The organism is Mesorhizobium sp. M0910 (assembly GCF_040319465.1).
GTDB lineage: Bacteria > Pseudomonadota > Alphaproteobacteria > Rhizobiales > Rhizobiaceae > Mesorhizobium.
Genome location: NZ_JAMYNZ010000005.1, coordinates 109225 through 335893, shown reverse-complemented (window position 1 = coordinate 335893; position 226669 = coordinate 109225). Strand labels below are relative to the sequence as shown.

Below are 226669 nucleotides of genomic sequence, written 5' to 3'. Positions count from 1 at the left end.
ACGATGGCGACCGCTGGCAAGCGGAACACCGCGCTGTTGCCCCTGACCGCGAGCAGCGGCGGCGGATGATCCATGCTTTTCATCAGTGGCGGATAATCCGCCTCGCCGATGCCGACGAAGCGGGCGCCGGCCCGCCGGGCCGTCTCCAACTCCGCCTCGACCTCGGCAATGGACGGGATGCGGACGATTTTTCTGGCGCCACCCGAAATCATCAGCTCGGGCAGCATCGATAACGCTGCTTCGGCCGAACCGAACCGGTTGATCAGGTCGCGAAAGGAAGCCGGGCCGACATTCGGCGTGCGGATCAGACGAAGCCAGCTCAGCCGCTGCCGGTCGCTGAGGCGCGGCCCGGCGTCGGGCTCGCTCACTCTTTGGCCCCGATCTTACCCTCGGTGCCGGCAAGCAGCCGCGCAATGTTGGCGCGGTGCTTTACGATGACGATGAGGCTCATCGCCGTGAAAAGCCCGGCAATCTGCTGGGTGCTCAGGAAATACAGGGCAACGGGCACGACGACCGCTGCCGTCAGTGCCGCAAGCGAGGAGAAGCGGAACAGGAAGGCCACCGCCAGCCAGACGACGGCGAAGATAAGCGCCACTTGCCAGGCAAGGCCGATTAGCACGCCGAGGTAAGTGGCGACGCCCTTGCCCCCCTTGAAGCCGAGCCAGACCGGAAAAAGATGACCTGAAAACGCGCCGAATCCGGCCCAAAGTCCGAGCTCGGGCGCAAAGCGGCCTGCGATCAACACCGCCGCGGTGCCCTTCAGCGCATCGAGCAGCAGCGTGGCCGCGGCCAAGCCCTTGTTGCCGGTGCGCAGCACATTGGTGGCGCCGATGTTGCCGGAGCCGATGTTGCGCACGTCGCCGAGGCCGGCGGCACGGGTTATCAGCAGGCCAAACGGGATCGAGCCGAGAAGATAGCCGAACACCAATGCCAAGACGGGACTGTAAACCATTGTTCCCCCGAACTTTCCTTGGCTGAGCGAAGTTGAAGACCTGACACCCGCTTCGTCTTAGGCCGAAAACACTGTGCGGCCCGCCACCATCGTTTGCAAGACCTTGCCTTGCAGTCGCGCGCCTTCGAAACAGGTGTTTTTCGAGCGTGAGCGGATGCCGCTCTCGCTAACGACCCATGGCTCGTCCAGATCGACGAGCGCAAGGTCGGCCAATGCCCCCGGTTTCAGCGTGCCGCCGGGCAGGCTGAACAATCTTGCCGGCGCGGTCGACAGTGTCTCGATCAGCCGCAGCAGCATCACGTCGCCATTGTGATAGAGCCGCAGCGCTGCGCCCAGCAGCGTTTCCAGCCCGATGGCGCCGGCCGCAGCATCGGCAAAGGGCAGGCGCTTGGTGTCGACGTCCTGCGGGTCGTGCGAGGAGACGATGAGGTCGATGGTGCCGTCCTTGATCGCTTCGATCATCGCCAGCCGGTCTTCCTCGGCGCGCAGCGGCGGCGTCAGCCGGAAGAAGGTGCGGTACTCGCCGACATCGTTCTCGTTGAGCGACAGATTGTGGATCGACACGCCGGATGTGACATTGGCGCCTTCGGCCTTGGCTCGCGTCACAGCAGCCGCCGCCATCGCCGTCGAGATCTTGGCCGCGTGATAGGCGCCGCCGGTCAGCCGCGCCAGCGCCAGATCGCGCTCCAGCGGGATGGATTCGGCCTCGCGCGGAATACCGGCAAGGCCGAGCCAACTTGCATATAGGCCTTCATTCATCACGCCTGACGAGGCGAGATCGGCATCCTGGGTTTCGTGGGCGATCACGCCACCGAAATCGCGCGCATAGGTCAGCGCCCGGCGCATCACCAGCGCGCTGGATATGATGTGGCGACCGTCAGTGAAGGCGACCGCGCCGGCTTCGAGGAGCAGGCCGAACTCGGTCATCTCACGGCCTTCGAGACCCTTGGTGATCGCCGCTGCCGGAAAGATGTTGACGATGGCTGTATCCTTGGCGGTGCGCAGCACAAACTCGACCAATGCGACATTGTCGATCACCGGGTCGGTATCGGGCATCATCACAATCGAGGTGACGCCGCCGGCCGCTGCCGCCACGCTGGCCGAGGCGATGGTCTCCCGGTGTTCGCCGCCCGGTTCGCCGATGAAGACACGCGCATCGATCAGGCCGGGGATGATCGCCTTGCCGGCGCACTCGATGATCGTGGCGGCTTCGGGCGCGCCCTGGTTCAAGGCCGCCTTGCCAGCGGCAACAATTTTGCGCCCTTCGACGATGACGGTGCCGATCTCATCGATGCCGCGCGATGGGTCGACGATGCGGGCGCGGCTGAAGACCGTTATGCTCATCGGCCCCGACCCTCGTGGTTTCGACGCGGGTCGAGCAGCGCTTCCATCACCGCCATGCGTACGGCGACGCCCATCTCAACCTGTTCCTGGATGACGCTTTGCGGGCCGTCGGCGATCTCCGAGGCGATCTCGACGCCGCGGTTCATCGGGCCGGGATGCATAACCAGCGCACCGTCCTTGGCCGCCTTCAGCTTCTCGGCGTCGAGGCCGAAATAGCGGAAATATTCGCGCACCGACGGTACGAAAGCGCCTTCCATGCGTTCGCGCTGCAGGCGCAGCATCATTACCACGTCGGCGTCCTTCAGACCCTCGGCCATGGAACGGGTGACGATGACGCCCATCTTCTCGATGCCGGCGGGCAAAAGCGTCGAAGGGGCGACGACCCTGACCTGGGCACCAAGCGCGTTGAGCAGGATGATATTGGAGCGGGCCACGCGCGAATGCAGGATGTCGCCGCAGATCGCCACGATCAGCTTCGACAGCGGACCCTTGGCGCGGCGGATGGTCAGTGCGTCGAGCAGCGCCTGGGTAGGGTGCTCATGGGCGCCGTCGCCGGCATTGACCACCGAGCAGCCGACTTTTTGGGCAAGAAGTGCTGCCGCGCCGGCCGATTGATGGCGGATGATCAATATGTCGGGACGCATGGCATTCAGCGTCATCGCAGTATCGATCAGCGTCTCGCCCTTTTTCACCGAAGAGCTCGCTACGGACATGTTCATGACGTCGGCGCCGAGCCGTTTGCCGGCCAGCTCGAACGACGATTGCGTACGGGTCGAGGCTTCGTAGAACAGATTGATCTGGGTGCGGCCGCGCAGCGTCGATGTCTTCTTGTCCGATTGCCGCGAGATGGCAACGGCCCGGTCCGCCCGGTCGAGCAGAAGCTCTATGTCGGCGGGGGAAAGATCGCGGATGCCCAGAAGATGGCGGTGGGGATAAAGTGGCAGGGACGATGCGTCGGTCATCTCAAGTCGCTGCTATAGGGGGGAGGCTCCGCGGCTGCAAGCATCGGCTTGGGATTGGATCGGTTCTCCCCGGGATTTTCGTCGCGCGCCGCTGGCCATAGGCTATAAACCGCCTTGGCTTTGGATTCGCAGCCTTCAGGTGATAAGGACGAAGCGTGACTGACGACGTGACCAACCAGCCGCCGCCGCTGGCCGGCGGCAACGCCTGGCGGGGCGATCCGTTGCTGATCCAGCTTGCCGAGCGCTTTTCCGATCCGGTGCGTAAGGACCTCGACGGGCTTGGCCGTTTCGTTCTGACCCATGAAGCGCAGGAACTGGCTCGTCTTGCCAATGTCGAGACGCCGAAGCTCAGGACCCATGATCGCCAGGGCCGGCGCATCGACCAGGTCGAGTTCCATCCCGCCTATCACGCGCTCATGCGCCGCTCTGTTGCCAACGGGCTGCATTCGTCGGTTTGGGAGAATGGCGACGCCGAGATCGGCCGTCGCCACCAGGTGCGCGCCGCGCGCTTTTATCTCACGGCTGAGCTCGAGACCGGGCATCTCTGCCCGATCACCATGACCAGCGCTTCGCTGGCAGCGCTGATGGCCAGCCCGAAGCTGTTTCGCGAATGGGCGCCGCGGGTGACGACGCGCAAGTACGATCAAAGCCAAAAGCCGCCGGTCGAAAAAGCAGGGCTGACACTCGGCATGGGCATGACCGAGAAGCAAGGCGGCACCGATGTCCGCTCCAACGTCACCAAGGCGGAGCGCGCCGGCAGCGGGTTTTATCGCCTGACCGGCCACAAATGGTTCATGTCGGCGCCGATGTCGGATGCCTTCCTGGTGCTCGGACAGGTGCCGGAGGGACTGTCGTGCTTTCTCGTGCCCCGCTTGCTCGGCGACGGATCCGGTAACGGCTTCCGTTTTCAACGGCTGAAGGACAAGCTCGGCAACCGCTCCAATGCCTCGTCGGAGGTGGAATTCGTCAGTGCCATCGGCGAGATGGCCGGCGAGCCCGGCGCCGGCGTGAAGACGATCATGGATATGGTGACCCTGACGCGGCTCGACTGCGCTGTCGCCTCGTCGGCGATCATGCGGGCCGGACTGGCCGAGGCTGTCCACCACACGCGCCACCGCAAGGTGTTTGGAACCAATCTGATCGAGCAGCCGCTGATGCAGCGTGTGTTGGCCGATATGGCGCTCGACGTTGCCGCCGCTACCGCGCTGTCGTTCCGGCTGGCGCGCTCCTTCGACGAGGCGGCCGGCGACCGCGGCGAGGCGGCCTTCGCCCGCGCCATGACGCCTGTCGTCAAATACTGGGTCTGCAAGATTGCGCCGCCGCTGCTCTATGAAGCGATGGAGTGCCTCGGCGGCAATGGCTATGTCGAGGAGGGGCCGCTCGCCCGCTACTATCGCGAAGCTCCGGTCAACGCGATCTGGGAAGGTTCAGGCAACGTCATGGCGCTCGACGTGTTGCGCGTGCTCGGCCGCGCGCCGGGCCTGTTCGACGACGTGCTGGCCGGCATCGACCGCGATCTAGGCGCCGGCGGACGCGGCACCGTCGGCGTGCTCAAGGCGGCAATGCAGGTCGCAGCAACCGACGAGGGCTCGGCGCGGCTGTTGACCGAGCAATTGGCATTGTCGGCGGCGGCGGCAGAGCTTCGCAGGCTGGGGGCAGGGCGGATCGCCGACGCCTTCGTGGAAACGCGCCTCGCCGGCCAGTGGCGCAATACCTATGGCATGATCGATTCGCGCCATGATGCCCGCATGATCATCGATACGCTCTACCCGCCGATCAACTAGGTGCCGTCGCCAAACTCGCTGCCGCTCTCGCGCCCCTGTGGATGGCCGTTAACCTTAACGAATGGTTTCCGTTGCGGCGGCCGGTGGCAAAGCCCAATGTTATGGTTAAGGCAAGGACTGTTCAGCTTGAGCGGCTTTGCCCTGCGAAGCGGGAGCGTCATGCGGCATATTCTGAGCTCTTTTCTGGCATTGCATTGGGCGGCCGTTTTCGCCCTGCTGGCGTTCATCTGCATCGACGGGAATCGAGGCGTGGCGACGGCCCTTGGCGTACTGGGCGTTCCCGTCCAGAACACTCGATTTGCCGATCTCGAAAACGCCGTCGTCGTGGCACCGCTCGCCGTGGCACTGCTTGTCGTCGCGGTGTTGTTCTGCTGGGCCTTTGTTGAAGCACTGACCAGCCACGCGACCAACCCGGATCCTGCCGACAGCGTCGTGCGGATCGCCTTCATCTCCGCCTTGGGCGTGCTGTCGCTGATAGTCATCGGCGGCGCCGCGCAAGGCATCAATGGGCTGTTCATGGTTGTTGCGGTGCAATTGGCGGCACTTCTGGCGTCCTATGTCGCGATGCTCGCCGAGCGGCGGTCGGCCGTTGCCGCGGCAGTTCCAGGGACCGGCGACATCCGAGCGGCCGCGCATGTCATGGCCAAGGCAGCGGCGCATAATTCCTCGCTTGCCCGCATTTCCGGCCGGCTGGATTCGAGGGACGACCGCTGATGCGCACCTTGTTCGCGCTTTGGGCGGCTCCGCTCCTCTTGTTTTGGGGCTGGTTCTTTCTGTCGCTCAACGACATCAATTTCGGCTACGTCATGCTGAGCCGTCAATTGCACGATCTCGTCTTCCAGCTCTATGGACAGATGCTCGGCGTCGATCCGGCACTCATTCCGGGCATGGTGGCGAAAGCTTGCGTGTTCGATGGGCTGCTGCTGACGGGGTTCTGGGCATTTCGCCGCCGCAAGGCAATTGGTGGCTGGATCACGGCGATGCGCAACCGCTATTTCGACCAGGCATCGACGCCGAGCACCTGAAGCATATGCATGAGGCTTTGAAAAATATACCCGCTCGAATCCTCGACGTAGCGATTGGGGCGCTAACCCAAGCTAATCAACATGCGGTTTATTACGATCCTGGCATGGATCACTGGACCGATATGTCTGTTCTAAACGCCGCCATGGCCGGCGAATTGTTCATCAAAGCGATCGTAGCAAAGGAGCATCCGCTCCTAATATTTCGCGACCTATTTCAACTCGACGACCCGGTCAATCAAGATTTAAAAATCGAACATATCATCGAGAAGGGAAAGACCTACAATTTTGAACATCTTGCAAAACTGCTCTGGGTAGCTACCGGCGAACGCCTTCCCGACTTGGATAGCTTTGAAAAGTTGCGCAAAGCGCGCAATGCTATCCAGCATTTTTGCTCGCCTGGCGAGAACGTGGACCTTCGTAGGCTCGCGCTAAGTTCTTGTACAAGAATATAAATCCACTCATAAACAAACATTTTGGTCTGTGCGCTGTCGAACATCACGAAGATCACAGTGTTGGCTACGACTATGTCGTTGACTGCGTCATCGGCCACGAACTGCTTTTCTCAATTCCCGATAAATTCGAGGTTACTGAGATCGATCTAGCTGAAGCAATTGACGGCACGAGCCAGGAGTACCGCAAAGTGCTCAAGGCACATTTCGCGGCCAGTGGGCTGAACCTGGAGGAGATAGCTCGACGCTCATGAGCAAAAGGGCACCACTTGATGCTCAAGGCTTTCGCACGATTGTTGCGCAGGAAGAGGACATCAACGCCGAACGAATTCACTATTGCTACCAAATTGGTTCCACGTTCGTGCATCTCTCTCTGATGGAGGATGCCATCATCAATGCGATGTCGATTTGTGGCCGGATTAAGGTGTCGAAGCTCCTCGGAGCCGATAGCGCCGCGTGGGAACTGATCCAGAAGCGAGACCAGCTTCAAAGCTCGACCCTAGGAAATCTTATCACGACCTTGTCGAAGCATGGGGTGGCACATGCAGGTATCGCATACCTCAATGGGTGAAATCGAAACGCGACTTCTTCGTTCACCGCCTCTTCAATGAGGGCGCGTGGCCGGGAGAGCTAGGCTTTCGGGCCCTTCAACGGCAGTGTCGAATGCTCCTTTTTCTAGACTAGAGGCCATTTTCGCACGCGCAAGCCAAAAAATCTGGAAGATTTTTAGCCGTGCGAATCTGATGGAGTATGTCGATCTCGGCCCTGATGGAGCTCTCTTGATACCAACAGATTTGGCCAAGAAGCTTCAAAGCTAGCTTTCTCAGCAAAGAATCCCGGTCGGACGGGGCACGCAGCAACGTGCGACAATACAAACATCGCAATCCGTGTTTCGCGATATGGAATTCTCCAGCATGCCAAGGCGCGCCAAGCGATAGGGGTCACGCATCTCCGCCACTTAGCATTTTCCGTAATTCATGATGTGAATATCATCGTGAAATTCATGAAAATATGTTTGACTTTTGCCGAGCGTCTTGGCTATCTGATATTCATCGGATGTATGCGGAGGAAGATTTGGCAGGAAAAAATGAGAAACGTGAAAATTTTGTAAGACTGGCGGAAGGGCGTACCCAGCTTGCGCTGGACGCTATCAGGAAAATCGGCAATCTTTCGAACAGTCGAGCGTACGAATACACGGATGCTGATGTTAAAACGATCGTCAAAGCCTTGCGTGACGCGACGACGGAAATAGAGCGAAAATTCAGTTCCACCACAGGTGAGACTTTCAACAAGTTCAAGCTCAAGGGGCAACCGCAGTGAAAGCCGAACCGCTTAACATCAACGACAAACGGTTCCTTATTAATCGCCTGATTGAACAGGCGCCTGTCAGCACCCTAATTCGAGAGTTCTTCAAGAACGCAGATGAAAGCGCGGCGCTGGCACCGGTCGGAAATCGGCGCATCGAGATTTATCCTGTCGAGATCGATAGAGTGCGCAAATTAGCCTTCTGGAATACCGGTCCTGGCATGGACGGTGCGGAGCTTAAGAGGGCGACCGACCTATCCTCATCGATCGGCAAGGACATGGCTCTTGATGCCAATTTTGGGATCGGAGCCAAAGTGTCCGGACTGACGATGTCTAAGGCCGGGATCAGATATCGTTCATGCAAGAACGGCTCAGTGTCCGAAATAACCATCGGCTACGACAAGGAAGAAGGCACATATGTCCGCTTCCCTGCGATGCTGCCGGACGGCAGTTACGATACCGTCTATGACGTCACTGCGGCGGCTGTCGCCGAAGGCAGACAAACGCAATACGACTGGACCGAAGTGATTCTTTTCGGTGAAAGCGAGGATCATGACACCGTCGCGGAACCTTTGGGCAGAGGAAAATCTGTCGATCGCAGCTATGTACCAAGTACCATCTTTCGTCGCTTCGCCGCCTTCTCCGAGGGAGTTGAAGTTCGCATCGACGTCGCGATGACCAAAGGAGGCGGCAAAGATGAAACTGGCAAATACCGGCAACTCAGACCACTCGCGGACGTTCTCGATAAGCTGCCCAATAGCCAGCGCGTCCACGACGCTGACACCGGCCTGACTATCCATTACATTCACGACCCGAAGCACCCGATGTCGAGTCATTCGCTCAGTGCTCGAGCCAATCCGGCAACCTCGTCCACCACCTTCTGCGCGGTGGTGCATAAGAGCGAACGCTATGACATCAAAACCAGCAAAGCTTGGTCAGCAGCAGCACCGAAATTCGGTATCCCGTTTGGCTCGAAGGTGCTTACGGTTGAAATCGAAATCCCTGACACGATGGCGCTTTCCAACCAATATCGCGATGGGCTCATGTGGCCCAAAGACCGTGCACCACTGACCGCAGAAGACTTTGTCGACTATGTCCGGGAGTTGATGCCGGATTGGGTGAAAGATGTCATTCGATCCGAGTCACCGGAATCCGATGACAATCTGGATGACATCCAAACCGACCTCCAAAAACTTTTAGATGAGTTTCGCGTGCCTACGGTGGCGTTCAAACCTTCTAGAAACTTTAGCGCGTTGAACATGGAAAGCCACTTTGAGGGTAGCGACGCAAGCGAGCGCGTAGATATCGACCAAGATCTTCCTGGGAACACTGAATTCATCGGCCCCGATGAGCCGACTGGCCGCAGTGGTGCACGTGCTACGCAGGAAAAAGTTCGCAAAGCACCAGCCGGTTCTAAGCCCTCCAAAGCGATGCAGGCGCTGGAGCGCGTGCCCACCATCACGATCCTGTTAGACCCCGATGAGATTTCCGACAAGGGCGTAAAAGGCCGTGCTGGACGATACTACAGCGAATCTCAAACGCTCTTTGTCAATGGCCTGTACCCAATCATAGAACGTATGGCCGCCGATTTGGAACGGGAACTCGTAGGCACGGGGGAGCCCGAGGTTGTGCGATCGGAATGCCTCCGTGCAGCACGCCGATCAGCGGCGTTTCGCGTCGGGAAAGTGACTTGCTACGCCATCAGCAAGCGTCTTTCTGACGACTGGTCGGCCGACGATCTTGAAGGGGCAACATCTCCCGAATCTCTTTCAATGGCGGCGGACGATTACAAGCAAGGTCTACAAACAGCCAAAAAATTGGCGCGCGAAATGATTAAAGCTTCCAAGCTCGAAAGGGTTGATGCAGCGTGACGGGCCACTGATGTGCACGGAGGAGCCTTTTCCCGATTGCGCCAATCGCACCGCGGCAGGTAAGCGATGATGACGGCTTCAGAAGATCAATACAGAGGGCATTTCAAGATTGGCAGGTGCAATCTTCCAGACAAGTTGACAACTTGTCGGCCCTCAGTCGCGTCGAAGTCCTTTCGGAAAAATTCGTTCATATTCGCGACGAACAGATACGGGCCATCCTTGGCGTGTCGAAGGGTGGTGAAAAACTAGCGATCTGCGAAGCAATTGGTCTTGGCGTTAAGGGTTTGCAAGCAGGCTCTGAAGCCGGTCGAGAACACCCTGTAGGATGAAGGCCGCAGCTGCCGAATCGATCTTGCCGGCGCGTTTCTTGCGGGAAAAATCCATCTCGATCAACGTCCGCTCGGCCGCCACCGTCGACAGCCTCTCGTCCCAGAAGACGAAGGGCAGATCGGTCAATCCAGCCATATTGCGCACGAAAGCGCGGGATTTTTGGGCGCGCGCGCCTTCCGAGCCGTCCATATTGATGGGGAGGCCGATCACCACGGCGCCGGCATTTTCCTTCTGTAGCAGAGCGAGCAGCACTGCGGCATCGAGCGAGAATTTCCTGCGCATGATGACAGCGCGCGGGTGGGCGAAGGACAAGCCGCGATCGGAAACCGCCACGCCGATCGTCTTATCGCCGAGGTCGAGACCGGCCAGGGTCTTGCCGCCGCCGAGCCGGGCCGGCAACTCCTCGATGGTGATGATGCCCAATGGCTTTTCCTTTGACCGCGACGCCGCACGTCCTATACGCGCAAAGCGTGCGCGGCACTTTAATTTCGCCGTCGGCGTTCTATCCTCTACCGAAGCAAAAATCGAGGAAAGCATTGATGAAACTGACCTGGTACGGACATTCGGCATTCCGAATCGAAATCGAAGGCGCGAAAATCCTCATCGACCCCTATCTGGTCGGTAATCCGTCGTGGACGGGTGGGTGGGAAGGGCCGGCCGAAGGGGTCACGCACGTGTTGCTCACCCATGGCCACAGCGACCACATCAGCGGCGCCATCGAAGTGCTCAAAAAGAGCGGCGCGATGCTGGTCGCCAATTTCGAGATTTGCATGTACCTGGTCGGCAAGGGCGTCGGTAACAAGCAGATCAATCCCGGCAATATCGGCGGTACGGTCGATTGCAGCGGCTTCACCACCACCTTCGTTCAGGCTCTGCATTCATCGTCGTTTCCGGGCGAGGGCGGCCAGAATACCTATCTCGGCAATCCGGGCGGGCTTGTCCTGCACTTCCCCGAGGACAAGACGCTTTATCACATGGGCGACACCGACATCTTTTCCGACATGGCCCTGATCAACGAGTTGCATGAACCGAAGATCGGCATCGTGCCGATCGGCGATCGCTTCACCATGGGCGGCGCGGTGGCAGCCCTTGCCTGCCAGCGTTTCTTCAAGTTCGAGACGGTCGTTCCCGCTCACTTCGGCACATTTCCGATGATAGATCAGACCGCCGACAAATTCGTGGCCGGGCTGGACGGATCGGGTGTGAAAGTGGCGTTGCCGAAGATCGGCGAGACGATTACGCTGTAGCGACAGCGAACCGGAATGACGACATGGATCTGAGAAACTCTCTTTGCATTTCCATGCTGGTTGCCGCGTCGCCGGCGCTGGCCGCCGAGGATTTCATCAACGGGGTCTATCTGCAATCGGAGGATCTCTGCGCGCAGGCCAAAAAGGATACGCTGCAGACGGTGATCGAGGGCGGCAATATCGTGCTGTCGGCAAATGGGCTGGAAAGCATCGAATATAATTGTGAATTCCTGCAGATCACCAAAGCGACACGCTCACCAAGCTGGGCGGTGACCGCTATATGCCAGGAGCCGGGCTACGTCTTTCCCGATGTTCTCTCACTGACACAGATGAGCCCGAAGCAGATCGACCTGGTATCGGTACGGCCTGCCGCCGACGAAGGCGAGCAGAGCGGTAACGGCGGCAGTTATTTCCTCTGCGACGGCGTCACGATGCCATAGGGCAGTTGTCGGCACGATGCATGTTGCGCGGCACGCGCTGCGCCGCTATAGCGCTGGTTTTCCCCGAGGCACAAACATGTCCGTTGATATAAAAACCGTGAAGCGCGTCGCGCACCTTGCCCGTATTGCGGTGAGCGAGGAGGATGCAGAGCGTATGACCGGCGAATTGAACGCCATTTTGGGCTTTGTCGAGCAGTTGAATGAGGTCGATGTTTCCAGCGTCGAGCCGATGACCTCGGTCACGCCGATGGCAATGAAAAAGCGCCAGGACGTCGTCACCGACGGCGGCAAGGCAGCTGACATCGTCGCCAACGCGCCAGCGACCGACGAGAATTTCTTCCTTGTGCCGAAGGTCGTGGAGTAGCAGGCCGATGGCAATCGACATCGCCGCTGAGACGCCGCTGCAGGACGATGTGCGTGGGCTGGTCGAAGAGCTGAACGCCACATTGCTGGAGCTGACGCCGCCGGAGCATTGCTATCATTTGACCGTCGAGCAGATGGCGGATCGCGACACGACCGTTTTCATCGCCCGCGATGACGGCCTTGCCATCGCTTGCGGCGCACTGAAGCGCCACGATGCTGTGGTCGGCGAGGTCAAGCGAATGTATACGCGACCTTCGCATCGCGGCCGCAAGATCGGCGCGAAGATTGTCGAGCGTATCGAGGCGCTGGCGCGCCAAGAAGGGCTTAAGCGTCTGGTGCTGGAGACGGGGGACCGTCATCCCGCCGCCTGGACCGTCTACGAACGCGCCGGTTTTTCCCGCTGCGGCCCGGTACTGGATTATCCCGATTCCGAGTGGTCGGTATTTTACGAAAAGAGCCTTGCCTGATGACCGACCTGACCCAACTGACGATTTCGCAGGCCCGCGCCAAATTGCGTTCCAGGGAGATCACCGCCACCGAAGTCACCGAGGCCTATCTATCGGCGATCGAGCGAGCCAATCCGGCGCTCAATGCCTATGTCGTGGTCACCGACGACAAGGCGCGCGACATGGCCAAGGCCTCCGACGCGAAATTGGCCAAGGGCGATGCCGGGTCGCTCGAGGGTATCCCGCTCGGCATCAAGGATTTGTTCGGCACTGAAGGCGTCCACACCCAGGCCTGCAGCCATGTGCTGAACGGCTTCATGCCGCGCTACGAGTCGACGGTCACGGCCAATCTGTGGGCGGATGGCGCCGTCATGCTCGGCAAGCTCAACATGGACGAGTTCGCCATGGGCTCGTCCAACGAGACCTCGTATTATGGGCCCGTGATCAACCCGTGGCGGCGTTCGCGCCTCGACACGGTGGTGATGCCGACGACACATCAGGGCGAGGGTGGCTTCGTTTCGGCGTGCGGCACCAGGACCGCGCGCACGTTGGACAATGCCCAACTGGTGCCGGGCGGTTCGTCCGGTGGCTCGGCATCAGCCGTCTCGGCCTTCCTGTGCGCAGGCGCCACCGCCACCGACACCGGCGGCTCGATCCGCCAGCCCGCCGCCTTCACTGGCACAGTCGGCATCAAGCCGACCTATGGCCGCTGCTCGCGCTGGGGGATCGTAGCTTTTGCCTCGTCGCTCGACCAGGCCGGGCCGATCGCGCGCGACGTCCGCGATGCCGCGATCCTGTTGAAGTCGATGGCTTCGGTCGACCCGAAGGACACGACGTCCATCGACCTGCCGGTGCCGGACTACGAGGCGGCGATCGGCCGCCCGATCAAAGGCATGAAGGTCGGCATCCCAAAGGAATATCGTGTCGACGACATGCCCGCGGAGATCGAGGCGCTGTGGCAGAAAGGCATTGCCTGGCTGCGGGATGCCGGCGCCGAGATCGTCGATATCTCGCTGCCGCACACCAAATACGCGCTGCCGGCCTATTACATCGTGGCGCCGGCCGAAGCCTCGTCCAACCTCGCCCGTTACGACGGGGTCCGCTATGGGTTGCGCGTGCCCGGCAGGGACATTGCCGACATGTATGAAAAGACCCGCGCCGCCGGCTTCGGGCGCGAGGTCAAGCGCCGCATCATGATCGGCACCTATGTGCTTTCCGCCGGCTACTACGATGCCTACTATCTGCAGGCGCAGAAGGTTCGAACCCTGATCAAGCGCGACTTCGAAAATGTGTTTGCCGCAGGCGTCGACGTCATCCTGACGCCGGCAACGCCTTCCGCCGCCTTCGGCATCGCCGACGAGGACATGGCCGCCGACCCGGTCAAGATGTATCTCAACGACATTTTTACGGTGACAGTGAACATGGCCGGCCTGCCCGGCATAGCGGTTCCGGCTGGGCTCGACGCCAAGGGGCTGCCGCTCGGCCTGCAGCTGATCGGCCGGCCCTTCGACGAGGAAACGCTGTTCCAGACCGCCCATGTCATCGAACAGGCGGCCGGCACATTTCAGCCGGATAAATGGTGGTAGGATCGTTTCTCATCTGAGGGGGTGAGGGATGTTCTTCTATGCCTCCAAGATTCTCTGGTTCTTCGTTCAGCCGTTGAATCTCGCGATCTTCCTGCTGCTGGCGGGGCTGGTCGCGGCGATGTTCGGCCGGCGGCGATTGGCGGCCGTCGGCAGCACTCTTGCCTTCTTCATCCTTGTTGTTGCGACATGGAGCCCACTCGGCCCCATGATGCTAAATCCGCTGGAGGAGCGCTTCCCCAGGCCGCCGCTGCCGGAAAAGGTCGACGGTATCATAGTGCTTGGCGGCAGTCTGGATGGCGCCGTCAATCTGGTGCGTGGCGGCTATGAAATGAACTCCAGTGGCGACCGGATGGTCGAGGCGGCCGTGCTGGCGCGGCGGTTTCCGACAGCGAAAGTCGTTATCTCCGGTGGCAGCATCGAAACCTTCCGCGGCGGCGAAGGCGATGCAGATACCGCACCGCGTCTTTTTGCCGCTTTCGGCGTGGCGGCCGATCGGCTGATCCTCGAGAACAAATCCCGCAACACCTACGAGAATGCTGTCTTTACCAGGGAACTGGTGACGCCGAAACCGGGCGAGACCTGGTTGCTGGTGACCTCGGCCTTCCACATGCCACGCGCCAAGGCGCTGTTCGACAAAGCCGGCTTTTCGACCATTCCGTGGCCAGTCGACTATCGCACCTCCGGTAGGGAAGGCATCGCCACGTTCCCCTATCCCGGCGACTGGCTGGAGGTCACCACTGTTGCGATCCGCGAATGGATAGGGCTCACCGCCTACTGGCTGTCGGGCCGCATTGATCGGCCTTTTCCCGGGCCGGGCGGCTGACCGAGCACCGCTTGCCGCGCCGCCGAGAAAAATTGGCGGCGCACCAGCACCGCCAGCAGCAGCAGCGTCGATAGCACGAAAACGGCGGGATCGACGAACCAGCCAAGATAGCCAATCGAGAAGAACACGCCGCGCAGGCCCGAATTGAAATGCTTCCCGGCCAGCATGTTCATGCGCGCCGCACGCCAGACTGCCGTTTCGGTGACCGGATTGCGCGACGCCTCGCCATGCGGAATCGGCACGGCGCCGATCAGGATCGAGCAATAGTTGAACAGCCGGTAAGCCCAGCCGAACTTGAAGAAGGAAAAGGCCAGGATCAGCACAAGGCCGAACACCTTCGTCTGGAACGCCGCGCGTGAGGGCGTAGCGCCAAACGGCAGGTCACCCAGCACGGTCAGAACCTGGTCGGAGGCGCCGAGCAAGGCAAAACAGCCGCCGATCGCAATCAGCGAACTCGAGGCAAAGAAGGCGGTTCCCTGCTGCAGGCCGCTCATGATGGCGGTGTCGACGATGCGGATCTCGCGCTCGGCCATGGTCCGCATCCAGGCCTCGCGCTGCGCGTTCATCGCCCTCGTCAGCGACATGCGGCTGACCAGCATTCCGTCGGCGGCGAGCGTATGCAGCACCCACGCGGCAAGGAAGAACCCCAGCGCCGCAAGGTCAGCCATCGATAGATGAAAGGAATCGCTCATGCGTTGCTTTTACCACAGGCGGAGGGGACGCTTCGATGGCCGAAGCTGGAATGTCGCTGCCGGAGCAAACAAGGTCGGCAGGCGCAGCGCCGCGATCTTCAAAACAGCGGAAAACACCATGGGAATTCCTATATGTAGACCTCAACAAGGTCCCAGGAGAAAACGCCCACGTGTTCCTTTCGGTTTTCGACCTGTTCAAGATTGGCATCGGCCCATCGAGTTCGCACACGATGGGGCCGATGACGGCTGCGCGGCGGTTTCTCGACGAGATTGCGGGAGACGACTGGCCGCGCCCGGCCGGCGCCAAGGTCGACCGGATCGCGGCCAGCCTGCATGGCTCGCTCGCCTATACCGGCATCGGCCATGGCTCCGATCGTGCCGTGGTGCTCGGCCTCGCCGGCCAGACGCCGCAGACGGTGGATCCCGACCAGGCGGACGGCATCGTCGCTCGCATCGCCGCCGAGAAGCGGATCTCGCCGCCCGGCCATCCGTCCTATCGTTTCGACCCGGCAATGGATCTGGTGCTGGATCGCAAGACGCCGCTGCCGGGTCACGCCAATGGCATGGCCTTCTCTGCCTATGATGCCGGCGACCGGTTGCTGCTGAGGCGCGTCTATTATTCGATCGGCGGCGGCTTCGTCATGTCCGAAGAGGAACTGCAGCGGATGAAAGCAAGGGGCTCGGCGACAACCGAAGGCAAGAAGGTTCCGTATCCGTTCAAGAACGCCGTCGAAATGCTGTCCATGGCAGCGAAAAGCGGGCTTTCCATTGCCGAGATGAAGCGCGTCAACGAGGAGACGCAGATGTCGCGCGAGGAGCTCGACGCCGGCCTCGACGGCATCTGGAGCGCCATGAAGGGCTGCATCGAGCGCGGCCTGTCGCAAGACGGCATCATGCCGGGCGGACTCAAGGTGCGCCGCCGTGCCCGGATGCTGCACGACAAGCTGCAGGAGCAATGGCAGCAGAACCGGCCCAACCCGCTGCTCGCCAACGACTGGCTGTCGATCTATGCGATGGCGGTCAATGAGGAGAACGCCGCCGGCGGCCGTGTCGTCACCGCGCCAACCAATGGGGCGGCCGGCACTCTGCCTGCGGTGCTGCGCTACTGGTTGCATTTCCATCCAGAAGCCGACCAGCCCAGCATCCGCGATTTCCTGCTGACGGCGGCGGCCGTCGGCGGCATCATCAAAACCAATGCTTCGATCTCGGGGGCGGAAGTCGGCTGCCAGGGCGAGGTCGGTTCGGCTTCGGCAATGGCTGCGGCGGGATTGTGCGCCGTCATGGGCGGCACGCCCGAGCAGGTCGAGAACGCTGCCGAGATCGCGTTGGAACATCATCTCGGCATGACCTGCGATCCGGTCGGCGGGCTGGTGCAGGTGCCGTGTATCGAGCGCAACGCGCTTGGTGCCGTCAAGGCGGTGACCGCCGCTTCGCTGGCCATCAAGGGCGACGGCGTTCATTTCGTGCCGCTTGATGCCGCGATCGAGACGATGCGCCAGACCGGCCTCGACATGAACGAAAAGTACAAGGAAACCAGCCTTGGCGGATTGGCAGTGAATGTCGTGGAGTGCTGAGCGCCAATCTGGTGGCCTGGACCACCACTGTGGAGAAGTCGATCAGGCCGTTGACGCGTTCGCGTGCTGGACTAAACCTTAAACGATGTCTCTCAATCTCATAAAGCTTTGCGTCGGCTGTGACAGCGTCGAGGATCTGGAAGAGTGGATTGCCTTCCGTCTCGACGAGCGGCGCCGCGCCGGCGAACCGGCCGAGCACTACCACACCACCCGCATGGTGCCTGCACGCGGTGCCGAGATTACCGACGGCGGTTCGCTCTACTGGGTGATCAAGGGCAATGTCCAATGCCGCCAGCTGATCACCGAAATCCGCCCCTTCACCGATGACGAGGGCATCGGCCGTTGCCATCTGATCCTCGATCCCGAGGTCGTGCGCACTGACTGGCAACCGCGCCGCGCATTCCAGGGGTGGCGCTACCTAAAGCAGACGGACGCGCCGGCCGATCTCGGTAAGGGCAAAGCCGGGCTGATCGAGATGCCGCCGAAGCTCAGGCGTGAGCTTGCCGATCTCGGCCTGCTCTGACGCCGAGAACCGCAACGCCAACACCACCAGCCGAAGTGCTTGTACGCAGTTGCCATCATCGGTCCTCCAGGTCGCCTCATCTGGGCTTGCAAGCCGGGGAACAACGCCACATCTTGAATGTCATGAGCGACAAGAAGCAGCCCGTGCCTGCAAGGGCCAATCCTGCACCGGTCGAGTCTCAATCGAGCACCGGCGAGATCGACGCGTTTCTCCGTCAGGCAAGGACGCTCGCTGCATCCGCCACCGGTTCAGGCAGGCTGATCCTGTCCCTCGACGCGACGATGAGCCGTCAGCCGACCTGGGATCTCGCCTGTGCGCTGCAGGCCGAGATGTTCGACGCCGTCGGCAAGGCCGGGGCGCTCAAGATTCAACTTGTCTATTTTCGCGGCCTTGGCGAGTGCCGCTCCTCCGCATTCGTCACCGATACCGAAGCTCTGAAGCAGCTGATGACGCGCATCGACTGCCGCAGCGGCCATACCCAGATCGGCAAGGTGCTCGCCCATGCCCTGAAACAGACGGCGGCGGCCAAGGTCAACGCGCTGGTCTATATCGGCGACGCGATGGAAGAAAACATAGATAATCTGGCCGAAAAGGCCGGCAGCCTCGGTCTGCACGGCGTTCCTGTCTTCGTCTTTCAGGAGGGCGATGATGCCGCCGCGGAAAAGGCGTTCAAGGAGATTGCGCGGCTGTCGAAAGGGGCCTGGTTCCGCTTCGATCGGCGGGCTGCCGCAACCTTGGCCGGCCTGCTTTCGTCCGTCGCCGTGTTTGCGACCGGCGGGCTGAAAGCACTGGAGGCCCGGGGCAGACCGGAAGACCGGCTGATGATCGAGCATATGCGGGGCGGCGGAAACTGATGGGCGCAATTATCGCTTTTGTAGCGTTGCTTCTAGTGCTTCTCGGCATGCTCACCATCTTCCTGCGCGCCGATGCGGCGAAGCTTGCAGGCGGCATGAGAACGCTTGGACCTGTACTGCTCGGGCTGGTCGGCGTCGCCGTGCTGCTGGTCGGGCGCGAGGGCATCGGCGGCTTGATCCTGTCGGTTGCGCTCGCCTGGTACGGTTCCATGCGCATGAATCGGCCGGTGGCAAAACTGGCACAAGGCAAGCGTTCGACAGTTCGTACCGCGGCGCTTGAAATGGAACTCGATCACGATACCGGCGGCCTCGAAGGCCTCGTGCTGGCCGGGCGCCATGAAGGCAAGATGCTTGGCTCGATGGGGCGTGCCGAATTGCAGCAACTCTATCGCGAACTCTCCGGCGATCCGGAGAGCCGCCAATTGCTAGAGACGTATCTTGACGGCAGATTTCCCATCTGGCGCAAAGACGCTGATGCGAATGACGGCGAAGGGCTGGGTGTTGCGCCAGGTTCTGGCGCCATGACTAAGGAGGAGGCCTACAAGATCCTTGGTCTTGAAGCGGGGGCTGCCGCGGCGGATGTCCGCAAGGCGCACCGCCGCCTGATGCAGCGCCTGCACCCCGATATCGGTGGCACGTCTTTCCTGGCGGCGCGGATCAATGAAGCCAAGGACGTCTTGCTCTCCAATCACAACTAGTCTCCTTCGACGCAGAACTTTCGGGAAAGATATCGTTTCGCGCGCCGCTTACTGCTGGACGGCGTAGCACTCGATCTTCTTCTTTTTCAAAGCGTTGCAGGCCTTCCAGGCAGCGGTCTTCGAACCGAAACCACCGAACCGGGCGCGGTAGTAGGTGACGCCGTCCTTGTCGAAGGCGACGGTGAAACCGGAGGCATCGGCAAGAACGGAGGGTGCCTGCTTCGTCGCCTTGTCGAGGAAAGCCTTCGCTTCGGCCTGTTTTGGCGAAGAGGCGACCTGGATTGCCCAGCCGGATGGCACCGATGCCGTGCTGACCGGATCGACCTCTGCCGCCGGTTCGGCATAGGCTGCGGCGACCCGGGCTGTCGCCACGTCGTCCACCGTCGCCACCGCCGTCGTCTTGACCCTCTTGGCCTGAACGACCGGAGTGGTTTCTTCAACGACGGGCGCATTTTCCTCGACAAGAGAGGCAACGGCATCGTCGTTCGGCTTACTGTCCGGTGTCGGCGCGTCATGCTTCGGTAGAAACGCCTTGGCCAAGGCTGAAATCGGATTGCCACCGCCAGCCTTGGCAATCAGCACGCCACCGCCGCTCGACGACGCCTTCGGCATGTAGGCATTGATCAACCCGGCCATCTGGCTGTCGCGGCTGCCGCCGGATCTGCCGCCCATGACCACCGCTACGATCCGCCGATCGCCATCCGAGACCGAGGACACCAGATTGTAACCGGAGGCGCGGGTGTACCCGGTCTTGATGCCGTCGACGCCCTTGATGCGTCCGAGCAGACGGTTGTGGCCGTTGATGCGCTGCCGCCCATAAAGAAAGGAGCGCTGCGAGAAATAGCCGTAATATTGCGGAAAATGCTCTCTCAGGGCGATGCCGAGCATCGCCATGTCGCGCGCGGTTGTGAACTGGCCGGGATCAGGCAAGCCGTTGGCGTTGCGGAAAACGGTTCCCCTCATGCCCAGCGCCCGCGCCTTGGCGGTCATCATGCGGGCGAAATTGGCTTCATTGCCGCCGAGCATCTCGCCAAGCGCCGTTGCGGAATCGTTTGCCGATTTGGTCACCATCGACAGGATCGCGGTCTCGACCGTGACCGAGCCGCCCCGCTTGACGCCTAGCTTCGTCGGCGGCTCGGCAGCGGCATTGGCCGAGAACACGACCGGGGAATTCTTGCTGATCCTGCCCTTCGCCAATGCCTCGAACGTCAGATAAAGCGTCATCATCTTGGTAAGCGAAGCCGGATAGCGCCGGCCATCGGCATCCGATGAATAAAGCACCTTGCCGGTCTTGGCATCGATGACGATGGCCGCCGACTTGGCCGCCATGGATGAAGCCGCGTCCGCGACGACGAAGCTCATCGCCATGGCGAGGATCATGATCGTTTTGAGGGGTGACGCGGATTTGGAAACGAAGCCCGACAACGCCTTACGCACTGATAGTTCCTTTGAATTTCCGTTGCCTCGGAGGCGGCAAAGGGGTCCTGCCTCACCTTCGGCCACGCTAACGCGGGCAGCGTTACCAATCCGTTTATGGTAACCGCCGCGTTCACCATTTTCTGCGGGATTGAGCTTCTCTTTATTCGAATCTTAGCGATTGCCGGCAGCTCACGATGCGCATTGCCGCGGGAATCTTGACTTTTTGTGCACTGCACAATATATTTACACGCATTGCACAACGCGGCCCGGACAAGGCGCGTCTATCGTCCAAGGCAACCGTTCAAGGGAAAGCGTGAAATGACCCAGACCTATGAAGATTTCAGCAAATACGGCAAGGAATTTGCGGACACCGGATTGAAGAGCTTCGCCTCGCTGTCCAAGGGTGCACAGGCTATCGCCGCCGAGGCGGGCGAGTACACCAAGAAAAGCTTCGAAGCCGGTAGCGCCGCTGTCGAGAAGCTCTTTTCCGCCAAGTCGCTGGACAAGGCGATCGAGATCCAGTCCGACTATGCCAAGCAGTCCTATGAGAGCTTCGTCACCGAGGCCACCAAGCTTGGCGATCTCTATGCCGAACTCGCCAAGGAAGCTTACAAGCCGTTCGAATCGATCGTCGCCAAGGCGAAGTAAATTCGACGAACATTCCGAGCCGGCCCCTGGGCTTGCAAAGACAAACCCGGTCGCGAACGCACGGCCGGGTTTTTTCATGCCAGCTCGAAATCGGGGGCCTACGGTCTTCACGATTTGAAAAATCGGGCAAGTTTGGCCACCTAGCCATATTGTCAGCTAAACAGAAGGGCTTAAAATCGTCCATCGAACACCTACATGTCGAGCATGCATGAGGATTCGAAAGAGGCAGGACTACGTGACTACAGGTTTGACTGCCACGAGCTACGTGGTGCGAATGCAGAACGGCAGCAACGGCAATGAGGCCGGTCGCGGCACGGCCGTCATCACGCGCACAAAAACCAAGACCAAGAAGCCCAGTCTGTATCGGGTCCTCATTCTTAACGACGACTACACACCCATGGAATTCGTGGTCCACGTGCTGGAGCGCTTTTTCCAGAAGGACCGCGAAGCCGCCACACGCATAATGCTTCATGTTCACAATCATGGGGTGGGCGAGTGCGGGGTCTATACATTCGAGGTGGCCGAGACCAAAGTGTCTCAGGTCATGGATTTCGCCCGACAGAATCAGCATCCGCTGCAATGCGTGATGGAGAAGAAGTGAGGTAACATGCCGGCTTTCTCCCAAGGCCTGGAAAAGGCGCTTCACCAAGCGCTGACGCTCGCCAATGAGCGGCACCATGAATATGCAACCCTTGAACATTTGCTGCTCGCCCTGATCGACGACACCGAGGCGGCGGCCGTCATGCGTGCCTGCAACGTCGATCTCGACGAGTTGAAGCATACGGTTCTCACCTATATCGACACCGAGCTCGACAATCTCGTCACCGGCTACGATGAAGATTCCAAGCCGACTGCCGGTTTCCAGCGCGTCATCCAGCGCGCGGTGATCCATGTGCAGTCGTCAGGCCGCGAAGAAGTGTCCGGCGCCAACGTGCTCGTCGCCATCTTCGCTGAGCGTGAGAGCCACGCCGCTTACTTCCTGCAGGAACAGCAGATGACCCGCTACGACGCGGTCAACTACATCTCGCATGGCATCGCCAAGCGGCCCGGCGCTTCCGAGACGCGTACCCCGCGCGGCGCCGACGACGAGCAAGGCAGCCAGAGCGGAGCCGAGCCGCAAGAGGAAGGCGGCAAGAAGAAGCAGCAGCAGGACGCGCTGACTGCCTATTGCGTCAACCTGAACAACAAGGCCAAGGCCGGCAAGATCGATCCATTGATCGGTCGCGAGAGCGAGATCAACCGGACCATCCAGGTGCTGTGCCGCCGCTCCAAGAACAACCCGCTCTATGTCGGTGATCCCGGCGTCGGCAAGACGGCTATCGCCGAAGGCCTCGCCAAGCGCATCGTCGAGGGCGACGTTCCCGAAGTGTTGCACAATGCCACCATCTTCGCGCTCGACATGGGCACGCTGCTGGCCGGCACCCGCTATCGCGGCGATTTCGAGGAGCGGCTGAAGCAGGTCGTCAAGGAGCTCGAGGATTATCCCGGCGCCGTGCTGTTCATCGATGAAATCCACACCGTGATCGGGGCAGGGGCCACCTCCGGCGGCGCCATGGATGCATCGAACCTGTTAAAACCCGCACTGTCGTCCGGCGCCATCCGCTGCATCGGCTCGACCACCTACAAGGAATTCCGCCAGTTCTTCGAGAAGGACCGCGCGCTGGTGCGGCGCTTCCAGAAGATCGACGTCAACGAGCCGACGGTCGAGGACGCCATCGAGATCATGAAGGGCCTCAAGCCTTATTTCGAAGAGTTCCACAAGGTCCGCTACACGAGCGAGGCGATCAAGGCTTCGGTCGAACTCTCGGCGCGTTACATCAACGACCGCAAGCTGCCGGACAAGGCGATCGACGTGATCGACGAGACAGGTGCCTCACAAATGCTGGTGCCGGAAGCCAAGCGCAAGAAGACCATCGGCATCAAGGAGATCGAAGCGACGATCGCCACCATGGCGCGCATCCCGCCGAAGACGGTTTCCGCCGACGACGAGAAGGTGCTGCAAGGCCTCGACATCGAGTTGAAGCGTGTCGTTTACGGCCAGGACACCGCGATCACAGCGCTGACCTCGGCCATCAAGCTGGCGCGGGCCGGCCTGCGGGAACCGGAAAAGCCGATCGGCTCGTACCTGTTCTCGGGCCCGACCGGTGTCGGCAAGACGGAAGTCGCCAAGCAGCTCGCCGCCTCGCTCGGCGTGGAGCTGATCCGCTTCGACATGTCGGAATATATGGAACGCCACACCGTTTCGCGGTTGATCGGCGCGCCTCCCGGCTATGTCGGCTTCGACCAGGGCGGCCTTCTGACCGACGGCGTCGACCAGCATCCGCATTGCGTGCTGTTGCTGGACGAAGTCGAGAAGGCGCATCCGGACCTGTTCAACATCCTGTTGCAGGTCATGGACCACGGCAAGCTGACTGACCATAACGGCAAGCAGATCGACTTCCGCAATGTCATCCTGATCATGACCACCAATGCGGGCGCATCCGATGCGCAGCGCGCGGCGATCGGTTTCGGTTCGACCAAGCGCGAAGGCGACGATGTCGAGGCGATCAACCGGCTGTTCACGCCGGAGTTCCGCAACCGTCTCGATGCGATCATTCCGTTCGGCTCGCTGCCGGTGCCGGTCATCCATCAGGTGGTGCAGAAGTTCGTCATGCAGTTGGAAGCGCAGCTTTCCGAGCGTGGCGTGACCTTCGACTTGTCGCAGGATGCAATCGCATGGCTGGCCGACAAGGGCTATGACGAGCGCATGGGCGCCCGGCCGCTTGGCCGTGTCATCCAGGAGCACATCAAGAAGCCGCTGGCCGACGAGGTGCTGTTCGGCAAGCTCAAGAAGGGCGGCACGGTGCGTGTCACCGTCGAGAAGAAGGAAACCGGCGAGACCGGCCTGAAGCTCGAATCGCTCGCCGACGAGGCGCCGGTGAAGCCGAAGAAGGAAGAGCCGGACGACGTGCCGAAGGCCAAGAAGGCGGTGGCAAAGAAGCCCGCCGCGAAAAAGGCGGTGGCGCAGAAGCCGGAGCCCAAAGGTAAGGACGGCGGCAAGCGCAGTCTCGTGCCGCAACTGCCGCGTAAGAACTGACGAACCAGCCAGTAAAAAAGCCCCGGAAACGGGGCTTTTTTTGTGACACCCTCCGGTTAAGCACCCGGCGCCCGCTGGAGCGGTTTGCGCCGGTTCAGCTTGCCAGCGCCATCCGTATCTTGCCGGCGTTCTGGGCCAGGACTTCAGGCTTTTCCATCTGTCCGCTGTGCGGTTTCAGGGGAATGCCCTCGAAGCGCGGAATGACATGGACGTGAAGGTGAAAGACAGTCTGCCCCGAAGCTGGTTCGTTGAACTGCATAACCGTGACGGCATCGGCATCGAAGGCCTTCTTTACGGCCCGCGCAACTTTCTGGACGTGAGCGAAGAGCGGGCCAAGCACCGCCGGATCCGCGTCAAGCAGGTTGCGCGACGGCGCTTTCGGCACCACCAGCGTGTGACCCTGTCCTTGCGGCATCACATCCATGAAGACAATGACCGCGTCATCCTCGTAGACGCGGTGCGAAGGGATTTCTCCGCGCAGGATTTTGGCGAAGATGTTGCTGCTGTCGTAGGTTGCTTCGGCCATGGCGCGCCCTCCGGTTCTTGGCTCGCTGTCTCGTGTAGCGAAGCTGTTCCGGGCGGGCAAGATGATCGATCGACATCGGCCATGCGGGCCCGCGCGGCTGAGCGATTGGGCTCGCTACCCTACTCCGCCATGTCCTTTCGGAACGGGGTGTGCTCTTCCAGATATTCGCTCATCCGCTCGACTTCGCGCCGCTCGCGCTGGAGGTAGTCGGCCACTGCATTGCGCAGACCTGGATGGGCGATATAGTGCGCCGAATGCATCGTCACGGGCCGGTAGCCGCGCGCCAGCTTGTGCTCGCCCTGAGCACCGGCTTCAACCACCTTCAGCTTGCGCGAGATGGCGAAATCGATTGCCTGATGGTAGCAGACTTCGAAATGCAGGAATGGGTGGTCCTCGATGCAGCCCCAGTTGCGGCCGTAGAGCGCGTCTGAGCCGATGAAGTTGATGGCGCCCGCTATGTAGCGTCCGTTGCGTTTGGCCATGACCAGCAGGATGTCGTCGGCCATGCGCTCGCCGATTAGGGAGAAGAAATCGCGGTTGAGGTAGGGCCGGCCCCACTTCCTGCTGCCGGTATCCATGTAGAACGCGAAAAAGTCGTCCCAGGCCTTTTCGGTCAGATCCTTGCCGGTCAGCCAGTCGATCGAGATGCCGTCGGCGAGCGCCTCGCGCCGCTCTTTCTTCATTGCCTTGCGCTTGCGCGACGCTAACGTCGCGAGAAAATCGTCATAGCTCGAAAAACCTTCGTTGAAGAAGTGAAACTGCTGGTCGGTGCGATGCAGGAAACCGGCCGCCGCCAATATCTGGACATCGTCCTCCGGCGCGAAGGTGACATGGGCGGAAGACACGCCGAGCTTATCCGTCACCGCCTTCAGGCCGGCCGCAAGACCGGCCTTGACGGTGGGACTGTCCTCGCCCTTGCCGACCAGCAGGCGAGGGCCGGTGACGGGCGTGAACGGCACCGCGCATTGCAGCTTCGGATAGTAGCGCCCGCCGGCGCGTTCGAATGCGTCCGACCAGCCATGGTCGAATACATATTCGCCCTGGCTGTGCGACTTCAGATAGCAGGGGACCGCCCCGAGCAGCTTGCCTCGGGCGGTTTCCAGCCTCAGGTGATGGCCTTGCCAGCCGGTGCGCCGAACAGCGCAGCCGGAATCTTCCAGCGCGCTCAAAAAGGCAAATGAAACAAGTGGGTTGTAGCCGTTTTCTGCATCGCCGCGTGTAGTGCCGCCGAAGCTGTCCCATTCAGCGCTGGTAAAGGCCCCGATGCCCGCTGCGATGCGGATCGACAGCTCCGCGTTCGCCGTTTGTCTTTCGCAGTCGTCCCCTTGATCCATGAGGCTTACTTAAGCTCGCTGTGGACCCATACAAGCCCGCTCAAGCAAGCCGTACCAGATCTGGCTCGAATCCTTCGAACGTCATCTGGTCGGCATATTTGAAGGTCAGCTCGACGGCAGGCTGGTCATGCACGGTCCAGGTGATCACCGGCATGCCGAGTTTTTCTCGCACGAAGGAGACGAACCGGTTCGGCAGGTCGCCGGCGGCGTAGGAGGTGAAGGCGATGTCATGCGCCAGCATGGCGAAATGCGCCTCGATCAGGTGGTTGTCGTTGCCGTAGGCGGTCAAACCGCCGGGTATGCCGGGAGCATATTTCGGGAACTCACGGATCAGCCAATGGTCGAACGACATGATCGCAGCCTTGCCGTTGTATTGCTTGAGCATCTTGCCGACGCTTTCGACCAGGCCTTCGTCGTGCCCGGCAGCTCCTTTCAGCTCGACAACCATCGGCACACGGCCGTCGACCAGATCAAGCGCCTGCTGCAGCGTCGGCAGATGGTCAGCGGTGCCGCCGACCTTCAGCGCGGTGATCTCGGCAGCCGTACGCTGCCAGACGAAGCCGTTTTCGCCGGTCAGCCGCCGCAGATCGCCATCGTGGATGATGACGGGGACGCCGTCGGAAGACAGGTGCACGTCGCATTCGATCGCGTAGCCGCGCTCGGCCGCCGCGGCGAAGGCGGAAAGGGTGTTCTCCCAGCGCGTCTTGTTCATGTCGTGGAGGCCGCGATGGGCGACGGGCCGGGCGGTCAGCCAGGAAAGATCGGTCATCGTTGCAGTCCCGGTCATTCGACTTCGAAGATCGCTTCGATTTCCACTGCGGCATTAAGCGGCAGGGAGGCGGTGCCGACGGCGGAGCGGGCGTGCTTGCCGCGACCGCCGAGCACCGCGGCGAGAAAATCCGAGGCACCGTTGGCTACCAGATGCTGTTCGACAAAATCCGGTGCCGAGGCGACGAAGACGGTGATCTTCACCAAGCGACGGATTTTCTCGAGATCGCCAAGTGCTGCCTGGGCTTGCGCCAATATGTTGATCGCACAGTATTTTGCGGCTTCCTTGCCGGTCGCGGTGTCGACATCGCGGCCAAGTAGTCCGCTCGCCTGGAGCTTGCCGTCCTTGAGCGGCAACTGCCCGGCGGTGAACAGCAGATTGCCGGTCCTGCAATAGGGCACGTAATTGGCGGCGGGCGCGGCGGCGGCCGGCAGCGTCACGCCGAGACCGCTTAGCCGCTTTTCGATTGTTTCGCTCATGCTATTTCCCTATTGCTTGAAGGTGCCGCGCAGGCCGGGCCGAAATTGCTATTTTTGCCTCGCTTCCGCCACGACTTTTTTTAAGCTGGACCATCTTTCCATGCGGCCTGCCATTAGCCGCGATGATCGGAGCACCCCATGCGCGCAACGCGCCTCGCATTCAACGCCGTTCTCTTGACAGCGGCTTCCTGGGCGGCTCCCGCTTTTGCGGTGCCGGCGCTGCAGGCGCATCGCGCGGTTTACGACATTTCACTCGACAAAGCCTCCGACCGCTCCGGCATCACCGGCATCACTGGCCGCATGGTCTACGAGTTCAACGGCTCGCCTTGCGAGGGCTATACGGTAAAGTTCCGTTTGGTGACCCAGATCGTAACCAGCGACAACACCAGGCTGACCGACCAGCAGATGACCACCTTCGAGGATGCCGAGGGCAAGACCTTCTCCTTCGTGAATAAGTCCTTTGTCGACCAGAACCTCGACAAGGAGGTCAAGGGGACTGCAACGAAGGAGGCCAACGGTCTCAAGGTCGATATCGACAAGCCCGAGAAGAACAGCTTGGAACTCGCGCCGACCCAGTTCCCGACCCAGCAAATGGTCGAAATGATCGGCAAGGCGGAAAAGGGCGAGCGTTTCTACGAAACCAACCTGTTCGACGGCTCTGAGGATGCCAACAAGGTGGTGACCACCACCGTCGTCGTCGGCAAGCAAGCCGATGCCGACAACGCCGATCCGGAAGCGCCGGCGCTGGCCAAGCTCGCCACCGACAAATACTGGCCGGTCGACATCGCCTATTTCGATGATGCCGACAAAGGCGGCGAGGAGGTGCCGGAATACCGGATCAGCTTCAAGCTGCACAAGAACGGCATCACGCGCGATCTCGTCATGGACTATGGCGAGTTCTCGATGACCGGCAAACTGGTCAATCTGTCGCTGTTCGATCAGCCAAAGACCTGCCCGTCGAAATAGGCTCGAACCAACGACAAGCCGCCGGCCGCTATCCGGGATAGTAGCGCTTGATCTTGCGGGGCGTGTCGTATCGACTTGACCATGCCGCAATTGGCTATCATCGTCTTACGACGGTAAGCGCCGTGGGGGAGCAGGTTGAGCAGGATCGACGTTTTTGTGGCGCCGCGGCCCAATGCGACGCTGATCAAGGCCATGACGTTCGTCAACCGAATTGTCATGCTGCACGGCATTCCAGGCTTTCGCGACCTGTTGCCGTTCAACCGTCTGGCCGGTTTGCGCGGCGTCGCCAATGTCCGCCACATCGATTTTCCGGAGGATGACCGGCAAAGGCTGAAGGCTTGTTGCGGTGCGGGCAAGGCGACGTTCATCACGCCCAACCATCCCGAATTCTTTACCGACTGGATGATCGACAAGGAGGTCGTCTCGCGGGTAAGCCCGCTGGCGGCATCCTGGGCCACGCACGGCGTCGTCAACGGGCTTGGCCGGCTGATGCAGAAATTCTGGTTGGCCAACAATCTGATCGCGCAAATCCCGGGCAACAGCGCGGCCGCCAAGGAACATTCGGTGGCCTGGGCGCTGAAGGGGCACGGCGTGCTCCTACATCCCGAAGGCGGTGTCGGCTGGCATGCCAACATCGTTGCCCCGCTGCTGCCGGGGGCGGTCGAAATGGGGTTCGAGGCGCTGAAGCGCGGCCGCCTGATGGATCCGGATTTCAAGGTTTGGATCGCGCCCGTGATCTGGAAGCTTGCTTTCACGGGGAATGTCGAGGCAGCGCTGGCAAAGGAATGCGCCTATGTCGAGCACAGCCTGAAGATCGAACGCCGTGCCGGCAATACGCTGCCGGAGCGCGTCCATCACACCTATGCGACGCTGCTGTCGCGGGATGAGGCTGCATGTGGCCTTCAGCCTGATGAGCGGGCGCTGTACGGCGCGCGTCAAAAAAACCTGCTTGCCGAACTCGGCCGTCGCCTTGCTGACCTTGTTTCGGCCGACGCCGGCACGCTCGACGGTTCAGAGCTTTTGCGTCGGTCACGCCGCTGGCTGCGGGAAAATACGGACGACACCGGACGGCAGAAGCAGGTCCGAATGCTGGCGGATGCAATCCAGCGACTGCAGCGTGTCGGGTCGTGGGCTTCAGCCAATCCGCGCATCACGCAGGAGGAGATCGCCGAACATTTGAAGCGAATCCGCAACGATTATTGCCGGGGTACGCTGCGCGATACGGTCAACCGTTTCGTGCCGCAGCCGGCAGGCCCGCGCCGCGCCTATGTCCGGGTACCGGAGCCGCTAGGCTTGCATGCCTATCAAGGTTCCGTCGAGGAGGCACTCGCCGAACTGCACGACCGCATGCAGGAGACCGTCACCAGGACGATGACGCAACTCGAGGCCGGCGGCGCCTTCATTTTCTATGCCAATCCCTTCTATCATCGTTAGCGGCGTGTTGGTCGGCGCAAGATGAAGGAGTGCGGCAAACCTCATGGCGGTCTATGTCGATGCGGCGATCTGGAAATGGGTCGGCCACCGCTGGTGTCATCTGCTGGCAGACGATACCGACGAGCTGCATCGCTTCGCCGCGCAACTCGGCGTCAAGCGCTCGTCCTATCAAGGGCCGCCCAAGACATCGGCGCCGCATTACGACATAACCGGGTTGGAGCGTGACCGCGCAGTGCGGTTAGGCGCCATCGAATGCACCCGCGAGGAGATCGTCGCTGTTTTCCGGCGTGTGCGGGTGCCGAAGGGGAAGATGCGACAATGACACCGGTGCGCTGATCGCCGCACGCTGAGCCGCAAGACGCCACAGCGCTTGCGTTTGTCGCGCTTCCCCTCTATATGCGCGCTCATTCCACACACGGACTTTGGTGTCTGCCCGGGAGAAATCCGGCTGAAACCTCCGGTGGCGTTTGAGGACAAAGTCCAAAAATGCCTGTGTCCGTGGAGGCTAACCGGAAAGGAAATAAGAATGGCTCTGCCTGATTTCAGCATGCGCCAGCTATTGGAAGCTGGTATTCACTTCGGCCACCAGACCCACCGCTGGAACCCGAAAATGGCGCCCTATATCTACGGCGCCCGCAACAACATCCACATCATCGACCTCTCGCAGACGGTGCCCTTGCTGCACCAAGCGCTGAAGCAGGTTTCCGACACTGTTGCCAAGGGCGGCCGCGTGCTGTTCGTCGGCACCAAGCGCCAGGCCTCCGACATCGTCGCCGATGCCGCGCAGCGCTCGGCCCAGTACTATGTCAATTCGCGCTGGCTCGGCGGCATGCTGACCAACTGGAAGACGATCTCGAATTCCATCCAGCGCCTGCGCAAGCTCGACGAGATGCTGGCCGGCGAGGCTCAGGGCCTGACCAAGAAGGAGCGCCTCAACCTCGATCGCGAGCGTGAGAAGCTCGACAAAGCGCTGGGCGGCATCAAGGATATGGGTTCGACGCCCGATTTGATGTTCGTGATCGACACCAACAAGGAAGCGATCGCCATCCTCGAGGCCAAGCGTCTCGGCATCCCGGTCGTTGCCATCATCGATTCCAACTGCGACCCGGACAAGATCGACTTCCCGATCCCCGGCAATGACGACGCGGCCCGCGCCATCCAGCTGTATTGCGATCTGATCGCCAAGGCAGCTATCGACGGCATCGCCCGTCAGCAGGGCGCGCTCGGTGTCGATATCGGCGCATCGGTCGAGGCTCCGGTCGAGCCGGCGCTCGAGCAGACCCCGGCCGCCGAGAGCCCGGCAGCCCAGACCCCGGAAGCATAGTAGCGAAGGCCGGCTGCGGCCCTCATCTTTCCAATATGTTGGCGCGGTAAGCGCTACCGGCACCAGGCGCATCATCGAAAATCGATGGTGCGTCAGTGCATTTAGACAAAGAGGCGACAATGAGCATTTCGGCTGCACAGGTCAAAGAACTCCGCGACTTGACCGGCGCGGGCATGATGGACTGCAAGGCGGCGTTGAACGAGACCAACGGCAATATGGAAGAAGCCATCGACTGGCTGCGCAAGAAGGGCATTTCCAAGGCCGACAAGAAGGCTGGCCGTACCGCTGCCGAAGGCCTGATCGGCGTCGATTCGGGCGTCCGCGAGGCAGCGATGGTCGAGGTCAATTCCGAGACGGACTTCGTTGCCCGCAATGCTGCGTTCCAAGAGATCGTCGCCAACGTCGCGAAGGTCGCGCTTGCCTATGGCGGCAAGACCGAGGCCGTTGCCGCTGCTCCCTATCCGGGCTCGGGCAAGTCGGTCGCCGAGACCATCAAGGACGCCGTCGGCACCATCGGCGAGAATCTGGGCTTCCGCCGCTCGGCCAAGCTCACCGTCGAGCACGGCGCTGTCGCAACCTATGTTCACAATGCGGTCGCGGACGGCCTTGGCAAGCTCGGCGTGCTGGTGGCCATCGAGACGACAGGCAACGCGCATGCCGCGAACGCCTTTGCCCGTCAGGTTGCCATGCATGTCGCTGCCACCAATCCGATGGCCTTGACCACCGAAGAGCTCGATCCGGCCGCGGTGGAGCGCGAGAAGGCGATCTTCGCCGACCAGGCACGCCAGTCCGGCAAGCCAGAAGCGATTATCGAGAAGATGGTCGAGGGCCGTTTGCGCAAGTTCTACGAAGAGGTCGTGCTGCTCAAGCAGGCTTTCGTGCTCAATCCCGACATCACCGTCGAGAAGGCGCTGAAGGATGCCGAAAGCGAGATCGGCGCGCCAGCCAAAATCGCTGCCTACCTGCGCTTCGCGCTCGGTGAGGGCATCGAGAAGGAAGAGACCGATTTCGCGGCGGAAGTCGCGGCAGCGGTCAAGAAGTAAACTATTCGTTTAAAAGTCTTTTTCGGCCGGGTGTCCGCGAGGATGCCCGGCCGATTCTTGCGCGGCGTAGGATCAACTCAAGGACGACCTCGGCGCGCTCGATTTCGACATTGCGCAGGACCTTCGGGCACGGCTCGATGCGGTGAGCCGGTCTTTCACACCCTTTTTCGTATTCGTTCTTCGGCTCGGAAATACAGGATGGCCTTACCGGAGGTCAGACAGTCGGTGACAAGCCGGCTGGCAACATGCCGAACCCGTTCATGCAAGGTGCTTTTGCCGTGTAAGCTGAAGCTGGAAGAGAGTTTTCGGGCTCGGGCGCCGCGTGACATCGTGGCGCCCTTCGTGTATCGGAACGCCCAGTGTTTCGGGGCGCACCGAAACGCGTCACACGCACGATGACGAGGACCAGATGACGGTGAAGCCCCTCTACCGACGTGTCTTGCTGAAAGCATCGGGCGAAGCGTTAATGGGCGAGCAGCATTTCGGCATCGACGTATCGGTGGTCGACCGCATCGCCGCCGACATCGCCGAGGCCCGCGCATTGGGCATCGAAGTCGGTGTCGTCATAGGGGGCGGCAACATCTTCCGTGGCGTCGCAGTCGCGTCAAAAGGCGGAGACCGCGTCACCGGCGACCATATGGGCATGCTTGCCACCGTCATCAATTCGCTGGCGCTGCGCACCTCGCTCAACAAGATCGGCGTCGACGCCGTGGTGCTGTCGGCGATCGCCATGCCCGAGCTTTGCGAAAGTTTTTCGCAGCGTCAGGCGACCGCCTACATGAACCAGGGCAAGGTCGTTATCTTCGCCGGCGGCACCGGCAATCCGTTCTTCACCACCGATTCGGCTGCAGCCCTTCGCGCCGCCGAGATCGGAGCCGATGCTCTGTTCAAGGGCACCCAGGTCGATGGTGTCTATTCGGCTGATCCCAAGAAGGACCCGCACGCGACACGTTTCGAGCGGATCAGCCATGACGAAGTCATCAAACGCGGGCTTTCGATCATGGATACGGCGGCGATTGCACTTGCGCGCGAAAACAACATTCCGATAATCGTCTATTCGATCCACGAGAAGGGTGGTTTCGGCGATATCCTGAGGGGTGGCGGCCGTTGCACGGTCGTCGCAGACGATTGACCGGACCATGAACCCGAAAGGGATCGGTTGCGGATGAGGCTCGAACAGGGCTTACCCTAAGCAGTGAACCCGGGTTAACGGGTCGAGGAGACGATGATGAGTGGCGAATACGACGATCTCAAACGGCGCATGGACGGGGCGATCGCCGCGTTCAAGCATGATCTGGCTTCGCTGCGCACCGGTCGCGCGTCGAGCAACCTGCTCGATGCCGTCCAGGTGCAGGCCTATGGCACCACCATGCCGATCAACCAGGTGGCAACAGTGTCGGTTCCGGAACCGCGCATGATTTCGGTTTCGGTCTGGGACAAGTCGATGGTCAGCGCGGTCGACCGTGCCATCCGTGAAGCCAATCTCGGGTTCAATCCTATCGTCGACGGTACCAATCTCAGGATTCCGCTGCCCGAGCTCAACGAACAGCGCCGCAAGGAGCTGGTGAAGATCTCGCACGGTTATGCCGAGAATGCCCGTGTCGCCGCACGACACGTTCGCCGGGACGGCATGGACTTTCTGAAAAAGGCGGAAAAGGACGGCGACATCAGTGAGGACGACCATCGCAAACGGGCCGACCAGGTTCAGAAACTGACCGACGAGACAATCAGCACCATCGACCACCTGCTTTCCGACAAGGAAGCGGAAATCATGCAGGTCTAGGGTCTGGCCACGGCTGGCCCGGAAGTGAGAACATGGCAACGCCCGCGCATGTCGCGATCATCATGGACGGAAACGGACGCTGGGCCAAGGCGCGCGGCTTGCCTCGGCTGGCTGGTCACCGCGCCGGCGTTGAGGCGCTGCGCAAGACAGTGCGCGCCGCCCCCGGCCTCGGCATCTCCTTCCTGACCGTCTACGCTTTTTCGTCGGAAAACTGGTCACGACCGAAATCTGAAGTCAGCGACCTCATGGGCCTGCTGAAGCTTTTCATCCGACGTGACCTCGCCGAGCTGCACCAGAGTGGGGTGCGGATCAGGGTCATCGGTGACAGGGCAGGGCTGCAGCCCGACATAAGGGGCCTGCTTGAGGAAGCCGAAACGCTCACTCTCCGCAACGAAGCGCTGACGCTGGTCATTGCCTTCAATTACGGCGGGCGCGACGAGATCGTGCGCACCGCGCGCAAGCTCGCAGCTGCGGTGGCGCGCGGTGAGATCGACAGCGAGGCGATCACGGCCGAGTCCTTTGCCAGCTCGCTCGATACAGAGGGCATTCCGGATCCGGAACTGGTCATCCGCACCAGCGGCGAGCTTCGGCTGTCGAATTTCCTGTTATGGCAGGCTGCCTATAGTGAACTCGTTTTTCTGCCTTGCTATTGGCCCGACTTCAGTCGCGAGCACCTGTCCGATGCACTGCGCGATTTCGCCGGCCGCGAGCGCCGCTTCGGCGGACTTGCCGCCCAAGATGTCGCCTCAGGCTGAGGAATGAGCAACCTCCAGCTTCGGGTCATTTCGGCCGTCGTGCTTGCCGTCGTCACGCTTGGCTTGACCTGGCTCGGCGGACTGCCCTTCCGGTTGCTTTGCGCTGCCATGGCGGCGGTGATCTTCTACGAGTGGACGCGGATGAGCCGCCCCGTTGCCCCGGCAGGTGCTGGTGCTATGGCAGGTCTCGGCTTTCTGCCCGAGGCGCTGATCGTGGTCTTTATTGGTGCCCTCGTCGCCGGCCTGCCTGCGCCTTTGCTGCTGCCGCTCGTGGCGGCTCTGGTTGCTGTCACTGCCATCGCGGCGTCGATGCGCAAGGCAGGACCGTGGGAAGCATCCGGCCTTGCCTATGCGGCCGTGTCGGGCTTGTCGCTGGCCTTCTTGCGTGATGGCGACTATTCAGGGCTGCTGGCCATTCTGTTCCTATTCGCCGTGGTTTGGGCGACCGATATTTTTGCTTATTTCGTCGGCCGCTCCGTCGGTGGCCCAAGGCTGGCGCCGTCGATCTCGCCGGGCAAGACGCGGAGCGGGGCGCTCGGTGGGGTGGTCGGCGGCGTAGTGGCCGGTCTGCTTCTGGCCGCAGTAGCCGGAACGGGCAACCTCGCCGTGCTTGGCGTGGTCGCACTGGTGCTTTCGATCGTCGCGCAGGCCGGCGACCTGTTCGAATCATGGGTCAAGCGACGCCACGGCCGTAAAGATTCCGGTACGCTGATACCCGGCCATGGCGGCATCATGGATCGGGTCGATGGGCTTGTCGCGGCGGCTTTCGCCCTATACGTCATCGGCTGGATTTCCGCGACCGCCGACCATCCGGCACAGGGGCTGTTTCCGGTTTGAACGGCATCGTCGGTGGGCCGGCACGAGGCTGCGTCATGGATTCGCCTGGATTGATGTCACAGTCGCGGCGTGATCTGCGCCGTGGATGAATTTGAGGGCATGAATTGAACGAGATTCTTCACGCGGTTTTCAGCACGGACGGCCTTGTCCTCGGCACGCTGGTGCCTTTCCTGTTCGTGCTGACCGTGGTCGTGTTCGTCCACGAAATGGGCCATTACCTCGTCGGCCGCTGGTGCGGTATCGGCGCAAAAGCCTTTTCGATCGGTTTCGGCCCTGAGATCATCGGCTTCAACGACAGCCGAGGCACCCGCTGGAAGCTTTGCGCCATACCGCTCGGCGGCTACGTCAAGTTCGTCGGCGATATGAACGCGACGTCGAGCCAGCCCAGCTCGGAGGAGGTCGAGGCGCTGAGCGACGACGAACGCAAGGTTGCCTTCCACACGCAGCCGATCTGGAAGCGGGCGGCGACCGTCGTGGCGGGGCCGCTGTTCAACTTCCTGCTGACGATCGCCGTCTTTGCCGTGCTGTTTTCAATATATGGCCGGCCGGTATACGAGCCGATGGTGGCTGAAGTCACCGCAGGCAGTCCGGCAGCGGCGGCCGGCATCATGCCCGGTGACCGATTCGTCAGCGTCGACGGCAGCAAGGTCGAGACCTTTGCCGACGTCCAGCGTCTGGTTTCGGGCCGCGCCGGCGACAGCATCACCTTCGTTATGTTACGCGGCGGCAAGGAAATCACCGTCACGGCGACGCCGCGTTTGATGGAACAACAAGACGCATTGGGCAACAAAGCCCAGGTGGCCGTGATCGGCGTCATCAACAACAAGGAACTCGGCCAGCCGCGGCTGATCACCTACAGCCCGGCCGGGGCAGTCGGGGCGGCCGTCCAGGAAACCGGACACGTCATCCAGCGCACCGGCCAGTTCCTGCAGCGTTTCGTTGTTGGCCGCGAGGACAAGTGCCAGCTGGGCGGGCCCATCAAGATCGCCAAGATGTCGGGCCAGGCGGCAAAGCTCGGCTTCGAATTGCTCGTCCAGCTTGTTGCATATCTGTCAGTCGGGATAGGAATTCTCAATCTTCTGCCGATTCCCCCTCTCGACGGAGGGCATCTTCTGTTCTACGGCGTGGAAGCTGTCATCCGACGGCCGGTGTCCGAACGGATGATGGAAATGGCTTATCGGAGCGGCCTCATCCTGGTGCTCGGCTTCATGGGTTTTGTTTTCTGGAACGATCTGTTTGGGTGCTGAAATCATGAAGAAATTTGGCTTCAGCGCGACCAATGTTGAGACGCCGTTTACCATGCGTGGGGATATGCGTGACGCGAAAGCCACGCCACAGGGTTAAGTAAATACAAATTAACCAGAAGCCTTGCGTGTAGGGAAAATCCGGTTAATACGGTAGGGGAAATTACCGCACGTCCGGTTTTCTCGCCGTGGGGACTTCGAGAAAAGGTACAAAAGCCCGATGAAGGCAGCATCCAAGTTTCTGAGCGCCGCGTCCGCGGTGGCTATATCCGCTGCTCTGGTTGTACCAGGCGCGCTCGCAGTGCAGTTCGTTGCCACATCGGCCGCCGAGGCGGCTGTCGTCTCCAGAGTTGAAGTCACCGGCAATCAGCGTGTCGACGCGGACACCATCCGCAACTACGTGACAATCAAGCCCGGCAAGGCGTTTTCCAGCTCCGACATCGACGATGCGGTCAAGGCGCTGTTCGGCACCGGGCTGTTTTCGGACGTGCAGATCAACCAGGTCGGATCGACGCTGGTCATCAAGGTTTCGGAGTACCAGGTCGTCAACCAGGTGCTGTTCCAGGGCAACAAGAAGCTCAAGGACAACGCGCTTGCAGCCGCTGTGCAATTGAAGCCGCGCGGCACCTTCTCGCAACAGCAGCTCGACGCCGATGTCGAGGCGGTCAAGGCCGCATACCGGCGTATCGGTCGCGACGATGCCGCCGTGACCACCCAGATCATGGATCTCGGCGACAACCGGGTAAACGTGGTCTTCAACATCAACGAAGGCGGCCGCACCCAGATTGCGGCGATCAATTTCGTCGGCAACAGCGCCTATTCGAGCCGCCGTCTGTCGGACATCATCTCCACCAAGCGCTCGTCCTTCCTGTCGTTCGTGCTGCGCGACGATGTTTATGACGAGGACAAGCTGCGCGCCGACCAGGAGCTGCTGCGACGCTTCTATTATAATCACGGCTATGCCGACTTCCAGGTCGTCTCGGCTGTCGGCGAACTCGACGACACAACCAACAAATACACCGTTACCATCACGGTGCAGGAGGGCGAGCGGTATACGTTCGGGGACGTCAGCGTCGAAAGCACGATCCCCGAGGTCGACAGCAAGTCGCTTGAATCGGTGGTCGAGACCCATAAGGGCGATGTCTATAACGCCAAGGATGTCGAGGACACGATCATCGCGCTGACCGAAAAGGTCGCCGGTTCTGGTTATGCCTTTGCCCAGGTGACGCCGCGCGGTGACCGCAACTTCGAAAACCACACCATCTCTGTCGTTTATACGATCGACCAGGGCACCAAGGCCTATATCGAGCGCATCGAGATCCGCGGCAACGATCGGACGCGCGACTACGTCATTCGCCGCGAGTTCGATGTCAGCGAAGGCGACGCTTTCAATCAGGTTCTCATCCAGCGCGCGAAGAGGCGGCTGGAAGCGCTTGATTATTTCGAGAAAGTCGAGATTTCCACCGTTCCGGGCTCTGAGCCTGATCAAGTCGTACTGGTGGTCGACGTGGTCGAGAAATCGACCGGTGAGTTCTCGGTCGGTGCCGGTTATTCGACTGGTGGCGAGACGGCTGGTCCGTCCGTCGAAGGTTCAATCAGTGAGCGCAACTTCCTCGGCCGCGGCCAATTCATCAAGGTGGCGGCTGGCGGCGGCAAGAACTCGCGCGACTACAGCTTCTCGTTTACCGAACCGTACTTCCTTGGTCGCCGTATCGCTGCCGGATTCGACATCTACAAGCAGACTCGAAACTATGACCATTACGATAGCGACACGACGGGCGCGACAGTGCGCTTCGGCCTGCCGATTACCGACAACATCTCGACGCAGCTCGCGTATAATATCGCTCAGGAGAAGTATGAGTTCGACGAGGACTGCGACCCTGCCACCTGCGATGTCTCTCAGGCGATTATAAACGGTGTCGAAGAGAGTCCGTGGCTCAAATCGTCGGTTAGTCTCGGCCTGGTTTACAATACCATTGACGACATGAAGAATCCCCATGAAGGCATTTTTGCCAACGTCGGCACGGAAGTGGCTGGCGTGGGGGGCGACGCCAAGTTCATCAAGGTGACAGCGCGCGGCAGCATTTATCAGACGTTGTCCGAACAATTGGATCTGGTAGGCCTCATTTCTGGCGGTGCCGGCCATGTCCAGGGATATGGCAGCGGCGACCTGCGTGTCTTCGACCATTTCCAGAGCAGCGATCGAATGATCCGCGGTTTCGAATATGGCGGCATCGGTCCGGTTGCCTCGGACAACAGCAATGACCATCTCGGCGGCACCACTTACTTCAATGCCTCGGCGGAAGCGCAGTTCCCGCTGCCGGTCATCCCGGAAAGCTTCGGTTTGCGCGGCGCGGTATTCGCCGATGCGGCAACGCTCTACGGCAGCAAGATTGCCTCCAACCTCGTCAATCAGTCGACGACCGGCATGGAATGGCGCGCTTCTGTCGGCGTCGGCTTGATGTGGGCATCGCCTTTCGGCCCGATCCGCATCGACTATGCGATCCCGGTCAAGAAGGAAAAGACCGACGACGTGCAGGAATTCAACTTCGGCATATCGACCCGCTTCTGATGTGCGGGTAACGATGCTTCCGGCTCGTTTGGATCCGGATGGCAGTGATCCGACACTACAGCGCAGCGCGTCCTATCGGACGCTCAAAGAACGTTGTAGCAATTTGATTTGCGCATGATCCTTTCCGAGGATCGATTTCCGATTTCGGGGTCATGCGCTAGCTGGATATTGCTTCTGGAATGACCGATCCGGTGTTCTTCGCGCCCTCACGCCGGTATACGGCCGGCGAAGTCGCGAATCTGACCGGCTCGATGCTTGTCGATTCCGCTCTCTCCGATGTTTCGATCGACGCTCTGGCTCCCGCCAACGAAGGCGGCGAGAACGCTCTTGTCTTCGTCGATGGCAGACGCAATTTCGCCCTGATGCAGTCACTGCGGGCGGCAGCGGTTCTCTGCCCTGCCGAATTTGCCGGCAAGGCGCCGGCGGGCATCGCGGTTCTGGTGCATCCGCGCCCGCAGCAGGCTTTCGCAATGGTCGGGCGCCTGCTTTTCCCAGCGGCTGCGACACCTGGACCGATGACCGGCGAAACCGGTATCTCGCCGCACGCCCATATCGATGCGACTGCCCATGTCGAGCCCGGTGCGATCATCGAAGCGGGAGCGGTCATCGGACCGCGCGCTGCCATCGGCAGCGGAACCGTCATTGCCCCTCATGCGGTCATCGGTCCTTCCTCCCAGATTGGCCGCGACGGCTATGTCGGTCCAGGCGCCAGCGTGCAATATGCATTGATCGGCAATCGCGTCATCATCCATGGCGGCGCCAGGATCGGCCAGGATGGCTTCGGCTTCGTGGCCGGCGCCAAGGGTCCGGAGCGGGTTCCGCAGATCGGCCGTGTCATCATCCAGGACGACGTCGAGATCGGGTCGAATACGACCGTCGATCGCGGCGCCATGTCCGACACGATCATCGGCCAGGGTACCAAGATCGACAATCTGGTGCAGATCGCGCACAACGTTCGCATCGGCCGCAATTGCATAATAGCCGGGCTTTCGGGTATTTCCGGTTCAGTGACGATAGGCGACAACGTCACCATGGGTGGCGGCGTCGGCCTTGCGGATCATTTGACCATCGGGTCCGGCGCCAAGCTTGCGGCAAGAAGCGGGTTTATGAGCAATGTGCCTGCCGGTGAGATTTGGGGAGGATATCCGGCGCAGCCGATGGCGGAAGCCATGCGCGAGATAGCAGCCTTGCGCAGACTTGCACGGACGCGCAGACAGGGTGAGGGGGGAAATGGCTGACATCGCAGCGGCGACGCTCGAAGCGGTTGACATAATGCGGCTGATGAAGCTCCTGCCGCACCGCTATCCGTTCTTGATGATCGACCGTATCGTCGACATAGATGGCGACGAATCCGCAATCGGCATCAAGAACGTCACCATAAACGAGCCGCATTTCCAAGGTCATTTCCCTGACCAGCCGGTCATGCCCGGCGTGCTGATCATCGAGGCGATGGCGCAGACGGCCGGCGCCATCTGCATCCGCAGCCTTGGTACGGAAAAGCCGTCGCTGGTTTATTTCCTGACCATCGACAATGCCAAGTTCCGCAAGCCGGTCGTTCCAGGCGACCAGCTGAAAATTCATGTGAAGAAAATCAAGAAACGCGGCAATCTTCTCAAATTCGCTTGCGAGGCCCTCGTCGATGGCGCCAAGGCGGCGGAAGCCGAGATCTCGGCGATGATGGTCGCAAGCGGCTGACAAACGAATGCTAATGAAAATCCAGACAGTCATCCATCCATCGTCGGTCATCGAGGCAGGCGCCCAAATCGGCGAAGGCGCCCGCATCGGGCCCTTCTGTCACGTCGGCCCCGAGGCCGTGATCGGCGACCGCGTCGAACTGGTCAGCCATGTCTCGGTGATTGGCGCGACCACCATCTGTGCATCGACCAAGGTCTATCCGATGGCGATACTGGGCGGACCACCGCAGAACACCAAGCACAAGGGCGGCCGTACCACGCTGGTGATCGGCGAGAACTGCACGATTCGCGAAGGCGTCACCATGCATGTCGGCACCGATTCCAGCCGCGGCGAGACGACGATCGGCGACAACGGCAATTTCCTTGCCTATGCCCACATTGCCCATGACTGCGTGGTCGGCAAGAACGCCACCTTCGCCAATCAAGCGACGTTAGGCGGGCATTGCGAAGTCGGTGATAATGTCTACATCGGCGGCCTTACCGCGGTTCATCAGTTTGTCCGCATCGGCGATAACGCCTTTCTCGGCGGCTGCTCGGCGATCGTCGGCGACGTCATTCCCTACGCCATCGCCGTTGGCAACCGTGCCAGCCTTCGCGGCCTCAACATCATTGGGCTGAAGCGCGCCGGCCTGCCACGTTCGGAGATCCATTTGCTGCGCAAAGCCTATAAGACGATCTTCGATCGCTCCCGGACCGTCGGCGAAAACATCGAATTCGCCAAGGCGGAGTTCGCCTCGTCGCCGACTGCCATGAAGATCGTCGATTTCATCGCCGGTCGCGGCAAGCGGCACTATGCCGTGCCGTCGCTCAAGGGTGGCGACGGCGACGATACCGATGATGAAGACTGAGAGCAGATGACGAAGATTGAGGCTGCCGGAAAGGGCCTTGATCTCGCGCCAGATGCCAAGGTCGGCATCATCGCCGGCGGCGGCAGCCTCCCGGTCGAAATTGCCCGAGCGCTCGCCCGGCAAGGCAAATTGCCCTTCATCGTGATGGCGGCGGGCGAGGTCGATCGCATAGCCGATTTCGAGCCATATGAGCAGGTGGTCTTGAGGCTGGAAGACGTCGGCTCGCTGTTGCCGATCCTCAAGCGGCATCACGTTACGCATCTGGTGACCGCGGGTCATATCACGCGCCGCCCCAGGCTGAGCGCCATGCGCCTCAATTTGGGCCTGCTCGCCTGGCTGCCCAGCCTCTTCGTCGGTGTAACTCGGGGAGACGATACGGTGCTGAAATTGTTCGTGCGCAGGATCGAGCGCAGCGGCATCAAAGTCGTCGGCGCTCACGAGATCGTGCCGGAACTGGTCGCCGCCGAAGGCCTGCTGACCAAGGCGGCGCCACGCAAAGCCGACTGGCGCGACATCGAGGCGGCGCACGCGGCGGCAAAAGCCATCGGCGCGCTGGATATCGGCCAAGCGGCTGTTGCGGTCGGCGGCCGCGCCATTGCGCTGGAAGGCGTCGAAGGGACTGACGGGCTGCTCGAGCGGACAAGGGAGTTGCGCGGGCACGGCAGGCTGGCGGGCCGGACGCGCGGTGTCCTGGTCAAATGCGCCAAGCCCGGTCAGGAACTGCGTGCCGATCTGCCCTCCATTGGCCCGCTGACTGTCGAGGCGGCGCATGCCGCCGGACTGGCCGGCATTGCCGTAGAAGCCGGCCGCTCGCTGGTGCTCGAAGGTCCCGCCACCATCGGGCGTGCCAATGCGCTCGGCCTGTTCGTGATCGGGCTGCCTGCTGCGGAGCCGGCGCATGGCGAATGAGCGGCCGTTGAAGATAGCCATCGTCGCCGGCGAGGAGTCCGGTGACCTGCTTGGCGCCGATCTTGTGCAGGCGTTAAAGCGCATGACCGGGCGCGACGTTCGGCTTGTCGGCATCGGCGGCCGCCATTTGCAGGCACTCGGCCTGGCGCCATTGTTCGACGGCAGCGAGATCGCGCTGATGGGGCTTAGCGCTATCCTGCGCGACCTGCCGCGCCTGATGCGGCGGATCGGCCAGACGGCAAACGCGATTGCCGGTGAAAAGCCCGATTGCCTTATCACCATCGACAGTCCGGATTTCTCGCTACGCGTCGCCAAAAAGGTGCGTGCGGCCGATCCGACTATCCCGATCGTCCACTATGTCTGCCCGAGCGTGTGGGCTTGGCGGCCGGGCAGGGCGGCGGCGATGAAACCGTATGTCGATCACATTCTTTGCATTCTGCCGTTCGAGGTGAAGGAACTCGCTCGCCTGGGCGGGCCGCCCGGGACCTATGTCGGGCATCGCCTTGCACACGATCCGGGCATAGTCAGTGCCGCCAGGGCGCAGGCGCAGCCGCGTGACTTGTCCGCAGATCACGTCAAAACGTTGCTCGTATTGCCCGGTTCGCGTCGCGGCGAGGTGCGACGCCTGGTCGGGCCGTTCGGCGAGACGGTGTCGATCCTGCGGGCGCGCGGGCACCGCTTGCGCCTGCTGTTGCCGACGGTCCCGCACGTCGCCGATCTGGTCAGGACCTCGGTTGCGAGCTGGGACGAGAAGCCGGAGATCATCCTTGATGCCGAACGCAAATGGCAGGCCTTCGGCAAGGCGGATGCGGCGCTGATCGCGTCGGGGACGGTATCGCTGGAACTTGCACTGGCAAGTGTGCCGATGATCTCCTGCTACCGGCTCGATCCGGTCATGCGCATGGCGCAGCCGCTGATCAAAGTATGGAGCGCAGCCTTGCCCAATCTCATTGCCGACCGGCCGATTGTGCCGGAACACTACAATCAATATGTGCGGCCGCATTATCTGGCGCGGCAACTGGAAGCGCTGTTCTCCGATACCGCTTACCGCACCTGGCAGAAGCACGGTTTTGCCGACATTGCCGGGCGTGTGGCAACCGCCAAGCCGTCAGGCGAGATTGCTGCGGGGCTGGTGATGGGTATGGTGAGGAAGTGGTGAATAGTGAATAGCGAGTAGGAAATGGTGCTGGCGGTAACGGCCAAGCTGCTTCAGCTACTACTCGCTACTCGCTACTCGCTACTCGCTATCTTCACCGCTTCGCGATCGGCACGTAATCCCGTTCCGGCGCGCCGGTATAGAGCTGGCGCGGGCGACCGATCTTCTGGTGCGGATCCTCGATCATCTCCTTCCACTGCGCGATCCAGCCGACGGTGCGGGCGACCGCGAACAGTACGGTGAACATAGTGGTGGGGAAGCCCAGCGCCTTAAGGGTGATGCCGGAATAGAAATCGACGTTGGGGTAGAGCTTCTTCTCGATGAAATAGGAATCGGTCAGCGCGATCTTTTCCAACTCCATGGCGATGTCGAGCAGCGGATCGTCCTTGATGCCGAGCTCGCCCAGGACTTCGTGCGCGGTTTTCTGCATGATCTTGGCACGCGGATCGTAGTTCTTGTAAACGCGGTGGCCAAAGCCCATCAATCGGAACGGATCGTTCTTATCCTTGGCGCGCGCAATGAATTCCGGGATGTGATCGACATGGCCGATCTCGCCCAGCATGTTCAGCGCTGCCTCGTTGGCGCCGCCATGTGCGGGACCCCACAGGCAGGCGATGCCGGCAGCGATACAGGCAAAGGGATTGGCGCCCGACGAGCCGGCCAGGCGGACGGTCGAAGTCGAGGCGTTCTGTTCGTGATCGGCGTGCAGGATGAAGATGCGCTCCATCGCGCGCGCCAGCACCGGATTGATCTTGTATTCCTCGCAAGGCACGGCGAAGCACATATGCAGGAAGTTGGCTGCGAAATTCAGCTCGTTCTTCGGATAAATGAACGGCTGGCCGATGTGGTATTTGTACGCCATCGCCGCGATTGTCGGCATCTTGGCGATCAGCCGCATTGAGGCGACCATGCGTTGATACGGATCCGAGATGTCGGTGGAATCGTGATAGAAGGCCGACAGCGCGCCGACCACGCCGCACATCACCGCCATCGGATGCGCATCACGGCGGAAGCCGGTGAAAAAGCGCGACATCTGCTCATGTACCATGGTGTGGCGCGTCACCCGGTAGTCGAAATCGTCCTTCTGCGCCTTGGTCGGTAATTCACCATAGAGCAAGAGATAGCAGACTTCGAGGAAGTCGCCGTGCTCGGCCAGTTGGTCGATCGGGTAGCCGCGGTGCAAAAGAATGCCGGCATCGCCATCGATGAAGGTGATTTCCGATTCGCAGCTCGCCGTCGACGTAAAGCCGGGATCATAGGTAAAGACGCCGGCGGTATTGTAGAGCGAACCGATGTCGATGACGTCAGGTCCTACCGAACCACTTCGGATCTTGAATTCATGGGTTTTGCCGCCGAGCTCCAGCTTTGCCGTCGATGCCTGGGTTTTGCCGCCAAATTCCATTTTCGTCGCAGGTTCGGTCATAGCAAACTCCTTTTTGTTTCCTCAGGCCGGCAAAGGCAAAATATCTGAACCCAACACGTCAAAAGCATCGGAATATGCACATTTGCGCCCGCAATTGTATCTGCGCGCCAGATTAGGCCAAGGCCCAATGTTGCACTGCGAAACACACCTTTCAATGCCAATCTTCTTGGGCCAGTTCGCTAATCGATTTGATCAGCGATCCGCGCCAGGCTTTCCTCGCGGCCCAGCACGGCAAGCACATCAAAGACACCTGGCGAGGTACTTTTGCCGGTGAGCGCGGCGCGCAAAGGTTGGGCCACGGCGCCGAGTTTATGGCCGCCGGCCTGCGCGTAGTCGCGGATCGCGACTTCAGCCGAGGCGGCAGACCAGTCCGAAACCGTGGCCAGTGCCGCATGAGCGCCTCGCAGGATCGCGCGCGCCTCACCGCTGAGCAGCGCCGCCGCCTTCTCGTCGACCGGCAGCGGCCGCTCGACGAACAGGAATGCAGCCCCTTCAACAAGTTCGACCAGCGTCTTGGCGCGCTCCTTCAGGCCGGGCAAAGCGGCAAGCAGTTGCGCCTTGCGTCTGTCGTCGAGGCGGGCGGCGATTGCCGGGCCGCCTTCGAGATAGGGCAGAGTGGCGATGAAGGTGTCGAGCAGCGCCGCGTCGTTCATCCGGCGCATATGCACGCCGTTGAGCGCCTCGAGTTTGGCGAAGTCGAAACGGGCGGCGCCCTTGTTGACATCGCCAATGTCGAACCATGCGATCATGTCGGCAATCGACATGATCTCATCGTCGCCGTGGCTCCAGCCAAGCCTCGCCAGATAGTTGAGCAGCGCCTCCGGCAGGTAGCCCATGGCGCGATAGGCCTCGACGCCAAGCGCACCGTGCCGCTTCGACAGCTTGGCGCCGTCGGCACCGTGGATCAGCGGGATATGCGACATCGACGGCACCTCCCAGCCCATGGCCTGGTAGATTACGGTCTGGCGTGCGGCGTTGGTCAAATGATCGTCGCCGCGGATGATGTGGGTGATGCCCATGTCGTGATCGTCGACGACGACGGCATGCATGTAGGTCGGATTGCCGTCCGAGCGCAGAATAATGAAATCGTCGAGATCCTTGTTGGGAAAACGCACGTCGCCCTGGACGCGGTCATGCACCACCGTCTCGCCGTCTGTCGGCGCCTTGATGCGGATCGCCCCCTTGGCGCCGGGCGGCGCCTCCGACGGGTCGCGGTCGCGCCAGCGTCCGTCATAGCGGGGAGGCAGCCCCTTGGCCCGTGCGCTCTCGCGCATTGCTTCCAGCTCGGCAGGCGTCGCATAACAATAATAGGCCTTGCCCATGCGAACGAGCTCCTCGGCCACCTCGCGATGGCGCGGCGCACGCTCGAACTGCGACACCGGCTCACCGTCCCATGTCAGGCCAAGCCAGGAAAGCCCGTCGAGAATGGCTGCGGTTGCCGCATCGGTGGAGCGCTCGCGGTCGGTGTCTTCGATGCGCAGCAGCATCGTGCCGCCTGTGTGCTTGGCATACAGCCAGTTGAACAGCGCCGTGCGCGCGCCGCCAATATGCAGATAACCGGTGGGCGAGGGGGCAAAACGGGTGACGACCTTATCGGGCATGGAACTCTCAGGCGGGCCAAGGAAGTGGGTTTGCGGACTTTCGCGCGTTGCGCGTTCATGTAGCATAGGAGGTCGAGGGCGCAAGAGGCAGACCCGATGGCTGTGCGAGGCCGTGGTGCGGGCGAGGGCGAGGACGCTGGTAGCGGCGTCAGCGAACGCTTGCTGTTTGCCGCTCCCCCGCCTGCCCTGCCGGTATCGGCATTGCTGCCCGCTCCGCGCTTCGATGCTCCGTCGCTGCCGGCCAGCGACCCAGCAACGGTTCCGGTGCCTGCGTCCGAGCCCATCGTGCGCCTACGCCGGCGTTTCCGCCTCCCGTCACCATCCCGCATCCGCAACAGCGTAACCTCGGCAGCCGGCCTGGAACTCGACCGTGGCGTCGCCTTCCTGCTGGTGCCGGTGTTCCTCGCATGCGGGGTGGTCGTATATTTCGCGCTGTCGGTGGAGCCGGCCTTTCCGCAGCCGATCGCAATCGTGCTCCTCGCGGCCCTTTGTGCCGTCATCTCGCGGTCATGGCCCAGGACCCGCCTGTGCTTCATGGTGGCGCTGCTCTGCGCGCTTGGCGTGCTTGCCGCCAAGTTCGAGACCTGGCGTGTCGGGACGCATATGCTCGGTTCCGAAATCTCGACGCGGCTGACGGGTCGTGTCGTATCGTACGAGCCCATGGCGAGCGGCCGCATCAGACTGACAATCGATGTGATCTCAACCGCCAGGCCGACGCTGCGCTACATGCCGGAACGGGTCCGCATTTCGGCGATGAAGATACCGGCTGAGCTGGCCGCTGGTTCCGAGATCACCGGCTATGTGCGGCTGCTGCCGCCGACCGGCCCGGTGCGGCCCGACAGCTATGATTTCTCCTTCGACAGCTATTTCGCCGGTATCGGCGGCAGCGGCTTCTTTCTCGGCAATCCGAAAGTCGTGGCTTCGGGCAGCATGCCGCTTGCCGCGCGGCTTTCTTCCGCGATCGAAGACGCGCGCGAATCCATCGCCGACCATATCCGCAGCCGCATCGGCGGCGCCGAGGGCGAGATTGCTGCTGCGCTGATCGTTGGCGTGCGCGCCGGCATTCCCGAGGAGATCAACGAAGCGATGCGGCGTACAGGCATCTACCACATCATCTCCATCTCGGGGCTGCATATGGCGTTGGTCGCCGGCACCATCATGGCGCTGCTACGCGGCGCCTTTGCGCTGTTTCCCGACTTCTCATCGCGACGGCCGGTCAAGAAATATGCCGCAGCCGCCGCGCTTTTTTCGATTGCGGCCTACCTCGTCTTTTCCGGCATTGTGGTAGCGGCCGAACGCAGCTTCATCATGCTGGCGGTGATGCTTATCGCCGTGCTGTTCGACCGGGCCGCGCTCACCATGCGCAACCTGGCGATCTCGGCCATCGCGGTCATCGTGGTGTCGCCGCACGAGGTGGTCGGTCCGAGCTTCCAGATGTCCTTCGCCGCGACGGCGGCCCTTGTCGGCGCCTATGCCGGCTGGTCCGACTACCGCGCCGGCAGGGCCACCACGCCGCCGCCGCGGCGGTCGCCGCTACGCCTCGCCACGCGAAAGGTCCTGCTGGGCATGGGCGGCCTGGCGATGACCTCGATCATTGCAGGGAGCGCCACGGCGCTTTTCGCCATATGGCATTTCCAGCGCGTGGCGCCGCTCAGCCTGTTCGCCAATCTGGCCATCATGCCCATCGTCTCACTGGTCGTCATGCCCTTCGCCGTCCTCAGTGCGCTGGCGATGCCGTTCGGCGCGGATGGGCCTTTCCTATACGTGATGGGCAAAGGGCTGACGGCGATGATCGCCCTGTCCGGGTGGATCTCCGAGCGCTCGCCGATCGATGCGGTCGGACTGATTTCGCTGAGATCTGTCCTTTTGGTGACGATCGCCCTCGTCATTGCCAGCATGGCGACGACCTGGTTGCGGCTCGCGGCACTTCCTTTTGCGCTCGCCGGCTTGCTAACGACAACGCAGACGCGCGTACCCGACGTATTGATCTCGGAGGACGCACGGCTGGTCGCGCTGCCGATCGGCAGCGGTGAGCTCGCCGTCAACCGGGCACGCCCGAATGAGTTCACGATCGACAACTGGAAACGCGCGCTCACATCAGAGGCTATCGTCGCGCCGGAAACACCTGGAAAGAACGATCCGCAATTCGACATTGCCGATCCGGCCGACCTACCGCCGGGCATGCCGTTCATTTGCACGGACGGTCTCTGCCTCGCCAGGCATCCATCCGGCGCGATCATTGCGCAAGCCAAGGACCGCGATACCGCACGGCCAGCCTGCGCCTTCGCCAGCTTGATCGTCATCGACGACGCCACCGCCCATAATCCCTGCTACTACGACCGGCTGGTCCTCGTCGTCACCAAACGGCAACTGGCGCGCGCGGGAAGTGCGGCCGTCTATTTCGATCCACAAGCGGCAACACGCGCCGAAATCCGCTTCGCCGTCGAAAAATCATACCGGCCCTGGCACGTGCAGCGGAAATTTTCACGCGCGGCGCGCGGCCTGCCGCCATACCGCAGAGCCGACAATCCAAAAGCCGGCACCAAGGGCGCAACTCAGTAGCGGCGGATCAGCCCAACGAGCTTGCCCTGCACCTTGACCCTGTCTGGTCCGAAGATGCGCGTCTCGTAGGCCGGATTGGCGGCCTCCAGGGCGATCGAGGCGCCCTTGCGGCGGAACCGCTTCAGCGTCGCTTCCTCCTCGTCGACCAAGGCCACCACGATCTCACCGGGGCTCGCCGTATCGGCGTTGCGGATGATCACCGTGTCGCCGTCGAAAATGCCAGCCTCGATCATCGAATCGCCTTTGACCTCGAGCGCATAATGCTCGCCGCCCATGATCATATCCGGCGGCACCGAAATCGAATGCGTCTGGTGCTGGATAGCATCGATCGGCACACCGGCGGCGATGCGGCCCATTACCGGGATCGAAACGGCGGCGACGACATCGTCGTCATTGCCGGCTGCAGGGACGCGCGACGATGTGGGCTTGCCCTGCCGAGGGGCACCTTGCCCAAGACTGCCCTGGATGACACTCGGCGAGAACTTGCGTGCCGCATTGAGGCCGGGGGCGATCGAGTCAGGCAGGCGTAGTACCTCCAGCGCACGGGCCCGGTTGGGCAAACGGCGAATGAAGCCGCGCTCCTCCAGCGCCGTAATCAGTCGGTGGATTCCGGATTTGGAAGCCAGGTCGAGCGCTTCCTTCATCTCGTCGAAGGAAGGTGGGATACCGCTTTCCTTCAACCTTTCGTGGATGAACATAAGCAGTTCGTGTTGTTTGCGTGTCAGCATAGCGACCCCCAACAGAATCAGAAAACAAACCCAGAACAGACACTATCTGTTCCAGTTGTGTTCCGCAACTGTTTAAAGTTTAATGAATGCGTTAAGGCTCGGGAAACAAACGACGTCCCCTACCGGCGTACCGTATTTTCACCGCCGCGAGCCTCATCCCCTTGATTCTGCTTTCGTTTGCGCCGTTCTGGCCTCCTTGAAGGCGGCACTGGCATCGGCCGTCGGTCGGCAAAGGGCACGGAATTGAACCCGTATCGACTGTGCGGTTTGGTCAATGCACCGTGAACGAAACGAACTCAAAACGCCAACCTCGGGCTAACTCCAGGTTTCCACCGCCTGGTCAGGCTGCTTCTCGCCGGTGGAGCCTTGCTACGCGCTACCCGGTAATGGAAGAACAGTTGATGCGTGTCCGGCGTTGCGTTGGATTTTTTGAGGGAGCAGGCAAATCATGACGGGAATTCCCGATCTCGTGGCCGTAAAGGCGATGGATGCCGCGGATCCGCTGCGCGCGATGCGCGACCGCTTTGTGTTGCCGCAAGGAGTGATCTATCTCGACGGCAATTCGCTAGGAGCTGCTTCACGTGCCGCCTTCGATGAATTGCGCAAGGCCGCGACCGAAGAATGGTCGCATGATCTCATCCGCGCATGGAACACGGCCCGCTGGTTCAACATGCCGCTTGAACTTGGCGACCAGCTCGGGCGCCTGATCGGTGCCGCGGTCGGCCAGACGGTGGTCTGCGACACGACGTCGGTCAACATCTACAAGCTGCTGCACGCGGCCATGGCCATGCGACCGGAGCGGCAGGCCATCGTCGCCGAGGGCGATAGTTTTCCGACAGACCTCTACATGGCTGAGGGTGTGGTTTCGACGCGAAAAGATGCGCTGCTGCGCCTCTCGGGGGTCGACGCGCCGACCATCGAGGAGCTGATCGACGATCGCACCGCCGTGGTGCTGGTCAATCACGTCAACTACAAATCGGGCGAACTGCGCGACATGCCGGCTCTGACGCGCAGGGCCCAGGAAGCCGGGGCGATGATCGTCTGGGATCTCTGCCACACCGCTGGCGCGATGCCAGTCGAGCTCGACAAAGCAAACGCCGATTTTGCCGTTGGCTGCACCTATAAATATCTGAATGGCGGCCCGGGCGCGCCTGCCTTCATCTATGCGGCTGAGCGGCATCTTTCCGACATCCAGCAGCCGCTCACCGGCTGGTGGGGCCATGCACGACCCTTCGCCTTCGAGCCAGGCTATGCGGCCGGCACCGGCATCCGCCGGTTTCTGTGCGGCACCCAGCCGATCCTTTCGATGCGCACGCTGAAGGGCGCGCTCGACATCTGGGACGATGTCGACATGACTGCGGTGCGCAAGAAGAGCATCGCACTGGCCGATCTGTTCATCGAGCTTGTCGAGGCAAAGTGCGGCACTTACGGCCTCACGCTCGAAAGCACGCGCGATGGGGAAAAACGCGGCAGCCAGATTTCATTCATGCATGAGCATGGCTACCAGATCATGCGCGCGCTGATCGAACGTGGTGTGATCGGCGATTTTCGCGCGCCATCGACCATGCGCTTCGGCTTCACCCCGCTCTATGTCGGCTATGCCGATGTCTGGCAGGCCGTCGAAGTGCTTGAGGACATCCTGCGCACCGGTGCGTGGAAGGATGCGCGCTTCGCCATCAAGGCGGCTGTCACTGAGATTGATGCGAGAGCTGGAATCGTGAGGCTGGCGATGATGCGCCGCGCGATGCTCGCGGCTAGGTTGCAAGGCCATATTGCCAGGGAGGGCGCAGGGTGTTCGAACGTCATATTGCCGATTGGGACAACGCCTATGCCAACGGCGCCAACATAGCCGGCAGCGATCGCTGGCCGGCGGCCTGGGTCGAGCCCGCGCAGGTTTTCCGCGAGGCGCTTTCGACCGAGGGCAGGGCGCGGCTCGACCTGGCCTATGGCGATAACCCACGCAACCGGTTCGATCTTTTCCTGCCGGCCACCAAGCCGAAGGGGGTCGTGGTGTTCGTCCATGGCGGCTACTGGATGGCATTCGACAAGAGTTTCTGGTCACATCTTGCCGCGGGCGCTGTTGATCGCGGCTATGCAGTTGCCATGCCGTCCTACACGCTCTGTCCGCAGATACGCATTGGCAGCATCGTCAAGGAAGTCGGCGCGGCGATAGGCAAGGCGGCGGCGATGGTCGCAGGGCCGCTGATGCTGACCGGGCACTCGGCCGGCGGCCATCTTGTTAGCCGGATGGTTACCAGGACAACGCCGCTGGCGCCCGAAGTGGTCCGGCGCGTTCGTCACGTGGTGTCGATCTCGGGGGTGCATGATTTGCGCCCGATCATGCGCACCGGCATGAACGAGACGCTGGCGATCGATGAGGCCGAGGCGCAGGCCGAAAGTCCGGTGCTGCTGCGCCCGATGGAAAAGGCCCGCCTGACCTGCTGGGCCGGCGGCGGCGAGCGCGCCGAATTCCTGCGCCAGAGCGCGTTGCTGGCCAACATCTGGATCGGCCTGGGTGCCGCGACCAGCTCCGTGGTCGAGCCCGACCGGCATCATTTCAACATCATCGACGGTTTGGCCGATCCAGACCATCCGCTGACCCGGACCTTGACCTCGGAGTGAGGCAGGTTCAGCGTAGCATCAGCACGTCGCAGGGGGAGCCCGCCGCCGCAGCAGGCGCGAACGGCGCGCGGACGATCAGCCCGTTGGCATCGGCCAGCATTTTCAGCATCGAGGAGTCCTGGATGCCGAACGGCGTCGCCACGAGCGCACCGGCGTCGTCTGTGACAACAGCCCGCACATAATCTTGCCTGAGATCGTTGGCCGGCATGGCAGCACCGAGCCGTGCCCGACGGATATCCCGCTGAAAGGCGCGGCCGCCGAGCCGCGCCAGCAGCGGCTTCAGGAAGAGCTGAGCGCAGACCAGGCTCGCCACGGGGTTGCCGGGCAGGCCGATGCAGCGAATGTCGCCCAGCCGCCCGAACATCAGCGGCTTGCCCGGTCGCATGGCGATCTTCCAGAAATCGAGCGTCATGCCTTGCCCGGTCAGCACGTCATGGACGAAGTCGTGGTCGCCGACCGAGGCACCGCCCAGCGTGACGATGACGTTCGCGCCAGCCTTCACGGCCTTTTCAACCAATGCCGCGATCGCCTCCCTGCGGTCCGGCGCGATACCGAGGTCGAGCGCCCGCGCACCGACCGACTGTGCGGCGGCAGCGACACCATAGGCGTTAGAGGAGATGATCTGGTCGGGGCCAAGCTCGCTGCCCGGCGGCAGCAATTCGTCGCCGGTGGCGATGATGGCGACCAGCGGCCGTTTGACCACGCCGACCTCGGGGTGATTGGCCGATGCCGCCAGCGACAAGGCGGCCGAATCGAGCAGGCGGCCTTTGGGCAGCAGGACATCGCCCTTGGCGAAATCGAGCCCAAGGCGGCGGATGTTGCGCCCCTGCACCGTCGGCTCTGTCACTTCGACGCTGCCGCCGCCGAGGTCGCGGACGTTCTCCTGGATGACGATAGTGTCGGTGCCTTCGGGAAGCGGCGCGCCGGTAAAGATGCGCACGGCCTGCCGCTGCTGCACCGTTCCGGCAAAGCCGCGTCCGGCCGGCGCTATGCCGATCACCGAAAGCCTTGCGGGTAGGGACGCGATGTCAGCCGCCCGCACGGCATAGCCGTCCATGGCGGAGGCGTTGAACGGCGGCTGGGTGCGGAGCGCCACAACCGGCTCCGCCAGCACGCGGTCGGCGGCATCCAGCAGCGCGACACGTTCGCCCGGCAGTGCAACTGCTCCGTCCAGCAGGCGCTCGAGCGCCTCGGCAACTGGGACCAGCGCCATTAGCGGCCTGCCTCGGTGGCCCCGGTGATCTTGTAGTCGCCGGATTTACCGCCGGTCTTTTCAACCAGCCTGATGCCGGAGATGACCATGGCGCGGTCGATCGCCTTGGCCATGTCGTAGATGGTCAGGCAAGCGACCGAGACGGCACTCAAGGCCTCCATTTCAACGCCGGTCTTGCCAGTGACGCGGGTCAAAGCCGTCACCTTCAGGCCGGGCAGTGCGGCGTCCGGCTCGATATCGACAGATATCCTGGTCAGCAGCAGCGGATGGCAAAGCGGGATCAGTTCATGCGTCTTCTTGGCCGCCATGATGCCGGCAATGCGGGCGGTGCCCAGCACATCGCCTTTCTTGGCATCGCCGGCGAGGATCATGCCCAATGTCTCGGGCCGCATCGCGACAAAACCTTCCGCGACTGCCGTGCGCACCGTCTCAGCCTTGCCGCCGACATCGACCATGTTGGCTTCGCCCTGCGCGCCAAGATGGGTGAGGGCGGCCGCCATCCTCAGATCGCCTCTGCCGGCGTCTTGCCCGTCAACAGCAGGCGCGTTGCCGCGGCCACGTCCTGTTGACGCATCAGGCTCTCGCCGACCAGGAAAGTAGCGATGCCGCTCCGCTCCAGCCGGCGGCAATCGTCATGCGAAAAGATTCCGCTCTCACTGACTAGAAGGCGGCCGCCCGGCACCATCGCTACCAGCCGTTCCGAGGTCTCGAGGCTGGTTTCGAAGGTCCGGAGATTGCGGTTGTTGATGCCGATCAGCCGCGACGACAGCCGCAGCGCACGTTCCATTTCCGCCTCATCATGCACTTCGACCAGCGCGTCCATGCCGAGCCCGAAAGCTGTCGCTTCGAGTTCTCTTGCCAACGCGTCGTCGACGCTGGCCATAATGATCAGGATGGCATCGGCGCCCCATGCCCTGGCCTCGTAGACCTGATAGGGGTCGAACAGGAAATCCTTGCGTAAGGTAGGCAACTCGACGGCAGCGCGCGCAGCGGTGAGGAATTCGGGCGCGCCTTGGAAAGAGGGTGTGTCGGTCAGCACCGAAAGGCAGGCGGCACCGGCTTTCGCATAGGCCCTGGCCAGCGCCGGCGGATCGAAATCGGCGCGGATCAGGCCTTTGGATGGGCTAGCTTTCTTGATTTCGGCAATCAGCGCAAACCCGCCGGATTTGCGCGTTGCTTCAAGGGCGGAAAGAAATCCGCGCGGCGCGTCGGCATCCGTCGCCCGTGCCTTGATCTCGGCCAATGGCACGCGTGCCTTGGCCGCCGCGATCTCGTCGCGCTTGTAAGCCTCGATCTTGCGCAGGATGTCGGACATGGTTTTAACCGTTCGAAATCTCGACCAGCCTGTCGAGCACTTTCAGCGCGCGGCCGCTGTCGATGGCCTGCGCCGCCGTTACCATGCCGTCGGCAAGCGTCGTCGCCTTGCCGGCTACCACCAGCCCGGCGCCGGCATTCATCAGCACCGTATCGCGAAAGGCGCCAGCGGCGCCGCCCAGCATGTCGCGCAGTGCCTGGGCGTTGTGGGCGGCGTCGCCGCCGCGCAACTCGTCCTTGGTGTGACGCGTCAGCCCGACTGCTTCCGGGGTCAGCACCAAGCTGCGTATCTCGCCGCCGGCCAATTCGGCGACCTGCGTTTCGCCGGTGGTGGTGATCTCGTCATAGCCGTCGCCATGGACGACCCAGGCGTGGTCGGCGCCAAGCTCCTTCAACGTTTCTGCCACCGGCATGATCCATTCGGGCAGGAACACGCCGACCATCTGCCGTCTGACACTGGCCGGATTGGAAAGCGGGCCCAGCAGATTGAAGATGGTGCGGGTGCCGAGCTCGACCCGGGTCGGGCCGACATGCTTCATCGCCGGGTGATGCGCCGGCGCGAACATGAAGCCAACGCCGGCCTCGTGAATGCAGCGGCCGATCGTCTCCGGAGGGATGTCGATCTTGACGCCCAATGCGATCAGCACATCGGCGGCGCCGGTCAGCGAGGACAGTCCGCGATTGCCGTGCTTGGCGACGGGCACGCCGCTGCCGGCGATGACGAAGGCGGATGCGGTCGAAATGTTGACGCTGTGCGAATTGTCGCCGCCGGTGCCGACAATGTCGATGGCGCCCTCGGGGGCTTCGACGCGCAGCATCTTGGCGCGCATGGTGGCGACGGCGCCGGCGATCTCGCTGACGGTCTCGCCGCGCACGCGCAATGCCATCAGGAAGCCGCCTATCTGGCCCGGAGTAGCATCGCCCGACATGATAATGTCGAAGGCCTCGCGCGCCTCCTCGAAAGAAAGAGCGCTGCCGGCGGCGACCTTGGCGATGTGGATCTTCAGTGCGCTCATCTGGCCAGGGCTTGGGTTACGGCCGTCTGATCGATGCGGACGTCATATTGCGTCTGCAACTGCGCTACCAACTGGTCGAGCAGGTCGTCGGACATGCCGGATGTGAAGGATTTCTGTGCGTCCTGGGGTACTGAGCTGGCGTCGGCCCCGGCGGGCTCGAATACCTCGGCAACCTTGAACAAGATCTGTCCGTCGCCGGTGGGCGAGGGGATCAGCCCGGTGCCGCCTTCGCCGACGCCGAACATCGCGGCGGCCCCTTCCTTGCCGAAATCGACGTCGTCAGCATCGCGCTTGACGCCGCGCTTGGTCTGTTTTTCGAGCTTGAGCTCACCGGCGATCACCTCGAGCGTCGCGCCGGCCTTGAGACGCTTCTCGAGCTCTTGCGCTTTTGCGGTGAGCCGTTTGGTGGTCTCCGCCGCGGTCCAGTCGGCCACGACCTTCTGGCGGACTTCGTCCAATGTGCGGTCACGGGCCGGCGTGATCGCGCTCACGTCGTAGAAGACGAAGCCGTTATCGGCGGTGGTGAGACCTTCATTGTCGGTTCCGGGTTCGGATTCGAACACCGCCTTGATGAGCGCCGGCGATTCCGGCAGGTCTTTGACGATGCTTCCATCCGGCCGTTGGCCGGTGCGGTCGATGGCGTCGATGGTGACGACCTTCAGCTTCAATTTGGCGGCTGCCTCGGCGAGCGAACTGCCCGAGGCGCGCGTATCCTCGTAATTGTCGTGCACGTCCAGCAAGATGCGGCTTGCCTCGCCCAGTGCCAGGTCCTTGCGTATCTGCTCGGATACTTCGGCCAGCGGCTTCACCACTTCCGGCTTGATCTCGGTGACGCGCAGCAGAACGGGACCAAATGCGCCTTGTACGACCGGGCTGACCTCATTGACGTTGAGCTTGAAGACGGCGTCGGCGACCGCCTTGTCGGCGATCTTGTCCTTGGCCAGCGTGCCGAGCAGCGTGTCGGCCGGGGTCTTGCCCTCGGCGGCGACGATCTTGTCGAAAGTCGCGCCGGTCCTGAGCGAATCGAGCGCCGCCTTTGCGGCATCAGGCGTCTTGAATACAAGCTGCTCGATGGTGCGCATCTCCGGCGTGGTGTAGCGCGCCTTGTTCTTGTTGTAGTCGTCGCTGACCTGTTGGTCGGTCACCGCGCTCAAATCCATGATGTCTTCCGGCTCGAGCCTGACATAGGAGAACTTGCGGTATTCGGGCGCGGCGTAGGTTTTCTTGTTGTCCTCGAAATAGGCCGAAAGCACGCTGTCGGACGGCGCTTCTATCGGCTCGACAAGCGATTTCGGCAAGGTCAGGTAGTCGATGGTGCGATCTTCGCCGCGATAGAGCGCGACCGCCTTGAAGAATGTATCAGGGGCCTTGAGGCCGTCCGAAACCGCCTCGACGATCTGCTGGCGGACCGCGACCTGGGCGCGGTTCTTCAAATAGTCTTCCGGCCGCATGCCGATCTGCCGAAGCAGGTACTCGAACGTTCTCCTGTCGAAGGTTCCGGCAGGCCCTTTGAACGCCGGGTCTTCACGCGTCAGTTCGGCGAGCCGGTCCTTGGACAGGCCGAGGCCGAGCTTGCGGGCCTGCTCGTCGAGGACGGCACCCGATACGAGTTGCGCCAGCACCTGGTTGTCGATGCCGAGCGCCGTCGCCTGCTCACGGCTGATGCGCTGGCCGAATTGCTGCGACATGACGCTGAGCTGGCGATCGTAGGCGAGGCGGTATTCGTTGATAGAGACCTTGGTGACTCCGGCCGTGATCACGGCGTCATGGCCGGCAAGACCGCCCATCAGCCGTCCCGAGATACCCCAGACGGCGAAGCTCAACACCAACAATGACAGCAGCAGTTTCGCGACCCAGGTCCCCGCCGCACTTCTCAACATACCAAGCATGAGTACTTCCGATTTTTGCGCATTTCGCATGCGCCGAGTCTGAAACAAGCGCAATAGCGCCCTTCCTGCTCACTGTCGATTGCTTTGTGGCCTGATTTTGATAGTGAGGGCCAGCTGGAAATTGCCCGGAGAAACAATCCCATGACGCCTGGAATCCGCCCGCTCGTCGCCGGCAACTGGAAAATGAACGGTACCAGCGCCTCGCTCAACGAGCTCAGGATGATCGGCAACGGCTTCATGAGCGGGCTCGACGCCGAGACCGAAGCGGTGCTCTGCGTGCCGGCGACCTTACTTGCGCACGCCGCCGAGATTCTGTCGCGCACACCGGTGCGGGCCGGCGGAGAGGATTGCCACACCGAGGAAAGCGGCGCCTATACCGGCTGCATTTCGGCCGAGATGCTGAAGGATGCAGGAGCCAGCCATGTCATTGTCGGCCATTCCGAATGCCGCGCCGATCGCAAGGAGGACGATGCCTTAGTGCAGGCCAAGGCCTCCGCCGCATGGCGTGCCGGGCTGGTGGCCATCATCTGCATTGGTGAGACAAGAGCCGAACGCGAAGCAGGAGCCACGCTCGACGTGCTGTCGCGCCAGGTCGCTGGCTCGGTCCCGCCAAACGCCACGGCTTCCAACACCGTCATTGCCTATGAGCCGGTATGGGCGATCGGCACCGGCTTGACCCCGACCGCCGCCGACGTCGCCGAGGCACATGCGCATATCCGCGAAGAACTGGCCCGGAAGCTCGGCAATACGGCGGCCAAGATGCGCATTCTCTACGGCGGCTCGGTCAAGCCGTCCAACGCCGTCGAGTTGCTAGGCGTCAGGAATGTCGATGGCGCGCTGGTCGGCGGCGCCAGCCTAAAGGCGGCGGACTTCCTCGGCATCGCGGAAGCCTATCGAAACATCGCTTGATACAAGGCTGCTTGCTGCATTTGAGCGGACGGCCGGCGCCGAAATCGTTGCAAAGGACGCATTGCTTCCCATATTCCGGCCACGGGCTTGGAAATGCCGTCAAAGCATTGTATTGAGCCGCCTCCAAATCAGCGGCCGCACCAGGCCTTGCCAGGATAAATTATGGAAACCGTACTGATCGTCGTCCACCTCATGGTCGTGCTCGCGCTTGTCGGCGTGGTGCTGCTGCAGCGCTCCGAAGGCGGCGGCCTCGGCATCGGCGGCGGATCGGGCTTCATGACCGCGCGTGGCGCCGCCAATGCGCTGACGCGGGCGACGGCGATCCTGGCCGCAGCTTTCTTCGTCACTTCGCTGACACTGTCGATCGTAGCGCGCTATGGCGAGAAGCCGATCGACATTCTCGATCGCGTGCCGGCGACCTCGGACGGGGCAGGCAAGGGCGTACTCAACCAATTGCCCGGAACCACGACGCCGACGCCGCCTTCGGGCACCACGGCGCCGACCCCGCCGTCCGGCAATGGCGCGGCAACGACGCCGCCGGCAACCGCTCCGGCGACGCCGCCAGCGACAAACGGCGCCACCGCGCCGGCCACGCCGCAGGTCCCCAACCAGTAATCGGGCATCTTATGCCGCGATCTGTTGTCGTTTGAACACAGTCGCGGCAAATGCCGCACGATCACGAAGATTCGACCGCACCGCGCGCTTGAGGCGCTTCCGGCTAATCGATTATAGGTTGCACGCGGCATTCTCGGCGTCCTTGGGGGGCGCCGGGCGATGCCGTGGGCAACAAGCATTGAACGATCGGATCTTCCCCATGCAGCTTCGCAGCTTCATTTTTGCCGGCCTTTGTGCCGTGCTCAGCCTAGGTGCGCCCGCTTACGCGGCCATGCCGACGGCAAACTCGGCCCATAAAGCCGCAGCAACAACCGACGTCGTCAACGTCGCTGCCAAAAGCGATGCGGCGCAATTGAAGCTTCTCAAGAAGAAGAAAGATCCGACGCCGGACGACCTTGCGCAGATCCGCAAGATCGAAGCCAAGATCGCAGCCGACAAGGAAGCCGCTCGCGCCAAAGCACTCGAAGCCAGGAAGCTGGCGATGCGGGAGGCGGCGAAAGCCAAAGCCGATGCGGAACGGCAGGCATTCCTTGCCAAGAAGAGCCAGCCGCTCGCGGCGGCGAAGGTGGCTGACGCTACGCCAGCCAAGAAGAAGACCCTCAACATCATCGAACCGATTGCACCCATTGCGCCGATCCAGTCGGCCGAGCCGATCCCGGCCGAGGCCATGAACGTTGCCCTGACCGGCAACAATGGCGAGTTGCGCAGCGAACCGGTGGGGCAGAAGCCGCAGAGCGTCGGGCTGTTCGCGGGACTGTTCGGCGGCACAACTTCGTCGTCAATGTCGCTGCTTCCGGAAACACGCGCGCTCGACGCCGCACTCGAAAGGAAGCAGGCCAAGCGGCAGTTCAAGGTCAAGCCGGAATTCGTGCCGCAGGAGGTCGAATTCACTGGCTACAACCCGGGCACCATCGTCATCGATACCAGCGCTCGCCGTCTCTACCTCGTCGAATCATCGTCAACCGCCCGCCGTTATGCCATCGCGGTCGGCCGGGAAGGCCTGCAGTTCAAGGGTACGGTTGCCGTCGGCGACAAGCAGGAATGGCCGCGCTGGATTCCGACGCTGGATATGCAAAAGCGCGAACCCAAGCACTATGGCCAATACAAGGACGGTATGCCCGGCGGCGGCGACAATCCGCTCGGTGCGCGCGCCATCTATCTTTACGACGGCAAGAAGGATACCCACCTGCGCATTCACGGCACCATCGCGCCGCAGTCGATCGGAACCAGCGCCTCCAATGGCTGCTTCCGCATGATCAACGAGCACGTCATGGACCTTTACCGCCGGGTGAAAGTAGGCACCAAAGTCGTCATCATCTGACGCTTTGACAGATCGTGCCAAAAGGGCCGGCCTCGCCGGCCCTTTTGTTTTGATACGCCAACGACCAGAGCGCCTTCTTGGGAAAAAGCCTTCGCGGCGGTTTTTTCTCTGGCGGAATCAATTCGGCCGCGTTAAGCGATGACTCCCATGGCGCGATATGTATTCATCACAGGCGGCGTGGTTTCCTCACTTGGAAAAGGCATTGCTGCGGCGGCCCTTGGGGCTCTCTTGCAGGCGCGGGGCTATCGCGCACGCATCAAAAAGCTCGATCCTTATCTCAATGTCGATCCCGGCACGATGTCGCCCTATCAGCACGGCGAAGTCTTTGTGACCGATGACGGGGCCGAGACCGATCTCGATCTTGGCCATTATGAGCGCTTCACCGGCCGCTCGGCCAACCAGCAAGACAACATCACCACCGGCCGCATCTATAAGAACATCATCGAGCGCGAGCGGCGCGGCGACTATCTCGGCGCCACCGTGCAGGTCATTCCGCACGTCACCGACGAGATCAAGAACTTCGTCCTCAACGGCAATGACGATTACGATTTCGTGCTGTGCGAGATCGGCGGCACCGTCGGCGACATCGAAGCGATGCCGTTCCTGGAGGCGATCCGCCAGCTCGGCAACGACCTGCCGCGCAACAACGCCGTCTACGTCCACCTGACCTTAATGCCTTACATTCCGACGGCAGGCGAACTGAAGACCAAGCCGACGCAGCATTCGGTCAAGGAGTTGCGCGGCATCGGCATTGCACCCGACATACTGCTGGTCCGCGCCGACCGGCCGATCCCCAAGGAAGAGCGCAGAAAGCTGTCGCTGTTCTGCAATGTCCGCGAAAGCGCCGTCATCCAGGCGCTCGACGTCCCGCACATCTACGACGTGCCGATGGCCTATCACAATGAAGGGCTCGACTCGGAAGTGCTGGCCGCCTTCGGCATCGATCCGGCGCCGAAGCCGCGCATGGAACGCTGGCAAGCGGTGTCCAACCGCATCCACAATCCGGAAGGCGAAGTGACCATTGCCGTCGTCGGCAAATATACAGGCCTCAAGGACGCCTACAAATCGCTGATCGAGGCGCTGTCGCATGGCGGCCTCGCCAACCGGGTGAAGGTCAAGCTCGACTGGATCGAAAGCGAGATATTCGAGAAGGAAGACCCGGCGCCGTGGCTGGAGAAGGTCCATGGCATTCTCGTCCCCGGCGGTTTTGGCGAGCGCGGCTCGGAGGGTAAGATCCTGGCGGCGAAGTTCGCGCGCGAGCGCAAGGTGCCGTATTTCGGCATCTGCTTCGGCATGCAGATGGCCTGCATCGAGGCGGCGCGTTCGCTGGCCGGCGTCGAGCACGCATCATCGACCGAGTTCGGCCCGACCGAGGAGCCGGTCGTCGGCTTGATGACCGAATGGCTGAAGGGCAACATGCTGGAAAAGCGCAGGGAAACCGGCGACCTTGGCGGGACCATGCGGCTCGGTGCCTACCAGGCCGACCTCGCCAAGGGATCGAAGATCGCTGAGATCTATGGCGATACCCAGATTTCCGAACGCCATCGTCACCGCTACGAGGTCAATGTCGACTACAAGGAGCGGCTCGAGAATTGCGGCCTGGTGTTTGCCGGCATGTCGCCGGACGGCGTGCTGCCGGAAACGGTCGAATATCCAGACCACCCCTGGTTCATCGGCGTGCAGTACCATCCCGAGCTGAAAAGCCGGCCGCTCGATCCACACCCGCTGTTTGCCAGCTTCATCGAGGCGGCGGTAGAGCAGTCGCGTCTGGTCTAGACTAGCCGCCCATGCAAACTTACGTCGCGCTGCTCTACAGCGTTGTTCTGGGCGAGGGGCGGCGGGTCGCCATGTCCGATCTGAAGGCGATGGCCGAAGACCTGGGCCTGAATAACCCGCGCACGCTGGTGGCGACCGGCAATCTTGTTTTCGAGGCGCAAGAAACAGAACTTGCGGCGTTGGAGCAGCGGCTGGAGGCGGCGTTTGCAAAGACTTTCGGCCGCCACGTCGACATCGTCGTGCGCCGCGCCGACGGCTGGCTGAGGCTGGCGGCCGGCAATCCGTTCCCAGCCGAATCGGCTGAGGCCGCGGACCAGGTGGCGGTGCGCGTGATGCGGGCGCCCGTTCGCGACGAGGCCGCCGCGGCGCTTGAGGCCTATGCCGGCGAGGGCGAGAAGCTGCGGATTGTCGGCGGCGACATCTGGATCGTCTTTTCGCGCGAGACGCCGAGTTCGCGGCTGCTTGCAGCGGTCAGTCAGAAACGCCTGGGCATCGGCACCTCGCGCAACTGGAACACCGTACGCCGCCTGGCCGAGATGGTCGCAGAATGAACGGGGCGGCTTGCGCCGCCCCGAATCGCTCAAGCCTTGGCTATCCTGGCTCCGGCACCGAGTGCCATCGTGCGCAGCACGTAATAGATGACGCCGGCAATTGCCACGCCGAAGAACCAGCCATAGACGCCCCACCATGACGGCAGCAGACTGGTGAAGTTGGGCAGGATCGAGGAGAAGACCGCGCCGATGCCGGCGGCGATGAAGGCATTGACATGCCAGCCGCCCTGGAAGCGGAATTCGCCATTCTCCCTGTAGAGCGCCTCGACGTCGACCTCGCCCTTCCGGATCAGGTAATAGTCGACCATCATCACGCCGAAGATCGGCCCCATCGTCGCGCCAATGATGTTGACGAAGGAGGCAGCACTGCCTTCCCAGGGCGCGAAAGGATAAAGCACAAGTGCTATCAACGCCGCGATGTAACCGCCCTTCTTGAAGTCGATCTGGCGTGGAAAGACGTTGGAGAAGTCGAAGGCCGGCGACACGAAGTTCGCCACCACATTGATGCCGAGCGTCGCCACCGCAAAAGTCAGCGCTGCGAGCGCCGCCAGGAACCAGCTGTCGAACTTCGCCGAGATCTGGTCGGGATGCAGCAGCACTTCGCCATAAACGTCGAAGGCGGCGATCGTGGTGACGCCGGCGACAAGCGAGAACAGGATGAGATTGACCGGCAGGCCCCAGATGTTTCCCTTGCGCAGCGATGCCTTGTCCGGCGCATAGCGGGCGAAATCGCAGAAGTTGAGATAGAGCGCAGAGAAATAGGTCACCCAGATAGCCGCCACCGCAAACAGCGAGGTCCAGGAGCCCGGCGTGCCCGGCACGCCCGCGTCCTTCGTCTTTTCCAGCAGCACATCCATCGGGATGTCGCTGGTGAAGGCGAAGGTGCCTGCCTTGATGCAAAGATAGACGGCCAGGATCAACATCATCACCCACACCGCCGGTCCGGCCCAATCCTGGAAGCGGCGCACCGTTTCCATGCCCTTCTGGATGATCAGGAGCTGCAGCGCCCAGATGACGGCGAAGCAGATCACCTCGAGCCCGGAGTGGCCGAGGAAATGTGTGCTCTGGTTGAAGTCGGCGAACCATTGCGAGCGGATCAGCAGAGCTACGATCGCGCCTGAGGCAGCCGCCGTCTGCGCGCCGTACCAAAAGCAGGCGACTACGGCGCGCACCAGCGCCGGTACGTTGGCGCCCCAGATGCCGAAGGAGGCACGCGCCAGGACAGGGTAGGGCACCCCGGTCTTCACGCCGGCATAGCCGACCATGTTCATCAATGCATAGATGATCAGCGAACCGATACCGATGGCGATGATGAAGTTGACGAAGCCGCCGCAAAACAGGAACAGACTGGCCGCCAGATAGTAGCCCCACAGGCTGTGGACATCCGACGTCCAGACGTTGAAGATCGAGAACGGTCCCCAGTTTCGAACCTTTGCCGGGGCGAGATCGTCATTGTACAGGTCCGGTGATGCACCTTGTATGGTCATTGCTATGTCCTCCCCTTGTTATGGCACGCGCCTCCACGCATGGCAGCAGGTTAAGCCTGACGCAGGGGAACCGGCAAGCAGACGATTTGCCGGCTTGGCCTTAAAGACATTCAATGAGAACCGCGCTTATCGGCCGGACGATGCCGTGGCTGCGATGTTGATCTTCGCCCTTGATTCGGTCTCTGCCTGCTTGTCGGCCGGTAGAGCACCGGAGACCGCCGACGTCTCGAAACTGGCCTTGAGCCAGGCTATTGCGCCGGTCACGTCGTCGAGGGCATAGTTTGCGGCCGTCGGCCCGTTCGGCTTCACGCGGATGGAGATGCCGCCAATTTCATTGATCGCCTCGAAACCGTGTTCGTCCGATGTATCGTCTCCGAGGAATATCGGCCGCCGGCCGACAAAGGGCGGAATGTCCACAAAACGCCGGATGGCTGCACCTTTGACGGCTTCCAGGGGCATGAGCTCTACGCCGGCGTTTCCCGGAAGCACCCGATAACCCTTCGGAAGCCGGGCCAATGCCTGTTCGACGAGCTGGATTGCGGGCGCAAGCAGTTGCGGTGCTGCTCTTGTATGAACGGCAAGGACCGGCCCCTTGCGCTCGACATAGACCTTGCCGCTGCCCAGTTCGGCCTCGATCTCGTCGGCAAGGGCGGCGATGTCGGCCGGCGCGTCGGCGGCATCGATCGGACCGGTCGGCGTCAGCCGGTGCTCCAGCCCATACAGTCCGGCGATCCGCAGCTTCAGCGGATGGAACAGCTTGTCCACGGCGGGAATCGATCGGCCGGTGATGAAGGCGACCGCACCATCCAGCCGCCGCTCGATGCGTCCAAGCAGATTGCGCAATTCCTCGCCAACAAACACCGCGTCGGGATGGGCAGCGTGTTCCAGCAAGGTTCCGTCGATGTCGAGGAAGAGCGCCCATTGCCCTTCCGACAGGCTCAACGCTGGCGGTTGTTCAAAGCTTTTCACGATGCTGCCTTCCGTGCCCGCTCGAACATCGAGATGACGTTGTTGGTGTTCGATGGCGGGCGCTCGCCGGTTCCGGTCACCCTGTCGAGATCGCCGCGTTTGCGCAGGCGTGCGGCGTCCAGCAGCATGCTGCCGGCCCAGCGGTAGACATTGTTGTCGCGGACCATCTCACGCATCGGCCGCAAACGTTCGCGCTGCTCTTCCGGCGTCATCGTCAGCGCCTGCAACAGCGCCTCGCTCATCATGGCCGCATCGTAGGGGTTAACGATCAGTGCTTCCAGCAGTTCGCGCGACGCACCGGCGAAGGTGCTGAGCAAAAGCACGCCCTGTTCGTCGTCGCGCGCTGCGACGAATTCCTTGGCGACAAGGTTCATGCCGTCATGCAGGCTGGTGACCATGCAGATGTCGGCGGCGCGATAGACCTCGTAGACCTGCTCCTGCCGATGATGTTCGGCGACCATCAGGATAGGACTGTATGTCTCGCTGCCATAGCGTCGGTTGAGCTCGTCGGCATAGCGGCGGCATTCGTCGTGGAGTTGCTGGTAGGCGGGCAATGTCCCCCGGCTCGGCGCCGCGATCTGCAGGAAAACCACCTTGCCTATCCATTCGGGATATTTCGTGAACAATTCGTCCAAGGCATGGAAGCGATCGAGAATGCCTTTCGTGTAGTCGAGGCGCTCGACTCCGATGCACAGTTTGGTATCCGCTGACAGGCCGAATCTGTCGCGGACACGGGCGCGGCACTCCTCGACAGACGGCAGTTTTGCCAGCAATTGGGCCGGCCATTCTATGGAAATGGGATAGGCGTGGACCAATGTGGTCTGCCCACCATAGGAGATTGCCGCGTCTGCCCGTTCGATCCGGCTCTCCAGAAAGCGGTCGACACTTTCGGTGAAGTTGTTGGCATGGAATTGGGTATGAAAGCCGATGATCGAACTGCCGAGCAGTCCCTCCAGGATCCGCTCACGCCACGGACAGATGCTGAACACTTCCGAATTGGGCCAGGGGATATGCCAGAAGGTGATGACTATCGCGTCCGGCAGGCGCTGGCGAATCATGCGCGGCAGCAGCGCAAAATGGTAGTCCTGCACTAGCACGATCGGCCGTTCGTTGCGGGCTTCGGCAACCACCGTATCGGCGAATTTGCGGTTGACGGCCTCGTAGGCGTCCCAGTCCGAGGCGCGAAACACGGGGCGGGTGAAGGCGATATGGCAAAGCGGCCATAGCCCCTCATTGGCGAAACCCAGATAATAGCCTTGATATTCCTCCTCCGTCAGCCAGACCCTGCGCAGCGTGTAGGACGGATTGCCTGGCGGCACCTGCACCCGGTCGTCCTTGTCGACTGTGAGGCGGTCTGCCGTGCCGCCGCCATAGGCGATCCAGGTGCCGGCACAGGCGCGGGTGATGGGCTCGAGTGCCGAAACCAGCCCGCTGGCCGGCACTAAAAGTTGCACGCCGTCATCCTTGATGTTGTGGATGTAGGGTTCGCGGTTGGACACGACGATGACCTGTGCGTCCGGCAGGTCATCGGCCAGGATCTTGCGCAAGGTGTCGGGCGACCACGTGACGAGTGCCGCATCGGCCGATTGGCCGTTCTTTTCGAACTCGCGCAGCACCTTGCGTGCCGCTTCCGACGCGACATCCTCGCTCGGCGTGTATGCGGCCGCCGTTGCGCGGCCGCGGCGCTGGCGGGATATCGATAGGAGAATGGCAAAAGCGGAAAAGCCAAAACTTGCAATCAGCAAAACCCAGAGCAGGTTTACAGTATAATCTGACATCGAATGTGATCTCGCCTCCGGCCGGCCGATAGCCGTTTCTATTTGTTTTTCTGGTTCGCTGCCGTGTGACGACGACAGCATTCCCCGCTGCCCATTTTGCAACGCACAAAGAGGCTATCGGTTCCGGACGATTGCAATGCCGGGCATCATTTCGATGCGTCGCAGCGCGGCGGCATCAAGTGCGCACGATGAGCGGCACCATCCCCTCATACCGATCGGCGAGAAAGGCGACGACCCGGTCGCCGACACGCTGGAATGTGAGGTCGACCACCGTCGAGCCGACACCCAGATGCCGCAATGTCAGCGTGTCGATGCCGATCGGCAGCCTTGGGCGGGTGACCCGGATTTCGCTCTTCCAGCCGTCGATTTCGAGGCCAAGGCAGGCCTGCATCAGCATGAAGGCCGATCCCGCCGACCAGGCCTGCGGCAGGCACGCGACGGGATAGGCGATCGGCGCTTCGCCCGGCGACCGGGTAAAGCCGCAGAACAGTTCCGGCAGCCGCATGTTGAAATGGACAGCCGATTCGAACGTGCCGCTCATCAGCCGGACCACGCTGTCGCGCACGCCGTAACGTGCCAGGCCGGCACCGCACATGGCGGTGTCGTGCGGCCAGATCGAGCCATTGTGGTAGGACATCGGATTGAAGAATATCGCATCGTCGGCCAGCGTCCTCACTCCCCAACCAGAGTGGAACGACGCGGAGAGCAGCTGATCGGCGACCATCTGCGCCCGTTCCGGCTCGGGCAGCCCGACATAGAGAAGATGGCCGGCATTCGACGTCCGTACCTTGCAGAGCTCGCCTGCACCATCGATCGCCAGTGCATAGAAATTGAGATCGTCCATCCAGAAATGGCGTTCCACCGCGACGCGCATGGTTTCGGCGCGTTCCTCCCAATGATCGGCCTTGTCGTCCTCGCCGCGGCGGCGGGCGAGCGCTGCCAGCCCACGGAACGCGGCAAAGACGTAACCTTGCACCTCGACCAGGGCGATCGGCCCCTTGGGCATGCGGCCATCGGCATGGAAGACGGAATCGAAACTGTCCTTCCAGCCCTGGTTGGCGAGGCCGGTCTCGGCGCCGCGCTGGTAGGTAACGAAGCCGGTCGCGCGGCTTGTGTCTTCCGTCCATTCGGCCGCTGCACAAAGCGATGGCCACAGGCTGTCGACGAACGCCATGTCGCCGGTACGATCCGCATAGGCGCAAGCGAGATGAATGTAGAGCGGCGTGGTATCGACACCGCCGTAGTAGCGGCCGAACGGGAGCTCCCGCAGCGCCGCCATCTCGCCCTTGCGGGTCTCGTGCATGATCTTGCCCGGCTGCGAATCGCTGAACGGCGACGTTTCGGTTGCCTGATGCTGGGCGAGAAAGGCAAGTACGCCGCGCGCCAGCCCAGGATTCAACCACAGCATCTGCAGTGCGGAAATCACCCCGTCACGGCCAAACGCCGTCGAGAACCAGGGTATGCCGGCATAGGGGTAAGGTCCGGTTGCAAGCTCGGTGGTCAGCAACGCCACGTCTGCGCGCGCGCGTTCGATCCAGTCGTTGAAGACGCGGCCGGAGCTGTGCACCGTCGCGCCGTGGCGGCGTTTGGCGCGCATGCCGAAGCGAGCGCGGGCGGCGGCAGCCCGAAAACGGTCACGGTCGGGTGTCTCCGCCACCTCCGGGCCGACCTCGATATAGAGGACCTCGCTACTGCGCTTCGTCACCGCAACCAGGAAATCCGCACGGCTGGCGGTCAAATTGTCCGGCGCCTGCGAGAACGAGATCGCCGACAGGCGTACGAGCTGGTCCAGCCCGTCATATCGAAGCACCACGGATGTCGGACTGGTCTCGGCGGCGTGGGCTATTCCGCGCTTGAGCCGGGTCGAACCGCGCACCTCGAACATGTCGCGGAAATCTGCTGCGAAATGCAAGGAAACCCGAATGGCCGACGATTCCTGGCTGTAGTTCGAAAGGGTGATGCGCTCGAACAGCCGGTCCTGCCAAAGCAGCCTGACGCGTTCTATGTGGATCGCCCCCTGCGGAATGTCGCGGCCACCGACACTCTGGATCGGCAGATTGGTCAGGTTAGAGGTGAAAAGCACATTGTCCTGGCTGAGCGATGCGCCCAGCAGCGACATTTGCCGGCCACCGATCGTCAGCCGGAATTCCGAAAGCACACGCGTGTCGTCTCGGAAAAAGCCGTCGCCGGCGCCGCGGATGTCGCCATAAGCGTCGGCCACCGCGAAGCAGTCGCCTTGCTTGAGGGCGAACAGTCGGTGCGGCTCCCGGGGCGCAACCTCGTCGAGCGAGGCAAGGGCTACGGCGGGATCAAGCTTACGCTCGTCGAGTTGATTCATACGTCACAAGCTCTGTCGTTTCGTTTCCAATGTCCACAATGACGCCGATCAGGACGCTCTCGCTTCACCGGGAGTGCCGATCAGGTGCGCATAGGCAGTCACATAGTCGTGGGCCATCCTCGTGGCAGAAAAACGGTTTTCGAATACGGCTCTCACCTGTCGCCTGTCGAGGCGCAGCAATTCCGGTATCGAGGCGACAGCAGCTTCGACTGAATCGACAAGGAAACCGGTCACGCCGTGGTCGATGATCTCCGGCAGGGCACCGCATTTCCAGGCGATCACCGGCGTGCCGCAGGCCATAGCCTCTATCGCGGCAAGACCGAACGGCTCCGGCCAATCGATCGGAAACAGCAGGCCGGCCGCCTTGCCGAGGAATTCCGCTTTTCTGTCCTCTTCGATCTCGCCGATGTAGCCGACACGGTCGCCGTCGATCAGCGGCTCGACCGTGCTGTGGAAAAAAGCGCGGTCGTCGTCGCCGATCTTTGCCGCAACCTTCAGTTTCAGCCCGGAGCGCAAGGCGATCTCAATGGCACGGTCCGGCCGCTTGTCGCGCGACAGCCGGCCCAGAAAGGCCAGATACGGCTCGTCCGCATCCGTCTCGAAAGTCGGCTCGTAGATATTGATCGGCAGCCCGTGATGGATGGTCGCCAGCCAATTGGCCATGAGTAGCCCGGTTCTCTGGCTGCGCGAAATCGAGATCATCGGAAAGCGCGGAAAACGTTCGTAGGCCGGGGCCAGGTCGACATAGTCGAGCCTGCCATGCGGTGTCGTCACCGTCCGGTCAGGCATGTGTTCGAAGAAAGGAAAATGCAGGAAGTGGCTGAGATGGAAATGGATGATGTCGAACTGTTGCGCCCGGTTCCTCACCTCGGCGAGCATCGCGAGATGCGCCGCGGTTTCGGATTTGTGCGGGCGCGGATCGAGACGGAGCGCGCGCTCGCGACACGCCACCAATTTTGCCGATGTCTTTGTATCGCCGCTGGCGAACAGGGTCACGTCATGGCCAAGCTCGACCAATCCTTCGGTCAGATAGGAGACGATGCGCTCCGTCCCTCCATAGAACCGGGGTGGCACGGATTCATGGAGCGGCGCCACATGGGCTATTCTCATGTTTTGGCATTTCCCTCAAAAAAGACTGCTCGTGGCATCGAAATGCATCAGCCGCGCTAACGTTCCCGTACCATAGCAAGATGTCATCCAATTGGGGCAAGATGTCATCCGATAGGGGCTGCGGGGCGTTTCCACCGCTGCTCGTCTGGTCCGCCAACATTTTCCAAGCCAAGCCCTCTTTGCCGGGAACCAAAGCCCGGTTCGCGAGTTTAGTGGGGTTCGATCGCACGCATCCGGTCGACGGGGAGGAAATGATGGACCGCTTGCAATTCTTTTCACCCGTGCGGATTTTGCGCGGACAGGGACAGCCCGTGGAGGAGATCGACAGCGTTGCCGAAGCAATGGCATTCTTGCGAAAATGGCCGGCCGGGCGGCGCGGGCCCGTTTACCAGTGCGCCGTGAATTGCTGCGCTGCGGCCATGGCCGGCCGGATGTCGGCCGAGGAAGCGCGAAAGGCTTTTACCGGCTTTGCCCGGATCACCCGCCTGCTCGAGGGCGATCGGCCGTTGCCGATGAGCGGCGAGGATCGGCATCGCGATCACGCGTTGAGGCGATAGGCGCCAACTGCCGCTGATCGTCAGAGCACGGGTGGCATTCAGCCGGAGCGCTCGATCGGCGACCGATGCGCTTTTGCGAACAGACGCGTTCATGGCCTGCAAATGCACAGGCCAGCTTCTGTCGACGAGCATCGCGACAGCCAGCGCAAGACCAAGCAATCCTGCGAGGCCGGTGAGGGGCGCGGTCGCCGATTTCGGTTGGAGCGTCAAGCTACTACTCCCGTTGTTATGAGGATTGATTGCCGTTGGCGGCCGCCAGGTCGCCGGCATGGGTCAAGTAGAGTGGCCACCGCCGCTGGTACCGCCTGTTCCGCTGGTTGCGGTTGTCGTGGCCGCCACCGCCATGATCGAGAACCGGAGTAAATTCCGAAATTTTGCATAGACACCTCGCTTTCTGACGCCTCGCTTCTCGGGCTCGCGCCCAAAGCTTCCTCGCTGTCGAGTGGGTGTTTGCAACAGGGCGGCAAACGGATCGCTTACGCCTCAGCGGTCGGGCTCAGGGGCGGCATAGAAAGTTGGACGAAGCGCAGACAATGGTGCCGCATTGCTGTATTTCGACCGGAAAAGGCCAGAGATGCACTTTTGGGGGAATCGATAATGTCGAAACGGCTTAGACTGGTCCTGGGAACTGCCTGCGCAATCGCCGTCGCCATCGTCTGGGGGATCGTCGCGACGTTGATGGGGGTGCCATCGATTCTGATCACCGTAGGAGCGGTCGCTATCGGCGCAGGCATCTACAGCTATCAAAGCCGGAGCTGATCCGGTATCCGGCGACGGCAGCTTAGCCGAAAAATCGCACAGTCGCGGACTGCCTGCGGCAATGTTCAGTGTACGAATATTACCAACGGCAGCGTTCTGGAACGAGTGGCCTCTCGAAGCTATTGTGTGACGGCCCGAGACCCCCGCCTCGGGCTATTGGGTCACCCAGCCGAGTGGTCCGCTGCTACCCAATGGCAGCGGACCCTTCACCCGGAAGACGGACATTGTGCCGAATCGAGGGAGAACGATGGTCGTCGACGAGATTGCAGCGCGGCGCCTGAAAATTCTGATCGAGCAATATATCGAGACCAGGAAGAGGCGCCACGATGAGGTTTCCACCGCAGCGGCTGAGATGGCGATCACGGCTGTCATGCCGAATTGCCCGGTCTCCGGAAAAGCCCTGGACGACATGATTGCGGCATGTGCGTTCGAACATGGGCTGGGGGTGCTGTTCGATCGACCTGACGCATGAAGGCCTGAATGCCATGAATCCCGATGTCAAAATCGTACAGTGCTGTCCTGTACGAATCCAACGCTGTTTCTGAGACCGCTCGCGACGACATAACCAACCAGCCGGAGCGGCATGCGAGATATTTTTTTCATTTCCGAAACAATGACGGCCGTTTGACGGAAAATTTCGAGGGGGAGCTGAATGGCCTATCTGCCGCCCAGGACAACGCCATGGCTTCGGCCAAGGAAATCCTGGCCGAGGGTCTGCTCAGCGGCGGCCCAGTTCTGACAGGCCTTTCCTTCGAAATCTGCGACGAGAACCGGAAGCTGCTTTTCCGATTTCCCTTCTCGGAAGCTGCCGAAAAGGCCGGCGCTCGACCTTGTTGGCCAAAAAGCCCGGGAATGCGGGCGAGCTTTGATCGAGCCTGGCTGAAAAACCGCATCTCGCGGCAAGACGGTCGTTGGTGCAAATCAGCACCGTAGGCAAATTAGTAGCATAGCTGCCGGCACAAAGCAAGAACAAACATGGCTTGCCTTGCCGAAAGGGCGTACGTTTCAGGAACTCGAGGGCAGGCCCGGGTAGGGGGCACCAAGCGACATTGCGGTTTCCAACCGATGTGTCGATCTGTCGAGCTGGTGTTCGTCAGCTTCCCGAAACGTCTTCGCAGGATGCTGTGATCAGGAGTTCCTTTCTCCCGCGGTTACGTTTACAGGACGTTCTGGACAGTGTCGTTTGCGCGCCAGCAACTGGTCCGGGGCCAAGGCCCAGCGCACAGTCGTCCTCCGTCAAGGAAACCAGTCCGGCGCCGCTTTTGGAGAACAATGATTTGTGGTGGTCAAATAAGCAAAAGAGATTCAAGGGAACGTGGGACGACCGACTGGACGGCCTATTCTCAGCAGAGGTCGACTACGCCGGGAAGTCCATTCTCGATGTTGGCTGCAACATGGGTGTTGTCGCCTATGAGATATCCAAGCTAGGACCGACTTCGATCCATGGGATCGACATTCTCAAGCCGCATATCGAGACGGCCAGGATGATCTTCCTGGGTTGTCCGGTTCAAAGCCGGTTCGATTGTCTCGATCTTGGCAGCCGGAAGCTGCAAAATGTTCTCCAACGGCAGTATGACATCGTCATGCTGCTGGCGGTCTACCATCACATGCAGTGGAGCCTCGGCGCGGATAAGGCGCGACGCGTGCTGTGCGATATCGCCAGGCGTGCTCAAACGATCGTTGCCCGCGTTCCTCCTGGCAAGGATAGAGAGATGATCGCGGTGCTTTCGGATGTGGGCTTTTCAATCAAAAGCAATCACACCTCGCCTCTTGGAAGCCATCTCATGGTCCTCGGGAAACACTGACCGGGCATAGCGCCGCCGACGGCGAATGGCGCAAGAGCCGCGTGGCTGGGTCCGCTATGCTCGTACGCGAGGAACCGACGGTCGCAAGCCGATGACGTGCAAGGATCCGGTTCGGCATTGACTGCGGTCGGGAACGAAGCCACAGACAGGTGATCGAAACCGTTTCGCGCTTCAAGACAACACGAAGACCGGACGGGATCGCAACGGGCGGCGACGAGATGATTGCAAAGAAACGAGTATCAACTGCCCCAGCATATCCGCTGATCAAGCGTCTGATTGGCGAAAATCTGCCGCCGCACAAGATGCTGTATGTGACAGGTTTGCTGTGCTCGATCGCTGCTGCTGCGGCGACCGGGGCAGCGGCCTGGATCATGAAAGTCATGATCAACACCATCTATGTCGAGCGAGACGCTGCCGCTGTATCGGGTATCAGCGTCGTCATCATCGGCATTTTCCTGGTCAAGGGCATAGCTGCCTACTGCCAGACCATCACCACGGGGAAGATTCGCCGGGCTATCGTTTCAGACCTTCAAAACCGTCAATTTTCCCGAATGGTGTATTTCGACATCAGCCGTTTCGCGAACCAGCATCCGGCAAAATTTATCTCCAAAATCATGTTCAACGCGCGCGCCGGGGCGACCGTTATTCTCACCCTCACGAGCAGCGCCGTCTCTGATCTGCTGACACTGATTGCGTTGGCCAGCGTCATGGTCAAGCAGGACCCGGTGATGTCGCTGATATCCGTGGCGGTTCTGCCGATGCTGTTCCTATCAGTCGGCGCGATAACCAGGAAGCTCAAGGCGCTGGCGAGGGGCGAGACGGAATTGGCCGCACAGGTCCAGTCGATCGGCACGGAAGCCGTCGAAGGCATCCGCACCATCAAATCCTTCCAGCTCGAGGACAAGGCGGTTGCCAGCTTTGCAAAGGCCGTCCGCAAGATGGAAAGACGTGGCATCCAGATCAACCGGACGTCAGCATTGATGAGCCCATTGATGGAGACCGGCGGCGGCGTGATCATCGGGCTTTTCGTTATGTACGCCAGCTGGCAGACCCTCGGCAACGGCAAGACGCCCGGCGAATTCATGGCCTTTATTACCGCGTTCCTGCTTGCCTATGAGCCTGCCAAGCGGTTGGCCCGGGTCAATGTCGACATCCAGAAGCAAATGGTCGCCGTCGAACAGATGTATGATTTGATCGACACGCCCGAGCAGCGGCGACGTGCAATCGCGGGCGAGCGCCTGGCCGACGTCGATGGTGGTATCCGCTTTGAAGATGTGGCCTTTTCCTATGACGGCAACAGCCCCGCGCTCGAGGGTGTTTCCTTCGACGTGCGACCTCGTGAGAAGCTGGCGATCGTCGGCCGCTCCGGCGCCGGCAAGACCACCATCGTCAATCTGATCCTGCGCCTGATGGAGCCGGACAAGGGCAGGATCCTGATCGACGGAAAGGACATTTCGAAGATCAGCCTGGCCGACGTTCGCGACAATATCGCACTGGTGTCACAGGACGTCTTCCTGTTCGAAGGCTCGATCCGCGACAACATTCGCGACGGCCGCCCGAGCGCCACGGATCAGGAAATCGAGTCCGCTGCGAACCTCGCCCGGGTCACCAGCTTTGCTTCGGCGCTCGAAAACGGGCTCGACACGCTTGTCGGGCCGAGCGGCACTAATCTGTCGGGCGGGCAGAAACAGCGCGTCGCCATCGCACGCGCCCTGCTCAAGAATGCTGCGGTAATCGTCTATGATGAAGCGACATCGGCGCTTGACGGTGAAAACGAACGGGCAGTCATGGAGGCAGCCTTCGACAACACATTTCAGCGCACAGTGATCTGCATTGCGCACAGGCTGTCTACAATTAAGGCGGCCGATCGTATTCTCGTGTTTGACGCCGGACAGCTTGTCGATGCTGGAACGCATGACCAGCTTGCCAAGCACAGCGAGATATATCGTTCGATATTCCACCTGGAGGCGCCCGATCCGATGGTCGAAAGCGGCAAAAAGCTGCGGCAGAGCATATTGCGCTGAGGGCCGATGACCAGCTTTTATCACGGTTCCTATGTTCGGTATGTGATTGGTGGACTGGGCCTTCAGGTGCGCCGGTACAAAAAGGCGGTGCGCAGGTTGTTTTCCGGCCCCAAGCAGCCGCGGTCCATTCTTGAGCTGCAAGCCAAGGTTGAGGCCCTGATCGTTCGCAGGGACTGGAAAGGCCTTGAAGCCGGTACCAATGAGATAGCTGTCGCGGCCGATCATAATCGCGACCCGGAGCTGATGCAGAAGGCGGGCCAGGCATTCGAACGGCTTGGCAACTTTGCGCGGGCAGCTGAGCTTCGGCTTTCCGCTCGCCGGCTGCGGAAAGGGAAAAGCGCGAACGAGTGGACCGGCGAGAATCTCGGATCGGATACACTGCTGATCGACCTTGTGGAGGATGACCCGCGCAGCCTTGGCCGGGTTATCCGCCACGCGCGACTGGCCGGCGCTGCCGCTGCCTATGCGCAAAGCGCAACAATCCGGGTCGAGCCGCGCCTGGTACCAATTCTGCAGCGAACGTTCCCGAAGGCGACCGTGGTCCCGGCGCAGCGGGATGTGGTCGCCAACAAACGTGCGACTTTCGAAGATCTCGCCTGGGTGTTCGGACGCGATGCCGAAAAGCTTGCTGCCGACTTCGTGCCGCTGCGGGCAGATCCTGAACACGTCGAGACATTCCGCAAGCGCTATCGGGCGATGACGGATCTGCCGCTGGTCGGCCTCTCCTGGGGCAGCAAATCCCACACCAAGGACGTGCCTGATTTTCCTGAATGGGCACGGTTCATCGCCCAGACACAAGCGACCTTCGTTTCGCTCCAGTACGGACAGATCAAGCCGGCGTTGCGGCGCCTTCGCAGCGGCAATGACGCGCGTCTGATCTTTGACGACGGCGTCGACCAGATGGTCGACATGGACGGTTTCGCGGCACAGGTCGCCGCACTCGATGCTGTCGTGACGATCAGCAATACGGCGGCCCATCTTGCCGGAGCCCTTGGCGTGCCGACTGTTTTCCTCATCGACGATAATTTTCAGACGGCATGGCCGGTGACCGGCGACCGGACACCCTGGTATCCGAAGGGCATTGTCATTCGCAAGGAGGGGCGCACTTGGTCGCTGGTGCTCGACGAGGCCGGCCGGCGGCTCTCATCGATCCTGACGGCGCTTTCCGACGCTCCCCGAGGACGATAGAACATCGCCGTGCAGAACAGACGAACCGTCCTTCAGAAAGCAAAAACCGCCGATCTGCGCCCGCAAGGCGCCGCCGGCAAGCGGCTGCAGAAGGTTCTCGAGCGGGCAAAGGAACTTCTTAGACGGCCCTCGCGCCACGCCGACGAAAGTGCCGAAAGGCATATGAGGCTGATGGAGGAAAGCGTGCAGCGTGGTGACTGGCAAACTGCTCGCGACCATGCACTGGCGCTTGGCGCGCTTGGTGAGCAGCTTGGCGATCTCGGCCTGATCAAGAAAGCGGGGCGCGGACTGAGGCGTCTCGACGGAGGAAATCGCATCTGGCAGTTGATGGCGGCGAGCAAGCAGCGCGGCAGACCCGATTGGGATGGCAGTGATCTTGCGGGTCGCACGCTTCTCGTCGATCGTCGCGAAGGCGACCTGGCGATCTTTTTCCAGTTCGCGTCGCTGCTTGGTCCAGTCGTCGCGGCTGCCGGTCGATGCATCGTCTTCGTCGAGCCGCGACTGGCACCGCTTTATCGCAGAACATATCCTGCGCTCGATGTCAGGATTGAAGGGGAAGAGGACATGGCGGCAGTGGACGCCGATGTCGTTGCCGGTTTCGAGACACTCGCAAAGCATTTCTGGCCGGACGACCCGGCGGCACGCGCGCCCTTCGTTCCGCTGGAGCCGGACCGCCGACTGGTTGCCGAGCTGCGCGGCACCTATCTCGATGGCGGCCCAGGTCCCCTGATCGGATTTGCCTGGGGAAGCCTCAACAAGAGCAAGGATCTGCCGGCCCTGGACGACTGGCGGACGCTGTTCGCCAGCCTGCCGGGGCGCCTCGTCAGCTTGCAATATGGCGATGTCGGGCCGGCCCTCTCCGAGTTTAAGCGCCACGCGCCGGGGCGCATCATCCATGATGCTTCCGTCGATCAGTTGACGGACATGGACCGCTTTGCCGCCCAAATCGCGGCGCTCGACGCGGTGGTGACGATCAGCAATACCGGTGCCAACCTGGCGGGAGCGCTCGGCGTGCCGACGGTTGTCATGCTCGACGACGGGTTTCGACTGTCCTGGCCTGCCTTCGGCGAGACCGTCGCCGCATATCCGAGCGTTCGACTGGTCCGAAAAGGCGGCCGAGCCTGGGCGTCGGCAGTGCAGGAAGCAGGCGGACGCCTCATGCAAATCATCGGCGGAGCTGGCGATGGAAGGTAGCCTACTTCTCGGCCGGTTGCGCCGCGCTGTCGCGCTTGCAGGCTACAAATACAAGGTCTGGTTCCGACGTCACCGGCGGCAGCTCTTCCTTCGCTGGCGTGACGGCGACATTGCCGATCAGATGGCGGATTATCGGCGGAGCGTCGAGTCCCGCGATTGGCCGGCGGCACTGCCGAAAGCCCTGGCTCTTGGATCCATTGCAAAATCGAGGGGCGAGGTCCACCTGCTCGACGAGCTCAGCAAGGCGCTGATGCGGATGGGCGCCTATGGCGCAGCCGCCGAACTCAGGATTGCACGACGCCACATCGTCAACGGCCGCGTCGATGGCGAGTGGCTGGGCCAGGATATTTCTGGCCAGACGTTGCTGATCGATCTGATGGAAACGGAAAAGCAGGGTCTGGCCACCGCGATCCATCATGCGAGCTCCGTCGGCTGTGCCCTGGCGCGCGCCGCCTGTTCGATCGTCCTTGTCGAGCGCCGCCTGGTACCGCTCTTTCAGCGCACTTTTCCAACTGCCGATGTGCGGCCGGTCGGCGCTGGCGGCAAGGCCGTCTATGCCGAGGCGCAGGCCTTCGCCGGCGTCCAGCATCTGACTGCCGTTTTCGAGACCGACGAGGCAACGATCCGCGAGCATTTCGTGCCCCTTAAGCCGGATCCGGCCCGGGTCGCTGAACTTCGCGCCCGCTACCGGAAGGAAGGGCGGCCGTTGGTCGGTATCGCATGGGGCAGCTCCAATCCCGGCAAAGACCTGCCGCCGCTTGCCGCCTGGCGAAACCTGATCGGCCGCCCGGACCTCCGGTTCGTCTCGCTGCAGTACGGCCAGATCGAGACCGATCTGAAGATCCTGACCGACGGTGAGCCGGAGCGCATCCTTTATGACAGATCGGTCGATCAGCTCGTCGACATGGACCTTTTCGCCGCGCAGGTTGCCGCGATGGACGCCGTGGTGACCATCAGCAATACCGGAGCGCATCTGGCGGGCGCGCTCGGCATCCCCTCGGTTTTCATTCTGGGCGACGGCTTCAAGCGCTCCTGGCCGGTCGAGGGCGACCGCACGCCCTACTATCCATCGGCCGTGCTGGTCTCGAAACGGGAACGCCCCTGGTCCGTGGTGATGAGCGAGGCCGAGGCCATCCTGGCGCCATGGATCACAAAAGTGAGTGGCTAATGCATGTCGTCCGAAAGCGCGTCACTGAATACGCATCGACGCGATCCGCATTAAGCGTTCGGCCGACGGATCGCGGAATGGAGCGCCCGTGTCGAACACTCGTCGCAACAGGCCAAAAAACATAAGGCATTCCGAACCGGGATATAGTAAAGGCCAATTCGCCCCGCAGAGGATCGCAATTCTTGCCGGTATTTCTGCCTTGTGTTCGAATCAGCCGTAGGCTTAGGCGCCCAGTAATGGGGTTGGTCTGGCCGGCAGCGGTTCGGGCGCCAGCTCTGATAATCTAAAGGAGGTCTCTCCCATGTCCTTTCTAAAATTTTTCCAGGCCAAAGCGCCGGCTCTTCCTCTTATCGTATCCTTTCCAAAATCAGGGCGCACGTGGCTGCGTGTCATGCTGGATGATCTCGGGGTTGAAGTTCAATACATTCACGACGGAACCGACCACAAGTTACTTCGACCAAAATCGAGCCTCAAGGAGAATAAATCTCGATACAAGAAGAGAAGAACAATAATGCTTGTTCGCGACCCAAGAGATACGGTGGTCTCAGGGTACTTTCAGGTTCAGAAGCGCCACATGCTTCCAGCCGGATCGTTCAGTGATTTTATCAGAAGCGACAATCATGGGATTGAAAAGATCATCAGGTTCAATCTGCAATGGTTCGCAGCCATGCCCCGGATGCGCGAAATCCGGTATCTTCAATATGAAGATATGCATCGGGATACGGCTGGTGTCCTTCGCGCGATCCTTGGATTCCTGAACCAGCAGGCTGACGATCAGACGCTTGTCGACGTGGCGAACAACCGAACCTTCGACAAGATGAAAGTGAGTGAATCGACCGGTGATCTGTCCGATCGATACGGCAAGATATTACAGCCGCGCGATGCGAATGATCCCGAAAGCTTCAAGGTGCGCAAGGGTAAGATAGGCGGTTACGGCGAATATCTTTCCGAGAACGACGTGGCCTATTGTGACGAGCAGTTGGCCAAGTTCGAATATTGGGAGAAGCTGGACAAGGTCTTTAGCACGAACGGCTTGTGCTATGCTCGCGTCGATAACCGCGCCCGGGTCGCCTTGGGTTAGGGGGCATTGCCGACATGGTGATGCGGACCGGATTCATTTGCGGCTGCGGCCATAGCGGGACGACGTTGATTGCAACGATCCTTGCGTCGCATCCTGACGTCTACCTGCCGCTCCAGGAAACCAACATTTTCTTCAAGTGGACGCCACTGGCCATGTTCCGCTTCTGGAAACTGAAGCGGGCGGCGCGCGAGGCTGGAAAGAACGTGCTGCTTGAAAAGACGCCGCGGCATATCCGCCGTGTGGCCCGCATTCGCCGGCTCGTGCCCGGCGCGCGTTTCATCATGCCGGTGCGAGACGGGCGCGACGTCGTGGCGTCGCTGACGAAACGACTTGACGACCCACAGGAGGCTCTCGACCGCTGGATCAACGATAATGCGCTGGTTCTCGCGGAACGGGGAAAGCCGGATGTGCTGATCTATCGCTATGAGGATCTGGTCGAGAAACCGGCCAAAGTGGTCGAGCAGATATGCGGCTTTCTTGATGTGACCTTCAGCCCGGATCTCCTCGACTACCACAAGAACCCGCAGCAATGGTTCAAGCCGACCGACGCCAGCGTCGAGACGCCACACGAGGTGCTCCGGAACCACCAGGTCAATCAGCCAATCTATGACGGGAGCGGGAGATGGCGCTCCGAACTTGGAAACGCCGAGTTACAGGACCTGGTACAAGGACGAGGTGCCCAGCTCATGAAAGCGTTCGGTTATGCATGATGTTGGTTCGGCATCTGCCGGAGTGCCGTCTACCAATCAATTTTGTCGATCAAACCCGTTTGGAATAGGCTGTGAGCGCCTTCGTACAGCATTGACTGTTCGCTCATCGCGCTGAGAGCGGCTTTACCGCTCGATACCTCATGATACTGGCGATATTTGGAAGCGCCGTTCCAATACTGACCTTCCGCCACCGCGACCTGCGCCTTGTCGTTGAAATCGGCGAAGAACTTGAAATGAAGCAGGCCGGCCAATCCCTTTATATAGTTTCGCCAGTAGGGCAGCGGTGCGTGAATCGACGTAAAAATCGTCTGGCGATCAACATATATCAGAGGAAACTTGGTCAACTTGTGCTGCCTGGCGAAAAGCCGGGTCCTCGGGCCGCCTGTGATCTTGAGATGCCGGGGGCTCCTCGTCACCTCATAGCCGCTGCCGTCGAAATGGTCCGCAACCTGCCATGGCGGCACGATGGGATCGAAGGGTACGTCCCAGATGTTTCCGCTCGGATACATGTCGATCATCGGCGCCAGCAGGCGTGTCATTCCGCGCCGCTTGAGCCAGGCGGCCATCGCGCCGAGCGGATTCTGATCCATGCCGTTATAGACAAGATATTCGTCCGCATCGACGGTCAGATACCAGCGAGGCTGACCATAAATCTGCACAAGACGCTGCCGCCAAAGGTTTCCCAGGTCCGACTGAGAATAGGTGAGCGGCGAGCTGAATAGATCGACATCTGGCTGCTCGGCCAGAAGCTCAGCTGTTCCGTCGGTTGAGCGATCATCGAGGACGGCGAATCTGGTGACGCCGAGCTCGCGATAGTGCTTCAGGAACGGGCGTAGCCTGTCCGCCTCGTTGCGGATGACGAGGATCAAAGGCAGGTCATTCACTTTGAGGGGCGTTATCGGCCGCAGCGATGACACTTCTGCCCGTCTTCCGAAGGTGTGTCTCAGCCGATATATGGCGGTGTCGGTAATCGTCCGGCGGACAATGGCGGGCCAGGTTGCTTTGCTCAAGCCGTCGATTCCCCCTCATAGCGGTCACTATCCGGCTGGAGCTGGCGCTGATCCGCTGTTTGCAGTTAATTTCTACATGCAGCACCGTCAGGCAAATCGCAAGCAGTCGCGGACAATGGACACAGGCCTGTTCTGAGTTCCGCGAGTGAGCTCTCCAACTGTTGCCGATGCGCGCTGGCCTCTATAGACATCGTCAGATGGCAACAAGGCCGGAGCCCTGACCCAATGCATGCCGGCATTCGTGGCATCGAAAATCAATTCGACAGGCCGATCCTGTTCGTGCGCCAGCGTTATGCGCCCTTTGGCGGCGGCGAGATCATGCTGGAAAACATCATGGCTGCATTTGCCGCGCGTCAGCGGTCGGTGGCCGTGCTCTCCGGCGACTGGCCGCGCTATGAAGGCATAGAATTCATCCATTGCGCCGGCCGCCGCTTTCCGCGTTCGCTGCGGGCGGCGTCCTTTGCTCAAGCCGCCTGCCGCAAGATCGCCGAGATGCCACCCGCGCTGGTGCAGAGCAACGATCGCCTCCCGTGCTGCGATGTTTTCCGGGCCGGGGAGGGCGTTCATGCCGCCTATCTTGCCGAACGGCGGCGTTTCGAGACGCGGCTTGGCAGGGCGGCAATGGCGCTGAGCCCCTTTCACCGCCAGACGCTGCGCCTCGAGCGCGCAACCTATGCCAGCCTACGGCTCAAAGCTGTCATAGCGATTTCGAAGATGGTCGCCGAGGACATTGTCCGTCACTATGATTATCCGGCCGAAAATGTGCACCATATTCCCAACGGGGTGGACCTCGACCGCTTCAATCCGCAACTGCGCCAACAGCATCGGGCCGCGCTCCGCGCGCGGCTCGACGTCGACGAAAACAGGCCGGTCGTCCTGTTTGTCGGCTCGGGCTTTGCGCGAAAAGGACTGCTTGCACTGATGAAGGCTGTCGCCACGCTCGATGGCGAGCCGGAATTGTGGGTCATCGGCCATGATTCGCGCGCCAACGCCTTCAGGCAGGCCGGTAACAGGCTCGGTCTCGGCGCACGGCTCAAGATGCTGGGGCCGCAGAAAGACATGCTGCCGTGGTACGGCGCGGCCGATATTGCCGTGCTGCCTTCCATCTATGATCCTTTCGGCACAGTGGTCATCGAAGCGATGGCCAGCGGCTTGCCCGCCGTGGTAAGCACCGGCTGTGGAGCGCGCGAGCTTGTCGAGCGGTTCGAGCCGACGCTCGTTTGCGATGCGGCCAGCGAAAGTGACCTCGCAGCAGCGCTCGCCCACGCGCTGCAGTTGGCGTCACGACCTGAAACCGGAGCCCGGGTGAGAGCGGCGGCCGAACACTATGATTTCAATGTCATGATCAAGCGAATGATGGCGCTGTATGAAAGCCTTGATCTGAAATGATTTTCGACTTTGTTGAATAGATTAGTACCCTCAATGTGCTAACGGGCCGGGAGCCGATGCTGCAGATGCATTCGAATGACAGTGGCAGCTTTGATGCCGGAACCTTCTGACCGTGCCGGCGCTCTCGGTCATTATCATCACCCGCAACGAGGAGGCGTCCATCGCGCGCTGCCTTCGCTCGGTGGATTTTGCAGACGAAATCATCGTTCTCGACAATGACAGCAGCGACAGCACCAGGGAGATTGCCGGTGACTTGGGGGCCAAGGTTTTGATGACCCTTGATTGGCCCGGTTTCGGCGCGCAAAAAAACCGTGCGCTGGCCGCGGCAACGGGGGATTGGATCCTCTCGCTGGATGCCGATGAGTGGGTGGAGGCGCCGCTCGGCGCGGAAATCAGGGCCGCAATCGCCGACCCAAAAGCCTATGACGGCTTCGAAATACCGAGAAGATCGCGCTTTTGCGGGCACATTGTCCGCCATAGTGGCTGGTCGCCCGATCTGGTGCTCAGGCTCTTCCGTCGCCGCTCCGGGCGCTTCAGCGACGACACCGTGCACGAGAAAGTAGTGCTGAACGGAAAGGTCGGGCGATTGTCCCAGCCGATCGAGCACGACTCGATCACCGACCTGGCAGATGCCCATGACAAGATCGGCCGGTACGCAGAAGCATCCGCCGCGCAGCTGCTTGCCGAGGGCAGAAAAAGCTCGATAGGCAAGGCAGTTTTGCGTTCCGTCTGGGCCTATGTGCGCAGCTATATTTTCCGGCTGGGATTTCTGGACGGTTCCATTGGTGCGATGGTGGCCGCGTATTCGGCCAGCTACACCTATCAGAAATGGGCGCGTGTCGCATTGGAAATGCGAGGTCAGGTCCACCCAAAAAAGCAAGGCTGAGGCCAGGACAAATCTGTGAGAAACCGGCTCGGTTGACCGCAATTGTTGCCGAGCCATCGCCAACTAGTTAGTGTACGACCGTTAAAATCGAAAGCCAGGGTAGTGAATATGACTGATGCGTTTAGGGTATTTATCGGATGGGACAGCCGTGAGCCGATCGCGTACGACGTCGCGCGACACTCGCTGCTCAAACATGCGTCGGCGCCTGTCTCCGTCATTCCGATCAAACAAGACGAGATGCGTGCCCGCAGGCTGTATTGGCGGGAAAAAGATCCACTCGCCTCGACGGAGTTCACCTACACGCGCTTCCTCACGCCTTTTCTCGCCGACTACACGGGTTGGGCCCTGTTTTGTGATTGCGATTTTCTGTGGCTTGGTGACGTCGCTGGCCTGCTGAAATATACGGACTCGGACAAGGCGGTCTATTGCGTCCAGCATGACTATACGCCGAAGGCCACAACCAAGATGGATGGCGTGGTCCAGACATCCTATCCTCGGAAAAACTGGTCGTCGCTGATGCTGTTCAATTGCGCGCATCCTTCGGTCAAATCGCTCACGCCAGAGGTCGTGAATCAGGAAAGTGGCGCCTATCTTCACCGAATGCAGTGGGTTGCCGACAAAGATTTGGGTTCATTGCCGGTAGAGTGGAATTGGCTCGAAGGCTGGAACGAAAAGCCTGCTGTCGGCACACCTAAGGCGGTCCACTATACGAGCGGCGGCCCGTGGTTTGCCGAGTGGCAGAATGTCGACTATGCCGACTTGTGGATAGCAGAACGCGACGAGTTCCTGGCTTCCGATCAGGCAGAATCTTCTCAGAGCGCAGTTCGATAAGAGCATCGTGTTTGGCAGGTGACCTGGGCGCTTCCGAAGTGGCATCGGCGTCGGCAACAACGCGTGGTGCCGCCTCGGGGCGGGACCGGGGCAGATTGCGCCTAGGAATCTGGCGGTTCCGGCTGGGGAAGCATGACGCGCTGAGATAAGGATCAGCTCGCGGCAATATGATCGGTTTGGGGTCCGTCAGCTCTTTCATCGGCCTAGCCGGCACGCGAAGGTCGACCATGTCGTCACTGCGAAGACGCCTCGATCGTTTCCTGGAAAACCGCGGGCCTAAAATACCGCGGCTGCGGCTGAACCATGTCGAGCGCCTGGCGCTGGTCCGTCGCCATGGTGATTTTTCCCTTGCCTATTCGACCGCCGTGCAGAAGGGGCTTCACTACTTCGGCGATGCCCAGGGCTACATCGCTTACGGAACCAAAACGCGACATCACTTCGCGCTCGGTGATCCAATGGCTGCCCCGGCCGATCGGCGCGACTATATCGAACGTTTCATCGAGGTTGCCGGCAGCCCGTGGTTCGTGCAGATCGGCGAACAGACGGCGCACGTGCTTGCCGGACTTGGCTATCAGGTCAACCGCCTCGGCGTCGACACCAGGCTTGTCCTGCCCGGCCACGACTTTTCCGGAAAGCGCAATGAGACAGTGCGTTATTCCGAACGCTGGCTCTTGAGGAAGGGGTTTTCCTTCGCGGAGGACAATGGGACCGTCTTCCTCGACGAGATTGCCAGGCTCTCCCAGAATTGGCGGGCCGACCGCATCGTCAAGCGCTGGGAGATGAGGTTTCTCAACAGGCCTTTTGCCGATCACCTTGGCGTCGATATGCGCCGTTTCGTCCTGCACGGTCCGGATGGAGAGCTCGTGGCCTTGCTGGATTTCGATCCGCTGTTCAGCGACGGCAAGGTCATCGGCTACACCACCTCGTTCAAGCGCAAGCACATCGATGCCTCGGCGCATGCCGAGATCGGCCTGACCAAATTCGCGGTCGACCGCTTTCGCGACGAAGGTGTTTCCGTGGTCACCCTCGGCCTGTCGCCGCTTGTCGAAATCGGACCTAGCGGGTTTGCCGAAAGCGATTTCTGGCGGCGCGCCTTCCAGCGTGCCTATGAATCGCCGTGGGTCAATCGCACCCGCTTCAACCTGCAGGGGCAGGCGGCCTTCAAGCGCCGGTTCCATGGTGTCGAAGAGCCGACCTATCTCGCCTTTCGCAAAGGGACCTTTTTCGAAGCGCTTTCTTTGCTCCGGCTGATCAGGGCCGTCTAGTGCCTGGTGGATGAGGGCTCGTCATCTCCCAGCATGGTCGATACCACGCCGGCCAGGCTTGGTTGTTTAGGTGGGAAAGGAAAGCCGTGTCGGGAAGCAAAGGACCGGCTGCGAAGCGCCGGACCATTCTGCTGCGTCCCCCAGTCCCGCCGGCTACTTTTGGCAGCCCGAGAACGGCTCCACATCAGCGGGCGCCATGGGGCGGACTCACGGTTGCTGCTGCGTACCGCCAGGAATAACGAGAGTACCCTGGCCCGGCCTTGAGTATCTGAAGCCTATGAAGAACAAAGCAACGATGATCAAACAAATGACGATGACCGCGACGACGCTGCCAGGATGGTGTCCGGTATCTGGCGGTTGGACCATTGCCTTCCCGTATGGCTATCGCCGCTGACCTTCTTCATCTTCCAACCGAGCATGACGACTGTCAATGGATACAGGAGTTGCGCCCGCCATCCAATCAGCCGACTGCAGCGTCGATCACGTTGCGCGCTTGCCGACCGAAGCTGATGATGGGCCTAACCGCGGCTTGCTCCCAAGCACGCTTCCATCGCTGCGAAGCGTTGAAGGGCGGCGATCCATCGCGGCTTAGTCAGGCCGGAAACAGGAATGCAGCAGCCGGATCGAAAAAGACCTGCCGGGTGCAGGGCGACACGCGATTGCATGGCGGCGGAGGTCGGCCTGATGTCAACCTCCTGTCCAGCGGCGATGCGCGCGACGATCCGCCGGCGCTCGCCGTAAAATGCGATGTCGACGATCTCGACATTCAGTTCCGCGCTCGCCGGGCTCCGCTCCATGCTAAAGGCTTCGGGCCGGATCATCAGCCTGGTCTTCTGGCCTTTGCCGAACGTGCCGTTGGCCCTGACGCCGGATATGACCGAACCGTCTGTCATGCGGATCGTTGTCGTGCCGTTGGTGGTGCCGAGATGTTCGGCAGCGAGGAAATTCGAATTGCCGATGAAGCCGGCAACGAAATCGGTCGCCGGCCCGAGATAGAGATCCTCGCCGGTGCCGGTCTGCTCGATGCGGCCATCCTTGAACAGGGCGATTCGGTCCGACAGATGCAGCGCCTCTTCCTGATCGTGGGTGACGTAGAGAATAGTGATGCCGCTCTGGCGATGGATGCGGCGGATTTCGCCCTGGATTTCCTCGCGCAGCTTCTTGTCGAGCGCCGACAATGGCTCGTCCATCAAAAGGATCGGAGGATCGTAGGCCAGCGCCCGGGCCAGCGCGACGCGCTGCTGCTGGCCGCCCGACAGCGCACCGGGTAAGCGCCCGGCAAAGCTTTCGAGCCGCGCCAGGGCCAGCATGTCGGCGACCTTTTTTTTCTTCACCTCGGCGTCCGGCCGGCGGCGAACCCGCAGCGGAAAAGCGACGTTTTCGGCCACCGTCAGATGCGGAAACAGCGTGTAGCGTTGGAACACCATGCCGATGTTGCGCTTGTGCGAAGGCACTGCAAGCAGTGATTTTCCTTCCAGCAAGACATCGCCGGAAGTCGGGTCCTGAAAGCCGGCGATCGCCGAATGACCGAAATCATGGATGCAATCCGGTCGCGCAAGCCGGACGAGGCGGCGGCGCGGCGGCATGTCGAACGCGTGGCAGATCGCCCGCAACACGCTTCGCCTTGGCTGACTGGTATGCCGCCGGCGGTGCATCGTTCCACGGCAGGCATCTAACTGGTGCGTACAGTGACATTGTGACATGCCAATTTGCTTTCAGTTGCGGCGGCAAAATCGTATATCGCGTTAGTTAGGTGTTGTATCTCTTGCCAAATTGCTCTGTCATTCGAACGGAGTGTCGGACGGATTGAGACAGAGAAACTAGAAAAATGAATATGTTACGCCACAAAGTTGCCGTGGCCCCGATGATGGACTGGACGGACCGGCACTGTCGGTTCTTCCATCGCCAGCTGACGCGCGAGGCGCTGCTCTACACCGAGATGGTGGTGGCCGATGCGGTCATCCACGGCGCACGCGAGCGCCTGCTTGGCTTCGACGACAGCGAGCATCCGGTGGCGCTGCAACTCGGCGGCGCCGATCCGGGAAAGCTGGCCGAGGCGGCGCGCATCGGCGAAGCCTTCGGCTATGATGAAATCAACCTCAATGTCGGCTGCCCGTCCGACCGCGTCCAGTCGGGCACCTTCGGAGCCTGCCTGATGAAGGCGCCTGTGCTCGTCGCAGATTGCGTTGCGGCGATGAAGGCGGCGGTGAAAATACCGGTTACCGTCAAGTGCCGCATCGGCGTCGATGAGCAGGATCCGGAACCGGCACTCGATGCGTTGGCCGATGGTGTTTTCGCGACCGGCGCCGACGCGCTGTGGGTGCACGCCCGCAAGGCCTGGCTGGAAGGACTGAGCCCAAAGGAAAATCGTGACATCCCCCCGCTCGACTATGACCGCGTCTATCGGCTGAAAGCCAGAAAACAAAACAAATTCATCGGCATCAACGGCGGCATTCAATCTCTCGCAGAGGCGCTGACGCATCTCGACCATGTCGATGGCGCCATGCTCGGCCGCGCCGCCTATCACACGCCAGGGATACTGACCGGCATCGATGCCGCGTTTTACGGCAGCACGGCTGAGTCGTTCGATTTTGCCGCGCTGATCGATGCCATGGCGGATTACGCGTCACGCCATATCGAGCAGGGCGGACGCCTCGGGCATGTCACCCGGCACATGGTCGGGCTGTTTCACGGCCTGCCCGGTGCACGCCGCTACCGGCAGATCCTCTCCACCGAGGCGACACGGCCGGGTGCCGGACCGGAGGTGCTGAAGTCAGCCTTCGCCGAGGTCGATTTCGGCAGGGCCGCAGAGGCGGCCTGAGCAAACTTAATCCCGCAAGATCATGCGATCGCCACGGACGTCGAAACCCGACAGCGAGCTAATGAAATTCATGCCGAGCAGGCTCTGACCGAGGGTGCCGGGTGCGGCGATCATGATGGGCATGTCCTTGCGCACGATGCCGCCGATCGACAGTTCGTCGCTTCGCACCGCCGCTGCGCGCGTCATGCCGTTGGCGGTCGAGATCGGGATGGTGAAGTGGAGAGCCGCCGAATTGAACCCGGCCGCCAGAGCGTCCTCGGCGGTCAGCACTGTGCTGGTCGCGCCGGTATCGACAACCGTCAGGATCGGCGTGCCGTTGATCGTGACGCGCGCTTCGAAATGGCCGCTGCCGGCCTTGTCCAGGGTGACGGTGGCATGGCCTTCTTCCACGCCCAGCGCCAGCGGACTGCCGGGAACAAGGCCGGCGGTGACGCGGCTGGCGAAATCCTGCAACTCATAGCGGTACTGATAGCCGGCTATCAGCGCCAGCACGATGGCGCCCCAGGCGCCGAGGCTGCGGGCCATGGTGCCCAACGGCCTGCCCGATCTGAGCAGGCCGGCGCCGACGAGTGCCGCTAAGGCGCCAAGCCAGATCAACTGGCTGAAATCGTAATTCTCAATGCCGAATGTACTGCCGGCGGAATCGTTGAGCATGAGCAGGAGTACACCTGCCCCGATCGCGACGATCAGAATCCACAGCAGTCGGTTCATCTCTGCGGCCGGTTCACGAGAGGGCGTCGCGTTCGCGTGCCATGCGGCTGCGACGGGTTTCCCGGCGGGGGCGTCGCTCGACCGTTTCCAGCCTTGCCGGCAGCTCGGCCATCACGCTGCGGCGGGTTTGCGGGGTCATGTCGATCCAGGCTGCGATTTCCTCGCGCGTGCGCCCGCAACCGAAACAGAAGCCGGTTTTCATGTCGATCGAGCAGACCAGGATGCACGGGGATTCAATGGCCGTCATAAGGATTTCCTTGGCTAGCCTCCACATGGTGCAACGACAAAGTCAATGCAAGCCCTCCGGGATGCGCCGCCAACGGGTGCGTTCGCGTCAATACCTCGAAGTTGTGCCGAGGTTGTGCCGGCCCGCCAAGGCGGCTATGCCGCTCCCCAATTCACAGGGACGATTGCCATCGACATGACCAGCGCACTGCCTTTCGACGATTTTCGCGACCTCCTGGTGAGCCTGCCGCCGGCAGATATGGTTGCCAACACCCGCGTTCGCCAGTTGTTTGCCAAGGCAGACAAGCCCGAAGGCTCGCTTGGCCGCATCGAGGACATCGCCGCCTGGCTCGCCGGCTGGAGCGGTCGCTCGCCGCCGGCGTTGACTCGACCATTGGTGGCGATCTTTGCCGGCAATCATGGCGTCACCCGCCACGGTATTTCGCCGCGCCCCGCCGCCGCTACGGCAAATGCAGTCGAGCTCTGCGCCGCCGGCGGTGCAGCGATCAACCAGATCTGCATCGCCAACGATCTCGGCTTGAAGGTGTTCGATCTGGCTCTGCAGATTCCGACAGCCGACATCACCGAGGATGCGGCACTGGACGAGCGCGGTTGCGCCGCCACCATGGCCTTCGGCATGGAGGCGATTGCCGGCGGCACCGACCTGCTTTGCCTTGGCGACCTCGGCGTTGGCAATTCGACTGTCGCCGCGGCCCTTTGCACCGCACTGTTCGGCGGCACCGGCGCCGACTGGGTCGGCCCCGGATCAGGGGCCGACGCAGCGATGCAAAGGCGCAAGGCGGAGGTGGTCGATGCCGCGGTCGCGTTTCACGGCGCGAGCCTGAAGGACCCGCTGGAAGCGCTGCGCCGGGTCGGTGGACGGGAATTCGCAGCGATCTGCGGCGCCATTCTGGCGGCGCGGATGCAGAAGATCCCGGTGCTGCTCGACGGGTTTGCGGTGACTGCGGCCGCTGGCGTCCTACATACCGCCAACCCCGCCGCGCTCGATCACTGTCTCCTCGCAAGCCTGTCGCCGGAGCCTGGCCATGCCAAGGCCGCCGAGCGCCTCGGCCTTCGCCCGCTGCTCGATCTGGGCGTCAGTCAAGGCGAGGGGGTAGGAGCGTCGCTTGCCGCCGGCCTGGTCAAGGCGGCCGCGCTGACCAGCTCCGGCATGGCAGCCGCGGTCGGCGGTTAAGCATTCAGCGCCGGCGCGAAGCAACCGCCTTGGTCGGCAGCGCCGGCAGTTCCTCCATCACCCGGCTCAGCGGGAAGATGGCGATCGCCTCGGTACCTTCGCGCAGCCGGGAATGGAGCTGGAATTCGCCGCCATGCATGGCCAGCAGGCCTTGCACGATCGGCAGGCCAAGCCCTGTACCCTGTTCGGCGCTCTTGATGGCGATCGAGCCCTGGCCGAAGGCCGAGAGCACGATTGGAATCTCGTCTTCCGGTATGCCCGGCCCATTGTCCTTGACGGAGAGATATTGCCCGCCGCCCGCCGTCCAGCCGACGCGCACGCGGATTTCGCCGCCGGTCGCGGTGAACTTGATGGCATTGGACAAGAGGTTGAGCACAATCTGCCGCACCGCGCGTTCGTCGGCAAACAGGCGCGGCAAGGCGTTTTCGAAATCCTGGACGATGCGGATGTCCTTGTTGCGCGCCTTCAACTCCATCATGTGGCAGCAATCCTCGACGACGGAAAGCAGCATCATCGGCTCCTCATTGAGCTGATAACGGCCCGCTTCGATGCGCGACAGGTCGAGGATTTCGTTGATCAGGTCGAGCAGATGCTGTCCGGAGTCGTGCACGTCACGGGCATAGTCGCGATATGTCGGGTTGCTCATCGGGCCGAGCACCTCGTTGGCCATTACTTCGGAAAAGCCGAGAATGGCGTTGAGCGGCGTGCGCAGTTCGTGGCTCATCGAGGCCAGGAAACGCGATTTCGCCAGATTGGCGTCTTCCGCCCGCCGCCGTGCCTCGTCCGACATCGATTTCGCCGTCTCCACTTCGGCGATCAGCGCATCCTTTTCGGAGCGGAACGAAAACAGCATCAGCGAGGAACGGTTGAGCTGGCGCGCCACATAGGCGAAGAACGGCAGCGACGAGATCAGCAACCCGGCCATGATCACTTCGACCGGCATCCATAATTTTGCACTGGCATAGGCATAGATGGCGACCGGGAGGGCGAAGGTCGCCAACAGCGCACCGCGAAGGGACGATGCCAGGATCGCGGTTGCCGACATGGCGAGCAGCAGCACCACCGCCTTGGCGACCTGGAACTGATCCATTTGGCAAGTTTCGCAGCCGAGCCATGCGAACCAAGCCCAGCCAAGCCCGCACAGAAAATGGCCGATCAGGAAATCCCTATGCGTTTCCAGCGGGTTGAGCTCGGACGCTTGAGTGACGCGTTTGGCCATGAATGCAACGATGGTATAGCAGATGAATGTGAACAGCGCCCAGACGCCGATCTCCTTGCCGATGCCCGCGAGCAAGCCTGCCGCGGCCGTTGCCAGAACGAGCAGCGGAAGGACGATCACGCCGCCGGTCATCGAAAGCGCGTGGAGCTTCAACAGCTCGCGGTCGAAGTCGGGATTTCCGGCTTGCTGCGAAAGACGGTCGCGCGTCTTGCGCACCGCGCGCGCGACATCGCTGTTGCGATGGCGTTTCCTGCGGTCCACAATAAACTTGTCCGCCGTGGTCGAGCGTTGCAGGGGCATGAAGTCTTCAATTTACACGGGCAGCAATTTCAAATCGTTAAGCTACGTTCGAATGATTAACCAACGGTTTGCCATATGAGCCGTTCGTGGTCGCGATGGCCGCGCCAGCGATACTATGCGCCACGTCCGCGAAGCCTGTGGCGCCGACTAATGGACTATGGGCTGACACTCATCGTGCTCGGCCTGGCGATCCTCCTGGCGGCGCGCCTCGACCGGATCGAGACGCGCAAGACGGAGGGCGCGGCCACCGTCAATGACGGCGATAGCATCACGCTCGGCGGCGAGCGTATCCGCATGCGCGGCATCGATGCGCCGGAATATTCGCAGATCTGCCGCAAGGACGGTGCCGACTATCCCTGCGGCAAGCTCGCGCGGCAGTCCCTGGTGCGGTTGATCGCCGGCAAAGCCGTCTCCTGCAGCGGCTGGCAGCGCGACCGCTACGGCAGGCTGCTCGGCGACTGCAAGGCCGGCGGCAAGGATCTCAACCGCGCGCAGGTCGAGGCCGGCTGGGCGGTCGCCTTTGGCGATTTCGAGACCGAGGAAGCTGCTGCGCGCGCGGGCAAAGCCGGCATCTGGGGCGGAACTTTCGACGAGCCGAAGAACTGGCGCGAGAGCCACGGCCATGAGCTGGTCGAAAGAAAGCACGGTACCTTGGCGTCGATCGGCGACGCCTTGCGCGAAATTTTTCGCTTCTGGTGAGCTGTCGCCTATAGTTCGTCGAGACGGACGAGGAGGATAGAGATGAAGCTGTTCGACGGCGGGCGCGCGCCCAATCCACGTCGGGTTCGGATTTTTCTGGCCGAAAAGGGACTTCAGGTTCCGCTGATGCCCGTCGACATGGGCGCGCTGGAGCACAAAGAGCAGCCGGTCAGCTCGCGCAATCCGCTGAAGCGTCTGCCGGTGCTCGAGCTCGACGACGGCACAGTCATCACCGAATCCGTCGCAATCTGTCGTTACTTCGAGGAACTGCACCCCGAGCCGGCTTTGTTCGGGCGTGGCGCGCTCGGCAAGGCGATCGTCGAGATGTGGCAAAGACGTGTGGAGTTCAATCTGTTCGGCTGCGTCGCCGCGGCGTTCCGGCACATCCACCCCGCAATGAGGGAATGGGAGATCCCGCAAATCCCCGAATGGGGCGAGGCCAACAAGCCGAAGGCGATCGAATTCCTGAGATTTCTGGACACTGAGCTCGCCGGCAGGGAATTCATCGCCGGCGATGCCTATTCGATCGCCGACATCACCGGGCTGGTCGCCATCGACTTCATGAAGCCGGCTCGCATCAAGGTACCCGAAGAGTGCACCAACGTGCTGCGCTGGCATCGGGAAATCTCCAGCCGGCCGAGTGCCGCCGCCTGACAACGAGTTCCGAATGAGCGAAGAGCTGGAAGCCTTGGCGGCGAGGGTACGCGCCTGCCGCATCTGCGTCGATAACCCGGCCGCCAGGCCGCTGCCGCACCAACCGCGGCCCGTGCTCAGGCCATCTTCGAGTGCGCGTATCCTGATCGCCAGCCAGGCGCCGGGTACCAAGGTTCACATTACAGGGATGCCGTTCACCGACGCCTCCGGCGACCGGCTGCGAAGCTGGCTGGGCGTCGGCAGCGAGGAATTTTACGACACGGACAAATTCGCCATCGTGCCGATGGGCTTTTGCTTTCCCGGTCAGGACGCCAGGGGCGCCGACCTGCCGCCGCGCCGCGAATGTGCGCCGGCATGGCGCACATCGCTGATGGCGCTGATGCCGCAAGTCGATATGGTGCTGACGATCGGCATCTACGCGCAAAGCTGGCATATGGGCGCGGCGCGCCGTCCCTCGCTGACGGAAACGGTCATGGATTGGCGTGCCATCTGGGCGGCGGCGACCGACCCGAAAGTCCTGCCGCTGCCGCACCCGTCCTGGCGCAACACCGGCTGGCTGAAGCGCAATCCATGGTTTGAAATGGATTTGCTGCCATTTCTGAGATCGGAAATCCGCTATCGCCTCGGCTAGGCATCCAGCAAGAAATCACTCGCTTTCGTACTGTGCGGCAGAATTTCTTTCTTGTAATAGGCTCGAACAAGAGGGATTATGGTAATCCATTCCTCGAAGCGCGTCGCGCATGAGGGGACGCGCGTTAAATTCTTGTTTTTATGCATGTCGTTGTGCCAAGGCCGCTGCGCACTTGGACGACTTGCATCAGGGGAGCACCCAATGGACCGCCTTGATAGAAAAATTCTCCGCCTCCTGCAGGAGGATGCGACGCTTGCAGTCGCCGACGTCGCCAAGAAGGTGGGCCTGTCGACGACGCCGTGCTGGCGGCGCATCCAGAAGCTCGAGGAAGAGGGCGTCATCAAGCGGCGCGTCGCCATCCTCGATCATGAAAAGGTCAATGTGCGGGTCACGGTGTTCGTCTCGATCCGCACCAATTCGCACAGCCATGAATGGCTGCGGCGCTTTTCGGAGGTCATCCAGGAATTCCCGGAAGTGGTCGAATTCTATCGCATGAGCGGCGACGTCGACTATCTCTTGCGCGTCGTGGTGCCCGATATCGCCGCCTACGACGCCTTCTACAAGCGGCTGATCGCCAAGATCGAGATCCGCGACGTGTCGTCTTCCTTCGCCATGGAGCAGATCAAATACACGACCGAGATGCCGCTGGATTACATGATGCTCGACAAGGAGTCCGGCGCGAACGCCGCCTGAGATTCTTCTGTTTAGTTCTTCTTTTTGTTGAGGAAACTCCAGGGCGAGTTGACCGGCAGCGTGATCGTGTCCGGCACGGTGTCGACATTGACCACCTCGGCCTTGCGCACGGTGTAGCCCGACTGGATGACGCTGACGCCGTCAAGGATGAAAAGCTGGCTCTTCTCCATGCCCGGCCGTAATGCGCCGGTCACCGAAACCGGCTGGTAGGCCTCGGACATCCTGTAAGGGTGTGCAGGCGTGACGAGGACGATCTGGTTGGGCGGCGGCGTCGGCATGTGGCTGCAGGCTCCCGTCCACGGCACCAGCAGGAATTGGTAGACGAGATCACCGTCGCGATCGACCGGCAGCGCATAGCCCGCGAGCTGCACGGTCTTGTCCTGCAAGTTGAGTGAGAGCGTCTCGCCATGATCCGGCATTTTGGCCGCAATCATTGGCAGTCCGACGCTTTCGGCGGCTGCCTGGGTCGCCGGGCGCAGATCCTTCCAGAAAATATGCATCGTCCCGGCGCAAGCGCTGTCTGCCACAATGGACACGAACACCGCGGCCGCCAGGATCGCTCCTGAATTGAGACGGTTGCTCATTGCTGCTCCACTGTTGAGCCTTGACCTTGCTGCCGGTGACATCAAGTAAAACCGCCGCTGCCCACAGGTCAACGTTCAAGCCGCATCACATGCCGGCGCGAGCCGGTCATGCCGATCTCGCGAAAGCCGCGGGCGGCGAACGTGTCCCGAAAACCCATAAAGCTGTAGCTCGGCGACGCCTGGTCGACCGGATAGGCTTCGATCGTCCTGGCGCCTTTGGCAAAGGCGTGATCGATGGCCGCGTCGAGCAATGCGCTTGCCAGCCCGCCGCCGCGCAGCGCTCTCGGTACATAGAAGCAGACGATCGACCAGATGCCCATCTCGCTATCGTCCTGCTGCCGTGACAGCTTGCGGTAGGTCTCGCGCGGCGCAATCGAGCACCAGCCGACGGTCCGGCCATCGATCTGGGCGACAATGCCGACCGGCGTGCCGGCGTCGATCAGCGTCATCATCGCGCGTTTCTTCTCGTCGTTCTCGACATGCTCGCGGCGGTCGAGATTGCGCCAAGCCATACACCAGCCCGCCGGGTTGCTCGAACAGGTTTTCGAAATCGGCGCGCGTCGATTGCGTCACCTCCGTGAAGCGCACTTCGCTCAGGTCAAGCTTTTCTGGCGGCGAGCCGCTCGAGCGTCTTGGCATCGGAAAGTTCCTTCACGGCGTCCTTGCCGATCCAGCGTGCGGTCCTGTCTGTCGAGGCCGCCAGTTTTAGCGCCACGGCAAGGGCAGGGCCGTGCAAATTCATCGATCGCTTGCCGATCGAACGAAGCGCCCAGTTCACGGCCTTCTTCACAAAATTGCGGCCGTCGGTCGCATGCGCTTCGATGATCGACAGGAATTCGAGGAAGGTCGTCTTGGGTTCCTTCTTCCGGTGGACTACCGACCAGGCCATCATCGCAAAAGCCGTGCGTCGAACGAATTCCCGTTCGTCGACCGCGAATTCGGCGATCAATTCCTTCCAGCAATCCGTATCGACAAAGAGATCGGAGACCCCGTCGACGATATCCCACGAGTCGAAAGTCGCCGCCCATCGTCTTGCATCCGCGGCGGAGAACCGCTCCGGATCGGCTGTCACGGAAGCGATGAACTGCGCCTCCATGATGCCTGTCTGCCAAAGCTCAAAGGCACGCTCATGGTTGCGCTTGATTTTCTTGGCAATCTGCCGCTGCACGCCATGCGAGATACCGAGCGCACGTTCGATCTTGATGCCGTAGCGCAGCATGCCAAGCCGATTTTCCTCCGAGGCGATCGAGCGCAGATGAGCAACGATTTCATCGGCGCTGGATTGAGGCGAAAGCTCGGCCACGGTGAAGTCCTATTTCTCCAGCCGCGCCAGCAGCGAGGACGTGTCCCAGCGCTTGCCGCCCATCGCCTGCACGTCCTTGTAGAACTGGTCGACAAGTGCCGTCACCGGCAGTTTGGCGCCGTTGCGGTCGGCCTCGGCGAGGCAGATGCCAAGATCCTTGCGCATCCAGTCGACGGCGAAGCCGAAATCATATTTGCCGGCATTCATCGTCTTGTGCCGGTTCTCCATCTGCCAGGAACCGGCCGCACCCTTGGAAATCACCTCGATGACCTTTTCGATGTCGAGCCCTGCCTTCTTGCCGAAATGGATGCCCTCGGCCAGGCCCTGAACGAGGCCGGCGATGCAGATCTGGTTGATCATCTTGGTGAGCTGGCCAGCCCCGGCCGGTCCCATCAATCCGACCATGCGGGCATAAGCATCTATGACTGGCTTGGCCCTGTCGAAGGCGTCGGGCTCGCCGCCGACCATCACGGTCAGCATGCCGTTCTCGGCGCCTGCCTGGCCGCCGGAGACCGGGGCGTCGAGGAACGCAAACCCGAGCGCTTGCGACTGCTGCGCCAGTTCGCGCGCGACCTCCGCCGATGCCGTGGTGTTGTCGATGAAGATGGCGCCTTTCTTCACGGAATTGAAGGCGCCTTCGGCACCGGTCGTCACCGAGCGCAGATCGTCGTCATTGCCGACGCAGGAAAAGACGAAGTCCTTGCCCGCGGCCGCCTCGGCTGGTGTCGCGGCGAAGCTGCCACCATGCTGGGCAACCCACTGCTCGGCCTTGGCCCTGGTGCGGTTGTAGACGGTGACGTCGTGACCGCCCTTGTTCTTGAGATGTCCGGCCATCGAATAGCCCATGACGCCAAGACCAAGAAATGCCACCGAAGCCATGTTTTCGAATCCCTTAGTAGCCTGCTTTGCGGTCTTCTTACCGGATCAGGCAAGGCGATGGGAGTCAGCGGTGCAGATGGATGGTGATGCGCCGTTCGATCCACTCGACGCCGTGGCGCAATGTTTCCACGATGATCAGATAGATGATCGCCGCCCAGATGTACGACTGAAAGTCGAAGGTGCGCGCATAGGTGAGCCGGGTGATGCCCATCAAATCGTAGACCGTGATGATGGCGACGATTGCCGAGCCCTTGATCATCAGGATGATCTCGTTGCCATACGGGCGCAACGCGACGATCAGCGCCTGCGGCAGGATGATCTTCCACATCGTCTGCAGTTTGTGCAGGCCGAGCGAGGCGGCACCTTCCCACTGGCCCCTCGGCACGCTCTCGATTGCGCCACGCAAAATCTCGGCCTGGTACGCGGCCGTATTCAGCGAAAAGGCGAAGATCGCGCAGTTGAACGCTTCGCGGAAGAAGCCCCACAGTCCGACCATCTCGAGCTCCGGCCGGAAGGAGCCGACCCCATAGTAGACCAGGAAGGTCTGCGCCAACAGCGGCGTGCCGCGAAAGAAATAGACATAGGCATAGGCGAACCCCGAAAGGATCGGGTTCTTCGACATGCGTGCATAGGCGATCGGCACCGACAGGATCGCGCCAAGCACAATCGAGATGGCAACCAGCAACAGGGTGATGCCGAGGCCGGATATGTAGCCGGGTGCATATTTCTGGAAGAACTCCGGGTTCCACGCAGCGACCAGGTAGACGACCATGCCAATGCCGAGAGCGATCCACAGGCCGACCAGGACATGGCCGAGGATGCGTTGACGCGACCAGCCGCGTGCGGGCGGCGGCGGCCGGTCGACCTTCAGCGTGTCGGTGGCCAGGCTCATCTCTTGACCTCGCTGCCGCCGACCGCTCGTTCGATCGCATTGATGCCGAAGGAGGAGACGATCGCCAGCAGGAGATAGGTCAGGCCGGCAAAACCGTAAAACAGGAAGGCATGCTTGGTGACGCGCGCGGCAACCCCGCTCTGCCTGAGGATCTCGTTGAGGCCAACGGCCGAGACGAGCGCGGTGTCCTTGAGCAGGATAAGCCAGAGATTGGCAAGTCCGGGTAATGCGATGCGGATCAACTGCGGCAGCACGATCAGCCGCATCGTCTGGCCGCTGGACAGGCCAACCGAATAGCCTCCCTCATATTGCCCTTTTGGAATGGCGCGGAAGGCGGATAAAAACACCTCGCTGGAATAAGAGGAGAAAATGAAGCAGAGCGCGATCATGCCGGCGACGAAACTGTTGACGTCGGCGGACGTTCCAGGGCTCACTAGGCGGACAATGTACTGCAGGATCAATGGGATGCCGAAGAAGATCAGAAACAGCGTGAGCAGCTCGGGTATTCCGCGAAAAATCGTGGTGTAGATGTTCCCGGCCAGTCTCAGCGACGGCTCTTCCGACTGTTTGGCCAGCGCCACGAAAAAGCCGAGCGTCAGCCCGAAGGGCAGAGTGGCCAGCGCAAGACATACTGTGACAAACACACCCGCGGCGATGTCGTCGAGCCAGCCTTCGGGTCCCCAACTGAGAAGCGTCAGTGCGCTCTGCATCCGCCTGCCTGTTCTCCTTGAGGCTCTTTGAGACCCGTGCCGCGTCACCCCTCGTGCGCGGCATCCTTATAAGAACGGCGGGAATCTCCCGCCGTTCAAGTCCTCGTATGTCGGTCGATCAGGACTCGCCGCCATAAACGTCATATTTGAAGTATTTGTCGTTGATTTCCTTGTACTTTCCGTTTGCTCGGATGGCGTCGATTGCCGCATTGAACTGGTTGACCAGGTCGGTCTCGCCCTTGCGCACGGCAATGCCGGCGCCCGGACCGTGGATTTCGATGACCGGCTTGATTGTGCCGACCAGCTTGCAGCAGGCGCCGTCCGGCGAATCCAGCCATTGCTGCAGCACGACGATGTCGTCATTGGCGGCATCGAGCCGGCCATTGGCCAGATCGAGCTGGTATTCCTGTGCGGTCGGGTACGGCTTGACGGTGCTGTCGGTATAAGTCTTGGTCGAATAGTTGAAATGCGTGGTGGACGCCTGCACGCCGATCGTCTTGCCGGCCAAATCTTCCTTGGTTACACCCTTGATGTCAGTGTCCTTGGGGGCGGCAATCGCCGGCGGCGTATTGTAATATTTGTGGGTGAAGTCGACCTTCTCGGCGCGTTCCGGCGTGATCGACATCGACGCGACGATGGCGTCGAACTTGCCTGCCTGAAGGGCGGGAATGATGCCGTCCCAGTCCTGCGCGACAAAGGTGCACTTCACCTTCATCTCGTCGCAGAGCGCCTTGGCAATGTCGATATCGAAGCCTACGAGCTGGCCGTCGGCTGTCAGATTGTTGAATGGGGGATAGGCTCCCTCGGTGCCGATCCTCAAGGTCTTTTCCTGGGCCTGGGCAACGCCAAGCGTCAGCAGCGCAGCCGAAGCGGCAAGCGCGATACGCAGTGCAATACGCATAATGGTCCTCTCTGTTGGTCCCGGCCGTCGTTCCCGAACGGCTCTGTGGGCGGTGCTTTTGACCGCCCGCTGATGCGATACTCCCATTCTTTCCCAAGAAAAAGCAACTGCAAAACCGTCGCTTGAGGGAAGGTCATGTTCAGAAAGCGATGACGCCGGGTCAGACGCCTAAATTGGAAAGCAAGTGGGCGGAAACTGTCTTCTGCCGCATTTTCAGCGCGACAGGCTTGTGGCGCGCTCGATGAAGTCAGCTATCGAATTCGTGTCGTCGAGATCGAAGGCCGGCAGGTCTTCGCCGACAATGGGGAAGTCGGAGGCGATGGCGACAATGTGTGGATCGCCTGCCGAGAGCGGTGTCCGGTCCTTGGCCTCGAGCCGTCTCGTCTCGAGTTTCTTGTGCGCTTCGCGCTTGTAACCCTCGACCAACACGATGTCGCACGGTGCCAGCCGTGACAGGATCGCGTCTAGCGTCGGCTCGTCCTCGCCGCGCAATTCGTGCATCAGCGCCCAGCGCCTGCCCGACACGACCGCGACCTCCATCGCTCCCGCCTGCCGGTGGCGAAAGCTGTCCGCTCCGGGTTTGTCGATGTCGAAATCATGATGGGCGTGTTTTACCGTCGACACTTTCCAGCCGCGCCGGACGAGTTCGGCCACCAGCTTTTCGGTCAATGTCGTCTTGCCGGAGTTCTTCCAGCCGGTGATGCCGAAAATACGTCTTTTCATGGCTCGATGCTCTGCAACAGATGCACGGCCTGGGCAAGGTCGTCGGGAGTGTTGATGTTGAAGAACGGATCGATCTCGGCCCCGCCGGATTTCAGGATAGGAAATTCCACCTCGACAAAACCGTGCCGGTCGATGAACGCCGCAACGCGCCGGTTGTCTTCCTCGACGAGAAATTGTCGCAAGACCTGATCTAACCCTAGCGGCCAGAGTGCAAAGGTCGGATGCCGTTTGCCGCCGGAACAGGCGACCGCAATCGAGCCGGGGCGTTCGTCGGCTGCCGCGAGCAGCCGCTCGACCATATCCCTGGGCAGGAAAGGCGTATCGCCGGCAGCCGTGACCAGCCCCTGGCAGGTCGTGTCGGAAGCCCATTCGAGGCCGGTCAGTATCCCGGCAAGCGGCCCGGCATAACCTTTGACGGTGTCGGCAAGCACCGGAAGCCCCGTCGCGGCAAACCGTGTCGGATCGCCATTGGCGTTTAGCGCAAGCGGACCGACCTGCGGGCCAAGGCGCGAAACGACACGGTCGAGCAGGGTACCGTCGCCAAGCGCAAGCAGCGTCTTGTCGCCGCCGCCCATCCGGCTCGACCGGCCGCCGGCCAGAATGATCCCTGCGATATGTCGGCCCATCGTTTGCTGCCCAGACCCAAAATCCAGTTTTCAAATCAGACAGTCGTCGACAGTCACTCTATATGCCGTCCGGCGCCATGTCCGGTCCAGTGCTTTCGGCGGCTGTTTTTCGCCGGCCGACGATCCGTTCGCGGTAGAGTGCATAGAGGCCTGAGCCGATGATGATCGTGGCACCGCCGATCATCGGCAGATCCGGGACATCGCCGAAGATCGTGAAGCCAAGCAGGATCGACCAGAGCAGGGCGGTGTAGCGGAACGGCGCGATGAAGGAGATATCGCCCACCCGCATCGCCGTGATGATGAAGTGGTAGCCGATGAGCACGAGCACCGCCGCCAGCGCCAGGAACGCCGTGCTTTGTCCTGTCATCGGTGTCCAGCCGCCCATCGGTGAAAGCAATGCCGCGCCCAGAAACGTCATGGCAAGGGCGGTGGCGCTCGATACCAGCAATGTCGGAATTGCCTGCGGTATCCGCTTGGTGGCGAGATCGCGCACCGAACAGCATGCCACGCTGGCCAGCGCCAGCAGAGAAAAGACGCTGAACCCTTCGAAGCCCGGCCGCACGATGATCAGCACGCCGGCAAAACCGATGGCAATAGCCAGCCAGCGCCGCCAGCCGACGCCCTCGTTGAACACAAGCGCTGCGCCCATCGTCACCGCCAGCGGCAGCGCCTGCAGCACGGCGGAGACATTGGCGATCGGAAGATGCGCCAGAGCAACCAGGAAGGACACCGTGGCGCCGGCCTCGCTGGCAACGCGCAGCGCAACGGTCGGCTGCAGCATCGAACCTGGCCGGGCAAGCGCGCCGCGTTGCCACGCAAGCAGGCCAACGAAAAGCGAAGCGAAGGCGCCGCGGATCAGCATGACCTGCGCCATGTTCATCGATTCCGACGAGAATTTGGTGATAGCGTCGTTGAGAGTGAAACCAGCCATGGCCACCATCATGAACAACGCGCCGCGCAGGTTTGGCGAAAGAGGCAAGGCAGATTACCGGGTGAGTCCTGCAGCAAGCGTCTAGCAGGCACCCGCAAAACAGCAACGTCAAAGGGCTGGGCCACAGCCTTTCTATGGCCCGTAACATCTGTCGCGCAAGAGCGGCAGGGCTTATTTGGGCGTCAGTACCTCGGTGCCGTTGCCTTCCTTGCCGGCAATCGTCCACAGGCCACGCAGCGAGCCGTCGTCCTGCACCTTGTAGACGACAAGACCGACCGCCTTGCCCATGACATAACCGGCGGAGAAGGCATCGTCGTTGCGCATGCAGATGCCGTCCGAGGACGAGCCGCCTGTCTCCCAATGGATCGTGCAGGTCGTCTCGCTAGTCAGCGTGATCGTCGCGTCGCCACCATAGGACGACCCATCGAAATTGGTGCCGGCCACGGCATAGGTGCCGCCGATCGACTGGGCCGCCGCGGGCAGGGCCGCGAGGCTGAGCAATGCAAGAGAAAGAATGAGTTTGCGCATATCGTATTCCCCCACTGGGCGAAGCACCGCTCCAGAGCAGAGGCTAGGCCCGAATGGGCTTGCGGTAAATCCGGTGACCGTTTGCGGACAAGACCTTTTCTGGTGTGACCCCGAAAGGTGCCCTTTTAAAGGTTCGGTTCGGATGGCAAATCGATCACACTGCCGCTCGAGGAAAATTCTCGACGAGATCAATTTGCTCGGCAAGAGTCGCCAAATTGGTCATTGTAGGCTTCTGATCTTGTCTGGGGAGGTGGTCCATGACGAATGCACGAGGCAATGCGGCCAGGCTTGGCACAGGCAGCAGGCGGCACGTTTCGTCGGCTTTCCGGTTCTCTTCTGCACTGGCGGTCATCTTCATGGCGATAGCGCCTGCGTTGGCCGAGAACGGCGCTTCGGCATCGGCAGTCGAACGGATGTCCACGCCGGGTCACGAAGCGAATGAGCTCGCTCGCCGCATCGGGAAGTGGAACGTCGTCAACACGATCTGGCCAACCCCCGGTGCGCAGCCGATCGTGATGACCGGGCTGGTGGCCGAACGTACGATGATCGGCCCCTTCATGCAGGAGGTGATGCGCCCGGCGCCCGGGTCGAAAATCCCGGACTTCCAGCGGATAGCCTATTTGAGCTATGACCGGGTGGAGGGCCGCTGGAAGTATGTCTCCATGGACACCCGTTTCCCGGCAGGGATCATGCCCGCCTGGAGTTTTGGTGGCGAAGAGGACGGCAAGATTTCACTGCTGTTCGAGCCGCTTGGTTTCGTCGGCTTCAGGCCCGAGGTCGAAGGGCGATACACGGCCTCCGATTTCATCATTTCCAGGGATGGCGACAACCACGAGGTGGCCGAGCAGCATTTCCTCCAGGCCAATGGCAGCGGCAGGAAATGGCTCGCCGTGCAGTACGACTACACGCGTCAGCCTTAATTCATCAGCAAAAACAATAGGCTGCGAATACGTCGAGACGGGCCGGATGCTCACGGCCCCCTGAGGCTGCCGGCGATGGCACCGACGAGCGGGTCGTATTTCGATTTCAGGGCTGGCGGATAGTCGATCCAGACCGTGCGGATGACACCATCTTTTCCGAACAGGCGGCGTTCGTAGAAGATGTTCCCGCCTGTGATGCCCGACAGCACCGCCCAGTCCTTGCCGGTCTTGCTGTAGGTGATCTTATAGCCAGGTTCCTTGCTGGCCCTCTCGGCGGAGAGGAAGGCTTTCGGGGTGTCATCATCGACATTGAGAATGCCTGAACAGATCAGGCTGGCGCCATCGGCAGTGAGCCACCGTTGTCCATCGCCATTATCCGGCTCAGCCTGGCGAAGAGTGAAGATTTAATCCGGAAAGGTGCAGACGGTACCGAAGCGCTCGTTCGTATAAGTAAATGGCGCGGCAACTGCCATGGTCCCCGCCATCACTCCGAAAAACGTCAGGACTAAAAGAAACCGCTGCACGCCTTGCCTCGCGCTGATACCAAGGCGATTGTTCTTGCACGAAATCGGCTAAAAATCAGCCGCCGGTGACGCTCATATGCCGCGACACCGACGGACGGTTGGTGCGGCGATCGATGATGAAGTCATGGCCTTTGGGCTTGCGGTCGATTGCTTCGTCGATGGCATCGGCGACCAGCTCGTTGCCTTCCGACGCACGCAGTGGCGCGCGCAGGTCTGCGGCATCTTCCTGGCCGAGGCACATGTAAAGGGTGCCGGTGCAGGTCAGCCGGACCCGGTTGCAGCTTTCGCAGAAATTATGCGTCATCGGCGTGATGAAGCCCAGCCGCCCGCCGGTCTCGGCGACATGGACGTAGCGGGCCGGGCCACCGGTCTTGTAGGGAATATCGCTCAGCGTGAATTGGCGCTCGAGTGCTGCACGCAGCAGCGACAGCGGCAAATACTGATCGGTGCGGTCGGCATCGATCTCGCCCATCGGCATGGTTTCGATGACCGTCAGATCCATGCCGCGGCCATGCGCCCAGCGTAGCATGTCCGGCAATTCGGCGTCATTGAAGTCCTTCAACGCCACAGCGTTGAGCTTTACCTTCAGCCCGGCCGCCTGCGCGGCGTCGATGCCATCCATGACCTTGTCCAGATTGCCCCAGCGGGTGATCTGTCGAAATTTGTCGGCATCGAGAGTATCGAGCGAGACGTTAATGCGTTTGACGCCGCAGTCGGCGAGCTCGGCGGCAAAGCGGGAAAGCTGCGATCCATTGGTGGTCAGCGTCAGCTCTTCCAGCGCACCGCTCTCGAGATGCCGCGAAAGCTGGCGCACAAGATGCATGATGTTCTTGCGTACCAGCGGCTCACCGCCGGTGAGGCGAAGCTTGCGCACGCCCTTTTCGATGAAGACCGTGCAGAGCCGGTCGAGCTCTTCCAGCGACAGCAGGTCCTTCTTGGGCAGGAACGTCATGTCCTCGGCCATGCAATAAGTGCAGCGAAAATCGCAGCGGTCCGTAACCGACACGCGCAGGTAGGTGATCGTGCGACCGAAAGGATCGATCATATCCATGCTGTACGCTTCCCGTGGCCGTGAACGGCTTCGTTATATATAGCTATGTGATACGAGCCAACTTGCCATTCAAGATATCAGCTCGCGATCTCCGGTAACATTCCGACGCCGACAGATCATGTCGGAACTTTCGATGCGGCCTTTTCCCTCGACACGAAGCGGCGTAGGGAAGGGCGGTTCTCCGCAGGATCCACCACCATGACAGCGCCGAAGGAACTCAGGGTCTCGAAAGATCGCAAGCTGCTTTCCGTGACCTTTCCGGGACATCAGCCGTTCGAGTTGCCGGCCGAGCTTCTGCGGGTCGCCTCGCCATCGGCCGAGGTGCAGGGCCATTCGCCCGAACAGCGCGTCACCGTTCCCGGCAAGCGCAATGTGGCGATCCTGAAGATCGAGCCGGTCGGCAACTATGCCGTGCGCATCACCTTCGACGATTTCCACGACACCGGTATCTTCACCTGGAACTACCTGCATACGTTGGGTCATGAGAAGGACGCACGCTGGGCCGCCTATCTCGCCGAGCTGGAAGAGAAGGGGCTGAGCCGCGACCGCTGAATGGTTTCGCGGTATGCTCAGCGCAGGATCGCCAGGATCTCGCCGGTGTCATAGTAAAACGGCGTGCCTTCGATCAGTCGGTCATCCTTGAAGCGCAAGACTTCGGCAAACGGCTGTATGATTGTTGCACCAGTGGCTCGCGACGTCAGCGAAAGCATGCAGCTCATGAACACCACGTTATCGTTCTGGGCGGTTTGAAGATCCTCCACCGCCACGTCGCTCCAGATTTCCCGCATCTTGCGGAAAAGAGCGCCAACGCCGTCGAGGCCATTCCAGTCACCGGCATAGGGCAGGGACTGCGGCTCATGCACCACAATCTCGGCATGGAATGCGCTGGCAAGCACATCGAGGCTTTCCGATCCTGATTGCAGGAAACGCATTTCAACATTGAACATGTTTTCAATAAGTTCCATGGCGGTGCGTCGCCGGTCGAGCGGTTTATCCATTTTCGGTCTCCGTATCCGTCGGTGCGATTGTGTAGGTGAAAGCGGTTTGCCCTTCTTCGCGTTGCCTCGACACCCGTTTCCTGATGACCGGCAAGCGGGCACGATGTCGTGAAAACGTCATGCATCTGGAGCAGCCGGCAAAGCTTTGGAGACGAAAACATGTCCATGATCACCAGCGTCGAACAGCTCGAAACGCTCTATGGCCCGCCTGGCGAGGCGTCGGTGGTCAAAGAACTCGATCAGCTGATTCCCGAATACGCAGCTATCATCGAGGCTTCGCCGTTCGCCGTGCTCGCAACCTGCGGGCCTGAAGGGCTGGACTGCTCGCCGCGCGGCGATCTCGCCGGCTTCGTCCGCATCCACGATCCGAAAACGGTGATGATGCCAGACCGGCGCGGCAACAACCGTGCCGATTCGCTAAGGAACATCCTTCGCGATCCGCGCGTCGCGCTCCTGTTCCTGGTGCCGGGTTCCGGCACGACGCTGCGCGTCAATGGCCGCGCCCACATCACCACCGATGCCGCGCTCTGCGACTCGTTCGCAGTCGAAGGCAAGCCGGCGCGCTCGGTGACGGTCATCGAGGTCGATGCGGTCTATTTCCAGTGCGCCCGCGCCATCCACCGGTCGGAGTTGTGGAATCCGGCAAGGCATGTCGACCCGAGATCGCTGCCGACTCCCGGCCAAATTCTGGAAATCACCAGCCGCAAGAACATCGACGGCGAGGTCTACGACAAGGAATGGCCGGAGCGCGCGAAAAAATCGATGTGGTGAAGCACTTGTTGGTGGAGCGCTGGGCTGTCAGGCGGTCTTCAAAACCTCGGCAACCCTACGCATCTGTTCGCCGATCATGTCGCATTGCTCCGGCGTCGACTGGCTCATCGCCTTCTCGATCAGCGCCATATGGACCTTCAGCGCCTGCATCAGCAGTGCCTCGCCGGTCTCGGTCAACGTCAGCCGCAGCACGCGCTTGTCCTTCTCGTCGCCCTCGCGGCGCAGCAGGCCACGAGTCTCCAGCTGCGGCAAAAGCATGGTGATGTTGGAGCGACCGACCAGCAGCCGGCGAGCGAGGTCGTGCTGCGACATGCCGGGATGACGGTAGAGGTTCATCAGCACGTCGAGCTGCGCCGGCTTCAGGTCGAGCGGCGCCAGCTTCACCGCCAGGGTGCGTTCCAGCACGTGGCATGCGCGCGCCACTGCCACCCAGTTGCGAAAGCGCGGGTTGTCCCAGGGCAGGTCTTGCTTAATGTTCATGTTTGAACTATTATGTTCATGCTTGAACCAATGAATGGATCGCCACTATGGCATCATTTGGACTGAAGGTCATCCGCGGCACGTTCGGAGTGGCTGAGCATGTGGCACCGCGACTCACCGGGCGCGCTGCATTCGAGCTGTTCTGCCGCACGCCGCATGAGAAGAGCTTGAGTGAAGGCGAGCGCCGCGCAATCGATCGCGCCGCCGATTTCATGACCCAGGCACGACATCACCGGCTAAAGACCAGAACCGGCTGCGTCATGGTGCATGAATTCCGGCCCGAGCCGGGCAGGGCCACTGCCGGCACCGTGCTCGTCATCCATGGTTGGCGTTCGCGCACCGAATACATGCGCACGCTGATCGAAGCCTATCGCGATGCTGGCTATAAGGTCGTCTCGCTCGACCTGCCGGGCCACGGCCAGTCGCAGGGCCGCCGGCTTACCCTGGTCAGTGCGGTCGACGCGGCACGGGTTGCCGGCGAATGGTTCGGGCCGTTTGCCGCGATCGTCGGCCATTCCTTTGGTGGTGCCGTTGCCGCCAATGCAGTTGCCGGTTCAATCAGGAACATCCCGCGATTGGCGGCCGGGCGACTGGTGCTTATCGCTGCGCCGAGCTCACTGCCGGCAATCTTTGCTGATTTCAGTCGCATGCTGAATGTCGGCTCGCGCTCGCAGGTCGCCATGGCCGACCGGGTCGAGCGTATCGCCGGCCGGCCGTTGCACGAGTTTACCGGTGATCGCCAGCTGGCAAGCACGCTGCTGCCGACGCTGGTGATCCACGCGCCGGACGACCGCGAAGTGTCCGCCGATCATGCAAGGCTCTACGCGCGCGCCGGAGACCATGTGCGGCTGTACTGGGCCGACGGGCTCGGCCACCGCCGCATTCTCGCCGACAGGGGTGTGGTGGAGCGTGCCGTTGGCTTCGTTGCCGGCAGGCTGGAGCCGTCTCTGCAGTGATCTGAATGTCTGGTCTTGTCTGCCGGGTTCGATCGTCACGCCGCCACCCCGGTGCCGGCCATCGCTATCCAAGCCGCCATTGCCCCGGCCACCGTCGCCAGAAGGGCCGAGCGCGACGCGCCGTCGCGCGCCTGGATCGACATGCCGTGCTGCACGGTGGCGTAGAAGGTCGCGGCCGTACCGCAGTCGAAATCGGCCGGCAACTCTCCTTCGGCCACGCCACGCTCGAAGCGTCTCAGCAAGGCTTCGCGGTTTTCGGCGCGGCGACGGCGCAGATCATCACAGATGGCGCCGCGGCTTGAGTCCTGGTGCAATGCGGCGAGCGCGATAAGGCAGCCTTGCGGACGACCGGTCTGTGAATAGGCCCTGGCAGTCTGCCGCAGGAACCGCTCGACGGCCTGGCGCGCGGTCGGCGCCTTTTCCAGCGCGGACCAGATCTCGGTTCCCTCGACCCGCGTGTAAAGCTCGGTTGCCTCGAGAAATAGCGCTTCCTTGCTGCCGAAGGCGGCATAGAGGCTGGGTGAGTTGATGCCCATTGCAGCGGTCAGATCGCTTATCGACGCGCCCTCATAACCCTTGAGCCAAAACACTTCCATTGCGCGCCGCAAGGCGGCGGCTCGATCGAAGGTGCGGGGGCGGCCTCGTTCCGGCATGGTATCCTTTCTGTATTGATCGATACATAATTCAGTTGACGTGGTTCAGCAAGGCTGGCAGATATTTATGTATCAATCACTACAAAATGGAGAAGCAGATGTCATCCAGAAGCTTGAACGGCAAGGCCGCCCTCGTCACCGGCGGCAGCCGCGGCATTGGTGCGGCGATCGCAAGAAGGCTCGCGGCCGACGGCGCAGGCGTGGCGATCACCTATGTGAATGGTGAGGAAAGGGCACTCGCGGTGGTCAGGGAAATCGAGGCGGCCGGCGGCCGGGGCTTTGCCATCAAGGCCGACAATCGCGATGCTGCGGCGATCGAGGCGGCAGTCGATGAGGCAGCAAAAGCCTTCGGACGGCTCGACATCCTCGTCAACAGCGCCGGCATCTGGCGCGCTGCGCCGATCGATGCTCTGTCGCTTGCCGACTTCGATGAGACGATGGCGGTCAACCTCAGGGCCCCGTTCGTCGCCGTCAAGGCGGCAGCAGCACATATGGGCGAGGGTGGCCGGATCATCTCGATCGGCAGCAATCTGGCCGAGCGTGCCACCGACGCCGGCCTGAGCGCTTATTCGGCCAGCAAGGCTGCCTTGGTTGGCCTGACCAAGGCCTTTGCCCGCGATCTCGGTCCGCGCGGCATCACCGCCAATGTCGTCCATCCGGGGTCGACCGATACCGACATGAATCCGGCAGCCGGCCCGCACGCCGAGCATCAGCGCCAGAAGATGGCGATGCCTCGCTTCGGAACGGCCGACGAGATCGCCGGCATGGTCGCCTGGCTTGCCGGTCCCGAAGGACGCTTCGTGACAGGCGCGGCATTGATCATCGACGGCGGCGCAAACGCGTGAGACTTGGTCATTGGACGGTTGCCGTTCTGGCCGAGGACGGCGACGGATTCGCTTGACCCGTCACGACCTTGTGAAACCGTTCTGCAACAGACGTTCCGAAATTTATGGAAGCTTAACGAAATCAGTATGAATCAGTGTAGTCACGCCTTACATCCGCCATGGGGTGGGCGAGACCGTGAAAGCGGTGCGGAACGGGATCCGGTTCAACCGGAGCGGGTGATCCATGAAACTCCTTGGAAACAAAGCAACCGTGCTGCCGTTCGCGGTGGCCGCGGCAATGCTGGCCTTCGGGACGCCGCAGGTTGAAGCGCAAGGGTTCTTCGACATGCTTTTCGGCGGCGGCGTCAAACACGCACCGCCGAAAGGTAACTTTCCGCCGCCACCGTCAAAATACAAGCCCAAGGCGCCAGCCGCTTCCGGTGGGGGTGGTGGTGCGCAAATCAGCAGCCCGTCCTATTACACCTACAAGAGCGATCCGCTGGTGCGCGTCGATTTTTCGGCACTGTCGGCAGCGCCTGAACCGGCAACGCCTCAGGATGCTGCATTCGAGCCGACGGCCACCGGGGCTGCATTCCGCGAAGCCATTGCCGGGCTCGACGGCTATGATCTCTACGCCGAGAAGGACATCGCCAAGGCGCTGATCGCGTACTACTCAGCCAATCCGGATTTCCTCTGGGTGACGGGAACCAGTCCCAACAGCCGTGCCGAGGATGCTGTGCGGGTGCTGGGCGAGGCCGCGAGCTACGGCCTGACGCCCGCCGACTACACCGTCGAAGTTCCGGCAGCAGGCGCATCGGCGGGCAATGCCGATGAGCGCCTGAAAGAGCTGGTTCGCTTTGAGATGGCGATGTCGGCCCGTGTCCTGCGCTACGCCCGCGACGCACAAAGCGGCCGCGTCGATCCCAACCGCATCACCGGCTACTACGATTTTCCGCCGAAGCCGCTCGACATGGAAGGGGTACTGAAGACGCTGGCCCATACCCAGCAAGTGCGCACTTATCTCGAATCACGGCATCCACAGAATTCCGAGTATCAGGCGCTGCGCGTCGAACTGGAATCGCTACAGGCCAGCGCCGAGGACGAGATCGTCGTCGATCCCAATCTGCTGTTGAAACCGGGGCAGACCAGCCCCGAGCTGCCGAAGCTTTTGACAAGGATCGCGCGCAATCTCGATGACGAGATGGGCGGTGCCTATGGCGAGGTGCTGGCGAGGCTCGCCACCAGCGAGGTCTACGATCCGGAGCTGGTGCCGGTGATCAAGGCGGTGCAGAAACGGGCCGGCATGAAAGGCGACGGCGTCATCGGCCCGCGTACCGTTGCATCGTTGGCCGGAACGTCCAAGGCCGACAAAATTCAGAAAGTTCGGGTTGCGCTCGAAGAGTTGCGCTGGCTGCCTTCCGACCTCGGCAGCCCGCGCGTCTTCATCAACCAGCCGGCTTTTACCGCGAGCTATATCGACGACGGCGAGGAAAAGCTGAAGACCCGCGCCGTGGTCGGCAGGCCCACCAACCAGACTGCTTTCTTCTATGATCAGATCGAGCAGGTCGACTTTCATCCCTATTGGGGCGTGCCGCAGTCGATCCTGGTCAACGAGATGTTGCCGCGGCTGCGGCGCGATCCTGGCTATCTCGACCGCGCCGGCTATGAGGTGGTCAATGCCCGCGGCAAGCGCATTCCCTCATCCTCAGTCGATTGGGGTGCCTATGGCGCAAAGATACCCTACGGCGTGCGCCAGTTGCCGAGCGAGGCCAATGCGCTGGGCGAGCTGAAGATACTGTTTCCCAACAAGCACGCCATCTACATGCACGACACACCACAGAAGTCATTTTTCCAGCGCGACATGCGCGCGCTCAGCCATGGTTGCGTTCGCTTGCAGGATCCGCGCGGCATGGCGGCTGCCGTGCTCGGTACCTCGGTCGACTACATCGAGGACAGACTGAAACACGGACATTCGACCGAGGACGTGACACGCAAGATCCCGGTCTATGTCGCCTATTTCACCGCATGGCCGGACCTGTCCGGTACCGTCGAATATTTCAATGACGTCTACGGCCGCGACACAAGGCTGCAGCAGGCGCTCGACAGCACGGAAGCGGTGCGTTCGCCGGCCAGCTGAGAGATACGGTTCTAGCGCTGAAACAGTGGGCGCCGGAAACCCGCATCGCGTCCGGCGATGAGCCAGTAGACCAAGCCCGCGACAACGCCTGCCGCGGCAATGATGCCGATATCGGCCCAGCGCTCCGGGTTCGTGTCGTCCGGTACACTGGGCCAGATCAAGGCGAAGCCGCCAACCGCGGCCGCCGCGCCGAAGACCATGTGCAGCCAAAAACTGCGCAGCGAGAAAAACTCGGCAATCAGTGCGAAGATCAGCGTCTGCAGGCCGGTTATCACAATCGTCAGAAAATAGATGAACATGCCGAGCGGCGGCAACAGCAGCACCGCAACGGGGGTGACACCCATGACGTCGAAATAATTCGGCGCATTTGGCAGCGAACTCAGCCCGCCATAGATCGCCGCCACCGCGATCAGCCCAACCAGTACCGCTATGAAATAACCCGCGAGCACCATCAAAAAGCGTTTCAATACGTGCTTTACCGTCGCCATGCCCACCCCCGCGCGCAATGATAGCACCCAGTCAGCCATCAAAGTCATATCTACGCAAGGGTGTGCCGAAGGCCGCGGGCCTTCGAGGAGCGGCATTTTTTAGAATCTGGACCGTTGGCGGCCAGCCTCATTTCGGCGCGGCTGTCACCGGATCATAGGTGATTTCAACTTTCGCCTTGTCGTTCGTGTAATAAATGACGGTGTAGGCGCCGCTGTCCCAATCGATTTCCTTGATGTAGCGGAAGTCGTCGCGCTGCTCGACCTTGGCGATGATTTCCGACAGCTTCTTGGCATTCTGCGGCGGCACCGGATTTTCGTCCGCGGCAAAGGCCGATCCGCCGACAAGCAGCACGGCGGCCGCCAAAACAAGTCTGGACATGGCTTTCCCTCACATTGCGATGAGCAGAAACTCATCTACATACGGGTTTGTTCCCGGACTCGGGCTTGCGGATCGTCCAGACCGGCAATTGTGCTAAGCGTAAGTGTGCCTGTCAGTCTTATAGCTTGCGGAAAAGCGCACGGAAAACCAATGCGATCATGCGCTGGTTCTCGATCACGGCAGCCTTCCCCGTCGGTGATGGCTAAGTGCCGAAAAGATGGTGGGCGATGCAGGGATTGAACCTGCGACCCCACCCGTGTGAAGGGTGTGCTCTCCCGCTGAGCTAATCGCCCGCTCGTTGCCCGAAGGCCAAGCGCGCCGCGATATAAGGGAGGCCGGCCTGCGAAGTCAACCACTTGTCGGCCGTCATCTGGCCGTCTGGACTATGACCGGCTTCAGCCTTCTGCCGCGGCCATCAGCACTTGTACCAGATCGAGCGTTAACGAATCGAAATGCGAGATCACCGCCGACGGTTCGAACTCCCGCACATGACGATCGGTGTAGCCGAAATCGACTGCCACTACCGGAATGCCGGCGGCCTTTGCCGTGTCGATGTCGGTCTGCGAATCACCGACCATCAGTGCACGGTGCGGATCGCCGCCGGCACGCGCGATGGTCTGCGTGAGATGGCGCGGGTCGGGCTTGCGGAACGGAAAACTGTCCTGGCCGCAGATCGCCGCGAAATGCCTGGTCATACCGAGCGCCTCGATCAGCGCCACCGAATTGGCCTCATATTTATTGGTGCAGATGGCCAGCAGGTAACCGGCTGCCTCGAACCGTGCGATCGCCTCGGGAACGCCCGGGTAGGGGCGCGATTTGCCGGGAATGTTAACGGTGTAATGGTCCAGAAACAGCTTTAGCAGGCGATCGTGCTCCTCCACGGCCAGCGACCTGTGTTGCGCTGCATGGGCGCGCTCGATCATCACGCGGCCGCCATGGCCGACGAAACGCTTGAAGCCGGCTTCGTCGACGGCCGCGAGCTGGCTGGCGGCAAGGCTGTGGTTGAGACTGTCGAGCAGGTCCGGCGCCGTGTCGATCAGCGTCCCGTCGAGGTCGAACACGATGGTCGGTCGGGTCATGGCCTGTCCTGTGACGATTCGATTGCCGGCAGGCGATAACCGCTGCGGCCCGTTCAGGCAAGCCGGCTTATCCACCGCGGGCAAGGTCCTTTGACCAGCTCGGCAAAAATGCTACGAGCGCCGAAACAAATCTTGGGGCCCGGCATGGATGCGAGGCAATTGAAGGTTGAGGCCGCGCGGACAGCGCTGGCCCATGTGACGGATGGCATGCGGCTCGGCATCGGCACCGGCACGACAGCGGATGAGTTCGTGCGGCTGCTCGCCGACAAGGTCGCCACCGGCCTGACTGTCATCGGCGTGCCGACCTCGGAGCGCACCGCCGTCCTTTGCACCGAGCTTGGTGTGCCGCTGTCGACCCTCGAGGAAACACCGGAGCTCGACCTCACCATCGACGGCGCCGACGAGATCGATCCGGCGCTGACATTGGTCAAGGGCGGCGGTGGCGCGCTGCTGCGCGAAAAGATTGTCGCGGCGGCCTCCGCCCGCATGATCGTCATCGCGGACAGCTCCAAGATGGTCGAGATGATCGGCCGCTTTCCGCTGCCCATCGAAGTCAACCGGTTTGGCCTGCGCGCCACCGAAATTGCGGTTGGCGTGGCGGCTGCAAACCTGGGCCTTTCCGGCCCTGTTACATTGAGGATGACGGGGACCCAGCCATTTGTTACAGACGGCGGCCATTTTATCCTCGATGCATCTTTTGGCCGCATTCCGGATACAAGAGCGCTTTCGAATGCTCTCCACTCCATTCCCGGCGTGGTCGAGCACGGTCTTTTCATCGGGCTGGCGACAACGGCCATCATAGCCGGCGGCGACGGCATCCAAACCGTCCATGCCGCCCGAAAACCAAGGAGTTTTACCGATCATGATGTTGCATAACCGGGTTGGCCGCTTTTTTGCCATTCTGGCGGCCTCGGCCGTTTTCGCGTTTTCGTCGCCGGCGTTTTCGCAGGACGTCACTGATGCGCATCTGAAGGCGGCGCGTGCCGCGGTCGCGGCGATCCATGCGACGGATACGTTCGACAACATCCTGCCGCAAGCGGCCGCGGCGCTCGAGCAGCAGCTGATCCAGAAGAACCCGGACATGCAGGAACTGATCGCCAAGACGATCAACGAGAAGGCGATGGCCTTGGCATCGCGCCGCGCCGACCTGGAAAAGGAAGCAGCGCTTGCCTATGCAAAGGTGTTCTCGGAAAAGGAACTCAATGAAATCGCCGCCTTCTACAATTCCGAGTCCGGCAAGAAGCTGCTCGACAACGGCCCGATCGTGACGCGCGAACTGGTGAAGGCTGCCGAGATCTGGCAGAACGGCTTGGCTCGCGATCTCGCCCAGCAGGTCGGCGAGACCCTGGGTGCAGCGGCGAATGCCAAGGCGCAGGCTGCACCTGCCGAGGGTGCCGCCCCGGCAGACGGCGCTGCTCCCGCGGACGCCACGCCGAATTGATCAAGGACTTCCGAGTGGCCTGACCGCCACTGGACCAGAAAGCCCGGCAAGTCCGGGCTTTTCTTTTGGTGGCTGGCAGCCTACCTGTCTCGTTGTTTGAGGGGCAGGAGCTGGACCATGGCCGGTTACGACTACGATCTTTTCGTCATCGGCGGCGGCTCCGGCGGGGTGAGGGCGGCGCGCGTCGCGGCTCTACTCGGCAAGCGTATCGGCATTGCCGAGGAATTTCGTTACGGCGGCACCTGCGTGATCCGCGGCTGCGTGCCGAAGAAGCTTTATGTCTACGCCTCGCAATTCCCCGAGCATTTCGCCGACGCTGCCGGTTTTGGCTGGACGGTGCCTGAGGCGCATTTCGACTGGCAGAAGCTGGTCGCCAACAAGGACCGCGAAATCAGCCGGCTGGAGGCCGTCTACAAGAAGAACGTGCAGGGCGCCGGCGGTGAGGTCTTTCATTCGCGCGCCACCCTGGTCGATCCGCATGTGGTGCATCTTCTCGGTGAGGATCGCACCGTTACCGCCGACCAGATCCTGATCGCTACCGGCGGGCGCCCGGCGCCGCATCCGGCATTGCCCGGCCATGAGCACTGCATCTTTTCCAACGAAGCCTTCGACCTCAAGGAGCTGCCGAAGGCAATCATGATCGAGGGCGGCGGCTATATCGCCGTCGAATTCGCCAATATCTTTCATGGGCTGGGCGTCGACACGACTCTGGTCTATCGCGGCAAGGAGATACTCAGCCGCTTCGACATGGACCTCAGACGCATGCTGCACGAGACGATGGAAAAGAAGGGGATAAAAATCCTCTGCCACGCCGTGTCCGAGTGGGTCAGGAAGCGCCCTGACGGCCGGCTCGACGCGCTTGTCACCGGCGGCACCGTGCTGACGGTCGACCAGGTCATGCTCGCCATCGGCCGCATTCCCAATACCGAGAACATGGGGCTGGAAGGCGTCGGCATCGAGATGACCAAAACCGGGGCAATCCAGGTCGACGAATACTCCCGCACGAACATCGACAACATCTGGGCGATCGGTGACGTCACCCACCGCGTGCAATTGACGCCGGTGGCGATCCACGAGGCGATGTGCTTCGTCGAGACCGCCTTCAAGGACAATCCGATGGCGCCCGACCATGACACGATCGCTACCGCAGTCTTTTCACAGCCCGAGATCGGCACGGTCGGCCTGTCGGAGGATGAGGCGGCAAAGCGCTTTTCGGATCTTGAAATCTACCGCGCCACCTTCCGGCCGATGCGGCACACGCTTTCCGGCCGCGATGAAAAGATGCTGATGAAGCTGGTCGTCGACGGCGCGTCGAAAAGAGTCCTCGGCGCCCATATCCTCGGGCCGGACGCCGGCGAAATGGCGCAGCTTCTCGGCATACCGCTGAAGGCCGGGCTGACCAAAGATGATTTCGATCGCACCATGGCGGTGCATCCGACCGCGGCGGAAGAACTCGTCACCATGTACAAACCGACTTACCGGGTGAGAGATGGTGAGCGCGTCTGACGCGACGACGACCCATCGCGGCAACGAGATTGCCGCGATGGAAGTGCGTGATCTTACAGCAATGTTCCGCGCAGGATTACCAGCGCCACAGAAAAATAGATCACCAGCCCGGTGACGTCGACCAGCGTGGCGACGAACGGGGCCGATGCGCTGGCCGGGTCGAAGCCGATGCGCTTCAGGGCGAACGGCAACATCGATCCAGACAGCGAGCCGAAAGTGACGATGCCAACCAGCGTGGCGCCGATCGTCATTGCGATCAGCGGCCAGTGCGGGCCGTAGTCGTAGAAGCCGAAATATTGCCAGAGCGCGATGCGGCCGACGCCGACTACGCCAAGGATCGAGCCAAGCACCAGGCCGGTGGGCAGCTCCCGCAGGGCCACCCGCCACCAGTCGCCAAGGCCGATCTCGCGCAGCGCCAGGGCTCGGATGACGAGCGAGGTCGCCTGCGAGCCGGAATTGCCGCCGGAGCTCATGATCAATGGAATGAACAGGGTCAGCACGATCGCCTTTTCCAGCTCGCCCTCGTAGCTCTGCATCGCATTGGCGGTCAGCATCTCGCTGATAAACAGCGCACACAGCCACCCGGCGCGCTTCTGGATCATCGCCAGAAAACCCATCTTCATATAGGGCTCGTCGAGAGCCTCCATGCCGCCGAAACGATGCACGTCCTCGGTCGTTTCCGAGATCATCGTATCGATAATGTCGTCGATGGTGACGATGCCGAGAAGCTTGCCGTTGTCCACGACCGGGACGGCGAGCAGATCATATTTGGAGATCAACTGAGCAACCTTTTCACTATCGGTCAGCGGTGAAACAGTGATAGGCGCACGATCCGGCGCTATTGCCATGATCAGTTCGTCGGGTTCGCCAGCGATCAGTCGACGCAGGCTGGTCGAGCGCAACAGGACCTGCGTTTGCGGATCGACGATGTAGATCGCGTAGACGGTTTCGCGCGTCCGCTCGACCTTGCGAATGTAATCCAGCGTGCGGGCAACGCTCCAGTCCGGCGGCACGCTGACATATTCAGTCGTCATGAGCGAGGCGGCGCTGCCCTCGGGGTAGCCGAGAATAGCAAGCAGCGTCGCGCGCAGCGGTGGCGCCAGGCCGCCGAGCAGCTCGGAACGAGCCGGTTCGTTCAGATCGCGCAGTATGTCGGCGGCGCGGTCGACCGACATGGCGGCAAGCAGTCTGCCTGCCTTGATGCGGGGTAGTGCCTCGACGAGTTCGGATGCGCCGTTGAGCTTCGGCTGGTCGAAGATCTCGACCAGCCGCTCGAACGGCACTTCGCAAAGCAGCTCCGATGCCGTCTCGCGGGGCTCCTGGTTCAGCGCCTCGACCATGTCGGCGACGTGTTCGTTGGCAAGTACGCGGGCGATGGCGACGGCGTCGCCGCCCGCAACGGGGGAAAACTCGTTCATGGCTCACTCCTTGCCGTCCGGCAGGACGTGAGCCTGTCAGATCACGTCAAGCGGACGGCGGTTGCGTTCGACTGTGACTGTCGCCAGGCATGGCGCGGTGACCTTTCTGCTCGCGAGTTCGGATTGAGATTCTGCAAGCCGGCGCAACATAGGAGCGCGCCTTGCCAAGTCAATCGCGAGAGCGGGTTAAAACGGCGGCAAACCGACTGGATCGCGAGACTGTGATCGGGCTACGTGGCAGGCTGGCTGGATGCTGGCAACGGTGCCGCAGCTATCTCTGCTTAAGCCGGCGGGGAAAGCGCAGCCACTTGTCCTCGGCCGGCCGCGTCGGCTGCGTGAGGATGGTGGTGAGCTCGACCGGCAAGCTCGGAACCAGCGGCTTCTTGGTGGCGACGCCGTCGGCGATCGCAACGACGCTGTGGTAGAATTCGGTGCCCGCGAGCGATCTCGGCGGCGTCGCCTCATGCATGATCGAGATCACAGTTGCATCAGGGCAATTGTCCTTGATCGCCTGGTGGAAGGCGATCCGTCCATCGGGATCGAGAGCGCCAGTGGCTTCATCGAGGAACAGCAATCCCGGCTGCTGCAGCACGATACGGGCGACAACCAGCTTCTGTTTCTGCCCACCCGAGAGAACCTGATCCCAGATCTTTCCTTCACGGCTCTCATCGGCCAAATGCTCGATGAAATCGCCGAGGCCGGCCTTGTGCAGGGCGGATGCGACCTGCACGTCGGGATAATCATGCTCGGAACCCGGCAGGCAGACCAATTGCTTCAGCGAAACCTGCTGCAGCTTCACCTCCTGGGCGGCGTAGAAACTCCTGACCCCTTCCGGGAAGACGATGGTGCCGCGGCCATAGGGCCAAAGGCCGTTGATCGCCTTGATCAGCGAGGTCTTGCCGCAACCGGATTCGCCCTTCAGGAAAGTCCATTCGCCACGCCGGAAGCGCAAGTTCGCGGCACTCAGGAAGGGCGTTGCGTCCTCGCCCTGATGCGCCAGCTCTAGTTTCTGGATGGTCAGGCCGAAAACAGGGTTTTGGCGGTCGTAGCGAAAATCGGAGCGGCCGGTCTGCTGATAAAATTCCTGCGGGTGCTGAACGTTTTCGATCGCGTTTGCGAGTTCGGTGACGCGCTGGCTGTTGGCCCGCAGCGCGGCGATGGCAGGCATGACATGGATGAACCACGAGCATTGACTGATCAGCGAGTTGACCATCTCGGAGCCGGTTATGTAGCCCTTGAGATCGAACCCGTTATGGATGAAGGGAACCAAGCCTGGCCCGTAGGCGACAATGCGGGCACCGATGAAATTGTAGATCAGCTCGAACGAATTGTAGCCTGTGTTGACGATGTTCAGCCGCGCCCAGGTGCGGTCGATGTCGACATAGCGCTGGCTGTGCACTGCCTTCTGCACGTTCTCACCTTGCGATGCGGCGACATGAAAACTGCGGCGCAGAAAGGTGATCAGCTCGCCGCGATAGCTGCCTTCGGCTTGCTGCATCCTGACATTGAGCCGTTCCAGCAGCCTGCCCAGCTTGACGGCGATCCAGGTGTTCAACGGCACGTAGGTGGCGACTGCCAGAAAGGCGAGGACGGCGCTGCCATAGCTGCCGAGGAACTCCAGCCCTTTGACCTCCGCCGAGTGTGCAAGCAGTTGCTGGCCGACGAAATACAATGAAGTAGCAACGGCCAAAACCCCCATCGCGAGGCCGATGGCGCCGCCCGTCATATCCTTGATCGATTCCTGGATGCGCTGGTCGATATTGTCGGGAGCGGCGGCACCTGACGAGCCATGCTGAGCGTGGAAATGGGTGTGATTGGAATCAAGCAGGGCTTCGTTGAACTGGCTGTCCAGCCAGCCGCGCCACTTGCGATGCAACGTTGCGGATACCAGGCTGCGGATACCGGTAAAACCCGCATCCTTGAGCAAGACCAGGAGGACAAGTATCCCGGCATTGGCCAGCAGTGTCTGAAGCGGGGTGGTGTTCGCGGCATCATGGAAAAAGGCGATCGAGTTGACCAGCTCTCCGGATGCTACGGCAAACCACACGCCTGACTTGCTGGAGAGCGCGGTGAGCAGCGCGATCACCAGCGTCAAGGTCCAGGCTTCCACCCACTTGTCCGAAAACCAGTAGGCCCGCATCAGGCCCCAGAAGCTGCGCATCGACGATACGGGCGTAAGGGGCGACTGCCTTGCGGCACCGCGGAGCCATTTTTCCGATATTGAATGTCGCGTTGGTCTATCGACCCGAATCACTATCCCGCCCAAACGATTTTTCTTTTATTACGGACAGTAACACCAATTGATCATTTTCCATTAGCTTTTCACCAGCCGCGGGTGGCTTAACTCGCCGGCCGTTGCAGTGGAGCAACAGAGTGGATGATCACGGGGCTGTGCCGTCGGAATTCTAGGCGCTTGATATCAATGCAATTTCAATATGTTACTTGCCTGCACCGGAGAAAGTAGGGACCTTCCCTTGGGGAAGGCCCTCACACAGCTTTGTGAACGTAGAAGCGCCGTCCAGCGGTCGATCTTCACAGCCTGAACCGATCTTCAGCGCGCCCTTACGGCCAGGTCCGACCTCGTTGGCGGCCAGAACGCGACCTGTATGATTCGTGGGTGAAGCCGCCTTGTCGGGAGAGCCCGTAATCAGCCAAGCAACGACGTTGCCCCTACGTCCAGGATGCGGACCGACATGGATTCCGACACAGATCACGAACCCGGGCGAGCAAGGCCTACGGCAACAGCTGGAGCTAGGGGCTGTTTTCCTGCCAGTCCTCCACCAAGGGATTGACCTGCACCGCCAAGCATGGCCATGGCTTTTTCGTCAGCAAGGCGAAGGTGACGGTGAAATAGTCGAAAATAGCCCAGCTCAGTTCGCCGTCTCCAGTTCGCCGCGTGCCTTGGCCGCAGCCACCTGGCGCAGCGCATCGGCAAGCGTATCGGCGTCCTGGGCGCCCATCACCGCATATTTGCCTTCAAGCAGAAAGCACGGCACGCCCGATATGCCCATGCGCGAAGCAGTGGCGATTTCGGTGCGCACCGCCTCTACATCGGCGTCCGTCGACAGAAGCGTTTCGACGACGGAGGCATCCATGCCGGCCTCGCGGGCGGCTTCGATCAGCACGGCATGATCGCCGAGATTGGCGCCTTCTTCGAAATTCAGCTGGAACAGCCGGCGCACCAGCCGGTTCTGAACGGCCTCGCCGGCCGTCCCGGCCCAGCGAATGAGCCGGTGCGCATCCAGCGTATTGGGCGCGACCTTGATGGCGTCGAAGGCAAAGGAAATCCCCTCAGCCTCGCCCAACGGCTCGATCCGGGCATGGATCTCGCGGATGCGTTGCTCGCTGCCGAATTTCGCTACCATGTAGTCGCGGCGGTTCTTGCCTTCGGGCGGAATCGTCGGGTCGAGCTGGAAGGGCCGCCAACGTATGTGAACGTCGATGTCGACTGCGGCAATCGCCTTGTCGAGCCGTTTCTGGCCGATAAAGCACCAGGGGCACACGACATCGGAGACCACATCGACGGTAATCGAGTTCTCGTCGTTCATCTTGATCTCCTGTTCTGAAGAGGTCACTTCGGTTTGCGCCACCAGGTCGGCAACTGATAACCGTATATGGGCGTCTTTTGCGGATGTTCCAGATAGTTCCAATAAGCAAGCCATTGCCGGTTGTTGTGCTGGGTCGGCACCATGTAATTGCCTGAGATCAGCAGCCGGTCGAGGACCCGGACAGCAGCGACATAGTCCCCCTTCGAGCGAGCTCTCAACATCGCATCGATCGCCGCGTCCACTGCGGGGTCGGCGACACCCGCTAGGTTGAACGAGCCTTCGGCCTTGGCGGCGGCGGATCCCCAGCGCCCGGCTTGCTCGATACCGGGCGACAGTGAGTTGTTGAAACCGGTCGAGCCGACCAGCACCTCGAAATCGAAACGCTGCTTGCGCGACTGGATCTGATCGCCGTCGAGGCTGCGGATGCCGACATCGATGCCGAGCTTCTCAAGCGTGCGCTGATAGATAGCGGCAAGTCGCTCTTCGTCCTGCGAGGCGGTCAGGATCTCGAAACCGAACGGCTTTCGCTGGGGATCGAGCATCGCGCCGTGCTGCACCGTATAGCCCGCGCTCTTCAGCAGCTCGAATGCCGCCTTCAGCACCTTGCGGTCCTGGCCGGAGCCATCGGTAACGGGCGGCCTGTAGGTGCCGTCCATGACATCTGCGGGCACGCGGCCGGGGTAGGGGGCCAGCAGGGCCTTTTCCTTTTCGCTGGCCGGGTGGCCGAGCGCGGACAGCTCGGAATTCTGCCAAAAGCTCATCGTGCGCGTGTATTTGCCGCCGAACAGATTCTTGTTGGCCCATTCGAAATCGTAGAGCATGCCGAGCGCGCGCCGCACGACCGGATTGGAAAATTTCGGCAGCCGCGTGTTGAACAGGAAACCGTTGACCACCGGCGGAATGCCGGTATCGAAAGTTTCGGCGATGACCTCGCCCCTGTGGAAGGCCGGAAAGTCGAGATCGCGCTCGCGTTTGACTGGGTCGCTGTCGTCGTCGATGGCGCAGATGCCTTTCTTGAACGCTTCCTGCTTGGCGTTGGCGTTGAGGAAATACTCGATGGTGATCTGGTCGTAATTGTCGAAGCCGCGCTTGGACGGCACGTCCTTGCCCCAATAGTGCGGATTGCGCTTGAACACGATGCGCTGGCCGGGCGCGACTTGCGCCACCATGTAAGGCCCGCTGCCGATCACCGGCTTCAGCGTCGTCCTGTCGAAAGTGTCCTTGTTGAACGCGTGTTTCGGGATGATCGGCGTCAGCGCAATGATTAGGGGAAATTCGCGGTCCGCCTTTTCGTTGAAGGTGAAGCGCACACTGCGGTCGCCGGTCTTTTCGAGCTTGGCGATCGCTTTCATTCGCTGGCTGTAAGGTGGCCGACCCTTCTCGGTGAAGACATCATAGGTGAACAACACGTCTTCCGGCGTCACCGGCTCGCCGTCCGACCATTTGGCCCTGGGATCGAGGTGGAATTCGATGCTCTTGCGCTCGGGATCCATGTCGGCGGTATCGGCGAGCAGGCCGTAGAGACTGAAGGCCTCGTCGTAGTTGCGCTGCATCAACGGCTCGAAGACAAGATTGCCAAAAGCTTGATCCATCATGCCGCGCGCGGTGGTGCGCAGACTTCTCAGGATGAACGGATTGAGATTGTCGAAGCTGCCGACGACACAATAGGTAATGCTGCCGCCTTTCGGCGCGTCGGGATTGACGTAGTTGAAATGATCATAGTCGGCCGGCAGCGCCGGCTCGCCCTGCATGGCAAGCGCGTGCTTCGGTTCCGACAGGGCCGGCTGCAGGGAAAGGCCGACAAACAAGATTGTGGCGATCAGCCAAACGACAACGCGGCCCATGACCGTCTCCTTCCCGATTCGATGCGCAGCATACATGAGCCGGTCGTGCACCGGCCAATCCCTCGACCCAGTCCCTCGGCCAAGATTCGCGCGGCCCGGGCTGGATTCGGCGTCGCTTGCAGTGTAACACGCCGTCCGAAGTCATTCTGTTGCCTCATTTCGGCAACAGGTAGCTGGACCACACGGCATGAAAAAAGCCGGTCCCGGGATCATTTGAGAGGAATGCACGACATGACGAGCCTGAACAGCAACGCGTACCGCCTGTCGGTCATGGCCGCTGGCGTGGTCGGCATTCTGGGCGCCGGCATTCCCGCTGCTGTCGCGCAGCAGCAACAGCAGATTCCGCAAGGCTGGTTCAAGGCCTGCACCAAGCAGGAAGATGTCGACATTTGCAACGTCCAGAACATCACCACCGCCGGCAATGGTCAGCTCATCACCGGCGTCAGCCTGATCGAATTGAAGGGCAAGGTGAACCGCAAGGTGTTCCAGGTGACGGTTCCGACTGGCCGTCTGGTTCCTCCCGGCATCGGCCTCCAGATCGACGCCGGCAAGGCGCAGAAGCTCGAGTACGTGATCTGTTTCCCGGATCGCTGCGTGGCGGAAGTGCCGCTGACCGATCAGCTCGTCGCGTCCTTCAAGAAAGGTTCGAACCTGACGCTGACCTCGGTCAATTTCCAGAACCAGCCGAACCCGATCAAGATCGCGCTGACCGGCTTCAGCGGCGCCTTCGACGGCCCGCCGCTGCAACAGTCGGACATCGAGGACCGACAGAAGAAGCTCCAGGAGTTCGTCGCCAAGAACAATCAGGATTTTGCCAAGAAGCTCAAGGAAGAGCAGGAAAAGGCGAAGGCCGCCAACTGATCGACGGGTTTTCGAACAAAACAAAAAGCGGGGTTCATGCCCCGCTTTTTTATTGAATCGGCTGATTATCGGGTCAAGACTTGTCTCAAGCCTGTCCGAGCCCAGCCAGATCCCGACTAAGTCAATGTCTCAATTGGTGCTTCGGCTCGTAGCGCCCGTCCGGCTTCTTGTCGAACATTTCACCAATCTGCGGATGCCGAACCGGTTCGCCCGACCGGTCCTCGAGTAAATTCTGCTCGGACACATAGGCGATGTATTCCGTCTCCGAATTCTCGGCGAGCAGATGATAGAAGGGCTGGTCCTTGCGCGGCCGCACGTCAGCGGGGATCGCCTCGTACCATTCGTCGGTATTGGCGAATTGCGGATCGACGTCGAAAATGACGCCGCGGAACGGAAACAGCCGGTGGCGAACCACCTGTCCGATCGAGAATTTGGCTGTCTTCATCGCACTCACCACTTGAACTTCTTGAACGCCACGCATCCTGGAACACGCAACGAAACGCTCCAGGACTTTAGATTCTTACACACCGGTCAGGCAAAGATCGGCCCAGGCCTTACGGTCGATATCGTCATTATTTGGCGCAGACGCCGCGTCAATTCAATCCCGATCAACTTGATGCCGGGTTGAGCATCACAAGATGCGGATCAAGGGCGGCGCCACGATCGCTATCGCGCGGCCGCTTTTCGCAATCCGCCAAAAAACGCCGCAAAACCGCTGCCGGGTCGAAGACCCTCGCGCATGAAAAACGCCCGCAACGGCGCAAACCCCTCAAGCGCGCCAAGACCAGCACTGCGCATCAGCTGGGCCGGCAGCATGTCGGAAAGCAACGACATGTTCAGCAGGTTGACCGCGCTGCTGCGCGCCAGAATGTCCGGCCGCCGCTTGAAATCATAGGCTGCAAGCGCCTGGGCGGCGCCCGGGTCCGAGCGGTTTCTGCTTGCGGTACCAATCAGGTCGTCAATGTCCCGGATGCCGAGATTAAGCCCTTGCGCGCCGATTGGGGGAAACACGTGGGCGGCTTCACCGACAAGTGCCACGCGGCGATGCGCAAACCGCCACGGGCTCACCGCTGAAAGTGGGTAGACCTGCCGGCCGGGCTCAACCGACACGCGGCCCAGCATCGATTGCATCCGCTGTTCGACCCGCGTCGAAAGCTCGGCCTCGTCGAGTGCTGCAAGATCCTTGGCGATTTCGGGTTCGAGCACCCAGACAAGGCTGGACCGGTTGCCGGGCAGGGGAACCTGTGTGAACGGACCGGTCTCGGTGTGGAATTCGGTCGAGGTGAATGCATGGTCGCTGCGGTGACCGAAATTGAGCACCAGCGCCGCCTGCGGAAAGGATCGGACCGAGGTCCGGATGCCGGCTGCCTCGCGGGCCGGCGATTGACGGCCATCGGCGGCAACTGCCAACGATGCCTCGATCTCGCTACCGTCGGCGAGAACGGCATGTGCATGGTCGGCATCGAGGCGCCATGCCTCCACCATCGACTTTCGCCATTCGATGCCCGAATGCGCGACAGCCTCGGCTAGCGTGCGGTTGAGAACGCTGTTGGGCAAGTTCAGCCCGAATTGCTCTTCGTTGATCTCGCTGGCGCGAAAGGTCACTGTCGGGCTGCGGATCAGCCGGTTGGTTGCGTCAACGATACGCATCACCTTGAGCGGCGCTGCGTGCGGCCTGATTCCGTCGAAGATCCCTAGCCGTTCGAACATCTTTAGGGCAGGGTTCATCAAGGCTGTCGTCCGGCCGTCGGGGCCGGCAGCGTCGGGTCCGACGAGCGTCACGGGAAAGCCCGCCTCGGCAAAGCCAAGCGCCGCGATCAGCCCCGCAGGGCCGCTGCCGGCGACCAGTATCCGTGCTGTTTCCCGATGGTTCAAATTCGGCTTCCGGATTGCGAGGTGAGGCCTGTCCGACCTGCTGGTCCATATAGGTCAGGTGATGCGGCTTGATCAACGCGGCGATTCGGCCCATTCGGTTGCCATGACCGGCCAACAAGACGATTTCAGCCACCTCGACGGTACCGGCCGCGCGATGGCGAGCGTTGCGCGCAGCCCTCGACTGACCGTGAGCGTTGTTGCCGGCATGGGCATCGCCCTTGCCTGGCTCCTTCTCGGCGTAATGGCAGTTCGGGGGGCGGCAAGCCGGCTCCCGGGCGCTGATGTACCGGGCGACGCCGTGCTGGAATACCTGCCGCTACTGCCGTTGCCGGATTTCCTTGCGCGTTTCTTCGCCCTCTGCCTTGCGCCGGCGCCGCTTCGCGCAAGCCTAGGCGCGCAAGGCGGGGCACTCACCGCGATGTGGCTGTTGATGGCCATCGCGACCATGCTGCCCTCCGCGGCGCCGATGATCCGCACCTATTGCGAGATCGCGGATACCGCCCGGATCAAGAGGGAGCCGGCCGTCCATCCGCTGATCCTGGTCGCTGGATATTTGAGCGTCTGGCTTGTCGCCTCGGCAATGTTCGCTGCCCTGACGCTCGCAATCCATGCATTCGCCTCATCCGGGCAGATGCTCGATCCACTGGTTGGAATTGCCGGGGCAGCCGCGCTGTCGATCGCTGGTCTCTATCAGTTCAGCTCGCTGAAGGAAGTCTGTCTGGACAAGTGCAGAAATCCGTTCTCGGTCCTGTTCGCCAACTGGAGCGCCAGGCCCATTCGTATTTTGCGGCTAGGCATGAAGCAGGGCCTGTGGTGCCTTGGATGCTGCTGGGCGCTGATGCTGGTAATGTTTGCCGTCGGTGTGATGAACGTGTTCTGGATGGCGCTGATCGGCTTGTTCAGCCTGGTCGAAAAACAGACGGCAGGCAATCTGCCGCCGCGGCTGGCCGGTGCGATACTGCTTGTCTGGGCAGCAGCGCTACTAGTAGTCTCGACATGAGGGGGACAATTCGATGACAGACCAAAGCTGGGCAATGAAGGGAGAACTCGTCCTCTCCTGCAATTGCACGGTTTTTTGCCCTTGCGTTCTGTCGCTCGGCAACCATTCGCCTACGGAAGGCTATTGCCAAACCTGGGCGGGGTTCCGTATCGATGCCGGCCATTTCGGCGAGGTCGACCTGTCCGGTCTCAATCTTGGGCTGATCATGGAAATCCCCGGCTATATGAGCCGCGGCAATTGGACGGCCGGCCTTTTCATCGACAAGCGCGCCTCCGTTTACGCTGTGAAGGGACTGACGAAGATAGTCACCGGCAGGGCCGGTGGAACCACATCGCTGCTTTCCATCCTGGTCGGACAGGTCCTCGGCGTCGAGCAGGTGCCGATCACCTATGAGACGCGTGAGAAAACACGCATCTTCCAGATACCGAAGCTCATCGATGGTGCGGTGACGCCGATCACCGGCAAGGATCGCGACAAGGATACGGTCATCAGCAATTCGGAATACTGGATTGCGCCGGAAATCATCGTCGCCAAATCCGACAAGAGCAAAATGCGGGCCTTTGGCCGCAACTGGAACTTTGCCGGCCGTTCGGCCGAAATCTGCAAGCTGGACTGGCGGGGCCCGTGAGCAAGAAGACGACGGCCAGGAAAATCGCCGACCGGATTCCGCGGCCGAAGAAGAAAGTCACCTGGCCGCAGGCGCGGGCGTTCTCGGTCCATCTCTTGACCGCGTCGGGCTCATTCCTGGCGTTTCTGTCGCTAGTGGCAGCAAGCGAGCAGCGCTGGACGGCGATGTTCTGGTGGCTGGGGCTGGCGCTTTTCGTCGACGGCATCGACGGGCCGATCGCCAGGAAGCTCGATGTCAAGGAAATCCTGCCGACTTGGTCGGGCGAACTGCTCGACAACATCATCGACTACGTGACCTACGTGTTGATTCCGGCCTTCGCGCTCTATCAGCGCGGCTTCATGGGCGAGCGCCTGTCGTTCCTGTCGGCGGCGATCATCGTGGTGTCGAGCGCAATCTACTATGCCGATACCGGCATGAAGACGAAGGAAAATTTCTTCAAAGGCTTTCCGGTCGTCTGGAACATGGTGGTGTTCACGCTGTTCGTCATCGAGCCCGGACAATGGGTTTCTTTCGCCGTGGTCGTGGTGGCCGGCATTCTCACCTTCGTGCCGATCAATTTCATCCATCCGGTGCGGGTGAAGCGGTTGCGGCCAATCAATCTCGGCATGACGCTGCTTTGGTGCGCTTTCGGCGCGCTGGCGCTGGCGCAGGCCGCACTTGCCTCCTTCTACGACCAGATCGGCGTGCTGGGCGAGCAGGTCAGCGATTTCATCAAGATCGGGATTACGGTCACCGGGCTTTACCTCGCTTGCATCGGCGCTATCATGCAGTTCTTCCCAAATCTCGGCGCCAAGCCCGATAAGAAAGCCTGATCCCAAGAGAGCCAGAAAATGTCCAAAGCGATCCGCATCCATGCCCATGGCGGCCCGGAGGTCCTGACCTATGAGGATGCCGATCCCGGGCAGCCGGGCTCGGGACAGATCCTGGTCAAGCATACCGCGATCGGTCTCAATTTCATCGACGTGTATTATCGCTCTGGCCTTTATCCGCCGCAGGGCGGATTTCCGCTGATCCCCGGCGGCGAGGCGGCCGGCGTGGTCTTGGATGTCGGCTCGGATGTCGACTGGCTCAAACCCGGCGATCGCATCGCCTACGCCGTGACGACCGGCGCCTATGCCGGGCAGCGCGTGATCGCCGCCGACCGCGTGGTGAAGGTGCCGGACGGCATCAGTGACGAACAGGCCGCAGCCATGATGCTAAAGGGCATGACCGCCGAATATCTGTTGCGCCGTACATTCAAGGTGAAAGCCGGCGACACGATCCTGTTTCATGCGGCGGCCGGCGGTGTCGGGCTGATCCTCGGCCAATGGGCCAAGCATCTTGGCGCGACAGTGATCGGCACGGCGAGTTCCACCGACAAGATCGAGCTCGCCAAGGCGCATGGCTTCGACCACGTGATCAACTATCGCGAACAGGATTTCGTGGCCGGCGTTGCCGCTATCACCGGTGGCGAGAAATGCGACGTTGTCTACGATTCAGTCGGCAACGACACATTTCCAGCCTCGCTCGATTGCCTGCGGCCGCTCGGCACTTTCGTCAGCTTCGGTCAATCGTCTGGGCCGATCCCGCCCTTCAGCATCTCGTTGCTGGCGCAGAAGGGCTCGCTGTTCGCAACGCGGCCGACACTGTTCGTCTATAATGCCAGGCGCGAAGACCTCGAGGTTTCCGCCGCTGCCTTGTTCGACGTGGTGCTCAGCGGCGCCGTCAAGATCAAGATAAACCAGCGTTACGCGCTCAGCGAGGCCGGCAAAGCGCATTCCGATCTCGAAGGGCGCCGGACCACCGGGACAACAATACTTATCCCTTAGGTGCCCGCCGTTTCGGGCCGCCGACGCCGCCGTTCTTGCGAACTGCTTTTTACCGCTTGAGTTTCCGCTGAAATTCTTGAAGCTCTTTCAAGTCGTGAGGCGCTTACCGTAGAGAGCAGCCCGCGCATACGATGCTTGCGGGAACACAGAACATGTCTGGCAAACCAGATGGAGGCACCGTGAGTGCAGATCAGGACGGCGCAAACCTGCTTGAGGTTCGCGGCCTCACAAAGATATTCGGCACGTTGACGGCGTGCGACCATGTCGATCTCAACATCGCCAAGGGCGAGATCCATGCGTTGCTTGGCGAGAACGGCGCCGGCAAGTCGACCTTGGTGAAAATGCTGTTTGGATCGCTGGAACCGAATTCCGGCGAGATTTTCTGGAATGGCCAGGCGGTCAGGATCACCAGCCCCGGCACCGCAAAAAAGCTCGGCATCGGCATGGTTTTCCAGCATTTTTCCCTGTTCGAAGCGCTGACGGCGGCGGAGAACATCGCGCTGTCGCTGGATGACGGCTCGCCGATCAGCACGATCGCGGCCAAGGCGAGGGCGCTCTCCTACAGTTACGGCCTGCCTCTCGATCCGCTATCGCTGGTCGGTGATCTGTCGGTCGGCGAGCGCCAGCGTATCGAAATCATCCGCTGCCTTCTCCAGACGCCGCAACTCATCATCCTCGACGAGCCGACTTCGGTGCTGACGCCGCAGGAGGCCGATAAGTTGTTCGAGACGCTCGAACGGCTGCGTTCGGAAGGAAAGTCCATCCTCTACATTTCGCACCGGCTGGAAGAAGTCAAACGCATCTGCGACCGCGCCACCGTGCTGCGTCATGGCAAGGTGGTCGGCCATTGCAATCCGCGCCAGGAAACCGCGTCTTCGTTGGCGCGGATGATGGTCGGCAACGAGGTGCAGGCCGTGGTGCGGGCACCGGCCGAAGGTATCGAGACCGCGCCGGTGCTGCTTCAAATCCGCGAACTCACCCGCAAGCCGGCGACCCCGTTCTCGATCCCGCTCAGGAACATCAATCTTGAAGTCCGGGCCGGCGAGGTGATCGGCATTGCCGGTGTGGCCGGCAACGGCCAGGGTGAATTCTTCGAATCCGTTTCCGGCGAGGTGCTGCAGGAGGATACCGGCTCGGTCCGCATCCGCGGCAAGGATGCCGGCGGCCTCGCCATCACCGGCAGGCGCCTGATGGGCGCTGCCTTCGTTCCGGAAGAGCGGCTCGGCCACGGCGCAGCACCGCGCATGAAGCTTTCGGAAAACCTGCTTCTGTCGCGCCACGCCACCGACGGCAAGATGTTTGTCGGCGCCGGTGGAATGGTCAAGAGCGATGCGATCTATACCGCTGCTCAACGCATCATAAAGGCAATGGACGTGCGCAAGAGCGCGCCGGACCCAGAGGCTGCGGCCCTTTCGGGCGGCAATCTGCAGAAATTCATCGTCGGCCGCGAACTCGACCGCCGGCCAAGCGTCTTGGTGGTCAATCAGCCGACCTGGGGGGTCGATGCGGGTGCGGCGGCCCACATCCGCCAGGCGCTGATCGAACTGGCGCGCAGCGGCTCGGCGGTGCTGGTGATCAGCCAGGACCTCGACGAGCTGTTCGAGATTTCCGATGCGATCACGGTCATGCACAATGGCGAACTGTCGAAGCCGCTGCCGATAGCTGAAGCGACATTCGAGAAAATCGGGCTGCTGATGGGCGGCGCCGAACCCGGTCATGCCGAACATACGCTGGAGACGGCTTGATGCGCCTCGAACTTGTAAAACGCCCGCAGCGCTCGATGCTGTTTTCGGCACTCTCGCCTTTCATCGCTTTCGTTTTGACGATCATAGCCGGTGCCATCATGTTCGCGCTGCTCGGCGTCAACCCGTTGACTGCGTTCCGCATCTACTTCATCGAACCGATCAGCCAGGTCTGGCAGTTGCATGAGCTGGCGATCAAGGCCGCCCCCCTGATCCTGATCGCGGTCGGACTGTCGGTCTGCTACAAGGCCAACATCTGGAACATCGGCGCCGAAGGTCAGTTCATCCTGGGCGGCATTGTCGGCTCGATCTTCCCTGTGCTGTTTCCGCAGTTCGAAGGCCCATTGGTGCTGCCGCTGATGCTTCTTTTCGGCATGGTCGGTGGGGCTGCCTATGCTGCAATCCCGGCACTGCTGAAGACGCGCTTCAACACCAACGAGATCCTGACCAGCCTGATGCTGGTCTATGTCGCCCAGCTCTTCCTGGATTGGCTCGTACGCGGGCCGTGGCGCGATCCGCAGGGCCACGGTTTCCCGCAAACCATCCAGTTCAACGACTCGGCCATACTGCCGGAACTCCTCCCGGAATCCGGCCGGGCAAACTGGGGATTTGTCTTCGCGTTGGTCGCGGCGATACTGATCTGGATCCTGATGAGCCGTATGCTGAAAGGCTTCGAGGTCCGCGTGCTCGGCTCAAGCCCGAGGGCAGGGCGCTTCGCCGGGTTTGGCCTTAACCGTATGGTCTTCTTTGCCTTCCTGCTGTCGGGCGCACTGGCCGGACTTGCCGGGATTTCGGAGGTCTCGGGAGCCATCGGACAATTGCAGCCGGTGATTTCGCCCGGCTACGGATTTACCGCTATCATCGTGGCATTCCTCGGCCGGCTCAATCCGCTCGGCATCGTCGCCGCAGGCCTTGTGCTGGCGCTGACTTATCTGGGCGGCGAGGCAGTGCAAAGCGCGCTCGGCATCTCCGACAAGGTGGCGCGCGTGTTCCAGGGCATGCTTTTGTTCTTCGTGCTCGGCTGCGACACGCTCATCCATTACCGCATTCGCCTGATCGGCTTTTCCGCGCCGAAGCTCGAGGCAGCGCCGAAGCTGGAGGGAGCCCGCTGATGGACGTCACCGTCAACATCCTCTTGACGATCGCGACGGCGGCGACGCCGCTGCTGATCGCGGCGATCGGCGAACTGGTGGTCGAACGTTCGGGTGTGCTCAATCTCGGCGTCGAAGGAATGATGATCATGGGTGCCGTCGGCGGTTTCGGCGCCGGCTATCTCACCGGCTCGCCTTGGATAGGGCTGTTGGCGGCAATCACCATGGGGGCAGTGTTCTCGCTTCTGTTCGCCGTCATGACGCTGTCGCTGGCCACCAACCAGGTGGCAACCGGCCTGTCGCTGACACTGCTCGGCCTCGGGCTTTCCGGCATGATGGGGACGAATTTTGTCGGCCAGCCTGGCGAGAGGCTGCCAAACCTCGACATTCCCGGCCTGACCGCAATCCCGGTCGTCGGCAGGCTGCTGTTCGGCCAGGATCCAATCTTCTACATCTCGATCGCGCTGACCGCTGCCGTGATGTGGTTCCTGTTCAGAACCCGCACCGGGCTCACGCTGCGCTCGATCGGCGACAGCCACGCATCGGCCCATGCGCTTGGTATCCATGTCATCCGCTATCGTTATCTCTCAGTGATTTTCGGCGGCGCTTGTGCCGGCCTAGCCGGCGGCCACCTATCGCTGGTCTACACGCCGCAATGGGTGGAGAACATGACCGCCGGCCGCGGCTGGATCGCGCTGGCTCTGGTCGTCTTCGCTTCCTGGCGGCCGTGGCGGGTGCTGGCTGGCGCCTATATTTTCGGCGCGGTCTGGATCGGCCAGCTTCATGCACAGGCATTCGGCATTCCGGTCCCCTCGCAACTGCTTTCTTCGCTGCCCTATCTGGCAACCGTCGTGGTTCTCGTTCTAATCTCACGCAACAAGCGTTTGACGATGATGAACACGCCGGCCTCCTTGGGCCAGCCATTCGTTCCGGATCGTTGACAACAAAAAGACGGAAGCTCCAAGGCTTAACTCAGAGAGGTAACAAAATGAAAAAACTGCTTATTGCCCTGCTGGCGACGACGGCCGCATTGTCGCTGGCGGCCTCAGCTGAGGCGACGGACAAGCTGAAGGCATGCTGGGTCTATACCGGCCCGATCGGCGATTTCGGCTACTCCTACCAGCACGACCAGGGCCGCCTCGAGGTGGAAAAGGCACTCGGCGACAAGGTCGAGACCGCCTATCTCGAAAACGTCTCCGAAGGCCCCGATGCCGACCGCGCCTTCGAGCGCCTGGCGCGCGAGGGATGCAAGATCATTTTCGGCACATCCTTCGGCTTCATGGACCCGGAAGTGAAGATCGCCAAAAAATTCCCCAAGGTGATGTTCGAGCACGCCACTGGCTACAAGACCGCCAAAAATCTCGGCATCTACAATGCGCGTTTCTATGAAGGCCGTTACGTACTTGGTCAGATCGCCGCCAAGCAATCGAAGTCGGGGGTCGCCGGCTACATCGTTTCTTTCCCGATCCCGGAAGTGGTGATGGGTATTAATTCCTTCATGCTAGGCGCACAGTCGATCAATCCGAACTTCAAAGCCAAAATCGTCTGGGTGAACTCCTGGTTCGATCCGGGCAAGGAAGCCGACGCCGCCAAGGCATTGTTCGACCAGGGCGCCGACATCATCGTCCAGCACACCGACTCGACCGCTGCGTTGCAGGTGGCGGAGGAGCGCAAGCTGCACGGCTTCGGCCAGTCCTCCGATATGATCAAGTTCGCACCGCACGCGCAGCTGACCGCACTGACCGACGAATGGGGCCCGTACTACATCAGCCGGGTCCAGGCGGCACTCGACGGCACCTGGAAGCCCGACAATGTATGGCTCGGCATCAAGGACGGCGCCGTCAAGCTGGCGCCGTTCACCAACATGCCCGACGACGTCAAGGCGATGGCCGAAGCCACCACCAAGAAGATCGCCGACGGCTGGAACCCCTTTACCGGGCCGATCGCCAAGCAGGACGGCACACCTTGGCTGAAGGAGGGCGAGGTCGCCGACGACGCCACGTTGCTCGGCATGAATTTCTACGTGAAGGGCGTCGACGACAAGCTGCCGCAGTAGGCAACCGGAAGCACACCGAACGAAAGAGCGCCGCGAGGCGCCCTTTCATTTCGGACTGAGTGATCTCAGACCGCCGAGCCGTAGAGGTCGTAAGCGTCGGCGCGATCGATCTTGACCGTGACGATGTCGCCGGCGCGCAGTGGCCGCCGCGACTGGATATGGACCGAACCGTCGATTTCAGGCGCATCGTATTTGGTCCGGCCCTTGGCCGAATTGCCATGCGCCTCGTCGATCAGGACCGGCAGTCGCTTGCCAATTTTCCTGGTGAGCTGCGTTGCCGAAATCTTCTGTTGGCGCTGCATGAAGCGGTGCCAGCGGGCTTCCTTGATCTCCTGCGGCACCTGCTCGAGGCCGAGCTCGTTGGAGCGGGCGCCTCTGACCGGCTCGTATTTGAAACAGCCGGCGCGGTCGATCTTCGCCTCGTCCAGCCAGTCGAGCAGCATCTCGAAATCGTCGTCCGTCTCGCCGGGGAAACCGACGATGAAGGTGGAGCGGATGGCAAGGTCCGGGCAGACGTCGCGCCAGCTGCGAATGCGCTCGAGCGTCTTTTCGCCATGAGCGGGCCGGCGCATGTTCTTCAGCACCTGCGGCGAGGCATGCTGGAACGGAATGTCGAGATAGGGAAGAATCTTGCCTTCGGCCATCAGGGGGATGACGTCAGCGACATGCGGGTAGGGATAGACATAGTGCATGCGCACCCAGACACCGAGCTTGCCAAGTTCTTCCGATAGATCTAGGAACTTCGCCCGCACTTCGCGGTCGCTTTCATAGGCTTGTGGGCCAGTGATGGCGAGGACGTTGGGGTGTCTTTCACGAATGACGTCCGGCTCGGCGCCGAGGCAGCCGGTAACGATAACCCTGCCGTTCTCCGAAAGTGCTGAGCCGATAGCGTTGAGCGATTCGTCGCGGGCCGAATCGAGAAAGCCACAGGTGTTGACGACGACAAGGTCGGCGCCGTCGTGCTTGCGGGCGATCTCGTAGCCTTCGGCCCGCAGGCGGGTGATAATGCGCTCCGAATCCACAAGGGCTTTCGGGCATCCAAGGCTGACGAAACTGACGCGAGGGGCGGACATCAAGCTTTTCCGGATTCAGGATTGGCGGCGCAGTACCACAGTTGTTGCCGCATTGGTATGGGCAGCGGCTGCGGCGAAACGCAACCGCCGGCATCGCCGAAGGCTCGCCGAAATCGAAGTCGCGGCCGATGCGAATTCGAGTCGATGCGTCAGCTCACCGCACTGCTGACATGCGGGAAGACTTCCACCGCGCCTCGATAGATCATATCGAGTGCGACATAGAAGATGATCAAAAGGCCGATATAGGCGATCCAGCGATGGCGGTGCAGCAGCTTGGCGATGAAGCTCGCGGCAAGGCCCATCAGCGCGATCGACAGGACGAGGCCGATCACCAGCACCTGGAAGTGATCGCGCGCCGCGCCGGCGACCGCCAGTACGTTGTCGAGCGACATCGACACGTCGGCGATGACGATCTGCAATGCCGCCTGACCCAAGGTCTTCTTACGCGCCTTGCCAGCCACCATATCATCGCTGTTGATATCGGAATTGGACAGCGCTTCGGTCGCCTCCACCTCGTCGGCATGCGACGTGCGCAGCTCGCGATACATCTTCCAGCACACCCACAGCAGCAAGATGCCGCCGGCCAGCAGCAGGCCGACAATCTGCAGCAGGGTGACGGTGATCGCGGCAAAACCGATGCGCAGCACCGTTGCCGCCACCACGCCGATGAGAATCGCTCTCTTGCGCTGCTCGACCGGCAAGCCCGCTGCGGCCAGGCCGATGACGATGGCGTTATCGCCTGCAAGCACGAGGTCGATGGCGATGACCTGGAGCAGGGCAGAGAAGCCCGCGGCAGTGAAAATTTCCATCGACTGGAAGTCCCTTGCTGGTTGGCCGACCGTTCGCGTCGAATGCCTGGAGGGCCTAACGTGTATGGTTCCCGCGCGTCAAGGGACTGGTTGGAACAAGGTCGGCAATATACAGAGTTTGCGACGATCGGCCCGAAACACCGGCAAAATGCGGCCACAGGTCGCGAATGCCTAGTTATAGAGATTGTATTTGGGCCAGTCGCTTTCCGGAATTTCATCACCGATCCGGTAGCGGAGCTGCAGGACTTCCATATGGTCCGGCGCTGTCTCGCATTTGAATTTCAGCCGGTACCATTGTCCCTTGCTGCGAAACGCAGCACCCGGGCTCTTGATCGCATCGGCGCCCATTTCGGGCGTCGCAAAAGCGTAGGCGACGACACGATCGGCTTTGTATTTGCGGTCGTCGCGGGTAATCCGGTCGAGAATTTCGGCGTCGCATCGCTGCTCCAGCCGGGTTTGCGGATCGAGTTTCAGCAGGCCGGCGCGCAATGCGCTGTCCATCGCGCTGGCCGGCCAAGGCAGCGCCATCCATGCGAGGAGCGCAAAAAATAACCTATTCATGGGCGGGAGAAGCACCATATTTCGGCGCAAAAATCAATCCGATCGGGGGCTCGCTCGCGTCCCGGTCATCTCGATGCAAGTCCGGGAGATTGCTTTCGGGATAAAGAGTGAGCGGCCCGAGACATAGGTGACGATTTGTACCGGACACATAGGTAACACTTTTCGGTTTTTGCCGGGAGGTGTTGATGCCGTGGAGAGAGTGTTCGGTGATGGAGGAACGTCTTCGCTTTGTGGCTCGCCTGCTTGACGGAGAAGGCATGAGCGCGGTGTGCCGGGAGTTCGGGATCTCGCGCAAGACCGGCTACAAGATCTTCAACCGCTACAGGCAAGAGGGGTTGGAGGCGCTTTGCGACCGCCAAGCGTCCTGGCGGGGCTCTCTGAGGGCTTGGGAGAGATCGTCAAAGATCGTTTCCATGGCCCGATTCTAGATCGAACCGGATTCGATGTGAATCCCCTTTTGTCTCAAGGCCGCGCTTCTTAATCGGTCAACGGTGTTGCCGTATTATTTTCTTTACCAAAGGAGTAAAATGCTGAGCGGAGAGATTTGAATAACAGGGGGATATCATGAAGCGCATCCACAAAGCGATTTCGTGCATTTTGATTGCACTAGCCGTTTCCTTGCTCTTTACCCCGAGCAGCATGAGTAAGCTCAATTTGAAAAAGCCGTTTAGCAGGGGAGGGATACTTAGCCCAGGCAAGCCTTTCGCCCCAGGCGGCCGGCTGCGCATCGAGAAATTTCCGGTTCCAAAGCGCTTCAGAGTAGGTAAACCCAAAACGCTGGTGGAAGTTATTAATCCGTACTGCTGGGGAACTCCTCAATCGTGCAGGCGCGCGAATATACGGAACAAACAATCTCAGCCCAATTTGATATCCCCAAAATACAAGTACTACATTACCGGTAGATTTCTCTGTAGAGACAAGAGCAATGGGCAGTTTTCTTCGACTTCGTGCGACTCAAGTCAATTTTCCTCTGTCTCATGCGGGGAAGCAAAGGTCGCGATGAAGAAATATATAGCAGAAGGTGATCCATGTCAGCAGTGTGGCAATTTCACTGATCCCACTGTGTACTGGGATGGGTATAGCGTGGAATACATCCAAGGAGGGCTATGTCAAGGATGGAGATGGTAGGCTGACCACCTGCCCGGATCGAGAAATCACGCCGAAGGTGAAGAAGCGCTAGCGCAACAGCAGGTAGGCGCCCATGCCGGCCATCAGTTGACGGTCCGCTCGATCGTCACTTTCTTGCCTCGCGACAGAAGCACCAGCAACCCGAGGATGATGTCGCCGAACACCCAGATCCACAGCAAAACGCCGACCGCAATGGTGCCGCCGATCGCGGTGCCGACGTGAGATGCGGCGTCGGTTGTCGCCTGATATTGCTCGCTCGCCCCCTTGATGCCGGCAAAGATCCACAACCCCATCAGGGCGTTGAAGGCTAGGAACATCCACCAGAAGATCATACCGAAGAAACCGCGCTTCCTGGTCTCGACGCGTTCTATGTGCGGCATAGTAATTCCCCCTTTTTATTTCCCCGAGACAGAATCGCGCAACTGGCGAGCGCGCGCAAGCGGGCTCCCCCGAAGGGAGCGGCTTGACGAAATCAGCGAATAAGCGGAACGTGAAACGCGCCTGAACGATCTCCTAGACCGCGCCATGAGCCGCCTGATAACGGCGTTGGATCTCATGGCGGCGGACTGCGATCTGGAGGAAACCGCCGACGACGAGTCGTCGCTTGGCTGGGGAGAGCGAAGAGGACATGTGGGGCGATGATCTTAAGTCTCAGGAAGTTCTGGTCTCGCTGTAAAGGTCGCGGAAAACTTTTCCACCACCACGCAAGCCCGCTGCCTTCGGTGGCGGGCTTTCTTTATGTTGTGGCGGAAAAGTCACGCAGCTTGAATATGCAGAGCTTCAACCGGCGCGAGCTTATTATCCAGCTCAGCGAGGCGTACCCTCGTCGAGGGGCAAAAAGGGGACGCTGCCCCTGAGACACCTCCCGAAACTCGCGCCCGCTGCCTCACGGTGGCGGGCTTTTCTCTTTCTTTACCTTATCGCCAACCCAGAAAGTGGGCGCCTAAGCGGTTCATGGCCATCAGAAAGACCTCAAAGCTTGGGAGCAAAAACAGGCACGCTCCGCATACTAGAAGGCACAAGCACAGCACCGATAAGAGGGGTTGTCTCCGATCCAGGAATTCATAGTAAAAAGTTAACGGAGATCTCGCAGTGCCCGAAGTCACCGCGCCTTCTTGCTTCTCAATCACATCGAGCGCTTGCTGAGACACCAATATTCCGTAGATCGTCTTCTGGGTTCCAAACCCGATCAATTTCTGGAATGGAACTAAAGCTTTTCCGGCCCGAAGACACTCGTCAGCATCCTGGTCGCCTTGAACGGCTTCAGCGTAGTCCCGCCGGCTACGGTATATCCTCACCTGTCGCGGGCACGCCAACCAGAATAGCACCAGGCCAAGCAGGATGACTACGCCTCCAACGTAAAGGAGGTAGATACGTGTCAAAACAGTGAACAACAGAGAAGGTCCGAGTGAGGGGGAGAACTTCATCACCAAGTCTTGGAACGATTCGCCCCAAAGCACGGCATATCCCAGCACAGGCACCAAGCTCGCAAACTGCGGTAACTTCGTACGTGTCAACGAGGCAGCATATGTCCATCTCGGCGTGAAGAACAGCATTGTCGCCTTGCACCTAGTTTTGTACGCAAGCTCTCTTAAAATGCAGATTATCAAAGCATTTCAAAGGCACGTGGCGGAGGGAGTGGGATTCGAACCCACGGTGGGCTTGCACCCACGCCGGTTTTCAAGACCGGTGCCTTAAACCGCTCGGCCATCCCTCCAGGGTGATTTTTCAATCACTTAGGATATCGCGAGAGGAGCGGGTTCGAGCTGTCGGTACCGGATTGGCACCAGGACGTTCCCCGATCGGTTCGCGCTCCATTTCTGTAAATCTGGATGCAACGCCAAGTCAACCGTGGCGGCCGCACCTTTCGGCGCGATCCAGGACGGTGAGCAGCGTCATGGCGAGCTGTTTGTGCTGAGTGTGGAAAATCGTTTTTAAAACCCGCACGGACTATTAATCGTTGCGCGCTGATATGTTGGGCGCATTAGGCACATGTAAGTAAAATCGTCTTCTGGAGTTGAATTTTGGCCGTACTTGGCGCTCTCCCGCCCGGTCTTCGCTGTAGACCAATTCGCGAAACCGACTGGGAGGGAGTGGTCGATTGTCTGTGCAGGGGCTTTCCGGCGCGTAACCGAAGTTACTGGATCCGGGCTCTGACCCGTTTGTCGAAGCGGCCTGCGGTTGCCGAGTTCCCACAATATGGCTTTGCTTTGGAGCATGCCGATCGGATCGTCGGCGTTGTGCTCACCCTTTATGCTCGCTACCAGGGGTCGGAGAGCGAGGAAATCCGCTGCAATCTTTCGAGCTGGTCAGTCGACGCAGAATTCCGTTCCTATGGCGCCATGTTGGTTGCGGCGGTTCTCAAGCGGAAGGACGTGACCTACACGAACATTTCGCCGGCGCAAGCGACATTGAAAGCCAACCGGGCGCTCGGCTTTCGGCTCTTCTCCAGCGGACAATTTACCTTCTTGCCGGCTTTAAATTCGGCGCCGCGGTCATGTCGCGTGGTCGAAGTGCGTCCCGATCTTCCGGAACTGGCGATGCTGTCCGAGAGTGAGAGATACATACTCTCGGAACACGCCGCGCTGGGGTGCCTGTCGTTGATCTGCATCTGCGACGGAGCAGCGTTCCCCCTGGTGTTGATGCCGCGCCGAATGTTGCACGGTCTTATCCGGTGCCATCAGGTCATCTATTGCCGCTCGCTCGCGGATTTGAGCCGCTGCGCCGGTGCCATGGGGCGCTTTCTCTTGCGAAGCGGAATCCTGGTTTGCTTTGTCGACGCCAAGGAGCCGATTCCAGGTTTGGTGGGATGGTACCGCCCCAACAAGGGGCTGAAATACTTCAAGGGTCCCAGACCACCCACACCTGGAGATCTGACGTTCACCGAGCTCGTGATCTTCGGTCCCTGAGTCTGCGCTCGCAGACACGCCAGGCGAGGTTCAAAGCCCGCCACGAACGGCGTTTTGCTGATCTAAGCGATGACTTCATCCCGACCGGCGAGACGGTCCGCGCCACAATCTCGCCCGGTTCCGACCACAATCGGTTAATACGGTGATAAACAATTCCTGCGCACAAAAGCATTGGGGTAGGGCGTTGCCGGCGTTTCTGGAGTGGGTGCTTTGGCATCGCTGACGTTTATGCTGCGGTGCCTTCGTCGATGCTATAGGGGACAATCAAAATATGCAGACCACGGCGCGCCCGCGTCTTCGTCGCGCTTTCGCTTTCGCGCTGTTTGCCTTGTCGGCAGCGTTTCTTGCGGCATGTGCCGCGCCGCAGCAGAAGGCGATGGTCAACAAGAAACCTCGCTCCAAGGAATATTTTTCCGAAGCCGAATATGGCGTGAAAGCCAGCCCGCGCGTGATGTTCAAGACGTCTCGGGGGCGCAACCAGCTCGGCAAGCCCTATCAGGTGCGCGGCAAGTGGTATTATCCGAGGGAAGACAAACGTTACGCCAAGGTTGGCCTAGCGTCCTGGTATGGTGAGGCGTTCCACGGCCGGTTGACCGCCAATGGCGAAGTCTACGACATGGCAGATCTGACGGCGGCGCATCCGACTATGCCGCTCCCGAGCTATGCGCGGGTCACAAACATGAAGACCGGCAGCTCGGTGATCGTGCGCGTCAACGATCGCGGACCCTATCATGATGGACGCATCATCGATGTGTCGAAGCGCGCTGCTGAAATGCTCGATTATGCCAATATCGGTACGGCCGAGGTGAAGGTCGAATATGTCGGCCATGCGCCGCTCGAAGGCAATGACGGGCAGTATCTTATGGCTTCGTATCGTCCAGGCAACAGGGCGCCGGATCCGTCGGACGGTCTGCCCAGCGGTATCATGGTCGCCATGAATGGGCCGTCGCCAAGCCTGGCGGTGAGCGCTGCAGCCGTGCCGTTCCCCGGTCAGCTGACGAATACCGGGCAGGGATCCGATGCAGGGCCTGTCATAGCGGTGCAAGCGTCTGCTTCGGGAGACATTGTACTGCCCGATTTCGGCCCGATCGTGCCGGAGCGTCCGGAGATCAACCTGCCGGCGCAATCTCCATTCACCATGGCGTCGCTGTCTTACGCCGACGAGCGCGTGCAGCGCGCCTCCAACGCGTTTGCCGAGCTGGACGACACCGGCATGTCGCCCGCCGAGCTTCTTCAATCGTGGAAGCGGCAAGCTCCTCCAACCCAGTCGCCCACGGACTATGTCGCGGCGGGTTCGTTCGAGGATGCCGCCGAAGCCGAGCAGGTGGCGACCCAGCTTTCCAGCTTCGGCAAGACCGAAATCCAGCGCTCGGAACTTGAAGGCAAGGACTGGTACTCGGTCAACCTCTATGCCGACGGCCGTGGCAGCCTGGACGAGATGCTGCAGGCAGCGTGGTCGCATGGTGCGCCCGATGCGCTTGCTGTACGCGACTGAGCTCGGGGTTGCCTGGTTTTTTCGTGCGCGATTGATCCGCCAGGCAAAAGCCTGATAGCTTCTGCCAACGTGCAAGAGCGCCGGCTCACTGGTCGAATCTGATGAAATTTTTTCGCCCTTTCACTGGGCTTATAGCGCTCGGCCTGCTGCTGCTCTCGCTTGCGCCGGCCTCGGCACAGCTTTTCGAGACCAAGGCCGCGCAGGCCTTCATGATCGATGCCGAAACCGGAACCGTGCTGTTTTCCAAGGACGCCGACAGGTTGATACCGCCGGCCTCGTTGGCCAAGCTGATGACGATGGAAGTGGTCTTCAACGCCATCAAATCGGGGCGCCTGACGCTCGACGACACCTTCGTGGTGAGCGAAAACGCCTGGCGCAAGGGCGGCGCGCCTTCGGGGACATCGACTATGTTCGCGAAACTCAAGTCGACGATCCGGCTTGAAGACCTGATCCAGGGCGTGACCGTGCAGGCGGCCAATGACGGCTGTATCGTCATCGCTGAAGGAATCGCGGGGTCCGAGGCAAACTTCGCGGCGCAGATGACCGAGCGTGCCCGCCAGATCGGCTTGCAGAAATCGACCTTCGTCAACTCCACCGGTCTGCCGGCAGATGGGCAGCAAACGAGCGTTCGCGAACTCGCACTTCTGGCGCTGCATATCTGGCGCAACTACCCGGATCTCTACCGCTATTACGGCCAGAAGGATTTTACCTGGAACAAGATTTCCCAGAGGAACCGCAATCCGCTGCTGGCCATGGATATAGGCGCCGACGGGCTCGCGGTCGGCGCCAGCGAGCAATCCGGGTTCGGCATTGTCGGCTCGGCCAGCCACAACGGCACAAGGGTGATCGCGGCGATGAGCGGCCTGGCAAACGACCGCGAGCGTGCTGAGGAAGCGCGAAAGCTGCTCGACTGGGGCGTTCGCTCCTTCGAGAAGACTGAAGTATTCGCCAAGGACGAAGTGGTTGGCGAAGCCCAGGTCTTTGGCGGCGCGAAATCCGGAGTCGCGTTAAAGGCAAAAGGACCGGTGCAGATCTTCCTGCCGATCACCAACCGCGACAAGCTCACCGCCAGGATCGTCTATGACGGACCGGTTGCCGCGCCGGTGGAGGAGGGGCAGCCGGTCGGTACGCTGCGCGTCTGGATCGGCGATACTCTGAGCCAGGAGACGCCGCTGTTTGCCGCCGAGTCGATCGGTGTCGGTTCGCTGCCGCAGCGCGCGCTCGACGCCGCCAAGGAACTGGCCGTCGGCTGGCTGCGTTAGCACCGTCGCGGTGGACCTTTTTTGCCGCCCGGACTATACGGTCCCCGAAGTATGGACAAAGGCTTTGGCGCGCGGATTTTTCATCACTTTTGAAGGCGGCGAAGGAGCAGGCAAGTCGACGCAGATCGAGCGGCTGGCCAAGAAGATGCGCGCCAAAAAATACGATGTGCTGGTGACGCGTGAGCCGGGTGGCTCGCCGGGCGCGGAGGCGGTCAGGCATGTCCTGCTTTCAGGCGCAGCCGAGCCGTTCGGCCCCAAGATGGAAGCGTTGCTTTTCGCCGCTGCGCGATCCGACCATGTCGAACAGGTCATCCGGCCGGCGGTCGAGCGCGGTTCGGTCGTGCTTTGCGATCGTTTCATGGATTCTTCACGCGTCTACCAGGGCGTCACCGGCGGCCTCGACCCGGCATTCATGGACGCATTGGAGAAGGTCGCCATCAACGGCATGGTGCCGGACATGACGCTGATCTTCGATATCGACCCCGCCGAGGGCCTGAGGCGCGCTACCGCCCGGCGGGGGAGCAGTGACGGACCGGACCGCTTCGAGAAGGAAACATTGGCCATCCACCAACGCCGGCGCGAGGCGTTTCTCGCGATCGCCGCAGCTGAACCCGAACGCTGCGTCGTCGTCGATGCGTCAGCCGACCCCGACACCGTGGAGGATATCGTTACCGCCATCGTCTTCGCGGCTCTCGAGAGGATGATGCCGGCGCAAAGAAGGCAGGTGGCGCCGGCATGATTTTCGAACGCATCGCGCCCGAACAGCACAACACGCTGGACGGGGTGCCCGAGCCATCCGAGACGCCGCGTCTTGTCGGTCACCCGCAGGCGGCCAACATGCTCGCCACCGCTTACCGCTCGGGAAAGCTGCCGCACGCACTGATCTTTGCCGGACCGGTGGGCATAGGCAAGGCGACGCTGGCCTTTCATCTGGCGCATCATCTGTTGAAGCACCCGGCCTTCGAGCAGGCGCTGGAAAGCCTTGCCGTTCCAGATCCGGCTTCGTCGCTGTTTCGCCAGATCGCCACCGGGGCACATCCTTCGGTTCTGCATCTTACACGCCCCGCGAATGACAAGACCAAGAGCTTCAAGACAGTGGTCACGGTCGACGAAATCCGTAAGGTCAGCCGCTTTCTGTCACTGACCTCGCACGACGGCAGCTACCGGGTGGTTATCGTCGATCCCGCCGACGACATGAACACCAATGCTGCCAATGCTTTGCTGAAGAATCTTGAAGAGCCACCCGCGCGCACCTTGTTCATCCTCATCGTCCATGCGCCGGGCAGTTTGCTGCCGACGATCCGGTCGCGCTGCCAGATGGTGCGATTAGCCCCGCTCGATGCCAAGAGCTTGATGGCGGTTCTGGAGGGCATCGAGCCGCCGCCACCGGAGGATCCTGCGGCGCGCGCGGCGCTGGCGGAGCGGGCAGGGGGCAGCGCGCGCAACGCGATCCTGTTGACGCAGTATGGCGGGCTTGAAATCGCCGCGACCCTCGATGCCCTGGTGATGTCCAAAAAGATAGATGTCGCAGGCGCCTACCGTCTTGCCGAGGCGGTCGCCGGCCGCGACCAGGCAATCCCGTTCGAGATATTCAATCGCCGCGCGCTCGACCTGCTGTCGGCCGGCGCCAGCCAGGCCGCGCTCGCCGGCGATCTCGCGCGGGCCAAAACGCTGTCGGATACTTGGCACGAGGCTTTGAACGCTATATCTGAAACCGAGACCTACAATCTCGACAAAAAGCAGCACGCCCTGACCATGATCGACCGCCTGAATTCTGCAATGCGAATGTGACGGCCGCTGGCGTGGCTTTGAAGCCCCTGAGCATTGATCCCAATCAATCGCAGGAACTTCGAAGCCACCACATTGGCGTCGGATGGCAATTGCCGTTTCGATGCGATATCTCACCGCGACATCTTTCATTCAGACATTCATGACGGCTCATCCATGTCACGCGAAAAATACTACGTCACGACGCCGATCTTCTATCCGAACGGAAAGCCGCATATCGGCCATGCCTACAATGTGATCGCCAGCGACACGCTTGCCCGCTTCCAGCGGCTCGACGGCAAGGACGTCTTCTTCGTCTCGGGGACCGACGAGCACGGCTTGAAGATGCAGCAGACGGCGGACGCCGAAGGCCTGACGCCGAAGGCGCTTGCCGATCGCAATTCGGCGATCTTCCGTTCGATGCTCGAAGCGACCGGCTGCTCGAACGACGTTTTTATCCGAACTACCGAGGAGCGGCACTACAAGGCTTGCCAGGCGATCTGGACACGCATGGCTGAGAATGGCGACATTTACCTCGACCGCTACAGCGGCTGGTATTCGGTTCGGCAGGAAGCCTATTTCGATGAGGCCGAAACCAAGGTCGGCGACGACGGCGTGCGCCGCGAACCGCTCGGCTCGCCTGTCGAATGGACCGAAGAAGAAAGCTACTTCTTTCGGCTTTCCGCCTATCAGGACAGGCTGCTCGCACTATACGAGAACAGCCCCGAATTCGTCGGGCCAGCGGAGCGGCGCAATGAAATCGTCAGCTTCGTCAAATCCGGCCTCAGGGATCTGTCCATCTCGCGCACCACGTTTAACTGGGGCGTGCCGGTCCCGGGCGACGACAAGCATGTGATGTATGTCTGGGTCGATGCACTGACCAACTACATCACCGCTGCCGGTTATCCGGATCCGGCCAGCGAGAGATGGTCTTTCTGGCCTGCAAACGTTCATGTCATCGGCAAGGATATCGTGCGCTTTCACGCGGTCTACTGGCCGGCTTTCCTGATGTCGGCTGGCATCGAATTGCCGAAGCGCGTGTTCGCGCATGGTTTTTTGTTCAACCGCGGCGAGAAAATGTCGAAGTCGGTCGGCAACGTCATCGACCCGTTCGCCATGATCGAGCACTACGGTCTCGACCAGGTGCGCTATTTCTTCCTGCGCGAAGTGCCGTTCGGTCAGGACGGTAGCTACAGCCATGATGCGATCGTCAACCGCACCAATGCCGACCTTGCCAACGATCTTGGCAATCTGGCGCAGCGCTCGCTGTCGATGATCGGCAAGAACTGCGGCGGCGTGGTGCCGAAGCGTGGCGAATTGAGCGACGCCGACAAGGCGATCCTCGATCAGGCAGATGCTGCCCTTGTCACGGCGCGCAGGACGATGGCCGACCAGGGCATCCATTTGGCGCTGGCGGCGATCTTTGGCGTGGTGGCCGAAGCCAACCGCTATTTCGCTGGGCAGGAGCCATGGGCGCTGAAGAAGACCGATCCGGCACGCATGGAAACGGTGCTGTGGACGACGGCAGAGGTGATCCGGCGTGTCGGATTGCTGTGCCAGCCCTTCATTCCAGGCTCGGCGGCAAAGCTGCTCGATCTTTTGGCAGTGCCGGCGGACAGCCGCGACTTCGCGCATGTCGCCGAACGTCATGCGCTGGTGTCCGGTACGGCGCTGCCGGCGCCGGAACCAGTATTTCCACGCTATGTCGAGCAAACGGATACAAGCGCCTGATGCTGGTCGACAGTCACTGCCATCTCGACTTTCCGGATTTCGCCGAAGAGCGGGCGACCATCGTCGCCCGCGCCCTCGCGGCCGGCGTCGGCCGTATGGTGACGATCTCGACGAGGGTGAAGCGATTTAGCCAAGTGCTTGAGATTGCAGAGACTTTCGATGAGGTCTATTGCTCGGTGGGCACCCATCCGCACAATGCGGCGGAAGAGCTTGACGTCGCTGTCGATGATCTGGTGCGGCTCTCTGCTCATCGCAAAGTGGTGGCGATCGGCGAGGCCGGGCTCGACTATTTCTACGATCATGCGCCGCGCGACGCACAGGCTCAGGGCTTTCGCACCCACATCGCCGCGGCGCGCGTGACCGGTCTGCCGCTGGTCATCCATTCGCGCGACGCCGACGACGACATGGCTGACATCCTCGAAGAAGAAACAGGGAAGGGCGCCTTCCCCTTCATCCTGCACTGTTTTTCGTCTGGGCGCAGGCTAGCCGAGATCGGTGTCGGGCTCGGCGGCTACGTTTCGTTTTCCGGTATCCTGACCTTCAAGAACTCCGCCGAGCTGCGCGCCGTCGCCGCCGATGTGCCGCGCGACCGTCTGCTGGTCGAAACCGACGCGCCATACCTTGCGCCGATCCCGTTTCGCGGCAAGCGCAATGAGCCCGCCTATGTCGCGCATACAGCCAAGGTGCTGGCCGAGACGATCGGCTTCAGCGAGGCCGAGATCGCTGATATCACCACGGATAATTTCTTCCGGCTGTTCAGGAAAATGCCGCGCCCGAGCGCGCCGGGCGCCTGACGCATGAGCGACCGGTTACGTCTTACCGTCCTCGGCTGCGGCTCATCGCCGGGCACGCCACGCATCACCGGCGACTGGGGCAGTTGCGATCCCGCGAACCCCCGAAACCGGCGCACGCGCACCGCAGCGCTCGTCGAGCGGATCGCGGCGAATGGCGTCCGGACCACGGTCGTCATCGACACCGGCCCGGATTTCCGCGAGCAGATGCTGCTGGCATCGGTCAGGCGCATCGATGCGGTGGTCTATACACATCCGCATGCCGACCATATCCACGGCATCGACGATTTGCGCGGCTTCGTACTGGAGCAGCGCCACCGGATCGACATCCATGCCGATCAGGCCACCATGCTGCGCTTACGCGAGGCGTTCCGCTACTGTTTCGAAACACCGAAAGGCAGTTCGTATCCGCCGATCGTGAACGCCCATATCATCGACCACGACAGGCCGGTGGTGATCGAGGGCGAGGGCGGCGCCCTCACCCTCGAACCGCTGGTGCAGCTTCATGGCGACATCACCTCGCTGGGTTTCCGCATCGGCGGGCTGGCTTATTGCCCTGATGTCAGCGACTTTCCGGACGCGACCGCCGAGCGCTTGCGCGGGTTGGACGTGCTGGTCATCGACGCGCTGCAATACACCGTCCATCCGAGCCATCTGTCGCTTGGCCAGGCGCTTGGCTGGATCGAAAGACTGGCGCCGAAGAACGCGGTGCTGACGCATATGCATGTGCCACTCGACTACGCAACGGTAATGGCCGAGACGCCGGCCAACGTCGAGCCTGCTTATGATGGCATGACGATCGAAATCCCTTACGAATCAGCGTGAAGGATCGAGTTTTTACGGTTGGGTTTCTGAGTGGGGTCTCGCAAGGTGCGTGAAACCAATTCTCGCTCTAAAGCCGGCCCAGCGGCTCGCTGGTGCCACTTCCACGCCACATTCTTATCCGCCATTTCAGTTCCATAACCTATCTTATGCGACTGAAGCTTGTAGCAGCCATTTTAGGAATGCGACGGTTGAGCAAATTAGAGATGCGACATTTGTCGTGCGTCTGACGAACCGCAGCATTACAACCAGCAAATGACCCACTTTCTCGGCTTTCCCGATCACCTCGCCGATGGCCGCATGCCTCGTGCGGTGATCTTCGGAGCCGGTCACGGCAGCACGTATCCCAGCGAGGACAGTCATGGCTATGCCTTGGCAGCCGACGCCATCCGCGCTGCAAGCCGGGTCGATGCCACGCTCATCGAGCACTGGGATTTCGATCTTGGTGGCCCGCTGTTCGACGGCAGGCCGATCTGCTGCATCGATACCGGCAACATCCCGACCACCATGCATGACAATGCCGGCAACCGGGCCAAGATCGAGGCGAAGACGCGCGAGGTCCTGGCATTGCCGGCCGTGCCGATCCTGCTCGGCGGCGACGACTCCGTGCCCATTCCCTTCCTCGCCGGATTTGCGGATCACGGCCCGGTCTGGATCCTGCAGATCGACGCCCATATCGACTGGCGCGACGAGTTGCATGGCGAACGATACGGCTATTCGAACCCGATGCGCCGGGCGAGCGAGATGCAGCATGTTGCCGGCATCGTGCAGGTCGGCATCCGTGGCGTCGGTAGCGCACGCATCACCGAAATCGAAGCTGCGCGGCGCTATGGCAGCCGTTTCGTGACCGCCCGCGAGGTTCACGCCCAGGGCGTCGAAGCCGCTCTCCGATACATTCCGGAAGGAGCGCGGATCGTCATCACGCTCGACTGCGATGGCCTCGATCCCGGTATCATGCCTGGCGTAGCTGCGCGTACACCCGGCGGCCTCACCTATACGCAAGTGATCGACCTGATCGCGGGCCTCGGCAGGCGGGCCAAGATCGCAGGATTCGACCTTGTCGAGCTCTATCCTCCCGCCGACATTGACGGCCTGTCGGCGATGACCGCCGCGCGCCTTCTCGTCAATGTAATCGGCACCATCGTCCGTCAAGTTTGAAAGCCGGCTTCCTCACGCATGATGGCCAGACAAGATTTCATCGGCTGCCGGCCAGGCGCGAAGATTCTCAACCGGCATGCTAGGGTTGCGAATCATGAAGCGACTTGGGCTCTTCACAAGTTTCGTCCTCACCCTCGCCTGCGTGCTCACTGGCGCGCGAGCGCAGGACTTTGATCGTGCGCCAGGCGAGAACGACCTGGCTTTCGCCAAACGTGTTGTCGGGTTCGCCGACAATGCTGATCCGCACACCACAGCCGTGAGCTGGAGCGGCCTCCAGACACTCTTCGTCGATTACCAGACCGCTGAGGACTATCCGGAACGCCCGCTCGTCGCGCTGCAACGGCTAGCTGACAACAGATATCGCACAATCCAGGTCACGATCGGTGAACAAGAGGGCGACACGCCGGACATAGCGCTCGGCCTCGCCAACGCCGACCACGACCCGGCAAAGGAACTGATCGTGATACTTTCCTGGGCTCAGATGCACTACGATGTCGAAGGGACGCTCTACGAAGTTCGCATCTTCGATGGCCCCAAGCCAGGCCAGAAGGCGCTGACTCAATTGAAAGCGAGCCGGAAGTTCGACGCCACATGCGACTGCCATTGGCGCGACGGCACAACGAAGCACTTCCGCTTCAAGACGATCGCAGCGGTCAAGACTGAACTGAAGCGCCTGGGTTATTAGCCGCCGGCGAGGGCTCGCTTCCCGGATGCTGCCCTCGCCATCTCGCCTATGCTGGCCCGCAATCGTCACCAGCGCCGGCACAGGCACAGTCTGGGTCGCTCGTCAGAACTCCATATCACCGAAGTCACCGCCATTGTCGGAGCTGGCATCGCCTGCCTGATCGGCTTCGTCCGGCTGCGGCGTCGGCTGTTCAGCTGCCTTCGCTTCGCTGCCGCCAAACATGCCGGCGATCGCGTTGCCGAGCAGCACTCCGCCGGCCACGCCCATCGCGGTCTGCGCAGCGCCAGCAAGAAAACCGCCGCCTGCCCGCTGTGGCGTGTCCTGCGGCCCTTCAGTTGCAACGGAGGCGGCGCGCCCTACCCGCGGAACCGAGCCCGAGCGCCTGCCGCCGCTGCGGCCGAAGAAGCTGCTGAGCGGTCCACCGCCGGCGGGCTGCTGCGCCTGCTCTTCCAGTTCTTCGATGCGCGCCTGAGCTGCGTTCAAGGCCTGCTCCTGAACCACGATCGTCTGGGCCATGTAATATGGCGCGCCAGGCTGCTGGCCGATCTGATCCTGGATGAAGCGCTCTGCTTCCGCATCGCGCGGCGACGCCTGGCGCTCGACATTTGCCAACTTCTCGAAGAGGCGTCCGATCGCCTGTTGATCGTTTCTGTCCATGATATCCGCCTCCGGTCGTGGTCCGACGCCGGCTATTCGCGCTCGCCGGTGAAGTTCAACAGCAGTTGGAAGATGTTGATGAAGTTCAGATAGAGCGAGAATGCACCGAAGACAGCGAGCTTCTGCTGTGATTCCGCACCGAAGTTTTCCGCATACTGCTCTTTGATAGTCTGGGTATCCCAGGCGGTGAGGCCGATGAAGACGGCGATGCCGATCACCGAGATCGCGAACTGGAGCGCGGTCGAGCCCAGGAAGATATTGACGATGCTGGCGATCACCACGCCGATCAGGCCCATGATCAGGAACGACGAGAACTGCGTCAGGTCGCGTTTGGTCGTGTACCCGTAAAGGCTGGTCGCGCCGAACATGGTGGCGGCGATGAAGAAGGTGCGTGCGATGCTGGTGCCGGTAAAGACCAGGAACACGGAAGCCAGCGACAGCCCCATGACCGCGCAGAATGCCCAGAACATCGCCTGGGCGCCGGCCGCCGACATCGTCTGCATCCGGAAGGAGAACAAGAGCACAAAAGCCAGTGGTGCCAGCATAACCACCCATTTCAGCGGTGTGGAGAAGATCGGCACGTAAAGCGCGGGTGTGGAAGCCACCACGAACGCGATCACGCCCGTAACGACGAGGCCAAGGCCCATGTAGTTGTAGACGCGCAGCATGTGCCGGCGCAGGCCTTCGTCGTAGACGGCTCCGGCTCGGGCTCCGGCCCCGATATATCCGAGATTGTTCATGTGGTTCTCCTTCTTGAAGGTCGATCAGTAAAGCGTCTTGGCGAGCGCTTCGGCCGTGAGATCTATGCCTTGGATGTCGCTACGTGCGACGACCGCGTAGGCGACCTCGCCGATCTGGAAATAAGCTGAGGAAACGTCGCCCGAGGGAACGACAGTCGGCTTGACGACGTCGAATGTCCCGGGCCTGATTGCGAACAACGAGACCAGCCCCATCTCTTTCGTCTCGACAGCCATCTCGACGCTCGGGCCGAACTGCGATGGGTAGATCTGCACGTCGCGGACCGTCCAGTCCGCTGGCAGCGATGGCATAATGATCGCCGTCGCGGCGCGAACTTCGTCGGCATTGTAGCCGGGCGCTTCGGGTTGCGACGACATCGCCTCGCGCACGAGCGTCGTGCGGTGCGCCCGGACCGCGTCCTCCACATAGGCGGGCGGATGGGTCGAAGCGACGACTTCCGTCACCGATATCGGTCCGATGAGCCCGTTCGCAAGCCAGCCGGCAGCGACGAAGACAGCGACTGCCGCCGCTCGCTGCAAAGCACCAAGGACGCGGCCGCGCGCCAATCCCCGCTCCAGCCGCCGTGCGGCCTCGGCCGTCGAGGGCCGCGCCATGCCTTTCGATCCGGCAAGCGCCACGCGCAATTCGTCACGCATCCGCAGGTCGGACATCACCCGCGCGGCCGCGTCCGGGCGGGCCGAAAGGAACGCCTCGACCTCGATGCGGCGTGCCACGTCCAGCTGATCGTCGACATAGGCGTCGAGATCGGTGTCGGTCACGGGATCGCGCAGTTGGTTCATTATCGACCTCCGACGATCTTCAGATGGCCTTTCGCCCGTGCCGGTGCCGCGTCCTCCATCTCGCGGAGTGCCGCACGTGCCCTGCCGATGCGCGACATCAGCGTGCCAAGCGGCACGCCGCTAACCTCGGCCGCCTCGCTGTAGCTGAGCCCCTCGATGGCGACGAGATGCAGCGCGCAACGTTGCTCTTCCGGCAATGTGAAAAAAGCGTCGCGCACCTGTGCCAGACGGACCGAATGTTCCTGCGCAGCCTGGACGCTGGCCTCGGCGAGATAGCCGGCCTGTTCGATGCGCATTGCTTCGGATTTGCGGGATCGCAAGCCGTCGATGAACGCGTTGTGGACGATCGACAGCAGCCATACGCGAAGGTTTCCGCCGGAGCGGAAGCTGCCGCGTCGCTCATAGGCACGCACCAGCGCATCATGCACCAGATCCTCTGCATCGGCGCTGTCGCGTGTCAGCGAGCGTGCATAGCGGCGCAGTGAACCGAGCTGTCCCAGAATGTCGAAGCGTGGCATCGGCCGTTTCATGTCCTGTTTACGGAGCAGGTCGGAATTTTAATCCCGCTCGCCCGAATTTTTCGGCTCGCCGCGCTCTCTCTGGGAGATATCGCGCCTGCCCTCGCCCGGCAGATAGTATCGGCCGCCCTCGAGGCAAACCGACGCCGCGTTGGCGCATATGAAACTGCTGGCAAAGCACGGCCGGTTTGCGTATCACTCCGCCGCCAACGGAAACTTATCGATGTTCGAAAATCTCCAGCCCGCGCCTGCCGACAAGATCCTGGCCTTGATCGGCCTCTATCGCGCCGACCCGCGTCCCGACAAGGTCGATCTCGGGGTCGGCGTCTATAAGGATCGCGACGGCAAGACGCCGGTGATGCGCGCGGTGCGCGAAGCCGAAAAGCGGTTGCTGCAGGGCCAGGATACCAAGACCTATCTCGGCCTCGCCGGGGATACCGCCTTCAACGCGGCGCTGGCCAGGTTGGTGTTCGGCCCAGCCGCCGACATGACACGCATTTGTGCGGCACAGGCGCCTGGCGGCTCCGGCGCGCTGCGGCTGGTGGCAGAGCTGCTGAAAAGGACCCGCACCGACGCGATGGTCTGGCTGTCGGATCCGACATGGCCGAACCACACGCCGGTGATGCGCGCCGCTGGCCTGCAGACACGCGAATATCCCTATTTCGACGCTGCTTCTGGTGCGGTTCGCTTCGACGACATGCTGAATGCATTGAGAACCGCCAATCCTGGCGACGTCGTATTGTTGCATGGCTGTTGCCATAACCCGACGGGCGCCAATCTAGAAATCCCGCAATGGGCTGCCATTGCCGATCTTGTCGTTGAGCGCGGCCTGCTGCCCTTTGTCGACATCGCCTATCAGGGCTTTGGCGACGGGCTTGATGCGGATGCCGCCGGCTTGCGCCTTCTGGCGGCAAAAGTTCCGGAAATGGTCGTTGCCTCGAGCTGCTCGAAGAACTTTGCCGTCTATCGCGACCGAGTCGGTGCAGCGCTGATCATGGCGAAAGACGGCGCGCAGGCGGATTTGGCGATGGGCCAGATGCTGTCGGCGGCACGTGCCATGTATTCGATGCCGCCGGACCACGGCGCGGCGGCGGTGCGCATCGTGCTCGAAGACCCCGCATTGCGTTCCGATTGGGAGGCAGAGCTTGAAGAGATGCGGCTGCGCATGCTGCGGCTGCGCGTCCAGTTCTCCGAGGCGCTGCGCCGGCAGTCCAACTCCGACCGTTTCGATTTCGTCGCCAGCCATCGCGGCATGTTTTCCCGGCTCGGCCTGTCGGAAGCGCAAGTCGAGCGGCTGCGCGCCGAGCATGGCATCTACATGGTCGGCGACAGCCGCATCAACGTTGCCGGGCTGCCCGAGGACGGCATGGATGCGCTCGCCAAGGCGATCGTCTCCGTGCTCGACTGATGCTTTTGCTAACTAGGATCTTCCGGAAACCGGGTCCACTTTCGTATCATGGTCTGGCGGCCCATCTGTGGACAAGGCGCCCTCACCGGCTGAAGCCGTTGGCCGCACAGCCGTGTACAGGATAGCGTTTCCCAGATGAAACCCTCGAAAGACATTTCCCGGCTGATCGAGATCATGGCAGCGCTGCGGGCGCCGGAAACCGGTTGCCCGTGGGATATCGAGCAGGGCTTTTCGACAATCGCGCCATACACGATCGAGGAAGCCTACGAAGTGGCGGACGCCATTGCGCGCGGCGATCTCGACGATCTGCGGGACGAGCTTGGCGATCTCCTGCTGCAAGTGGTCTACCACGCGCAAATGGCCGAGGAGGCCGGCGAATTTTCATTCGGCGATGTGGTCCAGGCCATCACCACAAAAATGATCCGCCGCCATCCCCATGTCTTCGGCGACGACAAGGCGCGCAGCGCCGGCATGGCCAAGGGCATGTGGGAAAAGATCAAGGCAGAGGAAAAGGCGGAGAAGCGCAGTGCGCGCCTCACCCGTGGGCTCGACCCGGAAGACCATGGCAAGGGCTTTCTCGACAGCGTGCCGGTCGCGCTGCCCGCGCTGACCCGGGCGCTCAAGCTGCAGGAAAAGGCCGCCCGCGTCGGCTTCGACTGGAGCGAGGCGGCACCGATCCTCGAAAAGATAGAGGAGGAGATCGGCGAATTGCGCGAAGCGCTCGCCAAAGGCGACAGCGCGCCGATCAAGGATGAGTTCGGCGACATGCTGTTTGCGATCGTCAATCTCGGCCGGCACCTCAAAATTGATTCCGAAGCGGCACTCAGCGGCACCAACGAAAAATTCCGGTCGCGCTTCCACTATGTCGAGCGGACGCTGCAAGCGTCGGGAAACAGCCTAGAAGAGGCGACGCTGGACGAGATGGAAGCGCTCTGGCAGCAAGCAAAAAGCGCGAAGTAAAGGTCCCTACCCGCTGTTTTGACGTCGCAATCGGCTTTCGATCTCCTGCCGGGCGCTGTGCGTGGCCTTGAGCGCGATGGTCACGCTGCCATCCTCATTGTCATCACGCGAGGCGATGTCGCCGTTGCGGTAAAGCCAGTCGACGACGGCGAGTTGGTCGGGCTTGAGCGTGACGGTGAACGTCTCCAGTTCGCCCGACATCATCGTCTCGATGATCGCCTTCAGCGCATCGATGCCCTCGCCGGTCACTGCCGATATGGCGATTGGCGGTGCCTTCTTGCCGTCAGCACCATCAGCAAGCAGCCGCGCCCGGTTGCCCTCGTCGAGCCGGTCGATCTTGTTCCATACTTCGATGACGCGCTTGCTATCGCGGGCATCGACGCCGAGATCGGCAAGGATGCGCTCGACATCTTCGGCCTGCGCGGCCGTATCGGGATCGGAGATGTCGCGCAGATGAATGACGAGGTCTGCCTCGACCACTTCCTCCAGCGTCGCCCTGAAGGCCGCGACCAGATGTGTTGGCAGGTCGGAAATGAAGCCTACCGTGTCGGAAAGGATGATCGGCGTACCGTGCGGCAGGCGCACGCGGCGCAGCGTCGGGTCGAGCGTGGCAAACAGCATGTCTTCGGCCAGCACCCCTGCTCCGGTCAGCCGGTTGAACAGCGTCGACTTGCCGGCATTGGTGTAGCCGACGATCGCCACCACCGGAAATGGCACCTTCTTGCGCTTGGCACGGTGCAGGTCGCGGGTGCGGCGCACGGTTTCGAGCTCGTGCTTCAGCTTGGTGATCTTGTCCTGCAGCACACGCCGATCCGACTCGATCTGGGTCTCGCCAGGACCGCCGAGAAAGCCGGCGCCGCCGCGCTGGCGCTCGAGGTGGGTCCAGCTTCGGACAAGGCGGCCCTTCTGGTAGTTGAGATGGGCAAGGTCGACCTGCAGCGTGCCTTCTTTGGTGCGGGCGCGCTCGCCGAAAATCTCCAGGATCAGCCCGGTGCGGTCGAGCACCTTGGCGTTCAACTCTTTTTCGAGGTTGCGCTGCTGTACCGGAGTCAGCGGATGATCGACAATGACCACTTCCGCGTGGCCCTCTTTGACGATCTCGGCGAACTCCGCGACCTTGCCGCTGCCGAGCAGGGTCGCCGGACGTGGATCATTGACGGTCACCACCGCCGTGTGGACCAAGTCAAGGTCGATGGCGCTGGCGAGGCCGACCGCCTCGTCGCGACGGGCCTCGGCGGAACGGGTCAGGCGCGGACGATTGGTATCGTCGTCGCCACGCGGCTGCCGGGTAAGCACCGGCACGATGACCACCGCCCGGGTCCGGCCGTTGGCCTCTGTCCCGGTCTGATGTGCTGGTTTTCCGCGAACGCTGCGGTCCGCGTCTTTCTCACGTGCCAATCAGGCGCCCTGGCTTTCCTCACCATCGAACATCTGAACCGGCTGGCTCGGCATGATCGTGGAAATAGCGTGCTTGTAGACAAGCTGGGAATGGCCGTCGCGACGCAGCAGAACGCAGAAATTATCGAACGAAGTGACCACGCCGGTCAGCTTCACGCCGTTGATGAGAAAGATGGTGAGTGGGTTTTTGCTCTTGCGAACTGAATTCAGGAACAGGTCCTGAAGATTTTGCGATCGTTCCGCCATTGTTCTTGTCTTTCGCCGATCCCCTTCGGTTTGCAGGCCAATGCGCCAAATTAGCCGGCACATGTCAAGCACGCAAACACCATCTTGCCGTCAGTAACGACAAGCAGAACGAGATATATTGATGTTCATTCCATCTGTGCGGTTATCAGGCTGGACTTTTTTCCGCAACGTCAAAAAAGGCCTGCCGTAATGAAACTGTTATCGAGCCCGGGTGGCCGTTGGCGACGGGAGCGCCATCGATCGCCACCACCGGCATGGCAATCGTGGTTGCAGAGCTGATGAAAACCTCGCGCGCGGCCTTGGCTTCGGCAACCGAAAAGCCGCGCTCCTCAATCTTCAGGCCAAGCTTGGCGGCGACATCGAACAGTGTCGTGCGGGTGATGCCGCGCAGGATGCCGTGCTCGGCGGGCCGTGTCACCAGCACGCCGTCCCTGGTGATGATCCACGCGTTCGACGATCCACCTTCCTTGACGGTACCGTCAACATCAACGAACCAGGCCTCCTGAGCGCCGGCTTCCTTGGCTTTCTGCTTGGCCAGCACGTTCGGCAGCAGGCCGACCGACTTGATATCGACCCGATCCCATCGGTTCTCCGGCACCGTGATGACCCGGATCCCGCTCTCGGCCCGCTTCGCGGCAACTGCAGGATCGGCTTTTTTGGCGATCACCACCAGTGACGGCTTCGTGCCCGCCGGCGGGAAGAAAAACTCGCGGCTGGCGACGCCGCGTGTCACCTGGACGTAGATCAGACCGTCGACGACATGGTTGCGGCGCACCACCTCGCGCATGACGAGCGGTAGCACGCCGCGCGTGATCGGCCAATCGATCGAGAGTTCGGTAAGTGAGCGGTTCAATCGAGCGAGATGGCGCGGCATGTCGACGATGAAGCCTCGTGCCACCTCGCAGACCTCGTAGACGCCATCGGCGAATTGATAGCCACGGTCTTCGATATGCACCGAAGCTTCGGCGTGAGCGACATAGCGCCCGTTAACATAGGCAATGCGCGGCATGGCAAATCCCTGGAAGAAGTCCCAGCTTTCTTATGCAATTCCAAGGACCGCAGTAACCGATAATTGCGTGGGCCACGACTGGTTTGGCTGTCAGACGCCCAGCGACTTCAGCTTGCGGTGCAATGCAGAGCGTTCCATGCCGATAAACTCTGCCGTCTTCGAGATGTTGCCGCCAAAACGGTTGATCTGGGCGATCAGATAATCCTTTTCGAATTGTTCGCGTGCTTCACGCAGCGGCAGCGCCATTATGTGCTGATCGGACTTGTTTGGAGTGCGCGGCATGACGTCGCCGATCTCGGCAGGCAAGAGGTCGGCGGTGATCGGCGCATCGACATCATCGCCACGCGCCAGGATCATCAGACGCTCGACATTGTTTCGCAACTGCCGAACGTTGCCCGGCCAGTTGTGCGCCTGCAGCACCGCCAGCGCGTCGTCGCCGATGCGACGCGGCTTGATGCCGGCCTGGCGAGCGATCTGCTTCATGAAATTGTCGACCAGATAAGGAATGTCCTCGCGACGCTCGGCCAGTCCCGGCACCATGACCGGAACCACGGCCAGGCGATGATAAAGGTCCTCACGGAAACGGCCGTCGGCGATCATGGCTTCGAGGTTCTGCGAGGTCGACGAGATGATGCGCACGTCGACCTTGACCCGCTTGGTGCCCCCTACCCGCTCGAACTGCTGTTCGACCAGCACGCGCAGGATCTTGTTTTGCGTCTCGCGCGGCATATCGGCCACTTCATCGATGTAGAGAATGCCGCGATGGGCTTCCTCCAGCGCGCCGACCTTGCGTTCGACGCCGTTCGATTCGGTGCCGAACAGCTCGATCTCCATACGCTCAGGCGTGATGTTGGCGGCGCTCAGCGTCACAAAAGGTGCACTCTTGCGCGCCGACAATGCGTGGATGGCGCGCGCCGCCAGTTCCTTGCCCGAGCCGGAGGGGCCGATAATCATGACGCGGCTGTTGGTCGGCGCGACGCGCTCGATGGTCTGGCGCAATTGGCTCATTGCCGACGACATGCCGATGAGGTCGAAAGTCTCGCCGCTGCGCAATTTGAGATCCGAAACCTCGCGTCTCAATTTGGACGTTTCAAGCGCCCGTTCGGCAATAAGGATCAGCCTGTCGGCCTTGAACGGCTTTTCAATAAAATCATAGGCGCCGCGGCGGATGGCCGAGACCGCCGTTTCGATATTGCCGTGGCCCGAGATCATCACCACCGGCAGGTTCGGGTGCATCGTCTTGATCTCGTCCAGCAAAGCGAGGCCATCGAGCCGCGAACCCTGCAGCCAGATGTCGAGGAAGATCAGCCGGGGTGCTCGGTCGGCGACCGCCGCCAGCGCGCTGTCGGCGTCAAACGCCGTGCGTGTTTCGTGACCTTCGTCGCTCAGGATACCGGCGACGAGTTCGCGGATGTCTTCCTCGTCATCGACGATGAGAATATCAGACGCCATTACCGACCTTTTCAGTTTCTTTTTCGTGTTCCGTCTTGCCCTCGCCGCGTATCGGAACTGTGGCGGCAACCGGCAGGATGATGCTGATCATTGCACCCCGCCCATCGTGGAAGTCCGCTGGTGCATCGTGCAATTCGAGTCGCCCGCCATGGTCCTCCACGATCTTCTTGACGATAGCGAGGCCAAGCCCGGTGCCTTTCTCGCGTGTCGTCATGTAAGGCTCGAGCAAGCGCTGCCGGTTTTCGCGCGGCAAGCCCCTGCCGTTGTCGATGACGTCGATTCGAATCGCGCCATTCTGACGTCCGGCTTGAATCCGGATTATGCCGTGCGGACGATCCTCTGCATCAAGTCCGTCGATGGCTTCGGCGGCATTCTTGATGACGTTGCCGAACGCCTGCGCCATCAGGCGGCTGTCGAACGTGCCTTTGAGCGGCTCATTGCCGAAGACGCGCTCGAAGGTGATGTCGGCGCGGCTTACTTCGACCAGGAACGAGGCCTCGCGCAACGAATCGCGCAGATCGATTGCCTTCATTTCCGGTTTCGGCATGCGGGCGAACGCCGAGAACTCGTCGACCATGCGGCCGATGTCCTCCACTTGCCGGATGATGGTGTCGGTGCATTGATCGAAAACCTCACGGTCCTCGGTGATGACCTTGCCGTAACGGCGCTTGATGCGCTCGGCCGAAAGCTGGATCGGCGTCAGCGGGTTCTTGATCTCGTGGGCGATGCGCCGCGCCACGTCGGCCCATGCAGAGGAACGCTGTGCCTGGACCAGATCGGTAATGTCGTCGACTGTCACGACGTAGGACTTATCCTCCGAACCGTCGTCGCCGGCTTCAATCGTGATCTGCACGTTGAAGGTCCGTTCGGTGCCGGCACGATAGAAGGTGACCTGTTCGCGATAGACCGGCTTGCCCGATTTGCGGCCGATCTCGAAGACGCGGCCGACATGCGGCAGCACCGCGGAAAGGTTCTGCCCAAGCGCTGCCGGAGCGGATATGGCCAGCATGGTTTCGGCCGAACGGTTGACGATGGTGACGATGCCATATGGATCGACGCCGATGACCCCGGCGGTGACGCCGGCAAGCACCGCCTCCGAAAAGCGCCGCCGCTCGTCGATCAAATCCTTGGCCGACAGGATCTCGTTGCGCTGCGATTTCAGCTCCATCAGCATCTTGTTGAAGGTGTCGCCGAGCGAGGCGACGTCACCGTCGGAGGGGCGGACAGGCACGGCTACGTCGAGATTGCCGGTAGCGACCTCGTCGGCCGCGCCGATGAGCTGACGAATCGGCCGCACCAGGCGGTCGGCCACCGCAATGCCGGTCCAGATGGCGGACAGGATGATGATCAGCGTCAGCGACAGATAGGGAAGCGCGAAAGCCACTTGCGAGGTGCGGCGATTGTCTTCGAGACCGCGATATTCGGCGGTGTTGGATTTGACGATCTGCCGCGCCTTGATCACCTCGGGATCGACGAGGCGGATGGTGTAAAGATAGAGGCCGTCGATCTCGCGCAGCTTGACGATGGCACCCATGATGTTGCGGGTGCGCGGTTCTATCAGCACCGGCTTGCCGTCTGCAGCGCTTGCCACGGCGCCCTCAGGCGGCTCTGGCATGGCAAAGTCCGCGTCGGTCTTGGCGCTCATGACGAAGGAACCATCGGGCTTGATGAGTGCCGCGTGCGCCAGCGAGCGACCCACCGCCTCCTTGTTCATGAGGTCGAGGAAACCGGTACGATCGAGGCCGTAAAGCGTGCGCGAAGCGTCGAGGTCGTAAGCCATCGACAACGTCGTGCCCTGAAGATTTCGCGCGTTTTCCTGCACATAGGCGTCAGCGATCGACAACGACGAATTGACGATCGTCTTGGTGCGGATCTCGAACCAGCGGTCGAGGCCGATGTCGAGCGTGATCGACGCGATGATCGCCACCATGATGGCGGGGATGGCGGCGACCAGCGCAAACATCGCCACTATGCGCACATGCAGCCGCGACGCAGCCTTGCCATGCCGTCGTGCCATCAGGATGCGATGCACCTCGCGGCCGACCAGCAAAATCAGAAACAGGACGAACGCCGCATTAAGCGCAATCAGCGCCAGCGTCGTCCTCGCGTCGGGCGTGATCGGCGTCGCACCGACCAGAATGGCGAAGGAGATCGCCGCCGTCACCAGCGCACCGGCAATGGCGATCACGCCCGGCAGCGCAAGCAGCCGGCGACCGTCTCGCGCGCCCGTATTGCTGAAAAGCGATTTGCTCAGTGTCGGTGCGTGCAGGGCCATGTCGCTGTCTAGAGCCAGTGATTACGTCGGATGTATGCAACGCATTGTGGCGATTATGCAACAAGTGTGGCCTAGACGGAAATCTTTCGGCAATCGATCCCCTGGAAAGCGCTCGTAAAGGGATTCGTCTAGACCTGCCTGGACGATTTGTAGACGTTGACGCCGAGTTCGCGAATCTTCTTGCGCAGCGTGTTGCGGTTGAGCCCCAGCAATTCGGCAGCCTTGATCTGGTTACCGCGCGTTGCGGTCATCGAGGCGAGGACCAGCGGATATTCGACCTCAGAGAGGATTCGCTGATAGAGCCCGGCCGGGGGCAGGTCGCCGGCAAACGAGGCAAAATAGCGTTGCAGGAAATGCTCCACCGCCTGGCCGATGGAAAGGTCATCGGGAATGAGGTTGCCGCCACCTGGAACGACAGGCCTTTCGCCGGTCTTCAACTCCGCCTCGATGATCTCGGCGGAAATCTCGTCCTGCGAATACAGTGCGGCCAGCCTGCGAATGAGGTTTTCGAGTTCGCGCACATTACCGGGCCATGGGTAGCGCTTCATCAGCTCGATGCCGCCGGTGGAAATGCGCTTGGTCTGCAAGCCTTCACTGACGCCGAGCTTGAAGAAGTGGCGGACGAGGTCCGGAATGTCCTCCGACCGCTCGCGCAGCGCCGGCAGCCTGAGCGGCACAACATTCAAGCGGTAGAACAGGTCCTCGCGGAAAAGCCCCTGATTAATCAGTGTGCGCAGGTCCTTGTTGGTGGCAGCGACGATGCGCACGTCGGTCTTGATCGGCGTGCGGCCGCCGACCGTGGTGTATTCGCCCTGCTGCAACACACGCAGCAGCCGCGTCTGCGCTTCCATCGGCATATCACCGATCTCGTCGAGGAAGAGCGTGCCGCCTTCGGCCTGCTCGAAACGGCCGGTGGAGCGGTTCTGCGCGCCGGTAAAGGCGCCCTTCTCGTGCCCGAACAACTCCGATTCGATCAGGTCGCGCGGGATCGCCGCCATGTTGATAGCGACGAACGGACCGCCTCGGCGGCGGCCGTATTCATGCAGCGCGCGCGCCACCAGTTCCTTGCCGGTACCCGACTCGCCGCTGATCATGACCGTCAGGTCGGTCTGCATCATGCGCGCCAGCATGCGGTAGATGTCCTGCATGGCCGCCGAGCGGCCGACCAGCGGCATCGTTTCCGGCGGCTCGTCGGCCCGCGTATCGATCTTCGGCCGCCGCGGCTCGGAAAGAGCGCGGTTGACGATGTTAAGCAGCTCCGTCAGGTCGAACGGTTTCGGCAGATACTCGTAGGCCCCGGTTTCGGAGGCACGAATTGCTGTCATGAACGTGTTCTGCGCACTCATGACGATGACCGGCAGTTCCGGTCGCGCCTTCTTGATGCGCGGCAGCATGTCGAAGGCGTTCTCGTCAGGCATGACAACGTCGGTGATAACCAGATCGCCCTCGCCCGCCGCAACCCAGCGCCACAGCGTCGAAGCGTTGGAGGTGACACGCACGTCGTGGCCGACGCGCGAAAGCGCCTGGTTGAGGACAGTGCGGATGGCCGCATCGTCGTCGGCGACGAGAATATTGCCGCGAACGGTCATTTGCGGTCTCCTTCACCGTCGTCGTCGGTGCCAAACTGGGTTTCTTTCCACGCCGGCATCAGGATGCGGAAAGTGGTGCCGCGCGGGGTCGATTCGCATTCAATGATGCCGCCATGCTCGCCGACGATCTTTGCGACCAGCGCCAGACCGAGACCGGAGCCGTTCGGCTTGGTGGTGATGAAAGGATCGAAGAGGATCGGCAGGATGTCTTCGGAAACACCCGAACCGTTGTCACGCACGCAGAATTCCAATGGCAGCGATACGCGGTCCTGGGTCCCGGGTACGGAAACACGGATGCCCGGACGGAAGGCGGTCGATAGCATGATCTCGCCCTGCGGATCACTGCCGATCGCCTCGGCGGCATTTTTTACCAGATTGAGAAACACCTGGATGAGCTGGTCGCGATTGGCAAAAACCGGAGGCAATGATGGATCATAGTCCTCCAATATCTTGATTCGCTTGGCAAAACCGTTCTTGGCGATTGCCTTGACATGGTCGAGCACGACATGGATGTTGACGGGGTAGCGGTCGATCGGCCGCTCGTCGGAAAACACCTCCATGCGGTCGACCAGCGAGACAATGCGGTCGGTCTCGTCGGTGATCAGCCTGGTCAGTGCGCGATCCTCGTCAGACGCCGACAGCTCTAGCAACTGCGCAGCACCACGAATGCCGGACAGCGGGTTCTTGATCTCATGGGCAAGCATCGCGGCGAGGCCGGTGACCGAGCGTGCCGCACCGCGATGCGTCATCTGCCGGTCGATCTTGTCGGCCATTGAGCGTTCCTGGAACATCACCACGACCGAGCCTGGAAATTCCGTCACTGGTGCGACGTAGAGGTCGACCACCTTCTCGATGCCGAGACGTGGCGACGACACGTCGACCCGGTATTCGTTGACCGGCGCCCGGCGCTCGCGCACCTGGTCGACAAGCGTCAGCAGCGGGCTGCCGAAAGGAATGAGCTTGTGCAGCGTGTTGCGGGCGAGCATCGTGGCGCTCGACCGGAAAAAATCCTCGGCATCGGCATTGGCGAAGGTGATGAAACCTTCCGGATCGACCATGATCACCGGCCGGCGAATGGTGTTGAGCACAATATGCGCGGCGTCCGCCATATCCGTGCTCTGTGTGACGGTAGCGTTCATGCCGCACTCCGCAGGTTCGCCGCTTCGGGAGCGGTTGAAAACATGTCGCGCAGCAACGCAATGACACGCCCAGGCTCGAAAGACGTGAGTATGGTCTTGCGCCGGTCGTCGCTTGTGCCGCCGGCGTGGCGGTCGAGATACCAGCCGAGATGCTTGCGCGCCTGGCGCACTCCGCTTTCCACGCCATAGAGCGCCAGCATGTCTTCGTAATGGGCAATGACGTAGTCGGCCAGCGCTTGCGGGCTTTCCGGCATGCTGGATACCGGCTCGGCCAGCGCGGCCGCTACAATGCTGCCGGCCGTCCACGGCGCGCCATAGTGCGCGCGGCCGACCATCACCGCGTCGGCGCCAGACTGCTCGAGGATCGACGCGGCCTCTGCCGGCGAGCCGACATCGCCATTGGCAACGACCGGGATCGAGACCGCCTGCTTGACGCGTGCGATGGCACGCCAGTCGGCCTTGCCCTGATAGAACTGGCAACGCGTGCGGCCGTGCACCGTCACCATCTTCACCCCGGCCTGCTCGGCGCGTCGCGCCAGCATCGGCGCGTTGAGCGCGCCTTCGTCCCACCCGAGCCGCATCTTGACCGTGACTGGCACCGCGATCGCGCCGACTACCGCTTCGATCAGCGACAACGCGTGGTCGAGGTCTCGCATCAGTGCCGAACCGGCATAGCCGCCCGTCACCTTTTTGGCCGGACAGCCCATGTTGATGTCGATGATGTCGGCGCCTTCGCCGACCGCGATTCGCGCGCCTTCGGCCATGTGCATTGCCTCGTGGCCGGCAAGCTGGACCATGTGGACAGGCAGCCCGGAATGACGGATGCGCAGGCTGGAACCAGCCCTGCCCTTTGCAAGCTCACCGCTCGCCACCATTTCCGATACGACCAGCCCGGCGCCATGCGCATGCGCGCGTTGCCGGAACGGTTCGTCGGTGATGCCCGACAGGGGCGCGAGAAATACGCGATTGCGGATTCTCACGCCACCCACATCCAGCGGCGAAGCTAATTTGGTCACATCAGGCATGCACAAAAACCAAGCACCTTCGGTTGCTGCACATTCTCTAGCCAGAACGACGGCAATGTGCAACGCGCAATGTCGTGACATTAAGGCGCATTTGGGAAAAAAACGGATCGCCGCACCGCATCAATCCTGGGTCTTTCAAAAGCGATACCACTTTTCGGGATCATGCGTTAAGCGTCTCGGCATGAGAGATGTGAGCGAAAAGCAAGCTGCGGACGACAAGGTCGCCGTGGTCATCGTTGCTGCCGGCCGCGGCGCGCGCGCTGGACAGGCCAATGGGCCGAAGCAGTACCAGCAAATTGGCGGCGGCGCCGTTATTGCACGCACGCTCGGTGCCTTTCTGACGCATCCGAAGATTGGACCTGTCGTCGTTGCTATTCATGCCGACGACGGCGCGCTTTTCCGCCGTGCGGCCGGTGCGAACGCCGACCGTGTCGTCGCTGTGACCGGCGGTACGTCACGGCAGGAGTCCGTCCGCCTTGGACTGCTGGCGTTGAGAAGCAATGCGCCGGGCCGGGTTCTGATCCATGATGCGGCCCGGCCGTTTGTCGATGCGGAACTAATAGACCGCACGATCGCAGCTATTGGCGAGCGCCAGGGGGCACTGCCTGCTTTGCCGGTTGCCGATACGCTCAAGCGCGAAACGGCCGAAGGCATGATCGGCGAAACCGTGTCCAGGGCCGGGCTTTATGCCGCACAGACACCGCAAGGCTTTCCGTTCTGGCCGATCCTGGCTGCGCACGAAAAGGCTCATCATCTGGGCAAAGCGGATTTCACCGACGATGCGGCAATCGCCGAATGGGCGCATATTCCGGTGAAGATCGTTCCCGGCTCGCCGGACAACGTCAAACTGACCTGGGCACGGGATATTGCAATGGCGGATCAGCGGCTTTCTAGCGCCCCACGTTTTCCCGACATCCGAACGGGCAATGGCTATGACGTCCATGCGTTCGAGCCCGGCGACCATGTCACCCTGTGCGGCGTCGCCATTCCACACGACAGGAAATTGTCCGGCCATTCGGATGCCGATGTCGGTCTCCACGCCTTGACCGACGCCCTGCTCGCCACCTGCGGCGCCGGTGACATCGGCACGCATTTCCCGCCCTCCGACCCACAGTGGAAAGGGGCCGCTTCACGCATCTTCGTCGAACACGCGGCCAAGCTGGTGCGCGCGCGCGGCGGGCGCATCGCCAACGCCGATATCACCCTGATCTGCGAGACGCCGCGCGTCGGCCCGCATCGCGAGGCCATGACCGAAACGCTTTCCGCAATCCTGCGAATTTCGCTCGATCGCATTTCGATCAAGGCGACAACCAATGAGAAGCTCGGCTTCGTCGGCCGTGAGGAAGGCATAGCGGCCATCGCGACCGCCAGCGTCGTGTTTCCAGGGGATGTCCCCGAGTGAGCAATAGCGATCTCGCAGATGCCCTGCTTCAGGCCTGCCAGCAGCGCGGCATCACGCTGGCGACGGCCGAGAGCTGCACCGGCGGCATGATCATCGCCGCCCTGACCGACATCGCCGGCTCTTCCGCGGTGGTCGATCGCGGCTTCATCACCTATTCCAACCAGGCCAAGACCGAGATGCTCGGCGTCTCGGCCGCTACGCTCGAGGCGCACGGCGCGGTCTCGCGCGAGACCGCAGTGGAGATGGCGGCCGGAGCCTTGGCCCATTCGCCGGCCGGGCTTGCACTGGCGGTAACTGGCATCGCCGGTCCGGCCGGCGGCTCGGCGGAAAAACCTGTCGGCCTGGTCTGGTTCGGCGTCGCCGTGGCTGGCCGGCCGGTAGTCAGCGAATGCCAGCTTTTCGCCGACAAGGGCCGTGATTTCATCCGCCGGGAGACGGTCCGGCATGCGCTTGAGCTGGGTCTGCGCGCGCTCGCTGCGGATCAGGCTGCCGATGGCGCGCCGTAGATGATTTCGGCCCTTTTCTCGAACGCCTCGGAGAACATGCGGAAGGCACGGTCGAACATGGTTCCCATCAACGCCCCCAAAATGCGGCTCTTGAACTCGTAGTCGATAAAGAAGCAGACGTTGCAACCGCCGCCGTCGGCCGGGTCGAAGCGCCAGACATTGCTCAGATATTTGAAAGGGCCGTCAATGTATTTCACATCGATGGTGTTCTCGTCCGGATTCAGCAGCACCTGCGTGGTAAAGGTCTCGCGGATCGCCTTGTAGCCGATGCTCATGTCGGCGATGAGCAAGGTGCGTCCGTCGCGTTCCTTGCGTGAGCGAACCGTCAGTGCCTCGCAAAGCGGCAGGAATTGCGGATAGGATTCGACATCGGCGACCAGAGCGAACATCTGCTCCGGCGTATGCGCGACGCGGCGATGGGCTTCGAATTGTGGCATGAAACCAGTTTGTTAGGCGGACTTCCTGAGAAACGCTTCACGCGCCGCGCGTAGTCTGGCGAAATCGTCGCCGGCATGGTGCGACGAGCGCGTCAGCGGGCTCGACGCCACCAGCAGGAAGCCCTTGGTCCTGCCGATCGTCTCGAAGGACTTGAATTCCTCAGGCGTGACGAAGCGGATCACCGGATGGTGTTTCTTCGACGGCTGCAGATATTGGCCGATGGTCATGAAGTCGACATTGGCCGAACGCAGGTCGTCCATCAGTTGCAGGATTTCGTTCCGCTCCTCGCCAAGGCCAACCATGATGCCGGACTTGGTGAAGATCGAGGGGTCAAGCTCCTTGACCCGCTGCAAGAGCCTGATCGAGTGGAAATAGCGCGCGCCCGGCCGAACCGTCAGATAGTTAGACGGCACGGTCTCGAGATTATGGTTGAAAACATCCGGCTTGGCCGCCACGACGATCTCCAGCGCACCGTCCTTGCGCAGGAAATCGGGCGTCAGGATTTCGATCGTCGTCAACGGGGTTGCTGCCCTGATCGCACGGATGACATCGGCAAAATGCTGGGCCCCGCCATCCGCGAGATCGTCGCGATCGACGGAGGTGATGACGACATGGCTCAAGCCCATCTGCTTGACCGCATGCGCGACACGCGCCGGCTCGTCGGGATCGAGTGCGGTCGGGATGCCGGTGGCGACATTGCAAAAGGCGCAGGCCCGCGTGCAGATCTCGCCCATGATCATGAAGGTGGCGTGCTTCTTCTCCCAGCACTCGCCGATATTGGGGCAGCCCGCCTCTTCGCAAACCGTCACTAGCTTGTGAGACTTCACGATTTCGCGCGTCTCGGCATAGCCTTTCGACATCGGCGCCTTGACGCGGATCCAGTCAGGCTTGCGCAGTACGTCCTGATCCGGCTTGTGCGCCTTTTCGGGATGCCGCAGGCGCGGCGCATTGGCAATCGTGTCAAGGACGGTGACCATGTGAAACCCGGCTCATTGGCAAGCGCTTGTCCAGCGCTCGCTCTACCCACGTCATCTAGGACTTTTCGGCGAAAAGAAAAAGGCCGCGATCACGCATGCCGCGGTGGCCTTTTTCGCATAGCAAGTGCCGACAGAGGTTAGCGGCGCACCAGTCGTCCGACCGCAATCAGAATGCAGGCGCCGATGAAGCCGGTGATCAGATAGGCGATCCAGCCGACGCCGAAGATGCCAATGTTCAGGGCCTGCAAGATGGCGTTCAACACGATTGCGCCGACAATGCCGAGAACGATGTTCATGAGGATGCCGGTATTGCTCTTCATGACCATCTCGGCGAGCCATCCCGCCAGGCCACCGATGATGATGGCTGCTACCCAGCCCACGCCGTTCATTTCCATATGCCCTCTCCTTGTATGATGGATGATGCCTGCGAAACGAATTGCTCTGCCGTCGAGTTCCGTTGTGTCTTCCCTGTGAGACTCGCCCAACTAATTTATCATGCATTCAGTGCGCGACCATAGGCGTCGAGTACACTCTCCTTCATCATCTCTGACAGGGTCGGGTGCGGGAAGATCGTGTGCATCAGCTCTTCCTCGGTGGTCTCCAGATTCATCGCCACGACGAAGCCCTGGATCAGTTCGGTTACTTCTGCGCCGACCATGTGGGCACCCAGCAACTGGCCGGTCTTCTTGTCGAAAATGGTCTTGACGAAGCCTTGGTCCTCGCCGAGCGCAATCGCTTTGCCGTTTGCCGCGAACTGAAAGCGGCCGACACGGATGTCCTTTCCGTCGGCTTTCGCTTTGGCTTCTGTCAGTCCGACCGAGGCGACTTGCGGATTGCAATAGGTGCAGCCTGGGATCTTCAGCTTGTCGGTGGCATGCACGCCGGGGAAATTGGCGATCTTTTCCACACAGACCACGCCCTCATGCTCGGCCTTGTGGGCGAGCATCGGCGGTCCGGCAACGTCGCCGATGGCGTAGATGCCCGGCACGTTGGTCTTGCCGTAGCCGTCGACGACGACGCAACCGCGGTCGGTCTTCACGCCGAGCGTCTCGAGGCCGAGGTTTTCGATGTTACCCTGTACGCCGACGGCCGAGATCATACGATCGGCGGTGATCTTCTCGACCTTGCCGTCCTTCATCTCGACATGCGCGGTGACCGAACTGGCGCCCTTCTCGACCTTGGTTACCTTGGCTTCGAGGATGATCTTCATGCCCTGCTTCTCGAACTGCTTTTGCGCAAACTTCGACACTTCGGCGTCCTCGACCGGCATCACGGCTGGCAGCAGTTCGACCACCGTCACCTCGGCGCCCATGGTGCGGTAGAACGAGGCGAACTCGATGCCGATGGCGCCCGAGCCCATCACCAGCAGCGATTTTGGCATCTCTTTCGGCACCATCGCCTCGAAATAGGTCCAGATCAACTTGCCATCAGGCTCGATGCCGGGCAGCGCGCGCGGCCTGGCGCCGGTCGCCAGAATGATGTGCTTGGCGCTATAGGTGCCCTCACCCTTGACGCCCTTGGGCGCCGGCGGCTGCGGCTCCATCGGCTTCTTCGACGATTTTGACACGACGATCTCGCCAGGTTTGGTCAGTTTGGCTTCGCCCCAGATGACGTCGACCTTGTTCTTCTTCATCAAGAAGCCGACGCCGCCGTTGAGTCGCAGCGAGACCTTTCGTGATCGATCGACGACGGCGGCTGTGTCGACGCTGACCTTGCCATCGTTCTTCAGGCCGTAGTCCTTCAGATGATCCGAATAGTGCATGATCTCGGCGGAGCGCAGTAGCGCTTTGGTCGGAATGCAGCCCCAGTTGAGGCAGATGCCACCCAAGTGCTCGCGCTCGACGATCGCCGTCTTGAAGCCAAGCTGCGCCGAACGCACTGCAGTGACATAGCCGCCGGGGCCGGAGCCGATGATGATGACGTCGTAGTTCTCAGCCACGGCTTTCTCCTTCACAATTCCAACATGAGGCGCACGAGCGGCGCCAGCGCTTGCCCGACGTTCCGCGTGTTTTCGGCATCGAGATGGACGCCGTCGAGCGGCGTGGTTTTGGCCACCGTGCCGGCATCGAAGAAGCCACAGCCGGCCTCGTCGGCAAGGGCGGAATATTGCGGCGCCAGCCGCTTTGACGCGTCATCGCCGCCAGCGAACATTTCCTTGAACTCGGCGTTTTCCGTGCGGCTGACTACGGGCGGCGCGACGATCAGGATCTGCGGCGCCGGCCAATTGAACGGGTAATCGTGACAGCGCACGATATCGATCAGGCGTTGCATGCCTTGCTTGGCCGCGACCGGATTACCATGAATCCACGGCTTCATATCGTTGGCGCCGAGCATAATAATGATCAAGTCGATCGGTGCGTGCGTCGTCAGGATTGTTGGCAACAGCCTTGCGCCATTGCGGTCCGCCCCGGCCAAGTGATCGTCGAAGGCTGTGGTTCGGCCATTCAGGCCTTCGGCAACGACCTCGACGCCGCTGCCCAATGCCGCCTGCAGCACGCTCGGCCAGCGATCTTCCAGCGGGTGCCGGCCGAGGCTTGCCGCGTCATAGCCCCAGGTCAGCGAATCGCCATAGCAGAGGACCGTTTTCATGCGTTTTCCCCCCTCCAACAAAGACCTATCCGCAATCGCTACCGCCCGAACAGCCAATGTACGATAATCGTTTACGAGCCGGATTGGATGGAGGCGAAAAGGCTGGTGTAGAATTTCCGCACCGCCCTGTTCCCCGCTTAGACCAGCATGCCCATCGGATTTTCGATCATGCGCTTGAAGGCGACGAGCAGCTCGGCGCCGAGCGCACCGTCGACTGCGCGGTGATCGGTCGACAGCGTCACCGACATGATTGTTGCGATCTTGATCTCGCCGTTCTTCACCACCGCGCGTTGCTCGCCGGCGCCGACCGCCAGGATCGTCGCGTGCGGCGGGTTGATGACGGCAGAAAAATCCTTGACGCCGAACATGCCGAGATTGGACACCGCCGTGGTGCCGCCCTGATATTCTTCCGGCTTCAGCTTGCGGCTGCGGGCGCGCCCGGCAAGGTCCTTCATCTCGTTGGAGATAACGGACATCGTCTTTTCGTCAGCACGCCGGATGATCGGGGTGATCAGGCCGCCGGGGATCGATACGGCAACGCCGACATCGGCGTGCTTGTGCTTGATCATGGCGTTTTCTGTCCACGACGCATTGGCATCCGGAACCGCCATCAGCGCCATGGCAAGAGCCTTGATGACCATGTCGTTGACCGACAGCTTGTAGGCCGGCGTTTCGCCCTTCTCGGTCTTCTTCACCGGGGCGGCCGCATTGATCTGTGTGCGCAGGGCCAGAAGTGCATCGAGTTCGCAGTCGAGCGTCAGATAGAAATGCGGGATGGTGGTCTTGGCCTCGACCAGCCGCCGCGCAATCGTCTTGCGCATACTGTCATGCGGGACAAGATCGTAGGAACCTTCGGCGAACAGTTTGAGCACCTGCTCGTCCGGCATCGCCTTGGGTGCTGCGGCGGCAGGCGCCGGAGCGCCGGCGGGGGCCGCTTTTGCTGCTGGTGCCGCCTTGGCGCCGCCACCGGAAATTGCGGCATCGACATCGGCCTTTACCACGCGGCCGTGGGGGCCGGAGCCGGTCAGCGCCGCGACATCTATACCGGCTTCGCTGGCAATGCGCCGGGCCAGCGGCGACGCGAAGATGCGCTCACCGTTTGCCGATTGGCTGATCTCCCCCCGTGTGGGGGAGATGCCAACTGGGGGCAACGAGGGCAGGCCAGAGGGGGGCGCCTCGCTCCCTGCGGCGGGAGGGACAGCGCCCCCCTCTGTCGACTTCGTCGACATCTCCCCCACGGGTGGGGAGATTGGTGCTTTTTCCTGCTTCGCCTCAGCCTTTGCCGGCGCAGCGCCATCACCGCTTTTCGCGGCGGCCGCCGCATCCTCCCCCTCAGCCGCCAAGACCGCGATCAGCGCATTGACCTTGACGCCTTCAGTGCCCGCCGGAACCACCAGCTTGGCGACCGTGCCTTCGTCGACGGCTTCGACTTCCATCGTTGCCTTGTCGGTCTCGATCTCGGCAATCACGTCGCCGGGCGAAACCTTGTCGCCTTCCTTGACCAGCCACTTGGAAAGGTTGCCTTCTTCCATTGTGGGCGACAGCGCCGGCATGGTGATGTTGATAGGCATTTTGTCCTCCGCCCTGCTCAGCGATATGTGACGGCTTTGACCGCCTCGACGACCTCGCCGACATTGGGCAACGCCAGCTTTTCGAGGTTCGCTGCATAGGGCATCGGCACGTCCTTGCCGGCAATGGTGATGACCGGTGCGTCGAGGAAATCGAAGGCACGCTGCGAGACCTGATTGGCGATATGGTCGCCGACCGAGTTCTGCGGAAAGCCTTCCTCGACCACCACCAGGCGATTGGTCTTTTTGACCGAGGCGATGATCGTGTCGAAGTCGAGCGGGCGGATGGTGCGCAAGTCGATTATCTCGGCATCGATGCCCATGCCACGCAACTCCGCCTCGGCCTTAATCGCGTAGGTCATGCCGATGCCGAACGAGACGATGGTCACGTCCTTGCCGGATTTGTGAATGCGCGCCTTGCCGATCGGCAGCACGAAATCGTCCATCTTCGGCACGTCGAAGGAGTGGCCGTAAAGGATTTCGTTCTCGAGGAAGATGACCGGGTTCGGGTCGCGAATCGCCGCCTTGAGCAGACCCTTGGCGTCGGCGGCGGTATAAGGCATCACCACTTTCAGGCCGGGAATATGGCTGTACCAGGCGGCATAGCATTGCGAATGCTGCGCGGCGACGCGGGCAGCCGCCCCGTTCGGGCCGCGAAAGACGATCGGGGCACCCATCTGGCCGCCAGACATGTAGAGCGTCTTGGCGGCAGAATTGATGATCTGGTCGATCGCCTGCATGGCGAAGTTGAAGGTCATGAATTCGACGATCGGCTTCAAGCCGGCCATCGCCGCGCCAACACCAACGCCGGCAAAGCCGTGCTCGGTGATCGGCGTGTCGACCACGCGCCGCGGACCGAATTCCTGCAACAGGCCTTGCGTGATCTTGTAGGCGCCCTGGTACTCGGCAACCTCCTCGCCCATGACAAAGACATCGCCGTCGCGGCGCATTTCCTCCGCCATTGCATCGCGCAAGGCTTCACGTACCGTGGTCGAGACCATTTCGGTGCCGGCCGGGACGTCGGGATCGGCGGCAATTTCCAGCTTGGGTGCGGCGGCAACAGGTGCTGCAGCTTCGCTCTTGGCCGGAGCAGCCGCGGGCGCTTCCGCTTGCGACTCAATGGCCTCCTCGCCGATACCTTCGCCTGCCTCGTCGACGTCTTCGCCATCGACGGCCAGCACAGCGATCAGTGTGTTGACTTTGACACCCTCGGTGCCGGCAGGAACCACGATCTTGGCAAGGGTGCCGTCGTCCACGGCTTCGACTTCCATCGTTGCCTTGTCGGTCTCGATCTCGGCAATGGCGTCACCGGCTACGACCTTGTCGCCCTCTTTCTTCAACCACTTGGAAACATTACCCTCTTCCATGGTCGGCGAGAGGGCGGGCATGAGAATTTCGATCGGCATGTCCTTGCCCTCTCGTTAAAGTACGATGTCGGTCCAGAGCTCGGACGGATCCGGCTCCGCGTCGTTCTGGGCAAATTCTGCGGCGTCGGCGACGACGTCGCGGACTTCCTTGTCGATGGCCTTGAGTTCGTCCTCGCTTGCCCATTTCTTGTCGAGCAACCGCGCCTTGACCTGCTCGATCGGGTCACGTTCGGAGCGCATTTTCTGCACTTCTTCCTTGGAGCGGTATTTTGCCGGATCCGACATCGAATGGCCGCGGTAACGATAGGTCTGCATTTCGAGAATGAGCGGCCCGTTGCCGGCGCGGCACCATTCGGCGGCGAGGTCGCCGGCGGCCTTAACGGCGCGCACATCCATGCCGTCGACCTGGATGCCTGGAATCTTGAAGGAGGCGCCGCGGTGCGAGAAATCCGTCTCGGCCGAAGAGCGCGAGACCGAGGTGCCCATGGCGTAGCGGTTGTTCTCGATGATGTAGATCACCGGAAGCTTCCACAGCGACGCCATGTTGAAGCTTTCGTAGACCTGGCCCTGGTTCGCGGCGCCATCGCCGAAATAGGTCAGCGTCACATTGTTGTTGCCGCGATAGCGGTTGGCGAAGGCAATGCCGGTGCCGAGCGACACTTGCGCGCCGACGATGCCGTGGCCGCCGTAAAAATGCTTCTCCTTGGAGAACATGTGCATGGAGCCGCCCTTGCCTCTCGACAGGCCGCTACGGCGCCCGGTCAGTTCGGCCATGACGCCGCGCGGTGACAACTCCATGGCCAGCATATGACCATGGTCGCGATAGGCGGTGATCATCTGGTCGCCATCGATCAGCGCCATCTTCATGCCGGTAACGACCGCTTCCTGGCCGATGTAGAGGTGGCAGAAACCGCCGATGAAGCCCATGCCGTAAAGCTGGCCGGCCTTTTCCTCGAAGCGGCGGATGAGCAGCATGTGCCGGTAGGCGGCAAGCTCCTGGTCTTTGGTGAATTCAACAGGCTTCGGGGTGGAAAGGCCCGGCGTTTTACCGTCTGATTTGGATTTGGCAGGCGCTTTTCTGGTGGCGGTGGCCATGCATCACTCCCTGTTGGCGTCTCTTGGCGGACAGCGAGGGAGATCAGTTCTCCCACCGATTTGAGGCAGGCTAACATGCAGGGAAGGCTTTCGCCATGCCGAAAACGCATGGCTGTCATGCATCTAAGCAATTAAAATCATTGCAAATATCGCCGATTAACTGAAATCAGGTTATCTTGCGACCGGCAACATAATGGTGATCTCGTCGGCGTGGGACAGATTAAGCGCCTTGCGCGCCTGCTCGTCCAGCATGTCCTTCTCCAGCGTGCCCTCATGCATCAGCTGAACGCGGCGCTCGAGATCGATCCGGCGCGTCCTGACGGCATTGAGCCTGCCCTGCAATTCGGCAGTCTCGGCTTCGAGCTGATACTTGGAATATATCCCGAACTCGCCATGATAGGCATGGAAGCCGAAATAAGTCAGGAACACCACGCAGAGCGAGGGGATGATCAGCCGGCCGGTGTTTCTTTGCTTGTGCTGGCGTGTCCACATGGTCCGAATCCCCTACGCCGCCTTTGTCGCCCGATTGTGCTTAATGGACGGTTACAGCCTGTTGGATTCAGAGCCAGGAAGCAAAAAAGGGCGGGAATGTCCCCGCCCTCGCCGCCACGGATTTTCTCTCGGAATCACCTTTTCACGATCGACTTGCCGGCATATTGCGCCTGCTTGCCGAGCTCCTCCTCAATGCGGATGAGCTGGTTGTACTTGGCCATGCGATCCGAGCGCGACAGCGAGCCCGTCTTGATCTGCCCGCAATTGGTGGCAACGGCGAGGTCGGCGATGGTCGCATCCTCGGTCTCGCCCGAGCGGTGCGACATCACTGCGGTATAGCCGGCCTTGTGCGCGGTCTCTACGGCGTCGAGCGTTTCGGTAAGCGAGCCGATCTGGTTGACCTTGACCAGGATCGAATTGGCGACACCCATGCGGATGCCGTCGCGCAGCCGCGCCGTGTTGGTGACGAACAGATCGTCGCCAACCAGCTGCGTTTGCTTGCCGATGAGATCGGTCAGCATTTTCCAACCGTCCCAGTCATCCTCCGCCAGGCCGTCCTCAATGGTGATGATCGGGTAGTCGGCAGCAAGTTTGGCCAGATATCTGGCCTGTGCCTTCGGGTCGCGGGTTTTCCTCTCGCCTTCATAGACGTAGTTACCATCCTTGAAAAATTCGGTCGCCGCGCAGTCGAGGCCTAGCGCAACCTCCTCGCCAGGCTTGAAGCCAGCCTGCTCGATCGATTCCATGATGAAGTCGAGCGCGGCCGGCGCGCTCTTCAGGTTGGGAGCAAAGCCGCCCTCGTCACCGACATTGGTGTTATGGCCGGCGTCCTTCAGCTTCTTTCGCAGCGTATGAAAGATCTCCGAGCCCCAGCGCACGCCGTCGCGCAGCGTCGGCGCGCCGATCGGCAGGATCATGAATTCCTGGAAATCGATCGGGTTGTCGGCATGCGCGCCGCCATTGATGATATTCATCATAGGCACCGGCAGCACATGGGCCTTGGTACCGCCGACATAACGGTAGAGCGGCAGGTCGGCCGCTTCGGCCGCGGCCTTGGCCACCGCCAGCGACACGCCGAGGACGGCGTTGGCGCCGAGCCGGCTCTTGTTGGCCGTACCATCGAGCTCGATCATGGTCTGGTCGATATGGATCTGATTCTCTGCCTCCATGCCGCCGATCGCCTCGAACAGCTCGCCGTTCACCGCCTCGACCGCCGTGAGCACGCCTTTGCCGAGATAGCGGGGGCCGCCATCGCGCAGTTCGACCGCCTCATGCGCGCCGGTAGAGGCACCGGACGGCACCGCGGCGCGACCCATCGAACCGTCTTCGAGCACGACGTCGACCTCGACGGTCGGATTTCCGCGGCTGTCCAGGATTTCACGCCCGACAATGTCGATGATGGCCGTCATTGCGATGTCCCCGATTGATCGATTGAAGCGTCGCGCACCTCTTAGCCAAAGCGCCGCAAAACGCAATCGGGGCAGTTGCAAATATTGCCCCGCGCCCATTGCCGCTCTTGGGACTCACGAAGCACAAAACACTGTCATCATTTGTCATAGGCCGCATGCCGGTTTCTGGTTTATGGCTGTTGTCGCGCGGGGCGAAACAGGAGGAGTTTCGCCATGTCCCAGTTGAGCGGTATTGTGAGTTTGTTCCTGATCGCGGCTGCGTTCCTGACGTCGTGCGACAATCAGCAACCCCCGCAGGGATCGTCGCCTTTGCCGGCCCTGCAGATTGCGCAGTAGCAACCCGCCACATCGAAAGGCCCCCGATTTCCCGGGGGCCTTTTTGATTCCAGGAGACTTAGTCGGTGCCAGTAAGGTCAATGCCAGTAAGGCTCGACCTTGTAGTAGTTGTATGAGGCGTCACGTGCGGCCTCGCCGTCGGCGCCGGTCAGCTCGTTGATCGAGTAAGAAGGAGCGGCCATCAGCTGGTCTTTGGTGAACGGCACGACATAGCCACCCTTGTTCTCGTCATAATCAAGGCTCGCCCACGGAATGGCGTGGTATTTCTCGCCAATGCCGAGAAATCCGCCAAAACCGATCACGGCAAACATGATTCCGTTCGACAATTTGTCGAGCATGACGTCCTCGATGTCGCCGATATGAGTGCCTTCCGTGTTGTAGACCGATGTGCCGATAACCCGCGAAGCGGCGATGGCTTCGGTGTGTCCCGTCTGGGTCGTCATGGTGTTCTCCTCGTCGTCGTTGACATTAGATTTTGACAATGAGGGCCGCGGGCTAAGGTTCCAGGCGGGTTCGAAATTCTTCAAAGTTTTCTTGACGACGCTGCTGTGGCGCAACTGCTGGTTCAACCCACGCTCTTGGCAATGCGATCGAACGCCATCAGCCGTTCAAGCAATGCGGGAAGATCCTTTAGCGGCACCATGTTGGGACCGTCGGAAGGCGCGTTGTCGGGGTCCTGGTGCGTCTCGATGAAGACGCCGGCGACGCCAACCGCGACGGCCGCGCGCGCCAGCGTCTCGACAAAGCGCCGGTCGCCTCCAGACGAACCGCCCTGCCCACCCGGCTGCTGCACGGAATGGGTGGCATCGAAAATCACCGGCGCACCGATCTCGGCCATGATCGGCAGCGCCCGCATGTCGGACACCAGGGTGTTGTAACCGAAGGATGCGCCGCGCTCGGTCACCAAGACATTGGCGTTGCCGGAGCCGATGATCTTGGCGACGACGTTTTTCATGTCCCACGGCGCGAGGAATTGGCCCTTCTTCACATTGACCACCTTGCCGGTTCTTGCCGCAGCAATCAGCAAATCGGTCTGGCGGCTGAGGAAGGCAGGAATCTGCAGGATATCGGCATGCGGAGCGACGATCGCGCATTGTTCCTCAGTGTGGACGTCAGTCAGGATCGGCAGCACAAAATTCTTGCGCAAGTCGTCGAAGATAGGCATTGCCGCTTCAAGCCCCGCGCCGCGCGTGCCGCCAAGCGAGGTGCGATTGGCCTTGTCGTAGCTGGTCTTGTAGACGAGCCCAATGCCGAGCCTTTCAGTCAATTCCTTTAGCGCACCGGCCATGTCGAAAGCGTGCTGCCGCGATTCCAGCTGACATGGACCGGCGATCAGCGATAAGGGCGCGCTGTTGCCGAAAATGACTTTGCCGACCGCAACGGAAGAGTTCGGCATCAGTGGATTGAGCTTGTTCATGCGATCTCCCGGAAAATGAAGGCGGCGCCCTGCCCTGGCGCCGGCGGCACGATGATATCACCGCCGCGCGTGTGGTGTTCGACGGAATTGGCTGCAAGCAGCTTGGCGACGGCGTCGGCGTGCCTAATCGAAAAGACGATCCCAGCAAAGCGGAGTTCAGATGGCGCGCCGGCAGGAATGCCGAAGCGTGCCGAATAGGCTGCAGGATCCAGAATGGTTACAACGGCATTCGGCAGCTCATAGACAGTGCCGCCCTGCGCCTCGATTCCGGCTGCGATCGAAATCAACCGGCCTTGTTCGAAAGGTTCGCCAGTGACTGCTACGACTTCGACAATGCCGGTTGCGCCATTAGCGTGGACCTGCAACGCAGTGCGGTCGATGTTCGGCGCATTGATCCGCTCGCAGGCGAAGAGAAAAGCGTCCGTTGCCTTGCCTGTAGCCGCGAAGGCCAGTTTGAACGATGCGGTGTCGCTCGTTCCCGTCGCATCGGTGAAGGCGCGCGAAAAGCTTAGCGCGTCTCCCGCCGACAGACCGGCTTCCATGTAGCGCGCGTAGTCCGCGGCGGCGCTTTCGGTGCCCAGCGCCACGGCAGAAAATCCTTCATCGCCGTTTTCTTCGCGATAGGTGCGATCACGCGCGACAAAGACATTGCGGTTCGCGATCGCCTTTGCCACGGCCTGTCTGTCGGCGACCACGAGCGGCTCGAGATAGGTGCCGTCGGTGAGGAAGACACAGCAGTTTTCCGTTCCGAAAGGGTGGATACCTGTCGGGGCAACGGTAAAGCCAAGCAGGGTCAAGCGCGCCCGCGCAATATCGAGGCTCGCGGTCGGCAGCACCAAGTGATCGAGCGGATGAGGCCTTGCGGAGGTGTTCTCGGTCATGTCCCGCGCGGTGTGCCTCATTCCTGAAAATGGTTCAAGGGCTGGCCGACGCCTCAGCGGCAAGACCACATCGCCTAGGGGACGGCGACTCGTCAACTTGCAACGATGTCGGCCGAATAACGCAATTCGCGTAGCGGTTTGACCCGGCTGGTCGTCTCTGCATAGAGCGGATGCGCCTTGTAGGCGGCGAGCGCCGCTTCGTCCTCGAACTCGGCGTAGACGACCACATCGATCTCATCCGAGAGCGGGTCGACCTTGGTGTTGAGCGTTACCTCGAAATGACGCGAATGAGGTATCTTGCCAAGCGCCAGGAGGCCCGTGCGCACTGCCTCGACATCCGCTTTATGCCGTGCGCTGAAGAAAACGATATGCCGGATCAACCCAGCCTCCTCGACCGTTGGACCGGCGTTCTTTTGTGTCAGCGGCAGCGTGCCGTCAATCGGCAGGTTTGTCGCGTCTGCGAACCGTAGCAGCGAAGAGAAACTACACCATGCTGGTTACATAGTGCACGATGCGGGTCACCTCCCTGACCGTCCTGTCGAGGTAGCGGCCTTGGTTGTAAATGCCGTCCCAGATCAGGAAAAAGGTGACGGTCGTGATGACGATGACATAACGCATGACTAAAACTAGCGCATATGGACGGCTGCAACCATAACGATTCCAACGCTGCTGGGGACCCTCCCCGGGAATCTTTAGCGGCCGTTTGATCTGCCCGGCCGTCAAAAAGTCCGATCGTGACGCAGGATGCGGCCATAACGGCCAATGGGAATCATATCATGCGCAGACGGACGATCTCCCTCGTTGCAATTCTTGTCGCTGCGGGCGGCATCTGGCTCAACAACACCTCGCTGCTTTCGAGCCGGCCGGCCGGCACCCCTTCGGTGCTTGCGCATCGCGGCCTGGCTCAGGATTTCGACCGTACGAACCTCGGATCGGAAACATGCACGGCCGCTCGCATGCTGACGCCGCGCCATTCCTTCCTCGAGAACACGATACCGTCGATGGAAGCCGCCTTCGCGCTCGGTGCGGACGCGCTCGAACTTGATGTCCATCCTACCACGGACGGCAAGTTCGCCGTCTTCCACGATTGGACGCTGGATTGTCGCACCGACGGCAAGGGTGAAACGCGCAGCCATGCAATGTCCGAATTGAAGACGCTCGATATTGGTTATGGCTACACTGCCGATGGCGGCAAGACCTTTCCGTTTCGCGGCAAGGGTGTCGGCATGATGCCGTCGCTGGATGAAGTCTTGCAGCGCTTCCCGAACCGGCGCTTCAACATCAACGTCAAAAGCAACGATCCCAAGGAAGGCGAGATGCTGGCTGCCTGGCTCGCCACATTGACGCCGGCCGAGCGCGCCAATCTGACGGTCTATGGCGGCGACAGGCCTATGGACGCGGTCAAGGCAGCATTGCCGGATACGCACACGCTGAGTCGCGCATCCCTGACGCGCTGCATTCTTCGCTACACTGCGCTCGGCTGGAGCGGCTACGTTCCTGATGCCTGCCGCCAGGGCACTTTGCTCATCCCCGTCAATGTCGCAAAGTGGATGTGGGGCTGGCCGGACCGTTTTCTCGACCGTATGGACGGTGTCGGCAGCCATGTCTACCTGCTCGGTCCCTATTCCGGCGGCGGCTTTTCACAAGGCCTCGACGACCCAGCCTCGATCGACCAACTGCCGGACGATTATTCCGGTGGGATTTCGACGGACGCACTGGATCTGGTCATGCCTGCCATCAAGCGGCGTTTCGCACCACGTGGGTGACAAGGCCATCTGCTGGAAAAAGGTTTGCCATACCGGACAGTATCTTAGCGCTGAGACAGTTTCGAGTCGACGCTCAAATCCTCACCTAGAGAGTGATGCGGTACTTGGCAAACCCTGCTTCGCCCTCGCCCGCCGGCTCGATCTTCAGCGACGTCACTTGCGCAATGAAATCCTTTGCCCTGGCGCCGGTCTGGAATACGACGCTGGTTCCCGGTAGTGGCGCAAACGACCAGTTGGCGTCCGCCGACGGATTGATGGTGCCTTTGCTGACGATATAACGAACGATCACATCGCGGTTGGTGTCGGGCGCTTCGTAGATGATCTTCGAGGCATTGATCTGCGGGAAATTGCCTCCGCCGCCGGCTCGGTAGTTGTTGGTGGCGACGACGAATTTCCCCTTGGGATCAATTGGATTGCCGTTGAACATCAAGTCAATGATGCGGTTCGAGCCAGCATTCACCAGCCCGCCCTTCGAATCATATTTCGGTGGCTGCGACAGATCGATTTTGTAGGTGACGCCGTCGATCACGTCGAAATTATAGGATGGGAAGTCAGTGTTGATGAGCGCCTGGTCGGCTTTGCCCGGTTCGATCCGGTTGAAGATGCCGGCCGACATTTCCAGCCATTCCTTCACCTCCGCTCCGGTGATTTCGACGGCGCGCACCGTGTTTGGATAGAGGTAGAGGTCGGCGACGTTCTTGATGGCGATATCGCCCACCGGCACGTCGGTGTAATAGTCGGCGCCGTTGCGCCCACCCGCCTTGAACGGTGCCGCTGCCGACAGCAGCGGCATATCCTTCCACTCGGTGTTCTTCAGGATGTCCTTCAAGTACCAGGTCTGCGCCTGACTGACGATCTGGACCGATGGATCGTCGGCGACCAGCGCAAAATAGGAATAGAGCGGCGCCGAGGTTTTGCCGACAGGCCGGCGCACATAGGCGAGCGTCGCCTCGTGATCCTGTTTGAGCGCGTCGACGATGCGCTGGTCGTCCGCGACGGTCGGCTTGTTCGTCTTGTCGACCCGCTCAAAGATCGGCCTGGCCTCAGAGGTCGCCGGGACGATTTTCCATGTCGATCCGTCGCGCTCCAGCAACAGATCGATCAGCCCCATATGCGAGCCCCAGAAGCCGGCCATAACGGCGGGCTTGCCTTGCAGCGTGCCTTTCGCCGGATCGACGGCTTCCAACGACTGAAAGTCCTTCTTGCCAGGGAAGACGAGGTGCTGGTGGCCGGTGAACACTGCATCGATGCCTTCGACACCTGCCACGAAGGCGGAGGCATTCTCCATCATGTCGCTTTGCTTCACGTCGATGCCGGAATGGGAGAGCGCAATGACGATGTCGGCGCCTTCTTCCTTCATTTGCGGCACCCACGCCTTGGCCGCCTCGACGATGTCGCGCGTCTTGACACTGCCTTCGAGATTTTTCAGGTCCCAGACCATGATCTGCGGCGGCACGAAGCCAATGATGCCGATCCTGATCGGTTGCTCGGCGCCCGATCCGTCTTTGATCTTCCTGTCGAGGATGACATACGGCTTGAGATAGAGCTTGTCGTCGCGCGGGTTCGCGGCGAGCTCGGTGCCGCGGATCAGGTTCGCGCAGACGAACGGGAAATTGGCACCGGCCAGCACCTTGTCCCATGAACGACAGGCCATAGTTGAACTCGTGGTTGCCGAGCGTCGAGCATTCGTAGCCGAGCAGGTTCATGCCCTTCATGACCGGATGCAGATCGCCATCCTTCATCCCTCTCTCGTAGGCGATGTAGTCGCCCATCGGGTTGCCTTGTAGAAGGTCGCCATTATCGACCAGCATCGCGTTGGTTGCTTCCTTGCGCACGGCTTCAATCAACGATGCCGTTCGCGACAGCCCCATCGTGTCGTTGGCTTTGTCGGCGTAGTAATCGTAAGGCAGCACATTCACGTGGATGTCGGTCGTCTCCATAATCCTCAGATGCGCCTGATTGGCTTGTGCCCGGGCGGAGAACGGATGCAGCATAATCAGCGCTCCGCTCACGGCAACGCCGGCGAGGAAATCGCGGCGTGAGACGAGGTGGCGCAGTTGGGACATTCGTTTTCTCTTTCTTCCACGACGTGACAAGTCCTGCCCGAAGCAAAGCTTCGCGCCGAAATCCAGCCGAGTCCAGAAGCCGATTCCATCAAGAGGAGGTGACGCGCCGATGAATGTCCGGCAGCGAACAATCAGCCCTTATCGTCGTCGCCCTGGGTGATCAACCGCGCGCTGCGCTGACCGGTGAAGTAGATCCATAGCCAGCTCAGGGAAACCGCAAGCCGGTTACGAAAGCCGATCAGGAAGTAGATATGCGCCAAGCCCCACAGCCACCAGGCAAGCCTGCCGGTGAGCTTGATCCAGCCGAAATCGATGGCCGCGGCGCGCTTGCCGATCGTCGCCAGATCGCCGTCATGCCTGTAGCTGAAAGGACGCGGTGTCGCGTCACCGGCAAGCCTTGCCTTGATCGTCGCGGCGACGTGCCGTCCCTGCTGCTTGGCGGCGGGCGCGACGCCCGGCACCAGCCGGCCATCCGGCCGCAGGACGTGCGCTGCGTCACCGATGACGAAAATCTCCGGGTTTCCCGGCACACTCAGGTCAGGCTCGACAAGCACTCTGCCCGCGCGGTCCGCTGCCGCGCCGAGCCATTCGGCGGCCGGCGAAGCGGCGACGCCCGCCGCCCACAGGATTGTCCTGGCCGGCAAGTGTGTGTCCCCGAAGACGACACCCTCGGCATCGCAGCGCGTAACCGCCCGGCCGAGTTCGACGGTCACGCCGAGCCGTTCGAGCGCCTTCGTTGCATAACCGGAGAGTTCGGGAGCGAAATTGGAGAGAATGCGGTCGCCGGCCTCAATCAGCACCACACGCGTCTGCCGCGGGTCGATGTTGCGGAACTCGCCGCGCAGCGTGTCGTGCGCCAGCTCAGCAATGGTGCCGGCCAGTTCCACGCCGGTCGGCCCGCCGCCGACGATCGCCAACGTCAGCAATGCCTGACGCTTGGCGGGATCGGTTTCCCGTTCGGCCCGCTCGAAAGCCAAAAGAATACGCCGTCGAATGGTGGTGGCGTCCTCCAGCGTCTTCAGGCCCGGGGCGAACGGTTCCCATTCGTCATGGCCGAAATAGGCGTGCCGCGCGCCGGTGGCCAGCACAAGCGTGTCGTAAGCGACCGTGCCGCCGTCCTGCAGCAGCACGCGCTTGCCGGTGCGGTCGATGCCGGTAACGGCGGCGAGCAGCGTCGTCACATCATCGCGCTTGCGCAGGAGATGGCGGATCGGCCAGGCCACTTCGGAGGTGGCCAGCGCCGTCGTCGCCACCTGGTAGAGTAGTGGCTGAAAGAGGTGATGATTACGCCTGTCGATCATGGTGATGCGCACCGGCGCGCCGGCAAGTGCGCGGGTGAATTCGAGACCGCCGAATCCGGCGCCCACGACGACGACGCGATGGTTGACTGTGTTCATCTCACTCATCCCTCTCGCCAAGGCTGATGTAGGTGTCGTTGTGCAGTGCAGCAATCCCTGCGCTGTAACTAACTGGGAGTCGTCCCTTGATGTCGTGAATACGCATGCTGCAGACTCGTTCCCAGATATAGCCTGCGTCCAGGATACGACTTGGTTGGAACTGTATATTGCAGGTGAAGCATGGCTAGCGATGAAGATGAAGGCTCAGCGCAGTACGCCTCGCCGCCTTGTTTTATGCACGAGCTCGACCCGGAGTTCCAAGCGCCGCTATCCGACTGGACCGACGTAAGGCGCTGGCGCAAGGCCGAGCGCCAGCGATTGATCGCATCCCGCCTTGCCGTTTCAGCCGACACGCGCGCAGCCATGTCGCAGCGCATTGCCGAAGGGCTCGACGCGGTGATCGGTGACGTCGCCGGCCGCGTGGTCAGCCTCTATTGGCCGTTTCGTGGCGAGCCGGACCTGCGCCCGTGGATGGAAACCGTCAACGCGCGGGGCGGGCGCACGGCGTTGCCCGTCGTCGTCGAGAAAGACCGGCCGCTTGTCTTTCGCGCCTATACCCACGGAGACCGGCTGGAGAAGGGCGTCTGGAATATCCCGATACCGGCTGACGGCGATCCGGTGTTACCCGACATAGTCATTTCGCCGATTGTCGGCATCGATCCTGAGCAGTTTCGCCTGGGCTATGGCGGCGGCTTCTTCGATCGTACGCTTGCCGCGATGCCCTTCAAGCCGCTGGTCATCGGCGTCGGCTACGAACTGCAGCGCATCGTCACCATCTACCCGCAGCCGCACGACATTCCGATGGACTGTGTGGTGACCGAGGCAGTCAACAACTAGGCGAGTTCAGGTTTCATTCCCACGGCCGTGCGATCGACGATTTCGCGCAAGGCAAAGGACGAATTGATCTTCGTCACATGCGGCATTGCCGACAGCCACTCCTTGTGGATACGTTCGTAGTCGACGAGATCCTTTGCCGCTATGCGCAGGATGTAGTCATACTCGCCCGACATCAAATGGCAGGATAGGACGTTCGGGCAGCGCTTTATCGCTGCCTCGAAATCCGACAAAGTCTTCTCGAATTGCCCGGACAGCGATATATGCACGATCGCCGTCATCTGGTGCCCAAGTGCAGCGTTGGACAGCCGGGCGTGATAGCCGCGGATGGTTCCGGATTTCTCCAGATTGTCCAGCCGCCGCGAACAGGCCGACTGCGATAGGCCGACCTTCTCGGCGAGCGCTGCATTGGGTATCCGCCCATCCTTCTGCAACGTCTCAAGAATGGCGATATCAATCCTGTCGAGCGGCATTTTTGCGAGTTCCTGCGACAATTGCAATGTTTTGCGCAACGATTATCGAAGAGTCGCCTCTCAGGCAAGCGCATTCGCAAACACTTATCGAGCGATTCGTGGTTCACTATCTCTAGACAGGGAACGAGCCCCAAGGGCCGGATCAGGAGAAAAAAGATGCGCGTCGGTTGCCCCCGGGAAATCAAGAATCACGAATACCGCGTCGGCCTGACACCGGGCTCGGTCCGCGAATATGTCGCGCATGGCCATGAAGTGCTGGTCGAGACCGGCGCCGGCGCCGGCATCGGCGCCGATGACAACGCGTATCGCGCTGCCGGCGCCACGATCGCCAAGACGGCAGCCGACGTGTTTGCCAAGTCCGACATGATCGTGAAGGTCAAGGAGCCGCAGGCCAACGAATGGGTTCAGCTCCGCGATGGCCAGATCCTCTATACCTATCTACATCTTGCCCCGGATCCGGAGCAAACCAAGGGCCTGTTGGCCTCCGGCGTGACCGCGATAGCTTACGAGACGGTCACCGACGAGCGCGGCGGCCTCCCGCTCTTGGCGCCGATGTCGGAAGTTGCCGGCCGCCTGTCGATCCAGGCGGGCGCCACGGCGCTGCAAAAGGCCAATGGCGGCCGCGGCGTGCTACTTGGCGGCGTGCCCGGCGTGCTCCCCGGCAAGGTCACCGTGCTCGGCGGCGGCGTTGTCGGCCTGCATGCCGCACGGATGGCGGCCGGCCTCGGCGCCGACGTCACTATTATCGACCGCTCGATCCCGCGCCTGCGTCAGCTCGACGACATCTTTGGCGGCCGCGTTCACACCCGCTACTCGACCGTCGAGGCGCTGGAGGAAGAATGTTTTTCGGCTGACATAGTCGTCGGCGCCGTGCTGATCCCGGGGGCAGCAGCGCCCAAGCTGGTGACGCGCGAAATGCTGTCGGGCATGAAGAAAGGCGCCGTGCTGGTCGACGTCGCCATCGACCAGGGCGGCTGTTTCGAGACCTCGCACGCCACCACCCATGCCGAGCCGACCTATGAAGTCGACGGCATCATCCATTATTGCGTCGCCAACATGCCGGGTGCGGTGCCGGTCACCTCGGCCCACGCGCTCAACAATGCGACGCTGCACTATGGCCTGCAGCTCGCCGACAAGGGCCTCAAGGCGCTGGTAGACGACCACCATCTGCGCAACGGACTGAACGTCCACAAGGGCAAGATAACGAATCGCGCGGTGGCCGAAGCGCTCGGTTACGAACTGGTCGAGCCGAAGGCCGTTCTCGCGGCCTGATTTCCAACCGTTTGTTCCTGATGAGTCGCCGATGCTGTCGGCGGCTGCTTGTTCACAGGCAATTTTCTCGGTCTACAGCCGGTCTTGCCCGCATCTGGTGCCCGTTTGATGCAATGTGCTCTTTCTGTGGCTTTTTTGTTACAGCCGCCACAATGAGCCGATGCTACGTAGATGCCGGGTTCACCAGGGGCATGGTAATGATCAGCAGAAAATTCACGAAATCTCTTCTTCGGAGACGGCGGGCTTCAACTGGAGTGGCATCTACGTCGGCTTTGGCGTTGGCGCCGGGGCGAACGTCCACGAGTTGAGCAGCGACTTCATTCCTGGGGTGTCGTTCAACGGTATTGGTGGCGAAGGCCTGTACGGTGAACTCACCGTTGGGTATGACTATATGGTGGCGCCGCGGTTCCTGATCGGCGGACTTCTGGACGCTCATGCCGGCAACATCGAAACCTCCCTCGACGTTGCTGGATTCGACGCATCGGTCAAAGAGACCTATGGTTTCGACGCTGGCTTGCGGGCAGGCTACCTCTTCACGCCAAACACTTTGGGCTATGTCCTTGGTGGCTATTCATGGCAGAAATACAAATTTGACACGAGCGCAGGTTTTGACTTCGACTGGGACCAGAGCGGCTACTTCGTCGGAGCCGGCGTCGAGACGGCCATCAACAGCAACTGGACCATCAAAACCGAATATCGTTTTACGCAATTCAGCACCAACGATGATGTCCTTTCCGAGTTCGGTGTACCGGATGGCGCAATCAACCTCGATACATCGCGTCACACGTTCCAGGTAGCAGCCAATTATCGTTTTGGCGCCCAGAATGGCGGTGTCTCTTCCTTTGAGGCACCTACCTACAACTGGACCGGCTTCTATATCGGCGGTGCGGGCGGCGCGGGTGCGTCGGTGCATCAGATCAATGTTCCGCCGCTTGGCGACCTGGAGTTCAACGGTATCGGCGGCGAAGGCGTGTTTGGCGAATTGAACGCCGGCTACGATCATGACTTCGGCAGCTGGGTTGCCGGCGTTATGGTTGATGCTCGCTACTCCGGCATGACCTCGGAGCTGGAAGTGCCCGGCGGGTCCATTAATCTGGACACCGACTATGGTTTCGATGTGCTGGGCCGGGTCGGTTTGAAGGTCAACGAATCAACCCTCGCCTATGTGCTTGGCGGTTACAGCTGGCAACATTTCGATCTGAACGCATCTTCACCCATCGGCGACATCATCGATTGGGGCTCGAGCGGCTTCTCGGTCGGTGGTGGTTTGGAAGCGGCCGTGACCAACAACGTAACTGTCGGTCTCGAATATCGCTATTCGCAGTTTGCCGAGAAGGACATTCTGGAGGAGTTTGGAGGGCCGAGCGATGTCCTCACCACCACTCCTTCTTTCCACACCGTCCGTATCGGTGCGAAGTATAAGTTCAACTAAGGCCCTCCAGGCAAATCGTTCAAGCCCGCCGGCTAATCCCGGCGGGTTTTTTTGTTTTGCGAACAATGCAGGCACAAAAAAGCGGAGCCAAAGCCCCGCTTCCTCGGTTATCGAGATTTCCGCCGGTTCATCCGCGGTCGGCAAATCGATCGACAGTCTCTTTCTACCGCTTGTATGCGACGGGAGTGCGACAGGCCCAAGCCGGTGCAGCCTGTTCGGTTACGCGCGGTCGATCCGGCACTGATAGCAATTGTTGCGGGCCGAGCGGATGTGGACGTAGGCAATGTCGTCGCGTTTGAACAACGTCTCTGCCCGTGCGGCAATGGCGTCGGTCGGAATGACGCCGCCGCTACCGTAAACAATACGGTCGTCCTTGCCATAACCGCGCACGATGTAATCGCTGCTTTCGAGCATTTCTGGAAGCAACTCAACCTCGGCAGCGCGTTCGCATTCTTCCGCATGCAGAAAGATCGGCCCGGTTTCGGCATAAGGCTGCAGCTCCGGAAAAGGCCTATAGGCCAGAACAAGATAGGCTTCCCCCGCAGCAACATTCTTCAAGCAATGACGGCAAGGCACGCCGTCGCCGTCCGAAATCTGCCGCTCTGGCATCAGGCCATAAGCATCCGCCCCGCCGCGCTGAAGTGCCCGGACTGCGTCGGTTGGCAAGGCTTTGAATCTTATCGTCATGGCAAAATCTCCGGTGTCGTTGACCGGAAATTATGCTCGCAAGACAGAGCTTCCCACCCGATTCCTGCCGAAATGGATCAGTCCATCAGCGCGTCGAGACCGCGAACCAGACCCTTGATCTGCTGTACCCGTCTGATGGCGAGCAGCGTGCCCGCCACATAGGGTGCCGCGGACGAGCCGGCGTCGTGGCGGATGGTCAGCCGCTCGTCTGGCAGGCCGAACAGCGCCTCGCAGGACAGGATGTAGGACGGCAGGCGAAGCGCGTGCACTTGCACCCCCTCGCCTGCGCCGACCGCACCCCCGCGTGTAGCCGGCACGCCAGAGACCTCGGAGACCGGCTTTGCCGTTGAGGTCTTGCGGATGTCGGCCAACGCCTCAGCAAGCTCCCGTGCGGTACCGGAGGGCGCGTCGGGCTTCTTTGCACTGGCATAATCGATGACCTCGACATCCGGCACGTATTTTGCCGCCATAAGTGCAAACCGCTTCATCAGCGTGGCGGTGATGGAAAAGTTGCCGGCGGCAACGACGCCGACGCCGTTGGCGCGCGCCGCGGCATCGATGTCGGCATAGTCGGCAGCACCCAGTCCCGATGTGCCGATCACAGCGTGCCGTCCCTTGTCGATGGCGAGCAGCACATGGTCTTTCACGACATGCGGCTTGGTGAAGTCGACCAGCACGTCCGACGGCGCCTCCAGCGCCTCGGCCAGCGAAGCCGAAACGACAATACCATTAGCCGGCATGCCAACCAGCAGACCGGAATCCTGCCCAGCGCCGCTGCGTGACACGGCCCCGGCCAGCGCCATGTCGCCTTGCGCCCCGATCGCCGGAACCAGCGCCTTGCCGACCCAGCCCGTCGCACCGGCCATTACCACCCGTATTGTCATCGTGCGATCCTCCATCACCATCGGTTTTTAGACGACAGCGATATGGAAAGTGCCCGGCTCATACAAGTCGGACACACCTTTGAGTGTTGATCCAGACCCCTGGGCGTGGCAACGACAAGCTGAAGCCTGGATGAACGGCCTGAATCAGGGCCGCATGACGCTGGCCGCGCGCTCGGCGAAAGACATCGGATGTACGACCTCTTTTTTTTGCGCCACTGGCGTAAAGCCTAGTTTTTGATAGAGCGGCAGTGCTGCCGGGTGATCGAGGGTGCAGGTTTGCACGGTTACCCGCCTTGGCCCGTGCGACCACGCCGCGGCGATTGCCGCACCGAGGAACCAGCGGCCGATGCCTTGCCCGGTCGCGTGCTCCATCATTCCGAAATAAGCGAGTTCCACTTCCTCCGGCAAATGCGGTTTGAGGTCGAAGAAGCCGGCCGGCGCACCATCCAGATAAAGCACCCTGATGTCGCGGTCCTCGCGGTGGATGCCCGCCGCAAGCTCCTCGTCGTTCAGCCTCAACACATTGACCCAGTGCCATTTGCGGCCGACCCGATCCATCAAATAGCGATAGAAATGCAGCGGAATGTCTTTGGTCTTGAGCAGCGCGATCTGGCGGTTGTACGGCAGAGGCGGCGAATAGGCAGGCGGCACATGCATTTCGAGAAACGTCACGGTGACGTCGATGTCTTCCCGCGATCCGTCTTCCATCCCCGTCAGTCCTTGCCTGTCACGACGGGCGTGTCGGAAAGCCCGCCCCATTCGGTCCACGAACCGTCATAAAGCCTGTTGTCGGTATGGCCAAGCGTCTCCAAAGCTAGCGTGATGGCTGCCGCGGTGACGCCCGAGCCGCAGGAGGTGACGACCGGCTTCGACAGGTCGATGCCCGCTCCTTCGATCACGTTGCGTAGCCTGTCCTTTGGCAACAACTCGCCGTTTTCCGAAAGCGCCGAAAACGGCACGTTGTGCGCGCCCGGCATATGACCGGAGCGGATGCCGGGGCGCGGCTCCGGCTCGGTGCCGGCAAAACGGCCAGGCGAGCGCGCGTCGGCGATCTGGCTCTCCCCCGTCTCGACGATCCGGCGCATGTCCGCAAGGCTGGCGACGCGGGCGGCATCAAAGTTGGCATAAAACACGCAAGGGGCGATCTTCGTCGGCTCCGCCGTCACCGGCCGTCCGGCGGCTTTCCAACGGTCGAAGCCGCCGTCGAGAACATAGACTTGGAATACGCCCATGACGCGAAACAACCACCAGACGCGCGGTGCAGAAAAGAACCCTGGCCCGTCATAGACAACAATCGTGTCATCGGCCGAAATACCCATCGCGCCGACATATTGCGCGAAATGCTGCGGCGACGGCAGCGTGTGCGGCAGAGCCGCGTCGGGGTCCGAAACCGCGTCCTGGTCAAGGAAGCGGGCGCCTGGAATATGCGCTGCGTCATACTCGGCGCGCGCGTCGCGCTTTTGTGCCGGCAGATACCAGGACGCGTCGACAATCGTCAGGCCGGGCTTGCCGAGCCGCTTCTGCAACCAATCGGCATCGATGGTGAAAGGACTGTCGTCGGCCATCTTTTCTCTCCTGTCCCGCCTGTCGCAGTCCTATATCAGGCTGGCGGCATAGGACCAAAGCGAATGCGGAAGCGCCGGTTCTCGCGGCCCTTCTTCTCGATCTTGCCGATATGGATCTCGCCGATTTCGCCGGTGCTCTTTACATGGGTGCCGCCGCAAGGCTGGCTGTCGATCGAGGCGTTCTCGCCGATGCAGACCAATCGGATCTTTCCCGTGCCAGCCGGAGGGCGCACATTCTTGGATTTCACCAGGCCCGGATTGGATGCCAGTTCCTCGTCGGAAATGAGCCGGGTGAAGATCGGGTGGTCGGCCCGCACCAGCTCCATCAGTCTGGCCGTTACGTCTTCCTTGGTAAAGCCGGCGTCCGGGATGTCGAAATCGATACGGCTGTCGTCCTCGGAAACCGCGGCGCCGGTGATCGGGAACGGGCAGACGACGGTAAGCAGGTGGCAGGCAGAATGCATGCGCATCAGCAACTGCCGCCGCGGCCAGTCGATGGCGAGCCGCATGCGCTCGCCCACCTTTGGAACTGCCTGCTCCAGCGCCGGCACATGGATGATCTCGTCCTTGGTTTCGCCGGTGATCGTAGCGGCAATCGCTATGCCGGTGCCGTCGGCGCGCTCGAGGCTGCCAGTGTCGCCCGGCTGCCCGCCCGATGTGGCGTAAAACACCGTCCGGTCCAGAATGATGCCCCCGCGATCGTTGACTGCGACGACGGTGGCGTCGGCCGTCCCCAGATAGGCGTCGTCACGAAACAGCGCTTCGGTCTTGTGCGCCATCACGCAACCCTTTCGAACGGTACCGAAATCGTGCTCTGTTGCTCCATCCACCCCGGCACCGGCAGCTTCTTTTCGCGCAGGAATTCAGGATTGAACAGCTTCGACTGGTAGCGCGTGCCGTAGTCGCAAAGCATGGTCACGATGGTGTGGCCGGGGCCTAACTCGCGCGCCAGGCGAATGGCGCCGGCAATGTTGATGCCGGTCGAACCGCCAACGCAAAGCCCCTCCTCCTGGATCAGGTCGAATATGATCGGCAGTGCGTCCTCGTCGGGGATCTGGAAGGCAAAATCGGGTGTAAAGCCTTGGAGATTGGCGGTGATCCGCCCCTGCCCGATGCCTTCGGTGATCGAACTGCCCTCGGATTTCAGCTCGCCGCTGGTGTAGAAGGAATAGAGCGCAGCCCCCAGCGGATCGGCCAGCGCTATCTTGACTTGGCTGTTCTTGGCCTTCAGCCCGAAACCGACGCCTGCCAGAGTGCCGCCGGAACCGACCGCCGACACGAAACCATCCACCTTGCCGTCGGTCTGGTTCCAAATTTCTTCGGCCGTAGTGCGGATATGGCCGTCACGGTTGGCGACATTGTCGAACTGGTTGGCCCAGATCGCGCCGTTCGGCTCGGTCTTCGCCATCTGCTCGGCCAGCCGGCCCGACAGCTTCACGTAGTTGTTCGGGTTCTTGTAAGGCACGGCGGGCACTTCGATCAGCTCGGCGCCGAGCAGTTTGATTGTATCCTTCTTCTCCTGGCTCTGGGTGTCGGGAATGACGATCACCGTGCGGTAGCCGAGCGCCTTGGCAACCAGTGTCAAGCCGATGCCGGTATTTCCGGCCGTCCCCTCGACGATGACGCCGCCGGGCCGCAGCAACCCGCGCTGCTCCGCATCGCGGATGATAAACAGGCCGGCGCGGTCCTTGACCGACTGCCCGGGATTCATGAATTCGGCCTTGCCCAGGATCTCGCAGCCGGTTGCTTCCGAGGCCTTGTTGAGGCGGATCAGGGGCGTGTTGCCGATCACGTCGATCACAGAACGGGGCATGGAGATTCCTTTGTGGGTGCGGCGAAACCCTAGAAACCCGAAGCTTCGGTTTCAAGGCAAGAATTTGCCTGGTCCAGTCGCATTCGCACACTGCAATTCCTGCACCCAAGGGCGCCCAGCCGGTATTCATTTCAACGATGTACCGAAAAGCACTCTTTTCATTCGATTTCTTCACCGGTAGAGCGCAGGTTAAGAAGAGCCGGCGGGGCGCAGCATGACACTCTATCGGGCCAATCCGAAGCATGGCGTCGCCTGGATTACGGGCGGCAGCAGCGGTATCGGCCGTTCACTGGCCAAGGATCTTGCCGCTCAGGGCTATGTCGTCGCGGTGACTGCGCCCGATGACCATCCGATCGATACGCTCATCGTCGAAACGGCGCAGATGTCGGGGGGTGTTGCAGCCTTTCCTTGCGACGTGACCGACGAAAAACGCATGGCAGAGACGGTTGCAGCGATCGAGAAAAATCTCGGTCCGATCGTGTTGGCAGTGTTCAACGCGGGAAGCTATATCGCAACGCCGGGCGAGGATCTTGTCGCGCGCAATTTCCGTCGGTCTTTCGAAGTCAATTATTTCGGCATCATCAATGGCCTGGTGCCGGTCATCGAACGCATGCGCGTACGCTCGCGCGGCCATGTCGTGCTGATCGGTTCGGTCACCGCCTATTTCGGCTGGCCCACTACCGCCGCTTACGGCGGCACCAAGGCGGCAGTCAATATCTTGGCCGAGTCGCTGAAATACGATTTCGACAAGATGAACGTCCGCATCCAGGTGATTAATCCGGGCTTTGTCGACACGCGGCTGACTGAGAAGAACTTCCTGCCGATGCCGGGCTTGATGCCGGTCAACCTGGCCTCGCGCCGTATCGCGCAAGGCATCGAATGTGGCGGCTTCGAAGTCACTTTCCCACGCCGCCTGAGCTGGACGCTGAAGCTGCTCAGGATGCTGCCGAGGCCGTTCTCCCGATGGGTGATCAGCACGGTCACCCGCTGGAATGCGCGGCCGCTGAATTTCGACCGCAAGCCACCGGTCGAATAGGATCGGTGGCGGGGCGACGGATCGTGTTTGCGGGTCGCTGGGGCGCCACGTCATTGCCGGCGACGCGCTCGCGCCATCGACCACGCCTTCCCTCGCGCAGCGGATTGTCGTGTGGGTCGAGGCGGTGGTGAAGTAAACCAAAGGCCTCAAGCAAAGGGCGACTGAAGCATCACTCCGGTCGCCCTTTTCAATCGTGAGTAACCAAGCCAGGCTTGGCCGGACGCAAAACGGTCAGGTTATGCCGCCCGCGCAGCCGGCCGCTTGCCGCCGAAGCGGCGCTTGTTGTTGCCCTTGAAGGGCTTGGCGCCTTCCGGCTTGCGGTCGCCCGCAAAGGCCGGCTTGTCGCCGCCGAAACGCTTCTTGGCGAAGCCGTTGTTGGCGCCGCCGGGACGCCTGCCGTCGCGACGGCCGTTGTGGTCGTTGCGATCGTTGGCCGGCTCGAAGCTGCGCTCGTTCTTCTCGGCCGGATTGCGCTGCGGATCGGGGCTGCCGAGATGATCGGCAACGATCGGCAGCTTGGTGCGGATGATACGCTCGACCTGGCGCAGCTTGGCGTTTTCCGAAGGGTCGCAAAGCGTGATGGCGATGCCATCCATGCCGTTACGGCCGGTGCGGCCGATGCGGTGGACATAGCTCTCCGCCTCGTCCGGCAGGTCGAAATTCACCACATGGCTAATGCCGGGCACATCGATGCCGCGTGCTGCAATGTCGGTCGCCACGAGAATTCGCACCGAGCCTTCGCGGAAATCGTTGAGCGCCTTCTGGCGGGCATTCTGCGACTTGTTGCCGTGGATAACGGCGGCCTTGAAGCCGTCGCGCTCGAGGTCCTTGGTCACCCTGTCGGCGCCATGCTTGGTGCGCGAAAAGATGATAACGGACTTCATCGCGTCGTCGGCGAGCATCGTCGACAGCACCTGGCGCTTCTGCTTGGTGCGGGCAAAGACGACGCCCTGCACGATCTCCGCGGCCGCAGTGCTGTGGGGGGCGACCTCGACGCGGATCGGGTTCTTCAGCAAGCCTTTCGCCAGCTCGGCGATTTCGGCCGGCATAGTCGCCGAGAACAGCACCGTCTGACGGTCCGGCGCCGTTGCCCTGGCGATGCGCTTGACGTCGTTGATGAAGCCCATGTCGAGCATGCGGTCGCCTTCGTCGAGCACCAGCCATTTGGTGTCGGCAAGTACGAGGTCGCCCTCACGCACCAGATCGGTCAGCCGGCCAGGCGTGGCGATCAGGATGTCGACGCCGGGTGCAACCTTCTTGACCTGGCTGAAGCGCGAGACGCCGCCAAGCACCAGCGCGGTCGAGACATGTGCGCCCTTGGCGAGAATCTTGATGGTGTCCTCGATCTGTACGGCGAGCTCGCGCGTCGGCGCCAGGATCAGCGCACGAGCCGTCTTCGGCCGGCGCCTGGTGCCAAGCGCGATGATCTTCGACAGGATCGGCAGCGCGAACGCCGCGGTCTTGCCCGAGCCGGTCTGGGCGATGCCGAAAATGTCGCGGCCTTCGAGCTGCGGCGGGATAGCCTGCGCCTGAATCGGCTTGGGATCGGTAAAGCCGGCGGCATGGGTGGCCTTGAGCAGTGCACCGCTAATTCCAAGTGCGGCGAAACCGGTCAGTTCCCCAGTGTTCTCACCGGTCAAAGTGTTTTCATTGGTCAAAATATTCTTCTTTCATGCGGCTTCTGGCCGCAAACATCGATGGCGGCAGGGCGCAACCTGCCGTCGAAAATTGTCATGAAACGACAAGGCGGGCGGACGTCATCGTCCACACGGCTGCGCTGTCGTGCCCGCAGGCTTCATGCCACGGGGCTTTTTCGCCACCTTGCCGATATGTCGGGAAGAGGGAAAACAGACGCAACCAGTCTCATTCGTCGAGAAGGCCGGAGTTTCCCGGCCCAAGCGCCTATGCCGCCGCATATGGCCCACTTCGCTTCGGAATGCAAGGGGTCGGATGCTGCAGCGCAGCAGAAGCCATGGCGAAGCGGCGCTTGCGCTCACTTGCTGCCACGATTACCACAATCCAGCTTTCCGTTTTGGGGACCGGTCATGAAGGACGTGCTGAAGGAACTCGAGCGGCGCCGCGAGATCGCCCGCATGGGAGGCGGCCGAGCCCGCATCGAGGCCCAGCACAAGAAGGGCAAGCTCACCGCCCGTGAGCGCATCGACGTCTTCCTCGACGAAGGCTCGTTCGAGGAGTTCGACATGTTCGTCGAGCACCGCTCGACCGATTTCGGCATGGAGAAAACCAAGATCGCCGGCGATGGCGTCGTTACCGGCTGGGGCACCATCAACGGTCGCCCGGTCTATCTTTTCGCCAAGGATTTCACCGTGTTCGGCGGCTCGCTGTCCGAGGCGCATGCCGAAAAGGTGGTCAAGGTGCAGGAGATGGCATTGCGCAACCGCGCGCCGATCATCGGCATCTACGACGCCGGCGGCGCCCGCATCCAGGAAGGCGTGGCGGCGCTCGGCGGCTACGCCGAGATCTTCCAGCGCAATGTTCTGGCCTCCGGGGTCATCCCACAGATTTCGCTGATCATGGGCCCTTGCGCAGGCGGCGACGTCTATTCGCCGGCGATGACCGACTTCATCTTCATGGTCCGCGGCACCTCCTACATGTTCGTCACCGGGCCGGATGTGGTGAAGACCGTCACCAACGAGACGGTCACCGCCGAAAGCCTCGGCGGCGCTTCCGTCCACACGACGAAGTCCTCGATCGCCGACGGAGCCTACGACAATGACGTCGAGGCGCTGTTGCAGATGCGCCGGCTGGTCGATCTGCTGCCCGCCTCCAACACGGCGGAAATTCCCGAGATCGAATGCCACCAGTCGGTCACCGATCACGATCTGTCGCTCGACAGGCTGATCCCCGACAATGCCAACAAACCCTACGACATCAAGGAGTTGATCCTTAAAGTTGCCGACGAGGGTGACTTCTTCGAAATCCAGCAGAATTTTGCGAAAAACATCGTCACCGGCTTCGGCCGTGTCGAGGGCCGCACCGTCGGCTTCGTCGCCAACCAGCCGATGGTGCTGGCCGGCGTGCTCGATGCCGACGCCAGCCGCAAGGCGGCGCGCTTCGTACGCTTCTGCGACTGCTTCTCGATCCCGATCGTCACCTTCGTGGACGTTCCGGGCTTCCTGCCCGGCACCGCGCAGGAGTATGGCGGGCTGATCAAACATGGGGCCAAGCTTCTGTTCGCCTATGCCGAAGCGACCGTGCCAAAGATCACCGTCATCACGAGAAAGGCCTATGGCGGCGCCTATGACGTTATGGCGTCAAAGCATTTGCGCGGCGACATGAACTATGCCTGGCCAACGGCGCAGATTGCCGTCATGGGCGCCAGGGGCGCGGTCGAGATCATCTACCGCAAGGACATCGGCGATGCGGAGAAAATCGCTGCGCATACAAAGGCTTACGAGGATCGCTTCCTTTCGCCCTTCGTTGCCGCCGAGCGCGGCTATGTCGACGAGGTAATCATGCCGCATTCGACCCGCCGGCGCATCGCTCGCGCACTCAGGATGCTGCGCAACAAGGATATGCAGAACCCCTGGAAGAAACACGACAATATACCGCTGTGAGGCGCTGATGTCGCGCCTGATCCTCTACGTGGGAGCGCGCTTCGGCAGGTTTGCCGTCCTGCTTTTCGCTCTGCCGCTGTTCTGCCCAATAGTCTTATGGATCTGGTTTCTCGACCGGCATCCGCTCGCCGTCATCGCGGCTGGCGTTGTTGCGATCCCAGCTGCGATGCTGGGCATGGTTCTGTTGATCGGGACATTGTTCGCCGGTTTTCGACCCAGCAAGGCGGAGGGGATCGCTCGGGAATCAGCCCCGAAATTATGGGCCATCTGGGAGAGTATTGCCGGAAAACACCGCGCCAGCCGGACTACCATCGTGCTGAGCCCCGATCTCAACGCCAGTATCGGTGAAGAGCGGCCGTTTCTGGGGCTGCTTGGCCGTAGGGCGATTCTCACCATCGGCCTTCCTCTGCTCGCAGTGACCGACCAAAAGGCTTTTGCCGCGATCTTGGTCCATGAGAACGCACATCTGAGAAACAAGGACACAAACGGCGGCCTCAACCTGGCCGAACTCGAAAAAAGCTTCGATCTAATCTTCGACTTCGCTCCTCCGGGAAAAACCGTTTCGGGCAGCCTGTTCTACTGGATGCTTGGTCCGCTGTCGCGCACGCTGGAGCGCGAAGAAATACGGTTGTCGCGGCGGGCGGAAATTGACGCGGATCGCCATGCAGCGATGTCCGGCGACGCATATGAAGCGGCCCGCGCCCTGCTACTGATCGGTGCTGCCAGTGCGTTTTTCGATGATCAGGTCTACAGTCCGATCCGGCGTGAACTGCTTGGCGCCATGACGCCGCCTCGTCCACCACTCGAAAGGATCCTCGCGGCGGCAGTTCACTTGTCGAGACTTCCCATCCTGCAGGAGTATGCGCAAAAAGCGTGGGACGCGCCCGATAACGAAAGCGCGGACCATCCGCCCTGGTCCGACCGTCTGATTGCTCTTGGATTTAGCTCGGTGCCAAAGATAGAACCAATTCTGGTTTCCGCCTTGTCGAGCCTGCTGAGCGATACGATCGTCGCCGAACGCGTCCGGCATTTCGACGGTGAATGGACATCGAACATCGCCGACGACCTCGATCGATAGCTGTCCGCCTGGAGCTACTGCGGCCAATGTCAGAGTCGTCGGCCTATTCCGCTTCCGCCGCTCCGAACCCGGCTCCCATCGTCGCGCTGACAGCGCCCGACCACGGCGTGGCGTGATTGTCGATGCGCATCTGGAAGATGAAATAGGTCGGCGAGCAGAAGCCGATGCCTTTCACCTTGCCGATGCCCGGCATATCGGGCGGCAGCGACTGGCACATGTAATCCTCGCGACAGAAATGGTCGGCCGAGCAGGCGGGACGATTACCGCGATTGACAGCGCCGCCCAGGCACTGGTCGAAATTATTGGTCGCCACGCATGTGTCGAATTTTTTGCCGCCGACCAATCCGCAAATCTCGTTCGGCATCGGCTTGCCCGGTTTGAAGGCGGCAAAGCTGCGATCCCGATCGTCGCAGCCGCGATAGGCGATACCCGCCGGCACGCCGATCTTCGGCGGTCGGCAGGTGTAGCCAGTACGCGAAATGCCTGGCGCGAGCGCCGCGAACTGGCCGGTGATGATATAGCGGTCATTGAAAGGTTGCGCCGGGTTGCTGGTGATCGAGCCGGTCAGGCACGGATGGCCGGAGAATATGTTTTCGCTGTCCTTGGGCAACAGACATTGCGCCAGCTTGGTGCGCACGCCGGACGCGGTCGCCAGCGGCGTGCAGACGGTGCCGCCGCCGCATTGCCAAGTCGCGCCGAAACGGGCTGCATCTTCCGGCATGAAGCACGGCATCGCCATTTCGGCCGGCGAATAGGCAATTTCGCTGGCATCGTTCCATGTCGCCGGCGGCGCGAAGGACAGCGGGCGGAAGCGGTTCGGTTCCTTGCCCCCGGCAGTCGCGCGCAGCCAGGCGACGCGGCGCGGGACATCGGCGTGAAGATGCGGTGAGATACCGACCTCGATGCGGTTGAGCGGCGAGGTCGTCTTGTCATCCAGGCCGATAAAGTGGAACCCGGCGGTCGAACCCGCCTGATGGCAGCCTTGGCAGGCGCCATTGTCCAGCCGCTCGACCAATGCCTCTGGCGTGCGCACCAGCTTCCGCTTGGAATAATCAAGCCCGGCTAAATCCGCGGGCTGGAACAGTGGCGTGAACGGGTGGTTGGCCTGCCTTGCGCTGCCGAAAGTCGACCATGAGACTACCTTCTTTGCCAAGAATTTATCGGGGATTTGGTAGACGCCGGAGTCGATTGCCGCGACATTGGTGCGGACATAGTCGGCAAGTCTTGCTTTCAGCGCAGCGTCGTCGGCGAGACGTGCCGTGTCGGGCGTGTTTTCCAGCGGTCTTTCACTGACAGCCCCGCCGTCGATGCCGAAAATGCGCATGAGATAGGCGGCCTGTCCGCCGAATTCGGTCTCCTGGCCGGAGGGGAAGCGGACCACTTGCGCATTGAGCTCGAGCTGCTTGAAGGTGAGCGCCGCTCTTTCCAGCGGCCCGCCGATCAGCCAGCCGGCATCGACGCTCTCGTCGAGTTGTGGTGCCCAGCGTCCGGCGACGCCGACACAACCGCCATCGGCATCCGGCGCGACATTGTAGATGGCACTGAAATTGAACGGCAGGCGCGAGGCCAAAACCTTGCCGTTCTTCTTGAAGCTGTAGGCGAGGCGATAGATGAAGCGCACTTCGCCGCAACTCGTGTCGCCTTGCAGCGCGGCGAAGTCGCGCCGATCGAGCCGGTTGACTATGCCGACGAGACGGAAGCGCGCGGCATCGGTCCTCAGCCAGCGCATGTCCATGACACGGCCGACATTGCCGTCGGTCACCTCGTAAAGCGGCCGGCTGCCGGCCTTCATCTCGGCCCGCAATGCTGCGACGTCGCTTGCAATCGTTTCGACGATCGCATGATAGGCCGGCGCCTTGTCGTAGAGAGTCTTCAAATCGCCCTTGCCATCGACGCCGAAAATGCCGGCGAAACCATAGCCCTTGCTGTCAAGCTCGGCGAGAACAGCCGGGTCGTCGACGATGGTTAGCGGAGTTTCGGCGTTCGCGGCCTGTACCATGGACATGGCACTAATGATCGCAACGAGCAGCGCAATCAGGCGGTTCATTCGGCAGCCATCCCGCGGCTTTCAACGAGCTCGCGCAGCACCGCCACCAGCGCCAGCGGCAGGTCCTCGGCGATCAGCCCCGGTCCGAAACGGCTGCCGGTCTCGGCATGGATCCAGACTGCCGCACAGGCCGCTTCGAAGGCTGGCATGCCCTGAGCCAGCAACCCGGCGATGATGCCCGACAGCACATCGCCCGAACCGGCGGTAGCCAGCCATGAGGCACCATTGCTGTTGATCGCTGCCCGGCCATTGGGGGCCGCGATCACTGTGTCGGCGCCCTTGTAGACGAGGATAGCACTGGCACGCTTAGCGGCGGCGCGGGCTTTGGCGAGCTTGGACAAATCGTGGTGCCCGGCGACATCGGGAAAAAGCTTGGCGAACTCGCCCTCATGCGGCGTCATCACCAGAGCCGGCGTTTTCGGTCGACGGGCGGCTTCGAACAGGGCATCCGGCGTGTCGCGAAACGAGGTGATGCCGTCGGCGTCGAGCACCAGCCCGTCGATCCCGCTGCCCTGCCCATGGGCGTTGCCGAGTACGACCAGGGCAAAATCGCGCGTTTTCTCCCCGATGCCAAATCCCGGGCCAAGCACGAAGGCCGATGGGCGGCGGCTGCCGACGAATTCGTCCACATCCGCGATAGTGTCTATCTTGTGCAGCATTACCGAGGTCAGATGCGCCGCGTTCACCTGCATGGCGTTCGCCGGCGACAGCAAGGTGACGGCCCCTGCCCCGCTCCGGGCCGCGGCAAGCGCCGACAGCCGCGCAGCACCCGTCGTCGACGGTCCGCCGGAAAAGACGCCAACATGGCCGCGCTTGTACTTATGGGCGTCGACCGCCGGAACCGGAAGGCGGTCAAGCCAGAGCGCCGGAATGTTCTCGAATGTTCGCGGTTGAAGCTGCGCAACGATGCTGTTGTCTATGCCGATATCGGCGAGCTCGATGTCGCCGCACAGCTCGCGCCCCGGCAACAGCAGATGGCCTGGCTTTTTTCGCGCGAAGGTCACCGTGGTCCGGGCCCGGAAGGCCTTTCCTAACACATTGCCGCTCTCGCCTGAAACGCCCGACGGCAGGTCGACCGCCACAACCGGCAAGTTCAATTCGGCCGCAATGTCGATCACCTTGGCGGCATCGCCGGACAGCGGCTTAGACAGCCCCGCCCCATAGAGCGCGTCAACCACGACGGAGCCCACCTCGGCAACGAAATCCGACAGCGGCCGAGCTTCAACCGGGCATTCCGAGGCAGCGAGTGCCGCATCACGGCCGCCTTTGGGCGATCCGGACGCCCACACAGAGACATCGACGGCGCTCTCCCGAAGGATCCGGGCCACGACATAGCCGTCGCCGCCATTGTTACCGGGGCCGCAAAGCACGTGGACGCGTGTCGCCGCCGGGTAGCGCTTGAGCACTACGGCGGCAACCGCAGCGCCGGCATTGCGCATCAGGCCAATACCGTCGAATGGACCGGCGGCAATCGCCAGCCGGTCGGCCTCGGCCATTTCGGAGGGAGACAAAAGTTCGTTGCTCATGAAATATCAGGCGACATGCACATCATTTCCCCAAGCATTGTCCAGTTTTTGATCCGACGCAAACAACGAAGGTCCCCAAGCAAATTTGGCGGCGCACCTCGTTCGGGACGACGGCGCGCAGCTGCTCATGAAATATCCGATCTGCCCAATTTTTGTGCGGACGGCAGGACCGGCGGTGTGTAGGCTCGCGGCGTTCATGGCACATCCGACGCAGCGAATGATGCGAATGTACATTCCTGCGCGGCATGGTATCCAAATCATGTGAGGCTGCTCGGCGCCCCATCAATTGGCACAGTTCGTGCTTGATTGAGGCGCAAGCGGGGCTCACAACCCGTCTTTTTTGGCAGTGGAGGCCACTTTTTACATGAAAAAGATCGAAGCGATCATCAAGCCGTTCAAGCTAGACGAAGTGAAAGAAGCGCTTCAGGAGGCCGGGCTGCAAGGCATCACCGTGACCGAAGCCAAGGGCTTTGGCCGCCAGAAGGGCCACACCGAGCTTTATCGCGGCGCCGAATATGTCGTCGACTTCCTGCCAAAGGTGAAAATCGAGGTCGTGCTCGGCGACGATGCGGTCGAAGCCGCGATCGAAGCCATCCGCAAAGCGGCCCAGACCGGCCGTATCGGCGACGGCAAGATCTTCGTCTCGAACATCGAGGAAGTGGTGCGCATCCGCACCGGCGAAACCGGCATGGACGCCGTCTGAATTTTCCCGTTAAAAGGCCACGTTCAAACGTCATCACATAGGGAAGCAGGGACATGACGACAGCCAAAGACATCATGAAGCAGATCAAAGACAACGACGTGAAGTTCGTTGATCTGCGCTTCACCGATCCGAAGGGCAAACTGCAGCACGTAACGATGGATGTCGTCGAGGTCGAGGAAGACATGTTTGCCGATGGCGTCATGTTCGACGGTTCCTCGATCGCCGGCTGGAAGGCGATCAACGAGTCCGACATGGTGCTGATGCCCGATGCGGATACGGTGCATATGGACCCGTTCTTCGCCCAGTCGACCATGGTCATCCTGTGCGACATTCTCGATCCGATCTCGGGAGAATCCTACAACCGCGACCCCCGCGGCACCGCCAAGAAGGCCGAGGCCTACATGAAGGCCGAAGGCATCGGCGACCAGATCTTCGTCGGTCCTGAAGCCGAGTTCTTCGTGTTCGACGACGTCAAGTACAAGGCCGATCCCTACAACACCGGCTTCAGGCTGGATTCCACCGAACTGCCGTCCAATGACGACACCGACTATGAGACCGGCAATCTCGGTCACCGGCCGCGCATCAAGGGCGGCTATTTCCCGGTGCCGCCGATCGATTCGGCACAGGACATGCGTTCGGAAATGCTCACTGTGCTCGCCGAAATGGGCGTGCGCGTTGAAAAGCACCATCACGAAGTGGCCGCCGCGCAGCACGAGCTCGGCATCAAATTCGACACGCTGGTCCGCAACGCAGACAAGATGCTGATCTACAAATATGTCGTGCACCAGGTCGCCAACGCCTATGGGAAGACGGCCACTTTCATGCCGAAGCCGGTGTTCGGCGACAATGGCTCGGGCATGCATGTCCACCAGTCAATCTGGAAGGAAGGCAAGCCGACTTTCGCCGGCAACGAATATGCCGGCCTGTCCGAGAGCTGCCTGTTCTACATCGGTGGCATCATCAAGCATGCGAAGGCGATCAACGCCTTCACCAACCCGCTGACCAATTCCTACAAGCGCCTGGTTCCGGGCTATGAAGCGCCGGTGCTGCTCGCCTATTCGGCACGCAACCGCTCGGCCTCGTGCCGCATTCCGTTCGGCTCGTCGCCGAAATCCAAGCGCGTCGAGGTCCGCTTCCCCGATCCTGGTGCCAACCCCTATCTCGCATTTGCCGCCATGCTGATGGCCGGCCTCGACGGCATCAAGAACAAGATCCACCCGGGACAGCCGATGGACAAGGATCTCTACGACCTGCCGCCGAAGGAATTGAAGAAGATCCCGACCGTCTGCGGGTCGCTGCGCGAAGCCCTGCAGAGCCTCGACAAGGACCGCGGCTTCCTGAAGGCCGGCGGCGTCTTCGACGACGACCAGATCGACAGCTATATCGAGCTCAAGATGGCCGAAGTGATGCGCTTCGAAATGACCCCGCATCCGGTCGAATACGATATGTATTATTCGGTGTGATCCCGAACCTCATAGTCACGTAGAAAAAACCCCGGCGGAGACACGCCGGGGTTTTTTGATGCAATGCGATGGGAAAGAAAGTCACGGCGCAGACACCCGAGGTCCGCGCCGTGAACGCATTCTCAAGCCGCGGCCGAAACCTCGGCGCTGGTCGGGACGGAGGCGATCGTCTTCAATATCTGCGAAGCGATCTGGTAGGGGTCGCCCTGCGAGTTCGGACGGCGATCCTCGAGATAGCCCTTGTAGCCGTTGTTGATAAAGGAATGCGGCACGCGGATCGAAGCGCCGCGGTCGGCGATGCCGTAGCTGAACCTGTTCCAGGGCGCGGTCTCGTGCTTGCCGGTCAAACGCTTGTCGTTGTCCGGCCCATAGACGGCGATGTGATCCATCAGGTTTTTGTCGAAGGCTGCCATCAGCGCCTCGAAATAGCTCTTGCCGCCGACTTCGCGCATATAGGCGGTCGAGAAGTTGGCATGCATGCCGGAGCCGTTCCAATCGGTGTCGCCGAGCGGCTTGCAGTGGTATTCGATGTCGATGCCGTACTTCTCGGTCAGGCGCTGCAACAAATAGCGCGCCATCCACATCTGGTCGGCGGCCTTCTTGGAGCCCTTGCCAAAGATCTGGAATTCCCACTGGCCTTTGGCTACCTCGGCGTTGATGCCTTCATGATTGATGCCGGCGGCAAGGCAAAGGTCGAGATGCTCCTCGACGATCTGCCTGGCGACGGAGCCGACATTGCTATAGCCGACGCCAGTGTAGTACGGGCCTTGCGGCGCCGGATAGCCACTCTCGGGGAAGCCGAGCGGACGGCCGTCCTTGTAGAAGAAATATTCCTGCTCGAAGCCGAACCAGGCGCCCTCGTCGTCGAGAATGGTGGCGCGTTTGTTGGACGCGTGCGGCGTTACGCCGTCCGGCATCATGACTTCGCACATGACGAGCGCGCCATTGGTGCGGGCGGGATCCGGATAAACGGCGACCGGCTTCAAAACGCAGTCGGAGCTGTGGCCCTCGGCCTGCATGGTCGAAGAACCGTCGAAGCCCCACAGCGGAAGCTGGTCGAGCGTCGGAAACTCGGCGTAGTCCTTGACCTGCGTCTTTCCGCGAAGGTTGGGAACCGGGGTATATCCATCGAGCCAAATGTACTCGAGCTTGTATTTCGTCATTCTAGCCTCTCGTTGCTTGATCACCGAACCCTGGATGGCGCCGGGGCGAGCCGGCCTGTCCAGCAGCCGACCTGCCGGACTAGTAAAATGCAATTCGTGTGCCATTCTCGCCGGCGACGGATGCGGCAAAAGTGGGGTTGTATCCACCCAAAATCGCTGGTCCGCTGTCATGCTGCGCTCGGATCATCCACAAGCATTTTGCACAAATAATATGCAAGTACTGATCTTTTCGTAATCATGTTGCCTAATTCGGTTGCTGAACCTATGTTGGGGAAAGGTTGAATCGGCAAGGTTCTGTCGAAGAAAGGAAACCGACAATGGAAATCACTTCCACTCGTCAGTCGGCCAAAATCCTGATGTTCCCGGTGGCAGCGCGCGCCTCTGCCTCAAATTTAAGCGGAAAGGCTAAGTTCGCGGCAGAACTTGCTTCTTTGCGCAACCGAACGGATTTCGGAAGTGCCTGGTATCATGAGGCAGCGATCGAGGAAGCGAAACAGGATCGGAAGAGCTAAGCCCTGCACTCGATAAATTGAAAAAGCCCGGCGCGATCGCTCGCGCCGGGCTTTGCTTTGAACCGGGACGGGCCGGCTACTGTTTGGTGTGCAGGTCCGTTCCGAGCGTATCCCTGATAAAGATCATGCCTATGATCAGCGACATCGCCGCGATCACCACGGGATACCAGAGACCGTAGTAGATATCGCCCTTGTAGGCGCTGAGCGCGAACACCGTCGCCGGCAGCAGCCCGCCGAACCAGCCATTGCCGATGTGATAGGGCAGCGACATGCCGGTGTAACGGATGCGGGTCGGGAACATCTCGACCAGGATCGCGGCGATCGGCCCGTAGACCATCGTGACGAAGACCACGAGGATGAACAGGATGGCGATCGTCATCGGCCAGTTGACCGCTGCAGGGTCGGCAAACATGGCGAAGGGACCGCCGCCGGGTACGGTATAGACGGTAACCTCCGGGGCTCCCGCAGCCTCGTCGGCAGTCAGCAGCTTGTCCTTGATCGCCTGGTCAGTCGGAACGGTTGCCTTGTCGCCGGCGCGGATTGCCGCGGCATCGAGCTTCAGCTCAGGATTGGCCGCAATAAAGGCCTCGAGCTTCTGGTCCGGCACCTTGGCGGCTGCCCGCTTCAGCGGGTAGCCGCCATCCCGAAGTGCCGTGTAGACCGCCTTGGCGAAAGCGGCATCCTTGGCCTTGGCCTGATCGCCGGCCGCCGTGGCGTCATAAGACTCAACCGTCTCGTTGCCGATTTTGACCGACGCGGCTGTACCGGGCGCCGCAGTCGATACCACGTCGTACGGCACCGAGTTCTTGGTCAGGAACGAGGTGGCGATATCGCATGAGGTCGTGAACTTTGCAGTGCCCACCGGGTTGAACTGGAACTTGCAGTCTCCCGGTGCCGCGGTCACCGTCGCGCGTGTGTTCTGCTGCGCGGTGGCGAGCGCCGGATTGGCTGCCCAGGTCAGCGCCTTGAACAAGGGGAAGGTGCAGACGATCGCCAGTGCAAGGCCGGCCATGATGATCGGCTTGCGGCCGATCTTGTCGGAGAGCCAGCCGAACACGACGAAGAAGATCGAGCCAATCGCCAGCGCAATGGCGATCATGATGTTGACCGATTGCGCCTCGACCTTGAGCACGTTCTGCAGGAAGAACAGCGCATAGAACTGGCCGTTGTACCAGACCACGGCCTGACCGGCGGTAAGGCCGAGTAGCGCCAGCAGCGCGATTTTTGCGTTCTTCCACTGGCCGAAGGCTTCCGTCAATGGTGCCTTGGAGCCTTTGCCTTCGTCCTTCATGCGCTGGAAGGTCGGCGATTCGGAGAGCGACAGCCGGATCCAGAGCGAGATGCCGAGCAGCAGGAAGGAGACCAGGAAAGGAACGCGCCAACCCCAGGCGGCATAAGTTTCCTTGCTCATCGACGCCTGCACGATCAGGATGACGATCAGCGACAGGAACAGGCCGAGCGTCGCCGTCGTCTGGATCCATGACGTGTAGTAGCCGCGGCGGTCGTCGGGCGCATGTTCGGCGACATAGGTCGCGGCGCCGCCATATTCGCCACCGAGCGCCAGGCCCTGCAGCATGCGCAGGATGATCAGGATCACCGGCGCGGCGATGCCCCAGCTCGCATATCCGGGCAGAAGGCCGACCAGGAAGGTCGACAGGCCCATGATCGTCATGGTGACGAGGAAGGTATATTTACGGCCGACGAGATCACCGATGCGGCCGAACAGCAGGGCGCCAAACGGGCGCACCAGGAAACCGGCCGCGAAGGCGAGCAGGGCGAAGATGTTGCGTGTCGCTTCCGGCGCCGACGAGAAGAAGGTGGCGCCAATGAAGGCGGCCAGCGAGCCGTAGAGATAAAAATCGTACCATTCGAAAACGGTGCCGAGCGAAGAAGCGAAGATGACCTTCTTCTCCTCGCGTGTCATGCCGCGGCTTGTTTTGCCGGCGGTCGATGCCATTGCCATGAGCGTATCCTCCCGTGTGACTCCGTCAGCCCTCGATGCTGCGCGTCATCGTCCGCGTTTCCTCGCAACGCAGACTCAGTGCAGCCACCGGTGCAAAAAATGACAGAAAGCAGTGCCCAGAGGCAGACCGCCTTTGGGATTATGACTTTGGTCTAATGTGCAGTGCGAAATAGCGGGCGGTGCCGTCAGCCTTTGAGAGCTTCGAGCAGCTTGACTGCGGCCATCATGTCGCGCTTGCGGGCAGCACGGCGCGCGAGCGCCTCTGCATCATGGCCCCATTGCTCGGCCTGCCAGTCCTCGTCGACATGACCGGCAGCCCAGGCCGCCTCGCCGTCGAGCTCGCCGAAGTCGACGGCGAGCGCCAGCAGCGCCGATCCGGTCAGCGAGGTCATGACGTGGATGGCGGCAAGGCGCAGCGGATCGGCACGTTGGGCAAGATGCTGGCCGAGCAGCGCGATACTCTCGCGCGGCTGTTCGACATGGATCACGCCTTCGGCGAGATGGAACCGGGCGCCGAGTGCGCTGCGCACCCAGTCGATGACCGGGTCCCAATGCTCGTTCTGCCGGTCGACTAGTCCTTGGGGCGCATCGGCGCGGTAGCAGAGCAGATCGGATGAGGCGAAGCGCAGTATGTCCTCCAGCACCGCCTGGGGATCACTGGCGACGCCATCGATTGCCGTATTGACCAGACGCATCACCGGCATCGTCACCGGGTCGATGGTCTCCTCCTGTGCGGCGAATTCCTCGGCGACGAGAGCAGCCGCCTTTTCAGTCGGCAGCGCCAGCAGCGCCTTGGCCGGCGTGCGGACGGGCTTGCCATCGAGGTGGACGGCAAAACCATCTTCGACCGGCGCGACTGCGACGGTCTTGTAGAAGCGCTTCGGCAGTTGCGTCTTCATCTGGATCTGGGCGCGACGCACCGGGTCCGGATCGGAGAGCTGCTTTCCCGCTTCGAGGTCGTTCAATATGTCGCGCATGCTCATCCGGGGGCTTGTTTTCGGGCCGGCCGATTGACGATGATAAGACCGGCGGCGATGAGGCCGAGTGCCAGGAAGATACGAACGGTCAACGGCTCGTTCAAGAAGACGGCGCCGCAGAGCACACCGAACACCGGCGACAGGAAGGTGAAGCTCGACAGTCCAGATGCAGGGTAGCGCCGGAGCAGCCAGAACCACAGAACATAGGTGAACGCGACGACGTAGACGGCCTGGAACAACAGAGCCAAGGTCGGCAGAACGGCAAAGCTGCGAACTGGCGGGCCGGCAAAAGGCATCACCAAAATCCCGACGACGGCGGCCCCGGCCAGTTGATAGAGCAGCAGCTTTTCGGCGCTGGCCGTCACCAGCTTCGACCGCTTGATGACGATATTGGTCACGGCCCACAGAATGCCGGCGCCGAGACTGAGCAAATCGCCGCTCAATGTTGCGCCGCCATTGGCGCTCAGTTTGTCGGAAAACACCGCGACCAGTCCGGCGAAAGCGAGCAGAAGACCAACGAGCTTGCGTGCCGTGATGCTTTCACCCAGCAGGAAATGGCCGCCGACCAGCATCCAGAACGGCATGGTGTTGACCAGCAAGGTGTTGCGCACGACGGTGGTGTGTTCGAGCCCGACATACAGAAACAGGAACTCGAGACCGAAAAGCGCGCCTGCCAGAATGCCGGCGACGAGGGTCTTGTCGGGCGTGAACAGCGCGATGCCGCGCCAGCGGCACCAGCCGAAAACACACAGGCCGCCGATCACCGAGCGGGCGATCGACAGGAAAACGGGATCGTAGCCGGCATAGGAGATCTTGGCGGCGACGTAGTTCAGCCCCCAGGAAAAAGTCAGCCCAACCATGATGGCGGCGGCCGCCAGATCGACCGCGTCACGGCGGTCGAGCGTATCTGTGGCGACGCCCACCGGCCCTAGTCCTCCGCGCTGGCGTCGTCGAAGCCGATCAGGTTCCAGCTCTGGCGCATGTGCGGCGGCATCGGCGCGGTGACGTCGACAAACCCCTTGTCGGGATGCGGGATGACGATGCGGCGGGCGTGCAGATGCAGGCGGTTCTGCATGCCGCCGGGAAAATCCCAATTGGTGTCGGCCTCGAAATATTTGGGGTCACCGATGATCGGGCAGCCGATATGCGCGGCATGGACACGAAGCTGGTGGGTACGGCCGGTATACGGCTCCATCTCCAGCCAGGTCATCGTCTGTGCAGCCTGCTCGATGATACGGTAGTAGGACACGGCGTGGTCGGCGCCCTTTTCGCCATGCTTGGCGATGCGCACGCGATCGCCGTCGGGCGTCGGTTCCTTGATCAACCAGGTCGAGATCTTGTCCTCGCGCTTCGGCGGCACACCCTTGACCAGCGCCCAGTAGGTTTTCTTCGTCTCACGCGCCCGGAACGCTTCGGCGAGCTTCATGGCGGCGAGCCTTGTACGGGCGACAACCAGAACACCCGACGTGTCGCGGTCGAGCCGGTGCACCAGACGCGGCTTCTCGCCCTTCTGGTTGCGCCAGGCTTCCAGCATGTCATCGACATTGCGGGTGACCCCGGAGCCGCCTTGCACCGCCAGGCCGGCCGGCTTGTTGAAGACGAAGACCTTCGGGTCCTCATGGATCAGCATCTTGGCCAGGACATCGGCGTCGCCCTGGTTGCGTATCGAATGGCCGGTCAGCGGGCTTTCGCCTTTCTTGTCGACTTCGAGCGGCGGCACACGCACCGTTTGGCCGGCTTCGACGCGGGTATCGGCCTTCACCCTGCCGCCGTCGACGCGGATTTGGCCGGAACGCAGCAGCTTCTGCAGATGACCAAAACCGAGACCGGGGAAATGGCTCTTGAACCAGCGGTCGAGCCGCATGCCCGCCTCACCGGCGTCCACTGTGATCTGTTCAACGCCTGCCATGATTCCAATCGCCGTTTTGCAGGCATGCAACGGCATTCGCCGGCACCCGCAATCTCACTCGGTTATTCGTTGTCGGTTCCATATTGCAGAACCTGAACTTTCTCCAGCGTAATCAAACCACTTGTCATGATTGTTTCAAGAACGGGCAGGAAAGCGGCCAATTTTTCCTCGTCATCGACGATCTCGATGACGAGGGGCAGATCCTCCGATAGGCGGAGGATCTTCGTGGTGTGAAGCCGGCTGGAATGGCCGAACCCCATCGCGCCGCGCAGGACTGTCGCGCCGGCGATCTGCATTTCGCGGGCCCTCAGCACGATAACCTCATACAGCGGACGGCCATCTGCCTTGTCGTTTTCGCCGATAAATATGCGCAGCAATTGTGCCTGTGTTGGTATCTTCATTGCCTGGACCCTCTCAGCCGGTTGAGGCGAACTGCAAAGATGTGGCCGAGCCAGACGGCGGCAAGCCAGGCCACCACGGAGATCGCGATATTGAGTCCAGCCGCCAGAAACCTCCCGCCTTGCGCGAGGGTGAGCGTTTCAAGGCTGAAGGCCGAGAAGGTCGTCAGGCCGCCACAGAAGCCGGCCATGAAGAACTGGCGCTGCAGCGGACCGGCGAAGACACGACCATCCGGTCCCGTCAATGTCGTGTAGAAGCCGATGAGGAATGAGCCGACAATGTTGACGAGGAGTGTGCCGAAGGGAAATCCAGCGCCCCACAGGGCAGTGCTCGTCGATGAGGCAAGCGCCCGCAGCACACCGCCGATCATGCTGCCTGCGGCCACGGTCGCATAGAGCCGAACCGCTTCGGAGGTTCTGCGCCAACCAATGAGGCGTCCGCCATGCCCGGCCGCGGCAGTGTCCGTCCCGTTGTGGCGGAGCTTCCGCGGGCCGCTCACGGCGCCCCGCTGCCAATCAGAAGACTTCCCGCGGCAAAGCCCAGCGTCACGCCGCCGAGGCTCAGGAAAACCGAAAGCAGCACATTTCCGCCGGCGCGCAGCCATTCGCCCTCGCGCGCCAGTGCCAGCGTCTGCAGGCTGAAGGAAGAGACCGTAGTGTAGCAACCGAGGCCGCCGGTGACGGCAAAGGCCCAGATGGCGGGCATGCCGTCGCGCGTCACCGCATGCGCAACGACACCGATTGCAAACGCTCCCGAGACGTTGACCACCATCGTGCCCCAGGGAAAGGTCTCGCCAACCCGGCGGGCGACGAAGCCGGACAAGAAGAAGCGGGCCATTGCGCCGATCGCGCCACCAAGGCAGACAAGCAAAAGATGATACATCGTGCTTCCTCACGCCGGTCACACCACGGTGTCAGGCGGCTCCGGCCTTCTTCGGCTTGCTGGAGGCGATCATCTTCCAGTTCTTGTAGAACATGGCATTGATGCGCTCGACGCTGACCGAAACGATGGCCAGGAGTGTCGAGATCAGACCGGGAAACGGCGACGGGCGAATGATGTCCATGAACACACAGTAGCGGCGCCCGTCATACTGGTTGACCGAGCGATGCAGCAGTGTGTCATCGAAGATGAACAGCGGGTTCTCGTGCCAGTAGTTCTTGGCGTTGCCGCACTCGACAAACACTTCCGATTTCACCGGGATGAGGTTGTAGAGAATGCGCAGGCTGAGCCGGAGCGGGCCAAAGTGCCAGGAAGTCGATTCCCTGCCGCTGAAAACAGAAACGGCAATCGTCTTGATATATTTGAAATCCTTGTTGAATTCGGCAACGTTGTCTATTTTGTGCTTGCCATACCACTGATAGACATACATGCCGCGCCGGCCGCTGCCGAAATTGGCGTCGATATCGGCGATGATCTCGTCCTTGCGCTCCTTGAATACGTCCAGGACCTCGTTGACCTCGCGTTGATAGTCCGGAGGAAACTGGTCCAGTTTCCAGACACCCCGGTTTCTGTAGCACAGCAGATCGACCAGCAGATTGAAGGGCGAAAGCAGCCAGGTGAAGATGCCGTTGCCGAGGAAATAACCACTGAACAGGGCCCAGTTCTTGTTGTCGTTGCGCAACACGTCGATCAGACCGAGGACAATGAAAATTGTCATCAGGATGGGAATGAAATAAAAGCCGAGCGCCAGCAGCGGGATCGCTATGGCGAACTTCCGAAGGGTCTTGCGAGATTTTTTCGTCATTTTTTACGCGCCAGGCGCGATTCCGTTCTGAATATCGTCGGTACGTTTCTGGCCTGTCCGCCGGCCGAAGGCGCATCTTGATAGGGTTTTTTGTCACGCCAGACAACGGCGATCACGCCACTGTGCGACTGGCAGCTATTTTTCCCGCTCGCTGCGCAGCTTCGCCCAATAGTCCAGCCGCTTCCTGATATCGCGCTCGAAGCCGCGCTCGGGCGGGTCGTAGAATGTCTGCCTTCCCATCTTCTCCGGAAAATAGTCCTGGCCGGAAAAAGCGTCGGGTTCGTCGTGGTCGTAGCGATAGCCGGCGCCGTAATCTTCCTGTTTCATCAGCTTGGTCGGCGCATTGAGAATGTGCTTGGGCGGCAGCAGCGAACCGAATTCCTTCGCCGCCTGTGTGGCGGCCTTGAACGCGGTATAGACTGCATTGGATTTCGGCGCGGTGGCGAGATAGACGGTCGCCTCGGCGAAGGCCAGTTCGCCCTCGGGCGAGCCCAGATAGTCGTAGGCGTCCTTGGCGGCGTTAGCGACGACGAGCGCCTGCGGGTCGGCCAGCCCGATATCCTCCATCGCCATGCGCACCAACCGGCGCCCGAGATAAAGCGGATCTTCGCCGGCGTCGAACATGCGGGCCAGATAGTAGAGTGCCGCGTCGGGGTCGGAGCCGCGCACCGATTTGTGCAACGCGGAGATCAAATTGTAATGGCCGTCCTGGCCTTTGTCGTAGATCGGCGCGCGGCGCTGGACGATGCGCTGCAGAGCTTCGGCGCCGAACACCTCCTTTGATTTCGCTGCGCGCCAGACCTCTTCGGCGAGCGTCAGCGCCGCGCGGCCGTCGCCGTCGCTCATGCGGATGAGCATCGCACGCGCGTCTTCATCGAGCGGCAGCGCCCTGCCCTCTGCCTCCTCGGCCCGCGCCAGCAACTTGGCGATGCTGTCTTCGCCGAGCGAGTGAAAGACCAGCACGCGCGCGCGCGACAAAAGCGCGGCGTTAAGCTCGAAGGACGGGTTCTCGGTGGTGGCGCCGACCAGCACGACGGTGCCGTCTTCCATCACGGGCAGAAAACTGTCCTGCTGGGCGCGGTTGAAACGGTGGATCTCGTCGACGAACAGCAGCGTCTGGCGGCCGTTCGAGCGGCGCAGCTTCGCTGCCTCGAACACTTTCTTCAGGTCGGCAACGCCGGAAAACACGGCCGAGATCTGTTCGAAGGCGAGGCTTGTCTCGCCGGCAAGCAGCCGTGCGACCGTGGTCTTGCCGGTGCCGGGCGGGCCCCAGAAGATCATCGAGCCGAGCGAGCCGGAGCCGATCAGCCGCGTCAGCGCGCCGTCGGGTCCGGTCAGATGCTCCTGGCCGACGACCTCGCCGAGGTTCTTTGGGCGCAAACGGTCGGCCAGCGGCCTGCCGGGCGGCGTCTTTTCCGGTTCATCGACACTGAACAGATCGGCCATGCAACTTCTTCTTGCCTGGAGCCCGATCATGCTGACGGTCGGGCTCAGTAACGCAACACCTGGCGCAGTATCTGCCCGCCGCGCTCGACGGTAAAGCGCCACCAGCGCGTATCCTGCTGGGCTGCCTGTTCCAGGGTCGCCGCCTTGTCGATCGTCAGGCCATTGACCTCACGCACGATGTCGCCCGGCTGGAATCCAAAATCGGCAGCGGGCGAATCGCGGTTGATGTCGACCACGGTTACGCCTTTGACATCGGTGCGCAGACCGAGCCGTTGGGCAAGCCGTGGCGACAGTTCAGCAACCTTGGCGCCGGAAAAGGGGCTGCGGCCGCGCAATGTGAGTTCCGCAGCTTTGGCGCCTTCGGGCGGTCGTTCCAGAGCGATGTCCATCGTCGCTTGCTGACCCTTGCTCAGAACGCCGAAGCTGGCATTCGTACCAATCGACAGCGTCGCCATCCGGTAGTCCAGCGCCCCGACGCTCTCGACCGGCTTGCCGTTGAGCGACAGCACTACGTCGCCAGGCTTGAGCCCTGCCTTGGCCGCGGGTCCCGCCTCTTCGACCGAAGAAACCAGCGCACCGGTCGGTTTGTCCATGCCGAGCGATTCGGCAATCTGCGGCGTCACCGCCTCGAACTCGGCACCGGCATACGGCCGCTCGAAGAAGTCGAGCCCGGCCTTGGCCGCATCGGCGAAGGCGCGGACCATGTTCGAAGGGATGGCAAAGCCGATGCCGATCGAGCCGCCGCTACGGCTATAGATCGCGGTGTTGATGCCGATCAGCTGCCCTCCCATGTTGACCAGCGCGCCACCGGAATTGCCGGGGTTGATGGCGGCATCGGTCTGGATGAAGAAGCTGGAATCGGAGATGCCGATATGGCTGCGCGCCACCGCCGAAATGATGCCGCTGGTGGTGGTCTGGCCGACCCCGAACGGATTGCCGATCGCCAACACCAGGTCGCCGACCTCGAGCGCGTCGGAATCGCCGATGGCGATCACCGGGAACGGCTTGTCAGAAGAAATCTTGAGCACGGCGAGGTCGAGCGTCTCATCCTTGAGCAGCACCTTACTGTCGAATTCGCGCCCGTCGGCGGTCGCGACCTTGACCTGGTCGGCGTCCTTGACGACATGGAAATTGGTGACCACGACGCCGGTCGGATCGACCAGTACCCCCGAACCGAGCGACGACTGCGCGCGCGGCTGCGAGCGGCCGAAGAACTCCTCGAAAAACGGATCGCCGTCGAAGGGTGACGCCACCTTGGCGGTCTGCGAGGCGTAGACATTGACTACAGCCGGCGCCGTCTGCTTGACCAGCGGCGCAAAGGACAGCTGCACCTCCTCGCGGCCGAAGGGCACGCGCTTGTCGGGGCCGGAGGTGGCGTTTTCGCCTTCGACGCCATGCAACAGATCGGTCAGCACGTCGGACAGACCAGGATCTGGCTTGGTCTCCTCCGCCAGCGCGTGCCTGGCCGCAGGCACGACGGCCAACGCCATCAAGGCGCAGATCAGAACAATGGACAGCCGTTTAACGCGCATTCCGAATCCTCCAAGTCGGGCGCCATTGTCCTGACGATTGTGCAAAATGAAAGGCTAAGCCGCTGAAATCCGATTATTTTGGTAGTCGCCGCAAAAACCGGTGACAAAACCCCTGCTAGCCCTGCCCGGTACCTTCGGAAACAGAAAAAGGGGCCCGAAGGCCCCTTTTGAACTTCTCAGGAAAGCCGAGCCTTATGCGGCTGCGGCTTCCTCGTCGGTGCCTTCGGCCTCGATGCGGGCACGGTCGCCGGCGCCCTTGGCCGAGGTGTCGCGGTCGACGAACTCGATGACCGCCATTGCCGCGTTATCACCGTGGCGGAAGCCGGCCTTCATGATGCGCAGATAGCCGCCGTTGCGGGTGGCATAACGTGGCGCGATGGTATCGAACAGGCGCTTGACGACGCCTTCATTGCCGATGTGGGCAATAACCTGGCGGCGGGCGTGCAGGTCGCCGCGCTTGCCGAGCGTCACCAGCTTCTCGACGATCGGACGCAAATCCTTCGCCTTCGGCAGCGTGGTGAGGATCTGCTCGTGCTCGATAAGCGACACGGCAAGGTTGGCAAACATCGACTTGCGATGGCTTATGCTGCGGGCGAACCGGCGGCCTTTAAATCCGTGGCGCATGGCTCTTCTCCTTCATTGCGGTTTCAAGAGGCCTGAGCCCCAGTTGGTTAGCCGCATGATCTTGTCCGAAAAGTCTGCAACTTTTTGCTGCGCTGACCTTCGGTTCGGGATCATGCTTAATATTGATCTTCGTAACGCTTGGCGAGGTCTTCGATGTTTTCCGGCGGCCAGTCCGGCACTTCCATGCCGAGATGCAGGCCCATCGCCGCCAAGACCTCCTTGATCTCGTTCAGCGACTTGCGGCCGAAGTTCGGGGTGCGCAGCATCTCGGCTTCGGTCTTCTGGATCAGGTCGCCGATATAGACGATGTTGTCGTTCTTCAGGCAGTTGGCCGAACGCACCGAAAGCTCGAGCTCGTCGACCTTCTTGAGCAGCGCCGGGTTGAAGGCAAGCTCGGTAACCTGTTCGGCGGCGACTTCCTTCTGCGGCTCGTCGAAATTGACGAACAGGCCGAGCTGGTCCTGCAGGATGCGAGCGGCGAAGGCCACTGCGTCCTCGCCCGAGATCGAACCATCGGTCTCGATGGTCATGGTCAGCTTGTCATAGTCGAGAACCTGGCCCTCGCGGGTGTTCTCGACCTTGTAGGAGACCTTTTTGACCGGCGAATACAGGCTGTCGACGGGGATCAGCCCGATCGGCGCGTCCTCGGCGCGGTTGCGGTCGGCCGGCACATAGCCCTTGCCGGTGTCGACGGTGAATTCCATGCGGATTTCAGCGCCCTCGTCCAGCGTGCAGATGACGTGGTCGGGATTGAGTATCTCGACGTCGCCAACGGTCTGGATGTCGCCGGCGAGAACCGCACCCGGTCCCTGCTTGCGTACGACCATGCGCTTGGGGCCGTCGCCTTCCATACGGATGGCGATTTCCTTGATGTTCAAGACGATGTCGGTCACGTCCTCGCGCACGCCGGCGATGGACGAGAATTCATGCAGAACGCCGTCGATCTGCACGGCGGTCACAGCCGCGCCACGCAGCGAAGATAGAAGCACGCGGCGCAGCGCGTTGCCGAGGGTGAGGCCGAAGCCGCGCTCGAGCGGCTCGGCGACGAGCGTGGTCAGCGTCTTCTTCTTCGACGAGAACTCGATCTTGTTCGGCTTGATCAGTTCTTGCCAATTTTTCTGGATCATAGTGCTTTCCTTCCGTTGTCCCGCCACCATCCAATCGTGGCGGGCGACCTGGAATGCCGTGGAGGAGCGCCCTTGAGGCGCTCGCGCGGCGTTCGGTAAATTCTTTAAACGCGGCGCTTCTTGCGCGGGCGGCAACCATTATGCGGGATCGGCGTCACATCACGGATCGAGGTGATGGTGAAGCCGGCGGCCTGCAGCGCGCGCAGCGCCGATTCACGACCGGAGCCGGGTCCACAGACCTCGACCTCGAGCATGCGCATGCCGTGTTCCTGGGCCTTCTTGGCAACATCTTCGGCGGCCATCTGGGCAGCGAACGGGGTCGACTTGCGCGATCCCTTGAAGCCCTGGGCTCCAGCCGACGACCAGGCAATCGAGTTACCCTGCGCGTCGGTGATGGTGATCATCGTGTTGTTGAAGGTCGAATTGACATGGGCAACGCCCGACGAGATGTTCTTGCGTTCGCGACGGCGAACACGAGTGGCTTCCTTGGCCATGATGGTCCTTTCAGTTGATCTCTACACCGCCGTAATGCCAGCGGCTCCACCAGGGAGAAGGCAGTAGGGGAATATGGCAGTAGGGCAGTAGGGCAGTATGTCTGCCGTTCCTATTGCCTTACTGCCCTACTCCCTTACTGCCCTAAATTACTTCTTCTTTCCGGCAATCGACTTGGCCGGCCCCTTGCGGGTGCGCGCATTGGTATGCGTGCGCTGACCACGAACCGGCAGCGAGCGGCGGTGACGCAGGCCGCGGTAGCAGCCGAGGTCCATGAGCCGCTTGATGTTCATCGACACTTCGCGGCGCAGATCGCCCTCGACCTGATAGTCGCGGTCGATGGTCTCGCGGATCTGCAGCACTTCCGCGTCGGTCAGCTGGTTGACGCGACGCTCGGCCGGGATGCCGACCTTGTCGACGATCTCCTGGGCGAACTTCTTGCCAATGCCGTGAATGTATTGAAGCGCGATGACGACGCGCTTGTTGGTCGGAATGTTGACGCCGGCTATACGAGCCATGTTCTTCTCTTCTCCATGTAGGCCGGACGAGCCGGCGCTTCAAGTTGCCCCGCGTCCGGTGGAGGCCGGCCCTTGCGGGAGTTTCCAGTTCAAAGCGGCCTGCCTTGCCCTTGCGGACAAGCAAGCCTCATGCCTGATAGGAAGACGGGCCGCCATACCCCAGCGGGCCGCTCCAGTCAAGCGCAATCGTTCGATTCTCTAGCCGGCCGCCCGGCCAACCTGCCGGGTCGTCGCCCTGAGCACGCCCTCGATCTGCTGCGTCACCGCATCGATGTCGGCCATGCCATCGACGCCCCTGAGTTTGCCCTTGGCATAGTAGTAACCGATCAGCGGCGAGGTTTTCTTGTAATATTCCCTCAAGCGTTCTTCGAACACCGCTGGACTGTCGTCCTTGCGCACCGGCAGGCCTGCGGCCTTGGCTTCTTCGGCGCGTTTGACGATTCGGCCAACCAGCGCCTTGTCGTCGACGACAAATTCGATGACCGCGTCTAGCTCCAGTCCGCGATCCGACAGCATTTCCTCAACGGCGTCCGCTTGCACCAGGGTTCGCGGGTATCCGTCAAGGATGAAGCCGTTTGCGCAATCAGCTTGATCGATGCGCTCGGCCACGATGGCGTTGACGATAGCGTCGGACACCAGTTCGCCAGCGTCCATCACCGCCTTGGCGCGCTTGCCGACTTCGGTGCCGGCCTGAACAGCAGCACGCAGCATGTCCCCCGTGGAAAGCTGTGGGATGCCGTGTCGTTCTACCAGTCTCAGTGCTTGTGTCCCCTTGCCCGCCCCCGGCGGTCCAAGCAATATCAACCTCATCTGGCCTTTTTCCCCCCGCGCAACTTCGACTTCTTGATCAGGCCCTCATACTGGTGCGCGATCAGGTGACCCTGAATCTGCGCCACCGTATCGAGCGTTACACTGACCACGATCAGGAGCGAAGTGCCACCAAGGTAGAACGGTACGCCAGTCGCTGAAATCAGGAACTCGGGCAACAGACACACCAGCACCAGATAAATGGCGCCGACGACGGTGATGCGGGTGAGCACATAGTCGATATAGTCCGCAGTGCGCTCGCCCGGACGATAGCCCGGGATGAAGCCCGAATGCTTCTTGAGCTGGTCGGCGGTGTCCTTCGGATTGAAGACGATCGCCGTATAGAAGAAGGCGAAGAACACGATCATCGCCGCGTAGAAGGCCATATAGAGCGGTTGGCCGTGGCCGAGCGCCGCCAGGATGGTGCTAGCCCATGCAGGCATATTGGTGGTCTGCGAGAAGCCGGCGACGGTCGCAGGCAGTAGCAGCAGCGACGAGGCGAAGATCGGCGGAATGACGCCGGACGTGTTGAGCTTCAGCGGCAGATGCGAGGTATCGCCCTGGAACATGCGATTGCCAACCTGGCGCTTGGGATACTGGATCAGCAGGCGGCGCTGGGCGCGCTCGAAGAAGACGATCAGCGCGATGACGATGATGGCGAGCACGATGATCGCCAGGATCAGGCCGGTCGACAAGGCGCCGGTGCGGCCAAGCTCCAGCGTGCCGGAGATGGCGCGCGGCAGGCCGGCGACGATGCCGGAGAAGATGATCAGCGAAATGCCGTTGCCGATGCCGCGGGCGGTGATCTGCTCGCCAAGCCACATCAGGAACATGGTGCCGCCGACCAGCGTGACGACGGTAGAGATGCGGAAGAACATGCCGGGATCGTTGACGATGCCGTTGCCGCCCTCAAGCCCGACCGAAATCCCGTACGCCTGGACAAGCGCCAGAAGCACTGTGCCGTAGCGCGTGTACTGGTTGATGATCTTGCGGCCCTGCTCGCCTTCCTTCTTCAGCGCTTCCAGCGATGGAATGACCGAGGTCATCAGCTGCATAATGATGGAAGCGGAGATATAGGGCATAATGCCAAGGGCAAAGATCGCCATGCGCTGCACGGCGCCGCCGGCGAACATGTTGAACATGCCGAGCACGCCCTTGCTCTGCGACGAGAAGGCCTGGGCGAAAGCGTCGGGATTGATGCCGGGCAGCGGGATGTAGGTGCCAAGACGGTAGACGAGCAGCGCGCCGATGGTGAACCAGATGCGCTTCTTCAAATCCTCGGCTTTGGCGAAGGCCGAAAAATTCAGATTCGAGGCTAGTTGTTCAGCAGCCGAAGCCATGCCTGATTCTCCGCTTGGTCACGCTCGATGCCCGCAGCTCAGGCGGCGCGTGTCACCGAAGCTCACGAGATAAGCTCCGGACTGCAAACATGCAAGCGGCCGCGTTGATGCGGCCGCCACATCTGTCGGATCAAAGCACGACCGCAGGCAAAACCGAATTCCGCCTTTGCCGAACGTGCTTCAAATTGCCGTTACTCGGCGGCTGCCTGCTCAGGCAGTTTCACCGAGCCGCCGGCCTTTTCGATCTTCTCGATCGCGGCCTTGGAGGCTCCGGCCACGTCGAAGGCAAGCTTGGCCTTGATGTCGCCGTCCGAAAGGATGCGCACGCCGTCCTTGACGCGACGGATGACGCCGGCCGCAACCAGCGCCTCGGCCGTCACAACTGTCTTAGCGTCAAGCTTCTTGGCATCGAGCGCCGCCTGGATGCGGGCCAGCGACACGACAGTGAAGCTCTTGGCGAAGATATTGTTGAAGCCGCGCTTCGGCAGACGCCGGTAGAGCGGCATCTGGCCACCCTCGAAGCCGTTGACGGCGACACCGGAGCGCGCCTTCTGGCCCTTAACGCCGCGACCGGCGGTCTTGCCCGAACCGGAACCGATGCCACGGCCGAGACGCTTCTTGGAGTGCGTCGCGCCGTCCTTGTCACGCAGATCATTGAGTTTCATCTGGATTCTCCTGCGCTCTGGCTCAGCCCTCGTCCACGACGCGGACGAGATGCTGGACGGCAGCGATCATGCCGCGCACCGAGGGCGTATCCTCCAGCGTGCGCTGCTTGTGCATCTTGTTGAGGCCGAGGCCGACCAGCGTTGCGCGCTGCTCCTTCGGCCGGCGGATCGGCGAACCGATCTGCTCGACGGTGATGGTCTTGGTTGCTTTCTTGGCCATGGTCAGATCCCTGGTCAGCGTCGACTATTCTTCAGCCGCAACGGCGGTGCCGCGGCGGGCCTGAAGGGTCGAATACTTGATGCCGCGCGCGGCAGCCACATCCTTCGGATGCATCTGGCTCTTCAGCGCGTCGAAAGTGGCGCGAACCATGTTGTAGGGGTTGGAAGAACCCATCGACTTGGCGACCACGTCATGCATGCCGAGCGTCTCGAATACGGCGCGCATCGGGCCGCCGGCGATGATGCCGGTACCTTGCTTGGCGGCGCGCAGCAGGACCCGTCCCGCGCCCCAGCGTCCCTCGACGTCATGGTGCAGCGTGCGGCCCGAGCGCAACGGCACGAAGATCATGTCGCGCTTGGCCGATTCGGTCGCCTTGCGGATCGCCTCCGGCACTTCGCGCGCCTTGCCGTGGCCGAAGCCGACGCGGCCCTTCTGGTCGCCGACGACAACGAGTGCTGCAAAGCCGAAGCGCCGGCCGCCCTTGACGACCTTGGCGACACGGTTGATGTGGACGAGCTTGTCGACCATGCCGTCGTCGCGCTCTTCGCGATCACGGCCACGGCCGCCATCCCTACGTTCCTGTGCCATATCCTGTTCCTTGTTTTTTTCCGGAAGCACGGTTGATGATGATATCCGGCGGCCTCTGTGGGTCGCCGGGGCGAATTTCGTTTTTAGAAGCTCAGACCACCTTCACGTGCAGCCTCGGCAAGCGCCTTGACGCGGCCGTGGTAGATGTAGGCGCCGCGGTCGAAGACGACTTCCTTGACGCCGGCCTTCGAGGCACGCTCGGCGATCAGCTTGCCGATGGCAGCTGCGGCCGCGGTGTCGGCGCCGGTCTTGAGCGAGCCCTTGAGCTCCTTCTCAAGCGTCGAAGCAGCCGCGATGGTGTGGCCCTTGGCGTCGTCGATCACCTGGACATAGATGTTCTTCGACGTGCGATGGACCGACAAACGCGGACGATCGCCGGCAACCTTTTTGATCTGGCGGCGGACGCGCTGAGCGCGGCGTTGGGTGGATTCTTTCGAGCCCATGATATCAGTTCCTTGCCTTCAAAAAACGGGGGCAACCATATGCGGTAGGACGAGCCTCCCGCGACCGCTCCCCGCGGCGTTAAAATTACTTCTTCTTGCCTTCCTTGCGGACGATCTTCTCGCCAGCATAGCGAACGCCCTTGCCCTTGTAGGGCTCGGGGCTGCGGTACTCGCGGATCTCGGCGGCAACCTGGCCGACCTGCTGCTTGTCGATGCCGGTCA

227 protein-coding genes, 2 tRNA genes and 3 pseudogenes (2 of these 232 running past the window's edge) are annotated in these 226669 nt (G+C 61.5%); 110 read left to right on the top strand and 122 right to left on the bottom strand.

Annotation, left to right across the window (positions count from 1 at the left end):
- The 4 genes in view from dprA to NKH78_RS15365 are tightly spaced (at most 57 nt apart) and all read right to left on the bottom strand, a layout consistent with a single transcriptional unit that may run on beyond the window.
- Positions 1-368, bottom strand: the 5' portion of a protein-coding gene (dprA, locus tag NKH78_RS15380) for a DNA-processing protein DprA (protein WP_352688297.1). The gene continues 757 nt to the left of window position 1, outside the view; the window shows 368 of its 1125 coding nt (coding positions 1-368); its start codon is at positions 366-368; its stop codon lies off the left edge, out of view.
- Positions 365-952, bottom strand: coding sequence for a glycerol-3-phosphate 1-O-acyltransferase PlsY (plsY, locus tag NKH78_RS15375; RefSeq protein ID WP_352688299.1), 588 nt, complete (start codon positions 950-952; stop codon positions 365-367). Before plsY ends, dprA begins: the two co-directional genes overlap by 4 nt.
- Before the next feature lie 57 nt (positions 953-1009).
- Positions 1010-2296, bottom strand: coding sequence for a dihydroorotase (locus NKH78_RS15370; RefSeq protein ID WP_352688301.1), 1287 nt, complete (start codon positions 2294-2296; stop codon positions 1010-1012).
- Positions 2293-3258 carry an aspartate carbamoyltransferase catalytic subunit gene (locus NKH78_RS15365; RefSeq protein WP_352688303.1) on the bottom strand — a complete coding sequence of 322 codons (966 nt, stop codon included), beginning with the start codon at positions 3256-3258 and terminating at the stop codon, positions 2293-2295. The genes NKH78_RS15370 and NKH78_RS15365 overlap by 4 nt, the downstream gene beginning before the upstream one ends.
- A gap of 155 nt (positions 3259-3413) precedes the next feature.
- Here NKH78_RS15365 and NKH78_RS15360 point away from each other — a divergent pair, with 155 nt between their 5' ends.
- The 8 genes from NKH78_RS15360 (at position 3414) to NKH78_RS15325 (ending at position 9692) form a co-directional block, all read left to right on the top strand.
- Positions 3414-5042, top strand: a complete 1629-nt coding sequence (locus NKH78_RS15360; RefSeq protein ID WP_352883197.1) for a DNA alkylation response protein — start codon at positions 3414-3416, stop codon at positions 5040-5042.
- Positions 5043-5201: 159 nt separating this feature from the next.
- Positions 5202-5756, top strand: coding sequence for a hypothetical protein (locus NKH78_RS15355; protein ID WP_254817337.1), 555 nt, complete (start codon positions 5202-5204; stop codon positions 5754-5756).
- The gene (locus tag NKH78_RS15350) at positions 5756-6067 is read left to right on the top strand and encodes a DUF6105 family protein (protein ID WP_352478942.1); all 312 of its coding nucleotides are present in this window, start codon (positions 5756-5758) and stop codon (positions 6065-6067) included. The genes NKH78_RS15355 and NKH78_RS15350 overlap by 1 nt, the downstream gene beginning before the upstream one ends.
- 104 nt (positions 6068-6171) lie before the next feature.
- Positions 6172-6519, top strand: coding sequence for a hypothetical protein (locus NKH78_RS15345; protein WP_352754097.1), 348 nt, complete (start codon positions 6172-6174; stop codon positions 6517-6519).
- Entirely contained in the window at positions 6504-6770 is a 267-nt protein-coding gene (locus NKH78_RS15340) for a hypothetical protein (protein WP_352508463.1), read from the top strand. The genes NKH78_RS15345 and NKH78_RS15340 overlap by 16 nt, the downstream gene beginning before the upstream one ends.
- Positions 6767-7087, top strand: a complete 321-nt coding sequence (locus NKH78_RS15335) for a hypothetical protein (RefSeq protein ID WP_352508464.1) — start codon at positions 6767-6769, stop codon at positions 7085-7087. The genes NKH78_RS15340 and NKH78_RS15335 overlap by 4 nt, the downstream gene beginning before the upstream one ends.
- Before the next feature lie 503 nt (positions 7088-7590).
- Entirely contained in the window at positions 7591-7836 is a 246-nt protein-coding gene (locus tag NKH78_RS15330; RefSeq protein ID WP_352508465.1) for a hypothetical protein, read from the top strand.
- Positions 7833-9692, top strand: a complete 1860-nt coding sequence (locus tag NKH78_RS15325) for a hypothetical protein (RefSeq protein WP_352508466.1) — start codon at positions 7833-7835, stop codon at positions 9690-9692. Before NKH78_RS15330 ends, NKH78_RS15325 begins: the two co-directional genes overlap by 4 nt.
- Positions 9693-9968: 276 nt before the next feature.
- On the opposite strand, the gene ruvX is transcribed toward NKH78_RS15325, so the two are convergent.
- A complete protein-coding gene (gene ruvX / locus NKH78_RS15320) occupies positions 9969-10445 on the bottom strand; it encodes a Holliday junction resolvase RuvX (protein ID WP_352508467.1) in 477 nt (158 codons plus the stop codon).
- A 116-nt stretch (positions 10446-10561) separates the two neighbouring features.
- Here ruvX and NKH78_RS15315 point away from each other — a divergent pair, with 116 nt between their 5' ends.
- The 6 genes from NKH78_RS15315 (at position 10562) to NKH78_RS15290 (ending at position 14927) form a co-directional block, all read left to right on the top strand.
- Complete coding sequence (locus tag NKH78_RS15315; RefSeq protein ID WP_352508468.1) at positions 10562-11269, top strand: metal-dependent hydrolase; 708 nt, start codon at positions 10562-10564, stop codon at positions 11267-11269.
- A gap of 23 nt (positions 11270-11292) precedes the next feature.
- A complete protein-coding gene (locus NKH78_RS15310) occupies positions 11293-11709 on the top strand; it encodes a hypothetical protein (RefSeq protein WP_352478939.1) in 417 nt (138 codons plus the stop codon).
- A gap of 76 nt (positions 11710-11785) precedes the next feature.
- Positions 11786-12073 carry an Asp-tRNA(Asn)/Glu-tRNA(Gln) amidotransferase subunit GatC gene (gene gatC, locus NKH78_RS15305; RefSeq protein WP_352508470.1) on the top strand — a complete coding sequence of 96 codons (288 nt, stop codon included), beginning with the start codon at positions 11786-11788 and terminating at the stop codon, positions 12071-12073.
- A gap of 7 nt (positions 12074-12080) precedes the next feature.
- Entirely contained in the window at positions 12081-12539 is a 459-nt protein-coding gene (locus NKH78_RS15300; RefSeq protein ID WP_352508471.1) for a GNAT family N-acetyltransferase, read from the top strand.
- A complete protein-coding gene (locus NKH78_RS15295; RefSeq protein WP_352883194.1) occupies positions 12539-14104 on the top strand; it encodes an amidase in 1566 nt (521 codons plus the stop codon). The genes NKH78_RS15300 and NKH78_RS15295 overlap by 1 nt, the downstream gene beginning before the upstream one ends.
- A gap of 28 nt (positions 14105-14132) precedes the next feature.
- Positions 14133-14927: a YdcF family protein gene (locus NKH78_RS15290; protein ID WP_352736561.1), complete on the top strand. Its 795-nt coding sequence runs from the start codon at positions 14133-14135 to the stop codon at positions 14925-14927.
- On the opposite strand, the gene NKH78_RS15285 is transcribed toward NKH78_RS15290, so the two are convergent.
- Positions 14876-15619 (bottom strand): DUF599 domain-containing protein, encoded by a 744-nt coding sequence (locus tag NKH78_RS15285; protein ID WP_254817329.1) that lies wholly within the window; start codon positions 15617-15619, stop codon positions 14876-14878. The two genes, NKH78_RS15290 and NKH78_RS15285, sit on opposite strands and share 52 nt — an antisense overlap.
- Positions 15620-15789: 170 nt before the next feature.
- Between NKH78_RS15285 and NKH78_RS15280 the strand changes: the two genes are divergently transcribed.
- From NKH78_RS15280 to NKH78_RS15265, 4 genes are all read left to right on the top strand, one after another.
- The gene (locus NKH78_RS15280) at positions 15790-17193 is read left to right on the top strand and encodes an L-serine ammonia-lyase (RefSeq protein WP_254817328.1); all 1404 of its coding nucleotides are present in this window, start codon (positions 15790-15792) and stop codon (positions 17191-17193) included.
- An 85-nt stretch (positions 17194-17278) separates the two neighbouring features.
- On the top strand, positions 17279-17716 hold the full coding sequence (locus NKH78_RS15275; RefSeq protein WP_352736559.1) for a DUF1489 family protein: 438 nt from the start codon (positions 17279-17281) through the stop codon (positions 17714-17716).
- Positions 17717-17838: 122 nt separating this feature from the next.
- Positions 17839-18570 carry a vWA domain-containing protein gene (locus tag NKH78_RS15270; protein WP_352736557.1) on the top strand — a complete coding sequence of 244 codons (732 nt, stop codon included), beginning with the start codon at positions 17839-17841 and terminating at the stop codon, positions 18568-18570.
- Positions 18570-19268 carry a DnaJ domain-containing protein gene (locus NKH78_RS15265; RefSeq protein ID WP_352736555.1) on the top strand — a complete coding sequence of 233 codons (699 nt, stop codon included), beginning with the start codon at positions 18570-18572 and terminating at the stop codon, positions 19266-19268. The genes NKH78_RS15270 and NKH78_RS15265 overlap by 1 nt, the downstream gene beginning before the upstream one ends.
- Positions 19269-19316: 48 nt before the next feature.
- On the opposite strand, the gene NKH78_RS15260 is transcribed toward NKH78_RS15265, so the two are convergent.
- A complete protein-coding gene (locus NKH78_RS15260; RefSeq protein WP_352736553.1) occupies positions 19317-20705 on the bottom strand; it encodes an SPOR domain-containing protein in 1389 nt (462 codons plus the stop codon).
- A 300-nt stretch (positions 20706-21005) separates the two neighbouring features.
- Between NKH78_RS15260 and NKH78_RS15255 the strand changes: the two genes are divergently transcribed.
- The 3 genes from NKH78_RS15255 to clpA all read left to right on the top strand — a co-directional run bounded on the left by NKH78_RS15255 (position 21006) and on the right by clpA (position 24411).
- Complete coding sequence (locus tag NKH78_RS15255) at positions 21006-21335, top strand: phasin family protein (RefSeq protein WP_023674920.1); 330 nt, start codon at positions 21006-21008, stop codon at positions 21333-21335.
- 274 nt (positions 21336-21609) lie between these two features.
- On the top strand, positions 21610-21936 hold the full coding sequence (clpS, locus tag NKH78_RS15250) for an ATP-dependent Clp protease adapter ClpS (RefSeq protein WP_023717744.1): 327 nt from the start codon (positions 21610-21612) through the stop codon (positions 21934-21936).
- A 6-nt stretch (positions 21937-21942) separates the two neighbouring features.
- Positions 21943-24411, top strand: coding sequence for an ATP-dependent Clp protease ATP-binding subunit ClpA (gene clpA / locus NKH78_RS15245; protein ID WP_023674922.1), 2469 nt, complete (start codon positions 21943-21945; stop codon positions 24409-24411).
- A 94-nt stretch (positions 24412-24505) separates the two neighbouring features.
- Here the strand turns inward: clpA and NKH78_RS15240 are convergent, their stop codons facing one another.
- From NKH78_RS15240 to NKH78_RS15225, 4 genes are all read right to left on the bottom strand, one after another.
- Positions 24506-24937, bottom strand: coding sequence for an HIT family protein (locus NKH78_RS15240; RefSeq protein WP_352736550.1), 432 nt, complete (start codon positions 24935-24937; stop codon positions 24506-24508).
- A 119-nt stretch (positions 24938-25056) separates the two neighbouring features.
- Positions 25057-26271, bottom strand: coding sequence for a GNAT family N-acetyltransferase (locus tag NKH78_RS15235; protein ID WP_352736548.1), 1215 nt, complete (start codon positions 26269-26271; stop codon positions 25057-25059).
- Positions 26272-26311: 40 nt separating this feature from the next.
- A complete protein-coding gene (locus tag NKH78_RS15230; RefSeq protein ID WP_352645639.1) occupies positions 26312-27040 on the bottom strand; it encodes a glycerophosphodiester phosphodiesterase in 729 nt (242 codons plus the stop codon).
- Between the two features lie 14 nt (positions 27041-27054).
- Positions 27055-27519: a RidA family protein gene (locus NKH78_RS15225; RefSeq protein ID WP_352736547.1), complete on the bottom strand. Its 465-nt coding sequence runs from the start codon at positions 27517-27519 to the stop codon at positions 27055-27057.
- Between the two features lie 138 nt (positions 27520-27657).
- On the opposite strand from NKH78_RS15225, the gene NKH78_RS15220 reads away from it, so the two are divergent.
- The 16 genes from NKH78_RS15220 (at position 27658) to lpxB (ending at position 44087) form a co-directional block, all read left to right on the top strand.
- Positions 27658-28485: a cell envelope integrity EipB family protein gene (locus NKH78_RS15220; RefSeq protein ID WP_023674927.1), complete on the top strand. Its 828-nt coding sequence runs from the start codon at positions 27658-27660 to the stop codon at positions 28483-28485.
- A gap of 135 nt (positions 28486-28620) precedes the next feature.
- Positions 28621-29919 carry a lysophospholipid acyltransferase family protein gene (locus NKH78_RS15215; RefSeq protein ID WP_352736545.1) on the top strand — a complete coding sequence of 433 codons (1299 nt, stop codon included), beginning with the start codon at positions 28621-28623 and terminating at the stop codon, positions 29917-29919.
- Positions 29920-29962: 43 nt separating this feature from the next.
- Positions 29963-30241, top strand: coding sequence for a DUF4031 domain-containing protein (locus tag NKH78_RS15210; protein WP_352508484.1), 279 nt, complete (start codon positions 29963-29965; stop codon positions 30239-30241).
- Between the two features lie 204 nt (positions 30242-30445).
- Positions 30446-31243: a 30S ribosomal protein S2 gene (gene rpsB / locus NKH78_RS15205; protein ID WP_254817316.1), complete on the top strand. Its 798-nt coding sequence runs from the start codon at positions 30446-30448 to the stop codon at positions 31241-31243.
- A gap of 119 nt (positions 31244-31362) precedes the next feature.
- Positions 31363-32286 (top strand): translation elongation factor Ts, encoded by a 924-nt coding sequence (tsf, locus tag NKH78_RS15200; protein WP_352883186.1) that lies wholly within the window; start codon positions 31363-31365, stop codon positions 32284-32286.
- Positions 32287-32695: 409 nt separating this feature from the next.
- Positions 32696-33418, top strand: a complete 723-nt coding sequence (gene pyrH / locus NKH78_RS15195; RefSeq protein WP_023674934.1) for a UMP kinase — start codon at positions 32696-32698, stop codon at positions 33416-33418.
- A 96-nt stretch (positions 33419-33514) separates the two neighbouring features.
- The gene (frr, locus tag NKH78_RS15190; RefSeq protein WP_084640965.1) at positions 33515-34069 is read left to right on the top strand and encodes a ribosome recycling factor; all 555 of its coding nucleotides are present in this window, start codon (positions 33515-33517) and stop codon (positions 34067-34069) included.
- A 32-nt stretch (positions 34070-34101) separates the two neighbouring features.
- Positions 34102-34824 (top strand): isoprenyl transferase, encoded by a 723-nt coding sequence (locus NKH78_RS15185; RefSeq protein ID WP_352508486.1) that lies wholly within the window; start codon positions 34102-34104, stop codon positions 34822-34824.
- A 3-nt stretch (positions 34825-34827) separates the two neighbouring features.
- A complete protein-coding gene (locus tag NKH78_RS15180) occupies positions 34828-35661 on the top strand; it encodes a phosphatidate cytidylyltransferase (protein ID WP_352736544.1) in 834 nt (277 codons plus the stop codon).
- A gap of 104 nt (positions 35662-35765) precedes the next feature.
- The gene (gene rseP, locus NKH78_RS15175) at positions 35766-36908 is read left to right on the top strand and encodes an RIP metalloprotease RseP (RefSeq protein WP_352736543.1); all 1143 of its coding nucleotides are present in this window, start codon (positions 35766-35768) and stop codon (positions 36906-36908) included.
- Positions 36909-37125: 217 nt separating this feature from the next.
- On the top strand, positions 37126-39477 hold the full coding sequence (gene bamA / locus NKH78_RS15170) for an outer membrane protein assembly factor BamA (protein ID WP_352883183.1): 2352 nt from the start codon (positions 37126-37128) through the stop codon (positions 39475-39477).
- A gap of 179 nt (positions 39478-39656) precedes the next feature.
- Positions 39657-40715 carry a UDP-3-O-(3-hydroxymyristoyl)glucosamine N-acyltransferase gene (gene lpxD, locus NKH78_RS15165; protein ID WP_352645647.1) on the top strand — a complete coding sequence of 353 codons (1059 nt, stop codon included), beginning with the start codon at positions 39657-39659 and terminating at the stop codon, positions 40713-40715.
- Positions 40708-41172 carry a 3-hydroxyacyl-ACP dehydratase FabZ gene (fabZ, locus tag NKH78_RS15160; protein WP_023674942.1) on the top strand — a complete coding sequence of 155 codons (465 nt, stop codon included), beginning with the start codon at positions 40708-40710 and terminating at the stop codon, positions 41170-41172. Before lpxD ends, fabZ begins: the two co-directional genes overlap by 8 nt.
- Positions 41173-41185: 13 nt before the next feature.
- On the top strand, positions 41186-42019 hold the full coding sequence (gene lpxA, locus NKH78_RS15155) for an acyl-ACP--UDP-N-acetylglucosamine O-acyltransferase (protein WP_352736541.1): 834 nt from the start codon (positions 41186-41188) through the stop codon (positions 42017-42019).
- A gap of 6 nt (positions 42020-42025) precedes the next feature.
- Complete coding sequence (locus NKH78_RS15150) at positions 42026-42928, top strand: LpxI family protein (protein WP_502899806.1); 903 nt, start codon at positions 42026-42028, stop codon at positions 42926-42928.
- Positions 42918-44087 carry a lipid-A-disaccharide synthase gene (gene lpxB, locus NKH78_RS15145; protein ID WP_352883180.1) on the top strand — a complete coding sequence of 390 codons (1170 nt, stop codon included), beginning with the start codon at positions 42918-42920 and terminating at the stop codon, positions 44085-44087. Before NKH78_RS15150 ends, lpxB begins: the two co-directional genes overlap by 11 nt.
- Positions 44088-44178: 91 nt before the next feature.
- Here lpxB and gltA read toward each other — a convergent pair whose 3' ends face one another.
- A complete protein-coding gene (gltA, locus tag NKH78_RS15140) occupies positions 44179-45507 on the bottom strand; it encodes a citrate synthase (protein ID WP_254817305.1) in 1329 nt (442 codons plus the stop codon).
- 179 nt (positions 45508-45686) lie between these two features.
- Positions 45687-47108, bottom strand: a complete 1422-nt coding sequence (gltX, locus tag NKH78_RS15135; protein WP_352705976.1) for a glutamate--tRNA ligase — start codon at positions 47106-47108, stop codon at positions 45687-45689.
- 96 nt (positions 47109-47204) lie between these two features.
- Here gltX and NKH78_RS15130 point away from each other — a divergent pair, with 96 nt between their 5' ends.
- Positions 47205-49670, top strand: coding sequence for a ComEC/Rec2 family competence protein (locus NKH78_RS15130; RefSeq protein ID WP_352705973.1), 2466 nt, complete (start codon positions 47205-47207; stop codon positions 49668-49670).
- Here NKH78_RS15130 and lexA read toward each other — a convergent pair.
- The gene (lexA, locus tag NKH78_RS15125) at positions 49664-50398 is read right to left on the bottom strand and encodes a transcriptional repressor LexA (protein WP_023674949.1); all 735 of its coding nucleotides are present in this window, start codon (positions 50396-50398) and stop codon (positions 49664-49666) included. The two genes, NKH78_RS15130 and lexA, sit on opposite strands and share 7 nt — an antisense overlap.
- Positions 50399-50846: 448 nt before the next feature.
- On the opposite strand from lexA, the gene kynU reads away from it, so the two are divergent.
- Entirely contained in the window at positions 50847-52247 is a 1401-nt protein-coding gene (gene kynU / locus NKH78_RS15120; protein WP_352883177.1) for a kynureninase, read from the top strand.
- Entirely contained in the window at positions 52190-53020 is an 831-nt protein-coding gene (locus NKH78_RS15115; protein ID WP_352688332.1) for a hormone-sensitive lipase, read from the top strand. Before kynU ends, NKH78_RS15115 begins: the two co-directional genes overlap by 58 nt.
- 7 nt (positions 53021-53027) lie before the next feature.
- Here the strand turns inward: NKH78_RS15115 and NKH78_RS15110 are convergent, their stop codons facing one another.
- The 5 genes from NKH78_RS15110 to NKH78_RS15090 are packed head-to-tail and all read right to left on the bottom strand — an operon-like array spanning position 53028 to position 58452.
- Positions 53028-54233: a molybdopterin molybdotransferase MoeA gene (locus NKH78_RS15110; RefSeq protein ID WP_352736536.1), complete on the bottom strand. Its 1206-nt coding sequence runs from the start codon at positions 54231-54233 to the stop codon at positions 53028-53030.
- Positions 54233-54733, bottom strand: coding sequence for a cyclic pyranopterin monophosphate synthase MoaC (gene moaC, locus NKH78_RS15105; RefSeq protein ID WP_352688336.1), 501 nt, complete (start codon positions 54731-54733; stop codon positions 54233-54235). Before moaC ends, NKH78_RS15110 begins: the two co-directional genes overlap by 1 nt.
- Before the next feature lie 2 nt (positions 54734-54735).
- On the bottom strand, positions 54736-55548 hold the full coding sequence (gene trpC / locus NKH78_RS15100; protein WP_352736534.1) for an indole-3-glycerol phosphate synthase TrpC: 813 nt from the start codon (positions 55546-55548) through the stop codon (positions 54736-54738).
- A 4-nt stretch (positions 55549-55552) separates the two neighbouring features.
- Positions 55553-56563, bottom strand: a complete 1011-nt coding sequence (gene trpD / locus NKH78_RS15095; RefSeq protein WP_352736532.1) for an anthranilate phosphoribosyltransferase — start codon at positions 56561-56563, stop codon at positions 55553-55555.
- Complete coding sequence (locus NKH78_RS15090; RefSeq protein ID WP_352507309.1) at positions 56560-58452, bottom strand: peptidyl-prolyl cis-trans isomerase; 1893 nt, start codon at positions 58450-58452, stop codon at positions 56560-56562. Before NKH78_RS15090 ends, trpD begins: the two co-directional genes overlap by 4 nt.
- A 141-nt stretch (positions 58453-58593) precedes the next feature.
- Between NKH78_RS15090 and tpiA the strand changes: the two genes are divergently transcribed.
- The 5 genes from tpiA (at position 58594) to NKH78_RS15065 (ending at position 63624) form a co-directional block, all read left to right on the top strand.
- The gene (tpiA, locus tag NKH78_RS15085; protein WP_352507308.1) at positions 58594-59361 is read left to right on the top strand and encodes a triose-phosphate isomerase; all 768 of its coding nucleotides are present in this window, start codon (positions 58594-58596) and stop codon (positions 59359-59361) included.
- A gap of 162 nt (positions 59362-59523) precedes the next feature.
- Positions 59524-59976 carry a preprotein translocase subunit SecG gene (secG, locus tag NKH78_RS15080; RefSeq protein WP_254817294.1) on the top strand — a complete coding sequence of 151 codons (453 nt, stop codon included), beginning with the start codon at positions 59524-59526 and terminating at the stop codon, positions 59974-59976.
- Between the two features lie 199 nt (positions 59977-60175).
- A complete protein-coding gene (locus tag NKH78_RS15075) occupies positions 60176-61297 on the top strand; it encodes a L,D-transpeptidase (RefSeq protein ID WP_352751707.1) in 1122 nt (373 codons plus the stop codon).
- A gap of 147 nt (positions 61298-61444) precedes the next feature.
- Entirely contained in the window at positions 61445-63073 is a 1629-nt protein-coding gene (gene pyrG / locus NKH78_RS15070; protein ID WP_254817292.1) for a CTP synthase, read from the top strand.
- Positions 63074-63084: 11 nt separating this feature from the next.
- Entirely contained in the window at positions 63085-63624 is a 540-nt protein-coding gene (locus NKH78_RS15065; RefSeq protein WP_352736528.1) for a DUF1697 domain-containing protein, read from the top strand.
- A 29-nt stretch (positions 63625-63653) separates the two neighbouring features.
- Here NKH78_RS15065 and NKH78_RS15060 read toward each other — a convergent pair whose 3' ends face one another.
- The 5 genes from NKH78_RS15060 to NKH78_RS15040 form a co-directional block, all read right to left on the bottom strand.
- Positions 63654-65111 (bottom strand): NCS1 family nucleobase:cation symporter-1, encoded by a 1458-nt coding sequence (locus NKH78_RS15060; protein WP_352736527.1) that lies wholly within the window; start codon positions 65109-65111, stop codon positions 63654-63656.
- A gap of 126 nt (positions 65112-65237) precedes the next feature.
- Entirely contained in the window at positions 65238-66080 is an 843-nt protein-coding gene (otsB, locus tag NKH78_RS15055) for a trehalose-phosphatase (protein ID WP_352736526.1), read from the bottom strand.
- On the bottom strand, positions 66077-67858 hold the full coding sequence (locus NKH78_RS15050) for an alpha,alpha-trehalose-phosphate synthase (UDP-forming) (RefSeq protein WP_254817288.1): 1782 nt from the start codon (positions 67856-67858) through the stop codon (positions 66077-66079). Before NKH78_RS15050 ends, otsB begins: the two co-directional genes overlap by 4 nt.
- A 175-nt stretch (positions 67859-68033) precedes the next feature.
- Positions 68034-70196 (bottom strand): amylo-alpha-1,6-glucosidase, encoded by a 2163-nt coding sequence (locus NKH78_RS15045; protein WP_352736523.1) that lies wholly within the window; start codon positions 70194-70196, stop codon positions 68034-68036.
- A gap of 48 nt (positions 70197-70244) precedes the next feature.
- Positions 70245-71306 (bottom strand): glycosyltransferase family 4 protein, encoded by a 1062-nt coding sequence (locus tag NKH78_RS15040; protein WP_352736522.1) that lies wholly within the window; start codon positions 71304-71306, stop codon positions 70245-70247.
- Between the two features lie 80 nt (positions 71307-71386).
- Between NKH78_RS15040 and NKH78_RS32605 the strand changes: the two genes are divergently transcribed.
- The 11 genes from NKH78_RS32605 to NKH78_RS14990 all read left to right on the top strand — a co-directional run bounded on the left by NKH78_RS32605 (position 71387) and on the right by NKH78_RS14990 (position 81792).
- Positions 71387-71863, top strand: coding sequence for a DUF982 domain-containing protein (locus NKH78_RS32605; protein ID WP_502899805.1), 477 nt, complete (start codon positions 71387-71389; stop codon positions 71861-71863).
- A gap of 597 nt (positions 71864-72460) precedes the next feature.
- Positions 72461-72622, top strand: coding sequence for a hypothetical protein (locus NKH78_RS15030; protein ID WP_352736521.1), 162 nt, complete (start codon positions 72461-72463; stop codon positions 72620-72622).
- Positions 72623-72869: 247 nt separating this feature from the next.
- Positions 72870-73094, top strand: a complete 225-nt coding sequence (locus NKH78_RS15025) for a hypothetical protein (RefSeq protein ID WP_352736519.1) — start codon at positions 72870-72872, stop codon at positions 73092-73094.
- A gap of 23 nt (positions 73095-73117) precedes the next feature.
- On the top strand, positions 73118-73555 hold the full coding sequence (locus NKH78_RS32600) for a DUF6894 family protein (protein WP_352736517.1): 438 nt from the start codon (positions 73118-73120) through the stop codon (positions 73553-73555).
- Positions 73556-73884: 329 nt separating this feature from the next.
- Positions 73885-74427, top strand: a complete 543-nt coding sequence (locus NKH78_RS15020) for a class I SAM-dependent methyltransferase (RefSeq protein WP_352736515.1) — start codon at positions 73885-73887, stop codon at positions 74425-74427.
- A 149-nt stretch (positions 74428-74576) separates the two neighbouring features.
- Positions 74577-76451: an ABC transporter ATP-binding protein gene (locus NKH78_RS15015; protein ID WP_352736513.1), complete on the top strand. Its 1875-nt coding sequence runs from the start codon at positions 74577-74579 to the stop codon at positions 76449-76451.
- 6 nt (positions 76452-76457) lie between these two features.
- Entirely contained in the window at positions 76458-77639 is a 1182-nt protein-coding gene (locus NKH78_RS15010; protein WP_352736511.1) for a glycosyltransferase family 9 protein, read from the top strand.
- A gap of 9 nt (positions 77640-77648) precedes the next feature.
- Entirely contained in the window at positions 77649-78833 is a 1185-nt protein-coding gene (locus tag NKH78_RS15005) for a glycosyltransferase family 9 protein (RefSeq protein ID WP_352736509.1), read from the top strand.
- Positions 78823-80001: a glycosyltransferase family 9 protein gene (locus tag NKH78_RS15000; protein WP_352736507.1), complete on the top strand. Its 1179-nt coding sequence runs from the start codon at positions 78823-78825 to the stop codon at positions 79999-80001. The genes NKH78_RS15005 and NKH78_RS15000 overlap by 11 nt, the downstream gene beginning before the upstream one ends.
- 301 nt (positions 80002-80302) lie before the next feature.
- Complete coding sequence (locus tag NKH78_RS14995; protein ID WP_352736505.1) at positions 80303-81082, top strand: sulfotransferase domain-containing protein; 780 nt, start codon at positions 80303-80305, stop codon at positions 81080-81082.
- A gap of 20 nt (positions 81083-81102) precedes the next feature.
- On the top strand, positions 81103-81792 hold the full coding sequence (locus NKH78_RS14990; protein ID WP_352507291.1) for a sulfotransferase family protein: 690 nt from the start codon (positions 81103-81105) through the stop codon (positions 81790-81792).
- 29 nt (positions 81793-81821) lie between these two features.
- Here the strand turns inward: NKH78_RS14990 and NKH78_RS14985 are convergent, their stop codons facing one another.
- Positions 81822-82802 (bottom strand): glycosyltransferase family 2 protein, encoded by a 981-nt coding sequence (locus NKH78_RS14985; protein ID WP_352883166.1) that lies wholly within the window; start codon positions 82800-82802, stop codon positions 81822-81824.
- Between the two features lie 225 nt (positions 82803-83027).
- Between NKH78_RS14985 and NKH78_RS14980 the strand changes: the two genes are divergently transcribed.
- From NKH78_RS14980 to NKH78_RS14965, 4 genes are all read left to right on the top strand, one after another.
- The gene (locus NKH78_RS14980) at positions 83028-84191 is read left to right on the top strand and encodes a glycosyltransferase family 4 protein (RefSeq protein WP_352736501.1); all 1164 of its coding nucleotides are present in this window, start codon (positions 83028-83030) and stop codon (positions 84189-84191) included.
- A gap of 112 nt (positions 84192-84303) precedes the next feature.
- Positions 84304-85077 carry a glycosyltransferase family 2 protein gene (locus tag NKH78_RS14975; protein WP_352736499.1) on the top strand — a complete coding sequence of 258 codons (774 nt, stop codon included), beginning with the start codon at positions 84304-84306 and terminating at the stop codon, positions 85075-85077.
- Between the two features lie 108 nt (positions 85078-85185).
- The gene (locus tag NKH78_RS14970) at positions 85186-85908 is read left to right on the top strand and encodes a glycosyltransferase (RefSeq protein ID WP_254817270.1); all 723 of its coding nucleotides are present in this window, start codon (positions 85186-85188) and stop codon (positions 85906-85908) included.
- Positions 85909-86135: 227 nt separating this feature from the next.
- A complete protein-coding gene (locus tag NKH78_RS14965) occupies positions 86136-87173 on the top strand; it encodes a phosphatidylglycerol lysyltransferase domain-containing protein (RefSeq protein ID WP_352736497.1) in 1038 nt (345 codons plus the stop codon).
- A 518-nt stretch (positions 87174-87691) separates the two neighbouring features.
- Here NKH78_RS14965 and NKH78_RS14960 read toward each other — a convergent pair.
- A complete protein-coding gene (locus NKH78_RS14960; protein WP_352736495.1) occupies positions 87692-88786 on the bottom strand; it encodes an ABC transporter ATP-binding protein in 1095 nt (364 codons plus the stop codon).
- A 215-nt stretch (positions 88787-89001) separates the two neighbouring features.
- Here NKH78_RS14960 and dusA point away from each other — a divergent pair, with 215 nt between their 5' ends.
- A complete protein-coding gene (gene dusA / locus NKH78_RS14955) occupies positions 89002-89994 on the top strand; it encodes a tRNA dihydrouridine(20/20a) synthase DusA (protein WP_502899804.1) in 993 nt (330 codons plus the stop codon).
- Positions 89995-90000: 6 nt separating this feature from the next.
- Here the strand turns inward: dusA and NKH78_RS14950 are convergent, their stop codons facing one another.
- Both NKH78_RS14950 and NKH78_RS14945 read right to left on the bottom strand, forming a co-directional pair.
- A complete protein-coding gene (locus NKH78_RS14950; RefSeq protein ID WP_352736491.1) occupies positions 90001-90705 on the bottom strand; it encodes a TIGR02281 family clan AA aspartic protease in 705 nt (234 codons plus the stop codon).
- Between the two features lie 13 nt (positions 90706-90718).
- Positions 90719-90952 carry a DUF1289 domain-containing protein gene (locus tag NKH78_RS14945; protein WP_031193575.1) on the bottom strand — a complete coding sequence of 78 codons (234 nt, stop codon included), beginning with the start codon at positions 90950-90952 and terminating at the stop codon, positions 90719-90721.
- 174 nt (positions 90953-91126) lie between these two features.
- Between NKH78_RS14945 and NKH78_RS14940 the strand changes: the two genes are divergently transcribed.
- The gene (locus NKH78_RS14940; protein WP_352736489.1) at positions 91127-92125 is read left to right on the top strand and encodes a nicotinate-nucleotide--dimethylbenzimidazole phosphoribosyltransferase; all 999 of its coding nucleotides are present in this window, start codon (positions 91127-91129) and stop codon (positions 92123-92125) included.
- Positions 92126-92129: 4 nt separating this feature from the next.
- On the opposite strand, the gene NKH78_RS14935 is transcribed toward NKH78_RS14940, so the two are convergent.
- The gene (locus NKH78_RS14935; RefSeq protein WP_352508413.1) at positions 92130-93644 is read right to left on the bottom strand and encodes a sensor histidine kinase; all 1515 of its coding nucleotides are present in this window, start codon (positions 93642-93644) and stop codon (positions 92130-92132) included.
- 75 nt (positions 93645-93719) lie between these two features.
- On the opposite strand from NKH78_RS14935, the gene NKH78_RS14930 reads away from it, so the two are divergent.
- The 4 genes and pseudogenes from NKH78_RS14930 to NKH78_RS14915 all read left to right on the top strand — a co-directional run bounded on the left by NKH78_RS14930 (position 93720) and on the right by NKH78_RS14915 (position 96321).
- On the top strand, positions 93720-94343 hold the full coding sequence (locus NKH78_RS14930; protein WP_352508414.1) for a thermonuclease family protein: 624 nt from the start codon (positions 93720-93722) through the stop codon (positions 94341-94343).
- 42 nt (positions 94344-94385) lie between these two features.
- Positions 94386-94997, top strand: a complete 612-nt coding sequence (locus NKH78_RS14925) for a glutathione S-transferase (RefSeq protein WP_352508415.1) — start codon at positions 94386-94388, stop codon at positions 94995-94997.
- A 13-nt stretch (positions 94998-95010) separates the two neighbouring features.
- Positions 95011-95628 (top strand): annotated as a pseudogene (locus NKH78_RS14920) (uracil-DNA glycosylase family protein); the annotation flags it as partial.
- Positions 95629-95829: 201 nt separating this feature from the next.
- Entirely contained in the window at positions 95830-96321 is a 492-nt protein-coding gene (locus NKH78_RS14915) for an Lrp/AsnC family transcriptional regulator (protein ID WP_023675006.1), read from the top strand.
- Between the two features lie 11 nt (positions 96322-96332).
- Here the strand turns inward: NKH78_RS14915 and NKH78_RS14910 are convergent, their stop codons facing one another.
- From NKH78_RS14910 to NKH78_RS14855, 12 genes and pseudogenes are all read right to left on the bottom strand, one after another.
- Positions 96333-96905, bottom strand: coding sequence for a DUF3299 domain-containing protein (locus NKH78_RS14910; protein WP_352736485.1), 573 nt, complete (start codon positions 96903-96905; stop codon positions 96333-96335).
- Between the two features lie 68 nt (positions 96906-96973).
- Positions 96974-97417 (bottom strand): GNAT family N-acetyltransferase, encoded by a 444-nt coding sequence (locus NKH78_RS14905; RefSeq protein ID WP_352508416.1) that lies wholly within the window; start codon positions 97415-97417, stop codon positions 96974-96976.
- Between the two features lie 86 nt (positions 97418-97503).
- Entirely contained in the window at positions 97504-98208 is a 705-nt protein-coding gene (locus NKH78_RS14900; RefSeq protein WP_352508417.1) for a DNA alkylation repair protein, read from the bottom strand.
- Between the two features lie 9 nt (positions 98209-98217).
- Positions 98218-99090 (bottom strand): annotated as a pseudogene (locus NKH78_RS14895) (NAD(P)-dependent oxidoreductase); the annotation flags it as partial.
- Positions 99091-99151: 61 nt separating this feature from the next.
- Entirely contained in the window at positions 99152-99979 is an 828-nt protein-coding gene (locus NKH78_RS14890; protein ID WP_023675012.1) for an ABC transporter permease, read from the bottom strand.
- The gene (locus NKH78_RS14885; RefSeq protein ID WP_352736483.1) at positions 99976-100689 is read right to left on the bottom strand and encodes an ABC transporter permease; all 714 of its coding nucleotides are present in this window, start codon (positions 100687-100689) and stop codon (positions 99976-99978) included. The genes NKH78_RS14890 and NKH78_RS14885 overlap by 4 nt, the downstream gene beginning before the upstream one ends.
- 118 nt (positions 100690-100807) lie before the next feature.
- Positions 100808-101590, bottom strand: a complete 783-nt coding sequence (locus NKH78_RS14880; protein ID WP_023717637.1) for an ABC transporter substrate-binding protein — start codon at positions 101588-101590, stop codon at positions 100808-100810.
- Positions 101591-101803: 213 nt separating this feature from the next.
- The gene (gene mobB, locus NKH78_RS14875) at positions 101804-102313 is read right to left on the bottom strand and encodes a molybdopterin-guanine dinucleotide biosynthesis protein B (protein ID WP_352508418.1); all 510 of its coding nucleotides are present in this window, start codon (positions 102311-102313) and stop codon (positions 101804-101806) included.
- The gene (mobA, locus tag NKH78_RS14870) at positions 102310-102939 is read right to left on the bottom strand and encodes a molybdenum cofactor guanylyltransferase MobA (protein WP_352508419.1); all 630 of its coding nucleotides are present in this window, start codon (positions 102937-102939) and stop codon (positions 102310-102312) included. The genes mobB and mobA overlap by 4 nt, the downstream gene beginning before the upstream one ends.
- Before the next feature lie 58 nt (positions 102940-102997).
- Entirely contained in the window at positions 102998-103918 is a 921-nt protein-coding gene (locus NKH78_RS14865; protein WP_352508420.1) for a DMT family transporter, read from the bottom strand.
- 123 nt (positions 103919-104041) lie between these two features.
- Complete coding sequence (locus NKH78_RS14860; protein ID WP_352448884.1) at positions 104042-104398, bottom strand: hypothetical protein; 357 nt, start codon at positions 104396-104398, stop codon at positions 104042-104044.
- 154 nt (positions 104399-104552) lie between these two features.
- Positions 104553-104756: a hypothetical protein gene (locus NKH78_RS14855; RefSeq protein ID WP_352508421.1), complete on the bottom strand. Its 204-nt coding sequence runs from the start codon at positions 104754-104756 to the stop codon at positions 104553-104555.
- A gap of 16 nt (positions 104757-104772) precedes the next feature.
- Between NKH78_RS14855 and NKH78_RS14850 the strand changes: the two genes are divergently transcribed.
- Positions 104773-105318, top strand: a complete 546-nt coding sequence (locus tag NKH78_RS14850) for a hypothetical protein (protein WP_352508422.1) — start codon at positions 104773-104775, stop codon at positions 105316-105318.
- Between the two features lie 50 nt (positions 105319-105368).
- Here the strand turns inward: NKH78_RS14850 and NKH78_RS14845 are convergent, their stop codons facing one another.
- Complete coding sequence (locus tag NKH78_RS14845; RefSeq protein WP_352883159.1) at positions 105369-105527, bottom strand: hypothetical protein; 159 nt, start codon at positions 105525-105527, stop codon at positions 105369-105371.
- A gap of 370 nt (positions 105528-105897) precedes the next feature.
- Positions 105898-106893: a GTP 3',8-cyclase MoaA gene (gene moaA / locus NKH78_RS14840; protein ID WP_352478871.1), complete on the bottom strand. Its 996-nt coding sequence runs from the start codon at positions 106891-106893 to the stop codon at positions 105898-105900.
- Between the two features lie 198 nt (positions 106894-107091).
- Here moaA and NKH78_RS14835 point away from each other — a divergent pair, with 198 nt between their 5' ends.
- Positions 107092-107445, top strand: a complete 354-nt coding sequence (locus NKH78_RS14835) for a gamma-butyrobetaine hydroxylase family protein (protein WP_023717628.1) — start codon at positions 107092-107094, stop codon at positions 107443-107445.
- A 17-nt stretch (positions 107446-107462) separates the two neighbouring features.
- Here NKH78_RS14835 and NKH78_RS14830 read toward each other — a convergent pair whose 3' ends face one another.
- Complete coding sequence (locus NKH78_RS14830; RefSeq protein WP_352508424.1) at positions 107463-107891, bottom strand: nuclear transport factor 2 family protein; 429 nt, start codon at positions 107889-107891, stop codon at positions 107463-107465.
- Positions 107892-108050: 159 nt separating this feature from the next.
- On the opposite strand from NKH78_RS14830, the gene NKH78_RS14825 reads away from it, so the two are divergent.
- Positions 108051-108662 (top strand): pyridoxamine 5'-phosphate oxidase family protein, encoded by a 612-nt coding sequence (locus NKH78_RS14825; protein WP_352508425.1) that lies wholly within the window; start codon positions 108051-108053, stop codon positions 108660-108662.
- A gap of 27 nt (positions 108663-108689) precedes the next feature.
- Here the strand turns inward: NKH78_RS14825 and NKH78_RS14820 are convergent, their stop codons facing one another.
- The gene (locus tag NKH78_RS14820) at positions 108690-109142 is read right to left on the bottom strand and encodes a MarR family winged helix-turn-helix transcriptional regulator (RefSeq protein WP_352689332.1); all 453 of its coding nucleotides are present in this window, start codon (positions 109140-109142) and stop codon (positions 108690-108692) included.
- 47 nt (positions 109143-109189) lie between these two features.
- Here NKH78_RS14820 and NKH78_RS14815 point away from each other — a divergent pair, with 47 nt between their 5' ends.
- A complete protein-coding gene (locus NKH78_RS14815) occupies positions 109190-110098 on the top strand; it encodes an alpha/beta hydrolase (RefSeq protein WP_352508427.1) in 909 nt (302 codons plus the stop codon).
- Positions 110099-110133: 35 nt separating this feature from the next.
- Here the strand turns inward: NKH78_RS14815 and NKH78_RS14810 are convergent, their stop codons facing one another.
- Positions 110134-110751, bottom strand: a complete 618-nt coding sequence (locus tag NKH78_RS14810) for a TetR/AcrR family transcriptional regulator (protein ID WP_352689330.1) — start codon at positions 110749-110751, stop codon at positions 110134-110136.
- A 98-nt stretch (positions 110752-110849) separates the two neighbouring features.
- Here NKH78_RS14810 and NKH78_RS14805 point away from each other — a divergent pair, with 98 nt between their 5' ends.
- Positions 110850-111596, top strand: a complete 747-nt coding sequence (locus NKH78_RS14805) for a 3-oxoacyl-ACP reductase family protein (RefSeq protein ID WP_352689329.1) — start codon at positions 110850-110852, stop codon at positions 111594-111596.
- A 223-nt stretch (positions 111597-111819) separates the two neighbouring features.
- On the top strand, positions 111820-113712 hold the full coding sequence (locus NKH78_RS14800) for a L,D-transpeptidase family protein (RefSeq protein ID WP_352689327.1): 1893 nt from the start codon (positions 111820-111822) through the stop codon (positions 113710-113712).
- A gap of 11 nt (positions 113713-113723) precedes the next feature.
- Here NKH78_RS14800 and NKH78_RS14795 read toward each other — a convergent pair whose 3' ends face one another.
- The 4 genes from NKH78_RS14795 to NKH78_RS14780 form a co-directional block, all read right to left on the bottom strand.
- Complete coding sequence (locus NKH78_RS14795; protein ID WP_352736659.1) at positions 113724-114200, bottom strand: hypothetical protein; 477 nt, start codon at positions 114198-114200, stop codon at positions 113724-113726.
- Positions 114201-114327: 127 nt separating this feature from the next.
- Entirely contained in the window at positions 114328-114579 is a 252-nt protein-coding gene (locus tag NKH78_RS14790; RefSeq protein WP_254817240.1) for a PepSY domain-containing protein, read from the bottom strand.
- 218 nt (positions 114580-114797) lie between these two features.
- Positions 114798-114872: transfer RNA gene (locus NKH78_RS14785), tRNA-Val, on the bottom strand.
- 102 nt (positions 114873-114974) lie between these two features.
- Entirely contained in the window at positions 114975-115658 is a 684-nt protein-coding gene (locus tag NKH78_RS14780) for a phosphoglycolate phosphatase (protein WP_352736478.1), read from the bottom strand.
- A 144-nt stretch (positions 115659-115802) separates the two neighbouring features.
- Between NKH78_RS14780 and rpiA the strand changes: the two genes are divergently transcribed.
- The 3 genes from rpiA (at position 115803) to gor (ending at position 118605) form a co-directional block, all read left to right on the top strand.
- On the top strand, positions 115803-116534 hold the full coding sequence (rpiA, locus tag NKH78_RS14775) for a ribose-5-phosphate isomerase RpiA (RefSeq protein ID WP_352736477.1): 732 nt from the start codon (positions 115803-115805) through the stop codon (positions 116532-116534).
- Positions 116521-117099 carry a DUF2059 domain-containing protein gene (locus NKH78_RS14770; RefSeq protein WP_352508431.1) on the top strand — a complete coding sequence of 193 codons (579 nt, stop codon included), beginning with the start codon at positions 116521-116523 and terminating at the stop codon, positions 117097-117099. Before rpiA ends, NKH78_RS14770 begins: the two co-directional genes overlap by 14 nt.
- Positions 117100-117216: 117 nt before the next feature.
- Entirely contained in the window at positions 117217-118605 is a 1389-nt protein-coding gene (gene gor, locus NKH78_RS14765) for a glutathione-disulfide reductase (RefSeq protein ID WP_352777873.1), read from the top strand.
- 53 nt (positions 118606-118658) lie between these two features.
- Here gor and mgtE read toward each other — a convergent pair whose 3' ends face one another.
- From mgtE to NKH78_RS14745, 4 genes are all read right to left on the bottom strand, one after another.
- Positions 118659-120023, bottom strand: coding sequence for a magnesium transporter (mgtE, locus tag NKH78_RS14760; protein ID WP_352736473.1), 1365 nt, complete (start codon positions 120021-120023; stop codon positions 118659-118661).
- A gap of 271 nt (positions 120024-120294) precedes the next feature.
- Positions 120295-122184, bottom strand: a complete 1890-nt coding sequence (locus NKH78_RS14755) for an ABC transporter ATP-binding protein/permease (RefSeq protein ID WP_352478859.1) — start codon at positions 122182-122184, stop codon at positions 120295-120297.
- Positions 122185-122893: 709 nt separating this feature from the next.
- Positions 122894-123571, bottom strand: coding sequence for a DsbA family oxidoreductase (locus tag NKH78_RS14750; protein WP_254817233.1), 678 nt, complete (start codon positions 123569-123571; stop codon positions 122894-122896).
- Between the two features lie 23 nt (positions 123572-123594).
- Positions 123595-125415 carry an extracellular solute-binding protein gene (locus NKH78_RS14745; RefSeq protein ID WP_352777875.1) on the bottom strand — a complete coding sequence of 607 codons (1821 nt, stop codon included), beginning with the start codon at positions 125413-125415 and terminating at the stop codon, positions 123595-123597.
- A gap of 231 nt (positions 125416-125646) precedes the next feature.
- On the opposite strand from NKH78_RS14745, the gene NKH78_RS14740 reads away from it, so the two are divergent.
- Positions 125647-126276, top strand: coding sequence for an invasion associated locus B family protein (locus tag NKH78_RS14740; RefSeq protein WP_352478856.1), 630 nt, complete (start codon positions 125647-125649; stop codon positions 126274-126276).
- Between the two features lie 121 nt (positions 126277-126397).
- Here NKH78_RS14740 and hspQ read toward each other — a convergent pair whose 3' ends face one another.
- Together hspQ and NKH78_RS14730 are read right to left on the bottom strand one after the other, a co-directional pair.
- The gene (hspQ, locus tag NKH78_RS14735; RefSeq protein ID WP_023675043.1) at positions 126398-126721 is read right to left on the bottom strand and encodes a heat shock protein HspQ; all 324 of its coding nucleotides are present in this window, start codon (positions 126719-126721) and stop codon (positions 126398-126400) included.
- A 221-nt stretch (positions 126722-126942) separates the two neighbouring features.
- Complete coding sequence (locus NKH78_RS14730; RefSeq protein ID WP_352508435.1) at positions 126943-128151, bottom strand: UbiH/UbiF family hydroxylase; 1209 nt, start codon at positions 128149-128151, stop codon at positions 126943-126945.
- Between the two features lie 61 nt (positions 128152-128212).
- Here NKH78_RS14730 and NKH78_RS14725 point away from each other — a divergent pair, with 61 nt between their 5' ends.
- From NKH78_RS14725 to NKH78_RS14690, 8 genes are all read left to right on the top strand, one after another.
- Positions 128213-129151, top strand: coding sequence for a DUF2182 domain-containing protein (locus tag NKH78_RS14725; protein WP_352777877.1), 939 nt, complete (start codon positions 128213-128215; stop codon positions 129149-129151).
- Positions 129152-129164: 13 nt separating this feature from the next.
- Positions 129165-129779: a DUF1326 domain-containing protein gene (locus tag NKH78_RS14720; RefSeq protein WP_352736469.1), complete on the top strand. Its 615-nt coding sequence runs from the start codon at positions 129165-129167 to the stop codon at positions 129777-129779.
- Between the two features lie 35 nt (positions 129780-129814).
- Positions 129815-130591, top strand: a complete 777-nt coding sequence (gene pcsA, locus NKH78_RS14715) for a phosphatidylcholine synthase (protein WP_502893794.1) — start codon at positions 129815-129817, stop codon at positions 130589-130591.
- An 18-nt stretch (positions 130592-130609) separates the two neighbouring features.
- On the top strand, positions 130610-131587 hold the full coding sequence (locus tag NKH78_RS14710; RefSeq protein ID WP_352736467.1) for a quinone oxidoreductase family protein: 978 nt from the start codon (positions 130610-130612) through the stop codon (positions 131585-131587).
- 152 nt (positions 131588-131739) lie between these two features.
- Positions 131740-133332, top strand: coding sequence for an ABC transporter ATP-binding protein (locus NKH78_RS14705; RefSeq protein WP_502896087.1), 1593 nt, complete (start codon positions 131740-131742; stop codon positions 133330-133332).
- Positions 133329-134441, top strand: coding sequence for an ABC transporter permease (locus NKH78_RS14700; RefSeq protein WP_352478850.1), 1113 nt, complete (start codon positions 133329-133331; stop codon positions 134439-134441). The genes NKH78_RS14705 and NKH78_RS14700 overlap by 4 nt, the downstream gene beginning before the upstream one ends.
- Positions 134441-135361 (top strand): ABC transporter permease, encoded by a 921-nt coding sequence (locus NKH78_RS14695; RefSeq protein ID WP_352508440.1) that lies wholly within the window; start codon positions 134441-134443, stop codon positions 135359-135361. The genes NKH78_RS14700 and NKH78_RS14695 overlap by 1 nt, the downstream gene beginning before the upstream one ends.
- 47 nt (positions 135362-135408) lie before the next feature.
- The gene (locus NKH78_RS14690; protein ID WP_352736465.1) at positions 135409-136476 is read left to right on the top strand and encodes a BMP family ABC transporter substrate-binding protein; all 1068 of its coding nucleotides are present in this window, start codon (positions 135409-135411) and stop codon (positions 136474-136476) included.
- Positions 136477-136541: 65 nt separating this feature from the next.
- Here NKH78_RS14690 and NKH78_RS14685 read toward each other — a convergent pair whose 3' ends face one another.
- From NKH78_RS14685 to NKH78_RS14675, 3 genes are all read right to left on the bottom strand, one after another.
- Complete coding sequence (locus NKH78_RS14685) at positions 136542-137549, bottom strand: radical SAM protein (RefSeq protein WP_352883155.1); 1008 nt, start codon at positions 137547-137549, stop codon at positions 136542-136544.
- 149 nt (positions 137550-137698) lie between these two features.
- Positions 137699-138358 carry a TerC family protein gene (locus tag NKH78_RS14680; protein WP_352508444.1) on the bottom strand — a complete coding sequence of 220 codons (660 nt, stop codon included), beginning with the start codon at positions 138356-138358 and terminating at the stop codon, positions 137699-137701.
- A gap of 171 nt (positions 138359-138529) precedes the next feature.
- The gene (locus NKH78_RS14675; protein ID WP_352736460.1) at positions 138530-138937 is read right to left on the bottom strand and encodes a DUF930 domain-containing protein; all 408 of its coding nucleotides are present in this window, start codon (positions 138935-138937) and stop codon (positions 138530-138532) included.
- 167 nt (positions 138938-139104) lie between these two features.
- Between NKH78_RS14675 and NKH78_RS14670 the strand changes: the two genes are divergently transcribed.
- Complete coding sequence (locus NKH78_RS14670) at positions 139105-139347, top strand: helix-turn-helix domain-containing protein (protein WP_352736458.1); 243 nt, start codon at positions 139105-139107, stop codon at positions 139345-139347.
- 783 nt (positions 139348-140130) lie between these two features.
- Here the strand turns inward: NKH78_RS14670 and NKH78_RS14665 are convergent.
- Both NKH78_RS14665 and NKH78_RS14660 read right to left on the bottom strand, forming a co-directional pair.
- A complete protein-coding gene (locus tag NKH78_RS14665) occupies positions 140131-140427 on the bottom strand; it encodes a hypothetical protein (RefSeq protein WP_352736456.1) in 297 nt (98 codons plus the stop codon).
- Positions 140428-141674: 1247 nt separating this feature from the next.
- Positions 141675-141764 (bottom strand) — tRNA-Ser (locus NKH78_RS14660).
- Positions 141765-142071: 307 nt separating this feature from the next.
- On the opposite strand from NKH78_RS14660, the gene NKH78_RS14655 reads away from it, so the two are divergent.
- The 10 genes from NKH78_RS14655 (at position 142072) to NKH78_RS14610 (ending at position 152667) form a co-directional block, all read left to right on the top strand.
- A complete protein-coding gene (locus tag NKH78_RS14655) occupies positions 142072-142956 on the top strand; it encodes a GNAT family N-acetyltransferase (protein WP_352736454.1) in 885 nt (294 codons plus the stop codon).
- Positions 142957-143227: 271 nt separating this feature from the next.
- Entirely contained in the window at positions 143228-144451 is a 1224-nt protein-coding gene (locus NKH78_RS14650) for a septal ring lytic transglycosylase RlpA family protein (RefSeq protein ID WP_352736452.1), read from the top strand.
- A gap of 101 nt (positions 144452-144552) precedes the next feature.
- The gene (locus tag NKH78_RS14645; protein WP_352507397.1) at positions 144553-145713 is read left to right on the top strand and encodes a D-alanyl-D-alanine carboxypeptidase family protein; all 1161 of its coding nucleotides are present in this window, start codon (positions 144553-144555) and stop codon (positions 145711-145713) included.
- Positions 145714-145777: 64 nt separating this feature from the next.
- On the top strand, positions 145778-146452 hold the full coding sequence (tmk, locus tag NKH78_RS14640) for a dTMP kinase (RefSeq protein ID WP_352736450.1): 675 nt from the start codon (positions 145778-145780) through the stop codon (positions 146450-146452).
- Positions 146449-147504: a DNA polymerase III subunit delta' gene (locus NKH78_RS14635; protein WP_352736448.1), complete on the top strand. Its 1056-nt coding sequence runs from the start codon at positions 146449-146451 to the stop codon at positions 147502-147504. Before tmk ends, NKH78_RS14635 begins: the two co-directional genes overlap by 4 nt.
- Positions 147505-147624: 120 nt before the next feature.
- Positions 147625-149211 (top strand): methionine--tRNA ligase, encoded by a 1587-nt coding sequence (gene metG / locus NKH78_RS14630; RefSeq protein ID WP_352689351.1) that lies wholly within the window; start codon positions 147625-147627, stop codon positions 149209-149211.
- Positions 149211-150005: a TatD family hydrolase gene (locus NKH78_RS14625; protein ID WP_352883149.1), complete on the top strand. Its 795-nt coding sequence runs from the start codon at positions 149211-149213 to the stop codon at positions 150003-150005. Before metG ends, NKH78_RS14625 begins: the two co-directional genes overlap by 1 nt.
- Positions 150006-150008: 3 nt before the next feature.
- A complete protein-coding gene (locus NKH78_RS14620; RefSeq protein WP_352478841.1) occupies positions 150009-150827 on the top strand; it encodes an MBL fold metallo-hydrolase in 819 nt (272 codons plus the stop codon).
- A gap of 252 nt (positions 150828-151079) precedes the next feature.
- Positions 151080-151982: an agmatinase gene (locus NKH78_RS14615; RefSeq protein ID WP_352689309.1), complete on the top strand. Its 903-nt coding sequence runs from the start codon at positions 151080-151082 to the stop codon at positions 151980-151982.
- A gap of 94 nt (positions 151983-152076) precedes the next feature.
- Positions 152077-152667: a hypothetical protein gene (locus NKH78_RS14610; RefSeq protein ID WP_352689308.1), complete on the top strand. Its 591-nt coding sequence runs from the start codon at positions 152077-152079 to the stop codon at positions 152665-152667.
- 102 nt (positions 152668-152769) lie between these two features.
- Here the strand turns inward: NKH78_RS14610 and NKH78_RS14605 are convergent, their stop codons facing one another.
- The 4 genes from NKH78_RS14605 to NKH78_RS14590 are packed head-to-tail and all read right to left on the bottom strand — an operon-like array spanning position 152770 to position 155392.
- A complete protein-coding gene (locus NKH78_RS14605) occupies positions 152770-153324 on the bottom strand; it encodes a DUF2076 domain-containing protein (protein WP_352689307.1) in 555 nt (184 codons plus the stop codon).
- A gap of 32 nt (positions 153325-153356) precedes the next feature.
- Positions 153357-154064, bottom strand: a complete 708-nt coding sequence (locus tag NKH78_RS14600; protein WP_254817208.1) for a Bax inhibitor-1/YccA family protein — start codon at positions 154062-154064, stop codon at positions 153357-153359.
- A gap of 24 nt (positions 154065-154088) precedes the next feature.
- Positions 154089-154862, bottom strand: coding sequence for an anti-sigma factor family protein (locus tag NKH78_RS14595; protein WP_352736446.1), 774 nt, complete (start codon positions 154860-154862; stop codon positions 154089-154091).
- Positions 154862-155392 (bottom strand): sigma-70 family RNA polymerase sigma factor, encoded by a 531-nt coding sequence (locus tag NKH78_RS14590; RefSeq protein ID WP_352876799.1) that lies wholly within the window; start codon positions 155390-155392, stop codon positions 154862-154864. The genes NKH78_RS14595 and NKH78_RS14590 overlap by 1 nt, the downstream gene beginning before the upstream one ends.
- A gap of 211 nt (positions 155393-155603) precedes the next feature.
- On the opposite strand from NKH78_RS14590, the gene NKH78_RS14585 reads away from it, so the two are divergent.
- Together NKH78_RS14585 and mazG are read left to right on the top strand one after the other, a co-directional pair.
- On the top strand, positions 155604-156788 hold the full coding sequence (locus NKH78_RS14585) for an amino acid aminotransferase (RefSeq protein ID WP_352736445.1): 1185 nt from the start codon (positions 155604-155606) through the stop codon (positions 156786-156788).
- 135 nt (positions 156789-156923) lie between these two features.
- Positions 156924-157748 carry a nucleoside triphosphate pyrophosphohydrolase gene (gene mazG / locus NKH78_RS14580; protein WP_352507406.1) on the top strand — a complete coding sequence of 275 codons (825 nt, stop codon included), beginning with the start codon at positions 156924-156926 and terminating at the stop codon, positions 157746-157748.
- Positions 157749-157754: 6 nt separating this feature from the next.
- Here mazG and hflX read toward each other — a convergent pair whose 3' ends face one another.
- From hflX to dusB, 8 genes are all read right to left on the bottom strand, one after another.
- Positions 157755-159146 (bottom strand): GTPase HflX, encoded by a 1392-nt coding sequence (gene hflX / locus NKH78_RS14575; protein WP_352736443.1) that lies wholly within the window; start codon positions 159144-159146, stop codon positions 157755-157757.
- On the bottom strand, positions 159147-159392 hold the full coding sequence (hfq, locus tag NKH78_RS14570) for an RNA chaperone Hfq (RefSeq protein WP_006202172.1): 246 nt from the start codon (positions 159390-159392) through the stop codon (positions 159147-159149).
- A gap of 145 nt (positions 159393-159537) precedes the next feature.
- Positions 159538-160401 carry a D-amino-acid transaminase gene (locus NKH78_RS14565; protein ID WP_352689299.1) on the bottom strand — a complete coding sequence of 288 codons (864 nt, stop codon included), beginning with the start codon at positions 160399-160401 and terminating at the stop codon, positions 159538-159540.
- A gap of 90 nt (positions 160402-160491) precedes the next feature.
- Positions 160492-161853, bottom strand: coding sequence for a nitrogen assimilation response regulator NtrX (ntrX, locus tag NKH78_RS14560; protein ID WP_254817201.1), 1362 nt, complete (start codon positions 161851-161853; stop codon positions 160492-160494).
- Positions 161843-164128 (bottom strand): sensor histidine kinase NtrY-like, encoded by a 2286-nt coding sequence (locus tag NKH78_RS14555; protein ID WP_352478832.1) that lies wholly within the window; start codon positions 164126-164128, stop codon positions 161843-161845. The genes ntrX and NKH78_RS14555 overlap by 11 nt, the downstream gene beginning before the upstream one ends.
- 128 nt (positions 164129-164256) lie before the next feature.
- Positions 164257-165717: a nitrogen regulation protein NR(I) gene (ntrC, locus tag NKH78_RS14550; RefSeq protein ID WP_254817199.1), complete on the bottom strand. Its 1461-nt coding sequence runs from the start codon at positions 165715-165717 to the stop codon at positions 164257-164259.
- Positions 165714-166856 carry a two-component system sensor histidine kinase NtrB gene (locus tag NKH78_RS14545; protein WP_352703985.1) on the bottom strand — a complete coding sequence of 381 codons (1143 nt, stop codon included), beginning with the start codon at positions 166854-166856 and terminating at the stop codon, positions 165714-165716. The genes ntrC and NKH78_RS14545 overlap by 4 nt, the downstream gene beginning before the upstream one ends.
- Positions 166853-167881 carry a tRNA dihydrouridine synthase DusB gene (dusB, locus tag NKH78_RS14540; protein ID WP_352703987.1) on the bottom strand — a complete coding sequence of 343 codons (1029 nt, stop codon included), beginning with the start codon at positions 167879-167881 and terminating at the stop codon, positions 166853-166855. Before dusB ends, NKH78_RS14545 begins: the two co-directional genes overlap by 4 nt.
- A gap of 181 nt (positions 167882-168062) precedes the next feature.
- On the opposite strand from dusB, the gene NKH78_RS14535 reads away from it, so the two are divergent.
- Both NKH78_RS14535 and NKH78_RS14530 read left to right on the top strand, forming a co-directional pair.
- Entirely contained in the window at positions 168063-169283 is a 1221-nt protein-coding gene (locus NKH78_RS14535) for a bifunctional 2-C-methyl-D-erythritol 4-phosphate cytidylyltransferase/2-C-methyl-D-erythritol 2,4-cyclodiphosphate synthase (protein WP_352703989.1), read from the top strand.
- The gene (locus NKH78_RS14530; protein ID WP_254817196.1) at positions 169280-169789 is read left to right on the top strand and encodes a CinA family protein; all 510 of its coding nucleotides are present in this window, start codon (positions 169280-169282) and stop codon (positions 169787-169789) included. The genes NKH78_RS14535 and NKH78_RS14530 overlap by 4 nt, the downstream gene beginning before the upstream one ends.
- Here the strand turns inward: NKH78_RS14530 and NKH78_RS14525 are convergent.
- The 10 genes from NKH78_RS14525 to eno form a co-directional block, all read right to left on the bottom strand.
- Positions 169765-170226 carry a type II toxin-antitoxin system RatA family toxin gene (locus tag NKH78_RS14525; RefSeq protein WP_352703991.1) on the bottom strand — a complete coding sequence of 154 codons (462 nt, stop codon included), beginning with the start codon at positions 170224-170226 and terminating at the stop codon, positions 169765-169767. The genes NKH78_RS14530 and NKH78_RS14525 overlap by 25 nt on opposite strands.
- A 12-nt stretch (positions 170227-170238) precedes the next feature.
- Complete coding sequence (lipA, locus tag NKH78_RS14520; protein WP_352478827.1) at positions 170239-171204, bottom strand: lipoyl synthase; 966 nt, start codon at positions 171202-171204, stop codon at positions 170239-170241.
- Positions 171205-171341: 137 nt separating this feature from the next.
- Entirely contained in the window at positions 171342-171599 is a 258-nt protein-coding gene (locus tag NKH78_RS14515; RefSeq protein ID WP_023675081.1) for a GlsB/YeaQ/YmgE family stress response membrane protein, read from the bottom strand.
- Between the two features lie 98 nt (positions 171600-171697).
- Positions 171698-173143, bottom strand: a complete 1446-nt coding sequence (gene lpdA / locus NKH78_RS14510) for a dihydrolipoyl dehydrogenase (RefSeq protein ID WP_352736440.1) — start codon at positions 173141-173143, stop codon at positions 171698-171700.
- 11 nt (positions 173144-173154) lie between these two features.
- Positions 173155-173793 (bottom strand): SGNH/GDSL hydrolase family protein, encoded by a 639-nt coding sequence (locus tag NKH78_RS14505; RefSeq protein ID WP_352703995.1) that lies wholly within the window; start codon positions 173791-173793, stop codon positions 173155-173157.
- A 137-nt stretch (positions 173794-173930) separates the two neighbouring features.
- Positions 173931-175364, bottom strand: a complete 1434-nt coding sequence (locus NKH78_RS14500; RefSeq protein WP_352703997.1) for a pyruvate dehydrogenase complex dihydrolipoamide acetyltransferase — start codon at positions 175362-175364, stop codon at positions 173931-173933.
- A gap of 17 nt (positions 175365-175381) precedes the next feature.
- Positions 175382-176767 (bottom strand): pyruvate dehydrogenase complex E1 component subunit beta, encoded by a 1386-nt coding sequence (locus NKH78_RS14495; protein ID WP_352703999.1) that lies wholly within the window; start codon positions 176765-176767, stop codon positions 175382-175384.
- Positions 176768-176782: 15 nt separating this feature from the next.
- Positions 176783-177823: a pyruvate dehydrogenase (acetyl-transferring) E1 component subunit alpha gene (pdhA, locus tag NKH78_RS14490; protein WP_352507419.1), complete on the bottom strand. Its 1041-nt coding sequence runs from the start codon at positions 177821-177823 to the stop codon at positions 176783-176785.
- 171 nt (positions 177824-177994) lie between these two features.
- Positions 177995-178315, bottom strand: coding sequence for an FtsB family cell division protein (locus tag NKH78_RS14485; RefSeq protein WP_352704002.1), 321 nt, complete (start codon positions 178313-178315; stop codon positions 177995-177997).
- A 134-nt stretch (positions 178316-178449) separates the two neighbouring features.
- The gene (gene eno / locus NKH78_RS14480; protein WP_352704004.1) at positions 178450-179724 is read right to left on the bottom strand and encodes a phosphopyruvate hydratase; all 1275 of its coding nucleotides are present in this window, start codon (positions 179722-179724) and stop codon (positions 178450-178452) included.
- 213 nt (positions 179725-179937) lie between these two features.
- Between eno and NKH78_RS14475 the strand changes: the two genes are divergently transcribed.
- Positions 179938-180060 carry a hypothetical protein gene (locus NKH78_RS14475; RefSeq protein WP_084642452.1) on the top strand — a complete coding sequence of 41 codons (123 nt, stop codon included), beginning with the start codon at positions 179938-179940 and terminating at the stop codon, positions 180058-180060.
- Between the two features lie 77 nt (positions 180061-180137).
- On the opposite strand, the gene NKH78_RS14470 is transcribed toward NKH78_RS14475, so the two are convergent.
- From NKH78_RS14470 to NKH78_RS14450, 5 genes are all read right to left on the bottom strand, one after another.
- On the bottom strand, positions 180138-180503 hold the full coding sequence (locus NKH78_RS14470) for a PRC-barrel domain-containing protein (protein ID WP_023675091.1): 366 nt from the start codon (positions 180501-180503) through the stop codon (positions 180138-180140).
- A 122-nt stretch (positions 180504-180625) separates the two neighbouring features.
- Positions 180626-181477 (bottom strand): 3-deoxy-8-phosphooctulonate synthase, encoded by an 852-nt coding sequence (gene kdsA / locus NKH78_RS14465; RefSeq protein WP_352736438.1) that lies wholly within the window; start codon positions 181475-181477, stop codon positions 180626-180628.
- Positions 181474-182358, bottom strand: coding sequence for a VOC family protein (locus NKH78_RS14460; RefSeq protein WP_352736436.1), 885 nt, complete (start codon positions 182356-182358; stop codon positions 181474-181476). The genes kdsA and NKH78_RS14460 overlap by 4 nt, the downstream gene beginning before the upstream one ends.
- Positions 182359-182450: 92 nt before the next feature.
- On the bottom strand, positions 182451-182738 hold the full coding sequence (locus tag NKH78_RS14455; RefSeq protein ID WP_254817185.1) for a Dabb family protein: 288 nt from the start codon (positions 182736-182738) through the stop codon (positions 182451-182453).
- 103 nt (positions 182739-182841) lie between these two features.
- A complete protein-coding gene (locus tag NKH78_RS14450; RefSeq protein ID WP_292655342.1) occupies positions 182842-182976 on the bottom strand; it encodes a hypothetical protein in 135 nt (44 codons plus the stop codon).
- Positions 182977-183134: 158 nt separating this feature from the next.
- On the opposite strand from NKH78_RS14450, the gene NKH78_RS14445 reads away from it, so the two are divergent.
- Positions 183135-184124 (top strand): glycerophosphodiester phosphodiesterase family protein, encoded by a 990-nt coding sequence (locus tag NKH78_RS14445; protein ID WP_352736434.1) that lies wholly within the window; start codon positions 183135-183137, stop codon positions 184122-184124.
- Between the two features lie 85 nt (positions 184125-184209).
- Here NKH78_RS14445 and NKH78_RS14440 read toward each other — a convergent pair.
- Positions 184210-186190: pseudogene (locus NKH78_RS14440) on the bottom strand (bifunctional 2',3'-cyclic-nucleotide 2'-phosphodiesterase/3'-nucleotidase).
- A 131-nt stretch (positions 186191-186321) separates the two neighbouring features.
- Positions 186322-187587 carry an NAD(P)/FAD-dependent oxidoreductase gene (locus tag NKH78_RS14435; RefSeq protein WP_352736432.1) on the bottom strand — a complete coding sequence of 422 codons (1266 nt, stop codon included), beginning with the start codon at positions 187585-187587 and terminating at the stop codon, positions 186322-186324.
- A 180-nt stretch (positions 187588-187767) separates the two neighbouring features.
- Between NKH78_RS14435 and NKH78_RS14430 the strand changes: the two genes are divergently transcribed.
- Positions 187768-188424 carry a 5-formyltetrahydrofolate cyclo-ligase gene (locus NKH78_RS14430; RefSeq protein ID WP_352736430.1) on the top strand — a complete coding sequence of 219 codons (657 nt, stop codon included), beginning with the start codon at positions 187768-187770 and terminating at the stop codon, positions 188422-188424.
- On the opposite strand, the gene NKH78_RS14425 is transcribed toward NKH78_RS14430, so the two are convergent.
- The gene (locus NKH78_RS14425) at positions 188421-188894 is read right to left on the bottom strand and encodes an Lrp/AsnC family transcriptional regulator (protein WP_023675099.1); all 474 of its coding nucleotides are present in this window, start codon (positions 188892-188894) and stop codon (positions 188421-188423) included. The two genes, NKH78_RS14430 and NKH78_RS14425, sit on opposite strands and share 4 nt — an antisense overlap.
- A gap of 156 nt (positions 188895-189050) precedes the next feature.
- Here NKH78_RS14425 and ald point away from each other — a divergent pair, with 156 nt between their 5' ends.
- Both ald and NKH78_RS14415 read left to right on the top strand, forming a co-directional pair.
- Positions 189051-190166 carry an alanine dehydrogenase gene (ald, locus tag NKH78_RS14420; RefSeq protein ID WP_352507429.1) on the top strand — a complete coding sequence of 372 codons (1116 nt, stop codon included), beginning with the start codon at positions 189051-189053 and terminating at the stop codon, positions 190164-190166.
- A 115-nt stretch (positions 190167-190281) separates the two neighbouring features.
- Positions 190282-191598 (top strand): outer membrane protein, encoded by a 1317-nt coding sequence (locus tag NKH78_RS14415; RefSeq protein WP_352883136.1) that lies wholly within the window; start codon positions 190282-190284, stop codon positions 191596-191598.
- Positions 191599-191817: 219 nt separating this feature from the next.
- On the opposite strand, the gene NKH78_RS14410 is transcribed toward NKH78_RS14415, so the two are convergent.
- From NKH78_RS14410 to NKH78_RS14385, 6 genes are all read right to left on the bottom strand, one after another.
- Entirely contained in the window at positions 191818-192285 is a 468-nt protein-coding gene (locus NKH78_RS14410; protein ID WP_254817179.1) for a DUF1203 domain-containing protein, read from the bottom strand.
- 77 nt (positions 192286-192362) lie between these two features.
- Complete coding sequence (gene dapB, locus NKH78_RS14405; RefSeq protein WP_352736428.1) at positions 192363-193169, bottom strand: 4-hydroxy-tetrahydrodipicolinate reductase; 807 nt, start codon at positions 193167-193169, stop codon at positions 192363-192365.
- Between the two features lie 144 nt (positions 193170-193313).
- A complete protein-coding gene (locus NKH78_RS14400) occupies positions 193314-193877 on the bottom strand; it encodes a GNAT family N-acetyltransferase (protein WP_352689283.1) in 564 nt (187 codons plus the stop codon).
- Between the two features lie 5 nt (positions 193878-193882).
- A complete protein-coding gene (gene sseA, locus NKH78_RS14395; RefSeq protein ID WP_352689281.1) occupies positions 193883-194734 on the bottom strand; it encodes a 3-mercaptopyruvate sulfurtransferase in 852 nt (283 codons plus the stop codon).
- Positions 194735-194769: 35 nt separating this feature from the next.
- The gene (locus NKH78_RS14390; RefSeq protein WP_254817175.1) at positions 194770-195513 is read right to left on the bottom strand and encodes an alanyl-tRNA editing protein; all 744 of its coding nucleotides are present in this window, start codon (positions 195511-195513) and stop codon (positions 194770-194772) included.
- Positions 195513-196547 carry a cysteine synthase A gene (locus NKH78_RS14385; RefSeq protein WP_254817174.1) on the bottom strand — a complete coding sequence of 345 codons (1035 nt, stop codon included), beginning with the start codon at positions 196545-196547 and terminating at the stop codon, positions 195513-195515. The genes NKH78_RS14390 and NKH78_RS14385 overlap by 1 nt, the downstream gene beginning before the upstream one ends.
- A 214-nt stretch (positions 196548-196761) precedes the next feature.
- On the opposite strand from NKH78_RS14385, the gene NKH78_RS14380 reads away from it, so the two are divergent.
- On the top strand, positions 196762-197583 hold the full coding sequence (locus NKH78_RS14380; protein ID WP_352736426.1) for an SDR family oxidoreductase: 822 nt from the start codon (positions 196762-196764) through the stop codon (positions 197581-197583).
- A gap of 236 nt (positions 197584-197819) precedes the next feature.
- Here NKH78_RS14380 and NKH78_RS14375 read toward each other — a convergent pair whose 3' ends face one another.
- Entirely contained in the window at positions 197820-199241 is a 1422-nt protein-coding gene (locus NKH78_RS14375) for a DEAD/DEAH box helicase (RefSeq protein WP_352689276.1), read from the bottom strand.
- A 387-nt stretch (positions 199242-199628) separates the two neighbouring features.
- Between NKH78_RS14375 and NKH78_RS14370 the strand changes: the two genes are divergently transcribed.
- Together NKH78_RS14370 and NKH78_RS14365 are read left to right on the top strand one after the other, a co-directional pair.
- Complete coding sequence (locus NKH78_RS14370) at positions 199629-201161, top strand: acyl-CoA carboxylase subunit beta (protein ID WP_352478807.1); 1533 nt, start codon at positions 199629-199631, stop codon at positions 201159-201161.
- 7 nt (positions 201162-201168) lie between these two features.
- A complete protein-coding gene (locus NKH78_RS14365) occupies positions 201169-202239 on the top strand; it encodes a M48 family metallopeptidase (RefSeq protein ID WP_352883130.1) in 1071 nt (356 codons plus the stop codon).
- A 43-nt stretch (positions 202240-202282) separates the two neighbouring features.
- Here NKH78_RS14365 and NKH78_RS14360 read toward each other — a convergent pair whose 3' ends face one another.
- Complete coding sequence (locus NKH78_RS14360; protein WP_352689273.1) at positions 202283-204286, bottom strand: hypothetical protein; 2004 nt, start codon at positions 204284-204286, stop codon at positions 202283-202285.
- On the bottom strand, positions 204283-205812 hold the full coding sequence (locus NKH78_RS14355) for an NAD(P)H-hydrate dehydratase (RefSeq protein ID WP_352736424.1): 1530 nt from the start codon (positions 205810-205812) through the stop codon (positions 204283-204285). Before NKH78_RS14355 ends, NKH78_RS14360 begins: the two co-directional genes overlap by 4 nt.
- A gap of 364 nt (positions 205813-206176) precedes the next feature.
- Here NKH78_RS14355 and NKH78_RS14350 point away from each other — a divergent pair, with 364 nt between their 5' ends.
- Complete coding sequence (locus tag NKH78_RS14350) at positions 206177-206515, top strand: P-II family nitrogen regulator (protein ID WP_019857988.1); 339 nt, start codon at positions 206177-206179, stop codon at positions 206513-206515.
- A gap of 53 nt (positions 206516-206568) precedes the next feature.
- Positions 206569-207978 carry a type I glutamate--ammonia ligase gene (gene glnA, locus NKH78_RS14345; protein WP_254817166.1) on the top strand — a complete coding sequence of 470 codons (1410 nt, stop codon included), beginning with the start codon at positions 206569-206571 and terminating at the stop codon, positions 207976-207978.
- Between the two features lie 122 nt (positions 207979-208100).
- On the opposite strand, the gene NKH78_RS14340 is transcribed toward glnA, so the two are convergent.
- Positions 208101-209141 (bottom strand): glutamine synthetase beta-grasp domain-containing protein, encoded by a 1041-nt coding sequence (locus NKH78_RS14340; protein ID WP_352645824.1) that lies wholly within the window; start codon positions 209139-209141, stop codon positions 208101-208103.
- A gap of 317 nt (positions 209142-209458) precedes the next feature.
- On the opposite strand from NKH78_RS14340, the gene NKH78_RS14335 reads away from it, so the two are divergent.
- Complete coding sequence (locus NKH78_RS14335; protein WP_292660390.1) at positions 209459-209653, top strand: DUF2735 domain-containing protein; 195 nt, start codon at positions 209459-209461, stop codon at positions 209651-209653.
- Positions 209654-209729: 76 nt separating this feature from the next.
- Here the strand turns inward: NKH78_RS14335 and NKH78_RS14330 are convergent, their stop codons facing one another.
- From NKH78_RS14330 to rplF, 21 genes are all read right to left on the bottom strand, one after another.
- Positions 209730-211616 (bottom strand): MFS transporter, encoded by a 1887-nt coding sequence (locus NKH78_RS14330; protein WP_254817163.1) that lies wholly within the window; start codon positions 211614-211616, stop codon positions 209730-209732.
- Between the two features lie 185 nt (positions 211617-211801).
- Entirely contained in the window at positions 211802-212593 is a 792-nt protein-coding gene (locus NKH78_RS14325; RefSeq protein ID WP_352777881.1) for an ATP12 family chaperone protein, read from the bottom strand.
- A 2-nt stretch (positions 212594-212595) separates the two neighbouring features.
- Positions 212596-213453 carry a DMT family transporter gene (locus tag NKH78_RS14320; RefSeq protein ID WP_502899811.1) on the bottom strand — a complete coding sequence of 286 codons (858 nt, stop codon included), beginning with the start codon at positions 213451-213453 and terminating at the stop codon, positions 212596-212598.
- A gap of 68 nt (positions 213454-213521) precedes the next feature.
- Positions 213522-214502, bottom strand: coding sequence for an RluA family pseudouridine synthase (locus NKH78_RS14315; protein ID WP_352736418.1), 981 nt, complete (start codon positions 214500-214502; stop codon positions 213522-213524).
- A gap of 62 nt (positions 214503-214564) precedes the next feature.
- Entirely contained in the window at positions 214565-214903 is a 339-nt protein-coding gene (locus tag NKH78_RS14310) for a DUF190 domain-containing protein (protein WP_254817158.1), read from the bottom strand.
- Positions 214900-215286, bottom strand: a complete 387-nt coding sequence (gene crcB / locus NKH78_RS14305; RefSeq protein ID WP_502896091.1) for a fluoride efflux transporter CrcB — start codon at positions 215284-215286, stop codon at positions 214900-214902. The genes NKH78_RS14310 and crcB (NKH78_RS14305) overlap by 4 nt, the downstream gene beginning before the upstream one ends.
- A 110-nt stretch (positions 215287-215396) precedes the next feature.
- Positions 215397-215783, bottom strand: a complete 387-nt coding sequence (gene crcB, locus NKH78_RS14300; protein WP_352507447.1) for a fluoride efflux transporter CrcB — start codon at positions 215781-215783, stop codon at positions 215397-215399.
- Positions 215784-215814: 31 nt separating this feature from the next.
- A complete protein-coding gene (locus NKH78_RS14295; RefSeq protein ID WP_352507448.1) occupies positions 215815-216645 on the bottom strand; it encodes an aspartyl/asparaginyl beta-hydroxylase domain-containing protein in 831 nt (276 codons plus the stop codon).
- Positions 216646-216780: 135 nt separating this feature from the next.
- Positions 216781-218091, bottom strand: a complete 1311-nt coding sequence (locus NKH78_RS14290; protein WP_023675125.1) for a replication-associated recombination protein A — start codon at positions 218089-218091, stop codon at positions 216781-216783.
- 44 nt (positions 218092-218135) lie between these two features.
- Positions 218136-219623 (bottom strand): DegQ family serine endoprotease, encoded by a 1488-nt coding sequence (locus NKH78_RS14285; RefSeq protein ID WP_352736416.1) that lies wholly within the window; start codon positions 219621-219623, stop codon positions 218136-218138.
- Positions 219624-219815: 192 nt separating this feature from the next.
- Entirely contained in the window at positions 219816-220247 is a 432-nt protein-coding gene (rplQ, locus tag NKH78_RS14280; RefSeq protein ID WP_352736414.1) for a 50S ribosomal protein L17, read from the bottom strand.
- Positions 220248-220363: 116 nt separating this feature from the next.
- A complete protein-coding gene (locus NKH78_RS14275; RefSeq protein ID WP_023675128.1) occupies positions 220364-221374 on the bottom strand; it encodes a DNA-directed RNA polymerase subunit alpha in 1011 nt (336 codons plus the stop codon).
- 104 nt (positions 221375-221478) lie between these two features.
- Positions 221479-221868, bottom strand: coding sequence for a 30S ribosomal protein S11 (gene rpsK, locus NKH78_RS14270; RefSeq protein WP_023799279.1), 390 nt, complete (start codon positions 221866-221868; stop codon positions 221479-221481).
- A 147-nt stretch (positions 221869-222015) separates the two neighbouring features.
- Positions 222016-222384 (bottom strand): 30S ribosomal protein S13, encoded by a 369-nt coding sequence (gene rpsM, locus NKH78_RS14265; protein WP_006205445.1) that lies wholly within the window; start codon positions 222382-222384, stop codon positions 222016-222018.
- A 198-nt stretch (positions 222385-222582) separates the two neighbouring features.
- On the bottom strand, positions 222583-223194 hold the full coding sequence (locus tag NKH78_RS14260; RefSeq protein ID WP_352736413.1) for an adenylate kinase: 612 nt from the start codon (positions 223192-223194) through the stop codon (positions 222583-222585).
- The gene (gene secY, locus NKH78_RS14255; protein ID WP_023675130.1) at positions 223191-224531 is read right to left on the bottom strand and encodes a preprotein translocase subunit SecY; all 1341 of its coding nucleotides are present in this window, start codon (positions 224529-224531) and stop codon (positions 223191-223193) included. The genes NKH78_RS14260 and secY overlap by 4 nt, the downstream gene beginning before the upstream one ends.
- Positions 224532-224722: 191 nt before the next feature.
- Positions 224723-225196: a 50S ribosomal protein L15 gene (gene rplO, locus NKH78_RS14250; RefSeq protein ID WP_023675131.1), complete on the bottom strand. Its 474-nt coding sequence runs from the start codon at positions 225194-225196 to the stop codon at positions 224723-224725.
- A gap of 22 nt (positions 225197-225218) precedes the next feature.
- Positions 225219-225416: a 50S ribosomal protein L30 gene (gene rpmD / locus NKH78_RS14245; protein WP_006205449.1), complete on the bottom strand. Its 198-nt coding sequence runs from the start codon at positions 225414-225416 to the stop codon at positions 225219-225221.
- A gap of 24 nt (positions 225417-225440) precedes the next feature.
- Positions 225441-226004: a 30S ribosomal protein S5 gene (rpsE, locus tag NKH78_RS14240; protein WP_006333394.1), complete on the bottom strand. Its 564-nt coding sequence runs from the start codon at positions 226002-226004 to the stop codon at positions 225441-225443.
- Positions 226005-226087: 83 nt separating this feature from the next.
- The gene (rplR, locus tag NKH78_RS14235; RefSeq protein ID WP_023675132.1) at positions 226088-226447 is read right to left on the bottom strand and encodes a 50S ribosomal protein L18; all 360 of its coding nucleotides are present in this window, start codon (positions 226445-226447) and stop codon (positions 226088-226090) included.
- Between the two features lie 85 nt (positions 226448-226532).
- On the bottom strand, positions 226533-226669 hold the 3' end of the coding sequence (rplF, locus tag NKH78_RS14230; protein ID WP_023675133.1) for a 50S ribosomal protein L6. 397 nt of this gene lie beyond the right edge of the window; only the last 137 of its 534 coding nucleotides appear in the window; its start codon lies beyond the right edge, outside the window — the gene reads right to left on this strand; the stop codon is at positions 226533-226535.

Bases quoted from the DNA above. Each gene is read 5' to 3' on its own strand.
- NKH78_RS14430 (WP_352736430.1), top strand. From the start codon at position 187,768: ATGGCTAGCGATGAAGATGAAGGCTCAGCGCAGTACGCCTCGCCGCCT.
- NKH78_RS14825 (WP_352508425.1), top strand. From the start codon at position 108,051: ATGTCCATGATCACCAGCGTCGAACAGCTCGAAACGCTCTATGGCCCG.
- NKH78_RS14600 (WP_254817208.1), bottom strand. From the start codon at position 154,064: ATGAACAATCTCGGATATATCGGGGCCGGAGCCCGAGCCGGAGCCGTC.
- NKH78_RS14450 (WP_292655342.1), bottom strand. From the start codon at position 182,976: ATGCGTTATGTCATCGTCATCACGACCGTCACCTTTTTCCTGATCTGG.
- NKH78_RS14525 (WP_352703991.1), bottom strand. From the start codon at position 170,226: ATGCCACAATTCGAAGCCCATCGCCGCGTCGCGCATACGCCGGAGCAG.
- NKH78_RS14315 (WP_352736418.1), bottom strand. From the start codon at position 214,502: ATGGCAGGCGTTGAACAGATCACAGTGGACGCCGGTGAGGCGGGCATG.
- NKH78_RS14545 (WP_352703985.1), bottom strand. From the start codon at position 166,856: ATGAACGCTACCGTCACACAGAGCACGGATATGGCGGACGCCGCGCAT.
- tpiA (WP_352507308.1), top strand. From the start codon at position 58,594: ATGACGCCTGGAATCCGCCCGCTCGTCGCCGGCAACTGGAAAATGAAC.
- NKH78_RS15220 (WP_023674927.1), top strand. From the start codon at position 27,658: ATGCGCGCAACGCGCCTCGCATTCAACGCCGTTCTCTTGACAGCGGCT.
- NKH78_RS14755 (WP_352478859.1), bottom strand. From the start codon at position 122,184: ATGCGCAGCTTCTGGGGCCTGATGCGGGCCTACTGGTTTTCGGACAAG.
- NKH78_RS14610 (WP_352689308.1), top strand. From the start codon at position 152,077: ATGAAGCGACTTGGGCTCTTCACAAGTTTCGTCCTCACCCTCGCCTGC.
- NKH78_RS15355 (WP_254817337.1), top strand. From the start codon at position 5,202: ATGCGGCATATTCTGAGCTCTTTTCTGGCATTGCATTGGGCGGCCGTT.
- NKH78_RS14330 (WP_254817163.1), bottom strand. From the start codon at position 211,616: ATGGCAATGGCATCGACCGCCGGCAAAACAAGCCGCGGCATGACACGC.
- secG (WP_254817294.1), top strand. From the start codon at position 59,524: ATGGAAACCGTACTGATCGTCGTCCACCTCATGGTCGTGCTCGCGCTT.
- NKH78_RS14645 (WP_352507397.1), top strand. From the start codon at position 144,553: ATGAAATTTTTTCGCCCTTTCACTGGGCTTATAGCGCTCGGCCTGCTG.
- NKH78_RS14615 (WP_352689309.1), top strand. From the start codon at position 151,080: ATGACCCACTTTCTCGGCTTTCCCGATCACCTCGCCGATGGCCGCATG.
- NKH78_RS14335 (WP_292660390.1), top strand. From the start codon at position 209,459: ATGGAAATCACTTCCACTCGTCAGTCGGCCAAAATCCTGATGTTCCCG.
- NKH78_RS14915 (WP_023675006.1), top strand. From the start codon at position 95,830: ATGGACCGCCTTGATAGAAAAATTCTCCGCCTCCTGCAGGAGGATGCG.
- ald (WP_352507429.1), top strand. From the start codon at position 189,051: ATGCGCGTCGGTTGCCCCCGGGAAATCAAGAATCACGAATACCGCGTC.
- sseA (WP_352689281.1), bottom strand. From the start codon at position 194,734: ATGGCCGACGACAGTCCTTTCACCATCGATGCCGATTGGTTGCAGAAG.
- NKH78_RS14855 (WP_352508421.1), bottom strand. From the start codon at position 104,756: ATGAAGATGACCGCCAGTGCAGAAGAGAACCGGAAAGCCGACGAAACG.
- NKH78_RS15110 (WP_352736536.1), bottom strand. From the start codon at position 54,233: ATGGCGCTGGTCCCAGTTGCCGAGGCGCTCGAGCGCCTGCTGGACGGA.
- hfq (WP_006202172.1), bottom strand. From the start codon at position 159,392: ATGGCGGAACGATCGCAAAATCTTCAGGACCTGTTCCTGAATTCAGTT.
- frr (WP_084640965.1), top strand. From the start codon at position 33,515: ATGAGTGGCGAATACGACGATCTCAAACGGCGCATGGACGGGGCGATC.
- NKH78_RS14515 (WP_023675081.1), bottom strand. From the start codon at position 171,599: ATGGAAATGAACGGCGTGGGCTGGGTAGCAGCCATCATCATCGGTGGC.
- pyrG (WP_254817292.1), top strand. From the start codon at position 61,445: ATGGCGCGATATGTATTCATCACAGGCGGCGTGGTTTCCTCACTTGGA.
- glnA (WP_254817166.1), top strand. From the start codon at position 206,569: ATGACGACAGCCAAAGACATCATGAAGCAGATCAAAGACAACGACGTG.
- NKH78_RS15295 (WP_352883194.1), top strand. From the start codon at position 12,539: ATGACCGACCTGACCCAACTGACGATTTCGCAGGCCCGCGCCAAATTG.
- NKH78_RS14475 (WP_084642452.1), top strand. From the start codon at position 179,938: ATGTCCCAGTTGAGCGGTATTGTGAGTTTGTTCCTGATCGCGGCTGCG.
- mobB (WP_352508418.1), bottom strand. From the start codon at position 102,313: ATGAAAAGACGTATTTTCGGCATCACCGGCTGGAAGAACTCCGGCAAG.
- NKH78_RS14355 (WP_352736424.1), bottom strand. From the start codon at position 205,812: ATGAGCAACGAACTTTTGTCTCCCTCCGAAATGGCCGAGGCCGACCGG.
- NKH78_RS15235 (WP_352736548.1), bottom strand. From the start codon at position 26,271: ATGGATCAAGGGGACGACTGCGAAAGACAAACGGCGAACGCGGAGCTG.
- kdsA (WP_352736438.1), bottom strand. From the start codon at position 181,477: ATGAACAAGCTCAATCCACTGATGCCGAACTCTTCCGTTGCGGTCGGC.
- NKH78_RS14835 (WP_023717628.1), top strand. From the start codon at position 107,092: ATGACAGCGCCGAAGGAACTCAGGGTCTCGAAAGATCGCAAGCTGCTT.
- fabZ (WP_023674942.1), top strand. From the start codon at position 40,708: ATGGCTGACATCGCAGCGGCGACGCTCGAAGCGGTTGACATAATGCGG.
- rpsM (WP_006205445.1), bottom strand. From the start codon at position 222,384: ATGGCTCGTATAGCCGGCGTCAACATTCCGACCAACAAGCGCGTCGTC.
- NKH78_RS14365 (WP_352883130.1), top strand. From the start codon at position 201,169: ATGTCGCGCCTGATCCTCTACGTGGGAGCGCGCTTCGGCAGGTTTGCC.
- NKH78_RS14275 (WP_023675128.1), bottom strand. From the start codon at position 221,374: ATGATCCAGAAAAATTGGCAAGAACTGATCAAGCCGAACAAGATCGAG.
- NKH78_RS15225 (WP_352736547.1), bottom strand. From the start codon at position 27,519: ATGAGCGAAACAATCGAAAAGCGGCTAAGCGGTCTCGGCGTGACGCTG.
- NKH78_RS14670 (WP_352736458.1), top strand. From the start codon at position 139,105: ATGCCGTGGAGAGAGTGTTCGGTGATGGAGGAACGTCTTCGCTTTGTG.
- kynU (WP_352883177.1), top strand. From the start codon at position 50,847: ATGACGGGAATTCCCGATCTCGTGGCCGTAAAGGCGATGGATGCCGCG.
- NKH78_RS14635 (WP_352736448.1), top strand. From the start codon at position 146,449: ATGATTTTCGAACGCATCGCGCCCGAACAGCACAACACGCTGGACGGG.
- trpC (WP_352736534.1), bottom strand. From the start codon at position 55,548: ATGTCCGACATCCTGCGCAAGATCGAGGCTTACAAGCGCGACGAGATC.
- rpmD (WP_006205449.1), bottom strand. From the start codon at position 225,416: ATGGCCAAGAAAGCAACCAAGACCATCACCGTCGAGCAGATCGGTTCG.
- NKH78_RS14285 (WP_352736416.1), bottom strand. From the start codon at position 219,623: ATGCGCGTTAAACGGCTGTCCATTGTTCTGATCTGCGCCTTGATGGCG.
- moaC (WP_352688336.1), bottom strand. From the start codon at position 54,733: ATGGCGGCCGCCCTCACCCATCTTGGCGCGCAGGGCGAAGCCAACATG.
- NKH78_RS14290 (WP_023675125.1), bottom strand. From the start codon at position 218,091: ATGGCCGATCTGTTCAGTGTCGATGAACCGGAAAAGACGCCGCCCGGC.
- NKH78_RS14710 (WP_352736467.1), top strand. From the start codon at position 130,610: ATGTCCAAAGCGATCCGCATCCATGCCCATGGCGGCCCGGAGGTCCTG.
- NKH78_RS14400 (WP_352689283.1), bottom strand. From the start codon at position 193,877: ATGGAAGACGGATCGCGGGAAGACATCGACGTCACCGTGACGTTTCTC.
- NKH78_RS15045 (WP_352736523.1), bottom strand. From the start codon at position 70,196: ATGAATCAACTCGACGAGCGTAAGCTTGATCCCGCCGTAGCCCTTGCC.
- NKH78_RS15365 (WP_352688303.1), bottom strand. From the start codon at position 3,258: ATGACCGACGCATCGTCCCTGCCACTTTATCCCCACCGCCATCTTCTG.
- NKH78_RS14815 (WP_352508427.1), top strand. From the start codon at position 109,190: ATGGCATCATTTGGACTGAAGGTCATCCGCGGCACGTTCGGAGTGGCT.
- gltA (WP_254817305.1), bottom strand. From the start codon at position 45,507: ATGACCGAACCTGCGACGAAAATGGAATTTGGCGGCAAAACCCAGGCA.
- NKH78_RS14935 (WP_352508413.1), bottom strand. From the start codon at position 93,644: ATGCCCCTGCAACGCTCGACCACGGCGGACAAGTTTATTGTGGACCGC.
- NKH78_RS14705 (WP_502896087.1), top strand. From the start codon at position 131,740: ATGTCTGGCAAACCAGATGGAGGCACCGTGAGTGCAGATCAGGACGGC.
- NKH78_RS15065 (WP_352736528.1), top strand. From the start codon at position 63,085: ATGCAAACTTACGTCGCGCTGCTCTACAGCGTTGTTCTGGGCGAGGGG.
- dapB (WP_352736428.1), bottom strand. From the start codon at position 193,169: ATGACAATACGGGTGGTAATGGCCGGTGCGACGGGCTGGGTCGGCAAG.
- NKH78_RS15315 (WP_352508468.1), top strand. From the start codon at position 10,562: ATGAAACTGACCTGGTACGGACATTCGGCATTCCGAATCGAAATCGAA.
- NKH78_RS14965 (WP_352736497.1), top strand. From the start codon at position 86,136: ATGTCGTCACTGCGAAGACGCCTCGATCGTTTCCTGGAAAACCGCGGG.
- NKH78_RS14800 (WP_352689327.1), top strand. From the start codon at position 111,820: ATGAAACTCCTTGGAAACAAAGCAACCGTGCTGCCGTTCGCGGTGGCC.
- NKH78_RS14585 (WP_352736445.1), top strand. From the start codon at position 155,604: ATGTTCGAAAATCTCCAGCCCGCGCCTGCCGACAAGATCCTGGCCTTG.
- mobA (WP_352508419.1), bottom strand. From the start codon at position 102,939: ATGGGCCGACATATCGCAGGGATCATTCTGGCCGGCGGCCGGTCGAGC.
- NKH78_RS14445 (WP_352736434.1), top strand. From the start codon at position 183,135: ATGCGCAGACGGACGATCTCCCTCGTTGCAATTCTTGTCGCTGCGGGC.
- eno (WP_352704004.1), bottom strand. From the start codon at position 179,724: ATGACGGCCATCATCGACATTGTCGGGCGTGAAATCCTGGACAGCCGC.
- NKH78_RS15300 (WP_352508471.1), top strand. From the start codon at position 12,081: ATGGCAATCGACATCGCCGCTGAGACGCCGCTGCAGGACGATGTGCGT.
- NKH78_RS14385 (WP_254817174.1), bottom strand. From the start codon at position 196,547: ATGCCCCGTTCTGTGATCGACGTGATCGGCAACACGCCCCTGATCCGC.
- tsf (WP_352883186.1), top strand. From the start codon at position 31,363: ATGAGCATTTCGGCTGCACAGGTCAAAGAACTCCGCGACTTGACCGGC.
- NKH78_RS14930 (WP_352508414.1), top strand. From the start codon at position 93,720: ATGAGCCGTTCGTGGTCGCGATGGCCGCGCCAGCGATACTATGCGCCA.
- NKH78_RS15335 (WP_352508464.1), top strand. From the start codon at position 6,767: ATGAGCAAAAGGGCACCACTTGATGCTCAAGGCTTTCGCACGATTGTT.
- bamA (WP_352883183.1), top strand. From the start codon at position 37,126: ATGAAGGCAGCATCCAAGTTTCTGAGCGCCGCGTCCGCGGTGGCTATA.
- NKH78_RS14620 (WP_352478841.1), top strand. From the start codon at position 150,009: ATGAGCGACCGGTTACGTCTTACCGTCCTCGGCTGCGGCTCATCGCCG.
- NKH78_RS14425 (WP_023675099.1), bottom strand. From the start codon at position 188,894: ATGCCGCTCGACAGGATTGATATCGCCATTCTTGAGACGTTGCAGAAG.
- lpxD (WP_352645647.1), top strand. From the start codon at position 39,657: ATGACCGATCCGGTGTTCTTCGCGCCCTCACGCCGGTATACGGCCGGC.
- NKH78_RS15180 (WP_352736544.1), top strand. From the start codon at position 34,828: ATGAGCAACCTCCAGCTTCGGGTCATTTCGGCCGTCGTGCTTGCCGTC.
- NKH78_RS14340 (WP_352645824.1), bottom strand. From the start codon at position 209,141: ATGACGAAATACAAGCTCGAGTACATTTGGCTCGATGGATATACCCCG.
- NKH78_RS14750 (WP_254817233.1), bottom strand. From the start codon at position 123,571: ATGAACGACGAGAACTCGATTACCGTCGATGTGGTCTCCGATGTCGTG.
- NKH78_RS14990 (WP_352507291.1), top strand. From the start codon at position 81,103: ATGCGGACCGGATTCATTTGCGGCTGCGGCCATAGCGGGACGACGTTG.
- NKH78_RS14810 (WP_352689330.1), bottom strand. From the start codon at position 110,751: ATGCCGGAACGAGGCCGCCCCCGCACCTTCGATCGAGCCGCCGCCTTG.
- NKH78_RS15010 (WP_352736511.1), top strand. From the start codon at position 76,458: ATGACCAGCTTTTATCACGGTTCCTATGTTCGGTATGTGATTGGTGGA.
- pdhA (WP_352507419.1), bottom strand. From the start codon at position 177,823: ATGGCCACCGCCACCAGAAAAGCGCCTGCCAAATCCAAATCAGACGGT.
- NKH78_RS14485 (WP_352704002.1), bottom strand. From the start codon at position 178,315: ATGTGGACACGCCAGCACAAGCAAAGAAACACCGGCCGGCTGATCATC.
- NKH78_RS14350 (WP_019857988.1), top strand. From the start codon at position 206,177: ATGAAAAAGATCGAAGCGATCATCAAGCCGTTCAAGCTAGACGAAGTG.
- NKH78_RS14880 (WP_023717637.1), bottom strand. From the start codon at position 101,590: ATGCGTATTGCACTGCGTATCGCGCTTGCCGCTTCGGCTGCGCTGCTG.
- NKH78_RS15345 (WP_352754097.1), top strand. From the start codon at position 6,172: ATGGATCACTGGACCGATATGTCTGTTCTAAACGCCGCCATGGCCGGC.
- NKH78_RS15370 (WP_352688301.1), bottom strand. From the start codon at position 2,296: ATGAGCATAACGGTCTTCAGCCGCGCCCGCATCGTCGACCCATCGCGC.
- NKH78_RS14830 (WP_352508424.1), bottom strand. From the start codon at position 107,891: ATGGATAAACCGCTCGACCGGCGACGCACCGCCATGGAACTTATTGAA.
- hspQ (WP_023675043.1), bottom strand. From the start codon at position 126,721: ATGAAGACAGCCAAATTCTCGATCGGACAGGTGGTTCGCCACCGGCTG.
- NKH78_RS15270 (WP_352736557.1), top strand. From the start codon at position 17,839: ATGAGCGACAAGAAGCAGCCCGTGCCTGCAAGGGCCAATCCTGCACCG.
- NKH78_RS14410 (WP_254817179.1), bottom strand. From the start codon at position 192,285: ATGACGATAAGATTCAAAGCCTTGCCAACCGACGCAGTCCGGGCACTT.
- NKH78_RS15185 (WP_352508486.1), top strand. From the start codon at position 34,102: ATGGCAACGCCCGCGCATGTCGCGATCATCATGGACGGAAACGGACGC.
- NKH78_RS14690 (WP_352736465.1), top strand. From the start codon at position 135,409: ATGAAAAAACTGCTTATTGCCCTGCTGGCGACGACGGCCGCATTGTCG.
- mazG (WP_352507406.1), top strand. From the start codon at position 156,924: ATGAAACCCTCGAAAGACATTTCCCGGCTGATCGAGATCATGGCAGCG.
- NKH78_RS15050 (WP_254817288.1), bottom strand. From the start codon at position 67,858: ATGTCAGATTATACTGTAAACCTGCTCTGGGTTTTGCTGATTGCAAGT.
- NKH78_RS14745 (WP_352777875.1), bottom strand. From the start codon at position 125,415: ATGGGCCGCGTTGTCGTTTGGCTGATCGCCACAATCTTGTTTGTCGGC.
- rpsB (WP_254817316.1), top strand. From the start codon at position 30,446: ATGGCTCTGCCTGATTTCAGCATGCGCCAGCTATTGGAAGCTGGTATT.
- gatC (WP_352508470.1), top strand. From the start codon at position 11,786: ATGTCCGTTGATATAAAAACCGTGAAGCGCGTCGCGCACCTTGCCCGT.
- NKH78_RS15255 (WP_023674920.1), top strand. From the start codon at position 21,006: ATGACCCAGACCTATGAAGATTTCAGCAAATACGGCAAGGAATTTGCG.
- NKH78_RS14605 (WP_352689307.1), bottom strand. From the start codon at position 153,324: ATGGACAGAAACGATCAACAGGCGATCGGACGCCTCTTCGAGAAGTTG.
- NKH78_RS14885 (WP_352736483.1), bottom strand. From the start codon at position 100,689: ATGCAGAGCGCACTGACGCTTCTCAGTTGGGGACCCGAAGGCTGGCTC.
- lpxA (WP_352736541.1), top strand. From the start codon at position 41,186: ATGAAAATCCAGACAGTCATCCATCCATCGTCGGTCATCGAGGCAGGC.
- NKH78_RS15025 (WP_352736519.1), top strand. From the start codon at position 72,870: ATGGTCGTCGACGAGATTGCAGCGCGGCGCCTGAAAATTCTGATCGAG.
- NKH78_RS14780 (WP_352736478.1), bottom strand. From the start codon at position 115,658: ATGACCCGACCGACCATCGTGTTCGACCTCGACGGGACGCTGATCGAC.
- NKH78_RS14390 (WP_254817175.1), bottom strand. From the start codon at position 195,513: ATGGCGCACAAGACCGAAGCGCTGTTTCGTGACGACGCCTATCTGGGG.
- NKH78_RS15240 (WP_352736550.1), bottom strand. From the start codon at position 24,937: ATGGCCGAAGCAACCTACGACAGCAGCAACATCTTCGCCAAAATCCTG.
- clpS (WP_023717744.1), top strand. From the start codon at position 21,610: ATGCAGAACGGCAGCAACGGCAATGAGGCCGGTCGCGGCACGGCCGTC.
- rplQ (WP_352736414.1), bottom strand. From the start codon at position 220,247: ATGCGCCACGGATTTAAAGGCCGCCGGTTCGCCCGCAGCATAAGCCAT.
- NKH78_RS14595 (WP_352736446.1), bottom strand. From the start codon at position 154,862: ATGAACCAACTGCGCGATCCCGTGACCGACACCGATCTCGACGCCTAT.
- NKH78_RS14675 (WP_352736460.1), bottom strand. From the start codon at position 138,937: ATGGTGCTTCTCCCGCCCATGAATAGGTTATTTTTTGCGCTCCTCGCA.
- NKH78_RS14890 (WP_023675012.1), bottom strand. From the start codon at position 99,979: ATGAGCCTGGCCACCGACACGCTGAAGGTCGACCGGCCGCCGCCGCCC.
- NKH78_RS14360 (WP_352689273.1), bottom strand. From the start codon at position 204,286: ATGAACCGCCTGATTGCGCTGCTCGTTGCGATCATTAGTGCCATGTCC.
- NKH78_RS14820 (WP_352689332.1), bottom strand. From the start codon at position 109,142: ATGAACATTAAGCAAGACCTGCCCTGGGACAACCCGCGCTTTCGCAAC.
- NKH78_RS14625 (WP_352883149.1), top strand. From the start codon at position 149,211: ATGCTGGTCGACAGTCACTGCCATCTCGACTTTCCGGATTTCGCCGAA.
- NKH78_RS15030 (WP_352736521.1), top strand. From the start codon at position 72,461: ATGTCGAAACGGCTTAGACTGGTCCTGGGAACTGCCTGCGCAATCGCC.
- NKH78_RS14685 (WP_352883155.1), bottom strand. From the start codon at position 137,549: ATGTCCGCCCCTCGCGTCAGTTTCGTCAGCCTTGGATGCCCGAAAGCC.
- NKH78_RS14500 (WP_352703997.1), bottom strand. From the start codon at position 175,364: ATGCCTATCAACATCACCATGCCGGCGCTGTCGCCCACAATGGAAGAA.
- NKH78_RS15285 (WP_254817329.1), bottom strand. From the start codon at position 15,619: ATGAGCGATTCCTTTCATCTATCGATGGCTGACCTTGCGGCGCTGGGG.
- NKH78_RS15040 (WP_352736522.1), bottom strand. From the start codon at position 71,306: ATGAGAATAGCCCATGTGGCGCCGCTCCATGAATCCGTGCCACCCCGG.
- NKH78_RS14505 (WP_352703995.1), bottom strand. From the start codon at position 173,793: ATGAAAACGGTCCTCTGCTATGGCGATTCGCTGACCTGGGGCTATGAC.
- NKH78_RS14555 (WP_352478832.1), bottom strand. From the start codon at position 164,128: ATGGCCCTGCACGCACCGACACTGAGCAAATCGCTTTTCAGCAATACG.
- NKH78_RS15290 (WP_352736561.1), top strand. From the start codon at position 14,133: ATGTTCTTCTATGCCTCCAAGATTCTCTGGTTCTTCGTTCAGCCGTTG.
- lipA (WP_352478827.1), bottom strand. From the start codon at position 171,204: ATGGTCACCGTCCTTGACACGATTGCCAATGCGCCGCGCCTGCGGCAT.
- dusB (WP_352703987.1), bottom strand. From the start codon at position 167,881: ATGCCTGATGTGACCAAATTAGCTTCGCCGCTGGATGTGGGTGGCGTG.
- NKH78_RS15060 (WP_352736527.1), bottom strand. From the start codon at position 65,111: ATGACCATACAAGGTGCATCACCGGACCTGTACAATGACGATCTCGCC.
- rpiA (WP_352736477.1), top strand. From the start codon at position 115,803: ATGGATGCGAGGCAATTGAAGGTTGAGGCCGCGCGGACAGCGCTGGCC.
- NKH78_RS14790 (WP_254817240.1), bottom strand. From the start codon at position 114,579: ATGTCCAGACTTGTTTTGGCGGCCGCCGTGCTGCTTGTCGGCGGATCG.
- NKH78_RS14805 (WP_352689329.1), top strand. From the start codon at position 110,850: ATGTCATCCAGAAGCTTGAACGGCAAGGCCGCCCTCGTCACCGGCGGC.
- NKH78_RS15210 (WP_352508484.1), top strand. From the start codon at position 29,963: ATGGCGGTCTATGTCGATGCGGCGATCTGGAAATGGGTCGGCCACCGC.
- NKH78_RS14925 (WP_352508415.1), top strand. From the start codon at position 94,386: ATGAAGCTGTTCGACGGCGGGCGCGCGCCCAATCCACGTCGGGTTCGG.
- NKH78_RS14795 (WP_352736659.1), bottom strand. From the start codon at position 114,200: ATGGCGACGGTAAAGCACGTATTGAAACGCTTTTTGATGGTGCTCGCG.
- NKH78_RS15310 (WP_352478939.1), top strand. From the start codon at position 11,293: ATGGATCTGAGAAACTCTCTTTGCATTTCCATGCTGGTTGCCGCGTCG.
- NKH78_RS15000 (WP_352736507.1), top strand. From the start codon at position 78,823: ATGGAAGGTAGCCTACTTCTCGGCCGGTTGCGCCGCGCTGTCGCGCTT.
- gltX (WP_352705976.1), bottom strand. From the start codon at position 47,108: ATGCCCGATAAGGTCGTCACCCGTTTTGCCCCCTCGCCCACCGGTTAT.
- NKH78_RS14725 (WP_352777877.1), top strand. From the start codon at position 128,213: ATGCGGCTTGATCAACGCGGCGATTCGGCCCATTCGGTTGCCATGACC.
- NKH78_RS15075 (WP_352751707.1), top strand. From the start codon at position 60,176: ATGCAGCTTCGCAGCTTCATTTTTGCCGGCCTTTGTGCCGTGCTCAGC.
- dusA (WP_502899804.1), top strand. From the start codon at position 89,002: ATGAATATGTTACGCCACAAAGTTGCCGTGGCCCCGATGATGGACTGG.
- ntrX (WP_254817201.1), bottom strand. From the start codon at position 161,853: ATGGCGTCTGATATTCTCATCGTCGATGACGAGGAAGACATCCGCGAA.
- NKH78_RS14460 (WP_352736436.1), bottom strand. From the start codon at position 182,358: ATGACCGAGAACACCTCCGCAAGGCCTCATCCGCTCGATCACTTGGTG.
- rplO (WP_023675131.1), bottom strand. From the start codon at position 225,196: ATGAAACTCAATGATCTGCGTGACAAGGACGGCGCGACGCACTCCAAG.
- lexA (WP_023674949.1), bottom strand. From the start codon at position 50,398: ATGCTGACACGCAAACAACACGAACTGCTTATGTTCATCCACGAAAGG.
- gor (WP_352777873.1), top strand. From the start codon at position 117,217: ATGGCCGGTTACGACTACGATCTTTTCGTCATCGGCGGCGGCTCCGGC.
- crcB (WP_352507447.1), bottom strand. From the start codon at position 215,783: ATGTATCATCTTTTGCTTGTCTGCCTTGGTGGCGCGATCGGCGCAATG.
- NKH78_RS14680 (WP_352508444.1), bottom strand. From the start codon at position 138,358: ATGGAAATTTTCACTGCCGCGGGCTTCTCTGCCCTGCTCCAGGTCATC.
- NKH78_RS14495 (WP_352703999.1), bottom strand. From the start codon at position 176,767: ATGCCGATCGAAATTCTCATGCCCGCCCTCTCGCCGACCATGGAAGAG.
- NKH78_RS14905 (WP_352508416.1), bottom strand. From the start codon at position 97,417: ATGGCTTGGCGCAATCTCGACCGCCGCGAGCATGTCGAGAACGACGAG.
- NKH78_RS14740 (WP_352478856.1), top strand. From the start codon at position 125,647: ATGACGAGCCTGAACAGCAACGCGTACCGCCTGTCGGTCATGGCCGCT.
- NKH78_RS14720 (WP_352736469.1), top strand. From the start codon at position 129,165: ATGACAGACCAAAGCTGGGCAATGAAGGGAGAACTCGTCCTCTCCTGC.
- lpxB (WP_352883180.1), top strand. From the start codon at position 42,918: ATGGCGAATGAGCGGCCGTTGAAGATAGCCATCGTCGCCGGCGAGGAG.
- NKH78_RS14665 (WP_352736456.1), bottom strand. From the start codon at position 140,427: ATGCCGCACATAGAACGCGTCGAGACCAGGAAGCGCGGTTTCTTCGGT.
- NKH78_RS14860 (WP_352448884.1), bottom strand. From the start codon at position 104,398: ATGCGCAAACTCATTCTTTCTCTTGCATTGCTCAGCCTCGCGGCCCTG.
- NKH78_RS14310 (WP_254817158.1), bottom strand. From the start codon at position 214,903: ATGAAGATACCAACACAGGCACAATTGCTGCGCATATTTATCGGCGAA.
- clpA (WP_023674922.1), top strand. From the start codon at position 21,943: ATGCCGGCTTTCTCCCAAGGCCTGGAAAAGGCGCTTCACCAAGCGCTG.
- NKH78_RS14380 (WP_352736426.1), top strand. From the start codon at position 196,762: ATGACACTCTATCGGGCCAATCCGAAGCATGGCGTCGCCTGGATTACG.
- NKH78_RS15150 (WP_502899806.1), top strand. From the start codon at position 42,026: ATGACGAAGATTGAGGCTGCCGGAAAGGGCCTTGATCTCGCGCCAGAT.
- NKH78_RS32605 (WP_502899805.1), top strand. From the start codon at position 71,387: ATGTCATCCAATTGGGGCAAGATGTCATCCGATAGGGGCTGCGGGGCG.
- NKH78_RS14295 (WP_352507448.1), bottom strand. From the start codon at position 216,645: ATGACGAAAAAATCTCGCAAGACCCTTCGGAAGTTCGCCATAGCGATC.
- NKH78_RS15265 (WP_352736555.1), top strand. From the start codon at position 18,570: ATGGGCGCAATTATCGCTTTTGTAGCGTTGCTTCTAGTGCTTCTCGGC.
- NKH78_RS14325 (WP_352777881.1), bottom strand. From the start codon at position 212,593: ATGCGCGACATATTGAACGACCTCGAAGCGGGAAAGCAGCTCTCCGAT.
- NKH78_RS14470 (WP_023675091.1), bottom strand. From the start codon at position 180,503: ATGACGACCCAGACGGGACACACCGAAGCCATCGCCGCTTCGCGGGTT.
- NKH78_RS15275 (WP_352736559.1), top strand. From the start codon at position 17,279: ATGTCTCTCAATCTCATAAAGCTTTGCGTCGGCTGTGACAGCGTCGAG.
- NKH78_RS15090 (WP_352507309.1), bottom strand. From the start codon at position 58,452: ATGCTTGGTATGTTGAGAAGTGCGGCGGGGACCTGGGTCGCGAAACTG.
- NKH78_RS14770 (WP_352508431.1), top strand. From the start codon at position 116,521: ATGATGTTGCATAACCGGGTTGGCCGCTTTTTTGCCATTCTGGCGGCC.
- NKH78_RS14910 (WP_352736485.1), bottom strand. From the start codon at position 96,905: ATGAGCAACCGTCTCAATTCAGGAGCGATCCTGGCGGCCGCGGTGTTC.
- NKH78_RS14370 (WP_352478807.1), top strand. From the start codon at position 199,629: ATGAAGGACGTGCTGAAGGAACTCGAGCGGCGCCGCGAGATCGCCCGC.
- NKH78_RS14995 (WP_352736505.1), top strand. From the start codon at position 80,303: ATGTCCTTTCTAAAATTTTTCCAGGCCAAAGCGCCGGCTCTTCCTCTT.
- moaA (WP_352478871.1), bottom strand. From the start codon at position 106,893: ATGGATATGATCGATCCTTTCGGTCGCACGATCACCTACCTGCGCGTG.
- NKH78_RS14565 (WP_352689299.1), bottom strand. From the start codon at position 160,401: ATGCCGCGCATTGCCTATGTTAACGGGCGCTATGTCGCTCACGCCGAA.
- NKH78_RS14695 (WP_352508440.1), top strand. From the start codon at position 134,441: ATGGACGTCACCGTCAACATCCTCTTGACGATCGCGACGGCGGCGACG.
- NKH78_RS15350 (WP_352478942.1), top strand. From the start codon at position 5,756: ATGCGCACCTTGTTCGCGCTTTGGGCGGCTCCGCTCCTCTTGTTTTGG.
- NKH78_RS14320 (WP_502899811.1), bottom strand. From the start codon at position 213,453: ATGGTTGGGCTGACTTTTTCCTGGGGGCTGAACTACGTCGCCGCCAAG.
- rplR (WP_023675132.1), bottom strand. From the start codon at position 226,447: ATGGGCTCGAAAGAATCCACCCAACGCCGCGCTCAGCGCGTCCGCCGC.
- NKH78_RS32600 (WP_352736517.1), top strand. From the start codon at position 73,118: ATGTCAAAATCGTACAGTGCTGTCCTGTACGAATCCAACGCTGTTTCT.
- ntrC (WP_254817199.1), bottom strand. From the start codon at position 165,717: ATGACCGTTCGCGGCAATATTCTCGTCGCCGACGACGATGCGGCCATC.
- pyrH (WP_023674934.1), top strand. From the start codon at position 32,696: ATGACGGTGAAGCCCCTCTACCGACGTGTCTTGCTGAAAGCATCGGGC.
- NKH78_RS14650 (WP_352736452.1), top strand. From the start codon at position 143,228: ATGCAGACCACGGCGCGCCCGCGTCTTCGTCGCGCTTTCGCTTTCGCG.
- NKH78_RS14535 (WP_352703989.1), top strand. From the start codon at position 168,063: ATGAGAGATGTGAGCGAAAAGCAAGCTGCGGACGACAAGGTCGCCGTG.
- NKH78_RS15230 (WP_352645639.1), bottom strand. From the start codon at position 27,040: ATGACCGATCTTTCCTGGCTGACCGCCCGGCCCGTCGCCCATCGCGGC.
- NKH78_RS14435 (WP_352736432.1), bottom strand. From the start codon at position 187,587: ATGAACACAGTCAACCATCGCGTCGTCGTCGTGGGCGCCGGATTCGGC.
- NKH78_RS14590 (WP_352876799.1), bottom strand. From the start codon at position 155,392: ATGAAACGGCCGATGCCACGCTTCGACATTCTGGGACAGCTCGGTTCA.
- secY (WP_023675130.1), bottom strand. From the start codon at position 224,531: ATGGCTTCGGCTGCTGAACAACTAGCCTCGAATCTGAATTTTTCGGCC.
- NKH78_RS14950 (WP_352736491.1), bottom strand. From the start codon at position 90,705: ATGAACCGACTGCTGTGGATTCTGATCGTCGCGATCGGGGCAGGTGTA.
- mgtE (WP_352736473.1), bottom strand. From the start codon at position 120,023: ATGAACGAGTTTTCCCCCGTTGCGGGCGGCGACGCCGTCGCCATCGCC.
- NKH78_RS14970 (WP_254817270.1), top strand. From the start codon at position 85,186: ATGACTGATGCGTTTAGGGTATTTATCGGATGGGACAGCCGTGAGCCG.
- rpsK (WP_023799279.1), bottom strand. From the start codon at position 221,868: ATGGCCAAGGAAGCCACTCGTGTTCGCCGTCGCGAACGCAAGAACATC.
- NKH78_RS14945 (WP_031193575.1), bottom strand. From the start codon at position 90,952: ATGACGGCCATTGAATCCCCGTGCATCCTGGTCTGCTCGATCGACATG.
- plsY (WP_352688299.1), bottom strand. From the start codon at position 952: ATGGTTTACAGTCCCGTCTTGGCATTGGTGTTCGGCTATCTTCTCGGC.
- NKH78_RS15130 (WP_352705973.1), top strand. From the start codon at position 47,205: ATGGCTGTGCGAGGCCGTGGTGCGGGCGAGGGCGAGGACGCTGGTAGC.
- rpsE (WP_006333394.1), bottom strand. From the start codon at position 226,004: ATGGCACAGGAACGTAGGGATGGCGGCCGTGGCCGTGATCGCGAAGAG.
- NKH78_RS14260 (WP_352736413.1), bottom strand. From the start codon at position 223,194: ATGAGGTTGATATTGCTTGGACCGCCGGGGGCGGGCAAGGGGACACAA.
- NKH78_RS14980 (WP_352736501.1), top strand. From the start codon at position 83,028: ATGCATGCCGGCATTCGTGGCATCGAAAATCAATTCGACAGGCCGATC.
- trpD (WP_352736532.1), bottom strand. From the start codon at position 56,563: ATGAGCGCACTGAAGATCCACATCGCCAAGGTCGCCGCCGGCAGCGCT.
- NKH78_RS14940 (WP_352736489.1), top strand. From the start codon at position 91,127: ATGACCAGCGCACTGCCTTTCGACGATTTTCGCGACCTCCTGGTGAGC.